Raw genomic sequence first — 230,686 nt, forward strand, 5'->3', positions numbered from 1 at the left:
CTCGAAACCAAGTGATGAAGGATAGATAATGGTTAGGCCGTTACTGGTAACAGTGTATTGCAGTCCGGTTTTATTGTTTACCTCCACGACAGTTTTTTTATCCGGCGATAACAACTTGTAGCTTTGCGCGAAAGAAGGAGCTGCCAGTGAAATGACAGCACTCAGAAGATAATAGAATTTCAGATTCATCATATGGATTAAACAACCCCCTCAATTTTTAAAACAAACGCATCTTTACCGGGGGCTTGCCCGGGTAATTTTACTTTAAGGCCGGCTGACGTTTGCTCAAAACTCAAAGTATCGTTTCCAAGCAGGCTTACCCTGCTTACCTTACCCGCCTCAATACCTGTTGCTAACTTTTTAATCAGGGCTTCATTCCCTGTTGGCCAGCCAAACATGGTGGCGTAAAGGCTTTTACCTTTTACAGTAAACCTGATATCTTCGGCCACAAACGGCTTCCCTTTGCCTTCGTTAAAACCCTGTGCGTTGATTGGCGCTGCCGATTCTATTGCCGGGCCTTCCCCAAATACTTTCCAGGGGCGTGTGCCGTAAATCGCTTCACCGTTAACTTGCATCCAGGCTCCTATGTTTTCAACTACGGCGCGTTCTTCGCTGTCAATGGTGCCATCGCCACGTACAGGGATATTTAACAGCAGGTTGCCATTTTTGCTTACTATATCAACAAGTGTATGCACTATGGTTTTTGCACTTTTATAGCCTTTATAATCAAATATGCGGCGGTCATAGTGCCAGCCACCTATGCAGGTATCCGTTTGCCAGGGCAACGGTTCTATCTGATTGCTTTGTCCGCGTTCAATATCCCATATCATGCATTTACGCTGTTGTTCATTCAATACTTTGCCAAACAGTGCTGCCTGCAGTTTACCGTGTTTTTTTATGCTGGTATTGTACATATGTGCCGCAATTTTTAAGCCGGCATCGCTTACCGGCCAAAGAGGTAAAGCAGTATCATCAAAATAAATCAGCTCAGGATCGTATTTATCTATCAGTTCAATAGTGCGGTTTAAAAATTTATCACAATAAGCTTTGTTGGGCACACTGGCACCATTGCCCCAGTCCCAGTGGCTACCCATGCTATTATCATCAAGGCTATCCTTGCTTAATGCGTGATTTTGTGCATATAGTTCCTGCGGGTCATAGCCATTCCACCATTTGTCTGCGCCATCCGCCTTGGTTAGCTTACCATCATAAGGTATGCCTGCGTATGGGCCGGTTTTATCTGCACGCTGGGCAACCTCGTACCAGGTCCAGGGGTGTGATGCATGTACACTGACGCCAAAAGGCAGGCCCTGTTCTTTAGCAGCCCTGGCCCAGCCGCCAATCAGATCTTTTTTGGGGCCAATTTTGGTAGAGTTCCAGCTTTGGTATTTGCTGTCGTAAAGGTCAAAATTGTCATGATGATTGGCCAATGCCATAAAGTATTTGGCACCTGCACTTTTGTATAAACCCACCAATTCGCTCGGGTCCCATTTCTCAGCTTTCCATTCGTTAATCACATCCTTAAAACCAAATTTTGAAGGATGTCCATATTTTTGAACATGATATTTATACTGATCACTGCCCTCCTGGTACATACCACGGGCATACCAGTCACCGTGTTCTGGTTGGCATTGTGGTCCCCAGTGCGCCCACATACCAAATTTGGCGTCGCGGAACCAATCAGGTACCTGGTATTGGGCCAGTGATTCCCATGTTGGCTGAAATGGGCCGGCAGCGATGCCCGGATTTGAATGGGCTGGCAATAGATTGTTAGCATAAAGTTTAGACAGGTATAACGAGGACAACCCTGTAGCCAGACCTTTTATTAGTGTTCTTCTTTTCATGAATTAAATTTTGATGTTTTTATACATTAGTCAGGTACAACCGTTTGTACAGGTTAGTTGCCCCCGGGGTCACAAGTCAAAAATTCTTTTAGGTCACAATCATAATTGGTTGTCGGCAATTATTACAATTGCCGTTTGTAATTGATAAACCAAATCTACCTGCAAATAATTGTTAAATAGTTGGCCTAATAGGACTTTTTTTTATACAAAACAGACTTTTTGTTTATTATTGCTTTGGCGGAAGTGAGAGACATTACATGGATTACAGGAAAAAAAAGACCAGCAAGGCCCTTTTTAAAGCAACCATTTCACTTAAAAGTATCTTATTTACTGATAATTATGATTAAGAGAGTACTAAAGCACACATTTACATTATTAAATGTAGATCATGTAACCCTTGGCCCGAAATGGAATTATAAAAACGTGATTAGCCCCTATTTCAGACTATACTATATTGATGCAGGTACTGGAGAAATCTCGGATCCATCAACTTCACTTAAACTTGAGCCTGGTTTTCTATATATTATACCCAGTTTTACTTTATGCAACCTTCGTTGCCAAAATCATCTCAGCCAGTTTTTTATCCAGTTTTTTGAGGAATCATCTGATGGTATCTCCCTGTTCGCAAATAACCGGTCGATCTTTAAAGTACAGGCAACAGCAATTGATATTATGAATTTCACCCGTTTACTGGAGATAAATCCGGGCAGGGGCATCAACCGCTCCGATAATCCGAAGGTATATGAAAAAAACATTTTTTATAAAGAGTACCAAGAGCTTAATAACCGCCAAAACATGGCGACATTTATTGAAACACATGGTATTTTGTTGCAATTGGTGTCACGATTTTTGACATCGGAGATATTTAAACACAAGGAAATTAGTCATATACCAGTTAAAATATTGAACGCAATCAGCTATATCCAACTAAATTTACACCAGGATCTATCGGTAACCTACCTGGCAGAAAAGGCCAATCAGCATACAGATTACTTTTCGCGTTTGTTTCAACAATACACTGGCGAAAGGCCTCTAAGATACATCCACGAGAAAAGGATTGAACGGGCACAATACCTAATGGTAACAACCGGGATGACCTACGCAGAAATTGCGACGCAAACCGGCTTTGAGAATATATTCTACTTTTCTAAGATATTTAAAAAGATTACAGGGATGTCACCAGGGCATTACAAAAAGCAAATTGATTTGGTCAATTTTTAAGGTTTAACGCCTTGTTTACTAAAAGTTACAATAACTTGGCATAATATAATTTTCTCATAATTTGCTCAAAAATTGAAACCCGGGTTGCTTTTAAAACTTTTGAATCAGAACTGATTCTATAATATACTTCATATTACAGCCTTTATTGGCTTCAAGAAAAAAATAAAAATTCAGGTTTCAGCTTTAGCAACTACAAACTATTGTGCACATACTTTACACAGCATTATAAGGTTAAACCCAATATAAGTAGTTGCAAATGCTAACAGAAAAATTAAATACTGAAACCCGAACTATGTGCTATTAATTATTTGCCTTAAAAACATACGTTTTACCCGCAACGGATTCAAACTGGTATTTAAATTCGTTATCAACCACCGTTCCCGGAATTTTCATCCCTTCGACCATCAATTTATTTGGCGATCTTAAACTACACACTCCGCCTGCCAATGACTTAATTGCAATACTGATTACTTTACCATCTTTCCACTCCATATCCTTAATCTCAAAATCGCCACGGGCTTTAAGCCCTTGAACACTTCCGCTTAACCAGGCTTTTGGCAAAGCGGGCAATAGTTGAATTTCGTCGGTCTGGCTCTGCAGCAGCATTTCTGTAACACCTGCTGTATAACCAAAATTACCATCTATCTGGAATGGCGGATGCGCACATAGCAGGTTGGCGTATACACCACCACCGTTGTTATAGTCAACACCCGAACCACCTGCCAGGGTTATGAAGTTGCTCAGGATTTTGTAAGCATGATCGCCATCCTGCAGGCGTGCCCAAAAATTCATTTTCCAGGCCATTGACCATCCTGTTGAAACATCGCCACGCGCCAATAGGCTTACTTTGGCCGCCTGCGCCAATTCGGGCGTTTTTATAGTGCTTATGCGTTTACCTGGGTGCAGGCCAAACAAATTTGATGAGTGACGGTGTGTATCTTTCGGATCATCACGATCAGTTTCCCACTCCTGTAACTGGCCCCATTTGCCAATTTTAGGTTTTAGCAAATGCTCCCGCATATCGGCAACATGATTGCGATAGGTTTTATCGGCACCTAAAACATCTGCCGCCGATATATAATTGGTAAACAAATCATAAACTATCTCCTGGTCATAAGTTACCCCATCTTCGGTTGGCCCATGCTCAGGCGACCAGCCCAGCGGAGACACCAGGGTGCCATCCGGGCGACGTTTTAAATGGTCGTCCCAAAACTCTACAATCTCTTTCAGTATGGGGTAGGCAAAAGTTTGCAAATAGTTTTTGTCTTTGGTGAACGCATAATGCTCCCAAATACCCTGGGCGTACCATGCGCTGCCGGGCGTGTTCCACAAAAAGCTTCCACCGCCGTACACACCATTTTCGGTTTTTACTGTCCACCCGCGTACGCCGGGATATTCTTTTTGCGTACTTGCCTTTTTTACCTCGCGCATACTGTTGATATAATCAAGGTAAGGTATGTGGCATTCCGAAAGATTAGTTGGTTCGGCCAGCCAGTAATTCATCTGGATGTTGATGTTGGAATGATAATCACTTCGCCACGGCGGATTATTACTTTCGTTCCAAAGCCCCTGCAAATTTGCAGGCAAACCGCCTTTACGCGATGAATTGATTAATAAATATCGTCCATATTGATAAAGCAAAGCCTCCAATTGAGGATCAGCCTGTTTTTTATAAGCAATCAACCGCTTATGTGTTGGTTCGGCAGCGGCTGGTGGCGGTGTTGTGCCCAGGTTTATGGCAACCCGGCCGAAAAGCGCGGAATAATCAGCTATATGATCACCCAATAGTTGCTGGTAGATTTTGGCAGATGCCCCATCCAGGTTTTGCTTCACCTTTACACCTGGTGCTTCGCCACGCCAATGTTGTTCGCGCTTGTTGCTGTAATCTGTAGCGGCCGAAAGCAATATGATAAAACCATCTGCATTACTGATCTTAAGCTGCGAACCGCCCTTACCATCACTTTCAATAGCTGCAGAACCGCCTGTTGTTTTTATGACGATACCTGCTTTGTAGGCCAAGCCGTTATCCAGTTTGCCCTCAAACTCCAATGATTTTCCAATGCCGGTAACTTTTGAGCCATGCGCGTCTTTTAGACTGATGACCGCCGAATAAGCGCCCTTTTTGTTTGCAGTGAAGTGCAAAACCATCGCCTTATCCGGAAAACTGCAAAAGTATTCCCGTTTAAAAGCTATACCATTATCAGTATAAGTTACCTGCTGAACCGCTTTACTGATATCCAATTGCCTGCGATAATCAGCAGGTATAGCCTGTGTAGTGTCCTTATTTTTGAAACCGATAAACAAATCGCCAAAGGCCTGGTAGGCACCGGTTTCGTTTTCATCACCTGTCCAGAGGCTTATCTCATTAAACTGGATATGCTCTTGCGCCAAACCTCCAAAAACCATCCCGCCGAAGCGGCCGTTCCCCATTGGATAGGCTTCTGTCATCCAGGTTTTAGCAGGTTTGTCATCCCATATTACCGGCGGGGCGATGCGATGAGTGGTTTTCTTTTGCGCGTTTGCAAATAAACTGCAGCTGGTTATAAGGGCAATACAAATTATCTTTTTGGTCATGTTTGGTTTAAAGTAGGATGAGCTAAATATCTACATAAAATAATCGTTTATAAACAGCAATATTAGCAAATGAATGCGTTTTCAGAACATTAACTGTATTGTTCCCGGCTACAAAAATCTACAAAAAGAAACCTCCCTGACACATGTGGCCGGGAGGTTCTTTATTTTTATCAAGAGGAATATTATTCCTTATTCCAGAAGGTTATTTCGCTCATGTTGCTATAGCCTGATCCTGTTACGGTATGTAATACTCTTATACGTATATACCTAACGGGTGGAGGATTACTTAATAAATCAACCTTCAGAGCGGCTTGTCCGTCATCTGTCCTGGTAACCGATTTAAGCAATATCCATCCTTTGGCAATGGCTTCTGCTTTCCAGCCACTGTTATCTGCTCTTAAGGTGGTAGTAGCGCCAGTTAAACTATTGATACCCCAAACTTCAAACTGATCGGGATTGTTGCAACAGTTTCTTCCAACTTCTTCCATCTGCCCCAAATTACTATATGACTGCCCCATATCAAACGTAAGCACGTGTGGAATATATGAGCCATCGCTGTGGAAAATATTGGGATATCCCTGCGGACTATCGCTATTATCCCATAGTTTACTGATAGTGGTTTCGCCGGAATATGTTTGCACATCCTGTGGCAAATGCACTTCCGAAAATTTAGATTTATCGCATTTTACGTAAATATAGATTGTAGGAAATGTATCAAATTGTGCTACGGCAAAAGTATCGATTGAAGTGCGTTCGGGTATGTAGTACGATTTATACGTAATAGGAGTACCTGTTTTATACGTGGGCAGTGTTATTGAATTTACATTTGGGGCAAGCGTAAGCTGCGATGCTGCGCCGGCCGCGTTGGTATAATTGATAACAGTTTTAATGTTGATAGTATCTGGTGTAATAAAATTCAACTGTACTGAGCCATCGCCATTAACAACGTAAGGCGTAGTTGCGTTATAGGCCCGGTTTAATAAGTTGGATGCATAAACCGGTCCGTAAGCCTTAGCGTTATTTAATTCATAAGGAATAGATTTATTCCCTTTTGCATCATAGGAATAGATGGTAAATGAGTAAGTATACTCCTGCAAATTTTTAATTACGGTTCTTATTGTATCCACTTTAGCTGTAACATTAACAACTTGCGAATCGGCACCATTGTTATAGTATACAACATATTTTACGATACTCGGATCGGAACTTGCCTTCCACTTCAGGCCTATTTCTAAATTACCAGGTTGTACAATAGCCTGTGCTACCGCGCCTGTGTAAGTTAATTCGTGACCATCGTAGAATTTTTTATAGTCTGTTGCAAGACCATCTTTCTTACAACCATACCACGCTGCTGCTACAAAACAGGCAAGCAGTATATATATCAGTTTTTTCATGTTTATTTTTTTTATAAAAATTAACTACTCAGGTTTACCGTATAGTGATATTTCCATTGCGTGTGCAAAGTTACCGCCCGACCATGTTTGGGCCACAGCAAGCCTGATAAAGTGAACCGGCGGCGCCGCTAACGATATATTAAAGTTTACACCAGCCATTACAAAAGCATTATCGGCCGAGTTAACTGCTGTTGGCGGCAAGCCCGATGGTGGATCGGGATAATGATAGTTGCCAATATTTGTCCAATCCCCTATAACAGTGCCCACAGCGGCTGATACCGGCAACTGCGAATCTTTAGGCGAAGAAACATTGGAGCCCCATAAAGAGAAAATTCTTGGGTTCCCGTGGCCATAAGCATATTGATCTGGCCGTTCCCATAAAATAAAGCGACTTAATTTATAACTCAAACCAACATTAAATGTACAAACAAACGGTGGGGTATGTCCGGGATTGGTATGCCATCCAGCACTGTTTCCGTCCGTTTTACCGTCCCATAAGTTGGGCAGCACCCAGCCATACCCTATTTCGGTATCTGAAGCTAAATTATAAGGGCTGAATTTGCTTTTATCCAGCAATTGCTCAAACAACGGAGAAATGGCTTGTTTAATGGTATCTGATATATTGCCGAATTTATCGGTTATATAAACCCCAAAGTTCCGGTTATCAGTATTAAAACCACGTACCGAGTAATCGATGGTATCTGATTTTGTGTAATGCTGATCCTGGATTTCCATGGCATTGGTTGACTTATCAAAGGCAGTTACAATAACTCCAATTTCTTTTTTCAAGGGATTTAGCGCCTTAACGTTAACACCGCCAAAATCGGCGCCAATACTTGTAGTTGCTTTAATGGAGATGTAGGGTGGCGTTTGCGGGTGTACAGTAACCTTAACCGGATCTGATTGTACGTTTGCCCTGCTTACGGTATATAATGTAACATCGTAATCAGCTTCCTTTGCAAAACCCTCAACATTTACAGTATCAGTGTAGTAGCTTGATTTTGTTTCTCTTGATACGCCATCCCTTATTTGATATTTGGCCTGTACATAGAGTATATTATCTGAGTTTGGCAGTGTATAGGTAATATAGGCTCCGCCCGGGTAATTATCAACCTTTACATTTGTAATTATGCCGGGCTTTGTTTTATCTGTTGATATTGGTTCCCTATCCCCGTCGTTCCTTTTACACGATGTTATGCCGGCAACCATTAGGCCTACAAAAAGCAGGACTAAATAATTTTTAAAATTCTTCATTTTTTTCATATTTAATGATATGATTATTAAACACTTAACTTACCAGTTTAAATTCTGAACCAGGTTATTATTAACAACCAGGTCGTCATTCAATATAGGCCACAAATAATTCCTGACATTAAATATTGGAATAACCATAGTGGCGGGGCGGTAATAATTTGTTGCCGATGATTCGTAAATATTCCAGCCTTGCAGTGGCTTGCTTAGAGCCAACGGCAATTCTTTCCAGCGGCGAAGGTCCCAACCTGGCGTGCATTCAAACGCAAGTTCGATTCGCGATTCCTGGTGAATGATCTGGCGAAGACCAGCCTGGGTGGTGTACTTTGAAGGTTCTTTTGAGTAGGTGGTCCATGATTCGGCAACACCTTTTAATCCGGCCCTTGCCCTAACTTTATCAATCCATGGCAGCACTTCTGCGGTAGCTTTTCCCTGCTCGTTCAATGCCTCGGCATAAAGCAGATACATTCCCGCTAACCTTATTACAGGAAGGCGATAATCGGCAATGGTATACCCATCGTCATATACGGTTAAATAGTTTACCAGTTTTTTTGGCCAGTAACCGGTAATGTTTAACCTTACCCTATCTGTTGGTCCGGCCAGTGCGCCGCTTCCCCGTGCCTGAACGTAGTATTGCGAATTTTGATCCAGTTTTCCGTTACCAAACCATGTACCGCCATCAAAAGCTATGTCGGCATAAAACCTCGGTTCGCGGTCAAAGTGTGCTTTAACCGTTGTGTAGCCGTTCCCTATATAAAACCTGTTGGCATCATCGCCTGTGCGGGTGTCATAACGGTTCAGGTAATCCCAGGTTTTATCCTCATTTATAGGCACGCCATTGTGAGTGTAAAACAACTCCTGTTCCTGTATCGGAACTGCAAAAGTTCCCTGGAACGAGGGGTTGGCAGCAGCTTTTGACGTAAGCCTTGGCATACAATAACTCTGATCCGGGAATACAGGGTTTAATGCCCATATTGTCTCGGTATTAAGTTCCCATTTTTCGGTAATTGTTGTTTGCAGGTCTAATACTGTTTTTAATGAATCGTTAAGGCCATTAACACTGGCTGTGGCAATAAACTTGTGCAATGCAGCGCCATTTGCTTCGGCATTGGTAATTGCAGCCAAACAAGCGGCGGCAGCCTTGTCCCACTTTGTAGCGTCATAAGCTGCAGGAAAAAGCGCTTTACCATCTTTATTTTTCACACTGATATAATCAGGATTTCCGTTAAAAAGCGGACTTGCGGCTGTGGCCAATATTTGAGCTTTAACCGCCAGCGCAATAGGCTGGGTAATACGACCAAGCTCTTTCGTTGGGTTAAGTATAACAGGGGGCAAATCTACAGCAGCCTGATCAAGCAGCCTTACCATATAATTTACAACCGAATCAACCGGCGCTCTTTTTACCCTCACTTCGTCGGTCGAACTATTAATTGGCAGGTTTACATCAACAATCGGAATGGGGCCATATAACCTAAAGAGTACAAAATGATAATAGGCTTTCAAAAACTTCACCTCGGCTATCCATCTTTTCTTTTCATCTGCACCCAGGTCAATAGGTTTGTTTATATTCTCCAGCATGGTATTGCACCGTCTGATAGCTTTCCAGGTTGCCTGCCCTCCATTGTAACCATCCCAATAGTTAAGACCGGGATTGCCCGCGTTTTGCGTACCCCTTATCAGGTTAAATCCGGTTGGATCAATTCCCTGGAAATCTGTTAGGTTGTTTGGGAATATGATCTCGCCCGAAGTGGTAAAACCAGGGTTATTTTGCACGTACGTTAACTGCTGTATGGTAGCGTAACAGGTAAACAGGTAATTTTCTGCTTCATTCCGGTTCCTGAAGGCATAATCTATGGTACCAACATTATCAGGTGTAACATCCAGGTACTTTTTACATGACACGCAAGAGATTGCGAAGATTGCCATGAACAAATATTTATAATATGATTTCATATTTATTTAATGTTATAAATTGACATTTAAACCTATGTTAAACACCTTTTGAATAGGGTATGCAAATCCGTTACCCCCCAATTCCGGATCCCATAATCTGAATGGGCTCCAGGTAAACATGTTTAAGCCGTTAAAATAGATTCGTGCATTTTTTACCAGTAAGGCTTTTGATATCCTTTGCGGCAAAGTATAGCCAACCTCGATAGATTTAAGCCTCAGGAAACTGCCATCGCGCAGCCACCAGGTACTGTTTTGCCTGTTATTTTCGATAGACGCACCATCCGGGCCAAGCCTCGGATATAATGCGTACAGGTTTTGGTTGTCTTCGCTCCAATGATCGTTGGCATATGCCTGCAACACTTGCGTATTACCAGTGTAGTATGACTCGGGGCTTTTTATGAATGGCGCTGTTGTAGCCGGGTTAATAAAAAACGACACCTTCGCCTGCCCCTGGAAAAACCCGGAAAGATCAAAGTTTTTATAACTGGCAGATAAACCAAAACCATAAACTATTTGCGGTATAGTTGGATTGCCGATAAAGGTTTGATCGGCGCCGTCAATTTTACCGTCGCCATTTAAATCGCGGTATTTAATATCGCCGCCCTTTGGCGGAAAGCCGCCTGTACTAAATATCTGCGAAGGTGAGTTGGCCGCTTCGTTATCGTCAACAAACAACCTTTCGGCAACGTAACCAAATTGGCGGTTAATTGGCTGACCCACCTGGTGCCTGTAAGACTCGGCATAATCAGGAGCCTCAAACTGGGTGTATTTATTGGTTGAATAAGTAAAGTTTCCTCTCATCTGTAAAGAAAAATCCCTACCAATGTTTTCTTTACCATCTACCGATATATCTATACCCTTTGATTCGGCCTTGCCAATATTAGCCGCGATACCCGATTCAAGCCCCATGGTAGATGGGATAGAAGAACGATCCTGAAGGATATTGTATTTGTTGTTCTTATAAACCTCGGCTATTACGTTAATCTTTTTAAGTAAGGTAAATTCAATCCCTAAATTGGTTTGCTTAGATGTTTCCCAGGTTACATCATCATTTTCGTAGTTATTGATGCTTACACCATTGCGGTAGTAACCATTATTTTGACCAAAACTGGCATAATTACCACCGTTTAAGTTTACATCAGATAAATAGAAAAACCTCCTGTCGCTAATGGCATCGTTACCTACCAGGCCATAACTGCCGCGCAGTTTAAACCTGTCAAACACATTATACAAATCGCCCCAGAATTTTTCGTCTGATATAATCCAGGATGCGCCGATTGTCGGGAAAAATCCATAACGATGAGCAGCCGAGAAACGCTCTGATCCGTTTAAACCAAAGTTAAATTCAAGATAATATCTCCCTTTATATGAGTAGGTTGCCCTACCTGCCAGTGTTTGATTACGAAAAGGCAATGAATTAAATAGTGAACTTGCAGGTCCGTTAAGTGTTTGTTGTTCGGTTCCAATTAAAGCGGCGCTCACATTATGGTCTACCGCAAAAGCATGGGCGTAATCCAGTACACCTTGCAAATACAGGAACGAGCTTGCATTGTTACCGAATGAGTTATATTGTAAATATTCCCTTGCTACGTTATTACCCGTAGGCAGGTTATTTATCCAGTTTAGCTGGTAGGTATTGGTAGTTTTATCGTAGTTGATGGCATTGTAATAGAAAGGGCTGTAACTTAAATACGATTGGAAGAATGAGTGCCTGTTGGTGCTCATAATTGCATGAAAATTTAAACCCGATGTCAAAAAATCCAGGTTCTGGTTTAACTCCAGCTGCGCAAGCATTCTCGATTCCGACGAATTCTGGTGCCCTTTTAATAACTCGGCATATGGATTTATGTACCGGCTGCCGCCATCGGTATTGGATGTTGCCGGCGAATTACCAAATAAGATGTGCTGTGTACGCAGGTTGGCAGAATCGGCCGGGTAATAAGCCGGAAAATCAACCGGGCTGGTATGTGAGGCCAGGTTATAAAGCTGGGTTTGCTGGGTACCATCATAAGTAAGCGGGCCATTATATTCGCCAAAAGTACCTGATAATCGAATGATCAACTCCGTTTTACTGGTTACGTTAATGTTTACGTTCGATCGTAACTGGTATGTTTTATAATTAACGTTGTTGTTGTTATTGTTCCTGATATCGGTGCGTAAAATGCCGTTATCATTTGTGAATGCACCAGCAACATAGTAGCGGGCAACGCCACCTCCCCCTTGTAAGCTTAAATTGGCGCGCTGCGTATTGGCGCGTTTTTTAAACAACATGCCCAACCAATCGGTAGCGGGGTAAACGTACTGGTTACTGCCGGGAGCATGATTAATAGTTGCCTGTGTGTTAATGATTTTGTTTTCATCATACGGAAGCGGGTCTAAGGGGTAACGAGTGCGCGTAGCTTCGTTAAAAAGCCGCATATAGGTAATGGGGTCTGCAAGTGCAATGGTTTTTACCGATTGCGATTGTGAGTTCTCAACCCGCACATTAATTTGGGCTTTACCTGCTTTACCTTCTTTGGTTTTCACCAAAATTACGCCATTCCCCCCCCTGGCGCCGTAAAGGGCGGTGGCGCTTGCATCCTTCAGTACCGAAAAACTTTCGATATCATCCACGTTTAAACGTGCAAGATCATTAGTAGTTAACTCAACGTTATCTATCAAAATCAGCGGATCCTGCTTATAACCAAAAGTAGTTACTCCCCTGATAAAGAATTTGGCATTATCCTGACCGGGTTGGCCGCTTGGGGTAAATGCTATTACACCGGCAACCTGCCCTGCCAACGCATTGGTTAAGTTACTTGCAGGTATTTTTAAATTGCCAGGCTTTACCGTTGTAACCGAACCTACAATGGCTTCCTTTAGCTGTTTCCGGCCGTAAGCCGTTACAACTACCGTTTCGGCTGCAGTAACGTCTTCAACCATGATGACATTGTAAACTTTTTTGCCAGCCGCAACTGTAATTGTTTGGGTTTTGTAACCGATATAAGAAATTTTAACTTCCGTACCATCTTTTACATCCAAAACAAACTTTCCGTTGTTATCAGTTAGTGTACCAGATTTTTTGTTGCCGGTAGCTGCGATGGTAACCCCAGCCAGGGCCTCACCCTTTTCATTTTTCACTGTACCCGTTATCGTTATATCAATTATAGCTTCAACCGGGGTGGCGGATGTATTCACACTCGGCGCATCTTTAATGATTACCGATTTACCTTCAATTAAATAAGTTAGCCGAAAGTCTTTTAAACAAGAAGCAAGCACCTGGTCAATAGACGCATCTTTAAAAGCAGCATCTATTTTATGATTGCTGTTAATGGTTTTAGGCGACCAGAAAATATTGTACCCGGTTTGTTTATTAATTTGTTTAAATACTTGCTTTAGCGTAGCATCCTTATTTACATAAGTGATTTTTTGTGAAAAAACCGCTGCGCTCACCTGCATAAAAGCAAGCATGAGCATAAAGCTTGTCATCTTCATTATGAGCAGAAATTTCTTGATGTAGCCCGAAGGCATACAAATGTTTGTAGTAAAATTTTTATACATTTGTTAAGGCTGTTAAAGTTAAAAGGTGGAGTCACATTAGCATTTTAGCTTATAAGCTATTAGATCGGGAACATCGCGAGTGTTCCTGATCTTACTTATATCATAAGCTATCTTTTACTCTTCAGGTAGTGTTTTTCTTCATAATGCTGGTTTTAATTTAGGGTTGATAATTGGTTATTATTGGTTTTGACAGTTTACTTTTTTACTTTTTTGCTTATAATAATCTTTGATCCTTCAATACTGAAACTTGCGTCGCCGGTTTGTTCCATTATTTTAAGCAAGGTTGATATATTAGCAAAGCGGGTAGTTACCGCGGCAAACAGATCGTCCTTAACATCGTTATCCCGGTAAACAACATCTACATTGTACCAGCGGGATACTTTGCGCATAACTGTTTCTAAGCGCTCATCGTCAAACCTGAAATAGCCATTCTTCCAGGCTACGGCTTCTTCAGTATCCACATCAGATACTTTAAAATGGTCTGTAAGGCTTACTTCCTGGCCAGGCTTTAACATGGCACTTTTATCGCCGCCGGTAACTTTCACTGATCCTTCAAGCAATGTGGTTTTTGTATTCGGTTCATCATTATAAGCGCTAACATTGAAGTGGGTGCCCAAAACTTCAACTACCTGCCTATTGGTAATTACCCGGAACGGCCTGTCTTTATTATGGGCTACCTCAAAATAGGCCTCACCACTCAATTCTACTCTGCGCTCGCCGGCCGACCCAAGATCTACCGGGTATTTTAACGAAGAAGCCGCGTTAAGCCATACCCTGGTGCCATCGGGCAAAAACAATTGAAATTGGCCACCCCTGGGTGTTTCCATCGTGTTATATTGTGCTACAGCAATCGCACCGGAACTTTCTTTACTGTCGGTTGCTGCTGTGTAAACCACCTGACCATCGGCAGTTTTCGATATCTGAACACCTTTTTGCTGAATTATTTGTCCTTTTTGTGCGTCTGTGAGCGATATTTTTTGCCCATTGGCCAACGTTAGGATGGCTTTGTTTCCGCCTGGTGCTATTATCGTATTATGCGCTAATTCCGGCTTCTGGATACTCCCATTTTTTTTTATGAAAAAAATGGCTCCTGCAGAAAGCAAAAAAAGTATAGATGCTGCAACTGACCAGCGCTTCAAAAAAAAGCGATGCGGTTTTTGAGGTTTAGTTTGCTGATTCAGGCGCAAAAGCATTTCTTCCTCAACACTTTCTTCGTCGTCGGGAAATTCGGCATCCTGGTTGGCTACACTACGGTACCATTCGGTTAAAGTTTCCTTTTCCGATTCGGTCGCAGTATTATCTTTATACTTACGTATTAACTTGTAAATGGTTTGGCGGTTCAATTGGTATTGCGCTTTAGTATATAGATGTACCGCGAAAAGAACGATACCCTACATGGTTATTAAAAAAAAGTTTATTTAATTAAAAAAGGCAGAAGTGCTCTTCTCTTTTATTTGAAAAGCCGGTGGATATGAATTGCTATGATGAGTATCCAGCCGTGATTTTTAAGTTCACCCCTGATAATACGGAGTGCGCGGGTAAGGTTTGCTTCTACCCCTTTCTCGGTAATTTGTATTTTGGTTGCTATTTCCGAATTTTTCATCCCCAAATTACGGCTGTAGCCAAATACCAGGCGGCATTTCTCGGGCATTTTTTCAACAATTCCGTTTACGTATTCCTGCAAAAAAATCGCGTCGAGCTTATCTTCATCATTTACGGTAGTTTCATATTCGTAATTTTGTAAAGCCAAGTCGTTCCTGCGTTGCTCTTTTTGGTAATACTTGTAAACGGTAAATTTTACTGAGGTTGCCAGGAAGGCGGATAGGTTATTGATCTCAACATCGGTATACCTTTCCCACAACGATATAAATACATCATGTACAATATCCTTTGCAGCAAGTTGATCTTTACTGTGGTTCCAGGCTATTAACAGCAATTTTTTCCAGTACCGCCTGTAAATTTCGGTATAGGCAGCGTGGTCCCCCTCTTTTAAAAGGGCGGTAAGCTGCTCATCTGTGTATACGCCGTAGTTAAACATAACCGCCCACCTTTTTCATTTAGCGGGTGTGGTTTACGTGATTAACAGGGCATATCGCGTTTTTCACCAACGGGTTAAACGGACGCAGTTCAAAAAGAATGATGTTTTTGTTAAAAAGTAAAGTTTTCCTCATATTTTAAGTTAGCAGGTTAAATATCAATTCATTCAGTTTTATATCCTATACTATTCGGGCTCATAATCTATTTATAGATCCTACAGGATCTTTCCCAAAGGCTAAAAAATCTATAAGTAAGGTGCAATTAAAGCTTAAAAAACAACGTTAGGTTTATAACGAAAAAGCGGCTCATAGCGCCGACAGTTTAAAATCAAAACTAAATAAAATCCCTTAAAGTTAAACATTACGTTTTTCACTAACAATGGAATATTCGCTGTTAAAACAACTCTTTATTTTCAATACACTTCTAAAATTTTAATCAGTTTATAAAACAGGTAAGTTTTTTTGCAATTTGGCTTGTGCAAAGGTTTTAATTCATATGAAACACCTCATCCATGGCTTGCCATTGCTGTTTGTGCGCAGCAGCTTCAGGTAGAGGTATTTGCGTTGGATCGGTTTCTTTCCACCAGCGTCGGGTAGTGGTATCGGCGGCCATTTTGGCCATATCGCCGTTAAAATCAACACCCACATATTCAAAGTAACTAAACAAAAAATACTTACCATCTATTTTTTGAATATAGATGGAGTAATTGCGAATATTGCACTCAGTTATCTTTTTCAAAACTCCTGGCCAGGCATGCGAATGCAATTGTTTATAATAGGCCATCTTTTCGGGTTTTAAGCCGGTTACCATACCAAAACGCTGCACACTTTTGTGCTGCACTGCCTTTGCTGATGCAGTATCCTGCTGTAGGGTGGGCTTCTTGTTGCCACTTTTACAGGCAGAAAAGCCGATGATGCAAGTGATGAGTATAATTGCAAACCGTTGGATTTGAAGGAGAACTTTGTTCATGATGCCATTACCTAAAAATGTAAAACAATACGGCCATTATGCCAATTAAAAAAACCGAAAGTACTTTATAACTGCCTAACCCACTCCAGGCTACACCGCGCAGAGGTTCCCAGGGCGATTTCCAATACAGGGTAGCGCTTTCTTTGGTATGCTGAACGGGGTACATATATGATAATACAACCTGTAAACACAAGCACACTACAAAAAGATAAAAGGCCATCATCATAAAAGGAATTGAGCCAATTGCGCTTGCAGGGTAAACTTTGCCAATGACGAACACCACTACCCCTATTGCCGAGCCTATCCATAAAGTATATTTGGCCGAAACGGCCGATGCCTTTTCCCAGAAAACACCTAACAAAAACACACAGGTTATTGGCGGCGCTATGTGGGCAATAATGTCATTTAAACCATTAAATATGCTTTCGTAATTATTGAGTAGCGGCAACAGCATTAATGATAAAACGAGTGCAACACCGGCTGCTATTTTACCAATGCTCACCAGTTTTTTGTCTGTTGCTTCGGGTTTATATCTTTTATAAATATCGTAGCTTACAATGGTTGATATTGAATTTAACGCCCCCGATATCTGGCTCATTAAACCGGATAATAACGCGGCAACAAGCACGCCTATCAGCCCCGGAGGAATTAGCTGGGTAATCATCAACGTATAAATTCCTTTGCTGTTTACCACTTCTTTCCCATCAATCACACTTTTTAAAGCCGAAATATCCAGGTGTCCGCTTTGCGCCAGTGTATAGGCAAACAACCCCGGCATTACAAAAATAAAAACCGGTAATATTTTGATAAAGCCGCAAAACAACGGACCAACCCTGGCATGGTTTTCGTCTTTGGCGCCTAAAACGCGCTGCACAATGGTTTGGTCGGCGCACCAGTACCAGATGCCCAATACGGGGTAACCTAAAAACACAGCATACCACGGCATACCGCTGGCATCGCCATGAGGGCGAAGCATGGATAGTTTATTAAGCTGCCCTGTATGTTTTAATACCTCAACCATTGGATCCCAACCACCCATTTTGGTATAAGCCGCAATACTCATTATAATAGCCCCACCTAAAAGCACCACGGTTTGGATAGATTCAGTAACTACCACGGCCGTTAAACCGCCAACTATGGTGTATATAGTAGTAATAATAGAGATGATGATGACACTGGTATACATATCAACCCCAAACAGCGTATACAATACTATGCCGCCCGCCAACAACGAAAAAGCGATATGAATTAATACCGCCGATACTACCGATATAATAGCCAGCCAATCGCGACTGGCCCTGTCGTAACGTTTTTCTAAAAAATCGGGCAGCGTTGATACGCCTGATCTGATATAAAAAGGTGCAAAAAACAAAGCCAATAGGATTAGCGTAAATGCCGCCATCCATTCAAAATCGCCGTTAAGCAAGCCTGTATCAAACCCGCTTTGAGCAAGGCTCACCAGGTGCACACATGAAATATTTGTAGCAAATAGGGCCAGGCCAATCACTGGCCAGCGCAGCTTTTTACCTGCCAAAAAATATTCGCCGGCCTCGTTATTGTTATTTTTTGTTTTTTGCTGATGACGAATACCCGACCACAGGCCGATAATAAATATCGCCGCTATGTACAAGCCACTAATGATCAAATCTGGTGTGTGTATCATCTGGAAAAATCCTAATTTTAAAACTCTAAACTCTAATTGGTAAATGCTAAATCGTTAATTTGACAAGCCCATTTTCACTCACTACTCACTACTCACTACTCACTACTCACTACTCACTACTCACTACTCACTACTCACTACTCATTACTCATTACTCACTAACCCAATATTTTCAAATCGCAACTGCTCCCAGGTTCCTGTGGCGTTTGGTACACGCCACCTGTTATGTTCACAGGGTTTACAAAATGCTTTTGCAGGTGTGGAATATGCTCTAAAAATAAAGCCTCGTGACCAATTGCTATATGGTTAAACAAAACCAGGTGCTGATGCAGTTGGCCCATATCGCCCACGTGAGGCACTACAGGTACTCCGTATTTTTTGCATAACAGGCTTACAGTTATAAATTCGCTTACACCTCCTACCCTTACCGCATCAACCTGGATAAATGAAGCCGAGCGGGTTTGCAGATAATTTTTAAAAATGATTTTATTGGGCACATGCTCGCCTAAAGCCAGTTTTAATGGCGAAATAGCATCTGCCAGAGTTTTATGGGCTAAAACGTCATCCGGGTGAGTTGGCTCCTCTATCCAGTACGGGTTCATGCTTTTAAGTTTATGGCATATCGATACCGCCTGCGGCAGGTTCCATTGCTGGTTGGCATCCAGCATTACTTTTACATTATCGCCGGCAACTTCCCTCACAATATGCGCACGGCGGATATCCCTTTCAGGGTCGGCCGAGCCAACTTTAAGTTTCATTGCGGTAAAACCTTCGGCCAGTGCAATTTTACAGTTTTCGCGCACTTTTTCATCCGAATAATTGAACCAGCCTATGGATGTATCATACCCCGGATAACCTTTTTGCAAAATGTTTTCACGAATTGTTTTGGTGGATTGTTGCTCTTTGAGCATGTTGATAGCCTGTTCATGAGTCAACTCATCTTCAAGGTACGACATATCTAACGTAGCTACAATTTGTTCGGGGCTTAAGTCAGTTAACAGTTTCCAAAGTGGCAGGCCCCTCTTTTTGGCCCACAAATCGTAACAGGCATTGGTTACGGAAGCAAGCGCCAAATGCACCACTCCCTTATGCGGCCCCAACCAACGAAATTGCTGATCGTTGGACAAACTTTTGAACAAATCGCCAAAATTGGCCATGGTATCTTCAATATCCCTGCCTTTAATTTTATCGGCATAATATTGCGCAGCTTTGCAAACCAAATCATTACCCTCGCCCAATGTAAAGGCAAAGCCGACCCCTGTATGGCCGCTATCGTCAAATAAACGGGTTACCGCGTATGAGTAAACAGGATCGGTATGTATAGCATCGCTGCCGGCCGCGCCATCAAGCTTATAACGGATATCATCAACCTGTATATTTTTAATCATATTATATAAAATTTTTGGGAGATTGATTAAATGGTTTGGTTTAACACGCGGCGATAACCTAACTCGGCACCGCCAGTAACGGGTAAAATACAGCCGGTTACAAACCGGGCATGGTCGGATACAAGGAACAAACAGGCATCGGCCACCACGTCGCCTTCAGGGCAATAGCCCAGGGCGTGAATGTTATCCAGGTAATTTTCAATCGAATTGGTGTCGGGCTGTTGCTGGCTCCAGGCCCGCAGCATGGGTGTCCAAACACCTGCCGGGGCCACCGCGTTAACGCGGATACCGTAAGGGGCATAGTCAAGCGCCATCGATTTGGTTAAAGCGTTTACAGCGCCTTTTGTTGCGCTGTATGCGGCATGAATCTCCTGCCCCATATCGCCAACCAAACTACTGGTGTTTAGAATATTGCCACGCGTTTTTTTAAGTTCATCAATTCCATACCGGGTGGTGTTAAATATACCCTTCACATTTACATCAAAAAGAGCATCCCACTCATCATCAGTGGTTTCATGAACAGCTTTTGAAGGGTTACTGATGCCCGCGTTATTATGAATCACATCTATTTTACCAAAATAATCTACAGCTTTGGCAATAGCCTGCCTTATAGCAGCAGCTATTGAAACATCGGCCTTAAGATACAGGATATCAAGTGACTGCAGCTTTGACCGGGCCTCATCAATGCTCCGCTCCGAATTGGAAACAATGGCCAGCTTGGCGCCGGCTGCATGGTATATTTTAGCGCACTCAAAGCCTATGCCTTCGGTACCGCCAGTTAAAAAAATTACTTTATTTTTTAATAGCATATAAATGTTGTAGTGAAGCCGGAGCAAACCCGGCGTACACAGGTTTAAAATTAAACTGTAATGTTTTTACCATATAAAAGGCTTGAAGCAGGCCACTTATAGTTTACCGCCGTCAACCGGCAATGGGGCAAAACTTTAAAAGCAAGATCAACAGAGCTGGTTATATTGGTTGTTATGAACAAACCAAAAGTAAATCGATGTTTGTGAGTTTATAATAGCCAAAACATTTTTTTTAATGGATTATTCCATTAAACCATCAGCAAAATTGTGGCTTATTGGCATAATGTTGTGGCAGGTTTACAATACGGGGTAAATGTTTGTAATTTATAGAATGTTTTATCTATAATAGCACTCAAATGCCGGATGCTATGTTTCTGCTGATGTAATATCCCACTGTAACACCAATTATTCCTTAATACTATATTTGATGAATAACAGCTTTAAAAGGCGGCAAGGTTTTGAGGGTGAAAAATTCATCAGCATTCCTCAAAAAGTACTGCGCGATGCCAAACAGCGACATCCCGAACTTTTCCATATCTATATTACACATATAGGCTATTTCCCGAAGGCGGCATTTCATTATCGCGAACGCCGCAAAGGCTGTGAAGACAACATACTCATTTACTGCTTACAGGGAAAAGGTCATTATATTGTAGATAACAAGCGCTTTGAAGTACGCAGCAACCAGTTTATACTGATACCGGCTACTGATAAATACATGAGGTATTGGGCCGATAATGCCGACCCGTGGACCATTTACTGGGTACATTTCACGGGCGATAATATAGAAAGCTTCAACAAATCGCTCAACTTAAGTATCGGCCGCGGCCCGGTAAACATCCCTTTTAACGAAAATGCGATTACTATATGGCAAAACATTTACCAAACCCTGGAAATGGGCTACAGCCTTGAAAACATTAACAGCGCGTGCTTTTGCCTGTACCATATTATAGCTACTTTTTTGATGCCGGAGCGGCACATCCGCCATAATACCGATGATGAAGGTGATATCATCACCAAAACTGTCCACTTCATGCGCAGTAACCTAAACAAAAAACTAAGCGTGGAAGACATATCCGGCAAGCATAGTTTATCGGTATCACATTTTTCCAACCTGTTTCGTAAAGCCACCGGTATGCCCCCTATTGATTATTTTATTCACTTAAAAATGCAAAAGGCCTGTCAGCTATTATATGCCAACAGCGATAAAATAAAGGCCGTAGCCACCGAACTGGGCTACGAAGACCCCTACTACTTTTCGCGCATTTTTAAAAAATATATTGGCTCATCGCCCGAGCAATACCGTATTACGGCGAAGAATACGGGATGATGCCGACACCCCATTTGTGAGAGGATGCATCATCAAACTGCTTCGGCTAACCCATTTTGAACAACAAAGGCGCATGAATGCGCCTTTGCTAAAACCATAAGAATCAGGCAAATACTCAATCACTATGATGCCGTTTGTGTTTATTCTTTTTGCTTGATTTAGAAGAACTTTTCTTCTCAGATTTCTTGGTTGCCGGCTTATCATCCTGCTTCTTTGGCGCGGCATTGGCAGTAGCCCCTTTTGGAGCCACATCAACAGAATCTTTGCTCAGTTGTTTTACGGTAAATTCGTTGCGGCTTAATCCATACTCAAGCTGCCGCTTCGCACCGGTTGAAGTTGCATCTTTACCACTGCCTTTATAAATCAGAAATTCACGAATGAGTTTGCCATCGCGAATGTAAAAATTATCATCGCCCCGGTACCCTTTGCGCTGTGAGCTGTTTAGTTTAGGGAAATCGAGTTTATTGGCTTTACTTTCGTTGTTAAACTCATAGGCGTAAATACCCGTACGGTTAATGGTATCTTTTGATTTAACAGCTATCAATATTTCAGGGTTGCCATCAACGTCCATATCCGAGTTATAAACGTCGGTGATCTGGCCATCAAGGTCGCCGGTTGTGGTGGTATATTTAATGGCCGACGAATCTGAATGCAAGATCATAAACGCACCTGCCTCCTGCGATCCCCTGCCCCAGCTAAACACGTCATAAGTTTGCCCCGGCGAAACCTCAATCATTTTATGGTACCTGAATGGCTTCATCAGTTCTGGCGCTTTAGGCGTTGCTGGTGGGCCGGCTGTTTTAGATTGATTCCCCCCACAGCCGGCTATAGTTACCGCGGCCATTAAAAAAGCTATATAATAAAATCTTCTGACCATTATAAGTTTTATCCTTCTGTTAATTTTTCAGCACATCGGCTGTCAACTCGGCCTTGGTTTTGCCTGGTGCCGATATAAAAACCTTCAACGTATTGTTGCCACCGGCGTCTACATATTTAAGTGTAAACTTGTGGTAACCTTTTAATAAAGGGGCGGCGCCAAATTGCTCGTTGGTTGTATGCTTGCCATCATTATCAACCACAACCTGGTCATCTATCAACAAAACCGAACCATTGGCCGATAATGTTGAGAAGCCATAGTTGCCATCAGCCTCAATATTAATAAATCCGTTGTAAATTACACCAAACTTACCTTTACTTTTCCTGAAATCTGTTGTACTAAAGTTTTTTACTGCTCCGCTATCAGTTGGCAAGCCTATTAATTGACTGGTGCTGCCAAAAGTGCCGGTAAATAATTGGTATTTAAGGCCACTTGCGTTGCCTGTATAGTTAACGGCTGCAAAAGGTGCTTTATTGTAAACCAATGTGCGGGTAATGTTGCTACGCTTGCCCGATGGGGTAATTACAATGGTTTGTAACTCGCGGTACTGGTCGGCTGGTACATCGTAGTTCATGGGGATATGATACTCTAAATCGGTTTCGCGCGGTGTGTAGCCGTCAATAGTATAGTAAATTTTTGCGCCATCAACCGGCGATTTCAGGTTCACGCTTACCTGCGAACCTATCATTACGGTATCTTTTGCTCCAATAGCAACCGGGACATGGTAATCCAGGTTATTTTTATCCAGCCAGGCTAAGTGCGATGGTAAACGGGTTTCGCTAAAATCTTTAAAGTTTTTGTTAGCTAACGGGCTCCAGGCAATTTCAGATAGGGCCATTAAGCGCGGCAGCAACATAAACTCCACCTTAGCATCGGTTGCCACATACTCGGTCCAAAGGTTGGCCTGTACCCCCATAATATATGTTTTTTGATCGGGGGTTAATGCTTCGGGGGTTGGATCATAGCTGTAAATTTTCGACAGCGGCTCGTTACCGCCAATGCTCAGCGGCTCCTGGCTTGGTTTGCCCTGGCCATGATCTATATAAAGGCCGTGGCTGCCAGGTGTCATAATCACGTTATGTTTTTGCTGGGCGGCTGCTATACCACCTTCTTCGCCGCGCCAGCTCATTACAGCTGCATTAGGCGCAAGTCCGCCTTCTAAAATCTCGTCCCAACCAATGATGTTACGACCTTTGGAGTTTACAAATTTTTCAACCCGTTGTATAAAATAGCTTTGCAGCTCATTTTCGTCCTTCAGTTTTAGTTTTTTAATCAGCTGCTGGCAAAATGCCGATTGTTTCCAGGCATCCTTAGGGGCTTCATCGCCGCCAATGTGGATGTATTTGCTGGGGAACAGCGCCATCACCTCGGTTAAAACATCCTGAATAAAGGCAAATGTTTTATCGGATGGGCAGTAGATATCATTGAATACCCCCCAGGTTTCGGCAGGCTTGTAAGTTTTTGTTGGATCGCAGCTTAGTTCAGGATAAGCGGCCAATGCAGCCTGCGAGTGACCCGGCATTTCAATTTCGGGTACGATGTTGATATACCTTGCGGCGGCATATTTTACCACATCGCGAATTTGATCCTGGGTGTAAAATCCTCCGTAAGGGGTGCCATCAAATTGCTGTGGTGTTTTATCGCGGTAGCCACCAATGAGTGTTTGCGCACGCATACTGCTGATTTGTGTAAGCTTTGGATATTTTTTTATTTCGATACGCCAGCCCTGGTCTTCGGTAAGGTGCCAGTGGAAGTTGTTTAGCTTGTAAGCTGCCAACAGGTCGATATATTTTTTCACCATCTCTACGCCAAAAAAGTGCCTGCCTACATCAAGCATGGCGCCACGGTAGCCAAAACGGGGATAATCCTCAATCTTTACACAAGGTAGTTTAGCTGTGGCAGCTCTATCGGCCGGGAATAGCTGGATAAGCGTTTGAATGCCGTAAAACAATCCGGCCCCCTTACCGGCAACAGTAATTTGCTGCGGGGTAATGGTTAGGCGGTAACCTTCGGCTGGCAGGTTATCGGTACCGGCTGATGTTAACGTGATGACATTGGAGGCAGCTCCGGCGTTTTTCGCTACAATGGCCGCATTGTACGCCTGGTTGCCGGCAAGGTAATCTTTAAAAAACAGCACAGCTTTGTTTGTGGGCGAATCGACCTGCACCTTTGTTTCCTGGCTGAACAGGAACGTTCCGGGGGCTTTTGTGAGCGACACCGGCGCCGGGATAATCCCCGCATACGGATCGGTATCCTGGGCTTTAACAATAGTAAACACGGTTAACAATGCGCTTAGCATCAGGGCAGTTTTTTTGAGCATGGTAATATGAAATTGGTACTGAGCCGTGAATATATAACTTTTTAAAAAATTATAAGAAGTTTTCCTTTGTAACAAAAGCATGAATGTTGCCTTTTCCAGATACCCGTGCCTTTCGAACCCTCGTTCTTCTTTTAACAAAAAGGGTTTCTAAAAATAGAAAAGGCCATCTGTTTACCAAATGACCTTTTCTATTTTTAGAAATCCTCTCCCTTCTGGGGAGGGTTGGGTGGGGCTATGCCGTTACCACATGCTCTTTACCGGCAAGGTAACGCTCGGCGTCAATGGCGGCCATACAACCGGTACCTGCGGCTGTTACAGCCTGGCGGTAAATATGATCCTGGGCATCGCCGCAACAAAATACGCCCTCTACGTTGGTTTCAGTTGATCCGGGGCGGGTAATGATATAGCCAGTCTCGTCCATATGTAACCAGCCTTTAAAAATATCGGTATTGGGATGATGACCTATCGCTACAAAAAAACCGGTAACGTCAAGGTCGGTTTCAATATTGGTAACATTGTTAATTACCTTAACCGCCGTTACGCTTTGGCCATCGCCAAGAATTTCTTTAGTTTCGGTATTATACAGGATTTCGATGTTTGGCGTATTTTTCACGCGATGCACCATTGCTTTTGAAGCACGGAATTCATCGCGGCGAACGATCATGTATACCTTGCGGCATAATTTGGCAAGGTAGGTAGCTTCTTCGGCAGCGGTATCGCCAGCGCCTACAATGGCCACATCCTGGCCTTTAAAAAAGAAACCATCGCATACAGCACAGGCCGAAACACCAAAGCCACTGTATTTTTGCTCAGATGGCAAGCCCAGCCATTTGGCCGATGCACCTGTTGAAACAATAACGGTATCGGCAAGAATGGTTTTTACTTCATCAACCACTACTTTATGCGGCAGGCTGGTAAAGTCAACCGAGCTTACATAGCCAAAACGGATATCGGTACCCAGGCGTTCAGCCTGTTTCCTGAAATCTTCCATCATTTCGGGGCCCATAATTCCTTCCGGATAACCAGGGAAGTTTTCTACGTCAGTTGTTTGTGTAAGTTGCCCGCCGGCCAGTAAACCAGTGTACATTACCGGTTTAAGATCGGCCCTTGAGGCATATATGGCAGCAGTATATCCTGCCGGGCCCGATCCTATGATCAGGCATTTTACGTGTTCTAATTCTTCAGACATTTGTTATAAATGAGGCACAAATTTATAAAAAAAGTCGGTTAGATGGGTCAGCAACAGGTAAACAATTACTGATCACTTTTTAATTAATAACAATCCATTTAATTAGGATAGTAACAAGAGAATATCTTTAAATAAGCTAAAAAGGAGGCACCTACGGAGCCAAACTTTTAGGATTAAACTGTTCTATAAACACGAGACTCCTCCGGAGTCAACTATCAAGCGTTTAAAACTCCGTAGGAGTTACGTGTTTATAGAAAAAATAGAAGCATTTTGGGGCTCCGTAGGTACCTCCTGTTTTAAAAGCTATTTGCCTGAGATTGTTGGCCAAATTGAACGCATGCTTAAATAATTTCCTAAATTTATATTTTCGAATGATGATAGTGAGCTACAGGATTCACAGTTAAGTCAAATATTTAACTAAGCAACAAAATGGAAGAGGAAAGTTTAATAAGAGATCAATTAGCCGATAAACTTTCTATAATTGAGCCCGGTCTATCACTAATCAAAATAGAATTTCATCTTCCAAACTCTAAAGGAAGTAAAGGATTCGTAGATATATTGGCGACTGATGTCTTTGGTAATTATGTGATAATTGAAATTAAACGAAGTAAGGCTACATCTCGGGAAACTATACAAGAAATAATTAAATATATTGGGCTATTAAAACTAAATTTTAAGGCCAAAGATAGCGAGGTGCGCGCTATAATTATATCTACCCAATGGGATGAACTATTTGTTCCATTTTGTGAATTTGTTTATGAAAGCACATTGCATGTAAAAGGCTTTTTACTTTCTTTAAACGCATCAAAAAAAATTGCTACTATTGACGAGGTTTTGCCAGAAATTATTTCCCAAGATAGAAGACAGCTAGCCCACACTTATAAGTTAGCCTTTTTCAACTTTAAAGAGGATAGAGATATTTACCTGCAAAAATTGGCAGCTATATCAGAAAATATTGGGTTGAAAGATTTTGTAATCACCTGCATTTCGATCGTCGGTTCTTCCCGAGTTATTCACCCTTTCGCCACTTGTTATTCATTCAATGAACTTACCAAAAAGCATTACCTGTCACTACCGTTAATCAAAAAAGAAATGGGTATGAAAGAAAGAGAATTTGATTCCGAAGTTGATTTTCTTTCCTATATAGAACAATGTGTACTTTGTGCAATTTGTCACGATAATAGAGACTATGATTCCATGGAGGTTGGTTCTCCTGAAACATTCCAATCTGTTTTGGAAGTGCAGGGCTGGAAAATTGACAGTGTTCATCGCTATGGAATCTTTAAAACAGATCCACGCCTCACAGATATTATGTTAATCAAAGAACTAAAAGGCTATAATGGTTCAAACAATCATCTATATTCAAACTTTGCTGAGTCTGCACACAAAGATCGCTTAAGTGAAATAATAAAAAAATCAGTCACCCCGTTTGATTGGAATAATGAGTGGCAAGAACAATTGAAAAGGCTTTTTAAATTCATTCAAAACAAAAGCAATTCTTTCAGGATAGTAGTTCATGTTTATTCACCAGAATCGATTGTTTACGGAATTTATAGCTTCTTAAAATTTCAAAGGACCGATTACTTACCAATGTACCTGATTTTTGTAGATTACACCGCATTAAATGAAGTACAAATATTTGAAGGAGGACTTTCCTGGAACGGTGAGAAAATCAACGAAAATGCTTATCGCTCATTCGTTAATAGCAATCGTAATATATTTATAAGTAAGCCCGTAGACATTTGCATGGGCCTATTTGATGAAGAAATTCTTAGACATTTTAATCTGGAATTTACGACAACGGTTACAACCAAAAAACAAAATCAAGAAGAAAACAGCAACAACATTTATTTGGATGTGGAGGGTAAATTAAAAATTAATAGAACATCTACTTATCTTCCGATGGTTAACTGGGTTGCCAGTCACCTCCATTTTTGTTGGGGAGTTATTCAGATGTATGAAGCAAATGTCGCCACTTTAAATAATTAACCTATTTATTTACCCGTATTAGCCTTTAAAACCCGCATCACGTTGCCGCCTAAAATTTTATCGATATCTTTTTCGGTGTAGTTTAGTTTTAGTAGTTCCTCGGTAATCTTTGGATAATCGCTCACGCTATTCAGGCCAAGCGGATAGGATTCGGCCCCGTCAAAATCCGAGCCGATACCTACATGGTCAACCCCAATAAGCTTCACAATGTAATCAATATGGTGGATGAGTAAACTCAGCGGCGGGCGAATTTTGTCCGATTCGGCTTTATACATCGCATTCAGCCTGATGTTGGCCAGGTCGCCATCATGGTAAATTTTGGTGAGCGAATCCAGCTCGGCTTTGTGCTGGCGTAAAAACACGGCCACTTTTGGCGAATAAGTACTATCTACAAATCCGCTGTAAAAATTAAGGCAGATCACTCCCCCGTTTTTGGCCAGGGCTTTCAGCTGATCGTCTTTCATATTGCGCCTGCTGGGGTCGATACTCCAGGCGCAGCTATGCGATGCAATAACGGGCTTGGTGGTGGTAGCCAGCACATCGTAAAAGGTACGTTCGCCCACGTGCGATACATCAACCATAACCCCCAATTGATTCAGGTGTTTAACAATCTGCTTACCATAGTCGGTGAGGCCTAAAAACTTCAGGCTGTCTTTTTTAGTCACCTCATCGCGGGCCGAAGTTGCCCACGAGGTGCTGTTGTTCCAGGTGAGGGTTAAATAATTCATGCCCCGTTTGGCCAGGCTGTCAATGTAGTCCATGCGGTCTTCAATCATGTGGCCGCCTTCAACCCCGATCAACGCGGCCAGCTTTTTTTGGCCTACTGCTTTTTTAAGTTCGGCGCTGTTGTGTACCAGCGTAATTTTATCCGGATAGCGTTTAATAAGTGCGTACAAAGAATCAATTTCGCGATTGGCAAAAGCAAAGGCGGTACCTTTACCATAATTTTCGCCACACCAGATAGAGAAAATCTGCGCATCCAGCCCTCCCTCTTTGGCGCGTACCAAATCAAAATTGCCCTCGGTTTGCCGTTTACCCAAATCAAACTTCGTAATCAGTTCGTTAGATAATACATCGTTATGGGTATCTATTAAAATTGCTTTCTGGTGAATTTTAGCGGCATCCTGCGCGCAAAGCTTTAAAGAAAAGAAAAGTAAAGGCAACAGCAGTTTTTTCATAGCGTCAAGATAAAAATTTCAGGGATATTATATGCTTTTTTATAGAAATGTAATGGAATTATGACCGACCCTTAAAACGTAAAAACAACAAATGATGAAAGATATATTTATTTTTTACGATACGGGCAGACCCTTTTATTTTTAAGCCGTAACTTCGCAGCTTTTAAATTAATAAATTATGAAGTCTCTTATCATCACCGCCTCTGTTATATTGAGCTCGCTTGCAGCAATTGCGCAAACTGCTCCTGCCGCCGTTACCAGCACTGCCAATACTATCGTTTTTGTTAATTCAGATTCGCTTATTAACAATTATGACTATTATAAAGCTGTAAAATTTAAATTGCAGGACCTTTCGCAAAAAGCCCAGGCCGAAATTACAGCAAAAGGCACTGCGTTTCAAAAGGAAGTAGCCGCTTACCAGAAAAGCGCGTCGTCACTTAACCTGGCACAGCGTACAACTACAGAAAAACGCCTGGCAACAAAACAGCAGACATTGCAGGCCCTTTCTCAAAACACGGCCAAGCAATTACAGGATGAAGAAGCAGAGCAAAATTCAAAGCTGTATGACCATATAGCGGCATACTTAAAAACTTATACTAAAACAAAAGGCTATAAAATTGTGCTTACCTACTCAAAATCAAACCCATCCTTGCTTTATGGTGACGAAAGCCTTGATGTGACCAAAGAGGTACTTACCGGCCTGAACGAGGAATATAAAAAGGAAGCAGCTCCTGCTCCGATGAAATAACTCCCCATGGCATATCCATGCTAGTGTCAGCCTGGGCGGTAAAATTTCGTTAAATTCTGAAAGGGGAATAACATTGTGAAAAGGACCGTCATGGTGAGTTTGTCGAACCATAGCGGGCAAAGGCCTCTACGCGCTACCCTTCGAAGGGATCAGGGTGACAGGTCTACCCGCTTCGAAAATAGAACAAGTCATGGGTAAGTACTCAGGATGAAAGTCTTTTTATTTTTGTATGTCATTCCTTCTTCAGAATCCGCAGATTAAGATTGACAATTATCCGTTAATTTGGCGAATATTGGTTTAATATATCATTAGTGTCCATTAAAAAATAAACATTGTTCTTTGAAGTCATTGATAGTCTATTAGTTAAAGGCTCATTTAGCGCGTGACGATTTGAATTGATTAGGTTAGTCGGTCAACCGGCAAAAATGAATCAAGGTAAATACGTTTTCTCACAATTATCAGAGTTTCTTCCCCAGCGTGTATTTGATGGGATTGTAAAGAAGTATGACGGCGATAAGTATGTAAGGCACTTTTCCTGTTGGAACCAGTTGCTCTGTATGCTGTTTGGTCAACTTACAAACCGAGATAGCTTACGTGATCTGATCATTACGTTGGAAGCCCATAGTAAAATCATATCATTTAGGTCTTGGAAAAAGCGTGACCCGAAGTAATCTTGCCAAAGCCAATGAAAACCGGAACAGCAAGATATTCGAGGAGTTTGCTTATCACGTGATCGGCATCGCCCGGAATAAACGCGCCAATGAAGATTTTGAGATAAAAGGCAAGATATATGCGTTTGATTCATCCACCATAGACCTGTGCCTAAGTGTATTTTGGTGGGCAAAGTTTCGTAAAGCCAAAGGGGGAATAAAAATTCATACCCTTTTTGACATTACAACACAGATTCCAGCCTTTATACACATTACTTCAGCTTCAGTAAATGACATGAATGCAATGGATCATATCACTTATGAAGAAGACGCCTACTATATTTTTGACCGTGGCTATGTGGACTTTTCCAGGCTGTATAACATTACACAAAGAAAAGCCTACTTTGTGATTCGTGCTAAATCGAGTTTAAAATATCGAAGAATATATTCTGGCAAGGTTGATAAATCCACCGGAGTGCTGTGCGATCAGACAGGAAGATTGACAGGCTTTTACACTGGCAAAGATTATCCTGAAAAGCTGCGAAGAGTAAAGTATTATGATAAAGAGAGCGAAAGGACTTTCGTTTTCCTGACCAATAATATGGAAATAACACCCGCTCAGGTTGCGCTTCTTTACAAAAATCGCTGGCAGATAGAACTTTTCTTTAAATGGATAAAGCAGCATTTGAAGATTAAATCCTTTTGGGGTACCTCTGAAAACGCGGTCCGTATTCAACTCTATTCAGCAATTATCGCCTACTGTCTTGTGGCAATAGTCGCCAAAGACCTGAAAACCGGTCGTTCAACCTACGAAATGTTACAAGTAATCAGCATATCGCTACTGGATAAAACTCCTGTAAATGACCTACTTAAAAAGATAGACTACAAAGATGTCAAAGAACTAAATTGTAACCAGCTGTCACTCAGCTTATTTTAAGTGGACAGTCATGGCTTAAAATATAGACTAAAAAGCACTCAAAAAGACTGAAAAAAAGACCACTCCGGCGACCAGAAAATGATGATTTCTGGAGGAAATTAATCATTTATTCACTTAAAAACTATTAAAAGATGAAAACATCGCAGTCATTTGGTGTGCATTTCACCATCAGAAAAGGAAGGGAAAAGGCCGGCAAAACGGCCGTTTACGCCAGTATTACCATTAACAAGGACAAGGTATGAAACGGTTAAGCTTTCTGCTCGTAATTATGCTGTGCAGCACCGCGATTTTTACCCAAAACCCTGTCGGCGATTATGCAATTAAACATCCTGAAGTTGAAATTAAATCGTTAGTGAATGTAAGATACCATTGGTGGTTACCAAATACCCATTAAATTTTGCATGCATATCAGTTATGTAGTTAACAAAGTATCCTGTTATTACAACGACTGAGTTGTGCTAAAACGGGTTAACGTCGTTTCCCAGGTTGAGAACGCGACATTCGACACTGATATTTGTTATACAATTCGCAATTAGTGATTTACTGAGCTCTATAATAAAACTCAGCTAAAGAAGCTTCTCGAGAAATTTGCTTCAAATCAAAGAGTATGAATTGGGGTTAACATCTGTTATTGTATCCCTCCGGGTTTTAGGGACTTTAATCGTTTTTTAAAAGACTATTTACTGATTTAAGGACGGCAGTCAATCTATTATTGATTGTCTCCGGCTATAGGAGCTTAAATCATAGAAATCGAACGGACGTTTCCATGAATAAAAAAGAATTATTTTTTCCCTTTTTCGTATATTTGAAAATAACATTTGCAGCTATTTACTTATAAATAAAAAAGTGGTGAGTAATTCGGTGAGTACGAAATTGAAAACCATTCAAGACATCAAATAAGAGCAGAAAATTAGGGTTAAAACAAATCCCTATCTCTCCGCAAGATTTGATATCAAATTATTTAAAATCCTGAAAATCATATGATTGCAGGATTTCGTTTTCTATAAATACTCAAAATATCCACCGGAGTTGGGGGATCGCAGGATCAGTTAGAAGAAAGGTGGGGTAAGAAATATGAAAAGGTATTGGAATCATGGCGTAATAACTGGTCAAAGCTGACCACATATTTTAAGTATGACACCACTATTCGTAAACTGATTTACACCCCCAATATCATCGAAGGGTTTCGCCGGCAGGTCAGAAAAGTAACCAAAACCAAGGGTGGTTTCATTTCTGATATGGCTCTGTTAAAACTGATCTATGTGGCACATAACAATAGCTTTGTTGTCAAATACAATGGCAAAGATATTTATCACAGGTTCCGCGGATGGTTTGGGCCAGCTGGCGGCCAGGGAATTAGTAAAACAGGGACATGAGGTGGTGCTGCATGCCCGTAATGAAAAAAGAGGGCAAGAGGCGCTGGAAAACTTGCCCGGCGCTATTGATATACTTATAGCAGACTTAGCAGATATGGAGGCCATCAAGACATTGGCCGAAAACGCTAATGCATTGGGAACTTTTGATACAGTCATTCATAACGCAGGCGTTTACCAAACCAGTGCACAACAATTGTTACATGTAAATACGCTGGCACCGTATATATTAACTGCTTTGATGCACAAGCCTGAACGGCTGATTTATTTAAGTTCAGGAATGCATTTATCAGGTCACCCGGAATGGACAGCTAAGCCTTCCTATGCCGATACCAAACTGCATGTGCTCATGTTAGCCAAAGCGTTGGCCAGAAAGTGGCCGGGGTTGAAGGCCAATGCCGTCGATCCGGGCTGGGTACCCACCAGGATGGGCGGTGCAGGTGCACCTGATGACCTGGAACAAGGCTATCAAACGCAGGTTTGGCTGGCTGCAAGCAATGAACCAGGCGCACTGGTCAGCGGGCAATACTTTCACCACCAAAAACAGGCACCTTATAACCGTTCGGCGGATGATGCCGGCAGGCAGGATGAACTGCTGGTCAATTGTGCCCGGTTGACAGGTATTTCCCTTTAACCGGCCTATCACCTATCCGCCCGGGGCAACGTATTTCAAAATAGCCGACAGCGCATGCACATTTACACTTCACTCAAAAGCGTTAGGTATGGTCGGGAGCAGCGTATCCGCCTCCCGGATGGTTTCGTCCTTTGCCAGTTCATCAATAGTAAATATTTGGCTGTTAATCGTTACCTTTGCACATTCAATATATTGAATAGCTATGACTGAACTTGCACCTTGTCCGATCTGCCAATCCCCTTATACTTATGAACAAGAGAGCTTACTCGTTTGTCCGGAATGCGGGCATGAGTGGAGTTCTTCGGGAGAGCCCGCGGTTGAGGAATCCTTTGTAGTAAGAGACAGTAACGGTAATACGCTGCAGGATGGCGATACGGTGGTGACAATTAAAAACCTCCCTGTAAAAGGTACCTCCCAAACTATCAAAGCCGGCACGAAGGTCAAAAACATTCGTTTGGTAGACAGCGATCACAATATCGACTGTAAGATCGAGGGTTTCGGCGCGATGGCGCTAAAATCAGAATTCGTTAAAAAGGCCTGATCACTGCCCCCGTTTTTCTACATTGCACAGGCTGCCCTTAAAAGCACTGTTTTTTTACCACGCCCGCGCCATTAGCATAAACGCGTGTACGACACACATCGGCTCAAAACTTGTACTACAATGCATCAAACGTTCCAGTTATATCTCACTTTTGTCGCCTGACAGCTTTTTCCTGCCCGGCTTTACTTTCTGTTTGATCCAGCAGGGCCGTCAGTTTGTACACATATAATACCCCGGGCACTGCCGTTTTATCAAGGTAAGTGCTGGCATTTTCAACCATAGCTACTTTGCTGAATGTTTTGGATGAGGCCGGCCTGCGGTAAATAACATAATGGTTACCACGGTCGTTCCCCGGCCAGCTGAGCCCGACGCCTTCTGGTTTATTGGTCAGATACAGATCTGATGGCGGGGCAATAAAATCATCGGTCGGTATCATCAATTCCGTAAGCGGTGATAGCAGGCTTTGATTGGCAAAAGCATCAACTGAGCTAATACCATATTCGTAAGTTTTGCCCGGTGTAACAAGCGTATCCCTTAAGAATGGCAGGCGCTCTACTTTTGATATCACCTTAAAAAGAGGTTCGCCTTTCTCCCGCCTGAAAACAATATATCCAATCACGTTATCATAAACAGCGACGGTATTTTCCCACTGAAGATTAACAGCCCTGTCGGCCCAGCGGCTTTGCACGCCAGCCGGCGATGCCACATACTGGGCCTTAAGTGGACGGATACCTACGGGTGCGGATAGGTCGCTCATATTTTGTGCCAGGTTCATTACTTGCACCGCGTATATATATTGCGTTGCACCATTGAGATATTTCATCGAGTCGCGATAAACCGTATCACGGATAGGCGGCGAAATGACCCGCATATCCTTTGCAGAGGTGCCGCGAAGTACATAGTACGCAAAAAGATCGAGTTCGGGGTTTTTATCCCAGCTCAGTACAATAAATCGGGTGCTATCCTGTTTGGCGGTCAGTCCGCCCGGTTTTGATGGACGTTCCTTTTTTACCTGCATTGAGCCATTTGCAGTAGCGGTAGGCAGCATCTTAAAACCCGGATAAGGTACCAGTAAAGGCCGTACCTGGTAATAATATACCATGTTGGGCAGCACTTTCCGGTCGAGGTAGTTAACGGCGTTAGGTGAAAGCGTATCTGCAACCACAAAATCCTTTTGAGCCGATCGGGATTTAAGAATCTGGATACCAGAGTAAACAGCCTGCCTCGGTAACGCGTTCCAACTCAAATAAAGCGCGTTGGTGGTATCTTTTACCTTGAAACCGCTAATAGCAGCAATACTTTTAAATGATTTGGTGAGATGACTGGTTGGATCAGAACCCGCCCCCCTGTTGCCGGCCATATCATAAGGTTGCATATAATAGGTAAGCAATTCGCCGGGGTTTACCTTTTCAGTAAAATAAACATGCAAACTATCGTCGCGGTTATAAACTATCAAACGTTCGGCAACCACGGTGAAGCGTTTTGAGGTTGACGATTTTTTATACACCGAGGCAAAAACGGCAGGGTTTAACGCCGGAACGGGGATGGACCATGTAAGCTGAATCACGCTATCGGCAACCAAAGCCCTGTTCAATTTAAACTTGGGGAACGGCACCCGTTTTACCGCCGAAACAACTTCGGTATAAATCACCTCTGCTTTCCCGCCGGCGTCAACAGCCGAAACCCGGTACACCGTAACCGGCGAATTACCCTTCACGTCGGTATCTGTCCACATCATCCCAATGCTTTCCAAAAACTCCCTGGAAAGAAAAAAATAACCTATTTTTTGCACATCACCGCTTTGCAGGATAGCCCAGGCTTCGGCATCGTCCTTCGCTTTCACCTGCATCTTAAACTCATCAGCCAACGATGATCCCGCGCGTTTTTTAAATTCGGAATAGGAAACGGGAAAAGTTACCGTAGCCTGTTTTTTAAAGTTCCCTGTTCCGCTTTGATCTTTACTGACCTCATAGCTTTTATATTTTTTGAAAATATTAAGCGATTTAGAGCCAGCATCGGGCGCGTTCACCATTACAGTTACTTGCTTATCTGATGGTAGCAGGTGGCCGCCCACTACCCCGGTTTGTATTTGCTGGGCACTTAAGCCCATGGCCGCAATTAGTAATGCTATTATTAAATTAAATCTTTTCATCAGTTTAAAATTAAGGGCATACCGAACGGTCGCCGCCTACGTGAATACCAAAATTGAGTCCTTTGCGTTGCGAGTAACCGAGGTCGACATTGGCGGTAGCGCAAACTTTGGCACCGGCGGGTGGCAGGTCCCAGCAGGTATCTATCGAATTACAGCCGGGGCTGCAATTGCCTATACTAAAGTCGGCCCTGCCACCTGCAGATCCTGAAATAAACCAGCCATCCGTATCATTACGGCCACCGCGGATATCATAACAAGCCTGGAAACCGGCGCTTACGCATAAACCAATGGCACATGCTTTGGCACCGCCCCCATATTTGCCTGATAAGCCAAGCAGGTAGCTATTTTCGGCAAAATTGAGCAACAGGGTTGATTTCGATTCCGTATAAAACCAAACGCTGGCGCTGGCTACATAAACATCAAAACCAATAGCCTTATTTTCGGGAATTCCGAGCGAAGCTGTACTGTTGAGGTAGATGCCCGAAAACTCGGTATTGATATACTCCGGCGCTGCATTGGCAAAATAATACGAGAGCCTGTCGGTACGGGTACGCGGATTTTTGAGGCCTATCGCCATGGCATAATCTGCCCGGGCATTGATGAGGCCTAACAGCGAAAGATCCATGCCGCATCCCAGGAACACATACTTGTCGGTACTTTTACCGCTTAACACCAAATCGCCCTGGATATGAGCTTTCAGCAATCCTTTTATCGGCTCAATATCTGAGGTGACGGCTACCGTAAAATATTGGTTAGGTATATCCAGCACCAGATCGGCATGGGCCAGGTTCAGGTAATCTGCAACCTGCAGGGTAGCGTACCCTTTAATAACCGGCCCGCTCTCAACAGATACGCCGATAGGGGCGAGTTTAACCAGCGTGCCGGTTCCTGAAAACGATACATCTCCGTTTATATCTATCTTAAATTTCTTCTCCGCGCTATTGTAATTGAAACCGCCGCCTACACGCTCAATAGTAATAACCCCAACAGGTATTACGGTGCCCATACTAAAGGCTGCCCCTACATCAATACCCCCGGTTACTTTATAGTAATGAAAATCAATCGAGGCATTTATAGGCGTGCCCGGTATTGATAATGATCCCGCGCCGTCAAAACCATTATCCTTGATACCCACCTGGATCTCTGATTTCATTACCGGGATATCGATTGTGGCACCAAGCTTACTTACCGAAGCCTCTACCCCACCGCCTGCTTTAGCTTTGAAGCGGATATCTCCTGCCGTGAATTTAACCATTGGCACATCTACCGTAAACTCACCCTGCACGCCAATAAAAGGAATTTGGTCGGTAGTGTTGAACTGGATGCTTTGCACCTTGAATTGGGCAAAGGCGAAATCGGCCGAGAAATCTGTCGGCGCATCTATCATAAACCGTCCGTCGGTTTGTATTTCAAAAACCGGAAGGTTGATCTCTTTAGTGATAAACGTATCAAACTTAATCTTGCCCGATCCGGCCAGTTTATAGGCTGATGAGCCCGGAGCCTTACCAAAGCTAAGTGGTGTACTACCCGGCATCAGTTTTACCACATTCAGCAGGTTTAAACCCTCATCGGGGATTTTGAAGCTGCCGCCGTAAAAAATATCCTTACCAACCCGCAGGTCTGAAAAGCTCACTGTAGATGGTACGGACTTTGGAATTTGCACGGTAATGCTGCCGCCAAAATTAAAGCCGTCTTCAGTAAACACCAGCGAGGCCAGCGAAGCTTCCCAGCTACCGATAGATAGTTTGGGCAGATCGGTAGCTACTATTTTTAATTTGCTGATCTGCAATTGCGGGTTCAGCACAAAATCTTCAATTTTTAAGTTGATAGTTTTTATAACGCCCAGGTCGGGTGTACTTACCGACCCTTGCAGGTGAATGCCTTGCTGATCAACATAACTCTCGGCAAAAGCTATTTTCGCTTTAAAGCCGTATACCTCGGCTTCCCAATCCGTAATGCCGGCATCTGGTCCCGTAAACTTCAGTTTGGTTAATGCAGATGGTATCCCGCCCGAGCTAAAAACAGGTACCTCGGGCGATGAGGTGTTATCTGGTATTAACTGCGGTATGTAACTTTTGGCCAACAGGTAACCCCGGCTGTTTGTTACATCGGTCATATCTAACTGCAGCTTGCCCTTTATCTCTCCTTTACCACCTGTTGTACCGGTAACAACCAGAGTTTCTCCATCAGGCTTAAGTATTAGCGGTAAAAAGTTAAATACCTTGAGCGAGAGTTGCGTCTCATCGGTTTGTACCTTATTTCCCTCTGGTATCGGGTTGTTTGATGCATCAAACGTAACCCGTACATTGGTAAACTTCAGCGAAATTTTATCATGGCTGCTCAACGCCGGAAAAAGCGGAGTAAGATCATTGAAGGCACCACTCACCCGGTAGGCATTGGCTCCATCGGGTATCATTTGATCAAGTGCCACCGGGAAGCCCAATAAACTGCTGATGTTTTTACCGCCGCCGTCGCCAAGCGTAAAATCAACGGTCAATGGCGAAACGCCAACTATCACATTTTTGGCTAATGATATAAAACCAGATTTTGATGCTTTAAGACTGATACTTCCGGGGAGAAGATTGGTATCTGTGGGAGGCAGGCTGATCTGGTAACGGCCGTCGGCCCCGGTAAGGGTGTTAAGGTATGGCTGGCCTTCAACTTCAATAACAGCGCCGCTTATGTTGTGCCCAGCCGCGGTAACAACCCCGCTAACCATTGTACCTTTTACAAGCTTAATAACCTGGGTAACTTCGGTACCATCCTCAATCACGTTTACCGTCTGCTCAACAGCCACAAGACCCGATCCACCTGGCGGCATTACGCTTACTTTGGCGTGGCCACCAAAACCCTCGTAAAACCATTCGCCATTTTTTGCTACGTGCGATGTATCAAACAGGGCAATGGTAGCATTATTTACCGGCACGCCATTCGGGTCTGAAATTTTAAACCTGATCCTCCCCGTACGACGTACCAGGTTACCGCAATCACCCATATCAATAGTGCGCACGGCCGATTGAACCAGCGGGTTATTGTGAAGATTTTTTGAATAGAGGTCGGCAAATTGGATAGCCGAAGCCCTCATTTGAACATTGTTGATAATGTTCCTGTCGGTAACAGGACTGTTAATTATCGGGTTATTGGCAAATATACTTCCGGCAGCACCGGGTGTATTATTAAGTACCAGCGCATTTGTTACCTGTTTTACATCGCCTATTGCCGGTGATGTGGCGCTTGCTATTGTTGGCCCTGCAAAACCAAACATGCTTGTTTTATAAACAAATCCCCGGTTAATTGACGCCTGGATACTATGGGTGGTAAAAATATTGGCATTAAGCTGGTTAAGCTTTGCTATGTTATCGCCGGGGTTAAATATCGGGTTGATAATTCTTCCTGGATTAAAAACAGCTCCGGGGCTCTGTAAAACAATTCCAGTGCCATTGCCCGGCGCGGGGTTAGTATTTGCTTTTGGAGGTGCGGGGATCACGACATCTATGGTTTGTGAAATGTATCCCTCCTTCTCTATCATCAGCTTATGGTTACCCTGGTAATAGCTTGTCTGGAAAAGCCCATCCTCGCCCGAATTGAAATAAACCGTTGAGTTAACAAAATGCAGGCGGGCATTTGGAATGGCTTGTTTGGTAGATGAAACAGCCCTGCCCACTACACTTACAATATCTGGTTTGATGCTGAATATTACTTCTCTGTTTGACCCTTTGGCCAACGCCTGGAAAGTTTGCACTGTATCGGGCGTTACTTCCAGGTCCTGGAATTCGCTGCTTACTTTAATGAGTTTTACCTTAAAGTTTGCGCCATCTTTTAGCTGGGGTAAATTTGAAATGGTAAACCGGCCAAGTGAATCGGTCTTTGCGCTATACGGGCCGTAATCAGCCGATAAAACCTTCACAAGGTTTAGTTCATCTACCTGGCTTAAAACGCTCTGCGCTACCAGATTTAACTTATTCACACCGCCTGCAACGGTACTTGAAATAGGTGTGGGTGCGAGAGGAGCCGTTACAACAGCAGGCACCGGGCGGATAGTTGCAGGGCCGTTAAGCCGTCCGCCGCTAATTGACAGCGAGTTTAGTATTAATGGCCGCGCAATCAGCCCGCTTGCAATAGGCACCTGGTTATTATTGCCGCCTGTAAGGAGAGCTATTTTCGAGATTCCTGTATTTACATAACCAATCATAGGACCCGTGATTGATGGAGGGCCAGGATTCAATAAATCGCTCTTATTATATTCAACCTTAACTATGGCACCCGTAACAGGCACAAAACCTGTGGGGAGCGACATCCTTACCTCGCCAAATACATAAGCCGGGGTAGCTGTTAACCGGTAATCGGCCTTAACATTAAGTACCAGGTTAGATGCGAGGTAGAGGTTATGCGCTTCCAGATCGGTGGTTTTACCATTAAAACGCTGGTTATGGCTTTCAATAACCACTAAAAAACGTCCGCCATAAAATAGCTTGCCATACTTCAGTGTTCCGCCACCAGTGCCCATTTTTACACTATCAACCGAAACCTCAACCACACTACGGCCGTTTATAGTTACGGCATGTTTAGATTCAAAAGGAATATTCCCTTCCTGGTATAGGTAAGGCTCATTTTCAAAATCAATCTTATTACGGTAAATATGTACAACCGCTATCTTATCTTCCTGGCTGGCATCGGCAACATCGTCTAAAGTGAGTTTGGGCGTGTAGCGCAACGTGCGGGCCAGTAAAAGGATCTGTCCTATATCACGCATCCCCGTTGAATCAAGCTTACTTATGGGAATTTCGACAGTTTTCTGCTCAAAATTTTCAGACGTTATACTAATGATCAGTTTTGTGTATTTGGCTAAACCCATATAGGAAGGATGGGTAAAATCAATTGCGAAATTACCCCCGCCATCAGTTTTGCTGGTGGCTATCAATTCCTCTACCGGTGGCTGATCTAAGTTGTAGTGAAAACCGAAACTAAAATCGAACATGGAGTTTACAAAACTACTTGCCGGGAACGAATACATGCCCAGGTACGAAAAATCGCTTGTGTAATTAGTGGATTGTGTGACCGCTGTCGTGGTCGAAAAACCGTTTGTTGTCTTCCAGTTTGGATCAACAAGACCTTTAATGACGATATCCGTATTAGGCAGCGCGTAACGTTCTGTGGCGCTGTCAACAGCTATCGCGTCTTCGTTGTAAGAGAGGTTGGTACCTCCCGTTGTAGTCATAACAGCGCCCGCACTCAACCCGGCAGTGGTTTGTACCGGCACATAAGGTATCAGGGTCGGATCTACCTGCGCAGCCGCGGCTATCCTGGAATCATTTAAAATATTAGGCGCGTTGAACACCGGGATTCTTAAACCAGATATTGACCTTGAAGTGAGGCCTGCTATAGGTGCGCCGGTTAATACTATTGGCTGCGCCGTGGCCTTTACTATAGTGTTGTTTGGAACCGGAATAGTAGCCGACACACCACTGACGGGTGCCGACCCGAAATATTGAGGCTCTGTTTTTTTAAACGTCCATAACAGCTTGCCTTTGATGGTGTTGGTAGCGTATTGTACCGATTGAGCTTTCTGTTTGGCTTCCTCTTTTGCTTTTAAGGTATCTATCTTTACTATCGGTGGCCCGCCGTAAATGAAAGACCTGACCTCGCTACGGCCTTTATTACGAAAAGGGGTATTATTAAAGGGGTCAAACGCTTCTACCAGCATTGCGTAACGGCGGCCGGGCGTAAGCTGCGGATCGGCAGCATTATAAATGTAAGAATTGCCTGTAACTTCCTTTTCAAAAAAGTAGGGCTGCGTGGCCGACATCAGCGCATTGCTCGGATTCCGATCACCGATGACTTCTACCATCCTGAGTTTGTACCGCACCGACGACATGATTTGAGGCGACGTACCCGGCGGCGTACTCCATTGCATCAATACGATTTGCCCTGCGGCATCTGATAACTGCGCATCTTCCATCGGTGTGATGATGGTTGGCGGCTCCAGGCTGCTGATGATAAATGTGTTGCTGCAGCCTACCGGCTCATCGGGACTTATCGGGGCATTGGTATCGTAGTCAAAAGCCTGTACGCAAAAACGGTAACTCCCCTCGGGTAGTCCATTTTTGTTGATGAAATCGCTTCTGGTAATGCCGGAGTATTTAACCTGGGTGTAATCAAAAAACTTGCTGATATCGTTTCCGTTAAAGCTGCGGGTTTGTCCCGGATCAAGCTCAATGGCGGCGGGGCTTTTATAGTTGGGCTTTACGGCAAGTATCACGCCATTATCCCCTGTAACGGTGCCCCTGAGCTGGATGCGCTGTCTTTTAGATGATACGTTTGTAACCGCAATTACCATTAACTGCGGCTGCGACGAATAATCGGTGATCTTACGCGGATATGGCGGCAAAATCTGTATCGATACGCTGACCTGTGCTTTTAAAGGTTGCCAGGCAACACAAATAAGTAAAAATAATAGTAGTTTTTTCATGTTTTTAAAAGCTTAGTAGATAGCTTAATTCCCCGCGTGTTTCTGTAAAATTTGGTTGCAGCTGCGGCGCTGAAGTTTTTGCCTTATTATTGGTTAGGAAAAAATTAAACGATATCAGCTGCTTATTGGTAACCCGGTATCCCAGGCTGCCGGTACCATTGATGATAAATGTATCCTCGCCGCCAAGCGCTTTGCTGCTGGTAAAAGTGCTGCTTAAACCAGTTTGCAGTTTCTGAAAAAAAACCTTGTTAGCCCCTGCAGTTACCGACCGAAAACTGTTGCTCATGCCCTGCCCGCTTAATTTGGTGTCGGAAATATTGACATAGGCACTCAGCATTCTTTTGGTGAAGTTGATGTTATAGCTTAGCATGTATTGATTTGTTTTTATGCTGCGCGATACGGCATCGGTACTGTAAAAAGTGTTATAATCATTTAAACTGTTACGGGTAAACGAGCCGGAGATCATGTGTATCAAATCGGTACTGATGATCATGTACCGGGGCATGACGGTAATGGTTTGGGTGGTTTGTACAATCTTAAGCGAATCGGCAAATAAAATGGTTTGGGCCTTTTGATTATCGGAGAAATTGGTATAAACCGCATCTATTGACAATGATTTGGTAATATCAATACCTGCGTTAAACGCTCCGATAACACGGTGGTTGGTTGCCCGTTTCTGATCTTTTATATTGTCGTGCTGAAACCCCAGGCTACCGTTAAACCTTATTTTGCCTTTGGCAAGATTTGCCGATGGGCTCACCGTCCAGTTTTCATAATCCGAACTAAAATAGTAGGCCCCCATGGTTTGAAAATCGGGGTCAATGCGTTTGTATTTCAGTTTGAGGCCGTAGTTCCGGCTTTTATAACCCAACCCGGCCGAAAAGGCGGTATAATATTCGGATGTACCATTTAACCCCAAAGTGGTACGGAGTTTATTCAATAAGGTAGTGCCGCCATTATCAAGCGAAATTGGTGAATTAACGTCATTGGTATACACGCTTAAAGCGCCATCGCTTTCAAACATGAAGTACTTTAAGAAGCTGAACCGCGAAGTATAACCCATCACATCATTTCTGGCCGGGCTTATATAATTTTGCTGAGGGGTAATACCTTTTGGTTTAATGGTATCATCTTTAGCGCTCAGGTAACTCAATTCAAAAAAGTTACGGTCGGTTCCGTAACCAAGTTTAGCGGCGTATCCCTTTCTTGAAAAGGAAAACGGCACTAAAGCCTGTGTTGTGGTATCAATGGTAGTTGCCCGGTTAAGCCGACCATACATAAAACCAACCCGCAACTTGCCCGGGTTTAGTTCAAAACCTGCCCCAAGCATGGTATGGCCGCCTAACGTATAAGGCGAAAAAGAAATATCCCTATATCCAACGTGTACAGTAACCCATTTATAAGTAGGACTAATTCCGAACTGGTTAAACGGCTGTCTGAATGATTTGTCGGATTGGCTGAAGCTGAAAGACAGCGGTACATCCAGGCCATACAAACTAATTGTTGGGTTGCCCGAAAAATAGTATGTAAAAGGGGCGCGGCGATCCGGGATACCTGTTGCATTATAAAAAATACCCTGTGCCTGGATATTACCCGACAGCGTTACCGGCTTTTGACGAGAGATATTTTCAAGGTCCTGGGCATGAAGCCGGTAATGCCCGCAATAAACGAGAACTAAGAGTAATAGGCATTTTTTCATTGCAGGTTGATTGATGAACACCATTGAGGTGATGGGTTTAGTCCATGGTCAGCCGATAAGTTTATCGGTATGCTGACTTTGTAAATAAGTTATCTTAATGGCCAAATGACAGGCCTGGAATAAGGGTGAAATTTTGATTGTTTACAGGTTTCATAGGTATTGGGTTTGATGTGATTTAAGGTTATTTGCCGATAGGTTACCGATAAAGCAAATTTCCGTTACAAAAAAACGTTTGCCGGTTAACAAAAACTTTCGCGGTTGTTGCAGATACATTATAGTTTGTTACATTTTTTATTCCAGTGGGCAATAATTACAGCAATCAGAGGATAAAAAGAATAGCAGGCACAGCCGCCACGCTGGCGGCTGCGCCAAAATATTCGGTCCAGTGGGGCCGCGTTAGCGACAGTAAAACAGCAGCAACAACGGCGGTAATAATTCCGGGTACGTTTATCCCCCAATATTTTTTATCGGGCATGGCGGTAGTTATTAAGGTTTACGGGGTGGACTTATTGAATTGCTACCTTCCCGGTAATTTTTACCGGCAAGTTTTTTCCTTCTGTCGTTCACAAGGCTTACTGTGGCATATATAAATACGGCCAACATTGCCAGTATCTCCAGAACGTCTTTTTTGACAATTCCGTCCACCACGCAAATGGGGCCCAGCACGACCAGGCAAATAAGAGTTGGTTTTCTCGGCAATAGAACAGCCATGATAAATAACTTAAAAGGTTACCAAATTTGAAGGGTATAATAACTTACTGTACAACCAGGTCTGTTTCGGCGTTCAACTCATTGCCGGCTTTAACCTTGTCCCAAATGTGAACTTTAACGTGGTAGGTTTCGCCGGCAACCATTGGTTTGGCAATGGTGATATCTCCGCGAAGTTCGGAAGCTTCCGCCGGCAGATGGCCTTGGTCGCCGGCAAAAAGGTCGTCGGCTTTAAGTATCGGGGTCCCCTTTTTATTAGTCACCAGAAGCATCATTCCCGGGAAGACCTTTCCATCCTGAAGCCCATAATTGTCTATCCCTAATGCTGCGATGGCGATGCGGGTATTGATTTGTACCTTATTATCGGTCATCCGCTTATTGGCCGGGTCTATCAATAATACATCCCGCACCCTAAAGCCATTGTAGCTGAAGGACAGGCCGGTAAGGAAATCTTTTTTAGTGCCTTTACTAAAGTTACACGCGGTAAGTATTAAAACGCCTGATATGAGTGGAGCAAGCAATATCATCCAGGCGAGTTTAGGAATTTTCATAAGTAGATAGGTTAAAGATTATTTGTGATTTAAACATGTATCCCCCATTACCACCAGGGATGGTAACGACGGTATAAACGTTAGCAAATAAACGTATCCGTTCAGAAAATCACTTTCGTGCATGTTGCAAATCCTTTCGGTTTTGTTACATTTTATAGCGACAGGCGACGAGATGTCTAAAGCTCCAGGCTGTTTTAAAGATTATTGGTTTCTTCTAATCTACTTCTTACAAACACAGCATGTTAAACCATCTTTAGCACAACGCTTACCGGCTATACAATTCAAAAAAAAGTTATAAGGATTGCTATTGCTGTACAAAATACCAGAAGCATGCTTTAGGTATTGACTGTGAACATCGGGTAGGTTGAAAGAGAATTAATAAGTATCAAAACCTGAAAGCATAAATCCACAGCTTGCCGGCTGAACCACTTCACTCGTGAATCGTTTGGCAAAATTGCGATCGAAACTTCTTAGTTCAGATTGCGAAACTCGACAGGCGTTTTACCTGTCTTTTGCTTAAAAAGCTTATTAAAATATTGGGGATATTCAAAGCCCAGTAAGTAAGCTACTTCGCCGACTGACTTATCAGTGTTGATCAGGATATTTTTGGCTTCTTCGATTAAATAATAGTGGATATGGTCCTGCGCATTCTTCCCCGTTTCTTTTTTTAGCAGATCGCTCAGATAACCCGGCGATAAGTTGACCTTATCTGCCAGGTTTTTTACACTTGGCAAGCCCCGCTCTTTAATCCCGGGCTTGCTAAAATAATCTCGTAGTGTTTTTTCCACTTGCATGACAACTGAACTATTCGCACTTTTTCTTGTAATAAATTGTCGCCCGTAAAAGCGTGCACAATAATTTAAAAGCAGCTCGATATGGGATACAATGACGGACTGGCTATGCGTATCTATATTCTCATGTAATTCATTATCCAGTTTCTGCACGCAATCATAAAAGATACTTTTCTCTTTTTCGGACATATGAAGCGCTTCCCACACTTCATAAGAGAAAAAACTATAGTCTTTCATTTTATCATGAAGACTGGTTCCTCTGATCAGGTCGGGATGAAAGAATACGCCCCAACCCTCCTTTTCGGTGTACGCGCCAATGTCGGTTTCCAGGTCTAATACCTGGTTCGGTGCAATACACATCAGGCTGCCGTTATTGAAATCGACAACCTTACGGCCGTATTTTACATTATTGCCATCATACCGCTTAAACAATAAGCAGTAGTAATCGCAGGATATCCTGGTGTTTTCTGCCACCTGCTCATCAACATTGCTAAAGTCGATAACGGCAACAAGCGGATGTTTAAGTGACTGATGTAAGTTGAAGAACTTGTAAACATCGGCTATCTCGGAAAAATGAAGCGATATGCTCATAGCGTATTGACTAATAGCTTTAAAGTTACAGATTTTTGGCAATACACAGGGCCGTAGTATTGCAGCAGCCCTGTGTGGCTTATCCTAATCAAGCTTAAACAGACCTTTGATTCCCTGCAAAAAAGTTTGATCGTCAGCTTCCTTGCGTTGGGCAACAATTCTCTTCGCATCTTCTCCTGCGGTGTATCGAAGCTTATTGGTGCTATCTGTTGCTGCTTCGTAAATAACTTCGGCAACTACGCGGGCAGGAGAAGCATTCTCAAAGAAGGCAGGCATTCCTTCGTTTACTTTCTCCACAATACCTTTGTATTCAGTCATCGATTCATCGTTACTGAAGTCAAGCGAACGGCCGGCAAAGTCCGTAGCGATGGCGCCAGGTTCAACGATTTTAATTTTCGCGCCGAATTGCTCCAGTTCGTAGCTCATGGCCTCTGATATTCCTTCCACGGCAAACTTGGTACCGTGATATAAGGCGCCGAGGGGAAAAGCCATCTTGCCGCCTATAGACGATATATTGACGATAACCCCGCTTTTATTACTGCGAAAGTGAGGCAATATTGAACGGGTTACATCAATAAGCCCAATCACATTAGTATCAAACTGGCGGATAATATTTTCCCTTGAAAAGGCTTCCAATGGTCCGAATGCGCCATAACCTGCGTTATTAACCAAAACGTCAATCTTTCCAAACTGTTTAATGCCTTCGGTTATCGCCCGTTGTATACTATCAAGGTTAAGAACATCCAGCCTGGCCAGGATTACATTATCCAAAGCTTTAAGTTCTGATTCGCCTTCGGGATTTCTCATTGTAGCTATCACATTCCAGCCTTTTTCCTGAAATAATATAGCTGTTGCTTTACCTATTCCGCTGCTTGCACCGGTAATTAAAATTGTATTTTTCATGTTTTAATTATTTTGATAACACAAAGGTCAGCGTAAACTGATAGCAGCAGGTAACACAAATTCCGGTAAGTTGTATACTTATTACGGTTTATTAAACCAGGTAAATAAATTATTCATTTCGGTTACAACTCTCCTTGATTTGGTTACAGGTGCATAAAATTAAACGCAGATTTTTGTTCCATAACAGTTAATCAAAATCTTATGGAAGATCAAATAACATCTGCGAACAAACCGATTGCCTTAGTGACCGGCGCTAACCAGGGTGTAGGTAATGAAATTGCCAAAGCGCTCGCCGCTAACGGTTATGTGGTATATGTGGGTTCGCGTAAATTGGAAAATGGCGAAAAAGCAGCCGCAGCAATAGGGCAAAATGCAAAGGCTATACAGCTCGATGTTACGCAACAACAAAGCATTAACGCGGTAATAGCGCGCATTGAAAACGAACACGGCCGCCTGGACCTGCTGGTGAATAACGCAGGTATATCACACGGCGGAACATCTCCAAAAAGTCCGGAAGAGCTCATGAGCACCGGGCGTGCCGTCAATGTATCGCTTGACGAAGTGCGTACTGTGTGGGAAACCAATGTATTCGGCGTTATTGCTGTAACGCAGGCTGCTTTACCTTTGCTGCGTAAGTCATCGGCTGCACGCATAGTCAATGTATCAAGCGGACTGGGATCACTCACCTGGATATCTGACCCGGCTTGCTGGGCAAGAGAACATTTCGGTATTGTTTACGCGGCCTCTAAAACTGCACTTAATGCGGTTACACTTGCCTTTGCCCTGGAGCTTGAAAGGGAGAACATCAAGGTGAACGCCACCAGTCCGGGCTATACGGCTACCGCGCTCAACAATTTCCAGGGAACTGACAGCCTGGAGGTTGGATCACGCGAGCCGGTTCGGGTAGCCCTGGAGACCGACGGCCCCACTGGCGGCTTTACTGGCCCTGAGGGACCTCTGCCCTGGTAATTACGCTTAACGGGTACCAGCGTAATCTTATTCACAAACCAATTATGACCGGGAGCTGAAACAGCATCCGGTCGTAATTATTACCTTTCAGTATGAAAAACAACATACCAAAAGTTATTAAACTCGGATCGATAACGGAAATACATCGTTTGCTCGGTATCCCGGGGCCTGCTCACCCACTGATCAGTTTATTGGATACCAGGGACGAACGGATCAACCTGAGTCGCCTGCCGGTAAGCTATGTTACCACACTTTATAAAATCTCTTTTATTAATAAGTTAGGTGGTAAATTCAGATATGGGCAGGGGTATTATGATTTTGACGAGGGAAGTATGGTTTTTACAGCACCGAACCAGGTAGTGGGCAGTACAGCGATTTATAAGGGAAACGAGGGGTATTCTTTGATTTTCCATCAGGATTTTCTCCATGGTTATCCGCTTGCTGTTAAAATAAAACAATACGGTTTCTTTTCCTACGCTTCAAACGAGGCGTTACACCTTTCTGAGCAGGAAAGGGCGACCATTTCTGCCGTTTTTACCATTATTCAGGAAGAATTGAACAGCCGGATAGATGATTTTAGCCACGAAGTAGTTATCGCACAGATCGAATTGCTATTGAGTTACGCCAGGCGCTTTTACAAAAGACAATTTCTGACCCGGCAGGCAGCCAGCAGCGATCTGCTGCTTCGGCTGGAAGAATTACTCGAGTCTTATTTTAAGGAAGATAAGCCGGCCAATCAGGGATTGCCTACTGTACAATACCTGGCTGAACAGTTAAACTATACACCGAACTATTTAAGTGATATGCTGCGCTCACTCACCGGACTAAACGTACAGCAGCATATTCATGAAAAGCTCATCGGGCGATCTAAGGAATTACTCACTACTACCACTTTAACCATCAGTGAAATAGCTTACCAATTAGGGTTTGAGCATTCCCAGTCCTTCAGCAGGCTTTTTAAAACCAAGACCAGGCTTTCGCCTGGACAGTTCAAGCAAGCATTTAATTAATTTTTTAGATGAGCGAATCAATGGTAGGGAAATTCGGCAACGGGTAAGATAATTTTTTTTCAGTATTCAGGCGGCTGGCAATTTTGATTTCCGGCCAAACGACGTTTATTAAAACGCGATCTACAGTGTATCAGCAATAAATTTACAAACTATTTTTGATGGCACGGTAATACTAACTGCCCTGCTGTATCGCCCTATATTAACACCATAAAAACGACCATAGTTATCAAATACCGGTCCGCCACACCTTTGGGGAGTTAGCATTGAATCATGTGCAAATACTTCCTTAAAACCGTCCCTCCTACCACTTTTGCCACCTGTAAACAATTCTGCCGGGTGATCAAAATGTACCGCAGGGACAGTACCAAGCACAAAAGTTTTGGTGATTAAAGCGCCACCTCTTTTTACCTTTAACGTTAAGGTATCTCCCGGCCAATGATTTTGCATCTCCGCTTTAAAATCACCTGCGGTGCGTATTGCTAAACCGTTTATGTCGTTCACCTCGTCTTTTGCAAGCAGACCATTTTTTGCGGCTGGCGAAAGTGGTTTTATCCATAAAGCAGATGCAGCCGCGTTGTTATCACCCACAAAAACACCAAGATAACCTGCATTTACCACTTTGGGAAGTAAAAACAGTTTACTCCCTAAAACCCCGGTTACATCTGATGTATCGGGCTGTGGCGAACGCAAAAAAGTACCCGGTATTAAATTGAAAGTAGTATCCTTACAAATTTCTTGATAAGTTATTCCTCCCTTGATATCAGATGCAGGCACTAAAAGTACAAGATCGTTTTCTTTATCCCGGGAAATAACAGTCGCTTCAACTATTTTTTTTCCGATCATTACTATCGGGGCATCGGCTACTATCGAACTTTTACTTACGATGATGGTATGGCTTTTAATTGTCTTAAAATGCAATCCATCAACAGAAAAAACCGCGCCCAAAGCCTGCTGGCTGACACCATTAAAATTGCTATGGATAGCTACACAGGTACCGCCATGTTTGGATGAATGGGCAGTGGAAAACTCGTTAAACATTCTTTTGCTAACCGGCGGAACCGATACCTGCACACTATCGGGCAACGCATGATAAACTGCCGGGCGCATTAAGCTTTTCCAGTACTTTTTATAAAGGTCAACCGGCACGTCGTAGTTTGCATCTTCAGGAACTTCAATTGCGCTGTGCAAGCCGACTACATTCCCCGAAAGATTAAACAGCGGACCTCCTGAATCGCCGGGCTCCATCATACAAGTTGATTTGATAAACCCACGGCTGTTTTTCACCTCGGTTACATGACCAAATCTTACGGTAGGTTTATCCTGGTTCAAGCTTTCCGGATAAGCAATACTAATCAATGGTTCGGATAAAGTAAGCCCTGCCGAACTCCCCATATCGGCATATGGCCAGTCGCCTTTTGTAATGATCTGCATTATGGCTACATCAGGACGGGTTTTATCAGCTGCTAATTCTATCTTACCCAAAGCAACAGCAATAGCCTCTCTCCCATCCGGGAACATTACTTTATAGGTAAGGCCTGGCCAGGTAACGTGCGCAGCGGTTAGTATATGATGCTCCTTATCAACCACCACCCCGCTAAACTGCCCGCCGGTACGTTTATTGGCCGATGTATCGTAGCTCCACATACGCACACAAGCGGGATAAGCTTTTTGAATACCCGCTTTCAACACTTCTTCTGTTTTGTTTGTTTTGTTTTGCTGAGCATATGCATATTGTATTAGCAACACAGCTACCAGGAAAACGAAATAAAATTTCTTCATCAGTTGTTTTATAACATTGTACAATGTGTACAGATGAAAACCCAGGTTATACAATAACTCAAAGCCAATTGATACGCTTTGAGTTATTGTATAGCCTGGGTTTAAAATTAGTTTTTAAATGTTTCGGCCAGTTTTTTGTTCAATTCTTCTCCTATCAGGTTCACGCCTATTACTTTACCATCTTTATCAAGTAAAAAGTTTTGCGGTACAGCCCTTACGCCATAAAGGTGACCAACAGCGTTGTTCCAACCTTTTAAATCGGATACGTGAGTCCAGGTAAGATTATCGGCAGCAATAGCGTTTACCCACTTGCTATGATCGCTATCAAGTGATACAGAAAGGATCTCAAAACCTTTGGCCTTGTATATTTTATACTGATCAACCAGGTTAGGGTTTTCGGCGCGACATGGCGAGCACCAGCTTGCCCAAAAATCTACCAATACATATTTACCCTTGTAGCTGGCTAAAGAAACCGGCTTGCCGTTTACATCATTTTGAGTAAATGCCGGTGCCTGCGCACCAATAACGATGTTCTCCATAGCCTCAATACGTTGCTTTAGCTCCTTACCAACATCTGTTAACTGGTATTCTTTTTTAAGGGCATTGAAAATGGGCTTAACTATTTTAGGATCAAATTTATTTCCTATACCTTCAGACAGCCCCACCAGGCCGAAGTAAGAATCAGGATGATCTTTGGCAAACTGGATTTGCTTAGCAAAATGGTCATCCATTTTTTTATGATACCGCTCGCCTACTTCCTTTACAAATTCCTGGTCGTTTTGCAATTCCGGTGAACTGGTGATCTCGGCGTTAGCTTCTTTTGCAAACTGCATTACCGTGCCGCCGGTGGTTTTTACATAAGCCTGGTATTCGTTATAAACTTTTGATCCGGTGAAAATAGCGTTAGCCAGGGAGTCCTTGGAGGTGATCTCAACATTTTCTTTACCAAAGTAAATATAGATAACGTCGGAAGCAGGCATGTAAATAGCCCGGTCTTTACCACCGCCATCGTGCGATAGCGCCATACGTGCGGTAGCATAGCCCGAGTTATGGCCGGTAAACTTGAAAGTTCCGTTAACCAGCACAGCCGAGTCGGTGTGGTTTGCCCCATTGTCCATGTTATCCATATAGTCGAGATAAGCTTTGGCAGGCGCGTTTAGCGTACCGATATGACCGGTAATTGTAAAATTGTTGGCTGTTTGTGCAGATGCGATGCATGGTGCCAAAGCGGTAAGGATCATTAAAATTCCTTTTTTCATTTTTATGTGTTTTAGATGTTTCATTTTGATATTTTTTTGAACAAACTAATGGATGGCCGCCAACGCTTTCCATCGACGATGTTTCGTTCTCACCGAAACTGCTGCCCGGAGCTTTTTTGACGGCCTTTCCAAAAGCTAACTATTACTGATTTTATTTTTTAATACGGATATTTTACAGCAGGAAAATCCTCCTGCGCATTTTTAAACTCCTGCTCCCACTCCATGCTCCAGCCAAATGCCAGGGTGGCCTGTGCCTTCAGGTTTACGCCTGCCGCGCCGCTCCAGAAGTGAATAAATTCGCCCCAGTTTAAGTTGCGGGTGTACTCATAGCCTATGGAATTTTGCTTTTTGGGGAAATTTGCAGCTAACAACTTAAAGTACTTGCTCAATACTGCCGCGTGCCCGTATTTTGAATAAATAGGGTAAAACCAGTTTTTAAACCACTGCGAGTTTGCCCGGGGAAAATTATCATACTGTGACTGCATTTGCGTAAATACACGGCCGGCTTCATCTTCCATGCCAATATTCATCAGTACATCGTAATTATAGATCTCCATAAACTTACTATCGCCCCAAAGCACATCAGAGGGTGAACCCTGTACGCCGTTGTTGGCCCCGCAAATAATGTGACCGGTTTCATGTACCGGGATACCGATGATTTGCCCGGTTGGCGTCGCCCAGTCGCCCAGTCCACAATCAATTGCGTTGCGGTAATCATGGCTGGCATCAAAATACGACGCCGGGTGACCGCCGCCTAACGCGTCATCAAAAGGGGTTACTATACCATGCAATACCACGTATAAGCGCGATGAGTCGCCAAATGCGCCGTACGTTTTCTTGGCATATTGCCAAACCTTCGACATTGTTTTGTAAGGCCAGGTAACCGAGGTATCCATATTGGCGTCATAGTAAATGGCATCATCAGCATCGTAATACACTCTTTTCAGTAAATAAACATGTGGGCCTCCCCAATGCTCCTGCCAGGTTTTAGGCGGCGGCCCGCCATAAATTGTCCCGGTACTTTTTGCTAAATCCTTTTTGCACGCGCTTAATAAAGCAAGGCATGCCAGGCATATTAAAATGCTTAATTTATTAGTGGCCTTCATTGTTGTAATTTCTTGTTATTAAAAATCTAATAGGCGTACTTCACATTAGTAAAATCTTTTTGGGCCTGCCTGAATTGCTGCTCCCACTCATCGGTCCAGCCGAATGCGAATGTTGCCTGGGCTTTCATGTTATCGCCGGTAGCACCGCTCCAAAAATGGATAAACTCGCCCCAGTTTAAATTCTGGGTATATTCTGCTCCGTGCGGGTTTGGCATTTTAGGATAATTGGCAGCCAGCAGCTTAAAGTATTTGCTAAGCACAGCAGCATGGCCATATTTTGAATAAATAGGATAAAACCAATTTTTAAACCACTGCGAGCCGGCACGCGGAAAGGTATCTACCTGTGCCTTAAGCTGATCATATACCCTTGCGGCCTCATCCTGCCTGCCAATGTTCATGAGCACATCATAATTGTATATTTCCATAAACTTACTATCGCCCCACAACACATCCGACGGAGAACCTTTTACCCCATTATTAGCTCCGCAAACAATGTGACCCGTTTCGTGAATAGGGATGCCTATTTGCTGCCCCGTAGGATACTTCCAATCGCCCAGGCCGCAATCTATAGCGTTGCGATAGTCATGGCTTTCATCAAAATAAGATGCTGGATGGCCACCGCCAAGAGTTTCTTCAAATGGGGTAGTTATCCCGTGCAAAACCACGTATAGCCTGGCCGAATCGCCGAAAGCGCCATACGTTTTTTTAACGTATTTCCAGGTATCTGACATGGTTTTGTAAGGCCAGGTCACCGATTTATCCATTGACGGATCGTAATACACTGCTACATCGCTATCAAAATAAACCCGGTTTAGCAAAAATGTATGCGGACCGCCCCAATGCTCCTGCCAGGTTTTGGGTGGCGATCCCGGCGGATCATTTTCTATCGTGGCTGTTTGTTTATTTTTCTTACATGCTGCTGCCAGGAAAACGAAAAGCATGACCGAAACAAGAATTATGTTTTTTGAAAATTTCATGATCTTAATTTTTACTTACTTAATCACGATATCAACCGGCGAACCGGGGATACCGTCAAGCTGTTTTGTTACTACACCGTTTTTACCTACGCTAACATCAAGGGTATACAGGCTTCCGGCGACACCGACAGTAAGTGTGTTACCATCGGCACTTAGCTTTATCATGCTTACTTTTTTGCCCCCCATATTGGCATCTAAAGTGCGTAAATCCTGATTTAAAGGATTGTAGCGATATATTTTATCGTCAGATGTGAAGTAGAAGACATCAACCGCCGATTTTTGCCATTTGGTATCGCCTTTTATATACGCCTCGGCTTTAAACTCGCGTTTGTAATAAGTTTCTATAGCGCGTTGCGAATAGTCATCCATATCGATGTAAAAGGAAAGCTCATATATTTTGCCATCGGTATCCCTGAAATAAGCGTAGGATTGGCCTGGCTGTGCCTGCATAAATACCAGGTCGGTAATACCCGTGTTAAGCGGATTAAAGGCTTTGCCTTTTACCGTGTAGTCGGCCCCCATATAGTTGCCGCCGCCATCAAAAGAAACAAATGCTTTGGTTGCTAAATCGAATCCAAAAAAGTAACCGGGCGTACGGGTAAAAAACTTAGATAGTGTGTAAGTACCCGATTGCGGGTTTGAAAACTTTCCAAAATCCGGTGCAAACGGCGCAGTTGAGGTAACGGACAAATAAAGCTTATTATTGATAACACCTGTTGGTACACCCATTGAGGCTTCAAACCCCTGCGGAGTGATGGTAGCCGGTGCAACAAAAAATTGTTCGTTAAAATACCTTTTCCTAAGCATGGTATTACCATCAATGGTCACGCTGTTTTTGGTTGGGTCCTGGCAAATAACCCAATAATCTTCGGCTGTGCCAGGCTGATAAGCCAGGGGTTTGGCGAATAGCTGAACAGGGTTATTGGGTAGATTTTCGCCCATAAGAGAAAAATAAAGGTTGCTTAATACAGACCTGTCGGGTTTTATAAAAGATAGCTTAGTAACGCCATTATCAACACTCAATACTGTTGTACCTGTTGAAAATTGGGTATTACCCTGTATTTTGAACGGAAAAAAGTATTTGATACCGTTACGTTTATCGGTAACAGTTAATTTAGCGTTACGCAGCTTTGGCGGCAAGTTATACACTATTGCAAGGGGATAGCCGGTATAAGTATCCGTACGCGCATCTTCATCTACATAAATGTCCCATTGATAGGAAAGATCCTTCAGGTAATCGGCACCATCAAACTGTACATAGGGTTCAAGCTTTAGGGTATCGCCAACCAGCGCATTAAACGTACCATCAGTAAAATTCACCACAATGGGCTGCGATGGCGGATTATACTTATAGTTACCTAAATCCTTTTTGCAGGCGCTAAAGAACAAGGCAAACAGCATAGGTATATATAATATTTTGTACTTCATTACTTTTTAATTAATTGTTATATCAGAATCTGATTTTTATTCTCATCCATAAAAATGAGCTGCTTAACGGTTGGGAAGTATTTGAGCCAGAACTTTTTATTGGGCGCGGCCTGATTATAAAAATCATAGTCGCCGGTGTTATCGCTCCGTGGGGTAAGTACAAATCCCTTGCTTGGATTTTGCTTGATCCAGTTAAAAGGATCAATCAAAAACTCGTGCATATTATTGATATAGTACAAATCGCGGGGGATATATAAGAAGTAATTAGGATCAACCTGTGGATTAAGCTGTACCAGGTCTGTAGTGCCCGATGAAATTAAAAACAGTTGGTGCTTTACCCTGCTATAACCACCCAATTGTCCCCAATATGGCCACCATGCGGGTTCTTCTAACCTGTTGGAGAAAACGATTTGCTTGGAGCGGATATCCAGTGGCAGGTTCGATGAAAAATCTGTCCCGCCCGAAACCTGGATAGCGAGTTTTACCGAGTAATTGACCAAACCTGTATCGGTATTTAAAATAATAACCGGCACATGTATCGTACCCGAGTCGGCAGGCATAGTATATGATGGCTTTAATGGCTGATAATGCAAAGTGCGCACAGCCGAAGAATTGGCCGCATCAACGCTCAACATAAAGCTCCGGGGATGGTTAACCCTGTTACCTGATATTTTTACGGGCACCCAAACGGTATCCTGGTTTAAGGTTGGGTTATAGGCAAATGAATATACTACGCTGTCGGTATTGGCATACCCAAGGTAAATATTATCCTTGCCGCCGGGTGCATTGTATGTAGTTAAAGTCTCTTTTTTACAACTGGCAAGGGCCGCGCAAATAAGAAAGGCAAATAATAATTTTCTTTTCATATCTGTTTTTTTAGTTGGTTCTGTAAGCCTGTTCATCTTGCGGCAGCGGGAACATAAACACCCCATTTGATGGCTGTATATTTTGCGTTGATGACACCACTACCGCATGGTTCAAGCGCTTATACATATAAAACATCTGGTTTTCAGCATAAAACTCTTTACGGGCTTCGGCCAGCAGTAAATCGATGAAGGCGTTTTTGGCCGGTACATCTGTAAGTGTGTTGCCTATCCCGCGTTTTGCCCTTATGGTATTATAGTAGCCTATCGCCTTAACCGGGTCCGTGTCGTAGCTTGCTTCGGCAGCTATATAGTACATTTCACTTAATCGTATAGCCGGTGCAACCAGTGGATGGAGATTAGGTTCGGGATCAAGATTGGTGATGTATTTTTGCAACACCGCACGGTTTGGCCCGCCTGTAGTAGCCGCGGTTGATAAAAACCATTGCTTATAGCGCCAGTCTTCGGCCCCATCCTGGCCTACCTGGTAAATGTCGTTAACCTGGTCAACAGTGGCACTGTAAAGCGGGTTACTTACAGTAAACAGGCTTTGAAGCTGGCCGTTAATGCCTTTAGTGTCAATAAACCAGGCGGCAATCAGCTCTTTATAAAAGATCCTGTCCTTTTTCTGAATGTCGCTATTGAAAAAATCGTCCTGATCTGTAAAAGGGAATCTTTTAGCGTTGATTACTTCTAATGCATTGGCAACACTGTTAACCTGGTCGCTCTTATACAAATAAACCCGGGCCAACTCGCCGCAAACAGCGTAATAATTAAGGCGATGACGCCTGTTTTGCAAAAACAGATCATTACTTGCTGTTTCAGTACTACCAACTGTTGATGGATAGCCAATTACATAGGCCGATGAAATGATAGGATCAGACATCAGCAATGTTTTTGCCGCGGTCAAATCGGCAATGATCTTTGTGATCGCATCGGCAGTAGTTGAAAATGGCGTACTGGTAACACCTACGGTAGTAACGTATGGTATCGCTTTGATATTTGGCCCCACTTTATACGATGGACCAAACATGCGGAGTATATCAAAGTGCAGGTAAGCCCTTAATGCCAGGGTTTCGCCTTTAATCAATTGGTAATCCTTATCGGCAAACAGTCCTTTTTTATCGTCAATAGCTGCCAGGATATAATTACAATTGGCTATTGCGCGATAGGCTGATGACCAGGTATTATCATTTTTTGCTACAACGCCACTAAGGCTATAATTAAAATTAGCGGTAGATTGCAGTATCACATCATTAAACTGGTAATTCTGCGATAAGATGTCATTATTGAATGTCAGGACGCCACCATACAGCGATGACGATGCACAGAGGGTATAAACCCCGTTTAAGGCCTCCTTAAATCCCTGTTCTGTAGTAAAAAGATCGTCTTTATTGATTTGCGACTGCGGCTTAACATCCAAAAACTTTTTGCATGATGTAAGCAACATGATAACCACTACGGTGTATAAATATTTTTTCATGTTAGTCATTATTAAAATGTGGCTTGTATAGAACATGTTAAACTGCGGGCATAAGGGTAAGTAATGCCACGCTCCGTTTCGATGCTTGATGAATGGAACACATCATTAACCGTAAGTGTAGCCCTAACCATTTGCATCCCTATCTTTTTAGCAATGCTTTTTTTGACGTCGTACGATAGGTTGAAAGAAGGAAGATCAATAGTATTTTCCTTTTGTATAAAGCGCGAGGTAGCATAAGAGGTACCCAAATCGGCAATGTTTTTATACAAGGCCACATCCCCGGGTTTCTGCCATCTTTGTGCAAGGGCGCGGCTATCAACATTAAAGCGGGGATCGGCGTTTTCAACCCGGTCAATCAAGGTTTGGTTAAACTGTTGGCCACCAAATTTGTAGTGAAAGGTAAAACTAAGCAAGAATTGCTTATAGGTGATATTGCTGCCAATATACCCTTCAACCTTGGGTTCAGAGTCACCAATGGGCTGCGTATCGGCGATATCATAATTGTAAGTTAAAGAACCATCCTTTTTAACCAGGATCTCTTTACCGTTTTCAGGATCGATACCTAATGATTTTACGCCCCAGATTGTATTGATGGATTGCCCCTCTGCAAAACGCAATAACGGGGTGCCCTGTACACCGTTACTGGCATTTGACTGATAATCATCAACACTTTTGTTATAAGCTTTTAACGCATTGGATATGCTTACTATTTTATTGGTATTATGCGATAAATTGCCAATAATGTTGATATTCAAGTCTTTCGACCGAAAGGCATTCGCGGTCAAATAAAGCTCATAGCCCCTATTACCCATATCACCTAAATTGGCTTTGTAAGTGCTATATCCTGTAGATGGCGCTATGTTAATGTCAGATAGTAAGCCTTTGGTCAGCTTGTAATAATAATGAGGGTTAAGTACTATACGGTCTTTAAACAAACCCAATTCCAATGATAAGTCGAAATTATTTGTCTTTTGCCATTTCAGGTCGGAGTTTCCATAGCCGTTAACGGTTGCGCCAACACCGGTTGAATACCAGTTGGATGTTTGGTAAGTATAAGTGGTATTTGACAACGATGGGGGGAAATCTACCGAACCAGTAATACCGGTTGACGCTGTAATTTTTAACCTTGAAATAGATGGAAAATTATTTTTAATAAAATCCTCATAATGCATATTCCAACCGATACCGGTAGCCCAAAAAGGCGCGAAACGCTGGTTTGAACCAAAAGCCGAAGAACCGTCAAGGCGGAAGGTAGCATCAAGTAAATACTTGTTTTTGAAGGAATAGCTACCACTAAAAAAGGAACCAATCAACCGGCTTGCAGCCTCATCTCCTGCAGGCGCCGCATTCGGCGTATAAGTACGGGCAAACCCAATGTTGGTAAATTTGTCATTTGAAAAGCCGCGGGCTTCAAACGCTTTATAACTTGAAGTAGCTGAGGTAATATTTGAACCTAAAGTGGCATTTACGGAATGATTGCCAAGTTGCGTATTGTAAACAAACCTTAAATTACCATCAAGCTTTAAAGAGTTGTTAACCACGTAATCGTAACTGCCCCTGTTTTGAATATCGGCAGTAGGGCCGTAAAAAAAACTGTTGCTTAAGGGCGATACAAATGCATCTGAGGTTCCTTTAGTATCGGTAACGCTCATTAAACCAATTAAACGCAGGCCTTTAAAAATTTTCCAATCGATTGAAATATCGTCCAAAAGCTCCAGGTATGCCGACTTGTTGAAGTTACCCAGGCTGGCTTCAAATAAGGGGTTGTAAACAGGTTCGTTCCTATACTGGCCGTATACCGGATCATTATAATGAGTATCAACAACCCAGTTAGCTATCTCCCTGATGTAATTGCCGTTTGCATCCTTTATAGGATAGTACGGGTTCATACTTACATAGGTAGAAAAATCGCCGTATTTTGATACAACAGAGTTAACCTGGCTTACAGTAACCTCGTTTTTTATCAAAACGTTACGACTTGGATTATAAAAGAAACTCATTCCGCCGGTATACTGGTTACGTGACGATCCTTTCATTACACCAGGATTGGTTTGATACCGTAAATTGATACCGTACCTGAAAGTAGAGTCGCCGCCTTCGGCATATAGCGAATGTTTGTGGCCATATGAATTAATAAGCGGTTGTGATAACCAGTAGGTATTTATACCACTCACTACATTGCGCAGTTTGCTGTAATATTCATTATCCAACTGATCCTGGCTTGATGCCGTGTTATTTACAGCACTATATAAACCTGCAAGCTTTTCGTACTGTAGTTTGTCGGCAGCGTTTAATACGTGATACCCGGTAAGGTCTGGCGCTTGTACTGTAAGCTGGTAGTTGTATGAAAGCTGCAATTTACCCGGTATTGGCGCTTTAGTTGTAATTACAATTACGCCGTTTGCTGCCCTTGAACCGTATACGGCGGTGGCAGCAGCATCTTTTAAAATGGTTACCGACGAGATGCGGTTCATATCCAAATCCACCACTTTTTCTAAAGAAACCTCAAACCCATCAAGTAAAAAAACAGGCAAATTGTAGGTACTTGACAGGTTATTACGATCAATGATTTCGCCATTTACCGATGGCAAAGTGGTTGAACCACGAACGGTGATCTTTGGTAGCGCATTAGGGTCAGATCCCAGCAGGTTGTTATCCGCAATTCTTAGCGAAGGATCAAATGTCGCTATACTTTTAATCAGGTTTTGAGGATTCACCCGCTGTAAGTCGTCACCCTTAATCACAATGGCACTACCTGTATAGTTGTCTTTTTTAATAACCTGGTAACCGGTTATCACCACATCGCTAATGGTGCTGTTTTTAGATAACATGTTTATCTTTAGATACTGACCATTTTTAATGGTTACTTCTTTAGTTTGGTAACCAACATATGAGAATGACAATACGTCGCCCTGCAAAACACTTAACGTAAACTCGCCGCTGGCGTTAGTCTGCGTGTATTGGGCTTTATTTTTCACACTGATGTTAACTCCGATTAACGGAATATTTGCCGCCGAGTCGATCACCTTTCCCTGGATAATTACAGGGACAGCAAAGCTGCCTGTTGCGGCGCCCGGTACACGTTTTTCAGGAGCCTTACGACTAATCACAACAGTTTTATTGATAATGGTGTAATTCAAATCAAGACCCTTTAAACAGGTTGCTAAGGCTGTTTCCAGCGGGGCGTTATCGATATCAATGTCCTGTGTTTGTTTTAGGCTGATCTTTTCGGGGTAAAAGAACATATACCCAGTTTGTTTTTTGATGTCTTTAAAAATAGTTTCGAGCGACGCATTATGCCTTTTGATGGTTACGTTTTGCGCAAAAGTTGCTGCAGATAAGTGTAATGCACAAATGAATACAAATACTGTAGTTAGTTTGATGATAGCACGTTTTTGCTTTATCCCCCGTAATAAGCAAAGAAGAGGGTAAAGAAATTTTAATTTCATACTTTTGATTTAGAAATAGGTGATAATTAAGCAGGACACCGGTCAAAGTTTACTGCTTGCCTTTTTGATAGCCGGGAGATTAGCGTCTTTCGGCTTTTCTTTCTTTTTGCGGAGGTTTTTAGTATGATTTTATCATAGGCATAGCTGAGTTTTAAAGTTTAGTTTAATCATTAGTTGGATGTGGATTATAGGATACGATAAGGTTGTTATCTTTTTGTTCAAAATGAACCTGGTAAAGCTCCAGGATTTTTAATACATCACTTAAATTGCTGAACCTGGAAATTTCGCCATGAAATTTCTCGTCGGAAATAGTTCCAGAGTAGCTTACATCAACATTGTACCAGCGAGACACCTGGCGCATAATTGTTTTAAGATCATCGCCATCAAAAGAAAAAATGCCATTTTTCCAGGCAACTTCTTTTTCAGTATCAACCTCTCTTTTCAGCAAATCACCCTGATCACGGGATACGCTTTGCTGCCCCGGCGCAATTACGGTTTTAGCATCTTGATTACTAACTTCAACGGAGCCCTCAAGCAGGGTTGTTTTAATGCTGTTCTCATCAGCGTAAGCGTTTATATCAAAATGGGTACCCAGTACCCGCACGGCCTGAAAACCCGATTTAACTATAAATGGCATGGCCTTATTTTTGGCCACTTCAAAGTAAGCCTCGCCCGTCAACTCCACCTTTCGTTCTACGCCTTTAAAAACAGCTGGAAAACGAAGAGACGACATTGCGTTTAGCCAAACTTTGGTACCATCTGCCAGAATGAGCTGGTATTGGCCTCCTTTAGGGGTTGTTATAGTGTTGAAGCCTTCTGCCGCCTGGCCTTTTCCCTTTGCAGCATAGCTTAACTGGCCGTCTGCCACTTTAAGCACCGTTACATTACCCTGGGTTGCTATATTTCCGTTTTTGGCATTATTTAAAACAATTTTGACGCCATTTGCAAGCGTCAGGAAAGCTTTATTACCGCCAGGAAGAACATTCGCAATCTGAACGCCGTTCTGTTGGGCATCCGGCTTCTTTAAAAGCAGATAAAAGCCGAGCGATAACAAAATCAAGACAGACGCGGCTATAGGCATCCACAATTTCGCAGGACGTAATTTTTTAACATGATTACCTTCCTCCTCTTTTCCAAGTGATCCCAGTTCTTCGTCCATTGAATCTGAAAGATATTGGTCCAGTTCCCCTTTTTCGGCCAGGTGAAAAAAAACCTCCAATTCTTCGTCGGTCGACTTTTTTTCCAGGTATCGTTTTACAAGCTCTTTGTAATGATCTTTATCCATAAAAACAGATTTCTATGCCTAAGACAACGAAAACGTGCCTGCAGGGTAGCTGAATTTTATAAAAGTTAAAAAAAAGTTAATATTGACGAGAATGGCCGCCAAATTGCAGCGCAACGAGAGAAAAATCGGATATATGGAAAGGGTTGCCTGCCTAAAAAAGGAAACAATTGACAAATTCAGTCTATGCCAACGGCTAATAACGGGAGACTATTGCAAAAAAAACAGTCAAAGAGATACCAAGTTCTTTTTTTAAGGAAAAACTCAGTGCTTTCATAGAAGCTACCATATGATTTTTTACCGCATTCCGCGAAATTCCCAGTTCCTGTGCTACTTCGTCATAAGTTTTTTCCTGTTCGCGGCACATATGGAAGATTTCCCTTGTTCTTGGCGGCAGGCTTTCTAACACCCGTTTTAAGAATGTAAGGTATTCCTGGTGTATCAATTCATCTTCGGTACTATTTCTTGCCGCGATAAAGCTATTTACAACCAGACCCAGCGCAGCTTCGGAGCGAAAAGCCGCCTTCATACAATTAAGGGTATGGTTTTTTGCTATTGTATACAAATAGCTTTTAAAAGAGGTGACGGCCAAAAGGTTAGTCCTGTTTTCCCATATTTTTATAAATACTTCCTGCGTAAGATCTTCTGCCAGTAATTCCGAATGAACATATTTCATGACAAAGTGATAAATCAGTGCCTTATACTTTCCAAATAAGCGGGCGAATGCCAATTCATCTCCTGCAATCATTTTTTGCAGAAGTTGCTGATCATCATACATGTGGCCTAATCTCACAGAATGTCAGAAATATCAATTTAATAATAAAACATACAGTAAATTCAAATTTAGTTAAATAAACAGGATTTTTAATAATAAATCAACCAACAAAAACACTAAATATATCCACGGGAGTGTAACAGGCTCAGTAGGCGCTGTAGTTACCTGTTACTCCACGGGTTATGCGCAAAAATGACATTAAAACCGACTATCCCCGACCGGTAAAGGAATAAAGCGACCCGATCCAGCCGTTTAGAGCAATATGCAAGCCTGCAATAACCCGATCGTGGTAAACGGGTCCCTCAAAAAGGCGGTCTATTAACTAGATTACGAAAAGAATCACCTGCTAAAGCTGTACACGCTTTGGAAATTTTTAAGATTTACCTGATATGGGGAAAAGGCAATTCTACCTTGATCGCTGCTTATAACCTTTTATCCTGCCTGCTATAGGTGCCGGTATTGGCGGGTGTTGTACATAATTACAACACAAATATGAGGCTTACTTCAATGGTGTATTTTGTTGTGTTGCCCAATTTATTTTGTTGTAGCGTTCGGGTAGTGAATAAACCAAGAGACCTTATATTTATGGATATGAGGTCTCTTGGTTATCGATCAGGAGATGTCGATACCTTTGATGTCACGAATCACCGGCACCATGTTCAGCGCCTCACGAATCAGTTGGATTTTGCCATTTTTAGCAACCACCCTGCCCATATAATGCTGGGTGTATTCCTTGCCATTGGCGGCGATGACTGCGGTGGCTTCATATTCGCCGAAGGCCTGCTCTGGTGTGTCGATATGAATCTGGATATTTCTGAATTTAAAGCCCGGAAAGGTCTTGGGCAGGTTACTCAGAAACTTGTATAATACCTCTCTCCCTTCCCAGCGGGCTGGCAGGCCAAGACTGGCCAGGTACGGCAATTCAAAAACAGCGTCATCAGCAAATAGCCCGATCTGGAAATCCGGATTACCTATATGATTTAGGTAATCCAGTAATAGTTCTTTTGCGGTTTTCATGTTCGTATAAATTAATTGGTGTAAGCAGCTAACCATTTCTCTTTGATTGCAGCGCGGGCCTCGATGAATTCTTTATCAGTACCACGGGCTATCGCATCCAGCGGAAAGCGCAACGGACGGGAGCCTTTAGGCATATTGACCAGTTCCAGGATACCGTCGGCTATGGTCTGCGGATCCATATTGAATTGTTCCATTTTACCGAACAGGGCGGTTCCCAAAGCGTTGAATCTTTCGGTGGCGGCATTCCCGTATTCAGCTAAGACCTCGGGCCTGTCTGCATGCACGCCAGCTTTGGAACCGTTATTCATTTCGGTAGGATAAACGCCTGGCTGTATGCTCACATTTTCGATGCCGAAGTCGGATAGTTCGGCTTGCGCACCTTCGGTAATACTTTCCACCACAAATTTGGAGGCCAGGTATGGAATCATAAAAGGTAAAGTATGGCCGCTGGCGCCGGAGGTCAGGTTAATAATCAGGCCCTTCTTTTCTTTCCGCATGGCAGGTAGCACTGCCTGGTAGGTGCGCAATACTCCGTAAACGTTCACCTCGAACATGTTCCTGACCTGATCCAGTGAATACCCCTCTAACAGGCCAAACCCGCTGACAGCAGCATTGTTAACCAATACGTCGATCTTGCCATATTTTGACAATACATACTCAAAGGCCTGCCGAACAGAATCGTCACTCGTGATATCGATCTCTACAACCTCGACATTGGGAATGCCGTTCAGTTCCTGAGCGACGGAGGCATTTTTGCCCGCCACATTACGCATACCTGCTATAACCGAATGCCCGGCGTTTGCTAAAGTAATGGCAGTGAGTTTTCCAAAGCCTGTACTTGTTCCGGTGATAAAAATTGTTTTTGACATGGTTCTTATTTTTTAATGTTTGTAAATGTTTGTTTGAACACTACAAAGGTGCTGCAACGGTCGAACCTGCACATTGATATAAAATAAGAAAGCAATTGATATAGATCAATCAGGACTTGTTGCGCGCCGTCTGGGTGCGGATACGGCTTAGTGTTTCAGGAGTCATACCCAGATAAGAAGCGATCATACTTTGCGGAACACGCAGGGCGAACTCGGGGTACTTTTTAACAAAGTTGAGGTATTTTTCTTCGGCCGTATAACTCAGGGCGGCATTAATGCGGTTTTGCTGAGTAACGAAACTTTTATTAAGGATGGTATTAACCATTTGATCAAGTGCCGGGATATCCCTGCAAAGTATTTCAAAATTACTATGTGTAAACAGCACCAGTTCGCTGTCTTCTATCGCATCAATGTTGAAACGAGCGGGCTGCCGGGATAAAAGGCTTTCCCGGTCGCCACACCACCAGTTTTCAATACTGAACCCGATGATATGCTCGTTCCCTTTTTCATCTACAGAATAGGTGCGTAAACAGCCGGAGCTTACAAAAGCATCATACTTCCATACGTCACCCGCTTGCAGCAGGTACTGGCGTTTACGGATCTTTTTAATCACAGCAACCGAACGTATCATTTCTTTTTCCGCATCAGTCAATGTAGCCCGGTCATCAATGTAGCGCTGAAAAGTTTCATACATGGCCCCGAAGATAAATAAAATGCGGTAATGCCACCAACCCCTCTCCCTCGCAAAATAACAATACCCATCGGCAGAAGCAATATTTAAGGCATTAGAACTTTACAACAGGATAATACTGGATAATTTGCCACTGCCAATTTCCTGCCAGTGTTGCGGACGATATAAGCAAAGTACAAATTGGCTTTTTCACTGCCCCGCAAGTGCGCATTCAGGGCAAAGCTTTGGCCTGCAGACTGGAAACGAAACCCAGCTGTGGCATTGTGGCGACCGAAGATAAAGTATTGTTTTCAGCTTCGCTTAAATATTTTTTGACCGATTGACGTTTTAACCGGATAGTAATTAATGGATGAATAATCTCTTAATCCGGTAAATTTGGTTCAGAAGATCATTTGCATATTTGAATTCTAAAAACCCTCACATCCAACCTTAATCCTCCTCCATCTTCGAGTGTTTCCGGGTATCCCTCATGGTAATATAAAGTACCAGCGATAAAGCGATACACACGGTTACATACCAGTAAAACCATTGGGCGTGATGCGCTGTTTTAAAGCCTAAAGCAATGTATTCGGCCGAGCCGCCAAATATAGATACCGCTATGGCATACGGAAAACCAACACCAAGCGCACGGATATTTGCCGGGAAAAGCTCGGCCTTTACAACGGCATTAATAGAGGTATAGCCGCTTACGATGATAAGTGCTGCCAAAATAAGTCCGAAAGCAATCCAGCCGTCTTTTGTGCCCCCAAGCAATGTGAGTATCGGGACAGTTGTTATTGTACCCAAAACGCCAAAACCTATCAGCAATGGTTTACGCCCTATGTTATCAGATAACAGACCAAAAAGCGGCTGTATCAGCATAAAAACCAGCAAAGTAAGGCTTGAAATTAAGGTAGCTTCTGCCTTGCTATAACCGGAAGTGTCGACCAGGAACTTTTGCATGTACGTTGTAAAGGTATAAAATGCCAATGTCCCACCTGCTGTAAGGCCTATAACTGTAAGTACAGCCTTTGGGTGTTTGGCAAGTTCGGCAATAGTACCGTTTGTTGTGCTTGTTTTTTCTTTCGCAAAGGAGGCTGATTCCTGTAAACTACGGCGCAGGTACATGGTAATCACAGCCAAAAAAGCTCCAATGCCGAAGGCAATGCGCCAACCCCAGTCATGCAACTGTTGCTCAGTTAAAAATATCCTTTGCAGTAAAACCAATAAGCCCAGGGCAAGCAGCTGCCCCATAATAAGGGTTACATATTGAAAGCTGGAATAAAAACCCCGGTGCCTGCGGCCAGCCATTTCGCTTAAATAGGTCGCGCTTGTACCGTATTCGCCGCCAACACTCAGGCCTTGTATAACACGGGCCAATACCAGCAGCAGCGGCGCTGCAACGCCAATAGTTTTGTAACCTGGCGTTATGGTAATAATTAATGAGCCAAGGCTCATGAGGAGCACCGATACAGTTAGTGCCTTTTTGCGACCGTGTTTATCGGCATATGTACCCATAAGCCAACCGCCTATCGGCCTCATCAAAAAGCCGAGCGCAAATACACCCGCAGTATTTAATAGTTGGGCTGTCTGGTCGCCTTTTGGGAAAAAAGAGCTTGAAAAATAAAGTGAAAATGCCGAGTACACATACCAATCATACCATTCAACCAAATTGCCTAACGAGCCGCCAATTATTGATTTGATACGACCGCCTGTTGTTTTAACGGTAACATGGGATGTATTAGTCATATTTTGCTTAAAAAAAGATGAACGCATAAATGTACTATAATCAAATTAGCGCACAAAAAACTTAATCAGCTTAATCTAACTAAATCAACTACTCGCTATATTTAAAGCATGCTTTTTACCGAAGATTTTTTGCATTACGTATGGAAATTCCGCCTGTTTGACCGTTCAGATCTGCGAACGGAAGATGGCGAAACGCTGGAGATATTTTCAACTGGTATTCATAACAGCGATTCGGGCCCCGATTTTCATAATGCCAGGATTAAAATTGGAGAAACGCTTTGGGCTGGCAATGTGGAAGTGCACCTTTCGGCTTCCGATTGGCAAAAGCACGGCCATACCACCGATGAGGCTTACAATAATGTGATTTTGCATGTTGTTTACAACAACGATTTGCCATTAAAACTAAACAACGGGCGAACAGTACCTACCCTGCAATTAAACAACAGGGTTCCGGCCGAATTATATGGCCGCTATCACCAGATGATATTCGGCAACCAAACTATTATACCATGCGAAGCCAGCATCGGCACAGTTGACGGATTAATTATGCACAACTGGCTTACCCGTGTTTTGGTGGAACGGCTGGAAAAAAAATCGGCTGCAGTTATAGCCGCCCTCGCCATTAACCGGGGCGATTGGGAAGAAACGTTTTACCAATTTTTAGCCGCCAATTTTGGGTTTAAAACAAATGCCCTGCCTTTTGAACTGCTGGCAAAATCGTTACCGCAGCTTACGTTGGCCAAAAACAAAAATAACCCGATGCAAATTGAGGCGCTGATATTTGGCCAGGCAGGTTTTTTAGAGAGCAACCTGAAGGATGACTATCCCGTTAAGCTAAAAAAAGAATATGATTACCTGCGAAAGAAATACAGCCTAAACCCTATAGAAAACCATTTATGGAAATTTATGCGCTTAAGGCCGCCCAATTTCCCAACCATCAGGCTTGCCCAATTTGCCGCCCTGATTGTCAGTGCCAATCACCTATTCTCGAAAATATTGGAGATAAAGGACATTGATGCCTTACGCAACTTGTTTGCATCCATTAAAACAAACGAGTATTGGGACAATCATTACCGTTTTGATGTACTTTCAAAACCATTGCCTAAAGTTATGGGAGCGGCTTCGGTTGATGTATTGCTTATTAATACCCTTGCCCTGTTCTTGTTTAGCTATGGCAAACATCATCAGCAGCAATATTATATTAGCCGCGCGCTAAAACTTTTAGAAAATTTGCCGGCCGAAAAGAACAATATTACCGCAGATTTTGTTAACTTAGGGGTGAAAATTACTAATGCATTTGAATCGCAGGCGCTAATCGAACTAAAAAATAACTATTGTAATTACAAAAAATGCCTGCAGTGCGGCGTTGGTAATAAAATATTAAAGCTCAGCTGAAATGCTACAAAGAATATTAACTTTTTTTGAACGCTACTCCTTTGGTGTATGTACGTACCTGGGCGAAAAGTTTAACATTTCGATAGCCAAAATCCGGTTGTTTTTTATTTACTCCTCCTTTTTAGCGGTTGGCTTTCCACTTATATTTTATTTCTTCGCAGGCATCGTGCTTGATATCCGTAAATTCGTAAAGCGTACCCACACGAGGGCTACTGATCTTTAACAGGATTTTACAGGATTAACAGGATTTTTTGAAAATAGAAGTAGCTGACTTACCAATCTTTTATTAATCTTATTACTTCACCGGGGCTTGATGATAGCTTCATCGTCAACGTAAAAACAAATAACGTATTAAGTTTAGGTACTTACACCAACATTCCGGTTATTACAGCATCCTGCAAATTACGTACTTTAAACTTGGGTTTGTAACAGTAATGCGCAAGTTGTTTTACCCAGGTGCTGTTATAGCCAAATACCATTTTTATCATCCTTACCCGCGTTGAACCTTTGGGATATCCGTATTTGTACCAAGTAAATTTAGATTGGTCTATTTTAAACTGATCGGTAAAATCGGCCAGGAAAAGATCTATTTCTATATCGAAAATATCCAGGTCGAGGTCCAGGCTGGTTTCAAGGCAAAGGCTGCCGGGGTCTACACTGCGAATTTTGTAGCGGCTGCAATAATCAACAATAAATTCTTTTAAAGGGGGCAGTATCTCTTCCATTAATTGAATAGTTTTGATCATGTTGGTTATAGGACGTTGTTTTAAAAACAAAGGTTGCATCATGGAGACCAGTTTTTTTTAAAAAGGTTACCGAAATATTAAAACGTTTTCAATTGTGCTTAGTATACTTTTCGATGAATATTTAACAGGGTATTGTTATTATTGCAAACAGTTTACCAAGTTACCATGAAATTAAAAGTTATTGCTTTTGATGCCGACGATACCCTTTGGGTTAACGAACCTTATTTTCAGAATACAGAGAGAAAGTTTTGCAGCCTGCTGGAGGACTTTTTGCCCGAACATGATATTTCAAAAGAGCTTTTTAAGGTGGAAGTTGATAACCTGCCTCTTTACGGTTATGGCATAAAAGGTTATATACTGAGCATGATTGAAGCCGCATTAAAAATATCAGATAACAAGATCGGTATTGATACCATCAACATTATTTTACAATATGGACGAGAGATGCTCAATGAGCCTATTGAACTGCTGGATGGCGTGGAGCACGTTTTATCAACGCTGAAAACTGATTATCGCCTGGTGGTAGCAACAAAAGGCGATCTGCTTGACCAGGAACGTAAACTAAAAAAATCGGGCCTGGCGCATTATTTTCACCATATCGAGATCATGAGCGATAAAAAAGAAGATGATTATATTAAATTGATAAAACACCTGGATATCCAACCAGGCGAGTTTATGATGGTGGGTAATTCCCTTAAATCAGATGTGATGCCGGTGTTGAATATTGGTGGCTATGCCATACATGTGCCATACCATACCACCTGGGCGCATGAGCATGTGGAGACAAGTTTAAGTCATGAAAAATTCATGCAGGCCGATAAGCTCGCCGATATCTTATCATCGGTAAAAAGATGAAGAAAAAATTAGATCTTGATAACTGGGTACGTAAAGAACATTTCCTTTTCTTTAAACAATTTGACGAGCCATATTACGGCGTAACCGTAACTATGGATTGTACAGCCGCCTATGTTTTTGCCAAAGAGCGAAACGTATCCTTCTTTTTATATACCATGTACCTCGCCTTAACTGCTGCGCAAAAGATAGCCGAATTTACCTACCGTATTGAAGGCAATGATGTATACATCCACGATCAGATAGACGGAGGATCGACCGTTGGGCGTGCAAATGGCACATTTGGTTTCGGATCGTTTCCATACGCGTCTTCATTTGATGAATTTATAGTTACTGCCAATCAAGAGGTTGAGCAGGTGCAACAATCCAATGAGCTGATACGTGCTTCGGCCACCAATATCATCCGTTTTTCGTCATTACCCTGGATTGATTTCACCAGTTTATCTCATGCCCGGATGTTTGGTATTGAAGATAGCTGCCCCAAAATATCCTTTGGCAAAATGACGGTACACGAGGATGGAAAAAGATCAATGCCTGTATCTATACACGTACATCATGCCCTGGTAGATGGCTTACACGTTGGGCAGTTTATTGATAGTTTTCAGCAGTTAATGAATAACGGCGCTTAAACCGTTTTTTCCATTACAATAAGTTCTATCGGTTCTTTTGGTGCTCCAAACCTGCCGTGATCATGAAATGGTTGAATTTCGCCCGTGAATGAGTAACCACGCCGCTCATACCAGCCAATCAACTCCTTACGGCTGCGTATTACCGTCATGCTGATTGTATGCAGGCCAAGTTGCTTTGCAATTACTTCAGCCTCCTCTATTAAAGCGCGGCCTACTCCCCCGTTTTGCAACGCCGGCGATACGCTAAACATCCCCAGGTATAACTTATCCCCCTTAACTTCAAGGTATACTGTGCCTATGATGTTACCGTCGGTGCTGGTATACTTTAAAATGGTGATGGCATCGTTATTCAGGTAATCAATCAACATCGGCTCATCAATCCTGATACCGCCAACCAGATCAGTTTCTGTAGTCCAGCCTTTTTTTGATTCCTCGCCCCGGTAGGCACTGTTAATCAATATATTTAGTTCGGCTACGTCGGCAAGCGTTGCTTTGGTTATTGGCATAGTATTTTGTTTTTGGGAGGGCAAACTTAGTATTTACAGCAATAAATCCCTAACAAAAATTAACCGTTTACAACAATTTATAGTCCTCGCGGGCCGGGCTAAAAATATCAATCAGTTTGCAATCAGTTACAGCGGTACCGCCATGCACAATATTTGATGGGATAATTGCAAACATTCCGGGATCTAATACCTGCGGAATGCCATCAACTGTAAGTTCAAATTTGCCTTCCAGCACAAATGAATACTGTTCGTGTACATGTTTATGCATCGGTAAAGATATCCCTGCCTTTACTTCAATAAAATTGATGGTGTTAGAATTAGTATGGATTAGTTTTGAAAAATAGCCGGGCGCAATCTCTTTGGTTTGGATATCGCTAAACAGGTGGAAAAATTGGTTTTGCATGCATCAAATTTACACTACTATTTTAAACTTTGTATCTTTTATTCAATTGCTATTGTCTACCGGTTAAAACAATCCTCGCGTTTTGTTAGTATTGTGAATGGGGTAAAAACAATCGTGTGATTAACTAAATTTATAACCAAATGTTGACCGTTTATAATACCGCAATATTTGAAAACCATCTTATCTTTATGCAGTTATTACATAAGTTACACATCACCCCATCATGGCTTTTATTGATTACTATAAAATATTAGGAATAGACAAGGCAGCTTCGGACAAAGACGTTAAAAATGCTTACCGCAAGCTGGCCCGCAAATATCATCCCGACCTAAATCCAAACGACGCCGAAGCAAATAAAAAATTTCAGGAAATAAACGAAGCTAATGAAGTATTGAGCGATCCCGAAAAACGCAAAAAGTACGACAAATACGGCGAAAACTGGCAGCATGGCGAAGCATATGAACAACAAACCAGGCAGCAACAAAACAGGCAACGTAGTAGTGGTGGGTCGGGCGGTTTCGAAGGATTTGGAGGAGGCTTTGGCGGTGGCGAAGATTTTTCTGATTTCTTCCAATCGATGTTTGGGGGTGCAGGTGGCGGACGCCGCACAGGTTACCGTGGCCAGGATTTAAATGCCGAATTTCAATTGAACCTGCAGGATACTTTACAAACACATAAGCAAACGCTTACAGTTAACGGAAAAAATATACGTATTACAATCCCGGCTGGCATTGAAAATGGCCAAACTATTAAAATAGCCGGTCATGGCGGCGCGGGTGTAAATGGAGGTCCTGCCGGCGACCTGTTTATTAAATTTAATATTCCGGCGGATGTCCGTTTTAAACGGGATGGTGCTAACCTTTATAATACCATTGATCTTGACTTATATACGGCTGTATTAGGCGGCGAGATTATGGCCGAAACACCAACCGGAAAAGTAAAAGTTAAAGTAAAGCCCGAAACTCAAAATGGTACCAAGGTAAAACTAAAAGGCAAGGGTATGCCAGTTTATAAAAAAGAGAATGAGTTTGGCGACTTATATCTTACCTATAATATAAAAATACCAACCAACCTTACCGAAAAACAAAAGCAACTGTTTGAAGAACTGTCAAAATCCTGAATATTATGAAAACGGAGAATCTAATTACAGTCGATGAATTTTGTGTTTACCATAATGTAGAGTTCACTTTTATTACTTCATTGCGGCAGGCGGGGCTTGTTGATGTTAAAGAAGTTGACCAAACCATATTCATTCCCGAGTCGGAATTGAAAAAACTTCAGAAAATAATTAGCTTGCACGAGTTGGACATCAATATTGCAGGCATCGAGGCTATAACCCATATGCTTGACAGGATTGAGCAAATGCAGGAAAATATGCGTGGGCTGAGGAATAAGCTGAAACTGTATGAGGGGGAGTAAGTTGCCTATTCTAACGGCTTGAAAATATATCGTTCATCGTAGTCTACTTCAAAATGGTCAAGAAATTGCTTATACTCTTCTAAAAAGTTTTTATGCCGATGATGTTCTTCCTGGTTTTCAATATATAAAGCAACTTTTTTAATATGAGACCGCGAGTAAGAGAACGCTCCATACCCCTCCTGCCATTTGAATGGGGAATTACTAAATTTCTCCTTATTAATCCATTCAGACGATGAGCCTTTTACCATTTTCATCAAGTCTGATAATGATTGGGTTGGTCTGAAACCAAAGAATAAATGCAGGTGATCTGGCAAACTATTGATGCTTATCATCTTATGGCCGTTGTTTTTGACAATTCCGGTAATATATTTATGCAACTCGTCTTTCCACGTTGGTTTGATGAGTGACTGCCGAAATTTTACGGCTATAACACATTGAATGTGAATCTGGGTATAGGTATTGGCCATTGTTTGTTGATTTTGGTTTGTAAGTAGCGTACCTACGGCACGTAAACCTGTGTTTATCCATTTTCTACCGACATCAGACACCGATGGGGTTACTTATCTGATTTATAATAGTACAAAAAATTTCATAAAAAAGAAAGCAAGAGTGGCGTACCTATGGCACGCATCCTACGTTTTATTTTTTTCTACCGATATCGGACCCCGACGGGGTCACTTATCTGACTTATATATACAAGAGTCGAATCTATCATTTTTAAAAATTGAATCAACCATACAAAACGACTCCGTAGGAGTGAAATATCGGTAGAAAACAAAAGGAAGGGCTTTGCGTGCCGTAGGTACGCCACTTAATGCTACAGCCCCCCTACTCCATATACTTCAACATCATGCGTTCGCTAACAATATTGGCGTCATCAATTACAGATTCCGGGTAGCCCATGGAGGCCAATATGGCAATACCATTTTTGCTTTTAAGCAGTCCCTCTTTTAATTTGTAATCAAATACCAGCGTTTTGCCCGATTTGGAATCTTCAAACGAGTAAATGGCAAAGTCTTCATCAAGTAATTCGGCCAGTTCAAGGTCGTGGGTAGATACAAAAACAAAATTGTTGTTGGCAGTGATATACGATAATACCGATTTTGCGGCTGCAATACGTTCAATCGTATTCGTTCCCCTGAAAATTTCATCTATAATAACCAGGCTTTTAATTTCTTCGTCAGCGCTGCTGCTATCAACAATATTTAATATTGCCATCGCCTGTGCCTGAAAAAAGCTTTGTTGCTCTTCAATACTATCTGTTATTTTGATACTGGTTTGTATTTTCAGGAATGGTGCCTTGTAAGCCTTGGCGCAGCTGGTAAATATAGTTTGGGCCAACAAAGTATTGATTGCTATTGCCTTAATGAATGTAGTTTTCCCCGACATGTTTGAGCCGGTTATCAAAGCTCCCCTATCTGCCCGGGTATACAATGAATTAGGCACACAATTATCTATCAAAGGATGGAACAGGTCGGTAATTTCCATTTTGGCATCCTCGCTCATAAATTCAGGCTTGCTATAAAACGGCAAACCTTCCCTTACCGATTGTATGGCTATCAGCATATCTACCTCGGCTACAAAGTTGTACACCTTTTCAATATCGTCGCGGAATTTGCCAATGTGGTTTATTGAATTGGTGTAGATATGGGGTTCGAGCAGAAAAAGCACCTTAAAAAACTGGAATACCGCATAGCCAGGGGAGTCCGAATCAACCACCAGCTCACTTTCGAAATTCACAATAGTCAATGATCGTCTCAGGCCGGCGAGATTTACGAGGCACCTTTTGATGTCACCTGTATCGCCGATATTGGCATATTTGACTAACCAAACGGCTACTTTATGCATTATTAACAGTTGGGGCAGTGAGTCAGAATATCCAGCTGTCTTTTTCTTGCTGGCAAAATGAAATATTGTGTTATAACCCAACAGAACGCCCAATATAATAAGGCTAACAGGGTTAGGTATAACAATAAGTGAAATAATTACCGCTAAAATTAAATACGGCACGATTTTAACGTACAAAGCCATTACAGGTGCAAATAATGGCGTATGCGTTTTTAAAAATAAGTTGGGAATTTGATAGGCATTACTATGGTTGAGCTTTGAAAGTTCGAGTTCCAAAAATTCGCGATTAGGTGCATCCGCGTTCAGGGCCGTTACCTTAGCATCAAGTTTCAATAAATTATCAAGTGATGTTTCCGGAAAATGTAGTTTTTTATATAATAATTGTTTTCCGGGTTTTGAATTAGTTCTGTCTATATAGTTAAAAACATTTTTCACGTCAAGATCATCCGAGGTTACCGCTGTTATTTTGCCTTTAGTAATATCTGCATCCAGGTAAATTTTTATCAAATCGAAATTGCGCTTAGAGTTTACCGGTTTAGCCCATTTATTTTTGATTTTCTCCAGTTTTTTTTCTTTAGCCCGCAATCTCCCAAAATAAGATACTATGTATGAAATTGTTAGCACAATAGACAAAAGTAGTACCGTAAAAATGATGTAATACATGCTTAAAAAGAATAAAAAAATTAAACCGGTGGTTTATTTTCCAGTCAATATAAATGTAGACAAAGTTATTAACTATAACCATTTTCAAAACATATAGGAACAGCTTACGCATACACTCCTCTTATTTTCACTATCTCAAAACCCGCCGCCTTATAATCTGTTAACTCACAAGCTATTCAACAATGAACAGCCTTAACACAGATTATGAAATTGTTTAAATGTACCAACTGCGGTCAGCTATTATATTTTGAAAACAGTATATGCGAATGTTGCAAAAGTCCTTTGGGTTTTATTCCCGGTGATCTGAACCTGGCCACGCTTGTCCAGGATAACAATGCAGTTTATCGTTTACACAGCAATAAAAAACCGTTATTGGGCGGCCTGATGAGCAATAAAAAGCAATTGTTCAAGTATTGCAAAAATCACGAGTTTGATGTTTGCAACTGGCTTATACCGACTGATAGCCCTAATATATTTTGCCGCGCATGTGAATTAAACCACATTGTGCCCAATTTAGCCGACCCTGATCATTTAAGGCAGTGGCGGTTGATAGAATTTGCCAAGCACAGGCTTATTTATACGCTGTTGCAAATGAAGCTGCCCCTGGTAAGTAAAATTCAGGATGCAGTTAAAGGCCTGAGTTTTGATTTCCTTACAGAGGCGGATGCCGCTCAACAGGTTTTAACCGGGCATGAAGATGGCTTAATTACCTTGAATGTTGATGAAGCTGATGACGATAAGCGTGAACTATCGCGTAAACAAATGAACGAGCCTTATCGTACTCTGCTGGGTCATTTCAGGCACGAGGTTGGCCATTACCACTGGGACAGGCTAATTGATAACAGTGCATTTATTGACGAGTACCGCCAATTATTTGGCGATGAACGCCAGGATTACACCCAGGCACTTGAACGGAATTACAGCCAGGGGCCACCAGCTGATTGGAACTTAAATTTCATAAGCACGTACGCAAGTTCGCACCCATGGGAGGATTGGGCCGAAACGTGGGCACATTACCTGCATATTATGGATACGCTTGAAACCGCCGACGCCTTCGGGATGACGGTATCTCCCCGCCTCGCCGATAAAAAAAGCAACCTAAAGGCAATCATCAATGTGAGCCCTTATCAACAGGAAAGTTTTGAAACCCTGCTTAATTTATGGTTACCATTAACCTTCGCCATGAACAGCATGAACCGCAGCATGGGCAACAAGGATTTGTACCCTTTTGTAATACCGCCAAAGGTGGTTGAAAAACTAGCATTTATACATAAGGTTTGTTATGCATCAAGGGTGAATTAGTAAGGGGATTGGCTTTAAGTCTCTAAAGGAACAAAGTTCAAAATAAGAAAATTGTCATCCTAAGCGGTAAAATTTGCGAAATTCTGAAGAGGGAATGACAATCCTAATAAACGACTGTCATCCTGAGTAAGTTTTATTTGCGCACAAATAAAACTTACTCAGGATGACAGAAAATGAAACTTGTCTTGGGTAGCTTGTCGAAGACTCGCGCGGAGAGGCCTTTGCCTACTATGCTTCGACAAGCTCAGCATGACAACGCTCTTTAGTATGTTACTCTCCCTTTAGAGTTTCGCGAAATTTCACGGCTGAAGATGGAAGGCCTTCGTTTATATTCTTAGCCCTAAAAATTTACCCAAACTTTACAACTCAAGACACCTTAAAGCAAAATGCATTTATCAATCAAAGCCTACATATTCTTTTTGTTTAACCTCTACGTAGCCGGCGGTATTATCGCGGCTGATGTACATTACGATATGAAAAAAGTCGTTATCAAACTGGTAAATGTTGTTTATTGTATCGGCCCCCTGGAACTTCATGGGCAGGCCCTGGCTTTTTGCCTGTGAAATTAAGTGGAAAATTTGTTCAGTACGGGCTGTTTTATAGGTTACGGTACGCAGTATGGCCCCGCTGCTTAATTTCAAAGCTACCCCAATATCTACCGATTCTTGTTTCTTCTGGGCATCTGTTTTACTCAAATGCTCAATAGTATTGCCATCAACGTCCTGGGTATAAGCCTTTTTAAAGCCTTTTGCCAAAACCAGGTATTTGTGCGCATCGGCGTTTGTTAGGTTGGTTAAATTGATAAGGTCATTAACTGTTATGCTTTGTCCAAACAGGTTGGCGCCGCAAAAACATAATAAAGCCACAAACAGGAACTTTTTCATTTTTGTTATCGTATCCAAATATACTTTTTTCTTTAACTAAATTAACTTCCCGGATGATAGCTTTTACTTACGTGTTTCAGTACATCTTCGCGGTAAAATAGCACATCTTTAAACTTACCTTCAATAATACCCTGTGCCTGGTCGGTAAAGTTTTTCGATGCGGCCTCAAACGATTGCCCGCCTGTCATGATACTTTTAGCCTTTATCTTCGGCCCAAATTCAACCGCAGCTACAAAACTATTGCCCGAGTAACCATACCTTTTCAAAGTATTTACCGTACGGCTCTGGAACGATGGCAATTGCCCAAACCCCGAACCAGTTAAACCCACCGGAATACTCGGCAGCTTATCATCAAAGGTTATGCCATCGGCAGGTCGTTGGTAGCGGTTCATATCGCCCCATAGTACCTGCCAGGTGCCAAAACGGCTTTGCAGGTTTATCATAACCGCGTTTAAAAGCTCCAGCTGCTGCTTGCCCGGGGTTTTATCGGCCAGTGTTTTAATGCGCCGGGTAATGAAAGTACTTTCCTGGTCGGTTTTAGGCGGAGGGAGTAATTTAAGCATGGCCGTACCCCATTCAATGGCCAGTGAACTTGCTACCGAATTGGCGGCCGTACGCCTATCCCACTGCTTTAATATTGTTACAGCACCTGATATTGAGCGCCTTAACGAGTCAGGGGCCTCATCATAGGCTTTAAATAGCGCGGGCAGTAAATCGTCAAAGGCAGCCAGGTAGTGGTCATATCCTTTTGCTATAAGGCCATCCAGTGTAAGTTTATCAGCATTCTTTAATATGTTAATGGCCGTAACTGCCCGGTAATTTTCGCCATCGGGCGCCATATAAGCCGGATATTTACTTTTATCCGGACTGCTTGCACCGGCATCAGTATAAGGCGTTGAATTGCAATTTTGAATCCAGCCGGTAGCGGGGTTTATCGTGGTAACAATTTCGTTTAAATGGTGTACCCCTTGCCATTCGGTAGCGGGCGTGCTACCATCAACGGGTAAACTCCAGTCATATTTGGGGTCGCGTTTGGGGATATAATTGCCATACCAAAAAATAGTATTGCCCTTATCATCGGCATAAACAGTGGCGTTAGTGGCGTTGGATACCAGGTCCATGGCTTCTTTATATTCGGCCAGGTTATTGGCCTTAGTTATTTGCCATGATTCTAACAGCGCGTTATATGAGCGATTATTGGCCTTTAGCGCCAGCCATTTGCCGTCGCGGCTGCCTACTACCGGACCATGATGGGTATAGTAGCCGGTTATTGTTTTTTGCTCAAGCTTATCGCCTTTTTTGATATTGATAACCAATTTACGTTCGGTAACGGGTTTAAGGGCGCCATTGTATTCGTAAAACCACCTGCCGTCTTTTTTTACCATTTTTTCGGCATACAGGTCGGCAACATCGGCATAGCTGCTGGTATGCATCCATCCACAGTGCTTGTTAAAACCCTGGTATATAAAAAACTGTCCCCAGGTTACTGCCCCGTAGGCATGCGAACCTTCTTCGCTCACCAGCTCCACTTCGCTGCGAAAATAAAAGGGCACATGCGGATTAATATACAACAAAGCGTGCCCCGAAGCCGACCGCGATGGAGAGATAGCAAACCCATTAGACCCGGTTTCGCGTTCGTTTACAAATTCATAAGCTTTGGCCGGGCGATCTGGAACGTAACCCAGTTTGTCGCCGCCATTTATATAAAATTCTTTTGTTTCATCCAGCTTAATGCCCCCTGTTTCGGTGGCGGCTACGCTTCCATCGGTAAACATCAGTGCGTACCAGGGCTCAAAATGTTTAAATACCTTTGGCTTTACTTCGGGATGTTTGTACAGGTAGTAATTTATGCCACCGGCAAAAGCATCTAATAGTTTCCTGAAAGCCGGGGCGCTCGTTTTATAATCCCTAATGGCATCTGCACTATCGGCAATTAATTGTAACTGAATATCGGTAGCCAGGCTATTTTCTCCATCCACTTCGGTTTGTTTACCAAACTGGTAAAGGTAATTGCGTTCTATTCCTTTAAAGTTATCTTCGCACTGCGAGTACATCAATCCAAAAACTACGCTGGCATCGGTTTTTCCGTAAATATGCGGCACACCATAATTATCGCGGATGATAGTTACCGATTTGGCCAGATCTATCGCTCGTTTTATTTCCTGCCGGTTAATTTTTTGAGAAAATACAAATACAGGGGAAAACAATAAAATAAAGGTTAAATTCAATTTCATGGTAACAAATATTTTACCCGGACATCTAAGTAAATAAAGTAACGTTAGATAGACACTTATTAATAATATGAGGTAAATTTGAGCGTTTAAACGCAATATTTATATTGTATCTTCGTTTGCCTTAAATTATTCACAATTTATAGAAGCAAGGTTAAATATAACATTGTTTAAAAGCTGCTGACACAATGTAATAAAAAAATTGTTTATCGGTTATTACATCGGTAAATATAAGAGCTTGGATTAATCATCTTACATGAGATCTGAGGTTTAGTTGATACAGTATCATCTGAGAAATGATATTGCAGTGCGTTCCGGGGTGAGATACGGAACGCATTTTTTATTTAGTTCATTAGTTCATTGGTCTTTGCAAGTGGTGCCATAACTGGCAACTATGAGGGCAAACTAAATCAACCAATAACTAATAAGCTAAAACAGTCATTGGTTTTTACAGGTGGCCGACCGAAATTGACCATACAGGCTAACCCAATATCCACCAATGAACTAATGAACCAATGAACATTTTTCCCAGGCCATTACCAATAAAACCATGCGGTTGTATGTTGCCAGGCCGCGGGGTTGGTTATTGGCTTTCAGGAAATTATCGTAAAAAATACTGCTTATCCAGCTAAGCTGGGTTTCGTAGGCCATCCAGTAGGCGCGTTCTGTTACAAAATCCTGGTGTACCTGTTTGGATATCATTGCTTTTAATTCCTTATGGGCCACGGTATCACGCCGGCGAAGGGTATGCATAAACTCATCAACCGCCAGGTGATAGCCAGAGTAACGCAGCAGGCGATCTTTTGATTTTATGGCGATGATAAAGCCGGCAAAATCAGCTTCATCCTCGGCCCCGTAACCTACCTGGTGCGACATTTCATGGCAAGCTACAAACGGCCTGTTAAATACGGGCATGGCATAATTAATCTGCGCTTCGGACGTAAATGGATTGTAATAGCCCGAAGTTCCTATATAATTCAGCAGAAAAGTGATCATGGATGGTTTTATGCCAGGTTGAAAAGCGCGAAAATTGACAGAATCGGCCGAGAGCGCTTTGACAGCATTTACCGCGGTTTGATAAATGACGCTATTGCTTTGAGCCAGATCGGCCGTGGTAACCCTGGCCCGGCAGGCATTCGCGCTATCTATCAGTAATTTGGTTACTGCTTTCAAATCGGCAGTGGTGAATGTAGTATCCCTTAAATTAAGGCGGTCTGCAGCTGATGGCCTGAAATAATTAAGCCCCCAAAGCAGGTAAAAACACCCAATAGCTACCTGGATGCTTATTACCCAGCCCAGCAACTGTAACCCAACTTTTTTGAACTGCTTTTTAACCAACAGCTTTACCATCCTAACGATAGCTACAATTAAAATGACAATAACAGCGATGTAAAGTAAATCGCCGACGCTAAACGGGAATAAATTAAAAACAGGGTGAAAAATCCAGCAAACTATTTTATAAAATCCCTGCGAATAATAACGCTCGACCAAGGCGGGATGGCCAGCCAACAGCATAAGCAAAAAAAGAACCATGGCTAACAATAATATGGTTATTATCCTTTTAATGAATGGATTTTTGCTGATGTAGTTACGCATTGTATACTATAGATATTAACCGAAGCAATATAACAAAGCTTCACCTGTAAGAAGTTTTTTTTCTGCTTTCCTAATACAAAAAAAGCTCCTTTACAGGAGCTCTTCTTTATTCGGGTTAAATTAAATGCTTATTTAATAGATACCGGAACCACAAAGGTATCCCATTTAAGATTAAAACCCTTGGGGGTTATAGTATAGGTAAGGCTTTCGGCCTTTGGCGCGGTTTTAGCTTTAACGGTTACACGCAGCTGGTCGTTTTCTGGTTTATACGTGTAAGCGCCCCATTGCTTAGGGTTTTTATCAAATATAATAGTCCATGTACCGCTTGCAGATGGAATTACAAAAAAAGCATACCTGCCGGCCGGAAGCGCTTTACCTTCAACCTTAATAGCTTTGCTGGTTGTAAAACTGGTTGCCGAATCGGCACCCGCACGCCATACTTTATCAAACGGTACCAATTCGCCTAATATTTTGCGGCCTTTTACATACGGACTTCCGTATTTGATTTTAATTAATGAGCCTGCAACTGTAGCGCTTGTACTATCGTGCGGACTGGCTGGTTTTTCCTGTGCAAAGGCCAGGCTGCTTAAAAATAAAGCAAATGCAAAAACAAATGCTGCTTTAAATTGAAAAGGTTTGTTCATAATATTTCTCATGATTTATTTGGTATAAATATAGGATGAAATTTTGTCGGGTAGCAATTGATAATATAAATAAACCTGTACTACAGTTGTAAAAATGTCATGATAATTAAAAACCATTAATAATCAGCATTGTTGTATCATCAGAATTACCACATTGCAGTTAGGAATTGACCTTAAGGTTACATAGCCAGAAGGTTAAACAATTGTTGTGGTTTTTTTGGCCCTTGCCTTGCGGCAAGGGTTTTTTATTTATTCAACTTTGTAAGTATAAACACTACGACCTATAGCGCCATTTTCATCAATGCCTTCAATAATTACACGATAATTTCCTTTGCCATCGGCATTGTAAAAATCCAGCGTAGCGTTACCATCTTTATCTGTGGCCACATCCGGGTTCCAATAAATGGTGATCCTGTCATCTGGTTTATTTGCCTGCTTAACCGTCCCTCCGTAAGCAGGCGAATAAAACGTGCGGGCTTTGTAAAAACCTTTGGGAGCATAAGTAATAAGCCCGGGTGATAGCTTTTTATTCACAGTCAAATTCTTATTTTTTTTTGTTGTGATTAATAAAACTCCATTTGATCCCTGTAGGCCGTAAATTGCTGCATCTAAATTTTTCAACATCTTTACACTCTCCACGTCTGATACGTTTAAGTCCGGAACGGACCCACCTTGCATTCCATCTACAATTACAAGCATTGGCCCTGCTTCGGATATTCCTATCCTATCGCGCAAATAAGGCACGCCATTGGTTAATGAAACTCCGGGCAAGTGTCCTTCCAGGCTTCGGCCCAATCCCGATTGATCGGTAAAATCGGTAATAGTGTTACTGTGCGAGTCTAAAAATTTATCTTTCACAATAACCTCCTTTAATAGTTTTCCGCTTGCATCGGCCATATAAACAGATGCGGGGCCGGGCTTGCCATCACCTTTTCCCGCTTCGGCGCTACCTGTTAACCGGTTATTATTAGTAAACAATGTCGCCTCTTTTGGCATATCCATAATTATCTGCGTATTGTTTTTTCCCTCGGCGGTTTTTGCCTGGATTACAAAAGGAGTATTATCTGTATAGGCCAGACTTGGGAAGATAAACCTGCCATTAGCATCGGTAACCTGGTTTAACATACTGCCACCGTTTTTTGTAAGTAGCGTAACATTTCCGTTAGCAACAGGTGCCCCGTTATTGGTTTTAACAGTGCCCGATATATCCAGGCCTCTTTCAACAGGATATGTTAATGTGGTAGTTTCATCGTTGCCAAGCATTTGCTTCCACTCAAACCGGCGATAACCCTGGGTAAGCATCAGCATATCCAAATCGGCGCGGGTATCGTTGGTAACGTGGTTAAAATAATAATTGGGCTGCTCAACAAAGCCTTTTAAATCAGATGTGAGCAGCAGGTGGGTTAAAATGGTAGTTTCGGCAGTTTCATCCACCGGTATTTTTGTGGCGTCAACTACCGATGCAGAAAAATAACCCATAACCGGTTTATTGTCTTTTTGGGCATTCAGTGTAAGATGCACCTTTTCCCTGGGTGTGTACGATTGTTTATTTACTGCCGTTTGCAAATTAATAAGATCATCATTCTGAATAAATGAAAGCCGCTCGTTCATTGGCTCGCCGGTTGACGAAAACAGGGTAACCCGTACTATGCCCGTCTGAAAGTCTTTTTTACCCAGGTTAAGATCAAGCACCTGACCATCTAAAGCTGTTTTTACAGATCGTACAGCCCCGCCACCCGAATAAATGGTGATACCAATTTCTTTGTTTTTATTGGCCAGGTAATAGGCCCGGTTGGCGTTAATTTCAATTAAAAGCTTATCGGGGCTGGTATTGTTTACAAGCAGTGTCATGCCCTTTTCTTCGGCCTTTGGCAAATCAACCGTGGCGTTGGTACCATCGGCATAGGTAAGTTTGGCTTTATATGTTCTGCCTTCAACAGGGGTTATGTTAATAATACCCATCCCCAGGTGCCTGGCTTCAAATTTGGTTACTTCGGCATTCAGGTTATCAACAACCACGCCCTTAACATTAGCTCCAATGCCGTTATGGTCAATAGCCTTAAAGGCAAGTTTAGCGGGAATATCATTTACAAAGGTCCCGCCCTCGGGAAAAAACTGAATATCGTACTTATTGGCAATTTTAGTTTGTTGAGCTGATAATGTACGCGTTGGCGATACGGGGCTGTTAATTATAATAGGCTGGTCAAAAACATTAGGGTCGGTGCTGTTCAGCATCCATTTGGTATAAGCCTTTATATGATATAGGCCCTTTGGCAGGCTGTTTGGCAAAGGAAAATCGCCCCAGGCCAGCCCGTTGTTAACCTGCAGTGTTATATATTTCACCAAAGAATCATTTGGGTTCACCAGGTCGGCGTGCAATACGCCGCTTAACTTTGACAGCTGGTGTTGCTCGCCAAGTGTAAGATAGGCCTTAAAAAAAGCGGTATCGCCGGCATTGTACGTCGTTCTGTCAAAGTGCAGGTAAACTTTTTCGGTAGCTTTTGTAGTTGATAAAGTTTGCAGACGTGAGACTATTCCGTCTAACGAAAGCGGTGTTTTGGCCTCCTGCGAAAACGCGGGTGCACAAAAATATAAGGCGCAAAAAAGTGCAGGTACTATCTTTTTCATGCGGGAAGGTGTTTAAATAGAGGTGATTTAAATTGGTGATTAAATATACCTCAATTAACCGCACAAAACAAATAAAATACTGAGCGCTAATTTCTTAAAAAGTTAACGCTACTACACTTCGGCATTTTCCTTTATCTCTTCCCAATATACAGTTTCCAGGTAAATACCATTTTGTATGGCCACACGGGCTTTAATGTCCTGCAGTTGATTTTTGATCTCTGTGGCGTTGAGGTCGCTGCTTAGGGAGTGATAATAAATTGCATAACCAGTTTTACTGTTTATGAATTTATAATGTTTATCAGCGGGTTTCATAACGGGTTGCTTAATATTAAGGTAATATATATTACGGTGTTATTGTTTTAAAAAACAGTAAATGTTACATAGCATTTTTTAACGGTGAAATTTATTTAACGGCCAGATACAGCGTCAATAATTTGATAACATTTAATTAACATTGGATTAACAATTCCGTGACCTATTGCTGCAAATTAATGGTTACATTTAGCCACGAAAATAAAAACAGCCTGCATATGCTAAATAGTTAGTATATAAACTGTTAAATTGATTTTTACTTAAAAAGTATCATAAAAAATTTCAATAGATGTCGATATTCCCCAACTCAAACCAGGTTTTTTATGATTTATTTAACCGGGCGGTTGACAATGCCACTCAAATGGCAACCCTGCTCAATACCGCGGTGAACTCCACTGATACTTACGAGCAAAAATTTCAGTTTACACACATTGATAAGCTAAAAACAAAAAGTTACGAAATTACGCACCAGGTATTTACCGAATCGGGCCGTACACTTATATCTCCTTTTCAGCGTAAAGACATGTGCGAACTTGCAGCGGCTATTGATGATGTGGCAGATAGCATAGCTATGGCATCGCGCAGGATAAACCTGTACGATGTGCCTAAAATAACCCCTCCTATTATCAACCTCGCTGATCTTATCCTGCAAACTACCCAGGCGCTTGAAAGTGCTGTTAAGGCTATGAATAACCTGGGTAATTCGGCCCATATTTTCGAGATCTGTAACAGTATCAAACAACTGGAATACCAGGCCGATACTGTTTACAACGAAGCATTTGCCGATTTACTGGCCAACGAAACCGATGCCATACAACTTATAAAATACACAGATGTTTTTATGGCGATGGAAACTGCAACTGATAGCTGCGAAGATGCCACATTGATTATTGAAAGCATTTTGATAAAGAACGGCTAAAGGCTAAAGGCTAAAGGCTAAAGGCTAAAGGCTAAAGGCTAAAGGCTAAAGGCTAAAGGCTAAAGGCTAAAGGCTAAAGGCTAAAGGCTAAAGGCTAAAGGCTAAAAAAACGGCCCTTGATTTTAAAAAAATCAAGGGCCGTTTTTTTGAAAAAGCTTTTGGCTTTGGGCCTTAGGCTTTCAGCTTACTTCCCTTTATCAGCTGGCATATCATCTTGCTTGCCGCCGTTATCGTCTTTCTCTCTCTCTTTCTTAAATTCAAGCTTACCAAATTTATAGCTCAGGCTTATGCCAAACGACTGTACGGGCACATACCGGATATTGGTTTGGTTAAAGCCGGCACCATAAGTGGTTGAGCTTTGGCTTACATATTTGGCAAACGGGTTTGATGCAGTAAGACCAATGCTGGCCTTTTTGTTCATGAACATTTTACGCATGGCAAAATTGTAAAACACAAATTTAGGCTGTGTGCCCTGGATGTTTTTCTGGGAGGAGTTATAGTTTCCAAAAAATTCTGCACTCAAATCATGACCGAAGTTGTATTGGGCGTTAAGATTTAAACGGTAGGCAAAACCAGTTACGCTTGGGCTTCCGGGGTTGTTATTTGTCCGCTCAGAAAATATCATATTGGTACGCAGGTTAAAATCTTTAGTAACCGGCAAGGAAGCGTATATATTGATGCCCTTACGTTCTTCCGAACCTATGTTATAGCGTTTTGTTAAGGCTACGTTGGTGTAAGTACTACCGTCAATGCGTAAAGTATCATAAAAAGTGGTGAAGCGTTGCAGGTCATCTGTATTTTTACGGTAAAACGCGGCTATATTAATGTTTGCACCGCCATTAAACGATTTATTGTAGCCCAATTCAAAGTTATCGCCACGCTCCGGTTTCAGGGTTGGGTCGCCGGTGCTGATGTTGTGAGTGTCGCTGATGTTAAGGAATGGGTTCAGGTCGCCGTAATCCGGGCGCTCAATCCTGCGGGTATAGCTTAACTTAACCGATTGCGATTCGCTTATTTTATGCGAGAACACCAATGATGGTACTAATATATTGTAATTGGGGATATTGGTGTTTTTAAAGTCGGCGGTGGTTACGGTATATTCATCCCTTAACCCAGCCTTAATATCTAAAAAGTTATTGAATACCGAAGTAGTTAATGATAGATAATAGGCATAAATTTTACGGTCATAAGTAAAACCATAGGTTTGATTATAGTTGGGCACATTGGCGCCGTTTAGCAAGGTATCGGTAACTACATTATTGTTAATGTGGTTAAAATCAAGTTTACCACCGGTTTCAATAGTGAAATTTTTGCTTACCGGATGCGCGTAATCAACAGAGATGTTGGTTTCCCTATCCTTACCGGGATTATTATTGGTAATACCGGTGGGTATGGTTCCGGCCTGCAAGTTCTGTAATAGTTGCGATGAACTAAAACTATTATTACCAAAGCTTGATGAATACAATATATCAAGTTCCTGCCCTTCTTTCTCAAACGTTTTTTTGTAGGCCAGGCTCACATCGGTTGATGTTCCGCTAAACTTACTGCTGGATGTGCGCAGTGTTTTGATATCAGAAAGTTCGATGCCGTTCGGGTCCACCTTATTTTCGTCCTGGTTGGTAATGCCGTTGCCATGGTTACCAAAATGGTTAAAGCCAACCGATGCGGTAAGATCGTCGTGTTTGCTGATGTTCCAGGTAAAGTTTAATCCCGATTGGTAACCATTACGTTTAAAATTGTTACTGCCCTGTTGAAAAAGCGTAGTGGTATTTCCAAAGCCGTCTGTAGATGTACGGTTATTTGTATTTGGGGAGTTACTGTTTATCTGTGCATTGCCGCTAAAAAACGCGTTAACGCCAAAATTGCCCTTACGAATATTCAGGTTAAATGATCCGTTTTCGCGGCGGGTACCGGCTGATAGGTTAACGCTCCCATTTACACCCTCAACCCGGCTATCCTTTAAAATTATATTAATGATACCACCTGTGCCTGCAGCATCGTACTTAGCGCCGGGGCTGGTAACTACCTCAATACTTTTGATCTGGCTGGCCGGTATGCTGGCCAAAGCGTCGGCAAGGCTGGCGCCAAATATGCTGGACGGTTTGCCATTTATTAAAAACCGGATATTGGCATTACCCTGCAGTTCCACGTTTCCATCAATATCAACCGTAATTTGCGGCACCTTTTTCAGGATATCTATAGCAACCCCACCCTGTGCGCTCAGGTCGTTTTGGGGATTGTATACCATTTTATCAATCTTGTTTTGAACCGTAGGGGTTGTAGCAGTAACCGTTACATCTTTTAACTGCCGTGTATTTGGCGATAACAACACCTCGCCCAGGTTTGTAGTAGCGCCGGATTTAACTATTACATGATCAACGGTAGTACGCTGATAGCCCAAAAAGTCGGCGGTGACCCGGTATTCGCCCGGCGGAATCTGGTCGACAGTAAAATTACCTTTCGGGTCGGTACTGATGCCATTAAACGGAGCCGTGACGCCTTCTTTATAAACCGATATGGTAGCATAGTCAACCGCCTGTTTTGTAGCGGCATCGGTAACTTTGCCGCTTATTTTGCCCTTGCCGGCAGGTGCCTGTGCCCAGGTGCTTATCCCAAAAAACACAAATAAAAACAGTAAGATATATCGGGTCCTCATTATCTTGAAATCGCTCATTTGGGTGCGAATTTGAAGACAAACATTGGATAAATTCTGATTTGTTGTGTTATTGTTACAATAAGGTTAATTCTTTCAAATTTGTTACAATGAAATCCCGGAATCATGTGCAAGCGATAACGAAAGAAGATAAAAACAATACAAAACTATACCTTATAGGGTATAGTTTTGATTATATATTTAAATTAGCACCGATAGGGTATAATAAATAAAAAAAGATTATATTTACACCCTAAAGGGTATAATATGCTATCTGATTTTTTAAAATCGAAACGAAAAATATTTAATCTCACCCAGGACGACCTTGCTAAAAAGGCGGGAGTTGGTTTAAGGGTAATCAGGGAAATGGAGCAAGGAAAAGCTACCTTACGAATGGACAAGGTTAACCAGGTACTGGCCTTATTTGGTTCGGAATTAGATGTGGTAACAAAACATAAAGGCGATGAATAAACGGGGATTGGTATATTATGCGGACAAGCTTGCCGGTTTCATAGCTGAAACTGACGAGGGCTATGAATTTACTTATGATACCAATTATTTAAACAATGCAGCCGCTAAACCTATCAGCTTGACCTTGCCATTATCACGGGAGAAATATTCAAATAAGGTATTATTTGCTTTTTTTGACGGCCTGATACCTGAAGGCTGGCTACTTAACCTGGCAATCGACCATTGGAAAGTTAAAAGAAATAATCGTTTTGAATTATTATTACTTACATGCAGGGATACCATTGGCGCGGTAACCATTATCCCCGAAAACGAATAAATTATGGCAAATTGCTGGTTTTGTTATCAAGATGCTGGAGATACAGGATACCATGAAAAGTGTTCAAAAAAGTTCTTCGGAACGCTTAAACCACCTGTGCTGGAATTAAACAACCAGTTAATAAAAGAATTGGCCGAACAAACCATTAACAAAAGGATTGCTGTAACAGGAGTGCAACCAAAACTTTCTGTTTCGCTGCAAAAAAGCGATGGTAGTACAAGGCTTACCATAGTTGGTCTTTGGGGAGAATACATCCTGAAACCGCAGCAAGGGCAATATCCGTTTATGCCAGAAACGGAAGACCTGACGATGCACCTTGCATCATTATTTAAAATACCGGTTTGTGGCCATACACTATTGAGGGCAACCGACGGGAACATGGTTTACCTTGCGAAAAGATTTGACCGGGTTAAAGGAAAAAAAATTCACGTGGAAGATTTTTGCCAGTTATCTGAATTCCTCACTGAAAACAAATATAAAGGCTCGTATGAAAAAGCCGGAAAGTTGGTTTTAAAGTATTGCGCCAATACCGGTTTAGATGCGCTTAACTATTTTGAATTGGTCTTATTCTGCTACCTGACGGGCAATAACGACATGCATCTTAAAAACTTTTCGCTGCTGCATACAAATACCGGTATCTGTTTAAGCCCTGCTTACGATTTGCTAAACGTTAACCTTTTAAACCCTGCGGATGATGAGGAACTTGCCCTAACATTGAATGCAAAAAAAAGAAAGATTACTATTAAGGATTTTGAAATATTAGGCAAAAGTCTCCTGATTCCTGAAAAGGCCTTGCGAAATAGTATGGCCAAATTTTCCTTAATGAACGAAAAGGTTGCTAACGTGATTGACGCATCATTTTTAGGAGATGCGGAAAAGGATCGATACAAAAGGATTTGGGCGGATAAACAAAAAATACTAACATAACCCACCGCTCAAAATATCAGCACCAAAGTCCCCGCTATAATTAATAAGGCACCTATCCCGTTCTTCAACGTCAGCGGCTCACCTAAAAACACAACTGCCAATACAATAGCCAGTGCAACACTTAGTTTATCAACAGGAGCTACCTGCGATACCTTACCCAATTGTAAAGCCCTGAAATAGCAAATCCACGACAGGCCGGTAGCACAGCCAGACAGAATGAGGAACGTCCAGTTGGTTTTGGACAAGCCATTTATACCGTGGTTGCTGCCTTTAAACAACACAATGGCCCAGGCCAATATCAAAATAACCACCGTACGGATAGCGGTTGCCAGGTCGGTATCTACCCCTTTAATGCCTATTTTGGCAAATATTGCAGTTAGCGCGGCAAACAATGCCGATAATAGAGCGTAAATCCACCACATAGTTTTTCAGGTTTTACGTTAGACGTTTTAAGTTGTACGTATTTGTATTTCTAAACAATTAATAAGCTAATTTGCTTGGCAAACCTGTAGTAAATCTGGTCAAATCCAAAATGTATACAAATTGGGCTGCTAACTTTACATAGTTGCATTATATATTATAATTAATACGACAACATACAACTTAAAACGTACAACGTATAACATAACGCACAACTTAAAACATCATGAAGCTACTAATCATCGAAGACGAAGAAGGCCTCCGCGAAAGTATTGAAGAGTACTTTACCGAAGCCGGTAATATATGCGAAACCGCCGATACCTACCCTGCGGCCATTTCTAAAATAGAAATGTATACCTACGATTGCATTTTGCTTGATATTACCCTGCCCGGTGGCAATGGTATTAATATACTTAAACGGTTAAAAGACCACAACCATACCGACGGTGTACTTATTATATCGGCCAAAAACTCTCTTGACGACCGCTTGCAAGGCCTGGATCTGGGCGCAGATGATTACCTGGTAAAACCCTTTCACCTGTCGGAGCTTAAGGCAAGGGTATCGGCCATTATCAGGCGTAAAATGTATAACGGCAGTAACCTGCTTGTTTTTAACGAAATCAGTATCGATTTGCAGGCAAAAACGGTGAGCGTGCATGATAAGCCCCTTAAATTTACCCGTAAAGAGTTTGCCTTGCTTATTTATTTTATTGCCAACAAAGGCAAGGTAGTATCAAAAAATGCCATAGCCGAACACCTTTGGGGCGATGGCATCGATTTAGCAGACAATTTCGATTTCATTTACTCGCACATTAAAAACATCCGCAAAAAGCTGGTAGAAGCCGGCGCCAACGATTATATCCAGGCGGCTTATGGTATGGGCTATAAATTTGCCGGGCAATGAAATTGCTTACCTTATATAACCGGGTAAACATTATTACCACCATAGTAGTAATGTTGATAACCGGCATTATTTACTACAAGGCCATCAGTTGGATATTAATCGATCAAAATGATAAGGCGCTTAAAGTTGAGGAAGATGAGGTTTTTGATTACGTAAAACTCAACAAACATCTCCCCCAGGTTTTTGACTCTAAAGATCAGCAAATAAGCTTTACCCAGGCGGCCCCCAATTCGGTCACGCGTGAATTTATCGACACCTTGTACAAAAAAGATAAAGACGAATTTGAGGCTGGCCGGGGCCTTATCAGCTCAATTACCGTTGATGGCAAATACTATAAAATCCTCATTGTTGAATCGAAGGTAGAAACCGAAGATTTGATCCGGATTATTTTCACCATCACTTTTGGATTGATTTTATTTTTATTATTGGTATTGCTTGTTGCCAACAGGCTAATATTAAACCGCCTTTGGCAGCCGTTTCATGCTATTTTAAAGGAAATGAAGCTATTTAACATCACCGATAACAAAGAAATTACCCAAACCGAAACCCGTATTGATGAATTTGCAGATTTAAACCAGGCAGCCACCGCCATGACCATCAGGGCAAAGCATGATTATAAGGAACTTAAAACATTTACCGAAAATGCATCGCACGAATTGCTTACCCCAATTGCAGTCATCAACTCCAAATTAGATACCTTAATACAATCCGAAAACTTTAACGACAGGCAAAGTAAATTGCTTAACGACCTCTACAGCGCAGTAGCCCGGTTGAGCCGGCTTAATCAATCGTTATTACTGCTGGTAAAAATAGAAAATCGCTTGCTTACAGATCAGCAAAACATCAACCTGAAACAATTAATTGATGAACTACTTATACAGCTGGAAGATATCTTTGCGGATAAACAAATCACAGTAACCGCCCAATTGAAGGATAAAGAAATTTCAGGTAGCAGGTACCTAATCGAAATTTTGCTGAGTAACCTGATTATTAATGCCGTACGGCACAATCATGCAGGTGGTGAAATTATAATTATTCTGACTGCAGAAGCTTTAACTATTAAAAATACCGGCACCGATGATCCGCTGGACGAGGATAAAATATTTACCCGTTTCCATAAGTCATCCCATTCTGACGGCAGCGGGCTTGGGCTTACCATCAGCAAACAAATCTGCGGGAATTTTAATTTTTCGCTCAACTACCGGTATTCAAAACCGTATCATACCTTTGGTATAGTTTTTTGATATATAATGATTTTATGAGTACTGGGCTTTTACCGCTAAGGGCCGTCGGCGCGAAACATATTGTAGCCACGGGTTTCAACCCTTGGAATATTTGAACAAACACAAAAGTGCTGTAGGCACGGCCCATATCTATATCAACTGCCCCCCCTGTTACCCGGCTTATCATTTCAGACAGTCTTTATAACTAAACAAATAAACAGTTAAATTTCCCATTCATAAATTACAATGGAAAATACTTTGATCAAAAGTAAACAGACTGTTACCATCCTAAATTTTTACAGATTTATGCAATACTTTAGCTATGTTTAAATGAACTTATACATTTGTTAATGAAGTGGTTTTTCTGCCTTATAATTTTAGCCGTTACCTGTACCGCCACCAAGGCACAAACATACACGCTTGATCATTATTTAGAGCTTGCCCAAAATAACAGCCCCCTGCTTAAAGACCTCCGCAACCAGGTTGCCAACAACCAGTTAGATAGCTTGCGTATCCGCGCCCAGTATAAGCCACAGGTAAATGCTACCAGCGCCGGTAATTATTCGCCCGTGATTGGGGGCTTTGGCTATGCAGGCGCTATAACCAACGAGCATACTTTAAATGCCCTAATGGGCGTAAACCAATCTTTAGATAGCAAAAAAAATATAGCAGCCCAGCTTGCGGCTATCACCTTGCTTTCGCAATCGGTAAGTAACAGCGCCAAAATATCTGAGCAGGACTTAAAAAAAGCCATTACCGCGCAATACATTACCACTTATGGCGATTTGCAGCAAGTGAAATTTAACCAGGAAGTTATTGATCTGCTTAACCAGGAAGAAACGCTGCTAAAAAAACTCACCCGCACCAACGTTTACCACCAAAGCGATTATCTTACTTTTTTGGTCACTCTAAAACAGCAGCAACTGGCTTTACAGCAATCGCGCATGTTGTATAAAAACGATTTTGCAACACTTAACTATTTAACCGGCGTGGCCGATACCAGTTATGCCGAACTGCAGGAACCTGGCCTGCATAAAATGATAAAGGCCGATATCAGCAACAGTATATTTTTTAGCCAGTATAAATTAGATAGCCTGAAACTGGTAAACAGCAAAACTTTGGTTGATTTTACCTACAAGCCCAAAATCAATTTACTGGCCGATGGTGGCTACAACTCCGATTTTGCATCGCAGCCCTATAAAAACTGGGGGGTAAGTGTTGGCTTTAGTTTTAGCCTGCCAATATATGATGGTGGCCATCGTAAGCTGCAATACCGTAAATTATCCCTCGAAGAGGATACCCGCCGTACTTATAAAGCCTTTTTTGATGTACAATACCACCAGCAAATTGCGCAGCTAAATCAACAAATTGATGGCAACCAAAAACTGTTGACTGATATTGATGAGCAAATGAAATTCTCTGAAAGCCTGATAAAGGTTGATACCAAGCTCATGCAAACCGGCGATTTACGCATTGCCGATCTGATTTTGGCCATCAACAATTACCTGAGCATCAAAAATTTAAAAACACAAACCAACATTACCAACCTGCAGCTTATTAACCAGCTAAACTACTGGAACCGATAATATGAAATTTAAACATATATACCTATTTGCCTGCCTGCCGCTCCTGCTGTTTTCATGCAAGGGCGCCGATAAACCTGCCGACGGCGAAGACGCAGCCGTGGCATCGCAAACCCCTGTTACGGTAACCACTGTTACTGATAGCTCGATGGTTGACTATTTTGATGTGAGCGCTACATCTATATTCCTGCAAAAAAATGTGGTAAAGGCAAATGCCAACGGGTATATTGAAGGTGTTAATACCCAACTGGGCCATTACGTTGCTAAAGGATCAACCGTTTTTACCATTAAAACCAAAGAAGCGCAAAGCATTGGCAACAGCATCAATATATTAGATACTACTTTTAAATTTTCGGGTGTTAACCGCATCAAAGCACCGGGCAGTGGGTACCTTACACAATTGGCCCACCAAAAAGGCGATTACGTACAAGACGGCGAGCAACTGGCCATCATCAGCGACCGGTCGAGCTTTGCTTTTGTGATGCAGCTGCCTTATGAATTGCGCCGCTATGTTAAAATAGGCCAGGGCATACAACTCATTTTGCCCGGCGGCGATAAGCTGGACGGGCAGGTAGCGTCTGAAATGCCATCTGTTGATACCCTGTCGCAAACACAGGGCATGGTTATCAAAGTAAACAGCGCAAACACCATACCCGAAAATTTAGTGGCCAAGGCCAGGATCATTCGGTCATTACGATCAAACACCTCGTCGCTGCCTAAATCGGCCATATTAACCAACGAAACGCAGACGGATTTTTGGGTGATGAAACTTATCAACCCGACAACTGCCGTTAAAACCCCAATAACCAAAGGGATTGAGACCGGTGACAGGGTTGAAATATTAACGCCCAAATTTTCGGCAAAGGACCAAATTGTGGTAACGGGCAACTACGGGTTAACCGATACGGCCAAAGTTAAAATTGTGCAATAATGAAGACGACTCACCCCGACATCGCTACGCTCGTCACCCCTCTCTCCGCTTCGCGCATAGAGCGGTTTAAACCTGTAATTTTCTCTTACCCTCTTTGCGGCGCAGCCGGAGAGAGGGGCGGCCAGCGTAGCGTAGCCGGGGTGAGTCTAACCGCCATGTCTAATCTAACCAAACACTCATGAGCGCCGGTAAAAACTTTTTCATATCGCACCGCAAGCCTTTGGGGCTGGTACTATTCATATTTATTATGGGGGGCTTGTTTGCCTATTCCAGGTTGCAAACCTCGCTTTTTCCCGAAATTACTTTCCCCAAGATCAAGATCATTGCCGATCAAGGCCTGCAGCCGGTAAACAAAATGATGGTTACGGTTACCAGGCCGCTCGAAAATGCCATTAAACAAGTGCCCGATCTGCAATTGGTGCGCAGTACAACCAGCCGCGGGAGCTGCGAAATATCGGCCCTGTTTAACTGGAGCGCGGATATCGACCTGAGCCAGCAGCGCATCCAATCAAGCATCGACCAGATTAAAAACGATTTACCGCCCGACGTTAATATTTCGGTGGAGAAGATGAACCCTTCTATATTGCCGGTAAGCGGGTATACGCTGGAGAGCCATACCAAATCGCCCATCGAGCTCAGGCAGATAGCCACCTATACCGTAAAACCATTTTTATCGCAGGTTGATGGCGTATCCGAGATCAGGGTTATCGGCGGCAAATTAAAGGAGTATTGGCTTACGCTCGATCAGCGCAAAATGAGCTCACTCGGCATTACGCCCGATATCATCAGCAGTACGCTGGCCACAACAAATTTTGTTAAATCGGGCGGTTACCTCTCCGATTATAAGATGCTGTACCTCACCGTTACCGATGCCACCATCAACACCAAAGATCAGTTGGAAAACCTGGTGATCAGCAATAACCGCAAAAGGGTACTCAGGCTAAAGGATTTTGCCACCATTAATATCAACGAAGGCATTGAATACACCCGCATTAATGCCAATGGCCACGATGGTGTGCTAATAGCCGTTATTAAACAACCCAATGCCAACCTGATATCGGTATCAAATGATATGGCCGATAAAATACAGGCATTACAAAAAATACTACCCGGCGGCGTAACCATAAAACCCTACTATGTACAGGCCGATTTTGTAAACGATTCGGTAAAAAGCGTGAGCGACAGCTTATGGATAGGTTTACTGCTTGCTATTATTGTGGCTGTTATTTTTCTACGATCGTTAAAGGCAAGTGCTACCATATTAATTACCATTCCGGTAACCCTGGGATTAACCTTGCTGGTGCTTTATGGCCTGGGTTATACCTTTAATATCATGACGTTGGGCGCCATTGCAGCCTCGTTGGGCTTAATTATTGATGATGCCATTGTAGTGGTTGAACAAATTCACCGCACACATGAAGAGCACCCGGACGAGCTAAGCCGGCACCTGGTACAAAAGGCAATTGATTATTTATTCCCGGCCATGCTTGGTTCATCTATAAGTACCATTGTTATTTTTATTCCGTTTGTGCTGATGAGTGGTGTGGCGGGCGCTTATTTTAAAGTACTTACCGATACCATGATCATTACGCTGGTATGTTCGTTTTTTGTAACCTGGATAGGCTTGCCGGTAATATACCTGTTGCTTACGCCCAAACCTAAATTTAAGGATATCGCGAAAGCAAAACAGGAACAGCCCCACCCGGTAAAGCAGCAACGCTGGGTTAGTTTTCTTATTCTTCGCCCCTATGTAGCCCTCATTATTATGATTGCCTTAGCCGGGATTATTGTGTTGGTGCCTTCACAGCTGGCAACCGGTTTTTTACCTGATATGGACGAGGGCAGTATTGTGCTTGACTATAACTCGCCGCCCGGTACCTCACTGGAAGAAACCGACCGGATGCTGCGCGAAATAGAAAAGATCATTATTAAACAACCCGAAGTTGCCACCTATTCGCGCAGAACGGGTACCCAGATGGGCTTTTTTATTACCGAGCCAAACCGGGGCGATTACCTTATACAGCTTAAGAAAACACGCGATAAAACAACCGAAGAGGTGATTGGCGAGTTGCGGAACAAAATTGCCCAAACACAGCCTGCCCTGGTTGTTGAATTTGGCCAGGTGATAACCGATATGCTGGGCGACCTGACCACCAGTGCCGAGCCTATTGAAATTAAACTTTTTGGAGATGACCCTAAAAGGCTGAACATCCTGTCGAAACAAATAGCCGCCCAGGTTGAAAAAGTAAAAGGTACTGCCGATGTATTGCCGGGCATAGTTATAGCCGGCCCCTCGGTAAGTATCGACCCTCATTACGGAACACTGGCGCAGTATAATATAACTGCTGCAAGTTTGCAGCTGCAAACGCAAACCGCGTTGGAGGGCAATGTAATAGGCACCCTGCTTGAGCGGGAACAGCTATCCCCTATCCGCATGGTTTATCCCGGCAACCGGGCTTTAACCGTTACGGGGATAAACAACCTGAACATATTTTTACCGAACGGCACGCTGGTACCCATCAGCGAACTGGCCCAGGTAAACCTAAAACCGGGCGATGCCGAAATAAACCGCGAAAACCTGCAAAATTTAAATATTGTAACCGCCCGCCTGGATAGCACCGACTTAGGTACGGCTATACCGGCCATAAAAAAAGCCATCGCACAAAACGTAAGCCTGCCGCAAGGCTACCATGTTGAATATGGCGGCGCTTATGCCGAGCAACAGCAATCGTTTAAAGAATTGCTTATCATATTAATAGTGGCCAGCTTATTGGTTTTCGCGGTAATCCTGTTCCTGTTTAAACAGTTCAGGATAGCATTGCTTATTTTGGTTTTGGGTGTTTTAGGCATAGGCGGCAGCTTTTTAGCCTTATACGTAACAGGTACCCCGCTAAATGTAGGCAGCTACACAGGCTTAATCATGATTGTAGGCATCATTGGCGAAAACGCCATTTTCACCTTTCTTCAGTTTAAACAATGCGCGCTTGATAACCCAATTGATTATGCTGTAACCTACGCCATAAGTACCAGGTTACGCCCCAAACTGATGACTGCTTTAGGCGCAATTATCGCCTTAATGCCTTTGGCGCTGGGTATTGGCGCAGGGGCGCAATTGCACCAGCCTTTAGCCATTGCTGTGATAGGAGGCTTTTTGGCAGCGCTGCCTTTATTGTTAATTGTGCTGCCTGCCATGCTGCGCATTTTATACCGTAATGGATTTGTACCGCCTGCGGGGGAGCATGATGCACATTCAATTAATCCACAACCTGGTAAATAATGCTAAATAAACAAATCTGATATAAGCTTTTGGCTTTGGGCCTTCTGCTTTTAGCCTACATAAACCAATATTTCTACAGATTCGCAGAGTAATTTCATTGCAAAATCAGATCTATCAAAATGAAAAAACAAATTTTAACTTTTATCGTAGCAATAATCGGTTTAGCACCTTTTACTCTAAACGCCCAAACTTATGTGGCCGATAAAACCATCGCACTGACCGGCGATGGCGGGTACGATTACCTGGCCATTGATAAAGTAAACAACCGTTTATATGTATCGCATGGCACCCAGGTAAACGTTATTGACATGGCAACCGATAAAGAAGTGGGCTCTATCGATAATATGAAAGGCATACACGGCATTGCCATTGTAAATAAACTAAACCGCGGCTTTATTACCGATGGCAAGGCCAACGCGGTGGTTGCTTTCGATATTAAAACCCTGAAAACAATCACTACTATCCCACTTACCGATGCTAAAGGGCCGGATGCTATTATGTATGATTCTTATTCAGATCGTATTTTCAGCTTCAACGGCGAAAGCAATAACTCTTCGGTTATCGACCCAAAAACTTTAAAACAGGTTGGCACAGTGGCCCTGGGCGGAGGCCCCGAATTTGCGGTACCAGATGGCAAAGGCAAAATATATAATAACCTGGAAGATAAAAACAGCCTGAACGTTATTGACAGTAAAACCCTAAAGGTAATTAAAAACTACCCCTTGACGCCATGTGGCGGCCCTACCGGCCTTGCTTTAGATGCTGCCAACCAGCGGGTATTTACTGTTTGCCGCGAAAATAAGGGGATGAGTGTTGTTGATATCAACACGGGTAAAGTAACTGCCACCATACCAATTGGCGCAGGCGTTGATGCTGTGGCTTATGATGCTGAAACCAAGCTTATATTTTGCTCCAATGGTGATGGCACAACCACCATTATCAAACAAAAATCGGCAGACGATTATAGCGTTATTCAAACGTTAAAAACTGCGGTGCGTGCTAAAACTTTGGCGCTTGACGCCAAAACTCACAAAATTTATTTAAGCGTGGCCGAATTTGAGCCAGGCACACGCAAAGCACTGCCCGGCACCTTTAAAGTACTGGTTTACAAGCTACAGTAAGCTTATTTTTATATAAAAAAATCATGAAATGTTTGTGAATTTCAAGTATCTAACTTTTATTTTGACTGCAAAATGATATTTTTAAAACGTTATTCCTATATTTAACGTTTACATATTATATGATTAAAAGAACTGATTTTGTTTATTCTTCCGAGTCTGAACCACATCGTATCCGTACAAAAAAAATTTTAAAGCAGTTTCCGCAATTGCGTAAGCTGATAGGTAAAAACCCCAATACCATATTTGCCATTATTGGTTTGGTAGCGTTCCAGGTAGTTTTAGCCTGGTTTCTGCGCGATCAATCATGGTGGTGGGTATTTGGTGCAGCCTACCTGTTGGGCGCCTTTGCCGATCATGCATTGTTTGTGATGATTCACGAATGTACCCACCAATTGCTGTTTAAAAACCGTAACGCCAATCGTTGGGCTTCTATGTTTGCCAATTTGCCGCAAATATTGCCAAGCGCAATCTCGTTCGAAAAATACCATATCAAGCACCACTCCTTTCAGGGTGTGCATGAACTGGATGCCGATTTGCCCAACAAATGGGAAGCAAAACTCATCAGCAATTCGTTTTTTGGCAAAGCGCTTTGGTTATTGTTTTTCCCGGTTTTCCAGCTTTTCCGCTTATCGCGGTTAAGAGAGATACATCCTATTGATGGCTGGATAATTACCAACTTTTTATTGCAGGTTATTTTTACCACCGCTATAGCTTATTTTATGGGCTGGCACTCGGTAGCATTTTTACTACTCAGTTTCTCTTTTTCGGTAGGCCTGCACCCGCTTGGCGCACGCTGGATACAGGAGCATTACCTTACCCACAGCGTGGAGCAGGAAACTTACAGTTACTATGGTAATTTCAACGCGGTGGCCTTTAATGTAGGCTTCCATAATGAGCACCACGATTTTCCCTCTATCCCCTGGAATAAATTACCCGAGATCAAGAAAACCGCTCCTGAATTTTATGATACGCTGTATTATCATACCTCATGGACCAAACTATTTTTCCGGTTTCTTTTTGACAGAGAAATTTCCCTTTTTAACCGGATCCTGCGTAAGGACCGCGGCCGGGTTGCACTCACCGATGTATCCAAGCCCGATGTGGAAATGGAAATGGTAAAAGAACACTAAAACAAGAAAGGGCATTTCATCAATGCCCTTTCTTGTTTTATCACACTCTACTGGCTGCTAATTGCTTACAAGCTAAAACCAATCGAAATTATGCTCATTTTTTTTGACAGAAAAATGAATATTTAATGAAGAATTAACATAGGATTAAGGTAATTGTAACAAAGTTATTATCTTTAAATCTCTATTTTAATTTGACTATGCACAAACTGAGCTTATTTTTTTCTCAGCACGAAGACCTTACGCAAGTACTTTTATACGCCTGTGTAATTACGGGTCTGTGGTTTGCCGAAATGCTGGCCTCTTTTGACGGAATAAAGATCAAATGGAAACACACCTCGGTCAACACCTTATTCATATTTACTGCCCTGCCTATCCAACTGGTATTAACCACGTTTGTAGTTTTAATATCCGGCTGGGCTACTGCCCACCATTGGGGGCTTATCAATTTTATCCCTTTTCATACCAATCCATGGGTATATTACATCGTGATGTTTATGATGATGGATTTTTGCGAATATGTTTACCATGTTACCATGCATAAGATAGAGCCGTTGTGGAAATTTCACCTGGTGCACCACAGCGATCTGAAGGTGGATGTATCTACCACCATCAGGGAACATCCTTGTGAAACGTGCATCCGCACCTGCTTTTTAATGCTTTGGGTATTTATTTGTGGACCAGCCATCAGCGTTTTGATATTAAGGCAAACCTTCCAGTCGTTTTCAAATATTGTTGCCCATACCGAGTTCCAGCTACCTTCAAGGCTCAACAAAATTATCGGCCTGGTATTTATTACCCCCAACCTGCATCACGTACACCACCACTACCAGCTGCCTTACACCGACTGTAACTATGGTGATGTGTTAAGCATTTGGGACAGACTGTTTGGCACCTATACCAATGTGGATAGGAAAGATATCATTTTTGGCATTGACACCCACATGGACGAAAATCTGAATGGTAGATTTTTAAATGTATTAAAACTTCCGTTTCAAAAATTCGATCATCCCCAAAGGCGTAAAAAAGTGTAAATTGTAGGATACTTCCCATTTGGGAGCAAATGGTACATCAAGGCAGCATCCTTTTTTCGGCCTTATTTTTGCATAGTTTGTTAAAAATTGCATTTAACTAATGCGAACTTCATACTAATATGATTTATTTGCGTTATTATTTGCAACATTAACATGAGCCGAAGAAAGAAATTACAGATCCTGATACCCTTTGTAATGCTGCTATTTTTAGGCGCATATGCCAAGCACCGTTTATTGGATAAAAAACCAATAAGCGGCACGTTGAGCAACAAGCTAATGGACGAAACATCTGGAATAGCGGCTTCATCTATCAACCCCGATGTATATTATGTACATAATGACAGCGGTGATACCAGCCGTTTCTTTTCGATAACCCCCGAGGGCAAATTAAAGGCCACCATTTATTTTAAGGGAGACAAGAATATACAATCAGGTGTTCAGGACTGCGAGGATATTGCCGTTGGCCCTGGTCCGCAAAAAGGCAAAAGCTATGTTTATCTCGGCGATATTGGCGATAACGCTCAAAATCGGAAGGTAATTACTGTTTACCGTTTTTTGGAAAACACCTTATGGGCACAGGATACTACAACACATGCCGTACCCGTAGCTGTTAATTTAAAGTATCCGGATGGTCCGAAAGATGCTGAAACGTTAATGATTGACCCGCTTGAAAAGCTTTTATATATTGTAACCAAGCGTGGCGACACCGTGGCTGTGTATACGGCGCCATTAAGTTATAAAGCCAATGATACGCTTACCTTAACCAGGCATACCAAATTATTTTTCCCCGGTTTTAAACCTTTTAAATGGATCACCGCGGGTGATATCTCCAAAGACGGCAAGCAGATTCTGCTAAAAAGCTACGAAAAGGTTTACTATTGGCAACGCCAGCCCCATGAGCATGTATGGGATGCCATGGCCAGGAAACCAAGGGAGCTGCCTTACACTATTGAAAAACAAGGTGAAGCCATAGGTTTTACACCCGATGGCAAAGGATACTATACTACAAGCGAGGGCGTATTTTCGCCCATTTACTATTACGATAGCCCGGAAAAATAAATCGATAGCGAGTTAAAGCACCAAATAAAAAATGCCCGTGAAATATAAAACTTCACAGGCATTTTCTATTAAATTGCCGGCAGCAAACGTTGCTCCCGGGCTATTTTTCTACCCTCAACAACAACACACCATGTGGTGCAACTTTAGCGGTTAAGGCATTGCCGGTAACCACAATATACTTTTGCTGCCAGGCATCCCTGAATTTGGTATAACCTGCTATAGCAGGATCGGCTTTATCAAGGCTTATGGTCTGGTATTTATCGGATGTATTGAACAGGCCGATTGCCTTGCCGCCATCTTTCAACTCTTTTACCCAAACCTGGTAATCATCTTTTTTGATATATTGGCTTGCGCCTTTACCTAATGCGTCCTGGTCAATTGCCAGTACTTCATCGTTGGTAAGCAGGCTTAACGTAAAGGCATCCAGGTGCCCCATATCGCAACCAATTAACAGAGGCGATGCCAACAGGCTCCACAAGCTGATATGTGTATACTGCTCATCAAACGTAAGCCTGGTGTTATGCAGGCTTGGGCCCCATCCTACTTTGCCAACAACCAGCATATCCGGATCGTTAAAATGGCCGGGCTGGGCATGTGGCGCTGCCTGTCCCTGGTTAAAGCCGATGGTTGACATACTTTGCCAGGTATCCTGGATATCGCCTGTTGTGCGCCAGCTATTGCCGTTTACATCGGCACCCCACTCCCATACATTGCCCCAGCCGTACTGGCAAAGGCTATACATGATATCGCGGTTTACTTTACCTAATGCGGCCTGCATTACCTGGTAAGGCTTTTTCAGTCCATCAAGGTCGGGTTTGGGTGCAATATCCGAGTATGAGCACCAATCGTATTTTAAATAGTCGATACCCCAGTCGGCGTAGGTTTGGGCATCCTGGTCCTCATGCTGCCAGCTGCCCAAAAAGCCACCGCAGGTACGTGGGCCTGGCGAAGAATAAATACCCATGCGCAAGCCTAAACCATGCACAAAATCGGTAAGGCCTTTCATATCGGGGAATTTGCTATTGGCTACAATTTTACCATCAGCAGCACGGTTTTCCGCCTCCCATCCATCATCGATATTGATGTAAGCCCAGCCATGCGCACTCAGTTTATCAATCATAGCTTTGGCCGATATGCGTACCTTTTCGTCGTTAACACTCAGTCCCCAAGCATTCCAGCTGTTCCAGCCCAATGCAGGGGTTAAACCAATATTATCGCCAATGCTAATGGTGAATGGTTTTGTTTTAGCGCCAAGGCTATTGCTTACCGTAAAAGTTACCGGGTAATTGCCCTTTTGCGCTACCGAACCGCTGATTACCCCGGTTGCGGCATCAATCTTTAAACCTTCGGGAAGCCCTGCAACCTTGTACAATAATGGCCTTTTACCTGTGGCCGGTATCAGGTAAAGGAACGGGTGGCCCGGCCGCGCTCCAAATACATCAGCCCCATTAATTTTTACCTTAGCCGTTGGATAAGGCGTTAAAATATAAGGCGTAGTTTCTGTTTGTACTATCGATTTGCCCGATTTGGTATCGGTAAATGTATAGCTGATAGTATATGATCTTTTTGCCAGGCGCGCTATCGAAAACGAGTAGGTAAACGGCTTGCCGCCGGTAAAATTGGCCGGGTTTGTTTTTTCGTAAAGCACGGTACCGTTTTCGGGGTCGGTTACTTTAAATGCAAGGGTTCCGCTGTACTGGTAAGCGTTTGTGGTATGTAATTTAATACTCTTACTTAAGCTATTGTTATCGCCATACACAAAATCAGCTTCGGTATTTACAGCCACATGGTCCATTACATCGGCCATGGTGATGTTAAATGTGCTGCCGTAGCCGCTGGTTACCAAACCGCCATCGCCGCCGGTATCAAATATACGCACTGCCAGCACGTTTTCTTTATCCCACAAAATAGCGGGATTGTTTGCTGCTATTGTATATGAGCGGCCGCCATAATGGCCATCTTTTATAGTACCGCCGTAACCGCCATATTTGGCTACCAGTTTACCGTTAAGGTAAACCTCATCATTATCATCAACAGTACCTAAATTTAAGCGGAGGCTGTCTTTCAGATACGATTTATCTTTTAATGACGAAGGAATAACCACTTTGGTACGGTACCAACCGAAGCCATCATAATTGGGGTGGCCCTGGCGTTCCCAGTTGTCGTTAAGGTTGGCAACCTGCCAGTGCTGGTCGTTATAAGTTGGCGACGCCCACTGGGCCGAATCGCCGACTGTAAATTTCCAGCCTTTGCTAATGGAAACCTCCTGCGCCGAAGCTGTCAGGAAACCCGTCGCAAGGAATAACATGGTAAAAATTTTTCTTATCATAATTAATGTTTTAATGATACCACTAAAAGTCGCCATAAATTAAGGCGGCCTGTAATTGGTTCAGAATGGTTTACTGGTTTTTTATACTTTTTAAAGGTATAAAGATTTCCAGAAAATAGAAATGTATGTGTAACATTTATTAAAAATGGGAATAGTCTAAAATCGTCATTGCGAGGTACGAAGCAATCCCCTACGTGCTAAGTCTCACATAGTTCGGGATTGCTTCGTACCTCGCAATGACGGTAGCTTAAGACATCAATTTAACGACAACGACCAGGCCGGCTTTTACTTACTCAACAAATCCACATACTTTACCTGTTCCGGAAACCAAACGGCCATCTCGCCTTTGCCGCGGTTTGCCCATGAGTAATATGGAATAGCGGTTAGCGTGCTGGTAACAGTGCTCACATTCTGATTAGCTTCATCAACATTAACACTTTTTACATCGGCCTTTAATGTCATTACGCCGTTTAGCAAATCGGCATTATAGGTTGGGGTAAAAACAACATTTTTGGGGATAATAAAACTGCTTGGCTTACCGGCATTATCTTTCCACTCGGCGCAATACATGATAGGGCCACGCTGGATGGCGATTTTGCCATTATCGTCGGCCAGTTTTTCGTTGGCTATTACACGCTGTACATCCATGGGCAGGGTAAGCTCTACCTTATCGTTTTTTTTCCATTTTTTGCTGATCACCGCATAGCCATGGTCCATCTGGTAATCAACGGCTTTACCGTTTACCTTTATTTCTATTTTTTGTGCCGATGATTTCTCGTAGCTGTACAAATCGGATGGGATAGCTTTATTCTGTGCCCAGCCCGGAATACGGATCCTGAGGTTCATATCCATAGCCGATGCAGGATCGACGTTGAATACCAAACCGCCATCCCAGGGGTAATTATTCTGCTGGGTAATTTTAAGCGCCTTTTCGCCAACCTTCAAATTTGCCGATCCGCTGATGAACAGGTTTACATACACATCCTTGCCATTTTGGGCATACATGTAACCGGGGATAGACGGAATTAACCGTACGATATTGGTTGGGCAGCAGGAGCAGGTAAACCAGCCCGAGCGCTCACGCTCAATATCCGGATGGGTAAAGCTATCGCGGATTTGCATAGCATTGGTATAAAAGAAAGATTTACCATCGAGCCCGACACCCGAAATTAAGCCATTATACAGGGTTTTCTCCAATAGGTCGATGTATTTAGAATCGCCGTGTAGTAAAAACATCCTTTGGTTCCAGAAAACATTGCCAATAGCCGCGCAGGTTTCGTTGTAGGCGGTGGTGTTTGGCAGTTCGTAATTACCGCCAAAACGTTCGCCATCACCAACGGCACCTATGCTGCCCTGTACGTATAGCTTTTTGCTCACCATGTTATCCCAAATCTTATCAATGGCGGCTATGTACTCTTTATCGCCGGTGAGGGCTGCAACATCTGTCATGCCCGAATACAGGTACATTGCCCGTACGGCGTGCCCTTCGGCTTCCTCCTGGTTGGTAACAGGGGTATCATCCTGCCAGTAAACACCGTTTTCGAATGGATTTTTGCTTTTTTTGTTGTATTCCTTATGCCCACGGGCATCAATAAAAAACTTGGCCAGGTCAAGATATTCCTTTTTGCCGCTGATGCGGTACAGGCGTACCAGGCCCATTTCTACAATTTCATGGCCGGGTGCCACGGTGCGTTTACCGGGGCCAAAAGTGCGTACCAGTAAATCGGCGTTTTTAAGGGCGATATTTAAAAAATTGCGCTTGCCGGTAGCCATAAAATGCGCGGCGGCAGCTTCGTACATATGGCCTGCATTGTAAAGCTCGTGGCTCATATTCTGCTCATTCACCCAACGCTCGGGACCGGCCCATGCTTGCGGATGTATCGGATCGATAGTGCGGGCAGTGTACAGGTAGCCATCTGGTTCCTGCGCCTTACCTACTATGGTGATCATCGAATCGAGGTAATGATCCAGCTGTTTATCTGGATGCACGGCTAACGAATATGATGCGCCTTCGATGGTTTTATAAATATCGGTATCATCAAACGGGTAAGTAGTACAAAATTTGCCCGAACGGGCGGCGGCCATTTGGAAGTTTTTTACCCTGCCGGTACTTTCGCAACGGGTAAACGATGCCGGGATAGTGGCCGTGCGGTTGGTTTCAATCCGTGAATTCCAAAAATGATCGGCCAGTTTTACACTGGTAAACGGAACCGGCTGAATAGGGTAATCCTGCTGTTTTTGTGCAAAGGCCGAAAAGCCGCAGCATACAGCTAATAATAAACAGATGTTTTTACGCATAACGGGTTAATATAATTGGCGATAACAATATAAAGATACTACATTTCAAATGTACATTAATTGTTGTTTTCACACTAATTAATTTTAACTGTTAATAGCAGAAAATTACCCGCTGCTATATTGATACTATAAGCAACAACTCACGTCCGTAAAATCGACTTCAAGCGATAAATCAATGAAAAAAATAATTTATATCATTTATAATCAGTTATTTATATTTTATATAGTACTTTGTATTGCATAATACTATATAAAACACTTACCTTTATTTTAAACTTAATCATCAGTATATGAAAACAGCATTCGATTTAAAAAAAGCGGTTATTATCATCTTTTTGCTGGTAGCCGGCAGCACAACAGTTTTTGCGCAGTGCGACCAAACCGTAACCTTAACATCATCAAAAACAAGTAAGGTTGATGACCAGGGCAATACCGACAGCAGGGATGAAACCACGGTTATTACCATTACTAAAACAGATGTAACCATTGTTCCCGGTGGCGACGATCATAAGATGTGGGGTCCAATCAGTTCAAAAACCTGCGACTGGAAAACGCCTTTTAAAGACGGCAAAACGGTTATAAAAGCGAAACTCAGTGATGACAATGGTCATGACAGAACAGCAACCATAACTATCACCGGCGTAGCGGGCAAAGTTACGCTTACGTTTGAAGCCGAGGAAAAACCGGGAATGAAGATCTTTGTAATAGCAGATAAATTTGAGTAGGCTTGATTGTTTTTGCGTGAGGCGGATGGAATCTGCCTTGCGTTTATTTTCCAGCGATAAATATTACCTCTATTACAAGGCATTCAGGATTTGCAACACCGATTTGCATGTGGGAGACGCAATTATCGTCTCTACATTTGAATGTTAACCTTGCGCCCTCCCTCTCCACGCACATTAAAACTTAACCTATTGTTTATGATAAATTTTAATAGCAACAGTACTTTTAGCTACAGAAAAACAACACGTTATGAAAAGAAAATTCTTAACAACTGTATTGCTTTGCTGCTGCTTTTTAGCCTGTTTAGCTGCCATTGCCGATTTTAGCGGAAGCTGGGGTGGAATTTTAACCATGGAGAATGGCGACCAATATCCCTTAACCTATCATTTTAAAATTGATGGTGATAAACTAACCGGCACCGTACAAACCCCAAAAGGCGAACTACCCGTTGACGACGGTAAAATTAACGGAGATAAATTCACCTTCACGGTTACCCTTGGCGATATTGAAATACCACACAGCGGCAAATTTTATGGCGATTCTATCGGCGTGGACATTGCGGCTAATGGGGTTAAAGTGCATACTACACTGAAAAGGAAGTAGCGTTAAATTATGTTGCGGGCGACGTTATAAGTTATACAATTCGGCTAAATTCGGGAGGAGACTGACGAATATCGCATGGCGGCTACGACTCACCCCGACGAGGCTACGCCCGTCTGCCCCTCTCTCCGCCTCGCGCATAGAGGAGCGAAGAAAACTATTTTTTTATTCCTCACCCTCCTTGCGGCGAAGCCTGAGAGAGGGTGGCCCAGCGGAGCGTCGGCCGGGTGAGTCGTAGCCAGCGTTCAAGCTAATGTTTATGTAAACCCAAACACATCAAAGATAGCCTACGAAGCGTTGCGGGCGAAGGCCTTTTCCGCACGACCTTTCGACAGGCTCAGCGTGACAGGCCCGCTCACAGTTGAAAAATAAACACGTCATTAAATGCTTCCTGGCTATTGCCAACATTACCAATTAAATGCGCTTAATTTTTGATAATTTTGCCGCCCTAACTATACTTTGTGTAGTTGTGCCAAACGCAATTTTATGCCAACAACGTATACCAAAACTTTAGCCCGAAAAATTCTTTTTGCGTTCCTTGCCTTCGCCATCATTTTTTCAGTTACAGCGCTTATTGTCCGCACGTCGATTACTAAAAAGTTAGCGAATATTTCTAAACTGGCCAATAATATGGGCCAGGGGAATCATCATCCCGAGCATATTTTGTTATTACTGCACCAGGCCGAAGACGATTTCCAGGCGTCTTTACTCAATACTAACAGTAAAAATAGCGACGATTATAAAACAAAGCTAACCTCGGCATTTAACGAACTGGATACTTTGCTTAAAGCACATGCCGATACAAGCAGCCTTAACATCGTACAAAGCAAAAAAATAAAGTCGTGGTACCAAAAAAAGTTAGCCCTATCTAACCAGCTCTTTGGGCTCAAGCACAATTTTGATTCATTGCTTACTGTTTATGCTGCATTTAACATCGAAGCCGTCAAGTATGCGCAGGAACTTTCCGGCAACGCCAATAAATCATTTAAAATCCAAACAGATACTGTTAAAAAAATAACGCCTTCAGCCAAAAGGAGTCTTTTTAAACGAATTAAAGATGCCATTAACAATAAGGACGACAAGACGATATCTGCAATAGAGATTAACCATCGCAACAATTTAAAGGAGGTTAATGCATCTACACAAAAGCTATTAACTAAGGATCAGAAAGCTTACGCCAACAGCCTGAGGCAATTGCAGCAACAAAACCTAAAGCTGATAACGATGCAGCGCGAACTGATTGTCCTGAATTCGCATATCAGCAATGAGCTGGAGCGCATTATTAATGACATAAAAGAATTAAATTACAACGCGACCAGCGAGTTCAGGGATATATTGTTTAAAAACTACCAGGAAACCACGGGATTGTTGAATACCTTCTCGCTTATAGCTTTATTCCTGGTGCTTGTGTTTGCTACGCTACTCATTCTATTTATCATTCAGCTTAACCGGGCCGAACTGCTGCTACACAAAGAAATTGAACAATCGGTTACCATTGCTCAACAAAAGATGGACCTGCTTTTGCATATGAGCCACGAGGTACGTAACCCGCTTACCGCCATCAGGGGCTTCCTTTACATTTTTGGTAAAACCAACCTGGCTAAAAAACAAGCTGACATGCTCGATTCTATCAAGCACTCTTCGGATATGCTGCTGCGCACCCTGAACGACACCCTGGATGCAGCAAAAATGGAAAACAGCGAGTTTAAAATTAGCACGGAACCTTTTAATCCTGATGATGCACTAAAAACAGTTGTTGAAAGCATGGAGTTTGGCGCAACTAAAAAGGGGTTAACATTAGATTACCATTTTAAAGGCGACAAAGACGCTATTTTACTGGGCGATAGCCTTAGGCTGAAACAGATTATGGTTAACCTGCTAAGCAACGCTATTAAATTTACCAAAGAAGGCGGCATCAGGGTAATAGCCGAATTGGTTGGCCCGGAAAATAAGCTGATTGTTGATGTCAGGGACACCGGGGATGGTATTAGTCCGGAGCAGCAGTCCAATTTGTTTTCAAAATACTATCAAACCAGTTCATCAAACGGAAAGGCAGGTACCGGGCTGGGACTATTTATTTGCAAACAACTGGTAAAGCTGCAGGACGGGCATATTACCGTAGATAGCAAACCCGGGGCAGGCACTACGTTTAGTTTTACCATTCCGTATCAAAAAAGCAATAACGAGGCTGTTGTTAAACCCGACACGCTTGACCCTGCATTGTTATTGAATGGCATTACCATTTTGGCAGTTGACGACAATGAGCTTGATTTGATGTCGTTAAAAATGATACTGGCCCGTTGGAATGTTAATTTTTTACAGGCAGGTAACGCAAAACAAGCATTAGAGATAATTGCCAAAAATGATGTAAACGTTGTGCTTACAGCCGTGCCTGCCCAAGAAACAGATGTAGCCGAATTGTTGACGGCCTTGCAAAAATCAACCACCTCCATTAATAAGTTACCTATAATTGCTATAAATGGCGTACCGGCAGATGCGGAAAACTATTTAAAGATGGGTTTTGCTGATATTATTGAAAAATCTGTTGTAGATACCCAATTGGTGGGTAAACTTGTTAAGGTATTGAAGCCACAAGCGGGGAACTTGCATTGATGGTAGAATTTGAGTACCCGCAAATCCCCATTAGCGCCTTGAGTGGCTGCCTGCAGGGTGGCAGATTTATGGTTTTAACAAACAATCCTTTTTGATCATAAGTCGCCCTTTGCGTCACTAACTACGCAATACTTGGGCTAAATCCGAAATTTACCCCGGGTTAAAAACATTAACCATTGGTAGTGTACCACCCCGTACCAGGGTGTTTCACCCCGTACCACCCCGTGTCAGGTTGTTTCAGGGTGTTTCATCCCGTACCGGTACACACACTTGCAATTAAATCACACTGTTCGATTTATATGACTTCGGACGGTAACACATTTACAGTGGTTGTTTATATAACCATACATTTTTTAAACTACTTCAGCGTATATTTGTCTATTAAATATGCTCATTAAAATATATCCCGAAAACCCGAACCCTAAAGCGATAGAGCAGGTTGTTGAAGTACTGCGCAAAGGCGGATTAATCATTTATCCCACAGATACCATTTACGGGCTTGGTTGCGATATCACCAACCACAAGGCTATCGAAGCCATCTGCAAAATCAGGAACATTAAACCCGAAAAGGCTAATTTTTCCTTCATCTGTTATGATTTAAGCCACATATCTGATTATATCAAACCGATAGATAACGCCACGTTCCGTGTGCTTAAAAAAGCGCTGCCCGGCCCGTTTACCTTTATATTTAACGCCAGCCATAAGGTGCCCAAGCTATTAAGCAGCAACAAAAAGACGGTTGGTATCCGTGTTCCTGACAACGATATTGCCCGAGAAATTGTACGTGTATTAGGTAACCCCATCCTATCTACCTCTATCCGCGACGACGACGATATCATCGAATACTCAACCGACCCGGAACTGATCCACGAAAAATATGAAGACCTGGTTGATATAGTGATTGATGGCGGCTACGGCGATAACGTAGCCTCGACTGTTGTTGACTGTACCAACGGCGAGTTTGAGGTAATTCGTGAGGGTAAAGGAGATCTGGAGATGTATTTGTAGGTGCTCTGGGGTTACCAGTTGTATTGATATTTTACGTCATTGTGAGGAACCATCGGGTAAGCCTGAAAAAAAAATGGTAATGGCTTTAGATGTTTACAACAACCATGTCATTGCGAGTAATCACCAGCTTGGCTGGAAAAAACAGAAATGACATTGCTGCAAATGGGGCTTTTGTAGAGACGCATAATTGCGTCTCCCGCAGGACATTCAGGATTTGCAAGGTGCGATTGCAAAGCCGATTTGCATGTGTGATTTGCATGCGGGAGACGCAATTATGCGTCTCTACAAAAAAACAATATTGATAATCAATAATTTACAATGATGTCATTATAAGCGATAGCGTGGCGATCGCGAACTGTTCAGGTCCGCCATACAGAGTTCGCGATTGCTTCGTTCCTCGCAATGACATAAATTACCAAAAGCACATCGTTGAAAATAAGCCATTTACAAACCCATCATTATAAGACAGGAAAAAATCCCCGACATGCTAAGTCCCAGATAGTTCGGGATTGCTTCGTACCTCGCAATGACGACTGAAAAGTGTGCTATTTCTTACGGCCTTATCCCCTTAATAAACCCTGGTATCTTCCCCATATAATCCTCCTCAGCCAGCAACTTTACAAACTTACTGCCTACAATAGCGCCGTTTGCGTAGGCACATGCTTGTTTAAAAGTATTGTTGTCCGATATACCGAAACCAATGATAGTTGGGTTTTTAAGTTCCATGGCTTTAATGCGCTTGTAATAATCTTCAATGCTGTTGGTTAGCTGCAGGCTGCCGCCAGTGATGGAAGATGATGAAAGCAGGTATATAAAGCTGTTGCTCAGTTCGTCAATTTTACGAATGCGGTCTTCGGATGTTTGCGGAGTAACCAGGAAAATATTGCTCAGGTTGTTATCTGTAAAATAATTGGCGTATTTAGCTTCATACTCATACATGGGCAAATCGGGCACTATTACGCCATCAACGCCCAATTCAACTGCTTTTTTGCAAAAACGTTCGATACCGTATTGTACTATAGGGTTAAAATAGCCCATCAATAAAATGGGGATAGTAACGCGCTTGCGTAGTTCGCCCAATTCTTCAAACAGTTGGTTAAGGGTCATCCCGTTTTCTAAAGCCTGTTCAGAGCTGTGCTGAATTGTCGGGCCATCGGCCACGGGATCTGAATATGGGAAACCAATTTCCAGGAAATCGGCGCCGGCTTTTTCCAAAGCTTCGGCAATATCAACGGTGGTGTTTAAGGCGGGATAACCCGCAGTAAAGTATATAGATAACAAATTATCTTTTTTGGTAGCGAAAAGCTTGTTTAGGCGGTTTGAACTGTTCATGGTCAATGGTTCGTTATTGCTTATAGTTCATGGTTCATGGTTCATGGCCGCTTCAGAAATAAAATTCCTGGCAATGAACTATGATCTATGAACCATGAACAACTAAAAGTTAAAATATTTAATATAAGTATCCAAATCCTTATCTCCCCGGCCGGATATACAGATAACAACGTTATCATCGGCTTTGAATGTCATTTTCTCCAGTTGTGCCAGTGCGTGGGCTGTTTCAATGGCCGGGATAATGCCTTCCATTTGCGAGCATAATAATCCTGCCTGTAAGGCCTCATCATCGGTAATGCTGGTGTACTGGGCGCGGTTTATTTTGTACAAATGCGCATGTTGCGGACCAATACCCGGGTAATCGAGCCCGGCCGATATAGAGTACGGTTCAACCACCTGCCCATCATCTGTTTGCATGAGTATAGTACGGCTGCCATGAAGTACACCCTCCTGACCCAAAAATGTGGTAGCGGCAGAGTGGCCGCTGTTAACACCTTTACCGGCCGCTTCAACGGCAACCAGTTTCACATCTTCATCATCCAAAAAATGATAAAACATGCCCATGGCATTACTACCGCCACCTACACAAGCCATTACGTATTGAGGTAACTCGTTGCCTGATTGCTCCAATAACTGTTTTTTAGTTTCTTCGGATATCACGGATTGAAAGCGGGCAACCATATCCGGAAAAGGATACGGCCCAACAACAGAGCCGATGATGTAGTGCGTATCAACTGGGTTGCCTATCCAATCACGCAGGGCCTCGTTGGTGGCATCCTTCAGGGTTTTACTGCCCGATGTAGCTGGCCTTACCGTAGCGCCCAGCATCTTCATACGCGATACATTGGGAGCCTGGCGTTCCATATCAACTGCGCCCATGTAAACCACGCATTCAATACCCATCAGGGCACAAACAGTAGCTGTGGCAACACCATGCTGCCCGGCGCCGGTTTCGGCAATAATACGTTTTTTCCCTAAGCGCTTAGCCAGCAGAATTTGCCCGATAGCATTGTTGATCTTGTGCGATCCGGTGTGGTTCAGGTCCTCGCGTTTAAAAAATATGTTGGCCCCATACTTTTCCGAATATCTTTTAGCGTGATATAGCGGCGAAGGCCTGCCCACATAGTTTTTCAGCAGGTCGTCAAATTCGGCTTTAAAACCTGGATCATTAATAATGTTGAGATATTGAAGCCTTAACTCCTCAACATTTGGATAAAGCATTTCGGGGATGTAGGCGCCGCCAAAATCGCCATAATAACCTTGCTCGTTAACTCCGTATTTCATCTGTAATAGTTTGCTTGTTGATGATATCAAATGCTTGTTTTAGTTTACCGGTATCTTTAACACCGGGCGCCGTTTCAAAACGGCTATTTAAATCTACCCCGTAAAATTGCGGGTGGTTAATCTTTTTAATTTCTTCCAGGTTATCCAGGCTTATACCACCCGATAAAAAGAAGGGGACATTAAGTTTATAATTATCCAGCATCTCCCAGTCAAAAGTTTTACCCGAACCCCCGTAGGCGGCAGTTTTTGTATCGAACAGGAAATAGTCTACTTTGTTTATGTAATTATCGAGCTGGCCGAAATCGAAATTTCCGTCCAACCCAAAAGCTTTAAACACGGTAACCCTGTCCCGAAAACTGTGACTAAATTCCGGCGATTCGTCGCCGTGAAGTTGTATTACATCAAAACCGTACGCATCTATCAAAGAATCGATTATTTCTGCACTTTCATTCACAAAAACTGCTGTTTTTTTGATGTTTTTTTGTATTTTTTTGAAACTTTCTGCAGATAATTGACCGATATATCGGGGCGAAAGCCCGTAGCAAATAAAGCCCAGGTAGTCGGGTTTTAATGCGGCTACCGCTTCAATATTTTCGGGATCTTTTAAACCGCAAACTTTTATTTTCATGTTTAGTTTTGCAATAGCAGGTTAAAACTGTTCAGTGCTTTTTTGCTCAGCAGGGCTTCTTCTGCCTCGTAAAAACAATCGGCAAAAGTCTTTTCGGGGTTGATAGTCCTGATAGCCAGGGCAGCGTTTGATAGCACTACGTTGTTTTGCGCATTGGTACCATCACCATTAAGTACGCTGCTAAATATTGATGCAGAGGCACTTACAGTATCACCGCCGGCAATTTCCGATGGATCAAGCTTTTCGAAGCCCAGGGCCTCAACGCTATTAATCTTTTCTCCCTCAGCAGAGAAGGTTTTAAAATCGCAGGTAAGTGAAACCTCATCATAACCCTCCAAGGCATTCACTATGGTATATTTAGTGGCCGATTTTTGATAAAGGTATGCATATACTCTTGCCAGCTCCAGGTTAAAAACACCAACCAGTTGATTTTCAGGCTTCGCCGGATTTACCAGCGGACCAAGCATGTTAAAAAACGTTTTCACCCCCAACTCCCTGCGGATGGGCGCCACCGTTTTCATGGCCGGGTGAAATAGCGGTGCGTGCAAAAAGCAGATGTTGGCTTTGTCAATTCCGCGTTTCAGTTTATCAGCATCATTAGTAAACTGGTACCCCAAATACTCCATCACGTTTGACGAGCCACAACCCGATGATACACCGTAGTTACCGTGTTTGGCTACCTTATACCCCGCTCCCGCTACCACAAAGGACGCAAGGGTGGATATATTAAAGGTGTCCTTACCATCGCCGCCTGTTCCGCACAAATCTATCAGTTCGCCGGTTTGCAAATCAATAGGCAGGCAAAGTTCCAGCATGGCATCGCGAAAGCCTTCCAGCTCATCAACGGTAATGCTGCGCATGCAATAGGCCGTCATAAACGCGGCCATTTGCGAGTTGTTGTACTTACCCTGAGCTATGTTTATCAAAATCCCTTTTGATTGCTCCCGGCTAAAGGTTTTGTGTTCGAATAGATGATTAAGTATCTGTTTCATGCCCCCTGGCCCCCTAAAGGGGGTACTTTTTAATTGTTAAATTTCAAGTTTGCCAAGCCATTTTTCTTTTCCCTCCCCCTTCAGGGGGCCGGGAGGCCTGGCATAAAAAAAGGGTTACCGTATGGCAACCCTTCCTTTGAATATATTTTTTTAAACAAACACGGAATTGCCTTACGATATCTCGTTAAGCCACCACCAGTTATTGTTTAATGCGTTCGTTTTCATTTATGCCACAAATATGGAAATAGTTTTTATAAAAACAAACAGATAAATTTAATTAATGAATTAGTGAATTAGTGAATTAGTGAATTAGTGAATTAGGAAAATTTAATGAAACTTTGCAATAAGCACTCAGCTGCTTAATAATTGATTTAATGGATTATCAACATATTAACCTGCGTTCCAAATCAATAATTCACTAAATCAATAATTCACTAATTAAAAAAATGGCTATACATCAAGAAAAAATAAACCCCGAGGATGACCTTGGTTTCGGCACCCAGCCTGTAGTAAAAAGCCAGCCTGTTATCAATAAAGATGGATCTATTAACGTAAAGCGTACCGGCCTGCCGCGTTTTTCTACTGCAAACAATTACCACTCGCTTATTACCATGAGTTGGCGAAAGTTTTGGCTCATTGTTTTTAGCGGGTACTTTACAGCCAACATCATATTTGCATGCATATATGTTTCATTAGGTACCGATGTGCTTGACGGCCGGAGTGGCAATACCGGGTTTGACAGGTTTATGGATGCCTTCTTTTTTTCGGCGCAAACCATTTCGACTGTTGGTTATGGCCATATCAGTCCGAAGGGAATGGCCGCAAACAGTGTGGCCGCTTTAGAATCGATGATGGGCTTATTAGCTTTTGCCTTAGCTACAGGCTTATTATACGGGCGCTTCTCCAGGCCATCGGCTAAAATATTGTATAGTGATAAGGTGTTGGTTGCTCCTTATCGCGATAAGGGTTGGGGGCTAATGTTCAGACTGGCCAATTTAAGGCGTAATATATTGATAGACCTCGAGATAGAGGTTGTATTTGGCTATAACGAAGAAGTGAACGGCAAGGTGATCCGCAAGTTTTTTCAGTTGGAACTGGAACGAAAGTTTGTGAGTATTTTGACAGTAAACTGGACGGTGGTGCACCCCCTTGATGAAAACAGCCCGTTAAAAGACATGACCCAGGAGGAATTGGAAGCCAAACAGGCCAGTTTATCCGTCATCCTTAAAACCTTTGATGATACTTTTTCACAAACTGTACATTCCCGAACATCCTACATTTATTCGGACGTAGTTTGGGGCGCCAAATTTGTACCTGTATTTCATCGTGATGAAGACGGACAGGCTATTTTGGATATGAGTAAGATAAGTACTTATGAATTGGTGAATAGTGAGCGGTGAGTGGGTAATTTGATCAGCTTTGGCTATTCACCACTCACTACTCACTACTTCAAAAGCGGGTTCTTTTCCCTGGCAAAAACATCATAAACCATCTTATCTAAAAAGGCTGGCAGTAGCTTACTAAGCAATACTGTAAGTTTGCCCTGCAGGGTTAAAACCAGGGTGCGCGAGCGGTTTTCAATGCCATTTACAATTACCCTGGCTACTTGGTCGGCTGTCATCATTTTATCTTCTTCCAGGGTGCTTTCGCGCTGTTCTACTCCTTCTTTATTAAGCGCAGTATTGCGGATGTTTGACGCGGTAAAGCCAGGACAAGCGGTTAATACATGGACACCGGTTTTCAGGTTTTCAACCCGTAAAGCATCCAAAAAACCGTTCATGGCAAATTTCGAGGCAGAATATCCCGCGCGGCCGGGCAAACCCTTATAACCCGCTATAGATGATACACCTACTATGCTGCCTTTGTTTTTGGTAATTTCGGGCAACGCGTATTTGGTACAATATACCGTGCCCCAAAAGTTTACATCCATTAAGGATTTCAAAACCTTTAAATCAACATCTTTAAACAGTGCCCGCATAGTGATGCCCGCATTGTTTATCAGCACATCAATTTTACCAAAGGTGATGAGGGCTTGTTTAATTAACTGGGCGCAATCGTCCTCGATAGTTACATCGCATTGTACAGCCAGGGCTTTGGTTTGGTAGCGCCTTTCAATATCCTGTGTTATTACGCAAAGGGTTACATACTGGCGGGCTGCCAAAACCACAGTTGCGCCACGTTTGGCACATTCGATAGCTAACGATTTTCCGATGCCGGATGACGCCCCGGTTATTACTATAACTTTATCATTTAACTTCATAAGTTGAAGGGAATAGCTGCGGCAAACCCTCCACTTTAATTTCGGGCACCTTAAATAAATATTTGGCGGCGAAGATAATCATCGCACCATAAAATTCCTTAAGATAATCCCAGCTAAATTTTACATTATTACGGCTGTTGAAGTTGATAATATACGTTTTTGGAAAGTAATAATTTTTGAACCCGGCAAGCCTGATACGGTAACTCAGGTCGATATCATATCCATAGGTATGAAAACGCTCGTCAAACAGTCCTGTTTTATCGATAGCTTCTTTACGCATCAGCATAAAAGCGCCATTCACTACATCTGTTTCTGAAGTTTGAAACTCCTCCACCCAATCTTTACGCTGTACATCGGTAAGGCGCGATTTGGAAAAATATTTGGCCAGGCCTGTCAGCTTAAAAAGTATTCCCCATGGTTTCGTAAAACCATGCTTTGATTCGGCAAGGAAACGGCCGTCCGGGGTTATCATCCGTACTCCCATGCCCCCGGCGTCCAAATGCATGTCCATAAATTCCAATGCCTTTTCAAAAGTCTTTTTGCCTGTAATTGTATCCGCACTGACTACTAAAATATACTCTCCGGTAGTTTCCTTAATACCCTGGTTATATGCTTTTGCTAACCCCTGGTTGCTGGTGTTGGCAATTAACTTAACTTCAGGAAACTCATTGTTTAGCATCTCTACAGATCTGTCTGTCGAGGCGTTATCCACCACAAAAACCTCGTAATTGATGCCTGCAGCGGCCCTAACAACCGAATCAATTGCAATCCGGAGCATATTACAAGTATTGTAGTTTACAAAAATGACAGATAGTTTCATACCTTACTTTGACAATGAATTTTCATACGGAACACGTGTAGCTATAGACCGCCCCAGGGTGATCTCATCTACGTACTCCAATTCACCTCCAAAGGCTATGCCACGGGCTATGGTTGATATGGTAATGTGGAAAGATTTTATACGTTTGTTTAAATAAAATAAAGTGGTATCGCCCTCCATGGTGGCGCTAAGGGCAAAAATAATCTCTTTGGCTTCGTTTTCCTTTAATCGCTCAACCAAAGTATCTACCTGCAAATCTGAGGGCCCTACCCCATCCATTGGCGATATTAAGCCACCTAACACGTGATATACGCCATTGTACTGGTTGGTATTTTCAATAGCCATTACATCGCGGGTATCCTCAACCACGCAAATAAGGCTACGATCCCGTTTGTGCGACGAGCAAATTTCGCACACGGCATGGTCGGATATGTTGTGGCAAACCGAGCAAAACATAATCTCGTTACGCAGCTTGCTCACAGTGGTGCTAAATCGTTCTACATCCTGTTTATCCTGGTTTAGCAAATGCAGCACCAGCCTGAGAGCGGTTTTTTGACCCACCCCCGGTAACCTGGCAAACTCGGCTACAGCATTTTCCAGTAATTTGGACGAAAAATTCATTGTGCGAAGTTAAGGAATAAGTCTGAATCAGGATTTTCAGAATTTAAGAATTAACAGAGTAAAAATAATAACACTGCAAACGCCTGTTCGATGTTTTTAAGTTTGCGTATTTTGCAAATTATCATCAGTTTTATAAAAAACACTTCCGGGCTTTCGGACTTTCCGACTTCCGGACTAATAAAACATCTATGTCGCCAGGAGTACTGTTATCATTTATTATCGGTTATTTTTTAGTGTTGCTGGTTATTTCATGGCTTACATCCCGCAAAGCATCAGATAATGATACTTTTTTTGTGGCCAACCGCAACTCTAAATGGTATTTGGTAGCCTTCGGGATGATTGGCACCGCCCTTAGCGGGGTTACCTTTATTTCGGTACCGGGCAAGGTTGGCGCGCCCTCCGGCGATCAGTTTTCATACTTTCAATTTGTATTGGGTAATGCTGCCGGCTTTCTCATTATCGCAACCGTATTGTTACCGCTTTATTACCGGTTAAAACTCACATCAATATACAGTTATATTGAGGGGGCTTTGGGCACCTGGAGCTATAAAACCGCTGCCGGGATATTCCTCATTAGCAGGGTTATTGGCTCGTCCTTCCGGCTGTACCTGGTGGTTATTGTATTACAGAAATTTATTTTTGATAGTTACCATATTCCTTTTGCAGTTACAGTGCTCATTTGTTTAGTCCTTATCTGGTCGTACACGTTTAAAGGGGGATTAAAAACCATTATTATTACCGATAGCTTACAGACTTTCTTCCTCGTGTTATCGGTATTTCTGTCGATATACTTTATTTGCAGCAGCCTGCATATGAATATTTTTGAGGCTGCCGATGCCATTAAAAACAGCAGTTACGCCAAAATATTCTTCTTTAATGATTTCCTGAGCAGTAAATTCCATTTTACCAAAGCATTTTTCGGTGGTATATTTATTACCATTGGTATGGTGGGGCTTGACCAGGACCTGATGCAAAAAAACCTGAGCCTTAAAAACATCAAGGAAGCCCAAAAAAACATGTTCAGTTTTACGGGGGTATTCGTGGTCATCAATATTTTCTTTTTAAGTGTAGGGGCCTTATTATGGCTGTATGCCGGCAAATATGGTATTCATGTGGATAAAACCGACTACCTGTACCCTACCATAGCCCTGCAATATTTGGGCATTGTACCGGCCATGGTTTTCATGCTGGGGCTTACAGCGGCAACTTTTGCTACCACAGATTCGGCGCTTACCGCGCTTACTACCTCTTTTTGCGTAGATTTTTTAGGCTTTAATAAAAGCACCGATCTTAACAGCAAAAAAAAGGTAGGCACACGCCATACCGTGCATATTGCGTTTTCTGGATTGATGTTTTTAACCATTGTGATATTTAACGCAATTAACAACGATGCGGTGGTAAGCGCCATATTTACTGTTGCATCTTACACATACGGGCCATTACTGGGGCTTTACTCCTTTGGTTTGTTTATAAGTAACAGGCAGGTAAGGGATAAGCTGGTGCCCTTTATTTGTGTGGCATCGCCTGCTATATGCTACTTTTTAAATACCGAATCAAAATCGCTTTTGGGCGGATATGTTTTTAGCAATGAACTCATCATTGTTAACGGATTAATTACCTTTGTCGGCTTGTTGCTGAGCTCAAGTCCGAAAGAAAGTCCGAAAGACGGAAAGTCCGGAAGTCCGAAAGTTGTAACCGGGTAAAAGCAACAACAAAACATAATAATAAATTCGATGTACTAAATAATACTTCCGGACTTTCGGACTTTCCGACTTTCGGACTAAAAAAACACTTCCGGACTACTAAAAAAAGGATATGACTGGCGACGATAAAATAAGACAAGCATTTGAAAACAAAAACTGGCAAGAAATAAAGGTTACAGACTCCTGGCAGATATTTAAAATAATGGCCGAATTTGTTGACGGCTTTGAAAAACTGGCCAAAATTGGCCCATGCGTATCCATCTTCGGATCGGCACGTACCCATAACGATAACAAGTATTACCAATTGGCCGAAGAAGCTGCCCGCCTGCTTACCGAGCATGGTTATGGCGTAATATCGGGCGGCGGACCAGGTATCATGGAGGCAGCCAACAAAGGCGCGTACGAAGCAGGCGGCAAATCGGTAGGTTTAAATATCGAACTGCCATTTGAGCAGTTCCACAATAAATATATCGACAGGGATAAGATCATGGAGTTTGATTACTTTTTTATCCGCAAAGTAATGTTCATGAAATACTCGCAAGGCTTTATCATTCTGCCTGGTGGTTTTGGCACAATGGACGAGTCCTTCGAGGCCATGACATTAATTCAAACAGGTAAAATTGCACGCTTCCCTATTATTTTTGTGGGTATTGATTACTGGAAAGGTTTATTTAACTGGATAGAAGAAAAAATGCTGGCCGATCAGCATAACATTAACCCTGATGACCTTATGCTTTACCGCGTAGTTGATACCGCCGAAGAAGCTGTTGACCATATTACCCGTTTTTATAATAAATATGTGTTGAAGCCGAATTTTTAAAGATATTTTATTCGTGAAAAATGCCGCCTTGGTTCAGGGCGGCATTTTTATTTAATTAGCTTCATTAACCATGGTTATTTCGGGCACTTTGACGATGGCATAACAGACACTAAAAAACTGTCACGCAGGGCTATTAGCAAACTTTACAGAACGGCAATGCATAGTGTAGAATAGATTGTATGTACGTACCCATGACATGTTTTACTTTCGAGGTGCGTAGGCCTGTCACCCTGAGCCTGTCGAAGGGTCGCGCGGAGAGGCCTTTGCCCGCTATGCTTCGACAGGCTCAGCATGACAACGCTCTTTAGTATGTCATTTTCCCTGCAAACTTTCGCGAAATTTTACCACTCAGGATAACAGGAAAAATTGAACATGTTATAGGTAGGAACAAAACATTCATACCTACTATCTCATACCCACTTTAGCAGGCGCTGCCGGTGTCGCCGCTACCGCAGGCTCCTTAGCCATATCAATCATGGCGGTAACTTCATCAACCAATCCATCAGTCGAGCCATCAAATCCTACAACTTTAAAGCGGATATTACCATTTTTGTCGATAATAAACTTGGTAGGGATACCATCAACCCCAAATTGCGTTACCACCTTTGATTGGCGGCCATCGGCACCTTTTTCGTCCAGCAATACATAAAAGCTGTATTTTTTATCGGCAATAAATTTCTTTACACCATCGGTATAGTCGCTGCCTTTTTCCCAGGTATCAATAAACAGGAATTTAACATCTGCATCGTCCTTAAAATTATTTACAGCAGTTTGCATACCAGGGAACGATGCTTTGCAGGGGCCACACCAGGTTGCCCAAAAATCAACAACAACCACTTTACCCTTCAGGCTGGCCAGCGATACGGTGTTGCCTTCAAAATCTTTCAAAGCAAAGGGCAATGCGGGCTGGTTAATCATTTGCTTGGTTAATTCCCCGCGCTTTTTGTTTTTGGCAAAGTTTATAAGCGAAGTAAGGTACTCATCATAACCTCTTTCGCTGCCTTTCAGGCCAACATAAGCCTTTTTCAGTTCGGCTTTTAAAATTTCGCTACCCTTGCCATCTTTTAAGGCGCTTTCTATTACCACTTTCGATTCGGTGTATTTACCCAGCGCGTTTAATATCAACACATAGTGCTCATTAATTTCCGGATCGTTATATGTATTGGTGGCGTATACTTCCTTTTCATATTTTAACGCTTCATCATACTTTTTTTCTTTTAGCAGGATGAATGCGTATGTATCCGCGTAGTTATTGTATGATACTTTAGCGTTATTAGCAGCTGCTTTAGGCGATGTGTACAAACCAGGCTGAGGGTTTTTCATCTGGTCGGCCATAATGTCTAAAGATTGTTTCGACATTTTTTCCGCTACATCAAGTTTTTCGCCTGTTTTAGCCCATTCATAGGCTGCATTATTATAGCCGCCCGCCAGATTGGTTTTGTTTTGAACTTTGCCTGCGTACGCGTTAAATTTGTCCATATCGCCTTTTTGCATAAAGCCGGTAGCAATTGCAGCGCGGGCATAATCAAGCATGCCATTTTTCTCTTTTAACTTTGAAGGGAAATTTTGCTCAAAGGCCTTGTACAGCGAATCCTTTTTATTCAGGTCATTTTGCTGGTAAATAGCCATCACAGCTTCGTTATAAACCGATTCGCCCTGCGGGAATTTTGCTTTAATAACCTTACCTAATGAATCGGCAGACTCGGGATGCCTGGTCCAGTTTAAGATGTAGGCTGCCAGCACCATATCTTTTTCCTTATCGCTTTTTTCAAGTGATTTTACTTTGGCCGCAAGCAAGGCCTGAGTTTCAGCATCGGTTTTTTTGGCCAATGCCGAGTAATATTGTACACCGAACAGCTTTTCGGTTTTGGGGTTTACGTCGTCTTCTTTTTTAAATAATTCAATACCTCTATTGTTATCGGCTTTTATTTTACCATACCTGATGCCAAGGCCGCTGGTTAATATGAAAGCTTCCGATTCGTAAGCGCCGGTTACAGGCTTTTTATCTTTGTAAACAGGATACAGGTACCCTTTATCCATGTTGTTATCTATATCCTCGCCACTACCAACCTTAATAAAAAAGGCCTTTGCACCGGCAGGCACTGTAAAATCGCCGGTAAGTAACTCGCCGTTGGCTTTCAGGTCAACATCTGCTACGGGGTTGTCCCTACCATCAATAAAATAAACAGATGCGCTGATATCCTTTTTACCATCAAGCACCGTCCCTGCGGGGCTATAGGTAAGTTTTAGCTTTTCAGCAGCCGATGGATAGTTATCGGATAGGGTGAGCTTACTTTGTGCGTAAGTATATTGCATGGCCAGCACGGCAGGCACAAACAGTATCAATTTGTGATATTTCATAGGTAATTATTTTACCCTAAAATAATACTATTATTTACCAAAAGAAAGTGATTAATATTTATTAACTATAAATAACATTCATTATAGCACCAAATTGAGCTTATGGTATTCACTATAAATAACTCAGCCACCATTTTTCTTTATGCGCCTGTTTGTATGCATCATAACGTTTACACAACGGATACAGGCCTACAACAATAACTATCCAAACCAGGTAAGCCACCGCCAGCGAAAACCCGTAGCCTTTAAGCGATGTAGTAAACCAAATGGGTTGATCAAGTATCCAGATTTTCCAGTTTTGGCCAGGTGTAACGGCGGACGCAACAAGGGCGATTAAATGGATAATATAAATATGGATAATATAGTAAAACATAGGTACCCTGCCATATACCGATACTACCCTTACCACTGTGTTCTGCAGTTTTTCTGTAAAGGCCAGGAATAGCAAAGCCGAACCCACGGTTAATAAAACATACAGCAACGAAGGCGGGTATTTATTTACTTTGATAAACGACAGGAAGGTAAAAAACGCATCCTTTTGCACTGTCCATTTAACAGGATCACCGTATACGTTAAGATACCTGATTATCACAAATAATACCAGTGAAGCAGCGCCAATGACAAATAAAGTCGTCCTGCGTTTTTCCACGCCGTACTCAGGGGTAAACAGTTGCCCCAGGCAATAGCCTAATGGCATAATTGCCACCAGCGGAATTATAGGATAACCTACTAAAAGGATTTCATGTCCCCAAAAAAACGGACGCTGATCATGAAGAAAGGCCCAGCCAAAACCAGCTAAGTTATTGCCGGCCACATGCACGCCATCCAATAAATTATGGCCGAATATAATTACAAGACTAAGAACAAGAATAGCGGTTTTAGGCAAATGGATTAACGCCGCAAGTACAATCATACTTATCCCCAAAGCCCATATGGTTATAAACAGCAACATCGGGAAAGCTATATTAAAGTTCCAGCCGAAGTTGACTACTACCAACTCCAGGAAAACCAGCCACAGGCCACGTTTTACCAGGAAAACCGATAGCTCATTTTTTGTTTTCTTGCGGCTCATTAAAAATGCCGAGGTGCCAGCCAGCAACATAAATATGGGCGCGCAAAAATGGGTTATCCAACGGGTAAAAAACAATATGCCCGTTGTTTTATCTAAATCGAGCGGGTCAAATAAAAACGAACCCGAATACAGGTAATCGCGCACATGATCAAGCGCCATAATGATCATGATGGTGCCGCGAAGAAAATCAATGGATGTTATCCTGTTTTTAATTGTTGTTGTCATTTCAATCGTTAATTGTTCAGGCCGATCTTTTGGGCTATCGGGCTTTAGGTTCCCTGTGTTGGATATTAAGCCGCAATTTGTCTATTTTTTTTTGTTTTAGAAATAAAAAGAGGTGAAGGCGGAATTTTAGACATTCGGATGATTTTTAAAGTTAATATCAAGCAATAATATTTTATCATTATTTTGCGGCTATGGATCAAACTGCCAAACTTAAACCACAGGCCGCGCTGGGCTTTATTTTTGTTACTATGCTGATAGATGTTATCGGCTTTGGTATCATTATACCCGTAATGCCTAAACTGATAGAGAAATTAATACATGGTACCGTTAGCCAGGCCTCGTTATATTCCGGGCTCATGCTGCTGGCTTATTCAATAATGCAGTTCCTGTTTTCGCCCATGATTGGCAACCTGAGCGATAAATATGGCCGCAGACCAGTCTTATTATCATCCCTGTTAGGGTTTGGTGTCGATTATCTTTTCCTTGCATTTGCACCATCAATTGGCTGGCTGTTTGTTGGCCGTACTATTGCGGGTATAACGGGGGCGAGTTTTACAACAGCATCTGCCTATATAGCAGATGTGAGCACTCCCGAAAAACGCGCGCAAAATTTTGGAATGATAGGTGTAGCTTTTGGCATCGGGTTTATAATTGGCCCCGTGCTGGGTGGTATTTTAGGAAAATGGAATGTTCACTATCCGTTTTTTGCGGCGGCTGGTTTAGCCTTATTAAACGCGGCTTATGGCTTCTTTATCCTGCCCGAGTCGCTTTCGTTAGAACATCGCCGTCCATTTAATTGGAAACGCGCCAATCCTTTAGGCTCGTTATTACAGCTTAAAAAATATCCATCGGTAATAGGTTTAGCCGCCTCATTGTTCCTGGTATATTTTGCGGCACAATCTGTACAAAGCGTGTGGACATTTTATACTATCCTGAAATTTAACTGGAGCGAAGATATAGTGGGTTATTCGTTAGGTTTTATTGGTTTAATGATAGCTATGGTTCAGGGTGGATTGATCAGGGTAACTTTGCCCAAACTGGGTCTGGAACGCAGTATATGGATGGGGCTTTTATTGTATAGCACCGGGTTGATATTGTTTGCTTTTGCCACCCATACCTGGATGATGTTTGTCTTTATGATACCTTACGCACTTGGCGGTATTGCCGGCCCGGCGCTACAAGGTTTGATGAGCAACCAGGTACCTCCTAATGAACAGGGCGAATTGCAGGGCGGCCTCACCAGCCTCATGAGCCTAAGCTCGATATTTGGCCCATGGATAATGACCACCTTGTTTTACTATTTTACCAATTTTAAAAACCACCTGTATTTACCAGGAGCTCCGTTTATATTGGGTGCTATATTGATGTTGCTGGCTGCATTGCTGGCTATGAGGAGTTTTAAAAAGAAGCAAATGTAAAGTAGCGATAATCAGCTTACAGCCCGAAATTTTATATCGTATATTGTATATACCCATTATTTTTGCTATATTCAAGGTTAACACGCCTTAAAAGGCAAACAATAACATTAATAATTAAAAGCAATGGCTTATATTATGGTAGATATAGAAAGTGACGGCCCAATTCCGGGCGACTTTTCTATGATCTCGTTCGGCGCCGTACTTGTACAGGATGGCCTCGACAAAACTTTTTACGGACAATTAAAACCGATATCTGAAAATTATATTCCCGAAGCACTGGCTGTTTCGGGCCATACGCGCGAAGAGGTTTTATCCTTTGATGACCCGGCTACTGTTATGGCCAATTTTGCAACCTGGATAAAAACTGTTTGTAAAGATCAGCCCATTTTTATCAGCGACAATAACGGGTTTGATTGGATGTTCATCTGTTGGTACTTCCATCACTTTACGGGCAAAAATCCATTTGGTTTCAGTTCACAAAATCTGGGCAGCTTGTATAAAGGTATGGTAAAAGATATGTTTAAAAACTTTAAACACCTGCGCAAAACGGCACACACCCATCACCCGGTTGACGATGCAAAAGGAAACGCCGAGGCATTAATTACCTTAAAACGCGAGCACGAATTAAAGATTAAATTATAGATAAAATAATATGATAGGTTATATATTGGCCAAAATTAATATCTTCAAAACTTTTAAGGCGTATAAACCTTTATCAAATTAATGACTAAAAAACCTAAAAAGAAGCATTCGGCAGCGCTGGGCTTTATATTTGTTACGCTGTTTATTGATGTGCTTGGTTTAGCGGTTACTATCCCCGTAATGCCCAAACTGCTCGAAAACCTGGGCAATGTTGATGTAAGTACCGCCGCCCAATACAGCGGTTATTTAACCTTTACCTATGCATCGATGCAATTCCTTTTCTCATCAGTTGTAGGTAACCTGAGCGATAGGTACGGCCGGCGGCCTGTCCTGCTGAGTTCATTGCTCGGCTTTGGAATAGATTATATTTTTATGGCCTTCGCCCCTACTATAGCCTGGCTTTTTGTTGGCCGGGTAATAGCCGGCATCACCGGTGCAAGTACCAGTACGGCAACGGCCTACATTGCCGATGTGAGCACCGGCAAAAACCGCGCAGCAAATTTTGGATTGGTAGGCGCGGCATCAGGTGTAGGGTTCATTGTAGGGCTGGCTATGGGTAGTTTCCTGGGCGAGATTAGCGTTAGGTTGCCATTTATGGCTGCCGCCGCCTTTGCGCTGGTTAATGCAGCATACGGCTATTTTGTTCTCCCCGAATCATTAGCGCCCGAAAACCGCCGTAAATTTGAATGGAAAAAATCGAACCCCATAAGTTCATTGCGCAGCCTTAACCGTTATCCTGCACTTGGCGGCCTGGTTGGTGCATTCGCGCTGGTTTATGTAGCCCAAAAAGCAGTAGAATACGTTTTAGCCTTCTTTTTAATTGAAAAATTTCAATGGAGCCAGATCAGCATAGGTTACCTGGGTGTGTTTATTGGCGTAGTACTGGTGGCTATACAGGGCGGGCTTATCAGGTATACTATCCCCAAGTTTGGACAGGAAAAAAACATTGTAGCCGGGTTGCTATTTTACGCACTTGGGTTGGTGCTTATTGCCTTTGCCAGCCATGGCTGGATGGTTTATGTTTACATGGTACCCTACTGCCTTGGAGGCATTTCGGGGCCTGCACTACAGGGATTAATTACCGGTACAGTATCGGCAAAAGAACAGGGAGAGTTACAGGGCTCATTAACCAGCCTTACCAGTGTGGCTGTTATTATAGGGCCACTGTTGATGAGTTCGGTTTTTCACTTATTTACCCATAAAGATACCACAGCATATTTTCCGGGAGCCCCATACATACTGGGCGCCTTATTAATGCTGACGAGTGTGTTATTGGCCGTAAAAAGTTTTAAAAAAGTACCAGCCTCGAAGAAAGCAGTGAAAACAGTTTAATGATGATCTAAACCGCTTACACCTCCCGAGATTACAAACTTCATAATGTCGGCTGCGCTTTTATCAATGGGTTTTACTTTGCTGGCATCAATAATGATAACCTGCCCGGCAAATGAGTAAGAGTAAGGGAAATACACGGCAACTTCGCCGGGCAGCCCTAAAACAGCGAGGTCCTTTTGAACAAGAAAGCCAATTTTTTTCAGCCCGAACTCATTTATTTCTACCAAAACAGGCTCGTTAAATTTTTTCTCTTCGCCTACGAAGGCCTCGGTAAGGTCTTTTATAGATGAATACAGGAATGCGAAGATGGGTAAACGGTTAAACCAGCGCTTAAACCAGTGTTTTATCGGATCGGTAATTACGTTGGTAACCAAAATGCCCGCTATCATGATCACTACAATCACGTTCAGTATCCCCAGGCCCGGTATATACAGATGCTTCCCTGTTTTATCGACCAGCAGATCACTCAAATTCAACGCCTTATCAATTGTTGATACGCTCCAGTACATCAAAAAAATTGCCGCGCCTATAGGTACAACTACTAACAGGCCTTTGGCAAAATACCTGATTAAAACCCGCACAAAATTGTTCATAAGCCCCTAAAATTTCTCCCCGTAAAAATACACCCTTTTAAATTGGCAAAAAAATAAAATAAAGGGGGAGCGGCAAACGCTGGCAAGACTACTGGTTACATTTTTATAGTTTACATTTTTCACAACTATTTCACACTTTATTTTACACTATAAGTGCAGTTTTCAATTTTATAATATGGTTATAAATTCAATATGTAGATTCAGCATTCTAAATCAACGCTTATGTCACATATTACTTGCAAAAAATGTAAATCACAAATGGTTAGGCGGGGCCACAGACCTCCCTTTGTAAAAAAATTTTTAGGCTTTTTACCACTGAAGTGGTATAGTTGTGATTATTGTTTAAACTCTTTTTATAAATTGTCTTAACACGATTATCTTTTCGGTGCATATGCTGATCCGTCAAGGTTAACGTTCAGGCAGATATGGCGACAAAGTTCACACTGCACAGGTGGGCAAATTATTATTTTTGTCCGCTTTTGACAAAAAAGTGTTAAAAATATTTTAAAAGCCTACTCGTAAAAATATACCCTTTTTACCCGCTGCGAAACATTAGTTAATATCTCGTACGGAATGGTGCCTATCTGTGTGGCCAACTCCTCAATACGCTGGTGCTGTTCGTCAAATATAACTACCTCATCTCCCTCGTTTACATCAAGGCCGCTTACATCCAGCATACACATATCCATGGTGATGTTACCTACGGTTGGCACCAGGGTCCCTTTTACCAGCATTTTACCTACGCCGTTGCCAAATGCCCGCAAATAGCCGTCGGCATAACCAATACGCACAGTAGCAATTTTGCCGTCTTTAGCCAGCTTACCACTGCGGCTGTAGCTGATTGTATCTCCCGCTTTTATTTTTTTTACCTGTGCAATGCTTGTTTTTAAACTGGCTATAGGCTGCAACGCCCTGTTTGATGCAGGCACCGCCGAATCAATACCATATAAGCCAATGCCCAACCGTACCATATCATACTGCGCCGAAGGCCAACGGATGATGCCAGCCGTATTACACAAATGCTTAATAACGGTATAACCAAGCGAGCGTTCAATCTCTTTAAATGCCTTTTCAAAACGTTTTATTTGTGTTTTGGTAAACTCGTCGTGTTTAACAGCCTCGCTTGCTGCCAGGTGCGAAAAAACAGATTGTACACGCATGTACCTGTTGACTTCCAGCATATCGCATAGGGTATCTATTTCATGATTCTCAAAGCCCAGCCTATGCATCCCGGTGTCTATTTTGATATTTACAGGATAGTTTGATATGTTGCGCCCTTTAGCATAACTCACAAAATCATCCAGCAAACCGAAACTATAAATTACCGGCTCCAACTTGTATTCCGTCAGCTTATCAAATGCCGATGCTTCGGGGTTCAGTACCATGATGGGCAAATTAATTCCGGCCTGCCGCAATGCAGCACCCTCGTCAATATAAGCAACCGCCAGGCAATCAACCTTGTTGTATTGCAACATATTGGCTACCTCAAAAGTGCCGCTGCCATAGCTAAAGGCCTTCACCATCGCCATCACCTTTACGCCAGGTTTCAGTTTAGATTTATAGAAATCAAGATTACTCAATAAGGTATTCAGGTTAATCTCTAAAATGGTTTCATGGGCTTTTTGGGCCAGCGCACGGCTTATCCGTTCAAATTCAAAACTACGCGAGCCTTTAATCAGGATAGTTTCATCTTTAAAATCAAGCTGCTTCAGGTGCTGCAGCATAGCGGCGGTATCATTAAAAAAATGGTGCTCAGCTACGCTAAAGTATCCTTGATGGCTTACCAAAGCCTCGCCAACACCAATGAATTTATCTACCTGTTTACCGGCCACCAGATCAGCAACCTGTTGATAAAGTACATCCTGCGGCAACCCCGACTGATAGATATCCGACAGTATCAATGTTTTTTTCTGATGCTGGTTTTGCTGGCCTAAAAAGTTAAGTGCAATTTCCAAAGATTGCAAATCGGAGTTGTAAGAGTCATCAATCACCGAGCAATTGTTTATGCCGTTTTTTAATTCAAGGCGCATGCTCACCGGCACCAGGCGTTCAATACGTTTGTCTGCCTCAACCGCACTGTACCCAAGGGCAAGCATGGTTGCCCAGCAAATAATCGCATTTTCTATCGATGCTTCGTCGGTAAAGGGCACCAGGCATTCGATTTCCTGTTTTTGGTAATAAGCGCGCAGGTAATAGTTTTTGGAGATCACCGTTCCGCTAAAAACATATAAATCGGCCTGGTTAAATTTGCGGCTCCAGGTAAATGTTTCTTTTGCCGGTATATCGGCCTTGTAATCTATCAGCTGGTCGTAATTGCAAATCAGTTTTTGGCTGTTTTTAAATAATTTGAGCTTCTCCAAAACCTTCTCTCGCCTATTGGCAAAACCCTCGTCGTGCGCGGTGCCAATGTGGGTAAGTACACCTACCTGGGGCTTAATAATGGCCTCCAGCTTTTCCATTTCATTTATGGTTGATATTCCGGCTTCAAAGATACCCAGATCATTGCGGCTGCTTATCTGCCATACCGAAAGCGGCACTCCAATTTGTGAGTTATAGCTCTTAGGGTTACGCACAATATTTTTATCAGCATTCAGCAACTGGTAAAGCCACTCCTTTACAATAGTTTTACCATTACTGCCTGTTATGCCTATTACCTGCAAATTAAACCGGCTGCGATGGTAGGCAACCAAAGTTTGTAGGGCGGCTAAAGGGTCGGCTACTATCAAAAAGTTGGCTTCGGGTAAGTTAAATTCGGGGCCATGCTCCACCACAAAATTACGTACGCCCGCGGCGTAAGCGCCGGCAACAAACTCGTGTCCGTTACGCCTGCCGCTCAAGGCAAAAAACAAACCTTCGGCGGCGTTATTTAAACGGCGGCTATCGGTAAACAGGGCACTAATGATATATTCTTTTACAATGTTGCCGCCTGCATTAATGATCTGTTTAACTTCGGTTATCTGGTACTGGTTGTTAAGCATGGTACGAATTTGGGCATATTAATTTAACTATAGCGTATTTTTTGACGAATTTTGACTACCAATGGATGGCCCTAAAAAAATCAAGATAACAGACCCTAAAATAGCCTTAACCAAGGCCGAAAATTACTGCGCCTACCAGGAACGATCACAGCAAGAGGTACGCGACAGGCTTTACGAATGGGGCCTGTGGCCCAATGCCATTGAACAAGTAATAAGCGAACTGATACAAGGCAACTTTTTAAACGAAGAGCGCTTTGCCAAAGCCTACGCCAAAGGCAAGTTTAGCCAGAAAGCCTGGGGCCGAATAAAAATAAAACAAGGCCTTAAACAGAAACGCGTGCCTGATGTATTGATTAAAAAGGCCATGTTAACCATTGATGCCGACGATTATTTTGCAGCGTTAACCAGGCTATTGGATAAAAAAGCGGGTACCATAAACGAGAAAAATGAACTTAAGCGCCGTTATAAGCTACAACAGTACGCTATGGGGCGCGGGTATGAGGCAGACCTGGTTGCAGAAGTTTTGAAAGTCAACCACTTATAAACTATTTTAAAAAAAGTGAAATTTTCCCTTGCAGAACATCCAATTCTGTCTATATTTGCACTCCCGCAAACGAGATAGGCACACAGCTTACTTAAAGCAGGAAGAATACCAATGCGAAAGTAGCTCAGTTGGTAGAGCACGACCTTGCCAAGGTCGGGGTCGCGAGTTCGAATCTCGTCTTTCGCTCAAAGCCCTTCCATCAAAAAGAAGGGTTTTATTTTTAAAGGTTAATCACCTGCTCAGATGGTGGAACTGGTAGACACGCAGGACTTAAAATCCTGTTCCCGTAAACGGAGTGCGGGTTCGATTCCCGCTCTGAGTACAAAAGCAGAGTAAAATCGCTTCAAAAGCCCTTAAATCAAATGATTTAGGGGCTTTTTCGTTTAAAAGCCCCTCCAAAAGATTCATTCAATCGCATGTTTGGATCAAGCAAAATAATTGTGGGGGAGTAAAAAAAGTATTTGTTTTGGGGATAGGAATAACAAATACGAATACCCTTGACAGCAGCATACGAAACCCTTGTCCGTTTAATCTTACCTGAAGGTCTTTTAGAATATTTTGAACTTATGGATGTTCGCTCATCTGAGAGCGGGCAATTGAACATTTACCTGGAAGAAAAGAACCTTGTTCCATCAGGTTATGAGAAGCCACAACTGGAATCCAAGGGCTTCTTACCGGAAACGGCCATACAGGATTTTCCTATTCGCGGTCATAAGGTTGCCCTGTGTATCAAAAGACGCAGATGGGAAGTAAAAGCAAGTGGTGAGATCATTACAAGAGACTGGGATTTAGTAAGGAAGGGAGCGCGGATGACTACAGAATTCGGCACTTTTTTAAAAGGTATATTTGGATAATCATCCTATTAGCAGCCATTTGTTAGGCAAGTTATATCAGGTGGACGGCAAGCAGCTCGGTCAGCAATATAAAGATCACCTGAGTGATTTTCACAGCTGGGGTCAGAAAGGGCATGCAGAGGAGTGGATGCTGTTTGCAGATAATATAGGCCCTTACCTGAGTATAGATGAAACCGCCTTAAGCAACGGAGAACTGTATACCATTGTTACCAATAAAGAAGCCAAAGGTGGTAAAAAGGCTATCGTAGCGATGATAAAAGGCACACAGGCCGAACAGATTATGGCTGTACTGGAGCGAATACCTGTCCGTAAAAGGAATAAAGTTAAGGAAGTGACGATGGATATGGCTGCTAACATGATCAAAGCTATCCGCAGGTGCTTTTCTAATGCTGTGCGGGTTGTTGACCGGTTCCATGTACAAAAGCTGGCCTATGATGCTGCACAGGAAGCAAGGATCAAATATCGCTGGGGAGCATTAGAGCAAGAGAACAAAGCAATAGAGGACGCTAAAAAAAACAAGCAAAGCTATCAGCCTGAAGTATTTAGCAACGGGGATACTTTAAAACAATTACTGGCCAGAAGCAGGTATCTGCTATTTAAACACCCATCTAAGTGGACTGTATCACAGAAAGAAAGAGCTGATCTGTTGTTTCCAAGGTATCCCTTGCTGCTCAAAGCCTACAACCTGTCAGTCCGGCTGGGGCAGATTTTCACTATCTGTAAAGACAAGCAGCAGGCGTTTAAAAGACTGGCAATCTGGTATAATGATGTAGAAGATGCAGGAATTGAATCTTTTAAAACCGTTGCAAGATCTGTCAAATCGCATTATGAATCTATCCTAAACTTCTTCGATAACAGAAGTACCAACGCCTCGGCAGAATCTTTCAATGCTAAGCTCAAAGCTTTTAGAGCATCTTTAAGAGGTATTCAGACTTGCTAAAATATATGCCTGACTTTTTTATCCCCCAACTTTTCGGATTGATCCGGTCTTTTAGAATATTTTGAACTTATGGATGTTCGCTCATCTGAGAGCGGGCAATTGAACATTTACCTGGACGAAAAGAACCTTGCTCCATCAGGTTATGAAAAGTCCCAACTAGAGTCGAAAGGCTTCTTGCCAGAAACAGCTATTCAGGATTTTCCTATTCGTGGCCATAAAGTAGCGCTTTGTATCAAAAGACGCAGATGGGAAGTAAAAGCAAGTGGTGAGATCATTTCAAGAGACTGGGATTTATAAACCTGAGTTCGATTAATCAGAAAGCCATCATTTGATTAACATTGACAGATTGGTAAGATATTGCTGGTTTCTTCGGTAGGAAAGAATAAGCAATGAGTCCGGCGACGATGTTAGCTGGAGATTTCGCTCAATCTGACCATCTGATTCCGGTTTAAAGTGACCACCCGTTCCTGGTCCAAACTGACCAGGGTATTCCGGACCAAACTGACCACCCTTTTTTTGATTTTATGGTTTGGACACTGATTGCCTTTTTAAATGCGCTAAACAGTTGCCGGATGAACAGGTTGATTGGAGAGCCTCATTATGTATACGAAGTCGCTATGGAACGCCTATATTAAAGCAATGTCGACCATCGCCAGAAGAACATACGTGGCAACTTACCCTATTTGTAAGCTTCTAAAAAAATAAAGAGATTACAGCTTGAGAGGTGGCCCGCTAAATGGAAATGGGTAAATAATTATCTTTGTTTATGCCGCTAAAGCATAAGCTGCATTTCTTTGCCAGCAAAACAGGTGGTCAGTTTGCCGCGGAATAGGGTGTAACATATCTCCGAAACATCCACCTTTGACAATTTCGTTGCGTTTAAGCTTATTTACATCAGCATAAGCTAAACCCGTAAAACAGCAAAATAAAAAAATATCCCTTACCTGATTTAAGCGCTCTGTTGAAAATACTTTGTTCGCCATAGCTTGCAAATCATCGCCATTAAGAAAAACACGGTCAACCTGCTTAATCCTTATTTTGTAATTGATAAATGGGTCTTTGTCTAACCACCCGCTTGATAAGCAAATGCCAACGATTTTTTTAAAGTTCTTTATGTATTTAAAAGCAGAGTTATTAGCACAATTGCGTTCTGAACGGAGATAAAACTCGTAATTGGTAATAAAATCATGGTTGATTTTTTTAATATCTATATCCGACACTTTGTATTGCCACTGTAAATATTCTTGGGTATGTTTTAGTGAGGTTTGATAGCGAATCGACGTACCAGCGGCATATTCTTTACCAACTAATGTGGCAACTTTCTTATTGTGGTCTTTAAATATGTCTATAAGCATTCTTGTTTTTTCGCTTTTACCCAATAATTTATCCCTAAGAGTTTCAACGGTAATACTGCTTTTTACTTCGGTCAATTGACTGTGCGCTTCATACACTTGTTTTTGTAAAGTGTCTAAATATGCATTAAAGGATTTGGTGTCCTCCTTAGTTCCTTTTAATCTTCCCGCAATGCTGTTCCATAGAGATGGCTCACATTCCCGCCCTGTGGTAGTTTCGGAACGTTTACCGTTTACGGTAATACGTAGATAAATCGGCACCAGGCCGGCTCGATAGTTTTTTGGCTTTTTTAAATAAAAAAGCAAGCTGAAATTAGTTTTCATAATGTTTTAAGCATTAAAAAGTGAAACAAAATTAAGCTTGCAATCACATCTGTACAAGATGTTCAAAATTTTAACACCTTGATTATCAAAGCGATATGTCGTTTCTGTGAGTAAGGAACTTTTAAAACTTACTCACCGGATTACGCTCCTTTTTATTGCGAATTGGTGAATAATATAGCCATTTGACTAAAAAACAAAAGCCTGCAATCATTTGATTTGCAGGCTTTTAGTCTGTTTTAACATTGAACTTAGTGGAGTCGGAGGGAACGACAGTTGTTGAATTTGTCGCTATTAATCAGCTCTTTATGTTTTTATAATCTTCGTAGGTCACCGAATAGGTCACCTACAAAATAAACCAAAATAATGCTGTTGCTTATTAATAACAAATGTACGGAATAAGATGTTATTTATGCAATAATCCTTTATTTGCTGTCACATATTTGATGTGATTTTGTGACAACTTCGGTTTGAAATTTGAACAGTCAATTCACCAGGAGTTGTTAAGCAGTATTATCAAAATGGCGCATTGAAATTTTAAATGCTGCCAGTAGTTACATCTTACTGCCTTTATTCTATTACAGAATTGCCTCGAAATAGGATTTATTTTATTACAAATAAACTGTAAATTTGCCTTTATTCTGTTACATTGTCTGTTATGGCCTTTAAAAGAAGTATTGAAAATCATCTTAATCGCTGGAAAATAAGTACCGCGCGTAAGCCCCTTATCATAAGAGGCGCGCGTCAAGTTGGCAAAACCACCTTGATACGTGATTTTGCCGGAACGTATGCACATGCTATTGTGCTCAACCTGGAAAAACCAGGCGACCGACGTTATTTTGATGACTTTGATGATGTTCAAACTATTTTTGAAGCCTTATTTTTAGCACATAATATTCCTTCATCGGCTGTCTCAGATACCCTTTTATTCATCGATGAAATTCAGGAGAGCCCCAAGGCCATCCAGTTGTTGCGATATTTTTATGAAGAAATACCTACGCTTCATGTCATCAGCGCAGGTTCATTATTGGAGTTTGCGATGCAGAAAGTACATAGCTTCCCGGTAGGCCGTGTGGAATTTTTATATCTCCACCCGTTGAATTTTCAGGAATATCTGGAAGCCACCGGAAAGCAAGCGTTGTTAAAACAATTGCAGCAGGTTCCGGTAAAAGCTTTTGCACATCAAACCTTAATGGACTCCTTTCATCGCTATGCGATTATCGGCGGCATGCCCGAAGTAATAAAAACAGACGTTGAGAAACATAGCCTTTCAGATTTACCAATTATTTATGAAAGTATTTGGGGTACGTATAAAAATGATGTAGAAAAATATACATCCAACGACACGGAAAGGAAAATTATTAAACATTTAATGGATACTGCACCGCTGTATCTGGACGAACGTGTAAAGTTTCAAGGCTTTGGAAATTCCAACTATCGGTCAAGAGAGGTAGGAGAAGCATTCAGAACCCTTGACGAGGCGAAGATTGTGCGGTTGATATACCCAACCACAGACCTGCACCCGCCATTGAAGGCCGATTTGAAGAAAGCTCCGCGTTTGCAATTCCTGGATACTGGCCTGGTCAATTATTCTTTGGGCATTCAGGCTGAAATGCTGCCAATGGATGATTTGAACAGTGCTTACAAAGGGGCTGTTATACCCCATTTGATAACGCAAGAACTAATATCCCTCCAAAGTATTTCGGCACATACACCGAATTTTTGGGTGAGAGAAAAAGCCCAATCCAATGCAGAAGTTGATTTACTGTACGCTTATGGCAAGTTCGTTATTCCTATAGAAATAAAATCAGGCAGTACAGGTAGTTTAAAATCACTTCATCAGTTCATTGAAGCCGCAGACCATCCATATGCCATTCGGATGTACGCAGGAGCCTTCAAGGTAGAGAAAGCCATTACACCTAATAAAAAACCGTATTTATTGATGAATCTACCTTATTATGCCGGCACAGCACTGCCGCAATATGTTGAATGGTTTGTGCAACAGGCAATTGAGACAAAGACTGATTAGCTATTCAGGCTTTTTTTGGCATAATTATAATACCTAACTTTGATTTAAGTAACTTTTATCTGCCATGAAAGAAAACTTCAAATCCAAAGAATACTTCAAACCTTGTATCCGTTTTAAGCGGCGGGAACACCCGTTCGACATTGGCATGCCCTTTTCCTGGTGGCGGGGCCATTATGACCGACATTTCCTGAATAACTTATATGAGCGGAAAGAAAACGAATTTGAAGCATTTTATAAATATCATTTAAAGCACTTTTTAGAGGTGAATGCAGGCGCTCAAGAAGTTGAATTCTATAAGCATTTAAGGGACCTTATCCAGGACGGCATTGCTGTATTAATTAAAGAAGACAACCCTGGCTCTAAAACTAAACATGAGCGAACAAATAATCAAAAGGCTCAATTAAGGGCATTTGCCGAATACCTAAATTCCATTGACCAGTGGGCCGTTCGGCCAAAGCTGGAGGTCTATACAGAAAAAGACGCTACTATAGCCAGGCTGCAAAACCAAATAGCAGAATTAGAGAAGCAGATTAGTGAAATGAAGGAATATGATGTGGTGCAGAAGATCAGGATAGAAGAAGGCAATCTGCCTACAATAATTGACTTGCTTCATCAGCTACGCGATCTTCAATTACCGTCAGAACGGAAGCTGCTCCGCTGTGATTATAAGACACCTTATTATAAGATGATCAGTAAGTATTTTTCTATAGACGGCAAGGACATTCCCATAGATACCGCTAAGAATTATTTCTCCGATAAACAAAATGACATTGACGTAAAGGGTACTTTGGTTCCGCCAGAAAACAAGCTGTTTAAGATCGTGCCGGACACCCCAAAAAAAGCAGTCAAGAAAATCAATAAATCCTAAAATGACTTTCTCTTATGCTGTTTGGCTATTTTCACTAAGCCTCTCTATTGGCGATATAAACAACAATTTATCAATTAGTTAAACTCAATAACACTTATCTTGTTCGCCTTTTATACATGACCAGCGCAAACCGATGGTCATGAGATCAGCTATTTTGCCATATACATTCGTTCCGTTAACCAAAAAACGGAGTACAGATGCAAGTAGAGATTTTAACAAAAGAAGACCTGAAACAGTTCAAGGCAGAGCTGGTACAGGAACTAAAAGATGCATTCGGCGGCAATGCGAAACCACAACACAAAGAATGGCTGAAAAGCAACGAAGTAAGAAAGCTGTTAGGTATATCACCCGGCACCCTGCAAAACCTACGTATTAACGGCACACTCACTTATTCTAAAATAGGTGGCATGATGTATTACCGTTACCAGGACATCATGAAACTGTTGGAAAAAGGAGGTGCCAAATGAAAAAGACACCGCCCGAACTGGCCTTGCTAAATGCAGTCCAAAAACACAAAGGACTTGGTCCTTTTCATATCAGCTTATATACCGCCATGCTTTCCTTATGGCAAGAACAGCAGTACAATATACCTTTCAGGGTAACGCGGAGCAGGCTGATGGCAACGTCCGGCATCCGCTCACCGGCAACTTATCACAAGTGCCTAAAGGAACTGATTAGTCACGAGTACATTATTTACGAGCCATCTTTTGATAAGCACATTGCAAGCAGGGTCACTTTAGTTGCGGATAAAGCAGGTATGTAACATGAACAGCGTAAATCAACTTGCGATACAAAGCACAGCGATACACCGAACCGGGATATTTTATCCGACAGTAAGGAGCGAGTTAATGTTTTTGCTACACAAAAACCCGAACCAGCCCCGCTGGGGTGATTCGGAACTCGCTCCCGTTGGTCGAACTTTTAAAGCATCAAAAAACGAAATGAACACATGAGCGCACCTTCTAAAAATAAAACAATAACAAAAGTGCGAACACCCGGCAGACCGAAAAAGACGATCAGGCGGAGTGAATTCTTAATGGTACGCTTAACCCCAACGGAAAGAATCCTGATCGAGGGCAGAGCGAAAAAGGCCGGACTGAAACCGAGTGAATGGTTCCGCAGGGCGGCTAAAAGCGCCAAAGTTTTTCCACGCTTTACGACGGAAGAAAGCGGCTGGTTCAGGATGCTCGCAAGGCTGGCTAATAACCTGAATCAGCTGACCCACCTGGCCCATGTGGCAGGCCTCTTTACGCTTGCTATGAAATGCCAGGCCATGCTAAGACAGATCGAAGAACTATTAACTAAAATCAGTAGCCATGATGGGTAAGCCAATTACGGGAAGAAGCTTCGGTGGCTGTATCCGCTATGTGGTGGATAAGCAAGATGCCAAGATACTGGCAGCCGAAGGCGTTCGGATGCAGAACACCAGCACCCTGGCGCACGACTTTAATCTGCAACGCAAGCTGCGTCCGGAACTGGGCAAAGCAGTCGGGCACCTCGTGCTGAGTTGGAGTAAGGAAGATTTAGCCAAACTGAATGATGACATCATGGTAGAACGGGCAAAGGAGTATATGGAAAAAGTGGGTATCCGTGATACGCAGTTTGTAATCGTTCGTCACAGCGACCGCGCTCATCCGCATCTCCACCTGATCTATAACCGGGTGGATAATAACGGCAAAACAATTTCCGATAAGAACAATTTCGCTAAGAATGTGAAAGCCTGTAAGGAAATCACCCTGAAGTATGGCTACCATTTGGGCGAAGGCAAAGAAAAGGTAAACCGCCAGGCTTTGAAAGGTAAGGAGAAGATCAGGTTCGAACTCTATGATGCGATTAAGGCCGCAATGAAAACGGCAACCACCTGGAAAGGACTTGAAGCAGCACTCGCTAAGCAGGGCATTAAGATCGCCTATAAATTCCGCAGTGGTACCAGTGAAAAACAAGGCGTCTCTTTTGAAAAAGGGGAAATCAAAATGAAAGGCTCTGCCATTGACCGCAGTTTGAGCTACGCCAAAATAGATGCGACTCTTAATCGTAACCAGCACGTACATCTTTATCACGCCGCAATGAAAGCAAATGAGCCGTTGGTAGCCAACCAATTTAGTGAGGCCATTCGGCAGAGCATTCAGGCCGAATATCATCATAGCCCGGATAGTGGTAAAGGGTTGCTACAAGTTTTGTTGGAATCACAATTTGTGGGAGCGGCACCCGATCCAATGGGTGATGCGGATGTAGCCCGCCATAAACGTAAGAAACATGAGGCCGAACAATCCCAATCACAAGGCATCAGCCGGTAATTAATTATAAAAATTAGAATGAACTTTAAAATCAAGTATTATGCAAAATGAAGAATTAGAAGAGAAAGTGACTATTTTGGAAGAACTGCTTCAAGGATTTGTAGAAAGAATGAATGTGATAGAATCGGGTATGGCTGATTTTCTAAAGACCTTTTTAGAACAGTATAAGGTTACGTTGAAAAGCATTGCTACGAGGATCGAAACTGCTAATAAACGATAAGACGATAAAAAGATCCAACAGCAGATTGATGAGTTAAAAAACATCATTGCAACCGTACCAAAAGTTATCGGTGTAAAAAACAGTCATCATTTCGGTGCCTGGTCAAATAGTGTAATCATTGGTGTGGTGGTGTGTTTCGTTTTGACGGCGACATCAGTCGGTACAGCCTTTTATCTTAACAACCAAAATAACCGATTGAATACTGAAGCTTATAATTTCTGGCTGGTTAAGGCACTTTATCCTGAAGTTTCCAAAACCATTGCAAAAAAGCTAAAGGAAGACCCGAATGCCTTTATCGAGCAGGCACAGCAACAAATGGACAAACAGGACGCCATTATTGCAGCGCAGGCACAGGCGGAACAAGCGGACAAAGAACAGAAAGCGGCAAAGGAAAAGTTGGAACAGGTGAAGTTAAAATAAATAAAGTTTATCCGCAGGCGGATTTATTGGCCATGTTGTAATATATTCTATTGTTGTGTTATGGATATTTCTTAAATTTCTTTTAGAAACTTAACCACACTTGCACAATGTATCATGAGAGTATCTATATGTAATGATATCATATTGGATTTTTTGAACTGTCGTCATAAAGCATACCTAAAAATCAACTGCATCAATGGCACAATTTCGGATTTTCAAAAATTCCGAGAAGGTTCAAAAGAAATATTAAAATCAAAACTCCTTCATAAGATCTTGTCCCCCCCTACATCATTTGACTTAGAGGGTACGAATATTTCATTTAAGAAAATCAAATTCAATAATTTCGATGTCTCTTTCGACTCATTTGAGGTATCCGAAGCGCAAACGGGTTCAACGATCACACCGATAGAATTATTTTGTAGTATAAAAATCAACCGAACAGAGAAGCTATATCTTGTTATAAAGACTTTGATTTTTGAACTGGTACTAAACAAGCAGATTACAACGATAAAAGTATATAACTCCTTATTCCAAGAAATCAAGATAAAAGTTAATAATGAGGATAGGAGGATTGCAAAAAAATTAATACATGAAATTGAGCATTTATATGATAGTAATGTTGAACCACCACTCTATCAAATTAAAGAGTGTGTAACTTGTGAATATTGTGAAAGGTGTTTAAAGTACCTCAAAGATAAGGACGACCTGAGCCTTTTAGGAGGAATTAATATAAGCAACATAACAAAATACCATAATAAAGGCATTTTTTCTATTAATCAGTTATCGTATACCTTCAGACCAAGAAAATATAAAAACAATGTCATTAAGAAGCACTTTCCCGAGTTAAAAGCTTTGGCAATTAGAGAATCCAAAATTTATATCTGGAATACACCAGAAATACGAAATGCGGAATCCGAATTTTATGTTGACATTGAGTTCATCCCTGATGAAGATCTTATATACCTGATTGGCGTCATACATTCATATCAAGGAAATGTTCACCACCATTATTTTTGGATGGATAGCAATTTGGGGTTTGAACAAAATGTAGCAGAACTTTTAAAACTTCTATTTACATCAAATGATTCTGTAATATATCATTATGGTAGTGCGGAATACCAATTCTTTTCTCAACTTAAGAAAAAAGGATATAGGATTAATTTGGATCAATTAATAGATGTATTGCCATTTATAGTCAACAAATATTGGTGATGCGTTAAGTTTTTATAAACCGTTGTAAATAGCTGAATATAAATATAATATAGTTGTTATTTGATTTTTTGATTTGATTTGACCTTTAGTTTAGGCCTTTTTTAAAGGCTATGAATTCAGGGAAGTATGTTTTTGCTCAACTTTTGCATTTGGTTGATAGGTATGAGTTTGAGAAATGCGTTTCTAAGTATAATGGGGATTTCCGGACAAGGAATTTCAATTGTTGGAACCAGTTCATCCAACTGTTTTTCGGTCAATTGACCTCCCGAAACTCGCTCCGTGATATCTGTGTTTGCCTAAAAGCGCACAAGAACAAACTGTACCACCTCGGAATTAGGGATTATGTGAACCAATCCACGTTATCGCGCGCAAACGAAAACCGGGATTGCCGGATATTCGAAGACTTCGGCAAATACCTGATTGAAAAGGTAAGGCCGATGTATTCCAATGAACCAATTGCCAATGTGGATATTGGCAATGAAGTGTTTGCCCTTGACTCCACAACGGTTTCTTTGAGTCTGAAGCTATTCGTTTGGGCTCCTGGCAAGTACTCGCGTGGCGCTATCAAGATACATACACTACTGGACTTAAGAGGGAACATACCTGCTTTTATCCTGATCACCGATGGTAAATACCACGACAGCAACGCGCTTGATACAATAACTCCAGTTCCAGGGGCAATATATATAATGGACAAAGCGTATGTTGACTTTAAGGCTTTGTACAATATCCACAACTGCGGTGCATCCTTTATCACAAGGGCAAAGAGCGTCATGGATTGCGCGATTGTTGAGCGAAATTTCAACATTGATCCGAACTCAGGGCTCACAGGGGACAAAACTGTCGTGCTGAACGGGCCAAAGTCTAAAAAACTTTATCCAGAACAGCTAAGGTTGGTGGAATATTACGATGGTGAGAAAGATACCGAACTGGTGTTCCTAACTAACAACTTCGAAGTATCCGCCCTGGAAATTGCAAGGCTGTACCGTAACAGGTGGCAAATAGAGACTTTTTTCAAGTGGATAAAACAGAACCTGACCATTAAATCTCTGTGGGGGCAATCAGAAAACGCAGTGAATATTCACGTTTGGGTTGCTATTTGTACTTACCTAATCGTAGCCAGTGTGAAGCATACTCTGAAAAGCACCCTTTCTATTTACGAGATCATGCAAGTTCTGGGGATATCTGCTTTTGATAAAACTCCTTTGAAAGAGTTATTAACAGAAGATCAAATCATTCAAAATGTCAAAGAACAATATGACTTATTTTAACATTAAAAACTTAACGCATCAGTACTAGTCAACAATATATATTTTCCAACTTATTCAAATGGCTTAAAGGAAGTTTGTAATTACTTAGGATTCAATTGGGAAAGTAAAATCAAATCCGGTCTTGAAACCATTATAAAGAGAAAAGAATGGGAAATATCAATGGATAAGAATTTAAGGAATGAATTAATATTGTACAATAAAAACGATTGTGAAGCCCTACTATTTCTTATCAATACTATTAAGTTAATTCATGAAAACAACAATGTCGATCTTGTTAAATCCATAAAAAAAATTGGCAGTTACAAATGGCAAGATCCTGATGATTATTTCCAAGCTGATTATAAACTAATAAATAAGCTCTCCTATTTTAATTACAATCAGGAAAAGATATATTTTCGTTCTAACGTCAAATCAAGGGTTGCAAAAAGAGATAAAATAAAAGCGCGAAAATCGATTGAATACCGACCTAACGAATTTGTAGAGGTATATCCTAAATGTTGCCCTCAATGTAAAACACACGCAAAAAAACACCTTTCTAACAGAGTTAAGTTAGTAAAAAGAAAAGTCATTGATTTGAAATTCATGCAAAATGGTATTAAACGCTGGATTTTTCAATTCAATGGCGGTTTAGTCAAATGTGGCGTGTGTTCTCATATTTTCAGTCCCAGTAATGTTTTTCATATCAAAATGTTTGGTGACCACCTAAAAAACTGGTGTGTTAATCAACATATATCCTACCACATGAGTTTTAACTCTATTGCTGCATCATTAGAAATTTTTAATATAAATATTAACAAAATAAGAGTTTTCGAATTCAAGCATGAGGTTGCGAAACGGTATAACCTTACATATGAACTGCTAAAAAATCAATTAGTTAACGGAGGGGTATTAAATGTAGATGAAACTGAAGTGAAAATTAAAGAGATCAATAAAGGATATGTATGGGTATTTGCTTCTATGGACACTGTTATTTATCATTATCGGCAATCTCGTGAGGCTACTTTTTTGAAAGACTTTCTCGCCAGCTTTACTGGAGTATTAGTTTCTGATTTTTATTCCGGGTATGATAATCTACCGTGCCAGCAACAGAAATGCTTAGTTCATTTAATACGAGATTTGAATAGTGATTTTTATAAAAATCAGCTTGATTTAGAATTGAAACTAATTGTCACTGATTTTGGGAAACTTTTAAAAGAAATAGTTGAAACAATAGACAAATATGGTTTAAAAAAAAGGAATCTTAATAAGTATTTAAAACGGGTTGAAACGTTTTATAAAACAGTGATCTCGAAAGAATTTAAATCTGAATTAGCATATAAGTACCAAAATAGATTTATTAAATATAAAAAAAAGCTGTTCGTATTTTTGGAAAATGAAAATATTCCCTGGCACAATAACAATGCTGAATATGCGATAAAATCTTTTGCTAAACACAGAGAAAAGGGAAATAGAGTTTTTACCGAAGCGTCTATTCAAGATTATATGATTTTATTATCTATCGAACAAACTTGTAAGTATAGAGGGATAAGATTTATGGATTTTTTGATGAAGCCTGATTTGTTAAAATGACATTGATCGTGAGATACAGACAAAATAAACTTCAAATATTCATTCATATCCACCACATCCGCGAAGATAGCCCACCGCCGGGATAAAAAGTAAAGGCCATGCAGAGCGGGCAATTTTGTTTTGTTTTTTAGCGGTTTGCCCGGCCTTGACATTTTACCCGGCTTGCGCTGTTGGTTGCTTAAGCGGTAAATATGGAATGGTGTGTGCTATTGGTTGCTGAGGGGGGCACGAGTACGGCAGCATAATAGTGCTAAATTTAAAAAGTGTCAATTAAAACATATGGCTTATCCTTATAAACCAAAAGCCGCCTAAAACAGCTTTTGTCAAGTTATATTCATCAAAACAGAAGCTTTAAATGTTAATCAATTGGCCAATTTTAGTTTCAATAATTGCATATCCTCACTTACTTTAGAATCCAGTATTTTGGCGTAATGCTGCGTTGTCCTCATGTTTTTATGGCCGAGCATTTTGCTTACACTTTCAATAGATACACCGTTGGCTAAAGTTACAGACGTTGCGAAGGTATGCCGCGCAATATGAAAGGTCAATTCTTTATTAATTCCGCAAACGTCCGCTATCTCTTTTAAATAACTGTTCATTTTTTGGTTAGATAATACAGGCAGTACTTTATCCTGGTCCGCACATTCAGGGTGATGTTCATATTTCTGAATAATTTGCAAAGCTTGTGTTAAAAGCGGTATCCGGGACGCCGTATCGGTTTTTTGCCTCGTAGTGAAAATCCATTGCTGCCCGTCAATACCCTTAATAATTTCAGAGCGCTTAAGTTGCTTAACATCTATATAGGCCAGTCCGGTATAGCAACAGAAAATAAATATATCTTTCACCTGCTCAATCCGCAAACTGGAATAGGTTTTAAGAGCCATTGTTTCCAATTCTTCTTTAGTCAGGTAGTCCCGTGCCACTATCTTAGCTTTAGGCTTGTACTTGATAAATGGGTCTTTATCGAGCCACCCGTTATCAATACACATCAGGATATTTTTTTTAAAATTCTTCATATACTTTACGGTAGAGTTATTGGCACACTTACGCTCCGAGCGTAAATAAAAATCGTACGACATAATAAATTCATGATTAATGCCTTCAATATTTATATCATCTACCTTGTATTTCCATTTAAGAAACGCCTGGGTATGCTTTAAACTGGTTTCGTAACGGTCGGCGGTGCCTTTGGCATATTCTGTTCCAATAAGCGCGGTAACCTGCCTATTATGCTCTTTAAAGATTGGTACCAGCATTTTAGAGGTTGTTACTTCGTCTTTTTTCAGCAAGGCATTTTTTAGGTTAACTGCCGTTAGTGGTAGTTTTTTTTCTATCAGTTGCCTGTGAATTTCATAAATCTGGTGTTCAAGGGTTTTTAGATAATTATTCAATGAGCGCACTTCCTCGCCCGTACCATTTAATTTCTGTGCATTTGCATTCCATTTATCGGGATTGACATATCGTTTAGAGGAGATTTCATTGCGTTCCCCATCGACAGTAACCCGTAGATAAACGGGAGCTGTACCATTTCCAATCATTTTTGATCGCTTCACATAGAAGAGTAGTCCAAAGGTTTTGTTCATCGCTTAAAGCTTTAAAAGTTATAAAATTAGTTCCTTTTATGGCTGCTATCAAGACGTTTAATGGCTGAACACGCTCAATAACAGTAACTTATAAGCTTTCTGGCGACCTATTGGGCTTTTAAACCATACAGGTCACCAATAGGTCACCAGAAGAATGCGATTATTTGGATAGGACTATAAACAAAAAACGCTGTAAATCATTCATTTACAGCATTTTTTGATGTTCTTTAAAACATAAGTCGTGGAGCCGGAGGGATTCGAACCCTCGTCCAAACATGGTATAAGGTAAGCTTTCTACATGCTTAGCTTCTGTTTAATTGTCGGGAACAGGAAGGTCAGTCGCTTACCTGTACCGTGTTCCGTAGGTGCTTTATCTCGCTTGCTTATCACACCCTAAGCAGGCCAGTTTCATTTGTCGATGCCCCTGATGCCGATCCAATGAAACGCAGAACCGGCGGGACAAAAGCTATGCTAATTCTAAATTAGGCAGCTAAGGCGTAGTTATTTTCGCCATTTGTAAGTTTGAGCGTTCAGATTAAAGCGCTAATTCACCCAACGCGCTGCATGCTTACCTACTTATCTCCATCCTGTCAATTCCGGTCGACCCCATTTTTGAGTTCGCAATTTGCCGGTGTGCAGTATTGCAGTTAAGAGTACAAAGATAGTTAAAAAGTTTGCAATTTATATGCATATGTAAACAGGTTACACAAAAGGCTAACTGTAAATACCGGAATTTTAATGTATTATCGTATTGGCTATATCAGTGAAGGCATCCGTTTGGTTTTTCACATCCTGCGTTGTCGGCGCGGGATCGCGAAGCGCAAGGCGGGTAAAAACGTGCAGGCTGGAATTTACCAGTTGTACATTTATTTTTGCCCCAGTGCTTGTTTTTGTGCCGAGGTATATCAAAACCGCACTTACCGGGTCGGCCGTATCATCTTTATCGGCTTTAAATACTTTTAAGGTACAATTGGCTGGCAGTGTAACACCGTCCTGTAATTGCTTACGCACTATGTTAATTACATTGTTTAACTGCTGTAACGATTCGTATGGCCTGTAATGAAAGTAATACTTCTCCTCGCCCGGAGAATTATCAACGGTAGTGTAACCAATAACCGGCCCCAGCGGGTCTACAAGCGATAAAGTTTTATTGGCCGGGATAATAATGGGATCGACCATGAAAACGTGCCTGGGCTTAATGTGGTTATTGAAATAACCATCTGCCAGCATTTCCAATATCAGGGTTGCCCCTGTTGATGAGCCGGCAAGGCTGATATTTGTATAGCCTTCCTGCTCCAGCTTACTATATTCGTCCATTATTGGCTGCTTCCATATTTGCCAGGTAGCGCTTTTAAAGTTGGCATAATCTAAACCATGGCCCCCCAGTAATACTTGTGAGATAGCAAAATCTGTACGACCGTCAGCCCAGGTCCTGAATTCATTCCATTCAAAAGTAGTGGCACTATAGCCGTGTACAACGATGATAACCGGTTTTTTAGCTTCATCCGGCGTTGGATTGGGCTTTGCAGCCGATACAAGATAATTTGCGGGCGTATAAAACGATGGATCGTAAAGTTCACTGCTGCCACCCAGCATATCCGGTGTAAATTTAGGGTCCTTTTTGCAGGCCGGAAATAATAATACGGCAGATAATATAATGAGTATAATTTTCTTCATGGCGTTACAGCTTTGCTATATTATAAGTGACACTTAACTGGTAAAACACAGGGTACAATGTACCCGCGCCCGATGTACCGTTGCCTGTAATAGCGTTGTAACCAAGCGAAAGGTTTACTTTAACAGGAAGTTTGAATTGATATGATATGCCACCATCAACCGAAACGATGGCCGAGGTGTGTGGTAAACCATCAAATATTGGCGAGCCATAATCGGCCGTGAAATAGCCCAGGTTTCCCCTAAAAAACGGCTGAAGCGCGTGTGCGGGCCGGAATTTATAAGTGCCGGATGCAAATAGATTGTCTTGCTTTATAGCATTTGTGCCCCAGGCAGTGCCCAACCTGCTGGTTACATAGGTTACGCCCAATGCCCAGCGCCGGGTGAGGTTGTATTGGCCGGTTATCCCGTTTTCATAGTAAAGGCCTATGCTTTTTTGAAAGCGCATTCCTACATCAAAACTGTGTACCTGGGCCTCTGCCGGTTTGCAAAATGCAAAAATATGAGCAGCAATAAACAGGGGTAATATTTTTCTCATTGTGATAAGATTTCCAGCAAGTTATGTAATTATTTACTACCGCCAACGATTTGACAGCATAAAGCGTAAAAACACTCATGTCCATGACGTTTAACTACCCGGACATTAACCTGGTTAGCTTCAAAACTTACCTGCTGCTCCTTTTAAACAGCAAAGTATTTAAAAATCAATATATTTAACCATCAATTATAAATCATGAAAAAAGCGGACTTATTATTCGTTTTGGCACTTTTGCTTAGTTCTCACTCGTTTGGCCAGGATCAAAAAGCTATGTTATACAGCAAAGAGCCTCAGCTTGCCAAAAACAAGAAACTGGTTTATGATTTCTGGCGGGAGGTGCTTGAAGGCGGACATCTTGACCTTGCACCCAAATACCTGTTGCCTACATACATTCAGCATAACCCCAATGTGCCCACAGGGCGTCAAGGTTTTATTAATTTCTTTTCCAAATTTGCCAAACCTATAGCTATCCAGGCCACTGTAAAAGCTCCGCTGATTTCGATAGTCGCCGAAGGCAACTTCGTGGTGCTTAGTTTCAAAGATGAGCGCCCAGATCCGAAAGCAAAAGGCAAAAAATATACTACCACCTGGTTTGATATGCTGCGTATAGAAAACGGCAAAATAGCCGAGCATTGGGATAGTGCGCTTAAAGAGTAATATATATCTTTAAGGGCTTCTCCCCCGCTTGTGTTTATATAAGCCTTATCTATTTCGTCAGCGCCTTTTTTAATCATTCATCTATACAAAACCACGGTTCACCGATAAACGGTTGCCCCTTGCCCTGCCATTTATCACCTTTGAACCAGTAACCGGGATATCGGGACATCTCCCGGCTATTGTGTTCTGTTTTTTTTCATAAGGTTGCAAGCGCCCCGCGGTTAATTCCGGGGCGCTTATTTAACCCCGCAGAACCACCCAGATGAAAAACAAATGATCAACTGAGTTTAACTATTTTAACATGGTCGGTAATTGGCATTGCAACGGCTGCTATATTTAATAAATTTTTTAACCAGATGATCGTTTCTAAAAAAGCCACTAATATATTCATTCATGCAGCCGGTTGGCTGGTATTTTTTGGCTTCCCGTTGTTATTCATGAACCGTACGCAGCAAAGCAGCAGCAGCACATATAACGTTATTTTATCGCCTTATTATTGGTTGTTTTGTCTTACCTATATTTTCATGTTTTACTTTAATGCCTGGTACCTGGTGCCACGGTTTGTCTTCCATAAAAAATATGTGGTTTACGGGCTTATCGTTTTACTACTATCGGGCTGCGTATACTTTTTGCAACCGTTTGATAACCTGCTTTTACATAACTTAGTTAAAGAAAAACAAAGCACTGCGGCCCCTATCGGACCACAACTGATACCGGGCGCCGACAGCGGTAACGCCAACCCAAAAAATCTGCCGTTCGGGCCACTGCCTCATGAGGATTTACGGATGCAAGACCCAAGCCTGAAAAAACCATCCAACCAAATTATTTTAATCCATCAATCGGGCAATATAGATATGGTAGGCCTGTTCATTTTTATCATTGTAATAGGCTTGGGCATAGCTATGAGTACGGTGCAAAAATGGCAGCTTACAGAACAGATGGTGATCAGGGCCGAAGCCGAGAAAACCCATGCCGAGCTATCTTTCCTCAAGGCGCAAATCAATCCCCATTTTTTGTTCAATACGCTCAATAATATCTATGCCTTATCGGTAACGGATAGTGAACATACCTCAGAAAGCATCATGAAACTATCCAACATAATGCGCTATGTAACAGATGAGGTGACCGAAGACTTTGTATTGCTGCAAAGCGAGATAGATTGTATTAACGATTACATTGATTTGCAAAAGCTGCGCTTAGGAAAAAAAAACAAGTTGGATTTTAACTTTAATGGCGATATGGCGCAAAAGAAAGTACCCCCGTTAGTACTGATGACCTTTATTGAAAACGTGTTTAAATATGGCGTAAGCAAACACGAACCTTCGGTAATCAGCATAAATATAAAAGTAACCGAGGATAAAATATTGTTCACCTGCGAGAATACCATATTTGATAACCGCCCTGCGAGCAGCCGCAAGGGCATCGGCATTACCAATACAAGGCAGCGGTTACAACATATTTACCCGGGCAGGCACAGGCTAAACATTAGCCAGGAAGCCGCAATGTTTAGGGTTGAGCTGGAAATTGACGCTTAAGTCATAAGTACATAGTCGGAAGTCACAAGTCGAAATCTGTCTTTTCAGAACTTAGAGCTTAAGACTAACACTCATTTTACATTGACAAGACACTAAAAGCTTTTTGCCTTATGCATTCAGCTTTTAGCTTTAAATAAATATCATTATGCAGTTAAAATGTGTAGCCATTGATGATGAGCCGCTGGCGCTGGAGATCATCAAAAAATATGTATCAAATTATCCATCCCTGAAGATGGTAAATACTTTTGAAGACGCCATTTCGGGTGCCGAGTACCTAAAAAGGAACCCGGTAGATGTGCTGTTTGTGGATATTAATATGCCCGATATTACCGGGGTTGACCTGGTACGTTCACTGGACGAGAAGCCGATGATTATATTTACCACCGCCTATAAAAAATTTGCGTTTGAAGGTTTTGAATTGGAGGCGTTGGATTACCTGCTGAAACCCATCAACAGCAACCGCTTTGGCGCAGCCGTGCATAAAGCCATTGATTATTACCAATTTAAGCATACCGACCATACCGCCGAGGATGAACACATTTATGTACATTCGGAATACCGGGTGATAAAAATCGGCATAAGGGATATTGAATACATAGAGAGTATGCAGGATTATATTAAAATCCACCTGCTCAGTGCCGAAAAGCCTATACTCACCTTGATGTCGTTAAAAAGCATGATCGAAAAAATACCGGCTACCCAGTTCATCCGCATCCACAGAAGTTTTGTGGTGGCAAAGGCTCAAATCAGGTCGATATACAACCGCAAGGTAAAATTGCGCAATATCGAACTTCCGGTAGGCACCAATTACGCCGATTTCATCAAAGACTGGTCTAAATGATTGCCTTTTAACCGGTTCATCGGCACATTGGGGGTATTAACCGACACATTGTTTTTAAACAGCGGCATTAAGGCGATTTTTATACTATAAACTTATTTAATCCCCTAACAGATGAAAACTACAGGCAGCAAAAAGAAGATCCTGATTTTAGATAAAAACAGCAGAATGTTATCTGTAATTGATGATATTATGTATTATGGCGATTTTGATGTACACCTTACTTATGATCCCAATGCCATTTATGATAAAGCGAAGGTGATACATCCAGATCTGATCATTTTAGATTATCTATTACTGGATATGGATTGCGCGTTAGTTTGCCAGGATTTTAAGGACGATGAGCAATTGAGGCAGGTGCCCATAATTGTGGTTACAGCTTTCAAAAGCAAAAAGGCCGAGCTGGAATCATACAAATGCGATGCTTTATTTGTAAAACCATTGGATATGGAATTACTGGCATCGAGAATGGAGTATTTAATGGCGTCGTAGTTTGGGTTGGATTGAGTTGATTGAGTTGATTGAGTTGATTGAGTTTATTAAATTGGAGTAAGTTAACTCAATCCAACCCAATCAACCAAAAACATCAGTTTTGTAAAACCCACTTAAACCTGTTAAGTTTAGCCTTTATTATTTACCGTACCTGCAATTATAAATGAAAATTAAAAGTAACATAGCTACCAGCGAAAACGGGTTTATTTTTAACCCTGCAACCGGCGATTCTTTTTCGGGAAATACCATCGCTGCACTGCTGTTATTGGCTATGAAAAGTGGCAAAACAGAAAGTGAGATAAAGCAAGATATCCTGGACAAGTATAACGTAAGTGAGCGCCAGCTGGATCTGGACTGGGAAGACTGGATGGTACAGCTAAAGGAAGCAAACCTGCTTGAAACTGAACGATAATGCCAAACAAGTACAGTAACTTATGCATTGCAGTTACCGGCCTTAACGCTAATGACAACCCGGGGCCAGGGATGGCTGTTATCCGTTCATTAAGGGAAGCTTTTGGGGCAGGATTAAGAGTTATCGGCCTATCCTATGAGTCATTGGAGCCCGGGATTTATTTGCGGGAACATGTAAATAAAACCTATCAAATACCTTACCCAACAGAAGGTACCAGTGCGTTATTAGAAAGATTGGGGTATATCCATCAGCAGGAAAACCTGGATGTTATTATTCCTAATTTTGATTCAGAGCTGTTTAATTTTATAAAGGTAGCGCCGCAGTTACAGCAAATGAGCATTGCTACTTTACTGCCATCGCAACAACAACTGGCCCTGCGCGATAAGGTGAACTTAAAGGATTTTGGAACAAAAAACGGTTTTTACGTTCCTGCCGATCATAAAATATATCATGCCGACGACCTGAAAAAAGCAGCTGATGAGTTTAACTTCCCGATGGTAATAAAAGGTAAATTTTATGATGCCTATGTGGTATATACTATGGACCAGGCCCTTAAAGCCTTTCATCAGCTTAATGCCACGTGGGGAGTACCGGTAATAGCACAGCAATACATAACCGGCACCGAAATAAATATAGCTGCGCTGGGCGATGGTAAAGGCAACAATACCAGCGTAGTGGCCATGCGGAAACTATATATTACCGATAAAGGTAAAGCATGGGCCGGAGTTACCATCAAGGAAGATAAGCTGATTGAACTGGCCGGCAATTTTGCTAAAGCAACCAACTGGAAAGGTGGTTACGAAATGGAGATCATGAGCAATGCCGAGGGGCATTTATATATATTAGAAATTAACCCGCGGTTTCCGGCATGGATTTATTTAACAGCCGGTGCCGGCCAAAACCAGCCCGAAGCTATGGTAAAAATGGCTTTGGGCGATGATGTTTTACCATACACCGATTACCAGGCCGGTAAGTTGTTTGTGCGGTATTCATGGGACCATATTGCCGATATCAGCGATTTTCAGCACATTTCGGTATTTGGCGAATTATAATTTGATTACAATGGAAAAGCTGAAATACGAAAAGCCATATATTAAAAAACTGCACGCCGGCGTGATGAACAAATTTGGCACGCGCACCGGCATACAGCCTGTTAAAAGCATCGAGGGTGTTCCTGTTAAAAGTTTGGTTGAGCAATACGGTTCGCCGGTTTTTGTATTATCAGAAAAACAGATCCGTAAAAATTATCGTTCGGCCTATCGCGCTTTTAGTACCCGTTACCCCAAGGTGCAATTTGCATGGAGTTATAAAACCAATTACCTGAATGCCGTTTGCCAGGTATTTCACCAGGAAGGCAGCTGGGCCGAAGTTGTATCCGGTTTTGAATATCAAAAAGCATTAGGTAACGGCGTGCCGGGCAGCAAGATTATTTTTAACGGGCCTGGCAAATCAAATGACGAATTACAACTGGCTATTGAAAACGACTCGCTTATCCATATAGATCATTTTGAAGAGCTTAACCAGTTACTCGCATTAAGCAACAACCTGGCCAACAAGCCACGCGTTGCCATCCGCGTAAATATGGATACCGGCGTATACCCGCTTTGGGACCGTTTTGGTTTTAATTATGAAAACGGCGAAGCGTGGACAGCCTTATCAAAGGTAATTGATTCGGGCAAGCTACAGCTGGCCGGGTTACATTGCCACATAGGCACCTATATGCTTACAACAGCAGCCTACGGTATTGCGGCAACTAAACTATGTGATTTGGCTATGCGCTGCCAAACGCAATTGAGTCATAAAATAGAATATATTGATATGGGTGGTGGTTTCCCATCAACCAATACTTTAAAAGGCGCCTATTTACCCGGAAATGATACGGTGCCTTCCGTTGACGATTTTGCCGAGGCTATTACATCGATAATGCTCAATTTTGGCTTTGCAAATGACGATTTACCTTTACTTATACTGGAAAGCGGCAGGTTATTGATAGACGACGCCGGTTACCTGCTGGGCACGGTAATAGCCAATAAACGCTTAAGTAATGGTAAAAGGGCTGCCATTATGAATTTTGGCGTAAATATTTTATTCACCTCGTTTTGGTATGAACACCAGATAAGCCCGGCCCAGGACTTTGCGCCGCATACAGAAAATATGGTGGTTTACGGGCCGCTGTGCATGAATATTGATGTAATAAGGGAAAGCATTAACCTGCCCTTGCTTAACCCGGGAGATAACGTGGTAGTACACAAGGTTGGCGCCTACAACATGACGCAGTGGATGCAGTTTATTACGCTTAGGCCTGCTGTGGTTTTAATAGATGAACAACAGCGTACCCACCTTATCCGCAGCAACGAAACACTTGAATATACAGAAGGGCCCGAGCTTATGCCCGAACATTTAAAAGCCAGCAAGTGAAGCAAATTACAGCATTTATAAAATCGGTAGTTAGTTCCTATTCGGTACTGTTTTTTTCGCAGAACCAGATATTAGGGATCATCTTGCTGTTTGTTTCTTTTTTCAATCCTGTATCCGGCTTTGCGGGGTTGGGCTGTGTTGTTTTTTCGTTAATAGTATGCAGGTTGCTAAAGTTTGATGGAGACAATCTGCAACTGGGTATTTATAGTTTTAATTGCCTTTTGTTAGGCATTGCCTTCGGCGCATTTTACAATGTAAATGTTATGTTTTTGCTGTGGCTTTTTGTTGCGTGCTGTGCTGTAATCGTGGCCACAATCATTATCTCCACGCGGTTAGGTACGCAGGGGTTGCCCATGTTATCGCTGCCGTTTGTACTTATATTTTGGTTGGTGCTGCTGGCATCTAATAGTATTTTCGCCATGGGCCTGCAACAAAAAAACAGCTACCTGTTAGAGGAGATTTATGCCGGCCCGGGCAACCATATGGCAGGCATTGAGGGTTACCTGGCTACGGAATTGCCGCAATTTGTAAGTCTTTTCTTCCGCTCATTAAGTGCCGTGCTATTTCAGCATAATATCATCGCGGGGATGCTTATCAGTGTAGGGATGCTTGTTCATTCGCGTATTGCTTTTAGCTTACTCATCATCAGCTTTGTATGCGCAATTGGCATCAACGGGCTCACGCATACTTACCCCGAGGGAATTAGCTATTATCATTTAGGAGCCAATTTCATGATGGCGGCAGTAGCCACTGGAAGTTTTTTTACAATCCCCTCCCTCCGCTCCTATTTGCTGGCAATTTTGAGTATTCCAATGGGTTTTCTTATCATTAATGGCTTAACAGGTTTTATGTCGGTACACGCCTTGCCGGTATTTTCGCTTCCATTTTGCATCGTCAATATCAGCCTCTTATATTTTTTAAAGCTGCGACATACCAGCGGCAAATTACAATTGGTTGTTTTCCAGCACTATTCGCCGGAAAGGAACCTTTACCAGTTTTTAAACCAGGAGGAGCGGCTAAACGATCTTAAATATTACAAGCTGAACCTGCCGTTTATGGGGTATTGGACGGTGTCGCAGGGATACAATGGCAACATAACACACAAAGGAGACTGGGGCCAGGCACTGGATTTTGTAATCAGCGATGATGAGCATAACACATTTCAGTATCCGGGTACCTTGCCCGAACATTTTTATTGCTTTAACAAACCTGTTTTGGCTTGCGGCCCCGGCGTTGTTGAACAGGTTGTAAACAATATAGAAGATAACGCCATAGGCAAAGAAAACCTTAAAGAAAACTGGGGAAACACCGTGGTGATCCGTCATGCAGCAGACTTTTATTCCAAAGTATCGCACCTCAAAAAAAATTCAGTAAAAGTTAAGCCCGGTGATGTTGTAAAAACCGGCGATTTACTTGGTTTGTGCGGCAATTCGGGGCGGTCCCCCGAACCACATCTGCACTTTCAAGTGCAAGCTACGTCATATATCGGGTCAAGGACGTTGAGTTATCCCATATCCCACTATATTAGCCGGGCTGAAAATAAAAACAGATTAATAAACCATACGATACCTGCAGAAGGCGAGCTTGTTGGCAATCCTGAAATTGACACCCAAATTAAAAAGGCATTTGATTTTCAACCAGGATATATTGCAAGCCTTGTATCAGAAAATGGTATTGCCGAAGATTGGGAGGTTTTTAAGGATGCGTTGGGCCAATCATACATTTATAGCAAAACAACGGGTGCCGTTGCTTATTTCATTAACAACGGCGTTATGTTTTATTTTACCAGTTTTTACGGTAGTAAGAAATCGCTGCTTTATAACTTTTACCTGGCGGCATACAAAGTTGTTTTTAGCAATAACGAAGGGATGCCAATAACCGACAAATTACCGCTTAGCGAAACAGTCAATAAGTTTTCACTTTGGCTGCAAGACGTTATTGCACCATTTTACGGGTTTATTAATATTAATTACAATAACTACTATCTGGTTAATAAAAATGGAGTAAGCATCACGTCTAAAATTCATACTGAAATAGCAGGTAAAAAAAACGAGGAAGCTGAGTTAAGCGTTTATGTAGATCATGGCAATCTGATTTCTTTCAGCATCAATTCAAATGGTAAAAACATTACAGCAAAATGGGGTACAAAAAACTAATACTGATTTTTACTTTATTTGTTGCGTTGGCCGCTAAAGCGCAGGATAATAGATTTGCCGTGGCAGATAGTACTGCTGAACAACTGTACAATGCCGGCGATTGGAAACAAATGATCGTATTTGGCAACAAAACTATTGCGGATAGCGTTGATTTCCCAGGCCTGCGTTTTAAACTTGGATATGCTTACATGATAACCGGAAACTATAAGGCAGCTATCGAACACTTTGACCAGGTATTAAGTAATGATTCGGCCATTTTTACCGCGCGCCTGTATGCTTATTACTGCAATACTTATTTAAACAACGACCTTGGGGCATCGTATAACGCCGGTAAACTGGATACGGCAACCAGGCGCGCGCTCAAACTTTCTCCATTTGGATTGATAGATTCAGAACTGGAAAGCGGCATAAAACTGCCCAACAATAGCCAGCGCGATAATGGCTTTTTTGAACGTGCTGGGTTAAGTAACCGCCTGTCGTGGCGTTTGCAGTTAGACCAGTCGTTCATGTTTTTCAGTCAAAACATATTCAGATCATTATTTGACGACAAGGATGCCGACAAATATCTATCGGGCAAAACAGACAGGCAAACAGAATATTTTGTTAGGGCACAATTTGGTATTAGCCCGCACGTAAACGTTATTGGATCGTATCATTACATTTACACTACTTACCGGGGCAGCATAAACAATAGTAATTTAGGTTTATTGGGAATAAAATACAACGGCCGTTTTGTTGACTTACAGGCAGATGTTAATTTTGGCCGATTGATAAACAAAACATTAAAACAATATAATACCAGGCTAAATTTTTATCCGTTGGGCAATCTTAATTTATATACAACAAGTAGGGCATCGGTATTAAACTTAAGCGGAACCAACAGTTTTATATACAACCAGGCATTGGGCTTTAAAGCATTTAACAAAACCTGGCTTGAAACATCGGTAACTTTTGGCAACCAGGACGATTATTTGGATGCTGATGGCCTTTACGTATATAATTCTATCGACCCAACAAAATTTAAATGTGGGGAAACCGTTTTTTACCAGTTAAACACCCACGCCCTGTTGAATTTAAACTATATTTATGAAAAGAAGACGGATATTTACCGCTCTGTAAACTATAACCAGAATTCTGTTACGTTAGGTATAATATGGAAATTTTAAAAAAAACGTTTATAGCAGTATTTTTAATATTATTTGCAGTACAGCTACAGGCCCAAACCAACGCCGTGCTGCAAAAAGCATTTCGTAATAGCTATGTAGATGAACAGAATAAGAATTATACGGCTGCTATAAACGATATTTACCCTTATCTGAGCGACAATAGTTACGAGGTAAATATCCGCTTAGGCTGGCTGCATTATCTAAACAAAAACTATACAGCTTCGCAAGCTTACTATCAAAAAGCCATCAGCATAAAACCTGTTGCTATTGAACCTAAGTTTGGCTTTGTAAAACCCCTGTCGTTTTTACAAAGCTGGGATAAGGTACTTGAACAATACCTGGCTATTTTAAAAATAGACCCGCAAAACACGCAAGCTAACTATTGGGCAGGGGTAATTTATTATAACCGTAAACAATATGATTCCGCTGTAAGGTGTTTTCGGGTAGTTGTAACCCTTTACCCTTTTGACTATGATGGCAACCACATGCTGGGCTGGAGCACGTTGATGGCCGGAAAAAAAACCGAGGCTAAGCCATTTTTTGAACGCGCGCTGGTTATTAAGCCTGCCGATGCTTCAAGCACCGATGGTTTAAACCGTTGTAATTAATCGGTACAATATGGTCGTTTATCGATTTACTATAATTTTTGTCGGGCCGGCATTATACTTTTGATTGATTTTGAAGCGTTTTGTAATCTCGTTGTATAAATCATTAGCCAACCATTAACGCACTATTACCGTATATAAGTTATAAATGAAAATAAAATATTTACTTTTAAAAATGCAGCTTATTGGCTGTCTTTTAATAATTATAACTTTTAGTTCCTGCAAAAAAGATAAAACAAGTGCCGTTGTAAACGCGACGCCGGTAACAATTGGGTTATACGAATATGCCAGCGGCGTTGATAAGAGGTTATTAGTTCCCATTACAAAAATAGGCACGCAAACTGTAAACTACGGAACCATATTTGATACTGGGTCACCGGGAATGACTTTGGATGCTAACGGTATTTTGCCGGCATCGATGATAACATCTGCGGGTATCACAGTAACAGGCGACTCAATTGTGGTAAGCGGTATCACCGTAACTTCAAAAACATCGACCATCAGCTTTGGGGATGCAACAGGTACCACAATAGAATACGGAAATTTAGCTTATGCCAACGTTACCGTTGGAAATTCATTAGGAAGCCTGGAATTAAAACGGGTTCCATTTTTTTTATATTACAAAATAAAAGACAGCAAGGGTAACATATATCCCGCCCATTCGGCAGACGTTTTTGGGGTGGGCACCGGAACAAGCAGCACAAATACCAATATATCGAGCCCTTTAAAATCCTATTCTTACGGTACCGGCCTAACCAGCGGCTTTAAACTGGCAACATTAAGCAGCACCTCGTTCCTGGGCACGCCTACGTATGTTTCCAACTTGCTTACTATTGGATTAACCAGTGCTGACTTATCGTCGGCCGGGTTTATTATGCACCCATTATTGCCAAAATATAGTTACAATCCATACATCGAAGGAACGTTAACTTATAACAATAAAACCATCGATGCTATATTTTTATTTGATACAGGTACGCCGTCGGTGAGCACTATCGAAGACAAGCTTGCGGTCGCCGCTGTTTCTTTGCCAACCAATACAACAGTTACTTTAAAAACCAACCAGGGTTTTACTTATACCTACGTTACATCAAGCACGGGTAATCTTACGCAAGTAGCAAACCCTAATACTACACAAGATTACCGCACCATTTTCAGCCTCGACTTTTTTATAAAAAACGAGTATCTGACAAATTACGCAAGTCGTATTATTGGGTTAAAGAATAATTAACAGCAAAATTCATTCGTCGATAAATAACTGCGTTTTATCGACACATCGTTGCCTGTCAAATCCATCACTGGTAATTTTAAATAACAATCCCGATAACTATATCGGGTACCATTTATTAATCAAAATCAATCCAGATGAAAACGAAAATTACTTATTCATGGGTGTTGGTGCTGGCCGTTATCTTCGGTTTGGCTTCTTGCCAAAAAGAAAGCGGCACTAAAACAACTACTACCACGACTACAACTTCTTCTACCATTGCATCAACAGGCGCTATTGCCATTAGCCTGGCATCGGGTACAACCGACTCGGTTTATATGGTTGGCTGCTTTGGCCATCACGACAAAAAAGATTCTGTTGCATTTAGCGCATTACCCACAGCCATTGGCACTTACTTAACTGCAAATTACAGCGGCTACACGTTTAAAAAAGCATATGCAATTACTGATAGTGCCAAAACTGTTATTAACTACATTGTAGTAATTAAATACAATAGCGCATTGGTTGGTCTTAAATTTACCGCTGCAGGTGTATTTGTAAGTACCCTTGAGCAACGCGATGGCCATGATTTACAAGGCCCGGGGTGGCACCATGGTGGCCCGTTTGATAACCGGGATGGCAAACACCGTGATACCATAGCTTTAACTGCACTACCATCTGCGGTGACAAGTTATTTTAAAACCACTTATCCAACAGATACCTTGCTTCATGCGTCTATTACGCCAGATAGTGCCTATGTATTGGTAAGCAAAAACAACGGCTTATTTATTACAGTTGTTAAAGCAACCGGGACTTTAATAAAACGCATGCAAATTGACAAACACGTTGGTACCCATGTTGCGATAATTGCGGCTAACCTGCCAACTGCCATTACTACTTATTTAACAGCCACCTATCCCGGCTACGTTTTTGATAGAGCTTTTTCACATAGCGAAGGCGGCGTAATCAAAGGATATGATGTAGAGATTACTTCAAATAGTACCAAATACGTAATTGTATTTGATGCCACGGGCACCTTTGTAAAGGCTTTCGCTGTCCATTAAAAATCCCCCATTAAATTAATATATAGTAAAGCCGGCTCTCTTTAAACAGAGGCCGGCTTTTTTTGCGTTTTGATGCCTGCTGTCTTTCTTCAAAGACAAAATAGTCAAGCTTAGTTCAGACCGGTTATCCCCGTTAGCAGGAAAAGTGTTGTTACGACGGCCGGCCTGATTTTTATATTTGTCTCTATTCGTCTATACTTATCGTTTGCGGAACATTTGAGGCATTCCAGCCGTTAATGCTCACCTCAAGCTTTTTCTTAAATGCAGGTACATTATAATCAATAACTAACTTTTTTTCCTCTCCAGGCAACACTGTAACATAATTATCACTGTAAAATGCCGGCAATACCCTTGTTTTGCTGTCCGCATCTACCAACGCTACCCTGTTAAAAAAAGCAAGCACACTGTTCTCTTTGTTAACTAACGTAACTTCTACCCTGCCTGGTTTTATATATTTTGCTTTAACCGATAATTCTTCAGCTTTCATTTTTTGCAGACCTGAAAATCCTCCTTTGCTATCCGGAATCCAGTAAGTATTATCGGTAATTACTTTTTTGCTTTCATCCAGCAGTTGTAACGACAGAAAAACGCCCTCCTTTGCGGCCAGCTTATCAACCGTGCCTTTTATAGAGAAATACTTTTTAACAGTAGTGGCATTTATATCAGCAAAAACCTGGGTAAGCAAATTTTCTTTGCCCTCCATATCATAGGTTTTTACTACCATCATCATGCTACGGCGTGCTTTAAATGTATTGTTGGCCACCATTACCATTCCGTTAATTGGATTGTACATGATGTGGAATGGGGTGCTGCCGTTATGCAAGCCATATAAGCAGGCATTGGGGTCAAGGTAATAGTCATACATCTGGCCGCGCATGGCTGTCCACGGGTTTTGGGTTTTCCATATGATGAAACCAGTATACCAATCCCACATATGCGATGTAAAACCTTCGGCAAGGCCGCGATACTGGTCATAGTTTACCAGTTGGGCTTTCATGGCAAAATCGGCAGCATTTTTGGCTTTGCCATATTTATTAATTGCGGTATCATAGCCAATGTATTTATGATAATCCCAAACGCTGTCTGTTTTTGTTTTGTGGGTCTCCTCGTCGTATACCGGCGGAACCATATTGGCCGAGGGTATAAAACGTTTTAATGATTCATAATCGCCAACGCCAACCGAGCCAACTTCGGAATTGAATGGAAATGTTTTAAACTCCCAAAATACCGGCAGCGGCTGAATACCGTATGGCCCATCGCCGTTACCACCCAATACATTGTGCGACATGCTATCAGAGTTGGAGTAATCAACAAACCAGCGGGTATTATCCAATTTTGGTAAAATGGTATCGCGCAAAGCAGTCAGGATATCTTCGGGTGGTGTTATCTCATTGCCGCCGCACCAAATGGCCAACGAGGCATAATTACGTACCATTTTTATCTGGTCAATTGCTGAACGAAGGAACAAGCCATGATCATCAGGATATTTGCGGCGCGTCCATTGGTCGTCCAGCTTTTGGGGATCCTGCCAGCGGCCGTTGCAATCGCCAGATCCCCAGAGGTCCTGGAAAACCAGGATACCATATTTATCACAGGCCTCAAAAAATTCAGGGCGCTCAATCATGGCACCACCCCATACCCTTATCAGGTTCAGGTTCATATCACGATGAAAACGCACTTCGGCATCATAACGCGTATCCGAAAGGCGCAGCATGGCGTCAGATATTACCCAGTTACCACCCTTGATAAAAATTTTCTGGCCGTTAACCATAATCTGGCGGCTGCCGGTATGTTCGTTATATTCACTCGTCAGTTGCCGTACCCCAATATTAAGCTGATGCTGATCTGACACAGCCTTACCCGCAGCTGCAAACTTTAACTTGAATTTATAAAGATGCTGATCGCCGTAACCATTAGGCCACCAAAGTTTAGGATTGGGAAGGCTATAATCGGCAAAACTGACATTGGTAGTGGAGTTTGGTTTCAGGCTCACTGGCTTGGAGATGGTTTTACCATCCAGTTCAAAACTTAACGAGCCGTTTACCATTGCCGCAGTTGGGTTGCTTAATTCGGCCGCCACTTTAATAACCGCAGGTTGTTGCGCGCCTTCAGGAAGCCTTACACCGGGCACTAATGTAACAATGTGCTCATCCGCTATGCGTACCGCCCCTGTTTTTTGGATGGTTACTTTGTCCCATATACCGGTATTCCTGTCGCGCATGGGCTGTATCCAATCCCATCCGGCCGTGTACTGTAAACCAACGTTGCGTGCAATTGTACCGTCGCCGCCCTGGCCGCCATTTGGGTTGCCAACAACGTCTGGTGGATGCACCAATACCGCCAGGCGGTTATCTCCGTTTTTTGCGAGGTAAGGCGTTATATTGTAGTTAAACCGCAAAAACATCCCTTTCTGAATTGTTCTGTTCAGCTTATGTCCGTTCAAATAAATATCGCAGCTATAATTTATTCCCCTAAAATTAAGGTAAACCTGGTTGCTGCCCGATGCCGGTGTTTCTTTAAAATCTTTGGTGAACCAATAGGTATAATAATCGGCGCCAGTTTTATAAATATCTACAATGTGCTCGTTGTTCATGCCCCAAAATGGATCGGGCACTTTTTGGTTGTTTAATAACGTGGTCAAAACTGTTCCCGGTACTGTAGCCGGCATCCAGGCTGTAGTGTTAAATGCCGGAGTTGACAATACTGTTCCGCTTTCTTTTACACTGCCTATCGGCGCACATTTCCAGCCGGAATTTAGTTCGTAACTACTTTGGGCGTATATATTAACAAAGGGCAGTATCAGAGCCAACGTAACAAGCAGTTTTAGCTTTGCCGGCCTGTAAATTAAAGTTGAGGGCATTTTTTATAGTTTAATATATGATGTAGTAAATGTTAATATTGAATTTTAATTACCGCTGCTTGTTTTAAACCTGATTGCGTTTGCAAAGCTGCAGGTATCGCTACGTTTATTGCTCCCCCTTTCACAGTAAATTTTAGTTTTTGATTGGTACCCAGCAGGCTTATTTTTTTAATCTTGCCCTGGCCTGATAAGTGCATAGCTATTTGAGCCGGTAAACTTACTTCATCCTGGCCTTTTGGTGCCAGTACAAAAGCGTAAACGCTATTACCCGCTTTAGTATAGTAGGTATTTCCCTCAGAGTACGGCGCTATGGCATCCGAACTATAAATACCTTCGCCGTTAATTTTCATCCAGTCTCCAATTTGTTTGAGGCGAGTGTAAGCCACCGGATCCCAATCGCCATCAGGGCCGGGGCCAATGTTCATGAGCAGGTTACCGCCACGTGAAACAATTTTCACCAATAGGGTTACAATTTCATTAGCCGATTTGTAATGATCGCCAGGCACATAGCTCCAGGAATTGCCCATGGTGATACAGCTTTCCCAGGGATGATCAAGGGGTACATCCGGTACCTGCTGCTCGGGCGTAGTATAATTTTCATATTGACCCGCCACGGTACGGTCAACAACTATAAGGCCCGGCTGTTTAATCCTGGCTGCTTTGGCGATTTTTGCCATATCAATATCCTGATCATACGGAATGGTACGTTGCCAGTCAACAGCGGCATCAATTGTGTTTTTTGGCCTCACCCAGCCGCCATCCAGCCATAAAATGTCAACTTTGCCATAATCGGTCATTAGTTCCTGGATCTGGTTAAAGGTAAAATCCTTAAACTTTTGCCAGCGATCCGGATATTTAGCCGGGTCGTAGTTCACATTCCTGTCTTTAGGCGGAAAATAAGGCCACCAGTAATACTCCGTATGCCAATCTGGCTTTGAAAAATAAGCCCCGATCATAAAATTTTCTTTGCTAAAAGCACTAAAAACTTCTTTGACCACATTACTGCGTGGGTTAGTTGAAAAAGGTGTTTTTGTACTGGTTACTTTGTAATCTGTTTGTTTTGTATCAAACATGCTAAAGCCATCATGGTGTTTAGTAGTAAATACTACATATTTCATCCCGGCATACTTGGCCGCTGCCACCCATTTTTCGGGGTTGAATTTAGTTGGGTTGAAGGTTGTTTGTAAATTTTCATAGGCTTTTTTATACCCGTTATAATCGGCACCATACGGTCCGCGTCGCTGCGTCCACCCCTCATCTTCGGGACAGATACTCCAGCTTTCAACCACCCCCCACTGGCTATAGGTACCCCAGTGCATAAAAAGTCCAAACTTAAGCCCCTGCCATTTATGAAGATTTTTTTGCACCAGCGAGTCATCGGACACTACATAATCTTTTGACATATTATGTTGCTGCGCCACGACATTGCCCATGGGCAAAAGGAAAGAGATAAAAACCAACAGTTTTTTCATTTATATATGTATTTTTTGTTTCTTTATAAAATAACCGATTTAAACGCCAAAAAAAAACAATTCTGATAATATCCAATAAAAACCGGGTAAAATCCGGATATTTTAAGTGTATTTTTATGCGTAATAAATTAACAATATTCTTACTTAGTGTATTAGATACAACACTTATCTCTGCGGCAAAAATGTTAAAAAAGTATCAATACCTTATCACATTACCTCATTTCTTGTCAGATACGGGGTAAAAATGTCAGTTTAACATTTTAAAATACCTCAAAAATGACCTTTAAACACCCTATTGACAACTTTATAAGCCAATTTGCCTACACACTAAGTAAATAAATTTTGAGTTAGATGAATTTCCGATTAAAAAGTTGTCGAAATTAAAATAAATGCTTGTTTTTGTTATCAAATTGTTACATTGCATCGCGATAATTGTTTTGTGCAACACTTAACTATTAAACTATTGAAAATTTCTAAAACAGATACTTCGGGTTTATGGAATCAGGTTTGTTTTAATGATGATATTAAAGCATTTGAATTATTGTTTCATAATTTAAACACCCGGCTTATTAAGTTTTGTATTTTTTACATACGCCAGAAAGAAGCCGCTGAAGACATCGTATCTGATGTATTTATCAAATGTTGGGAATCACGTAAAAGCCTCACCGAAGTTGCCAATCCCGAAACTTATTTGTTTGTGGCGGTTAAAAACCAATCGTTCAATTATTTAAAAAAATTCTCCAATATCCACCTTGTACAGATAGAAGCTTCAGACGAAGTTGAATTTGTAAATACTTTTGATCCCGAAAAGGAATTAGAACGCAAAGAGCTTCATTTTTTATTAGATAAGGCTATCGCATCTCTCCCTCAACAGGCATGCATCATTTTTAAATTAATTAAAGAGGATGGCATGAAATATAAGGAAGTGGCCGAAATTTTAAACATATCGCCCCGTACTGTACAAACTCAGCTTTTTAGGGCGATGAAGAAATTAAGCATCATTCTTTCGGCGCATCAACTTGCATCTAAATCATCAGAGAGGGCATCTTCTGACCATGACATCATGGGGCTTTCGTTGTTATAGGAATTCTTTTTAAATTTTTTTTCAAAGCTTGTAGGCAATTTTAAAAAAACTATTGTCCTATCTAAAAACAAGCCCGCTTTAGGCGAAAAAATGGTGAACGAAAGGTTTATTGAACTGTTAACAAAAAAGCTCTCGGATGAGATGAATGCTGCAGAATTGGAGGAATTCAATTTTTTGCTTGCAAACGATGAGGCTTGCAGGCAGCAAAACACTTTTTTTAAAACCTACTGGATAAAAAACGAGGAACTGTATTCAAATACCAACCTGATGTTTCAGCGCATCGTATCTAAAATTGAGGTACCTGCAACAGAAATACAACAACAGAATAGTGAGGCGACCGGCGAGCGTTTTAAAACCCGCCGCATGATTATATTTTTACGGAGCCTGGCAGCGTTGTTAATAATCGGGATTGGTTTATCTGCTACTTATTATTTAAAGGCTTACAATCAAAAAAGCTTTGCGTTGGCTGATTTTCAGCAGAAAAAGACCTCAAGCCGCGTAAAATCAAAAATTTACTTAAGCGACGGAACTGTAGTAACATTAAATTCCGAAACTACTTTAAAATATCCATCATCATTTACAGGGCCTACGCGAGAGGTTTACCTTAATGGTGAAGCTTTTTTTGATGTAGCCAAAGATCATCAGCATCCTTTTATAGTACACGCGGGTAAAATGAGCATCAGGGTTGTTGGTACTGCCTTCAACGTGAAATCGTATAAAAACGATATTGCGAGCGAAACCACCCTTATCAGGGGTTCCATTGAAGTTACCCTGGCCGACAGACCATCAGATAGGATTATCCTTAAACCAAATGAAAAGCTTATTTTAAAAAGCACTACGTTTAAAAGGCATACCATTAACCGTAATTTGGTGGCGCAAACTCCCGATACTGCAAAAACAAGCTACGCGCTTACCAACCTTACTTACTTAAAATCAAATGACACTACTGTGGTTGAAACCTCGTGGGTAAATAACCGACTGATTTTTAAGGACGAGGACTTTTCCGAAATTGCCAACAAAATGGAGCGCTGGTATGGCATCAAAATAAACTTTAAAAACACAGATGCTAAAGACTATCATTTTACCGGTGTTTTTGAAAAAGAAAACATTTTGCAAGCCTTAAAGGCACTGCAAATGATCGAACCATTTTCATACAAGTACAAAAATGAAACCGTATACATTTATTAACCTAATACAGACAATAAATAAGCCTATGACATAAAGAAAGCTTTACATACCACAAAAAAAACGGGAATTACCAGAGGTAACTCCCGCGAAGATGAAGATCTGTTAGTTAATCATGCAATGTTCTCTCGAACAGAACATTGCCATTTAATCAAGTCACCTTTAATTAAGTAAAAGTATGAAATATTTTAAACACCCAAAGGGTGTAAGAGATAACTATTGGCTATTTAAGTCCATATTAATAATGAAATTGACATTTATTTTAGTAGTAGCCTTTAGTCTGCAATCCATTGCAAATGTCTACTCGCAACAAAAAGTCACGTTTAACATAAAATCGGCAGATTTTAGTAAGGTTATCTCTGCTATTCAAAAGCAGACTAACTACCACTTCGTTTTCAGCGAGCGTAAAATCCCATCAACCAAAAAGATAACGCTTAATGTACAAAACGAAGAGGTTACGTCGGTTTTGAATAAGCTTTTGGCAAACTCCGACTTTACCTACACCCAACTTGAAAACAACCTGATCGTTATCTCTCAAAAAAATGAAGTTGTAAATGCTGCGGTTGTAAAAGGTAAAGTAGTTGACGAAAACGGTACACCGGCGCCTGGCGTTTCAGTAAGGATTAAAGGAACAACCACAGGCACTATAACAGATGCCAATGGTAACTTCTCTATCAATGCCCCAGCCAACGCTGTACTTATTTTCTCTTTTTTAGGTTATGAAAACCAGGAAGTACCTGTTGGCGGTAAGAGCGAATTATCTGTAAAGCTTACAGTATCTGCTAAAAGCCTGAACGAAGTTGTAGTAACGGCTTTGGGTATCAAAAAAGATTCTAAAAAATTAGGTTATGCTGTATCAACGGTTAACGGCGCTGTAATGGACAAAGCAAAAGAATCAAACGTTGCTATGTCGTTAGAAGGTCGTGTTGCCGGTTTAAGCATCAGCGGTGCAAACGGTGGCGCCGGTTCATCAGCACGTATATTATTACGTGGTGTAACAAGTACCGGATCTACCCAGGGCCCGTTATTTGTTATTAACGGCGTACCTATGGACAATACCCAAAGAGGCCAATCGGGCGAATGGGGCGGTGCTGACTATGGCGATGGTATCGCTAACATCAATCCTGATGACATTGAAACCATGACTGTTTTGAAAGGTCAGTCTGCATCAGCCCTGTACGGTACACGTGCTACAGGCGGTGTAATCCTGATCACAACCAAATCGGGCAAAAAAAATTCTGGCTTTGGTGTTGAATACAATACTAACTACCAGATGGATAAGGTATATGACAATACCGATTTTCAGACTCAATACGGACAGGGTGAAAATGGTGTTAAACCAACAACCGTTGCCGGCGCTTTAAGTTCAGGTAACTTAGCCTGGGGTGCAAAGCTTGATGGTTCGTCGGTTATCCAGTTTGACGGCAAAAGCTATGCTTACTCAAAAACCAGTGACGACTATACTAAGTTTTACAAAACCGGCGGTACTTTTACAAACACTGTATCATTAACAGGTGGTGGCGAATCAGGTGCTTTCCGTTTGTCATTATCTGATTACAATAACCACGCAATTACTCCTAACAGTGGCTTAAACAGAAAAACTTTCAACTTTAACGGTTCGCAAACTGTTATCAAAAACCTTGATATAAACCTGGTTGCAAACTACGTAATTGATGACGCTAAAAATCGCTCTGGTTTAAGTGACGGTCCGGGTAACCCAAATAACGTTCAATTCCTGGCGCCAAATGAGGCTCAAAGCATATTATCTCCAGGTACAACAGCGTCAGGTGCTGAGCAACAATGGAATAATGATATCTATGTAACTAACCCTTATTTTGCTGCTTACAAATTTGTAAGCAACACAAAAAGAGAGCGTTTAATATCTTCTATATCAGCAAGGTATGCTATTACACCATGGGCTTACGCTCAAGGTCGTATTGGTTATGATAAAATCAATGATAACAGGTTAAACATTGAGCCTACCGGTACAGCTTACGTTGGCGGCAATGGTAACATGAATACCCAAACTTCTCAGACTACAGAGTTTAACGCTGATGTATTATTTGGCGCTAAGCATGACCTTGTAAAAAACTGGGTAAATCTTGATTTATCTGTGGGTGGTAACGTACGTAAAAGTGATTTTAGAGGCACACAAATTGGCGGTAGCAACTTCATTATCCCTTATTTTTACGATTTATCAAACCTGCCAAGCAGGAACAGCGGAAACCTTGATCCCAAAAAACTTGAAGTGCACTCAGCCTATTATACAGCAGATTTCGCTATCAAAGATTTCTTAGTATTAGGAACAACCGGTCGTTATGACTATTATAGCAGTATCGGAAAAGATTTAGGCCCGGGCATCTTTACACCATCTGTATCGGCAAGTTTTATTTTCTCTGATCTTGTACACGTTAATGGGTTAGATTTTGGAAAACTTCGTGTTGCTTACGCAAAAACAAGCGCAGGCGCTGATCCTTATGCCAACCAGATTTACTATAGTGTAAACAATTCTATCAATGGCGTAAACGCAGGTGGTTTCAGCTCTCAATTGGCTAATTTATTATTAAAGCCTTACACCTTAACTGAGGTTGAGATAGGAACAGAGTTGAAATTTTTCAATGATCGCTTTGGATTAGACGTAGCATATTTCAATCGCAAAACAAAGAATGAAATTGTTAATGGCAGCATTGATTGGTCAACAGGCTACACAAATGCTTACGCCGCTACTGCCTCAGTACAGAATAAGGGTATAGAAGTTGAATTACATGGTACACCTATAAAAGGAAAAGATTTTACCTGGTCACCTTCATTTAACTTTACTTATGTAAAAAATAAAGTGTTGGAAACGGATAAAACCGGCGCTAACATTGGCTTAGGTACATACCGTCCATTAAACGCTACTACAGCATTTGTTAAAGGTATGGCTGGTCCGCAAATATTGGCAAATGACTATGCCCGCGACGCCAACGGCAATATCATTTTTGATGCAAACGGTATCCCAACTACTACCGCACGTATCCCAATGGGTAGTGTTATTCCTAAATTCTACGGTGGTTTAAATAACGACTTTAGCTACAAGAACTTCAATTTAGGCTTCCTGATTGATTATCGCTTTGGCAACAAAGTACTGTCTGCAACTAATTATTACAGTATCTTCCGCGGTTTAAACCAAATGACACTTGTAGGTCGTGAAAGTGGAGTTGTTGGTCAGGGTGTTACTGCAACAGGTGCAACAAACACTGTAAATGTACCAGCCGAAACTTACTACCAGGCTTTGGCCCGTGGTGTCTCGGCATTGAACGTACTTGATGGTAGCTTTATCAAACTTCGTCAGGTAACCTTCGGTTATACATTTGGTAAAAACTACCTGGCAAATACTCCCCTTAGTTCAATTACCTTCTCGTTAGTAGCAAGAAACTTGTGGACTATCATGAAGCATACCGATAATATCGATCCTGAATCAAATTTTGCTCCCGGTATTAACTATGCCGGTATTGAAGGCACAAGCGTTCCTGCTGTTAGGACTTATGGGTTTAACTTAAACTTCAAATTAAAAAAATAACAAAAGATGAAAAAACGATATATATATAGTTTTTTGCTTGCCGGGGCTACGCTTTTTGCAGGCTGTTCAAAAAACTTTGACCAGGTTAACGTCAATCCCACCAAGGTAAGTGCCGACTTGTTCAATCCAAACTTTTTAATGGCACAGGCACAAATCCAGTTTTCAAATACAGGATATGACCAATTGTTATTTCAAAGTATGTGGTCTCAGGCTCTTGCGTCAACCTATGATTATTATGGTAATGGTGATAAATATGTTGCATCGGGCAGTTTCCAGGATTATAAATCCCGCACATGGAACAATGGTTATAGTGCAACTACACTGATAGATGAAATGAAAAACCTGGTTGCAGGTAAGGCAGAATATGCTAACCTTGACAATTGCGGTACAATATTACGTGTATTGATGTTAGAGCGTGTTACTGATGCTTACGGCGATATCCCATTTTCACAGGAAGGCCAGGCAAAAACAGGTATTTTCACACCTGTTTTTGATTCACAAAAAGATATCTATGCTTCAATGCTTAGTCAACTGGATAAAGCATGTGCTGCATTAGATGCTACAAAAGCCGGCCCAACAAGCGATTTATTCTATAGTGGCAATGTTGCCCAGTGGAAAAAATTGGGTTATTCATTAATGCTACGTGCCGCAATGCGTTTAACCAAGGTTGACGCTGCTACAGCTAAAACATATGCTGAAAAAGCTTATGCAGGCGGTACAATGGCTGGCATTGCGGATAACGCTAAAGTGAAAGCCGACTACACCAATGGTAACGGCAACTCAGATGCTGCTGCATTATTGGTTACAGATGACTTCAGGGAAGTTAGATGGGGTAAAACTCTTATCGATTATATGAAAAGCACTGCAGATCCACGCGTTAGCGCTGTTGCCGAAATTTCGGCCGGAACAGGTAAAGCGGCCAATGAAACCAAGGCAGCGGGTGTAAGTACCTATGCTTTACAATTTGGTATGCCAAACGGTTACGACTTAAAAGGAGGCTCAACTGATATTTCAAAAGCTCCGGGATATCCTGGCACTTCGCCGGCTGATCCATCTGTTTCGGGCGATGCACCAGCACCTGTTGGTAAATACTCACGTCCTAAATTTGCAGTATATGATGATCGTAACCGCTATAACTTCCTGTTAACTTACGGCGAAACCGAACTATTATTGGCAGAAGCTTCCTTTAGAGGCTGGGCAACTGGTGTTGCTGCCACTCATTATGCAAATGCCCTTAAGGCTGATATGGAAACATTAAGTCAGTTTGGCACTACATCTGTTGATGCTGCGGCTATAACTACTTATGTTGCTGCTCACCCTTTAGTAGCAGGTACCGAGTTACAACAAATCAACATGGAATATTATGTAGAAACTGCAACAGTATTCAACTTTAACGAAAACTGGAATAACTGGAAGAGATCTGGCTTCCCTGTTTTGACCAAAGTGTCTTACTCAAATCAGTTTGCTACGGACATACCAAGAAGGTGTGATTATCCGGTTACCTTACCTTCAACCAACGGTGCAAATTACGCTGCCGCGGTTGCTAAGTTAAGCGGTGGAGATAGCTTCACCTCAAGGATTTACTGGGACAAATAAAATTTAATTTTCTAACAAACAGGGAGGCAATATTGCCTCCCTGTTTGTTTTTACTACCGCTACATTGTTTAACAATCTTTTTAGAACTGTGTACCCAAAACATGAGTTTTAATTAAAGTATTTATGTCCCTGTTTAATTCATATTTCTTAAAACGGTTTGTAGGTTTACCCGCTTTAGCAACTGTTGCGTTTAGTTTTTCGGCACTTCCCTCCTACGCTCAGCAGCCTTTATTCAAGCTATTGAATAGCAAAGAAACCAATATTAAATTCAGCAATGATATCAACGAGACCGAATCACTCAACGTGTTATCATATGAGTATTTTTATAATGGTGGCGGTGTAGCGGTTGGCGATATTAACAATGATGGCCTGCCCGACCTGATGTTTACCGGGAATATGAAGCCGAACAAACTTTATCTGAACCAGGGGCATATGAAGTTTAAGGACATAACCAATGATGCCAGCCCCGACCTTGGCGGCCGGCCCGATTCCTGGAAAACAGGTGTAACCATGGCCGATGTTAATGGCGACGGATTACTGGATATTTATGTATGCTACTCGGGCAAAACTGATAACGCCACCCGGAGCAACCAGCTATTTATAAACCAGGGCGATAACAAATTTAAAGAGCAAGCGAAAGAATACGGTTTAGCCGACCCGGGATACAGTACCCAAGCTGTGTTTTTTGACTATGATAATGATGGCGACCTGGACATGTTCCTGCTGAACCATAACATTAAAAAGATTGATAACATGGAACTGGCCCGTTATAAAGATCAAACAGATGATCTGGCCAGCAACAAACTATTCCGCAATGATAACGGGCACTTTGCCGATGTATCAAAAGCGGCCGGGATAGTACAAAACCCGCTCACCTTTGGGTTGGGCGTGGCCATTGCCGATATTAATAAGGATGGATGGCCCGATATTTATGTAACCAACGATTACAACGAACCTGATTACATTTACATTAATAACCACAACGGAACTTTTGCCGAAAAATCAAAAGAAATGTTAAGGCACATGTCGCACTTTTCGATGGGTGTTGATATTGCTGATTTTAACAATGACGGCCTGCCCGACATTATGACCCTTGATATGCTGCCCGAGGATAACCACAGGCAAAAATCACTTCAACTGGAAGAAAACTACGAGTCTTTTGCACTGATGCAAAACCAGGGACTTTACAAACAATATATGCGTAATATGCTGCAGCTAAATAACGGTGACGGCACATTTAGCGAAATAGCACAGCTGGCCGGCGTATCAAATACCGACTGGAGCTGGTGCCCCCTTATTGCCGATTTTGACAACGATGGATACAAAGACATCTTTATCACCAATGGATATTTAAGGGACTACACCAATAAAGATTTTTTACGTTACTGGGGCGATTATAAGATAAAAAAAGCAATGGCCGGCGAGCCATTCCGCCTGATGGACCTGGTGATGGCCATGCCTTCAACCGCCGTGCCCGACTATATTTTCAAAAACAATCGTGACCTTACGTTTACTAATAAACAGGTAGAATGGGGCCTCAACCAGCAAAATATATCAAGCGGCGCAGTATATGCCGACCTGGATAACGATGGCGACCTGGATCTTGTAGTAAACAATATCAACCAGCCGGCATCCATCTACCAAAACACCAGCCGCGAGGCTAACAACACTTCGTACATTGCGGTAAAATTGAAAGGTACAGGCAAAAACACTAATGCCATAGGCGCTAAAGTAAGCGTGTATAACGGCAAAAATATCCAATACCAGGAGGTAAACCCAAACCGGGGATATTTATCATGCGTATCAACCACGCTGAATTTTGGCTTGGGAGATCTGAAGAAAGTTGATTCTATCCGGGTTACCTGGCCGGATAACTCCACCCAGTTACTAAAGGATGTAAATGCCAATCAGTTGCTTACTGTTAAATATGATCCAAGCGGAAAATTTTCCGGGCAAACTACCGAAATTAAGAAAACCATATTTAAACGCGCCGAGCCCGTTATAGAATTTAAACCTGAAGAAATTACACTGAACGATTTTAAACGCCAGTTATTGATGCTGTTCATGTACTCCAAAACCGCGCCGGTTATTACCAAAGCCGATGTAAACGGTGATGGGCTGGAAGATTTATTTATAAGCGGCGAAAAGGACAGCCCTGGCAAAATATACCTGCAACAGGCCGGCGGCAAGTACCTGGCTAAAGACATAATTCGGGGCGGCATAGATAACATCGGCACAACAGCGGCAGCCGCTTTTTTTGATGCCAACGGCGATGGTAAAGCCGATTTGTACGTTGCAAAAGGCGGTTATTCGTTGTATGAACCCAACACTGCCGATTTACAGGACGAACTTTATATAAACGAGGGTAATGGCCGGTTTGTGCTATCGCCTACTGCCCTGCCGGTAATGAATGCCAACAGCAAATCGGTAGTAAAAGCGTGCGATTTTGATGGTGATGGCGATTTTGACTTGTTTATAGGTGGCCGGGTAATACCAGGCCAATACCCACTGGAACCGCAAAGCTATTTGCTGGTTAACGATGGCAAAGGTAAGTTTACCACCGCCGTTGCACCATTTAATAAAATTGGCATGGTAACAGATGCCCAATGGATTGACCTTAATAATGATGGGCGTAAAGACCTGGTTTTATGCGGCGAGTTTATGCCGGTAACCATTTTCATCAATACTAAAGAAGGTTTTACCAATAAAACCGCAGATTATTTTAATACCCCGCAAAAAGGATTCTGGAACAAAATTGCCTTTGCCGATGTAAACGGCGACGGCAAACCAGACCTGATAGCCGGTAATCTTGGCCTAAATACCCAGATTAAAGCCACAGATAAAGAGCCTGCCGAAATGTATTTTACCGATGTTGACGGCAACGGCTCTATCGATCCGTTTTTTAATTTTTATATCCAGGGTAAAAGCTATCCCTTTGTAAGTCGCGATGAGTTAAACGAGCAGATTTACCCTATGCGCCGCAAGTTCAACTCGTACAAAATGTATGCGGATGCTACTATTAATGAAATTTTTAGCGCCGATAACATGGCCAAAGCCGTAAAATTGAGCGTTAACAATATGCAGACAATGCTGTACCTCAACATTAATGGCAAATTCACGGCGGCACCTTTACCAACAGAAGCGCAGTTTGCCCCTGTAAGCGAGATCCTGACCGGCGATTTTGACCACGATGGACATACCGACATCCTTTTATTAGGTAACCACTCGGACAACCGCCTGAAGATTGGCAGTATTGATGCAAATTATGGCTGCTTGTTAAAAGGTGATGGCAAAGGTGGTTTCACTTATGTTAATCAGCCGACATCAGGACTTTCGGTTATGGGCGATGTAAAATCGGCAGTGGAGATCAACATCAACAATACATTATATTTACTGATAGGCGTAAGCGACGGGCCGCTTCAATTTTATAAAGAATAATGAATTACTTAAAAAAATCGCTCCTGATATTTTGCGCGTTGATAACACAGCAATGCTACGCTCAAAATACTAATAATAATTACCCTGATTATTTGCAGCCAGATCATGCAGTAAACGCGGTAACCATGGTGATGTTGCATGATGTGGTTGGCCCTCCCGTTGCCGCGCGCTATTACGCTTATGTAATGCTGGGCGCCTATAATATTGTAGCAGCCAACAATAAAAACATCCCCGAACTGCAAAAATTCATCAAAGATTACAAGGCCAACAGTACCCTGGATACCATCCGCTTAAAATACGACTATAAAATTGCCGCTTTTTACAGCATCCTGGAAACTGCCAAGTTGCTGCTGCCATCCGGATTCATGATGACTGATGACCAGGATGCATTTGTGCAGTTGCTAAAAAAAACAAATATAGACTCCACCATCATTCAAAACTCCATTAAAGTAGCAAAGTTGGCCTCGGCCGCCGCTGTCGCGTTTTCAAAAACAGACCATTACAGCCAGCTGAGTGCACTAAAGAGATATACCCCTATTAAAGACGAAAGTAAATGGTACCCTACCCCGCCGGGATATTTTGAAGCCCTGGAGCCCAACTGGAAAACCATCCGCACAATGGTGATAGATTCGGCCAATCAATATAAGCCCGCTCCGTTGATCCCTTTTAGTAAAGATACTTCATCGGCATTTTATAAACAGGTAAAGGCCGTTTACGACGTGTCAAAACATCTTTCGACAGAGCAAATTAACATTGCCCTGTTTTGGGATTGCAACCCATTTGCCATCACCACATCCGGCCATATGGCTATTGGCTATAAAAAGATCAGTCCGGGTGGGCATTGGATGCACGTAACTGGTTTGGTAACCCGCCAGGCAGGGCTTGATTTTGACCATTCTATCGAGGTAACAACCTTAGTGGGCGTTACACTGATGGATGCCTTCATCAGCTGTTGGGAAGAAAAATTCACCAGTAACCGAATCCGCCCGGAAACTTTTATTAACCGGTACATGGATGTTAAATGGCAACCAGTTTTACAAACGCCACCTTTCCCGGAGTATACCAGCGGACACGCTGTTATCTCCAATGCATCGGCCGAAATGCTAACCTATTTGCTGGGCGATAATTTTGCCTATACCGACAATACCGAAATTCCTTTTGGCAGCGGCCAGCGCGATTTCAAGTCATTCCGCCAGGCGGCAGCCGAAGCGTCAATGTCGCGTTTTTATGGCGGTATCCACTATATGCAAAGTATAGAAAATGGCAACGCGCAAGGTAAGAAAGTTGGAAACGCCATTATAACCAAAATAAAAAAAGCTGGTATATTGCCGCTTGTTAAATAAAACTCATCTATCTGCATAAATATCTGCCTTCGAATGAAATATATTACACATATCATCATGAAAAAAAGCGCCGCCTGTTTATCAGGTTGCGCATTAATACTATCATCTTTATCTGCTATCGCGCAAAGTACGCCTGTTTATAAAGATGCTTCGCAATCGATTGATACCAGAATAAAGGATTTGATATCTAAATTGACATTAGAAGAAAAAGTATCCTTATTGGGCTACAGGAGCAAAGCTGTACCCCGTTTAAACATCCCCGCTTACAACTGGTGGAACGAAGGCCTACACGGCGTGGCACGCGCCGGCGATGCCACCATATTTCCGCAGGCCATTGGCATGGCGGCAACGTTTAATGAAAAACTGGTTGATTCCGTGGCCGATGCGATCTCGACCGAGGCAAGGGCCAAATACAACTTATCCACATCATTAGGGCGCCGTTTGCAGTATATGGGCCTCACCTTTTGGACACCCAACATCAACATCTTTCGCGATCCACGATGGGGACGCGGGCAGGAAACCTACGGCGAAGACCCGTTTTTGACCGCGCACATAGGATCGGCATTTGTACACGGGATGCAGGGCAAAGACAGCCGTTACCTGAAGGCGGCAGCTACCGCCAAACATTTTGCAGCGCATAGCGGCCCCGAAGCTACCCGCGATTCTTTTGATGCTATTGTTGATGAAAAAGACATGCGCGAAACGTACCTGTATGCATTCCACGCATTGGTAAACTCTGGTGTAGAATCTGTGATGACAGCTTATAACAGTATCAACGGCGTACCAAACTCTGTAAATAAAAACCTGGTAACAGATATTTTAAGGAACGAATGGGGCTTTAAAGGGCATGTAGTTACAGATTGCGGTGCACTTGACGATGTTTTTTTAGCTCACAAAACCATCCCGACAGCTGTTGAAACGGCGGCCGCGGGTATAAAGGCCGGAATCGACCTGGACTGCTCCTCGGTTTTCCAGGGCGACCTGGTGAAGGCTGTACAGCAAAAGCTGTTAACAGAAAAAGAAGTTGATGTAGCACTATCCCGTATCTTAAAAACCCAGTTCAAATTAGGCTTTTTTGACGATGGCGGTGCGGCTCCATTTAAAAATTACGGTGCCGATAGCATCCACAACGATGCTCATATTGCGCTTGCCCGTAAGGTTGCGCAACAAAGTATGGTATTGCTAAAAAACGATAACAATATACTCCCGTTTAAACAAGGCCAATACACCAGCTTTATGGTGTTAGGCCCCAATGCGGCCGCATTAGATGCGATGGTTGGCAGTTATCATGGTGTGAGCAGCAAAGTAGTAAACTTTGTAGAAGGTATTACCGGCAATGTGGATAAGGGCACCCGTGTAGAATATGACCTGGGCTGCGATTATCGCGACACTACCCATTTTGGCGGTATCTGGGGTGCAGGCAATGCCGATGTAACCATCGCCGTAATAGGTTTATCACCTGTATTGGAGGGTGAAGCCGGGGATGCCTTCCTGGCCGAATCCGGAGGCGATAAAAAGAGCCTGAGTTTGCCTGCAAGCGAAATAGCCTTTATGCGAGAATTGCGTAAGGGTGTAAAGAAACCTATCATTGCTGTAATAACTGCCGGCAGCGATGTGGATGTAGCCGCCATAGCATCATATGCCGACGCCATCATATATGCCTGGTATCCCGGTGAGCAAGGCGGAAACGCTTTGGCAGACATTGTTTTTGGGAAGATAAGCCCGTCGGGGCACCTGCCGCTTACGTTTTATAATTCGGTTAAGGATTTACCGGAATATACCAGCTATAGTATGAAAGGCCGTACCTACCGTTACTTTGGGGGCGCTGTACAATACCCATTCGGGTTTGGCCTAAGCTATACTTCGTTTAGTTACGAGGCCGCTTCCGCACCGGCCAAACAATATGCGGCCAAAGATACCATCAGTATTACTATTAAAGTTAAAAACACGGGCAATATGGACGCCGATGAAGTTGTACAAGCTTATATTAAATATCCAAATTTAGACAGGATGCCAATTAAAGAGCTGAAAGGCTTTAAACGAGTAAGCGTTGGCAAAGGAAACGGGCAACTGGTAACCATAAAAGTTCCGGTTAAGGAGTTGCAAAAATGGGATTTGCAAAAGCACGGCTGGAAACTTTATCCGGGGGATTATAAGGTAATCCTGGGCAGTAACTCGGCAGATGAAAAGCTAAGTGCCAGCTTTAGGATAACTGGTAAATAGAGGAAGTAGCCGGTAATAACTAAGATATATGAGATTTACTCTATTCTTACTTACAACGTTAGAATAAACATCCACTCGTACTTCCTTAATAGTAACGATTGCCACCGGTATACATTTGCTACCAGTGGCAATCGTTGTTTTTTATCGGCCTGTTTTACCTGATAATCAGCAACCAGCCCTTTCCTTTTTCAACCGGAATCCTATCATCCAAACCAAACGTTTTAGCAGGCTGAAAACTTTTAATCTCCGGCGCTGTGATGGTTGCTTTTGCAGGATCGATTCCCAGTTTCTTCCAATCGATGATTAGTTTAAAATCAGTATCACTTTCTTCCCAACTGGCTATAGATACCATTGCCGCACCTGCTTTTTTGTAAACGGTTGCCAGGACTTTGGCTTTATCGGTTTTTACCGGGTTATCATCAACCCAGTAACCAATCATTTTGGTGCCCTTCATACCAAAGTTATCCCAGGCTTTCCATATCGGCCTCGGATCGGCGCCATCGCTCCAGGGCATGCGGTTGGTCATGCCGTAAACCATACCACGCCATTTATTACCGCCGCCTTGTAGCATTTCGCCCATTAGGCCAAACGGAATACCGCTCACTTCGGTCAGGAAAAAATCAGGGGCGTTCTTTTCGTAATCAAAGTATTCGCCAAACCACAGGCGGTTCAGGTATGGAAAATGCTCCATGTACAGGTTGGCGCTGTTATTAAAACCATCACTTTTGTTGTATTGATTGGCCGAGTGAAGATCAATTATACCAGGGTGCCCGTCTTTTGTAAGTACACGTTTAACACGTTTCATGGTTACACGGTCAAAGGCCACATCATCTAAATAAATACCATCGATGCCTACGTTTTGGGTAAGCCAGTTCATGCCTTCTACATAGTAGTTATGCCAGCGGTTCATACCGCTGTTGATAATTGCCGCATCCTTAATTTCGGGTACAAACCAGGCGGCAATGTAATCGTCGCCAAGGTGTTCCTGCAGCCAGCTGAAGCCGCCGCCTCTGCCGGGCGAATAAATTTCGTGCCCAAGGCTGCGGAGCGCGAAAGTTTCATAAGCGTGGTTTGACAGTTCGCGTATGGTGTTGTAAATTTTTACTTTTAATCCTGCCGAATGAGCCGAATCATCATAGGCCTTCATTTTATGCCAGGCGATAAAAGGGTAGTTGATAGTTGGATTGATAGCCGTAGCATGGTGAATATTTATTAAAGTTGCACCAGCCGCCTTAATGGTATCAATAGGTTTGTAAGCATGATAAAACCTGGTGGCCCACTGAAAATCGGTATTAATGGTATGAAACGGCGTAATAAGTAAGGTAAAGTTGTAGTACAACTCCTCTCCTTTTTTCAAATTGCGCTCGCCACTATAGTTGTTTACCAGCACCGCTTTACCATCAAAGGCAATTTTGATACCGCCTTTATTATCATTGCCCCATGACGATGGCAGGATCAATGGTTTTTGGAGATAAAAATTGGTATTAAGCGGACGAACGTATTTTTCATCGCGCAGTGAATATTGCAAACCACCGTTTACGTTGCCAACCCAGGCGCCGTCCTGGTTTTTATGCGCCACATCCCATTTCCACTCAAAATTTTCGGGACGATAGCCACCCTTTTGGCCAAGGCCCATCATGTATTTGGCAAAGTCCTTTTTAAGGGGGATATGCATATTTATCTCCTTTAAACTTACATCCTGCAAGGCCTTCACCTTTACTGTATAGGCCATAAAGCCGTCAAACTCCAAGGATGCGGATACATCCATTTGCAAACTATCATTGGCGCTTACCGCCGTCCACTGTACCGTACCGGCTTCTTTTTTACCAAATTGCACGCCCTGGCTTTTCAGGTTTATCTTTTTACCGGCGGCATTTATAAAATGGAAGTGAATGCCCTCGGTGAGTAAGTTATTAGGTGTGGTGGCATATTCCGTCATTTCGGGTGTAAAGTAAGTTTGTACCTGTTTAGGGAAACCATCTTTATTTACCTCCACTTTTCTGCCCAGCAGGCTAATGGTATTGCCATCTACTGTTAATGGCGTATACGGTGCAATTACTGTATTTTCCTGCGCCATGGTAGAGTTTAGCCAGCCCAGGCGGGTCATTTTATAAGGCTCATTTACACCGCCATCTTTTAATATTTTACTATTTACTTTTATGGATATAATAATCGTTTTAGCAGCTTTATCATCGGCCAGGATAGTAGCTTTACCTGTATAAATTGATGGCAAAGCCGAAACGGGCACGTTGACACCGCACCATAAAGCCTGGATATCGCCCTGTGCAATATTTATCGTTTTGGTTAACGGTTTAGCATCATAAGTGGTACCGCCTGTATTAATACAAAACAACGCAGATGCGGGGATGGTTTTGCCAGCCGGCGAAGTAAGGTTACTAAATGTAACCTTTACATTTTCGATGTTTTGCAACGCGTAAACACCCAACTGAAAGGCAAAGTTTTCGCCACGGGCAACTACGCCTGTATATTTGTTTTGCGGCCCAAGTTCTATCCATCGTTGTGGCAAATCTTTGGTCATACGGATAGTGTTTAACCTGTCTTCCGGAAAAACCAGGAAGTCTTCTTTTTTATTTTTGTCGATCAAAGCGTCAGTCTCTGCTTTGGTGGCGATCACTTCCATCGGATAAAAGCTATCGAAAGCATCTATGGATTGAAACGCCTTAACCGTAGCGCCAATGAAAACATCCCTCGTAGACAGTTTTTTCATCCAATCTTCAGATGCTGTTTTTTCGGGTTTTAAATATACGCCCTTGGGATAATTGGAACGCCCTTCGTTTTTGTAAGGCATATAATAAATGTAGTAAGTACCCGCTCCAGAGGTTGGTTCAAAATAAACCTTCCCTTTTTCCCGGGTTATATCACTCATTTCTACATTGGTGATCTTTATATTTGTCTTCGCATCAACAACAATTATGCGTTTATCCTGCGGGTTGGCGTCGCGTCGTCTCCACGGGATATCGGCAATGGCTATTCCCGAGGATGGGCCGGTATAACTTAACACCACCCGGTGATTTCCTAACGAATCGGGCAGCCAGCATTTTTCGCAATTTGTATAGGGTATTTTTTGTGCCGAAGAAGTAAAACTACTTAACAGGAAAATAATGGCAGCAAATTGTTTTTTCATTTTAGTTAGAACTTATAATTTCTGAATACCGGCTTTGGGTAAATTTTATTTCGTGCAATCACTAATACGCAAAGCAAGCTATCAAAAATTAAAATCTATTATAAGGATGTTATAACTTTTGGAAACTAAAAAAGGTAAAATTATTGATACCATGCCCGCCACACCCACCTTAATCCACTTTAGCAACTCAAAGCACCCTAATTGCCAGGTTGTGCACTTGACAATTAGGGTGCTTAAATAAACCGGCGACATCATCACATATCTAAAATCCGCTATCGTCCAGGGCAAAACTGTTTTTCCTATCTTTCCATTTACCTTTTGTAAAATCAGGAAAGACCACGCTTGCATTGCCTTCTTTAAGGGATTTGGTTGATAATGGCGTAATAACACTCATGGTAACTGAATCATAAACATCAATAGGCGTTTGGCGTTTATTTTTTACCGATTCGATAAAGGCGTTAAATACAAACCAATCCATCCCGCCGTGACCGGCGCCTTCGGCCATTTTTTCGTATTTTTTCCACAACGGGTGATCGTATTTATCAAACCATTGTTGTGCCGGATCCCAGGAATCATCCTCTTTCGATTTATGGTCGATATAAACACTTTTGTTTACATCCATCCACAACCCCTTTGTGCCCTGTACGCGGAAGCCCAATGAATACGGGCGTGGCAAATGCGTATCGTGGCTCAGCAATACCGTTTCGCCGTTGGCGCAATTGATCATGGTGGTAGTTACGTCGCCATTTTTATAATTTATCTTAGCGTTGGGATGGCCCGGCGACAATTCTTCTATATAAGCCCCCAAACCGCGTGCTTTTGAGCTAAAAGATACCAGGTTGGTAAACCGGTTACCCGCGTTGATATTGGCGTAATGCATACAAGGGCCTGCACCATGGGTTGGATAGATGTCGCCATCCACATCTATATTAAACTGGGTACGCCATTGGGCTTCGCTTAAGGCTTTGGCACCATATTCCACGCCTCTGTTACCGTAGCTCCCTTTACCATCGTTAAACAATACCGGCCTTAAATTGTGCTGATAACCGCCTTCCAAATGGATAATCTCGCCAAAAAGGTCCTGGCGTGCCATATTTAGCGCAGCCATTACATCCCGCCGGTAACAAACATTCTCCAATGTCATATAGGGCATTCCTGTTTTTTCGGAGGTATGTACAATATCCCAGTGTTCATCTACCGTTAAGCCGGCAATAACTTCACAACCCACATACTTGCCGGCCTTCATGGCATCAATAGCCTGCGGATGGTGAAACTGCCATGGTGTGGCTATGATGACTGCATCAATATCCTTACGGTCTAAAAGTTTTTTGTAGGCATCCAGGCCACCTGTGTATTCCGTCACCGGGGCATGACCTTTTTTGGCTATGTATTCGCGGCAAATTTTCAGCGAATGCTCCTGGGTATCGCAAATAGCTACTACTTCTACATCATCGCGCAGCAAACCTTCGGCAATGTGGCTCATGCCGCGGGCCCCAACACCAATGTAACCCAGCCTTACTTTGGCTGGTGCAGACGCAAACAAACTACCAGACGGCAATATGCTGAAGCCGGCTGCGGCAATAGCGCCGGTTTTTATAAATTCTCTTCTTTCCATTTTATAAGTTATATATCAGTTTTATTTAATAGGTAATGCGTGTTGAGAGTCAAGAGTCAAGAATCAAGATAAGCTCAAAAAAGTCAATATATATCGTTTATTGAAAAGTTTCGTCTTTGAAGCAAATCCGCAATCCGCCTTTTTTTTCTTGATTCTTGATTCTTGACTCTTTCCCACGCTTGATTTTTTACTTAACTGGTAATTTATTAATGTCAATAAGCGGTTTTACACCTGCCGCTGCCCTGGCTAATGGCGTGTTCAGTTTCACGAAACCGTCAAAAAAACCGCCGTTTTGCAGGTAAAATTTATCTCCTTCGACGCCGCCTGCATAATCTTTCCGGTAGTTGGCTTTGGCGGTAGCATCGCCGGTGTATACAGCCCCGGTAAGTTGCTGCCAGTTATTTTCACTATCGCCTATCCATTGGTTTGTAAACAGGGCTTTGCGGGTTTTATCGCCGTTTTCGGGCTCAAAATTCTCTACAAAAGAATAGAGGCTGGTTAGGTAAGTTGCTTTTTGCGGCCGGTTAAAGCTGGCCACCAGGAACCATTTGCCGGCGGCAACGTCTTCAAAATAAGCCGTAAAAGTTGTTGAATTTTTAGCAGGATCAGGTTCGGCGCTTAACAAAAAGGCGTAGGCTTTCCCGGCTTCCCAGGGATAGTGCATATAACTTTGCCCACCCGATCCTTCGTTGCCAAATTCGCCAATGTGTACGCCCGCGCCACCTTTTACCAATTTAATGCGCATGCTATCGGGAATGCTTTTGGGGTCTTCGGTATTAAACGGGCTCCATACAGAAAACAACACCCGGCGTTCGGCAGCCGAATTTACCTGCATGCCAAAATATCCCTGGCCAAATCCATCTGCCATAAAATATGATCCGACAACGTCCTGCCCCCTGGGAACAATTATCTGGTTGTAAAACCATCTCACTTTTGGTTTTTTATCATCGGGAACTGTAAACCTAAGGTGCACCGATGGTCCCCTCCTGCCGAAGTGGAACGAACTGCCTGGTTTTACATAAGCTATATCGGCATCGGGCTGTTTGGTTTGGATGATGAGGTCGCTTACATCAGCATACACTGCGCCTGTTTTACTCATACCCTTCAGTTCAATTTTAACATGACCGGCATGCTTTAAATGAATCGTTCCCATCTCAATGGTATCAAAAGCCCGGTTGCTTACCTTTTTAAATATATAATTTTCGCCTTCTTTTATCCGGATCTTACTTTCGCCGTTTGGCACCCGTAGCCGCAACGATATTTTAATATCCTGCGCAACCGAAACCCTGAAATAGATGTTCGCGGTTGATTTAGGGCCTTTCCAATTCACCAGGCCTTCATCAGTAATGGTATCGGGCGCGTTTACCCAGGCATTGCCACCTAAGGGAATTACCTGCCTTATATTGAGCACATCGGGGTTTGCAACCTGCGCCAGCGAAACAGCGGCTATAAAAGAACCAATTAAAAAGACAAGGCAGCTTACTGTAGTTTTTTTCATATTATGTTATCGGCAAACACCAACTGGTATCCTTTTATAAATGTGCCGGCTTCTTAATAAACATTTTGTTTTGCTGAAATTAGTGATTAAGCATGTGAAAATAAATTACACAAACCCAAAAACGGCACGCAAACGTTTGCAGTACTTTGCAAACCGGCATTAATTTGATAATAATCTGCTAACTTTAATTTTATTTCAAGTACACCAAAAGGATAATGCAATCAAAGCCGACTACTATAAAAGAGATAGCCCGACAACTTGGTATCTCGGTATCTACAGTTTCAAGGGCCTTGCATGATCATCCCAGCATCGGACTCAGTACCAGGGTAAAAGTTAAGAAACTGGCCGGCGAACTAAACTACGAGCCAAATCAAACTGCCATTTTTTTACAGAAGGGGAAAACCCGCACCATTGGTGTTATTTTGCCCGAACTTTCTGAAGCATTTTTTTCATCGGCCATTAGCGCCATTGAAGATACCGCCTATAAAAAGAACTATACGGTATTGCTTGCACAATCACATGACGATGAGCAGAAAGAAAAAGAACTGGTAGAGAAAATGAAAAATCACCGTGTAGATGGGCTGCTGGTATCGGTAGGCAAAAACACTTCTTCTTTTCAGCATTTTGAAAACCTTAAAAAATATAACATCCCTATAGTTTATTTTGATAGAATTCCCAACATTGCCAACATCCATTACGTGGCCTGTAATATGGAAATTGGTACTATAGCAGCAGTTAGTTTCCTGTTAAAAAAAGGTCACCGTGCCATAGGCATGATCAATGGCCCCCAAACTATGGTAGCCACCGGCGAACGAAAAGAAGGTTACATTAAGGCAATGACCAAAAACCGGCTAAAATTTGATCCTTCGCTTATTGTATCCTGCGATTTAACGGAAGAGGGCACAAAAAAAGCTTTCGACGAGCTGTTGGCCAACAAAAGAAAACCCACAGCCGTTGTTACGTTTAACGACTATGTAGCCTTATTTGCTATTAAACACGCACGAAAGCTCGGCATCAGGATAAATAAAGATATTGAATTTGTAAGCTACGCCAATTTACCGTTGATCAATTATATGGAAAACATCCCGACAGCCTCGGTTGAGCAATTCCCCTACCTGCAGGGGCAAAAAGCTGCTGATATCCTGATGGACTTGCTCCATCACCAGGATAAGGGCAGTAATGAGCAAAGCGCCTATTATAAAATCATTATAGAATCGCAGCTGATCGAGAATAAGAATAAATAAAAAGCGGTCAAACGTTTGCGTGCCGGTTTCATCAGGCCTGTTAAGTGTATTTCAGCTGAAAGCTGAAACCATGTTTAACCACGAGGTGAAACCTCGCGGTAGCAAGAATTTAGTTGATGGAATGATATTTTATGATGTGAAGTATCTCAAAAAAAACAATTATCCCAACGAATACGGATAATGCGTAAATACCAAATCTCCATATTTTTTGAGCATTCGTTTTATCTATAAACTTCTTTTTGTTTATTAGATAGATAATAGATGCACATATTAAAACGAATGCTAAAATCATGATATCAAAGGTTTAGAATAAAAACAGTTGTTAATTGGCTTAAATATATCAATAAGTTGGATTTTAATCTCCCGATCTCATTATATCTCCAGGTGAAACCCCGCGGCAGCAAGAGTAGCTTTATTAAATTATTTAGCCCCTGCCAACCTATCAAATAACCCTATTACTTTCATATTACGCAGTTCGTTTTCCGCCTGGATGGCCGATGGGTTTAGGAAATCTTTATTCAATTGTTCAAACCTGTCATCCAGATTTTTTGATGTAGCCAACAGTTGCTTTAACGCAGCAATTACTGCAGTCTTTTGCGCATTATCAAACGACGCCTCATTCACCCGCTTTTCAATAGCCTGGTAAGTGAGGTAATATACCCTGACATCGGCCATTAATTTAAAGTGCTCAAATTCCTGCTGGTTTTTCGTTGGCTTTAGGGCGTACAGCTTTTGCCGGGCAATGGTGCAGCTATCCAGCAATTGCTGAACCGATAGCGGCGTGGGCGATTTTACCTCGCCCTGTTGTATTTCATTGGGCGCTGTTTTAAGTGCTTCCCAAAATGAAATGGCCCCGGCCCTATCAAACCCGAACTGGTTTTGACCGTAGCTGTACACAAAGTTGGTGATATTTAAAGGCTGGTTACTTTTAACTGCTTCGAAATAGGCGGCTATAGACATATTAAACCCCGATAAGGGGTACACGTGCCTGATGGCATACAACTCGGCCATGTCCGATTCGGATTCAAACACCGCCGAGTATTGTCCCGATGTTGACCACGACGTCATGATCATCCCTTTATAGCCCAATTTGCTTGCAGCCGGTATAAAATTGCTGATATTTTTCAGGTGCTTTTCCCAAAGGGTAAGGTTATAGTTATCCGGACTCGACCGGATTGCCGGCGATCCCCAGATTTCGAAGCCGCTTTCCATCAACTTTTGGTGGTTGCCAAAATAGCTCATATCCCAGCCATAGTTCCAATCTACAAAAACGGTTTCTTTGGGCAGCGATTTAATGGCCTCAGGATATTTTAGCGCGATATCGGCCCAAAGTACCGGGCGTTTGCCCAGTTTTATCACGATTTCGCAAAGCATTTTAATGTAATCAGTATATAGTTTGGATTTACCTTCCTTTTCGGCTTTGGCCTTACATTTGGCATCGTGCCCCAGCAGGTAGGTTTCATCGCCGCCGATGTGGATATATTTAGAGGTATGTGTGGCGGCAAGTTCGGTATACAAATCAGTAAACAGGGCTTTATCCCCATCCGTTTCCAAGGGGCACACCTGCGATACATCTTTTTGATCTTCGCGCAGGTTTTTATAACGCTGGTGCCGTAAAATGTATTCCACATGGCCAAAACTTTGTTGTAAGGGAATAACATCGATACCCAGGCTGTCGCAGTAGCGGATAAAGCTTTTAATTTCCTGCTTGCTGTAAGCGTAGCGATTGGGTATCAAGGGATGTTTTTCGAATGGATAAGTACCCTCCCACTCCATCACCAGCGTGTTCATCCCGCTTTGGCTTAGTTTTAATGCAAAAGCTTTAAGCGCCGGCATGGTCATTACCTGGATGCGCAGGTCGAGATGGAACCCGCGAACCGCAAAAGGTGATTTTGCTTGCTGCGCAATAACGGCGTTTAAACTAATTAATAGTAATAAAGCGAGTAATAATTTTTTCATGGAATCGCAATCTTAGCGGGTGCTGCTTTCGTTTCCCCAATTTACTTTTTTAACGGGATGCTTAAATATACGTTCCGCTTTTATCATCAACAAATAATATAGCATCCGGGTGTGTCCGCAATATTGTTGAAGGGTATTTTTCTGATATTGCTGCATTTAAAGTATGTTTAACCGCATCTGCCTTTTTTTCGCCGGGCACAATGGCAAAAGCAAAAGGCGTGTTTACCAATGCGGGGATAGTGAGCGTTAAGGCATGGGTGGGTACATCTTCTATCCTGGCAAAACAGCCATCATTTACCTGTTGCACACGGCAGGCATTGTCCAGATCGACAATTTTAACCAACAGGGGATCATTAAAATCGGCCACATGCGGATCGTTGAAAGCAAGGTGCGTGTTTTCGCCGATGCCCAGGCAAACAACATCCGGTGGGAATTGGTTTAGCAAGTCTGCATAGCGCAGGCACTCCTGCTCCGCATCCTCAGCGTTGCCATTGAGATAATGTACCGCCTTAAAAGGCGCTTTGCAAAACAGTCGTTCTTTTAAAAAATTGCCAAAACCCTGCGGCGCGTCCGCATCCAGGTTAAGGTATTCATCCATGTGAAAAGCCCTGATCCTCGTCCAATCTATATCCCGTTTCAGCAATTCATCCAAAAACTCATTTTGTGACGGGGCCGCCGCGAAAATGATATTAACGAATTGCTTTGCTTTTAGCAGTTCATTGATTTTTTCGGCTACCGCATTTGCAGCCGCTATGCCCATCAGGTGCCGACTGCCCGACGCTTCAACCTTCAATTGATCTTTTATAAATTCTTTCATCAACCGTGACTTATCTAAATTCTTCTCTGATATTCTGTACAGACCATGCTATAGAAAAAAAATCTGCTCATCTGAAATCTGCATATCAATCTTTTTGCGGCACACTCGTCATTTTAAATTCCAATGTGCCGCCATGGCTTATCTGCTCATGCGATATCATGTGGTTTTTAATGGGCTGACCATCAAAAGTAACTGCCTTCACATATTTATTTTGTGCCGATAAGTCGGTGGCTTTAATAACCAGCTTATTGCCATTTTGCAGGCTTAGGGCAATATAAGGGAATTGCGGCGCGCCAATACTGTACATACCCGATGCAGGTGTTACCGGGTAAAAACCCATGGTGCTAAAAATATACCATGCCGATGTTTGGCCGCAATCATCGTTACCGTTGATGCCTACAGGGGCGTTGCGGTAATTTTGCCAGCCTACGTTTTGCCTTACCAGTTCCTGGGTTTTCCAGGGCATACCGCAATAGTTAAACAGGTATATGTAGTGGTGCCCGGGCTCATTATCGGCCCTGTAGTGGCCATCGGTAAAATTATGGGATAGTTTATCGGCAAAAGTTTTTTCACCGCCCATAAGGGCTATCATGCCCGGCACGTCCTGCATGGCGCCAAAGGTATAAGTCCACTTGGTACCTTCGGTAAAGCCGCTATCCGGCTTGGCCGACCATTGTCCGTTGGCGTTGCGCGGCGCCATGAATCCTGTAGCACTGTTATATACGTTTTTATAGTTCTGGCTCCAGGCCATCAGCTGTTTATAGTCATCATCCTTGCCCAATGCTTTGGCTACCTGGGCCACACAGTAATCGTCGATGCCATACTCAATTGTCCGGGAAACCGACTCACGGGTTTTATCAACAGGAACATAGCCCAGTTTATGGTAGTTGGTAAGGCCGCCGCGGGCTTCAAAGCTCGTCCACAAATCGCGGTCGCCCCATTTTTTTTGCGTATCACCGTCGGGCGCTGTAAAAGCATCTTTATGCATGGCTTCGTAAGCCAGTTTGGTGCTATATCCCCGGAACCCTTTTACATAAGCATCGGCTACCACCGCATCGGCATGGGTGCTTATCATAATATTGGTATAGGTTGGGTTTGGCCACATGGGCATCCAGCCGCCCTCCTGGTACATTTGTAATAAGGATTTCACCATACCATTTACCCGCTCGGGCTGAGTCAGCGTTAACAAAGGGTGCAAAGCCCGGAAAGTATCCCAAAGTGAATAATCGTTATAAGAAATTCCACTATGTACTTTATCGTCAAACGCGCTGTAATACCGGCCATACTCCGAAAATTGCCTTGGAAACAACAGGGTATGGTAAAGGGCAGTATAAAATATAGTCTTTTGCTCATTAGTGATACTATTTACCTGTATCACTTTTAGTTGCTGCTGCCAGTTATCGCGGGTATCCTTTACCACTTTCTCGAAATCCCAATCCGGAATTTCTTTTTTAAGATTGTGGCGGGCCTGGTCAATACTGATAAATGAGGTGGCCACGGCTACTTTGATCTGGGTATTGGTTATTGTTTTAAAAGAAATAAATGCGCCCATGCGGGTGCCGAATTGTTCTTTACTGCCCTTTTTGATGACATTTTTATCCCAGGTACCGTATTTACGGATCTGTTTATCAAACCTGATGATAAAATAACCCTTGAAGTTTTTAAGTTCCGGCCCTATCTGGGCCGATTGCCTATCGGGATTGTAGCCTGTAATTTCATTATTGATGGTATCAACATGAACGTAGCCCTTTAGCTTTTTAAGTCTGGGGCCATAATCATTTGCCCAATCCTTAAGCTGCGGGTTAAGGTTTATACCCTGGATAATAAGATGAGCTTTATCTGCAGCCGGGAAAGTAAACCGGAACATGCCGCAGGTATTTGCGCCTGCTATTTCTGATTTGATGAAGGTTTTATTATCAGCCTTTAACTTAACCGAGTAGTAGTATGGCTTTGCTATCTCGTCCTTATGATTGTAGGTTAATTTGCGTTCGTTGGGCAATACACGCAAGTTACCAACCTGGGGCATAATAGATACATAACCATAGTCACCCATCCAAACAGTTGGCTGATGGGTGGCCAGCAGTCCTATAACGGTTTTATCTTCGTATTGGTAACACATACGGCCCATTTTGCTTTCGCCGGTTTGCGCAACAAAGTTGGTCATGGCGAAGGGCACATTTACGCAGGGCATAGTGCCACCACCATCAAGGCCTTTGGCAAAACCGGTAATGGCTGTACCTATTAGAGGGTTAACAAAGTCTACTTCGTCTTTCTGAGTTTTTTGGCTGGCTTGCTGTGCCTGGACTGTGGCGTTAAAACATGTGAGCAGAGCAAATAAACAGGCACTTATTTTTAATTTATGGTCAAATAAAAATCTCATTTTTCAATAGGTATGTAAATGTGTTTATAAATAGTGGTATGGCAAATGTCTTATTTTAAAACTATTCCCGATAGCGATAGCCGCGTTTTTTTGCTAAAACGTTTAACAGGGGGCTGTTAAATACCATATAATAACATAAAAAGCGGATGCCGGTTTGCATTCAATTACCTACAAAGCAAAACGCCCCGGCAGGTAAAGGCTCAGGGCGTTGTATTTTGAATTTGAAAGTGATTATAGTTTTATCTTCTTTTCGCCTGCATCCACCCCTTTTATAAATTTAACAAGGCCGGTCATGTAGGTTTGCTGGTCATCATACATGCTCATATGGCTTCCGTTGGGGCAATATAAATAACTGCCGTTTTGCACCAGCTGAGATACCTTTTCCATGTGCTTCGGGTCCATAGTATCATATTGACCGCCTATGCTTAGCGTTGGTACAGCTATTTTGGGCAAATCGGCCATCCTATCCCATTTAACCAGCTTACCTGCAACACCAAATTCGCTTGGGCCTTGCATGGTTACATATAATGACTGGTTCATTTTGGCAAATGAACGGTTAATCGGCTCAGGCCATTGGTCAAGCGGGATGCGGCAAATATGTTTAACATAAAAATTCGGCATCAACAAACCCATGTATTCCGGGTTTTCAAAGTCACCCTTAGCCTCAATGGCCCTTATCCGCGCCAAAATTTTAGGATCAAGTTGCTTTGCCAACACTTCATCGGCATACTTTCCATAAGCAGGCACGCTCATCATCATATTTGAAATGATAAGGCCTTTTAGGTTTTGCTGATATTTTTGCGCATACTCCATAGCCAGGATACCGCCCCACGAATGGCCAAGCAGGTAAAAATTGCTGCTATCCAGCTTTAAGGCCTGGCGTACCTGTTCTACCTCCTCAACATAACGGGGCAGGCTCCACATGGAGGTATCCTTAGGATTGTCGGAATTGCCGCAACCGAGCTGATCATAATAAATCAATTCAATGCCTTCGGCCGGCAAAAAACTCTCCATACACTCAAAGTATTCATGTGTGGCGCCGGGTCCGCCGTTAAGCAGCAGTAATTTAATTTTAGGGTTGTTGCCCAGTTTTTTTGTCCAAATGTGAAACTTTCCCTTGGGCGTATTGATAGTTACTACTTGAACGCCACCCGTTTTAACACCACTGCTGGTATCGCTAAAATAACTGCTTAAAGTAACATCGCCCGGCTGCGAAATTGGAGGTTGCTTACAGGCAAAAAAAAGCGCTGCGATAACTACCGGCGCTATCCATTTTATGAATCGTGTTATCATATGATGTTTAAGATGTTGGTGCTTTAAAGCTAATCAAAATTTCACAAGCCCCAAAAACAACCTAAAATTAAACAAAGGCGGTTTTGGGGCCAAATTTGCCTAAACTTAGCTATGCTTACTTTCATTATCACCCCCTAAAAATGTCATGATCAACCCGCATCAATAAAGCCTGTTTACAGCTACATTTGATCATTCAAATCAATTTAACAACCCGACTATTTATGGAAATCAGACAAAAAATCACCCCGTTTTTATGGTTCGACAATAATGCCGAAGAAGCCATCAACTTTTATATCGCTGTGTTCGAAGGATCAGCCGTTGGCGACCTTGCCCGGTATGGCGATGCAGCGCCCGGCAAAACAGGCAGACTAATGACAGGCACCTTCACATTGGCGGGCCAGCAATTTATGGCGCTTAACGGCGGCCCCATGTTTAAATTTAATGAAGCTATATCGCTATTTGTTGATTGCAAAGACCAGGAAGAAGTAGATTACTTTTGGGAAAAGCTATCCGAAGGGGGCGAAAAATCACGTTGCGGATGGCTGAAAGATAAATTTGGCCTATCATGGCAAATAGTACCCGACACACTGACCAAGGTACTATATGGCGCCGACCGTGAAGGCTCGGCAAGAGCGATGCAAGCCATGATGAAAATGGATAAGCTTATAGTTAAGGATCTGCAGGATGCGTACGATGGGAAGTAGCACCTCGAAATAATAACCGGTCAATTTGCAAACAGATTGGCCGGTTTTGCTGTGCATAATTTTCGGGCTCATTGTAACAATTAAGTTGGCAAACAGCCTAAACCTGGCTTTATTCATTAAATTGCAGTTTAAATTAACTGACTGACTTATGAAACAACTGCTACTCTGTTTAGGGCTTGCTTTATGCTGTTCGCTCGCGGGCGCACAAACAGCCCCGCCATCTGACGATGCCACCTACATCAAGGACAACTACAACAAGATGGAAAAGTACATTACCATGCGCGACGGTAAAAAACTTTTCACTTCCATTTACCTGCCTAAAGATCAATCAAAAAAGTACCCCATCATGATGACGCGTACACCCTATACCGTTGCCCCTTATGGGGAAAACGAATACAGGCGCACGCTTGGTCAAAATATGTTGTTTGCCAGGGCAGGGTATATTTTTGTTTACCAGGATGTGCGTGGCCGGTGGATGAGTGAAGGCGACTACGTAGATGTACGCCCTATATTAGATAAGAAAAAGAGCAAAACCGACATTGACGAAAGCACCGATACTTACGATACCATTGACTGGCTGGTAAAAAACCTGCCCAACAACAATGGCCGGGTTGGTATCGAAGGCATCTCCTACCCTGGCTTTTACTCCAGTGCCTCGTTGCCAAACGCGCACCCTGCACTAAAGGCTGTATCGCCACAGGCCCCGGTTACCGATTGGTTTATAGGCGACGATTTTCACCACAACGGAGCGTTTATGATGATGGATGCATTTAACTTTTATACTGGTTTTGGCATCCCCCGTCCCAAGCCTATTACGCCAAAAGAATTTAAAAGCAATATTAAACCAGTATTTAAGGATAACTACAAATTTTACCTGGAAATGGGTGCTTTGCCCAATTTCAAAAAGAAATACATGGGCGATTCTATCAAATTCTGGAACGATTTAATGTCGCATCCTAATTATGATGAGTTTTGGAAAGCAATGAACATCCGCCCGCATTTAGTCAACATTAAGCCGGCTACCATGACTGTCGGAGGCTTTTTTGACGCCGAAGATTGCTTTGGTGCCCTGCATGTGTATGATGCACTGGAAAAACAAAACCCGCAAAGCCATAAAAACATGCTGGTTATGGGCCCATGGTTCCACGGCGGATGGGAGAGCAAAGATGCAACGCTTTTTGTTGATCAGAATTTTGGGTCGAATACAGCCGAATGGTTCCGTGAAAATATTGAGCTTCCATTTTTTAACTACTATTTGAAAGATGAAGGCAAAATGGAATTACCCGAGGCCAGCATATTCATAACCGGCAGCAACCAGTGGAAAAAGTTTGAAACATGGCCGCCAAAAAACACTACCGAAAAAACACTTTACTTTCAGCCTAATGGCAAGCTATCATTCTGCTCCATCGGCAACTGATAGCTTTGACGAGTATGTGAGCGACCCGAATGCACCGGTGCCCTACCAGGACGGTATACAAAAAGGCCGTACACGCGAATACATGCTGGACGACCAACGTTTTGCTGGCCGCAGACCTGACGTTAAGGTTTACCAAACAGATACCCTTACCGAAGATATGACCCTAACAGGCCCTGTAATGGCCGATTTGTTTGCATCAACAACCGGTACCGATGCCGACTATGTGGTAAAGCTGATTGATGTTTTCCCTGATAATTACCCCAATGCAAACCCCAACCCTAAAAATGTTACCCTTGCCGGTTATCAGATGCTGATCCGGGGCGAAGTTTTTAGGGGCCGCTTCCGTAACTCGTTCGAAAAACCCGAAGCTTTTATACCGGGCAAAGTAACGGAAGTGAAATATGCGCTGCCGGATGTAGGCCACACTTTCAGGAAAGGCCACCGGATAATGATCCAGGTACAAAACTCCTGGTTCCCGTTGGTTGACCGTAATCCGCAAAAGTTTGTGGATATTTATCAGGCCACCGATATCGATTTTCAAAAAGCTACCCACCGCATTTACCACGATGCCCAAAATAAATCGTCGGTAACCGTTACTGTACTTGAATGATATAAATAAAGCATAAATAGTAAACAACGCCACAACAACGACGATATCGTACCTGAAATTTCCCTGGAAAAAGTACTCCCAGGTGCTTACCGGGGTTTTATCGTCAGGAACGAGATAATTGCCGTTGCGTTTATTATAGTACATGTAAGGTACAAGGATTGATGCCCCCCACAACGTGCCAAAGTGAGCAGCCAGTTGAAATTTTAAATATGCGGGGGCATTTTTTCTTTTACCTCAAGGTAAATGAACCAAACAGATACCTTATAATTTATGTGGTGAAACACCCCAAATTTGTGGTGAACGGACAACTGTATATAGCTTTGTTTAAAACAATCCATACTTAAGTCATAAACATATTCTTTTGTCAGGGTGGTTTAATCTTTGAGTTTAAAAGCTTGCGGTTCTATAAACATGTATTAATCTTGCATTGGTAATTCAAAAAACCACAAATACAAAGCATATGGATCTTCAACTTAAGGGCAAGGTTGCTTTGGTAACCGGCTCAACTGCCGGTATCGGCTATGCCATTGCCAAATCATTAGCCGGCGAAGGCGCCCAGGTATACATCAACGGCCGCAATCAACATAAAGTTGATGCGGTTGTTGACAAAATGATCAATGAAACCGGCAACAAAAACATTAAAGGCATCGCTGCCGACTTTTCGGATAAACAACAAATTCAAAACCTGTTGACTCAATTACCGGAGGTTGACATCCTGGTAAACAATGTAGGTATTTTTGAACCGAAAGAATTTTCGGCAATTACTGATGAAGACTGGTTTAAATTTCACGAAGTAAATGTGCTGAGCGGGGTGCGCTTATCACGGGCCTATTTTGATAAAATGATCGCCAAAAACTGGGGGCGTATCATTTTTATTTCGAGTGAGTCGGCACTACAAATTCCCGCCGAGATGATCCATTACGGAATGACCAAAACGGCGCAAATTGCAATAGCACGCGGATTGGCCGAAATGACCAAAGGTACTGCCGTTACGGTAAATTCGGTATTACCCGGCCCAACCTTGTCTGAAGGCGTTGGCGACTTTATCACCGCCTTAGCCAACGACCAGGGACTGACGGAAGCTGAAATCGAAAAGGAGTTTTTCACCAGCATGCGCGGCACATCCCTCATCAAACGTTTTATAACTCCCGATGAAATTGCCAGCCTGGTAACTTATGTGGCCAGTCCGCTTTCGGCGGCCACCAATGGCGCTACTTTAAGGGCCGACGGCGGGGTCATAAAAACTGCATTTTAACCACCCCTGATTTACCAAAAACGCAATAAATTTTACCATAAAAATTCCTGAATCTTCGTTGAAATATCTTGAAATTTTTATGGTAAAACTTAATGAATAATTACATCTTTTTAGAAGTATCTTTTTTGGTGGTGTCGGTTTTAGCGGTGTCAGTTGCTGCCGGCGCCGGAGTTGTTGTAGATGTTGAATCCATCTTTGTACTGTCGGCTCCTTTACTGGCGTCTTTAGTTGAACTACATCCTGTTGCAAGTGCGGTTACCATTGCCGCGACTAATGCGAAACTTAAAATTTGCTTTTTCATAGTTATTGATTTAATAGCGTGTGTCGTTTTGATGAACATATTTATTAACCCGACAAATCCTACATTGTTTAAACAAGTTTGCGTGTAAAATGAAATTTTTTGAAATAAATTGAAATTAAACTGTCAGTTTTTACTCCATTATTGAACTATTTTACCATAAAATCCAGATATTTAAAAATATGGTTGTATCCGAGAGCCTATTAAAGTGGGCATTGCGCATTTACCCTCCCCTCCTTTTTCAAAGAATTTGGGTTGTGCAATTTGATAAAGATTTTAAAGGCGTGGAAGTAAAAATCAAAAAGAGTTTTTTAAACAAAAACTATAATAACTCAATTTTTGGCGGTACCATTTTCGCTGCCGCCGATCCGTTTTATCCGCTGTTATTTCACCAGGTTTTTATCAAAAAAGGCTATCGCTTACGAGTATGGTCAAAATCATCTACTATACAGTATTTAAAGCCTGGTTCAACTGATTTACGTTTTAAAATCATCTTAGGTGACGCTGAAATCGCTGAGGCTGAGGACATATTAAAGAGTACCGGAAAATATACGGGGCACCACCCCATTGACATTTATAATAAAGATGGTGAAATATGTGTTTCATTAATGAATGAGGTTTATGTGCGGAATCTCGATTTTATCGATCAGAATTTATAATTTTAGCTGATGACTACTTTTATTGACGATACACCTTTTATTGAAAAAGGCTTTATAATATCAACAGACAAGAACTTGTTACCTATTGACGTTATATTCAACTATTTAAATGACGATTCCTACTGGGCTCAGGGTATTCCACGGCAAAAACTTGAAAATGCAATTGAGAACTCCATGTGTTTTGGCGTTTACAATCACACCACATTGGCGGGGTTTGCGCGGATTATTACAGACAAAGCCACTTTTGCGTACCTTTGCGATGTGTTTATTTTACCCGAATTCAGGAAAAAAGACCTGTCGAAATGGCTAATGCAAACCATTGTTAAACATCCTGATTTACAAGGACTAAGGCGTTGGTCGTTAGCTACAGCCGATGCTCATGGCCTATATGCACAGTTCGGATTTTCGCAACTAAGCAAGCCCCAAAACTGGATGGAAATATTTACACCTTATATAAAACCTCAATAATTAGTTTAAGGAACCGGAGCTTATAATGAATATAAAAAAACTGATTTTTGAGGGCGAGGGTGTTAAGCTCGACTTTAAAAAAACAATTACCAGCTGCGAAAAGATAGCCCGTACCATGGTATCGTTTGCCAATAATAAAGGCGGAAAATTATTAATTGGCGTTGCTGACGACGGCACCATAAAAGGCGTAAAATCCGAAGATGAAGAGCGTTACATGATTACGCGGGCCGCCCACATGTTCATCAGGCCTGCACTGGAGCCTACTTTTGAAGAAATTTATGTTGATGATAAAATGGTTTTGGTAGTAGATATCCCAGCCAGTGATCTTAAGCCACATTATGCCCTTGCAGATGATGGCAAATGGTGGGCTTATGTAAGGGTAAAAGATAAAAGTGTATTAGCCAGTAAAATTGTGCTGGAGGTGCTTAAAAGATCGGCAAGCGATCAAGGCGTTTTGATAGAGTATTCAGATAATGAGAAAACGCTTCTCAGCCATCTGGAGAAGTCAAACCGGATAACTATCAAAGAGTGTAGCGAATTGCTGAAGATGGGACGCAGACGTACACAACGCATCCTGGTTGATCTTATTCTGTCGGGGCTTATTCGTATAAACACAACCGAAAAAGAGGAATATTATACGGCCTGTTAGGTTGTTCTTTTGTCGCCACCAATCGTTACTTTTGCGCCCCTGCAAATAAGTGATGAAAGCCATATACCATAAATACCGCCCATTTTATAGCGAGAGTTTAAAGCTGGCCATTCCGGTAATGATATCGCAACTTGGCCATATTATGGTTCAGATATCAGATTCAATTATTATTGGCCATTTTACAAATAAAGTATCCTTAGCTGCAGTTTCGTTGGTAAACAGCTTGTTTATGATACCACTTGTTGTTGGTATGGGGATATCATATGGCTTAACCCCGCTCATCGCTCAAAACAATGCGCGCAAGGATTTTAAGGAGTGTGGTTTATTACTATCAAATAGTTTAATGTTAAACCTCCTGACCGGCATTGTCTTATTTTCGGTTATATACTTTGGTACTTTGCCGTTAATTGGCCATCTTGGGCAGGCGCCATCAGTTGTAAAAACGGCTACACCTTATCTTTTCCTGCTAAGCCTGTCAATTATTCCGCTACTTATTTTCAACACATTTAAGCAGTTTGCCGAGGGTTTGGGCTTTACCAAACAGGCCATGAAAATATCTATTTGGGGCAATGTAATCAATATATGCCTTGGGGTCATATTTGTTAAAGGCTTGTTCGGTATTCACCCTATGGGTATAAAAGGAGTTGGGTACAGCACACTGATTGATCGTTGTGTTATGGCAATTGTAATGGCCATCTATGTATTTAAATCCCCCATATTTAAAGGTTATTTAAAGAATTTTGCCGTCAAAAATATCGATCGTTTGCGTGGCTTGCGAATCTTAAAAATTGGTGCTCCGGTTGCCCTGCAATACATTTTTGAGGTTAGTGCCTTTGGCGGTGCATCTATTTTAATAGGTACCATTGGTGTAAACCAACAGGCTGCGCATTTGGTTGCGCTTAACCTGGCTTCGGCTACATATATGATGGCCACCGGTGTATCAGCTGCCGCCGCCATAAAATCGGGCAACTATTTTGGTATTAACGACCACAAAAACCTGCGCCTTGCCGCTATATCTAATTATCATATCGTATTGATATTGATGGGTATAACAGCAGTTATTTTCGCTCTCGGTCGAAATTATTTACCCTGGATCATAACCTCCGACAAAGACGTTATTATTATCGCTTCGCAATTACTGATCATAGCCGCCTTTTTTCAGCTTTTTGATGGAACGCAGGTTGTTGGCTTGGGTGTATTGAGAGGAATGGGCGATGTAAATATTCCCACGTTTATCACCTTTCTGGCTTATTGGGTAGGCGGTTTGCCAATTGGTTACTTACTTGGCGTAAAATTAAAAATGGGCGTTTATGGGGTTTGGTACGGACTTGTGCTGGGCCTGGCTATTGCCTCTGTGCTGCTTTTTTTTAGGTTCAATTTGATCAGTAAACGGCATAGGGATATAACGATACCGATACCTGCAAAAGATTAAAAGTACAAATCGATTGCTGCCTTAAAGGTATTGCAATGTGCATCCACGATATCTTTGATCTGTGGCGAATAGCCTCCTCCCATGCTTACCTGCACCGGCAAATTATTGTTGATACATTGTTCAAAAACAAATCTGTCGCGTTTTTTACAGCCATCTTTGCTAAGGGATAACTTTCCCAGTTTGTCGGTACTCAAAATGTCAACACCCGACAGGTAAAAAACAAAGTCCGGTTTATGTGTACTGATTAACTTTGGCAGTGTTTTATGTAAGATATCCAGGTATTCTTCATCTCCAACCCCATCTGCTAATGGAATATCAAGATCCGACCGTTCTTTTCTGAAAGGGAAATTTCTATCACCATGCATCGAAAATGTGAATACCCTGGCTTCTTTTTCAAATATCTGCGCAGTGCCATTTCCCTGGTGTACATCTAAATCGATAATTAAAATAGAATTTGATAAGTTACTATTTAATAAATAGTTAGCAGCAATAGCCTGGTCGTTCAACATACAAAATCCTTCGCCCCAGTTTGTACCGGCATGATGTGTGCCACCGGCTACATTAAAAGCAATCCGGTTATTTAAAGCGGCTAAACAACCATCAATAGTTCCTTTAGCGATTCTTACTTCACGCTCAACCAGTTGTGCCGATAATGGGAAGCCTATTCGCCGCTGTTCTTTTGATGGGAGTGTTAAATCGTGGAGTTGTTTCCAGTAGCCTTTATCATGAGTTTTGATTATTATATCATCTGATAACAGTCCCGGGGAGAAAATATCGTCGGGTTTAATAATCCCTTCATGTAATAGCTGTGCCGGAATCAATTCATACTTCAACATCGGAAAACGATGCCCTTCGGGCAGCGGATGAGCGTATATCGGGTCGTAGGCTATCTTAAACATATTATTAACCCAGGATTTCCCCTACGTGTTTCTGGATATTTTCGCAAATATTATCTAAGGGAAGGTCATTGGCATCATATCCAAACGGGTCTTCAATTTCCTCGGCCAATAACTCAATGCTGGCAAAAACAAATAATACAAAACCAATAATTGGTATAGCAAGATATTTCATCTCAAACGCCCATGTAAATGGAAGCGTCATGATATAAGTAAAGATAAACTTCTTGATAAATACATTGTATGAGAACGGTATCGGAGTTTTTCTGATTCTTTCACATGCACCGCAAATATCTGTAAATGAAGTAATTTCGGTAGTTATGCTAAATAATTGCTCCGGGGTGATATTACCCTGTTTGTTAAGTTCATAAATACGCCCGATAATGGCAGACGCCACCTGGTTAGGCACATGTTTTTCGGCATCGATAACAATAAAAGCTTGCTCTTCTGATATGTAAATATCCCGGAGATGATTCCGTAACACCCTTGCATACAACGGAATGAGATAATTAAAAAACGCCCATTCCTCTTCGCCAATCAGGAATTTTAATTTAATAGCCAGGTTACGGCTGCTATTGGTTAGGCTACCCCATACTTTCCTGCCTTCCCACCAACGGTCATAAGCCGAGTTTATCCGGAAGGCCAGTAATAACGATAACACAAACCCTACAGTTTGGTGTACAAAACTTACTTTTTTGAGCAGGCTACTGTCTGGTAAATGCCAGAAGTCTATCAGTAAATAAATTACTGCACCCGCATAGGCGCTAACTGCAATAATCAGCGGCAGAAGCTCACGTAGCGTATCGGCCTTGTTAAGCTTAAAAATAAAAGAAAACCACTCTTTGGGATTGTAGTAAACCATGTATCAATAATCTATTTTACGGCTTCAATGGCATTTGCCAGGTGTTTTGCCGTGTTGTAAACGTCCTCGAAAGAATTATATAACGGAACGGGACTTAACCGAATCACATCCGGTTCACGCCAGTCGCCAATTACACCATTGTCGGCCAGGTAGTTGAAAATTGCTTTGGCATTCCGGCTGCAAACTATCGATAGCTGGCAACCACGGTCAGTTTCATTTGCCGGTGTAATAATATTAAAAACATTATCCCCCAAATCTTTATTAACCTCCTTGATCAAAAACTCCAAATAGCCCGTTAGCGCAACGCTTTTCTTACGGAGATTGTCAATATAGCCCGCATCGTCAAAAACTGCCATAGAGGCCTTAAACAAAGCCAAAAGGATTATGGGGCTAGTGCTCACCTGCCAGCCATCGGCACCGGATGCCGGATCGAAGCCGGGGGCCATCAAAAAGCGTTTATCGGCACGGTAGCCCCACCAACCGGCAAATCGGTTCATTTCCTTATCTTTAAAATGTTTTTGATGTACAAATATCCCGCTAATGCCTCCCGGGCCGGAATTCATATATTTATACGAGCACCAGCAGGCAAAATCGGCTCCCCACTCGTGCAACTTCAACGGCACGTTTCCGGCAGCATGCGCCAAATCGAACCCAGCATAGGCGCCGGCATTGTGTGCAGCCTTAGTTATCGCCGGTAAGTCAAAAAACTGACCGGTGTAATAGTTTATTCCACTAAACATTACTAAAGCCAATTCATCAGCGTGCTCATTTATGCAATTTACGATATCTTCGGTACGTAAAGTTACTTCGCCCTCACGCGGAAAAATTTCTATAATGGCATCTTTAGGATCAAGACCATGAAACTTCACCTGGCTTTCCACGGCATACTGATCTGACGGAAAAGCGCCGCCTTCCATGATGATTTTAAATTTTTTACTATCTGGCTTATAGAAACTTACCATCAATAAGTGAAGATTTACTGTAAGCGAATTCATAACAGCTACTTCACTTTCATTTGCACCGACTATAGCAGCCACCGACTTTGCAAGCGGCTTGTGGTATTCCAGCCAGGGGTCACTTCCCTGGAACCAGCCTTCAACCGCAAGGTTTTGCCAGTTTGCCATTTGATCGGCCACATATTGAGCTGCAGATTTTGGCTGCAGGCCAAGGGAATTACCACAAAGATAGATGGCATCCTCTCCATTATGTTTCGGGATCAAAAAGCGATCTCTGAACTCCTTTAGTGGATCAAGTTCGTCCTGTTCAATTGCAAATGCTAAGCTGTTTTGGTAATTCATCGCCCAATATTACAAAAAAGGCATTTTAAACCGGGTTATTTATTGGGTTTACTCACGTATTTATTGCCTTTTACATAAAAACGATAAGGTAAAAAAGCATCCTCGCCGGCATAACTTACGCCAATACGCGGGCCAATTGTAATTTGCTCATCTGGAAAATTGAGTCCACGGTCTTCTATCCAAAGCGTATCGCTTTGGAGGCTTATCGCATTGATATTTCGGGAGATACCCAGAGCCTTAGCTACCGAGCCTGGCCCCGCAGTGATAGCGGGCTTAAGCATGGGCATATTGCGCCTAACCTGCATGGCCTCAATGCCCTCGGTAGGGTTTATTGCACGAATAAGGATAGCATGGGGCGTACCCTCAACAGAAGTAACTATGTTAAACATTTCGTGAATGCCATAGCACAGATAAACGTATGCTATACCGCCCTGCATAAACATCGTTTTGGTACGCGGGGTTATACGGTTGCCATAGGAATGAGAAGCCTTATCAATAACTCCGTTATAAGCTTCTGTTTCAACAATATAACCTCCGGTGGTTACACCGCCTATACAGGAAAATAAGTACTTACCAAGCAGGTTTTTACTGATGGCAACTACGTCATTCCCGAGGTAATAATCCTCATTTAGTTTCATTGTTGATAAAGGATTGGTTTTAATAATTTGTTTATTTCTGCTGCTTTATCAAAAATCATAATGTGCGTACCGCCTTTTACAATGGTAGCATTCTTTATTTTTTTGTAATCAAAAACCAAATCTTTATCGCCGGTAATGTGGTAGGTATTTGGTGGGATAATATCATTTTTCCATGCTAAAATAGCACTCATTGCCCACTCGATAAACACCGGTGAAGTACCTTTCAACATCTCCATAAACACCGTTGCATCACCTTTAGCCATCCCCCCGAACACCGGCCTGATCATGGGTCCCATCGAGGTCATCAGTTTACCGGAAATGAGTTTTTGAACCGGCACATTTCTGAAAAAGCTAAAATAGCCCGGCGCCTCGTCGCTGGTTTTGATACTGGATATCAGGATCACCTTTTTCATTGGCACGATTTTGGCAATTTCTACCGCGAGCATTCCTCCCAACGAATTGCCAATCACTATTGAATCAGGTTTTATATTATATTGATCTATAAGCTTTTGGGCGTACGAAGCTAAAGTATCAGCTTTGCCTGGCTCTATCCAGTTTATCGGGATAACTTCATGGTCGTGCAAGTCGATATTCTTATAAATCCGGGTGTCGGCACCAAGGCCCGGAATGATATAAATCCGGCTCATTAAAATTTAATCAGCTTTACTATTTGCTCCAGGAACAAAGCATCGGTTTCATCAAACTGATCCAGCAATTCGCTGTCAACATCCAGCACCCCTACTGCTAAATCGTTATTAAAAACCGGCACCACAATCTCCGACCGGGAAAGCGAGCTACATGCAATATGCCCGGGAAATTCTTCAACATCCGGCACTATCAATGTTTTGGCCTGCTCCCATGCCGCGCCGCAAACGCCTTTGCCCAATTTAATACGGGTACAGGCCACCGGGCCCTGAAACGGGCCTAAAACAAGTTCGTCGTTTTTTACCAAATAAAAACCAACCCAAAACCACTTAAACTGCTCTTTTAAAGCTGCGCTGATATTGGCCAGGTTGGCCACTAAATCGGTTTCGCCATCAAGCAAAGCTGCTATCTGGGGTAGCAATGTGGTATATTGTTCGGTTTTATCGGTTGATGTGGTTATGTTTAAATCCTCTGCCATAACGCAAAGATGGATAATTTGGCAGCAAGTATTTTAGTGCAAAAGTCAATTTTTGCATATTATTTACAATGCAAAAAAGACCGACAATACAAATCCTACCAAACAATCCATCTTCAAATTTTCAAATCCTCAAATCTTCAAATTGCCTTTCCAATCCTCAAATTTTCAACTCAATTTAAATATTTCCTTTCTTCAACTCATCCGCAGCAAAATTCGCGGCACGGGCGGTTAATGCCATATAAGTTAAGGATGGATTTTGGCATGCCGACGATGTCATGGCCGCGCCATCGGTAACAAATACGTTTTTGGCGTCCCAAACCTGGTTATGTTCATTTAGCACCGATGTTTTAGGATCGCGGCCCATACGGGCGGTGCCCATTTCGTGGATTCCATCGCCTATATTATGGCCACGGTCATGCGTTTTTACGTCTTTAACACCGGCGCTTTCCAGCATTGCTTTAGCTTCTTTAACAATATCTACGCGCATCTTCATTTCATTTTCCCTGATAACCGCATCCATAGATAAAATTGGCAGCCCCCATTTGTCTTTACGGGTTTTATCAAGCGTAATTTTGTTATCGTGATAAGGCAGCAGTTCGCCAAATCCGCCTATACCTATTTGCCAGTCGCCAGGTTCGGTTATGGCATCTTTGTATTGCGCACCAATATTCATTTCGGCAATTTCACGGCTCCAGCCGGTACGGCTTGCCGCGCCCTGGTAACCAAACCCACGCAGGTAATCGCGTTTATCGCCAAATAAATTGGCAAAACGCACTACGTAAATGCCATTGGCCCTGCGGCCATAGTAATATTTGTCTTCAAATCCTTCAACAGTGCCCGATGCACCCAAATTATAATGGTGATCCATAATATTATGGCCCAGTTCGCCACTACTGCTGCCCAACCCATCAGGCCAGATGTCAGTGGCCGAATTCATCAATACCCACGCACTGTTTAAAGCAGAAGCATTAACAAATACAACCTTGGCATAATATTCATAAGTTTTGTTGGTTTCGGCATCCAGCACCTCTACTCCTTTTGCTTTTTGAGTATCCTTATCATATAATATCCTGGTAACTATACTGTATGGCCTTACGGTTAAGTTACCGGTAGCCAAAGCGGCCGGCAAGGTAGATGACTGTGTACTAAAATATCCCCCGAAAGGGCAGCCCTCCCAACACCTGTTCCTGAACTGGCATTGTGTACGGCCGGGGATAGCGGCCGTAAGATTGGCAACACGACCTATGATCATATGCCTTGTATCGTTATAATTCTTTTTAATTCGCGCAGCTACATCTCTTTCTACCCAGTTCATATCCATCGGTGGCAAAAAATGTCCGTCAGGTAAGTGAGGCAATCCTTCCAACGATCCACTTATACCAGCAAACTTCTCAACATGATCGTACCATGGGGCAAGGTCTTTATAACGGATGGGCCAGTCAATTGCCCAGCCATCTTTTGCATTGGCTTCAAAATCATAATCGCTCCAGCGGTAGCTTTGACGGCCCCATAAAATAGAGCGGCCGCCCAGTTGATATGATCGCCACCAGTTAAACGGCTTAACCTCGTGATAAGGTGCTTCCTGCTCATTCACCCAGTAATCCATAATAGGTTCCTGGGCGCCCCAGTTACGTGAAATTACCGGGCGGGCTTTTCGCTGCTCCTGCGTTACCGAACCGCGGTGCTCAAAGTCCCAGGGATCTTTGGCTGCTGTTTTATAATCTTTAATGTGCTCAAAGTTCCTGCCGCGTTCAAGCATAATGGTTTTTAAGCCCCTGCCTGTTAGTTCTTTAGCCGCCCAGCCGCCGCTGATGCCCGATCCTACAACAATAGCGTCATAAGTATTTCCGGCTTTGGCGCTGCCGCTTACATTGTTTAATGGCATAATCTCGAATTGGTTATGAGTAAATTTAGTATTGGTTTCTCAATTGGATAAAACAATATTATCAATTAATATTAACTAAAGCAATCATTTGAAAATAAAAATACAATCGATTGAGAACTTGATTTAACAACAATAACGGGCTCGGAGCATTGCGTTAACAATAACCGGGTCCGTTAGTAGTCTTTGTTAATTTATAGGTTTGTAATGGGGTAACTAACCCACGATATACTATCAATTTTATAATACATTAAATTGCCGGCGGGATAAATTACCGTTTGCCCAACTGTTGCAAACTTGTAGGCTGTATTCAGCGCTTCGTTACTGGTATAAGCGGCGGTTGAGAAGACAGGATTAAGATAAGTTGTCCCATCGACTATAAAATTGGGATTGACATTATTTTTAATGAGATTATTATTAATAATCGCATTTGTCGCGACCGCTGATATATTTAAAGCGGTAGCGGAAACGTCTATGATATTCTGTGTGATCATCAATCCGTCAACAGAATTCGGAATGTAAATGGCAATGTATGAATTACTAATATTGTTATTATTAATGCTAAGATTAGTGTAGGTACTTGACAAATCGGCTTTATAATTGCTTATCCTTATCCCATTTCCTTTTGAGGATGTATTTGCGATGCAGGCGAAAATGTTATCTACAATTGAAAGATTTTTCAGATTGTAAGCGCTCGACGTAATCGCGTAAAATAGGTTTGCAGTTGTAGCTAAGGTCGAAAACTCAAACATGTTTCCTGAAATCTTTACATCTTCTGCATTAGTTGTCCCATCGAATTGTATTCCATTTCTTAAAATATTGAGAAATTGGTTGTTGACTATATTAAGGTTGGTAATTGCTGGAGGTTCAACGGTGTCCGTGCCCGTTGTCGTTGTAATTGGTGTCGATCTTATATAGATCATATCATAGGTATAACTTGCTGGCAGGATACGATCAAGTACGCCGTCAAAAATATTTCCCTCGATTAACAATCCATCCATTTTATTACCAATAGCCTGAACAAGCACTCCGCCATAATTACCATGACTTCCATCAGCGTTTATATTGCCTGTATTTTTTAGCGTGTTACCCAGCACTTTTACACCAGACATTCCTCCGTCCACCGCATTTGAGTTAATGCTGATGTGTCCGCTATTATAAAGTTCATTACCTATAGCGTTGATGTTTTTACCAATTATCTCAATGCCTATTTTTCTACAGTTCCTAATGATATTATTACTGATTAAAACACTTTCCACTCCTTTGTTGGCATTTTGATCATACTGGCTACTATTGCCGCCAATACTGATCCCGTAAACGAACCTCTGATTACCGGTATTTGCCGAAACACACTCGATTATATTGCCAGATAAGATTATATCCCGCATACTTCCGTTGTTGTAGTTACTGGATGTTCCTAAACTGGTAAAACATTCTATTCCTAAAGAATCGTTACTTACATTTCCCATTAAGAGTGTGTTATTTAAAATCCTCAACCGTTTATTAAGATTACCAGTTGTGCCAGAAGTTTTAATACATCCGTTTACACTGTCTATTGAATCGATCAGGCAATTAGATAATGTAATATTACCAAATTCAGTTGTTGATAAGCCACCGATATTGGCCCTTAGTGATACAGCCCCTAAATTTGTTGAAGAAGCTGTACCGTGTTGCTGACAATTTTTTATTTGAGAATTGGTGATCGTTATATCTTTGCAACAATCTACCCTTATACCCTCGCGGTACGTATTTTTAACATATATATTGTTGATATAAATCCGTTCAATAATGGGCGATCCAATAACACTAGAACAGTTTATACCATAAGTTGAACCTGACGGCGGCGGCGGTATTGTTTTCGCTATTATTCCGGTAATGACAGCCCTGGAACCATCTATTGTTATATCTTCAATATTTACGTCCGTTGTATTGATATTTATTACCGGTTTATTCGCGAAGGTTGTCTCCGTTGTGAATTTCAACAATATACCATGTCCTGATATTTTAACGGGGTTATTAATTGTTATGCCACTAACTGAGTATGTCTTCCCACCTGTGAAAACAACCGTATTATTAGTGGCTGCAATAATTGCGGCATTTATTGCATAGGAGTCATCTGTTACGCCATCACCTACAGCTCCAAACCATTCGGGCAAAAACTCTGTCGTATTAAATTTTAATTTGAGGATAAGGTTAGCGTCGGCGGTACCACCAATATACCAATACTCAGTTGGCACGCCATTAAGTAATACAGATACAGTTAAACCAATATAACGATATGAAGATACAATAGTGGTATTCGCTTCTGTAACATCATTATATGGCCTCCATACCGAGCCAGTAAAAATGCCATACTTGTTGTCTAAAGCCAGGGAAGCGTTCAATTGAAAATTGTCGGTGATCGTAGTTGCCATGATAATAAATTTAGGTTTACAAATGATTTATAAAACTATTATTTAATAATGTAATTATCAAGTAAAAAGATTGTTAATATAGCGTGATAGTTAATAAACATTGTGTTAACCTATTAAATATCTCCCTTTCTGTCACAGCTTATCTTTTTCTATTTTTGCAAGGTATTCAACGATATTTATGCTGCAGATAACTGAACTATTCATCTATCCCATTAAATCATTAGCAGGTATTCCGTTAACTTCGGCCGAAGTTACCTCGCGCGGTTTTAAACACGATAGGCGATGGATGCTGGTTGATGGCCAAAACAGGTTTCTCACCCAAAGGGAACACCCCCAGATGGCGCTGATCAAAGTAAACATACAAAGCGATGGCTTGCTGGTTTCTTATCATGCAAACGGATCTATAAAGATTCCGTTTGCATACGATACCCGTAGTAAACATGACGTTGTGATTTGGGATGATACGTGTATGGGCGTTCATGTAAGCGCTGAGTTTGACGAATGGTTTACTACCACATTGGGTATTCCTTGCCGGCTGATTTATATGCCCGACGACAGTGAACGTGAAGTTGACCAACGCTATGCCCAACCGGGCATGATCACCTCTTTTGCTGATGCCTACCCTTTTTTGCTTATCGGGCAGGCATCACTTGATGATCTCAACAGCCGTTTATCCGAACCGTTGCCCATGGACAGGTTTCGGCCAAATATCGTTTTAGCAGGCGGAACAGCATTTGAAGAGGACGTTATGAACCATATTACCATAGCCGGTATCAATTTTTATGGCGCTAAACTCTGCGCCCGCTGTATCATGACCACTATCGATCAGCAAACGGGCGTAAAAGCTAAAGAACCGTTGAAAACACTGGCTACTTATCGCCTAAAAAATAACAAGATCCTTTTTGGACAAAACCTGGTACACCAGGGCGAAGGATTTGTTACTGCCGGTGATACCCTTAATGTATTAAGCACGCACACCGACGACAGATTTATAATTGAGAAAAAGAAATCAGTATCATGAAACCAACCGTCACTATTGAATATTGCCCCAAATGCGGCTGGATGATGCGGGCAGCTTATATGGCCCAGGAACTGCTTACCACTTTTACTGATGACATTTATGGGGTAACCCTACATCCAAGCGAAATAAGCGGGAGGTATACTGTTTTTATCGATGGCGATGTGATTTTTGACAGGAAAAAAGAGGGGCGTTTTCCTGAAATCAAGGAATTGAAGCAATTGGTGCGCGACAGGGTTAACCCCGAAAAAAACCTTGGGCATTCGGATAAAAAATAAAGATATATCAAAAAATCTCGGGTTTTACTGCAATTGTATATTCAATTAACAGCGTTTTTTTTTGATAAAAAGAAATACGCCCATCATATCGCCCTCTTTTTCCGTCTTAACACCCATTGATTTTACATATTTTTCGGCAAACTGTAATTTTATTATAACAAAAAAGGTAAATAAGATAGTATCGTTGTACTCTATGGTTTTAGTGGATTATTTTATTTAATATTGTTTAACTTTTTGAGTTTTTATTTTTTAAAATGCTTTCCAAAAAAACAAAGTACGCTATTAAGGCATTGGTGATCCTTGGCAAAAACATGGATCAGCCGCCTATGCAAATTTCGAGAATCGCCGAGGCAGAACGAATTCCCAAAAAATTCCTGGAACAAATCCTGCTCGATCTGCGCAACGCTGGTTTCCTGTATAGTAAAAAAGGAGCAGGCGGCGGTTATAGCTTAAACCGCGATCCGAAAGAGATTTTCCTGGTAAGTATCATGCGCATTACCGATGGCCCCATAGCCATGGTACCTTGTGCCAGCCTGAATTTTTACCACAAATGCGATGAGTGCCACCAGGAAACTACCTGCGGCATACGCGATGTGTTTGTTGATGTGCGGGATGCTACACTTAAAATACTGAGCGAGACCAGCATAGCTGACATTATAACCCGCGAGCAGACGCTCATCAACGTGTAATGTCATCATAAAACTGTCAAATAACAGTTTTTTCAATTAAATTCTACCATTTCCCTATACTATGTATATATTTGTGTTATAAAACATAATGAGCCCTATTAATACACACACTTATATCCACATGTACTGCTGTTTAACCGGCGACAGGACACGGCTATAATTTGTATTATCCACATACGCCTCTTTAGCCAAAGCCAAAGGGGCTTTTTTATAATTGATTAAAAAAATAGCTTATGCAAAGCTTCAGAACAGAACTGGAGAACCCAATAGTAGAGCAGGATATTATCGACCTGGAAAAAAAGATCAGAGCTTTTCGTGAAGGTAAAATACACGACGAAAAATTCAGGAGCCTTCGTTTGGCCCGTGGTGTGTATGGCCAGCGCCAGCCAGGTGTACAAATGGTGCGCATTAAGCTGCCATTTGGTAAGGTAACTTTTAAGCAACTACTTAAAATTGCCGATATATCTGACGAGTACGGAAGCCGTAACTTACACCTTACCACCCGCCAGGATATCCAGATCCATTATGTAAGCCTGGATCGTACGCCGGAACTTTGGGCCAAACTGGAGCAGGATGATATCACCCTGCGCGAAGCCTGTGGCAATACCGTGCGGAATGTTACCGCCTCGCCTACCGCCGGCATCGATCCGTTGGAGCCTTTTGATGTATCGCCTTATGCACATGCTACTTTCGAGTACTTTTTGCGTAACCCTGTTTGCCAGGAAATGGGCCGTAAATTTAAAATCTCGTTTTCATCAAGCGATACGGATACCGCTTTTTCATATATTCATGATATTGGCGCCATCCCTAAAGTAAATGCTAACGGCGAACGTGGCTTCAAAATACTTTTAGGTGGCGGCTTAGGCGCACAACCCATATTGGCAAGCATTGTTGAAGAGTTTTTACCCGAAGATCAGCTGATTCCTTATATCGAAGCCATCATTCGCGTGTTTGACCGTTATGGTGAACGTAACAACCGTAATAAGGCCAGGATGAAATACCTGATCCAGAAAATTGGATTAGAGGAAGTGTTACGTTTAGCCAAAATTGAAAGAACTGCCATTAAAGTAAAAAGCTATCCTGTTAATCGCGATACCGTTGCATTGCCAGCGCTGCCGGCAACAGCCGAATACCCTGCGGTAGAAATCAGCAACCCATTCCGCTATGAGCAGTGGCTGGTTACCAACGTTTTTGAGCAAAAGCAAAAAGGTTTTTACGGTGTATATATTAAAGTACCGGTGGGCGATATCCCATCTGATACCGCGCGTGCCCTGGTAAAGGTTTTAGAGCCCTTGGTGGCTAACGAAATCCGCATTACGCAAAACCAGGGTTTATTGTTAAAATTTGTCCGTAAAGAAGCATTGCCTGCTTTATATGAAGGTTTAGCTAAACTGGAGCTTGCCGCGCCCGGTTTTGATACCCTGGCCGACGTTACTACCTGCCCCGGTACGGATACATGTAACCTGGGCATCAGCAACAGCATGACCATGGCGCGTGTGTTGGAAGATTTGATTTTTAATGAATACGAAGAGTTCATTTTTAACCGCGACATCAAAATAAAAATAAGCGGATGTATGAACTCCTGCGGCCAGCATGGTTTGGCCCATATAGGTTTTCATGGCAGTTCGCTTAAGGCCGGTACAAAGGTATTGCCTTCGGTACAGGTAATGTTGGGCGGCGGTACTGTTGGCGATGGCATAGGCCGTGCGGCCGAAAGAGTAGTTAAGGTGCCTTCAAAACGCGCTACCGACGTTTTAAGAAAAATCCTTGACGATTACAAAGAGTTTTCGCCAGAGGGTGAAACTTTCCATGCCTATTACGACCGCCAGGGTAAAGATTATTTTTACCGCCTGCTGAAACCGCTTGCAGATTTAACAACCCTTACCGATGATGAATTTGTTGACTGGGGCCACCAGGAAACCTATGTATCTGCTATTGGCGTAGGCGAGTGTGCGGGCGTAGTAATTGATTTGGTTGCTACCCTCCTTTTTGAATCGGAGGAAAAAATGGGCTGGGCAAACGGTTCATTTACCCGGAGCGACTGGTCTGACGCTATTTATCATTCATACAATGTTTTCATCAGTTCGGCAAAAGCTTTATTGTTAGATAAAGGTACCAACAGCAGTACACAGGCTGGCATTATTAAAGAGTTTGATGCACAGTTTGTAGCAACCGGCGAGTTTGATTTGCAAGGATCGTTTAGTGACCTGGTACTGCAGATCAATCAAAACGAGCCCTCAGCCGAATTTGCAGCAGCATATTTAGCGCAGGCCGAAGAATTTTTAGGAAAAAGCAAAGCGCAAAGAGAGGCATTGGTGCAATAATGACGGATAACACTAAACAACCACAAATAACTTTAGTGGGTGCAGGCCCCGGCGATGCCGACCTGATTACCGTTAAAGCTATTAAAGTATTAAAAACAGCCGATGTTGTTTTATACGATGCTTTAGTGAACGAAGAATTGCTTGGCTATGCGCCAGAGGCTTCGGTAAAAGTATATGTAGGCAAACGTTCCGGCGATCATACCTACTCACAGGAAGCTGTGAACCAGCTAATGGTTGATTACGCTATCAATTACGGCCACGTGGTAAGGTTGAAAGGCGGCGATCCGTTTGTATTTGGCCGTGGGTTTGAAGAATTGGATTTTGCCGCATCACATGATATCCCCGCTTCGGTTATCCCTGGAATCTCCAGTTCCATAGCCGTAGCCGAATTACAAAATATCCCGGTAACTCATCGCGGTTTAAGCGAAAGTTTCTGGGTAATTACAGGTACTATATCAAACGGGAAAATATCACCTGATTTGTATGATGCTGCCAAAAGCAGGGCAACGGTTGTTGTGCTTATGGGGATCAATAAGCTGGCCGAGATTACCGAAATATTTAAAAGTGAAGGAAAAAGCAAGCTGCCCGTAGCGGTAATTCAAAGCGGCACTACAACCGATGAAAAAGTTGCTATTGCTACAGTTGATACCATTGTTGATGCAGTGAAAGAAAATAATATCGGTTCGCCGGCGATTATAGTGTTGGGCGAAGTGGTTTCATTGCACCCTAAATACCAGTTGATTAAAGAAATTTATGACGTTGTTGCCAAAGGATAATAGTTTAACGCAAATTGAGCACGAAGAGATCGGCGGTAATCAACTGTTCCCGGTTTTTTTGAAGCTGAATAACCTCCATACCGTTTTGGTTGGTGGCGGTAATGTTGGCCTTGAAAAACTAACGGCTATTTTAAACAATAGCCAGAAAGCCAATGTAACGGTAATATCTAAAACATTTTTACCCGAAATTCATAAACTTGCCGCGCAATACCCGGGCTTAACCATTGTTCAGAAATCGTTTACGGATAACGACCTGGATAATGCCGAGGTGGTAATTGCAGCTACTAATGATAGCGAACTAAATAAATACGTGCGCCAATCGGCACATGACCGTAAGCTGCTCATTAACGTTGCGGATAAGCCCGAACTTTGCGATTTTTATTTAGGTTCGATAGTAAAAAAGGGCGACCTGAAACTGGCCATATCAACCAATGGTAAATCGCCTACGGTAGCCAAACGCTTAAAAGAAGTACTAAACGAAAGCCTGCCTGATGAACTGGATACCACGCTTCAACAAATGAGTGAGTTAAGGAACACCTTAAGCGGCGACTTTGCAGATAAAGTTAAACAACTGAATAGTGTAACATCAGTATTGGTTGAGCCGAAATCTGTTGTGATCAAAAATTTCATCTGGCTTATATGGTCAACCATTATTGTTTCATTGGCCATTGTTATAACTGCTTTATACTTCAAAGAACCCGCTTTTAAAACATTTGTTGAAGGTGTAAGCCCGCAGTTTTATTACTTTTTAGGCGCAGGGTTTATATTCGCGATGATAGATGGCGCTATTGGCATGTCGTATGGTGTTACATCAACCACTTTCTCCCTTTCAATGGGCATCCCTCCTGCTTCAGCAAGTATGGGTGTCCACCTGTCCGAGATCATGAGCTGCGGTATTGCCGGATGGATGCATTACCGTATGGGCAATATCAATTGGAAGTTATTTTGGTTATTGGTATTACCGGGCATTGCCGGTGCAGTTATTGGGGCATCTATCCTGTCGTCCCTTGAACATTACAGCATGTATACCAAGCCCGTAGTATCAGTGTACACTTTGATATTAGGCGTTGTAATACTCTCCAAAGCGTTCAATATTAAGAAAAAGAAATCGGCTGATAAGGTAAAACGAATATCGTTGCTTGGTTTAGGCGGCGGTTTTATTGATGCTGTTGGCGGCGGCGGTTGGGGATCAATCGTGTTATCAACACTAATAGCAGGTGGCCGCAGCCCTATATTTTGCTTGGGCACGGTAAAATTATCCCGCTTTTTTGTGGCGATAGCAGGGTCAATCACCTTCATAGCCATGGTAAGCAGCGATCATTGGCAAGCTGTAGCCGGCCTGGTACTGGGTAGCGCTTTAGCATCGCCTATTGCTGCAAAAATTTCAAATAAAATTTCGACCAAAACCATCATGGTATCTGTGGGTATCATCGTGATTTTGGTAAGTATTAAATCAATTGTTGCCTTTATTACAAAGTTTATCTGATATGAACGAGGCTTTTGAATATATAAACAACATTACACCAGGTCTCGGCCCTGTTGAAGCGCTGACTAAGCTGGCTGAGCTTTATCCCGGCGAGGTTGTATTTTCGACCAGTTTTGGTTGGGAAGACCAGGTGATCAGTCATATGATCTTCGCCAATAAGCTGCCCATTAAGGTATTTACTTTAGAAACAGGAAGGCTTTTCCGCGAAACCTATTCAGTTTGGGCCAGCACCATGGACAGGTATAAACAGCCTATTCACGCTTACTACCCTAACCAGGAGCTTTTAGAACAAATGGTGAGTACCAAAGGGCCAAACAGCTTTTACGAATCGGTAGAAAACCGTAAAGAATGTTGTGGCATCCGTAAAATTGAACCGCTTAAACGTGCTTTAAAAGGAAATAAGGTTTGGATTACGGGTATCCGCGCCGATCAATCGGCCAACCGTCATGATATGCATGATGTAGAATGGGACGAACAAAACCAACTGGTAAAATACCACCCTATTTTTCATTGGACTTTGGATGAGGTTAAAGCCTACATCAAACAATACAATATCCCTTACAACTCACTGCATGATAAAGGCTTCCCGAGCATAGGGTGTATGCCTTGTACCCGCGCAGTTGCCGAAGGCGAAGATTTCCGCGCCGGCCGCTGGTGGTGGGAAGATCAATCCAAAAAAGAATGCGGCTTGCATGAGGTGACTGCAAAGTAAACACGATTTCGGGATTTTACAGGATTGACAGGATTTTTTTAAAATTCCCTGCTGGAATTTGGCGCCTCTTTTCATACTTCTTTATTAAGCTTTAATAAGATTGAGCCTTTTAATCAATTATAATTTTCTATAATTGTTTAATGAGAAGAAAAGACGACATCCTTTGGAAAGGGATACTCGAAGATGTTTTTGACGATTTCCTATGTTTTCTTAATCCCGATGCTTCTAAGATTTTCGACTTTAATAAAGGCTTCGAATTCCTGGATAAGGAGTTGGAACAGGTTTTTCCGCCCGAAAATGATGAGTATTCTCCAAAGGTGATCGATAAGCTGGTTAAGGTATTTACCAAAGCCGGCAAAGAAGAATGGATTTTGGTGCATGTGGAAGTGCAGGGCCAATATCAAAAAGATTTTGCCAGCCGTATGTATACTTACTTTTACCGGATACTGGACAAATATCAAAAGCCCATAGTCGCCTACGCCATATTTACCGAAGCCAATACAAAGGAAAGACCAAACCATTTTGCCATAGACTTTATGGGCACCAGTTTGCGTTATACTTTTAATACGTATAAAATAGCCAGCCAAAGCGATGAGGTGCTGAAAGCGAGCGATAATCCTTTTGCCCTGGTTGTGCTTACAGCTAAGGCGGCGCTTGCAGGCAAAGACCTGAAAAGCAGCAGGGAACGTGACGAACTATTGCTGAATTTAAAACTTAACCTCACCAGGTTATTACTGGCCAAACAGATAGCAAAAGAAAAGATAAGGGTACTGATGAATTTTCTGAGGTATTACATACGCTTTGAAAATCAGGATATAAACACTAAATTTGAGCAACAGGTAGAAATTTTAACAGAAAGGAGCAACACCATGGGTATCGAAGAACTTTTATTAGACAGGGCTGAGAAAAAAGGCGAGAGAAAGGGTGAAAAAAAAGGCGAGAAAAAGGGTGAAATAAAAGGCAGGAAAGAAGAAGCTGTCGTTATTGCCCGCGAAATGAAAAAAGATGGCTTGCCTGTTGCCCAAATCGAAAAATTCACCCGGCTTTCTGTTGAGGAAATAGAAAAATTATAAGCAAAACTCTATAAACATTCAAAAACAGTCTGTACTATAACACTAAATTTGAGCAACAGGTAGAAATTTTAACAGGAAGGAGCAACACCATGGGTATCGAAGAACTTTTATTAGAAAGAGCTGAAAAAAAAGGCAGAAATGAAGGTAGAAAAGAAGAAGCTGTTGCTATTGCCCGCGAAATGAAAAAGGAGGGTTTGCCTGTTGCCCAGATCAAAAAATCCACCGGGCTGTCGGTTGAGGAAATAGAAAAACTATGATATACGCTCAATTTAGAATGAGCAATCATCTATGCTTGATTCCAAATGTGTTTAAATCTTTCTGATGTCCCAAACAACTACATACCAATCGCCAAACTCATCGCGGTGGGTGCCGGCTATCTCGAAACCCATTTTTTGATGCACTTTTAACGAGTTGACGTTTCTTACTGCTATTTCGGTAATACAAAGTTCATAATCATCGCCTACAAGGTTGGCCGTTGCGTTGTAAAGTTTTCTCAACAGCCCCAACCCTCTGAAATCTTTATCAACGCACACCTGTCCGCCTACAAAAAATTTATAAGCAGTTAAAACTTTGCCCTGAAACCGGCTTTTATGAAATTCCCTGAACATAGGTTCAAGGCTGGGCAGTTGTTTTTCCATAGCAGCTGTCATGGCCAGGTTATAGCCAATTACTTTGTTTTGATGCAACGCAATAACCTGCGGTATTTGCGCTGCCATTTGCTGTAATAGTTCAACTGTATGCTCGGCAAAAACAAAGCCTTGCTGATCCTGCTCTTCGGGCGTTAAAGATTTGTATAGATTTTGATTTTGAAGCGCTATAATTTGTTCAAAATGTTCGGTTGTAGTAGCTGCCTGGTAAGTTATTGCCGATAGAATGTCTTGGGTCGTCATTTGGCAAATGTCTTATTTTAACCGTATTTGTGCAATCATAAAAAACACTGAATTATTGGGCGAACGATATGGAACTATATGTGAGCGAACATCACTGCTTTGTTGCTTAACTATGATGAGTAAAGCCCAAATAATGAGCAACGCGGCTTAATTGCACGCAAAGTGTTAATATAGACTGCCGCATCATAAAAAGCCTGTATCGGGCTGCTGAGACGGTTCACCGGTCATTGTCATGCTTTTTAATCCACCAGGCAGATTACCTGCCTGCTTCGAAAAAAGAGCATTTATCACTTTTTAGTTTCGGATTTTATTGACAACACTCCCTTGCTACGTAAATAAGGACACAATAACTACTGATTAACAACCCATTACACCACATAGGTTATAAAAATATAAATTGCGGGTGTATACTTTAATTTAGGTAGCTTTGAATTGTTATGCGGTAATATTATTCGCGGGAGTAGCTGTCCCTAATTACCCCTGTTTCAAAACAACAAATTACATACATAAAATAAGATCAGGATATATGATTTTCCTGTTCTTAAAAATCTTAAAAGCCCCTGTAAACGAATACCTACAGGGGCTTTATTTATATATAAGCATATCATGGAAGAAAGAAAGTATTTAACTACCTGGAAAAGGTACATGCCGGTTATCCGTTTGCATTTGAAGAAAAGCCTGACTGAAGATCAGCAGTTCAAACTGAACATTACCGATTTTGAATCTGCCGGCGATCGTGGAAAATCGGGCTACACGTTCAATATAAATATGGAAAACGGCAAGGTTACCAACAACATCAGCGGATCGGCCGTGGCGCGCGATCTTTTTGAGGCCATCAAAGGCGATGATGCTGTTAAGGCTATGTTATTAGACAAAAACGTTAAAATAAGCGTTGGAAAATCTTTTGTGCTAAGCATCAAAACTACCCACCTGTCAACCTATAGGTAGAACCGGAGTAAGCTCAAAGCAAAAGGCGAAAAGCTCAAAGCTACTGCTAATCGGTAATAAACAATATAAAGGAAGTAACCAGTAGGCTATTTCCTTTTTTTACGGGGTTTACTTTTGGTCGACTTGGATTTGGGTGTCGATTTATGAGATTTTGCCGATATCTTATTTCCCCTCTTTGATGCTTTTGAATGTGCTTTATGGTGACGGCCATGTTTTTCGGCTACGGGAGTTTTCCTGATTACAGGTGCAAAATCAACTGCCTCGGGGTGGGCCTGCGGATCGAAAGGGTTAAAGTAATAAATATCGGCCGCATCCCAGTTTTTTAAGCCTGCCTGTACCCGTTCATTAAATGTAGCCTCGTTTTTTACCTCAGGCGCAGTCCACCCAGCTTCGGCCAGGCCGGCAATCCGTGGAAAGAGCATAAAGTCCAGGCGTTTTTCTGATGCTATTTTCTCTGTCCAGATATTTGCCTGCACGCCGATGATTTGGTTTGATGCAAGCTGATCTGCATTTAATTGCCTGTCCGGAAAGTTATAGATATCTGTATACCGGTTAAATACACCCTTCCAGTTACGACCCGAAACGTGTGTGCCATCCTGTAAAAAATCGAGATATAGCGGCAAGCGTGGGCATAACACCACCTGGTAATTTTTCTGCAAAGCAAGGCTTAGCTGGCCCGGCAAATTTTGCCGCCACCAAAAAATGATGGTTTTCCCAGCCGGCAAGTCGGTTTGGGAGGCCTCGTCCCAGGCCAGAATCTTACTGCCCATATTGGTTACAGTATCGGTCATCCGCTTAAAAAAGTAGCGTTCCAGCGTGCCAACATCAGCAAAACCCTTATTCTGCATCATCCGGGCAATGGCCGTATCTAACGACCAGGCTTTGATGCCCAAAACAACCTCATCGCCCCCCAGATGTATCATTTTTGATGGAAACAGGGCAGTTGTTTCCTTGATAACATCCGCTAAATACTGGTAGGTTTCTTCTTTTGCCGGGTTAAATGTGAAGTTTGGATAACCGGCTACGCTCCCACCCGAATATTCAGGATAAGCTTTATTAGCGGCAGTTGCATGGCCGGGCATGTCGATCTCCGGTATCACTGTTATAAAGCGCTGAGCAGCGTAATTAACCACTTCATTGATATCATTTTGGGTGTAATACATCGGAAGGGCCTCTGCCGATGTATCGCTGTAATCACCCACACCGCCCACGGACGTTAACCTGGGGTATTTTTTTATTTCGATGCGCCAGCCCTGCACATCTGTCAAATGCCAGTGGAATTTATTGAGCTTGTAATAAGCCATCCAATCCAAAATCTGCTTAACCTTTTGCTTGCCAAAGAAATGCCGCGATTCGTCGAGCATTAAACCACGCCATTGGTAACGGGGCGCGTCGGTTATTTCTGTGGATGCAAGTACAACATTTTGGTACTCACGGGCGTCAGTTGCATCTGTTGACGCAAGAGTAAGGTTATCACCTTCTTTAGGATGATCTTTAATAAGTTGTAAAAGCGATATCAAACCATAAAAAACACCTTCTTTATTTGAAGATGATATGGTTATCTGCTCCGGCGTAATTTTTAGTGCGTATGCACCTAAAGTTTGGTTTGTGTTGGTTAAAACGAGTTTAACGGTACTTTTTAAATCACCGTTATTTATCGCAGGTGATAAACCTTTTGCTTTAAATAATTCCTTTTGAAAGTAAATAGCCAAAGTGGTTAATGAAGTATCGCTTAAGCTAATTGTCGAGTGATTATTGATGCTGATTTGCCCGGAACCACTTACAACCGACCGTGGCTGAGGAATGATGTTTAAATTTTGTGCTTTCAGGTATCCGGATATAAGAAGCAGCGCTATTAAGAATTTATATTTCATTAAAAAACAAGTCAAAATTATTGGGGTTGCGCTATGATAGCGATTTTATGCTAAATCGAGGTAATTTATTTGTAATATCTGAATTTGGGCACCTGGCTGCTTTATTTAAACACATGGCGTAGACATAAACGCGAGGGACGCAATTATACCCCTCTACGAAAAGGGGCCGGTCGTATTAAATACGACCGGCCCCGAATATTTGGCAATAAGCTGATAAAGCTAAACTACCCTCCTAATCAACTTAATCAACTACTTACCAAATCACTTCCATCCGCCACCTAATGAACGGTAAAGTTCGGCAGTAGCGCTTAGCTCATCTCTTTTAATAGTAGCAAGTGCTAATTCACCTTGCAATACATTGCCCTGGGCTGTTATTACTTCCAGGTAATTAGCCAGGCCGTTTTTAAATAACATGCTGGCGTTTGTTGTAGCTTGCTGCAGGGTTTTTACACGATTTGCAGCTATGGCTTGCTCCTGTTTTAGCTTTTCAATTTTAACCAGGGCGTCAGATACCTCGCCAACCGCATTTAAAACTGATTGCCTGAATTGCAGTACCGTTTTTTCGCGGTCAATTTGTGCAACTTTGTAAGTAGTACTTAATTGTTTGTGCTCCAGTAATGGAGTTACAACACTACCGCCAACTATACCAAACAACGAAGCTGGAATATTAAACCAATTGCTGGCCTTAAAGGAGTTAACGCCACCGCTTGCGGTGATCCTTAAAGCCGGGTACATTTCAGATTTGGTGATGCCCACTTTGGCGTTAGCAATAGTTAAAGCCAGTTCCTGTGTCCTGATATCGGGCCTGCGGCTGATGATGGCCGATGGAACCCCGGCAGTTAGCGTTTCAGGGAATTTAACATCATTTAATGTGCCATTGCGTTCGATAGCATCCGGCAATTTGCCTGCCAAGATACTAAGAGCGTTTTCCTGTACAGCTACGTTCCTTTCAAACTGTGGAACCAACTGCGCAGCTGCCTGCTGCTGTGCTTCGGCCTGTTGTACTGCCAGTAAAGTTACCTGGCCGGCATCATATTGTAACCGGATGATCCGGATGGTACTGTCATTCAGTTTAACATTCTTTTTGGCTATATCCAATTGCGCATCAAGCATCAGCAGGTTATAGTAACCTTGCGATACGTTTGCTACGATGTTGGTTTGAATAGCCTTTTTTGCTTCGGCTGTTTGCAGGTATTCTGCAAGTGCCTGGCGGCTTTGGTTACGGATTTTGCCCCAGATATCGGCCTCCCATGAAAGGGCAAGGTTTGCTGAATAATCTTCAATGTGTTTGGTACCTAAGCCATACTGTTTAATGCTTAATCCGTTGAGGCTGTTATCGCTCGGGCGGCTGCTGCTTGCCGTTACATTTAGTGCAACCTCGGGTACATAATTCCATTTTACCTGTTTAAACAGCAACTGTGCTGCATCAATATTTTTGACCGCTATCTGCATGTCATAATTTTTTGCTATGGCGCTGTCAATCAGCGTTTGCAGGGTCGCGTCGGTAAAAAAATTCTTCCACTGTATATCGGCTATGCTGCTGGTATCGGCAGTGGTTATGGCTGTGGCGCTCCTGAAAGCAACCGGCAGCTCTGGTTTGGGTGTTTCCACATCCTTTGATACTTTACAAGCGCTTAAAAAGGCCGTAAGTAATACAAAAGCTAATGGAGTTATATAACGTTTCATTTTTTTAATATTAATAGAATCAAGAGATTAGAGTCAAGAATCAAGACGGCTTCAACAACTTTTTAAAGTTTTGATTCCTGGCTCTTGATTCTTGATTCTCAAAGATTAATTATTCTGTAGTTCCAATTTTTTAGGGTCAATTGCGTGCCCTTTTTTGTGGCCTGGCCCGTCACCGTTCAGCACGGCCAATGGTACACCGCTGATTCGCTCCTGTAATCCCTGGAATATCACAAACAATACCGGGATGATGAACAATCCTAAAATTACTCCTGAAACCATCCCTCCGGCTGCACCTATACTAATAGAGTGGTTACCTTGTGCTGATGGGCCTGTTGCAATACTCATCGGGAATAAACCGAATACAAAAGCCAGTGACGTCATGATGATTGGGCGTATCCTCAGCCTTGCAGCTTCAATTGCCGACTCAATTAAACCATGCCCCGCTTTTCGACGCTGTACCGCAAACTCCACAATTAGGATGGCATTTTTGGCCAGCAAACCGATGAGCATGATTAAAGCTACCTGTACGTAAATGTTGTTTTCGATACCGGTTAAACCTAATACCACAAACACACCTAAAATACCTGTTGGGATGGAAAGGATAACTGCCAATGGCAATATATAACTTTCATATTGTGCTGATAATAAGAAGTATACAAACACCAAACAAAGCATAAAGATAATAGCCGACTGACCGCCCGAAGCAATCTCCTCACGGGTTTGACCAGCAAACTCATAGGCAAAGCCGGTAGGCAATTGTTCCTGTGCTGTTTCCTGTATAGCTTTAATGGCATCACCAGAACTATAACCCGGTTTTGGGATAGCGTTGATCTCGATAGAGTTGAACAGGTTATAACGTGAAGCCGTTTCTGAACCATATACGCGGGTTAATTTAACCAGTGTATTGATAGGCACATTTTCGCCGGCTTTATTTTTAACAAATACCCGGTCAATTGCCGAAGGATCTGTTCTGTCCGCAGTATCAGCCTGCACTACCACGCGGTAGTATTTACCAAAGCGGTTAAAATCTGACGCCTGTGCAGTACCAAAATACGCCTGCATAGTTTGTAAAATGTCTTTAACATTTACGCCCAACTGACCGGCCTTTTCGTCATCAATTTCTAATTGCAACTGAGGATAATCTGCTTTATAAGATGTAAAGGCATAAGCTATTGCTGGTTTCTGCATCAGCTTTCCTATAAAATTATTGGCAACACCACTAAATTTATCCAGCTTACCGTTGGTTTTATCCTGCAATACCACATCCAAGGCTTCTACGTTACTAAAACCTGGCACCGTTGGAAAACTGAACACAAAGAAAGTACCGCCAGGTATGCCGCCTAATCTTCCTCTAACAATGTTCTGTATCTCGTCAATATTTTTAACTGCTCCCCGCTGTTCATTTGGTTTTAATAACAGGAAGATTACACCGGCAGATGGACTGCTGGATTGGGTTAAAAAGTTAAAACCAGACAATGCGGTAACAAACCTTGCCGACGGTAAAGTTTTCAGCTGATCTTCGGCTTGTTTAAAGATTTTGTTGGTACCGCTTAATGATGTACCGGATGGCGTGCTAACAGCAATGGCCACAAAGCCCTGGTCTTCAGTTGGAATAAAGCCCGTTTTTGTTCTGTTTACCAGGTAAACGGTAGCTGCTATTACCAGCACCAACCCGCCTATGCTCAGCCACTTTTTACGGATAAGGAATTTTAAGCCTCCTACATACCTGTTGGTCATA

181 protein-coding genes, 2 tRNA genes, 1 other RNA gene and 4 pseudogenes (2 of these 188 only partly in view) are annotated in these 230,686 nt (G+C 42.2%); 95 read left to right on the top strand and 93 right to left on the bottom strand.

Annotated elements, in window-relative coordinates; translation table 11 throughout:
* A protein-coding gene (locus tag ACFGVS_RS06050) for a glycoside hydrolase family 97 protein (RefSeq protein WP_439697873.1) crosses the window boundary here: on the bottom strand, positions 1 to 192 show its 5' end (the start). 1,764 nt of this gene lie to the left of the window's left edge; only the first 192 of its 1,956 coding nucleotides appear in the window; its start codon is at positions 190 to 192; the stop codon falls past the left edge of the window.
* 5 nt (positions 193 to 197) lie between these two features.
* A complete protein-coding gene (locus ACFGVS_RS06055) occupies positions 198 to 1,844 on the bottom strand; it encodes an alpha-L-fucosidase (RefSeq protein WP_439697874.1) in 1,647 nt (548 codons plus the stop codon).
* Between the two features lie 219 nt (positions 1,845 to 2,063).
* Here ACFGVS_RS06055 and ACFGVS_RS06060 point away from each other — a divergent pair, with 219 nt between their 5' ends.
* Entirely contained in the window at positions 2,064 to 3,065 is a 1,002-nt protein-coding gene (locus ACFGVS_RS06060; RefSeq protein WP_439697875.1) for a helix-turn-helix domain-containing protein, read from the top strand.
* 300 nt (positions 3,066 to 3,365) lie between these two features.
* Here ACFGVS_RS06060 and ACFGVS_RS06065 read toward each other — a convergent pair whose 3' ends face one another.
* From ACFGVS_RS06065 to ACFGVS_RS06115, 11 genes are all read right to left on the bottom strand, one after another.
* On the bottom strand, positions 3,366 to 5,639 hold the full coding sequence (locus ACFGVS_RS06065) for a glycoside hydrolase family 95 protein (RefSeq protein WP_439697876.1): 2,274 nt from the start codon (positions 5,637 to 5,639) through the stop codon (positions 3,366 to 3,368).
* Between the two features lie 182 nt (positions 5,640 to 5,821).
* Positions 5,822 to 7,033, bottom strand: a complete 1,212-nt coding sequence (locus ACFGVS_RS06070) for a DUF4998 domain-containing protein (RefSeq protein ID WP_439697877.1) — start codon at positions 7,031 to 7,033, stop codon at positions 5,822 to 5,824.
* A 24-nt stretch (positions 7,034 to 7,057) separates the two neighbouring features.
* Positions 7,058 to 8,287: a DUF4959 domain-containing protein gene (locus ACFGVS_RS06075; RefSeq protein ID WP_090652762.1), complete on the bottom strand. Its 1,230-nt coding sequence runs from the start codon at positions 8,285 to 8,287 to the stop codon at positions 7,058 to 7,060.
* 39 nt (positions 8,288 to 8,326) lie between these two features.
* Positions 8,327 to 10,210 (bottom strand): RagB/SusD family nutrient uptake outer membrane protein, encoded by a 1,884-nt coding sequence (locus tag ACFGVS_RS06080; protein WP_439697878.1) that lies wholly within the window; start codon positions 10,208 to 10,210, stop codon positions 8,327 to 8,329.
* Between the two features lie 39 nt (positions 10,211 to 10,249).
* The gene (locus tag ACFGVS_RS06085; protein ID WP_439697879.1) at positions 10,250 to 13,777 is read right to left on the bottom strand and encodes a TonB-dependent receptor; all 3,528 of its coding nucleotides are present in this window, start codon (positions 13,775 to 13,777) and stop codon (positions 10,250 to 10,252) included.
* Between the two features lie 194 nt (positions 13,778 to 13,971).
* A complete protein-coding gene (locus ACFGVS_RS06090) occupies positions 13,972 to 15,120 on the bottom strand; it encodes a FecR family protein (RefSeq protein ID WP_439697880.1) in 1,149 nt (382 codons plus the stop codon).
* A gap of 107 nt (positions 15,121 to 15,227) precedes the next feature.
* Positions 15,228 to 15,815: a sigma-70 family RNA polymerase sigma factor gene (locus tag ACFGVS_RS06095; RefSeq protein ID WP_439697881.1), complete on the bottom strand. Its 588-nt coding sequence runs from the start codon at positions 15,813 to 15,815 to the stop codon at positions 15,228 to 15,230.
* Positions 15,816 to 16,300: 485 nt separating this feature from the next.
* Positions 16,301 to 16,783, bottom strand: a complete 483-nt coding sequence (locus ACFGVS_RS06100; RefSeq protein WP_439697882.1) for an L-rhamnose mutarotase — start codon at positions 16,781 to 16,783, stop codon at positions 16,301 to 16,303.
* A gap of 7 nt (positions 16,784 to 16,790) precedes the next feature.
* Positions 16,791 to 18,446, bottom strand: coding sequence for a sodium:solute symporter (locus ACFGVS_RS06105; RefSeq protein ID WP_439697883.1), 1,656 nt, complete (start codon positions 18,444 to 18,446; stop codon positions 16,791 to 16,793).
* Positions 18,447 to 18,604: 158 nt separating this feature from the next.
* Entirely contained in the window at positions 18,605 to 19,834 is a 1,230-nt protein-coding gene (locus ACFGVS_RS06110) for an enolase C-terminal domain-like protein (protein ID WP_439697884.1), read from the bottom strand.
* A gap of 26 nt (positions 19,835 to 19,860) precedes the next feature.
* Entirely contained in the window at positions 19,861 to 20,643 is a 783-nt protein-coding gene (locus ACFGVS_RS06115; RefSeq protein WP_439697885.1) for an SDR family NAD(P)-dependent oxidoreductase, read from the bottom strand.
* A 427-nt stretch (positions 20,644 to 21,070) separates the two neighbouring features.
* Between ACFGVS_RS06115 and ACFGVS_RS06120 the strand changes: the two genes are divergently transcribed.
* On the top strand, positions 21,071 to 21,973 hold the full coding sequence (locus ACFGVS_RS06120) for an AraC family transcriptional regulator (protein WP_439697886.1): 903 nt from the start codon (positions 21,071 to 21,073) through the stop codon (positions 21,971 to 21,973).
* A gap of 115 nt (positions 21,974 to 22,088) precedes the next feature.
* Here the strand turns inward: ACFGVS_RS06120 and ACFGVS_RS06125 are convergent, their stop codons facing one another.
* The 3 genes from ACFGVS_RS06125 to trxB form a co-directional block, all read right to left on the bottom strand.
* Complete coding sequence (locus tag ACFGVS_RS06125) at positions 22,089 to 22,850, bottom strand: hypothetical protein (RefSeq protein WP_439697887.1); 762 nt, start codon at positions 22,848 to 22,850, stop codon at positions 22,089 to 22,091.
* A gap of 19 nt (positions 22,851 to 22,869) precedes the next feature.
* Positions 22,870 to 25,170 carry a family 20 glycosylhydrolase gene (locus ACFGVS_RS06130; RefSeq protein WP_439697888.1) on the bottom strand — a complete coding sequence of 767 codons (2,301 nt, stop codon included), beginning with the start codon at positions 25,168 to 25,170 and terminating at the stop codon, positions 22,870 to 22,872.
* A 232-nt stretch (positions 25,171 to 25,402) separates the two neighbouring features.
* Entirely contained in the window at positions 25,403 to 26,359 is a 957-nt protein-coding gene (trxB, locus tag ACFGVS_RS06135) for a thioredoxin-disulfide reductase (RefSeq protein WP_274213722.1), read from the bottom strand.
* Positions 26,360 to 26,788: 429 nt separating this feature from the next.
* On the opposite strand from trxB, the gene ACFGVS_RS06140 reads away from it, so the two are divergent.
* A complete protein-coding gene (locus ACFGVS_RS06140) occupies positions 26,789 to 28,348 on the top strand; it encodes an endonuclease NucS domain-containing protein (protein WP_439697889.1) in 1,560 nt (519 codons plus the stop codon).
* 5 nt (positions 28,349 to 28,353) lie between these two features.
* Here the strand turns inward: ACFGVS_RS06140 and ACFGVS_RS06145 are convergent, their stop codons facing one another.
* Positions 28,354 to 29,526 carry a dipeptidase gene (locus tag ACFGVS_RS06145; protein WP_439697890.1) on the bottom strand — a complete coding sequence of 391 codons (1,173 nt, stop codon included), beginning with the start codon at positions 29,524 to 29,526 and terminating at the stop codon, positions 28,354 to 28,356.
* Between the two features lie 178 nt (positions 29,527 to 29,704).
* Here ACFGVS_RS06145 and ACFGVS_RS06150 point away from each other — a divergent pair, with 178 nt between their 5' ends.
* From ACFGVS_RS06150 to ACFGVS_RS06175, 6 genes and pseudogenes are all read left to right on the top strand, one after another.
* Complete coding sequence (locus ACFGVS_RS06150) at positions 29,705 to 30,274, top strand: OmpH family outer membrane protein (protein ID WP_439697891.1); 570 nt, start codon at positions 29,705 to 29,707, stop codon at positions 30,272 to 30,274.
* Positions 30,275 to 30,699: 425 nt separating this feature from the next.
* A complete protein-coding gene (locus ACFGVS_RS06155) occupies positions 30,700 to 30,945 on the top strand; it encodes a DUF4372 domain-containing protein (protein WP_439697892.1) in 246 nt (81 codons plus the stop codon).
* Positions 30,896 to 31,861 carry an IS4 family transposase gene (locus ACFGVS_RS06160; protein ID WP_439699234.1) on the top strand — a complete coding sequence of 322 codons (966 nt, stop codon included), beginning with the start codon at positions 30,896 to 30,898 and terminating at the stop codon, positions 31,859 to 31,861. Before ACFGVS_RS06155 ends, ACFGVS_RS06160 begins: the two co-directional genes overlap by 50 nt.
* A 1,043-nt stretch (positions 31,862 to 32,904) precedes the next feature.
* Positions 32,905 to 33,138: pseudogene (locus ACFGVS_RS06165) on the top strand (transposase); the annotation flags it as partial.
* Positions 33,139 to 33,157: 19 nt separating this feature from the next.
* Positions 33,158 to 33,868, top strand: coding sequence for an SDR family NAD(P)-dependent oxidoreductase (locus ACFGVS_RS06170; protein ID WP_274213149.1), 711 nt, complete (start codon positions 33,158 to 33,160; stop codon positions 33,866 to 33,868).
* A gap of 202 nt (positions 33,869 to 34,070) precedes the next feature.
* Positions 34,071 to 34,409 carry a zinc ribbon domain-containing protein YjdM gene (locus ACFGVS_RS06175; protein ID WP_274213148.1) on the top strand — a complete coding sequence of 113 codons (339 nt, stop codon included), beginning with the start codon at positions 34,071 to 34,073 and terminating at the stop codon, positions 34,407 to 34,409.
* A gap of 145 nt (positions 34,410 to 34,554) precedes the next feature.
* On the opposite strand, the gene ACFGVS_RS06180 is transcribed toward ACFGVS_RS06175, so the two are convergent.
* The 8 genes from ACFGVS_RS06180 to ACFGVS_RS06215 form a co-directional block, all read right to left on the bottom strand.
* Positions 34,555 to 36,561, bottom strand: a complete 2,007-nt coding sequence (locus tag ACFGVS_RS06180) for a fibronectin type III domain-containing protein (RefSeq protein WP_439697893.1) — start codon at positions 36,559 to 36,561, stop codon at positions 34,555 to 34,557.
* A gap of 10 nt (positions 36,562 to 36,571) precedes the next feature.
* Positions 36,572 to 43,030, bottom strand: a complete 6,459-nt coding sequence (locus ACFGVS_RS06185) for a hypothetical protein (protein ID WP_439697894.1) — start codon at positions 43,028 to 43,030, stop codon at positions 36,572 to 36,574.
* A 4-nt stretch (positions 43,031 to 43,034) separates the two neighbouring features.
* Positions 43,035 to 44,729: a hypothetical protein gene (locus ACFGVS_RS06190; protein WP_439697895.1), complete on the bottom strand. Its 1,695-nt coding sequence runs from the start codon at positions 44,727 to 44,729 to the stop codon at positions 43,035 to 43,037.
* A gap of 319 nt (positions 44,730 to 45,048) precedes the next feature.
* The gene (locus tag ACFGVS_RS06195; RefSeq protein WP_439697896.1) at positions 45,049 to 45,204 is read right to left on the bottom strand and encodes a hypothetical protein; all 156 of its coding nucleotides are present in this window, start codon (positions 45,202 to 45,204) and stop codon (positions 45,049 to 45,051) included.
* A gap of 11 nt (positions 45,205 to 45,215) precedes the next feature.
* The gene (locus tag ACFGVS_RS06200; RefSeq protein ID WP_090639927.1) at positions 45,216 to 45,440 is read right to left on the bottom strand and encodes a hypothetical protein; all 225 of its coding nucleotides are present in this window, start codon (positions 45,438 to 45,440) and stop codon (positions 45,216 to 45,218) included.
* 44 nt (positions 45,441 to 45,484) lie between these two features.
* Positions 45,485 to 45,988: a hypothetical protein gene (locus ACFGVS_RS06205; protein ID WP_439697897.1), complete on the bottom strand. Its 504-nt coding sequence runs from the start codon at positions 45,986 to 45,988 to the stop codon at positions 45,485 to 45,487.
* A 470-nt stretch (positions 45,989 to 46,458) separates the two neighbouring features.
* Positions 46,459 to 47,370: a helix-turn-helix domain-containing protein gene (locus tag ACFGVS_RS06210; protein WP_439697898.1), complete on the bottom strand. Its 912-nt coding sequence runs from the start codon at positions 47,368 to 47,370 to the stop codon at positions 46,459 to 46,461.
* 84 nt (positions 47,371 to 47,454) lie between these two features.
* The gene (locus tag ACFGVS_RS06215; RefSeq protein WP_439697899.1) at positions 47,455 to 48,273 is read right to left on the bottom strand and encodes an SDR family oxidoreductase; all 819 of its coding nucleotides are present in this window, start codon (positions 48,271 to 48,273) and stop codon (positions 47,455 to 47,457) included.
* A 201-nt stretch (positions 48,274 to 48,474) separates the two neighbouring features.
* On the opposite strand from ACFGVS_RS06215, the gene ACFGVS_RS06220 reads away from it, so the two are divergent.
* Together ACFGVS_RS06220 and ACFGVS_RS06225 are read left to right on the top strand one after the other, a co-directional pair.
* Positions 48,475 to 49,242 carry an SDR family NAD(P)-dependent oxidoreductase gene (locus ACFGVS_RS06220; RefSeq protein WP_439697900.1) on the top strand — a complete coding sequence of 256 codons (768 nt, stop codon included), beginning with the start codon at positions 48,475 to 48,477 and terminating at the stop codon, positions 49,240 to 49,242.
* Between the two features lie 92 nt (positions 49,243 to 49,334).
* Positions 49,335 to 50,252, top strand: coding sequence for a helix-turn-helix domain-containing protein (locus ACFGVS_RS06225; protein WP_439697901.1), 918 nt, complete (start codon positions 49,335 to 49,337; stop codon positions 50,250 to 50,252).
* A gap of 120 nt (positions 50,253 to 50,372) precedes the next feature.
* Here ACFGVS_RS06225 and ACFGVS_RS06230 read toward each other — a convergent pair whose 3' ends face one another.
* From ACFGVS_RS06230 to ACFGVS_RS06295, 14 genes are all read right to left on the bottom strand, one after another.
* Positions 50,373 to 52,031 (bottom strand): trypsin-like peptidase domain-containing protein, encoded by a 1,659-nt coding sequence (locus ACFGVS_RS06230; RefSeq protein WP_439697902.1) that lies wholly within the window; start codon positions 52,029 to 52,031, stop codon positions 50,373 to 50,375.
* Positions 52,032 to 52,138: 107 nt separating this feature from the next.
* Complete coding sequence (locus tag ACFGVS_RS06235) at positions 52,139 to 53,290, bottom strand: redoxin domain-containing protein (RefSeq protein ID WP_439697903.1); 1,152 nt, start codon at positions 53,288 to 53,290, stop codon at positions 52,139 to 52,141.
* Between the two features lie 158 nt (positions 53,291 to 53,448).
* The gene (locus ACFGVS_RS06240; protein WP_439697904.1) at positions 53,449 to 54,396 is read right to left on the bottom strand and encodes a hypothetical protein; all 948 of its coding nucleotides are present in this window, start codon (positions 54,394 to 54,396) and stop codon (positions 53,449 to 53,451) included.
* Between the two features lie 26 nt (positions 54,397 to 54,422).
* Positions 54,423 to 55,373: a hypothetical protein gene (locus ACFGVS_RS06245; RefSeq protein WP_439697905.1), complete on the bottom strand. Its 951-nt coding sequence runs from the start codon at positions 55,371 to 55,373 to the stop codon at positions 54,423 to 54,425.
* Between the two features lie 15 nt (positions 55,374 to 55,388).
* Positions 55,389 to 56,801, bottom strand: a complete 1,413-nt coding sequence (locus ACFGVS_RS06250) for a PKD-like family lipoprotein (protein ID WP_439697906.1) — start codon at positions 56,799 to 56,801, stop codon at positions 55,389 to 55,391.
* Between the two features lie 17 nt (positions 56,802 to 56,818).
* Positions 56,819 to 57,667, bottom strand: coding sequence for a DUF4843 domain-containing protein (locus ACFGVS_RS06255; RefSeq protein ID WP_439697907.1), 849 nt, complete (start codon positions 57,665 to 57,667; stop codon positions 56,819 to 56,821).
* 10 nt (positions 57,668 to 57,677) lie between these two features.
* Positions 57,678 to 59,147, bottom strand: a complete 1,470-nt coding sequence (locus ACFGVS_RS06260; protein WP_439697908.1) for a RagB/SusD family nutrient uptake outer membrane protein — start codon at positions 59,145 to 59,147, stop codon at positions 57,678 to 57,680.
* Positions 59,148 to 59,158: 11 nt separating this feature from the next.
* Positions 59,159 to 62,596 (bottom strand): SusC/RagA family TonB-linked outer membrane protein, encoded by a 3,438-nt coding sequence (locus ACFGVS_RS06265; protein WP_439697909.1) that lies wholly within the window; start codon positions 62,594 to 62,596, stop codon positions 59,159 to 59,161.
* A gap of 163 nt (positions 62,597 to 62,759) precedes the next feature.
* Complete coding sequence (locus tag ACFGVS_RS06270) at positions 62,760 to 63,881, bottom strand: FecR family protein (RefSeq protein WP_274213130.1); 1,122 nt, start codon at positions 63,879 to 63,881, stop codon at positions 62,760 to 62,762.
* Between the two features lie 193 nt (positions 63,882 to 64,074).
* Positions 64,075 to 64,656 carry an RNA polymerase sigma factor gene (locus ACFGVS_RS06275; RefSeq protein WP_274213129.1) on the bottom strand — a complete coding sequence of 194 codons (582 nt, stop codon included), beginning with the start codon at positions 64,654 to 64,656 and terminating at the stop codon, positions 64,075 to 64,077.
* Positions 64,657 to 65,265: 609 nt separating this feature from the next.
* On the bottom strand, positions 65,266 to 65,670 hold the full coding sequence (locus ACFGVS_RS06280; RefSeq protein WP_439697910.1) for a nuclear transport factor 2 family protein: 405 nt from the start codon (positions 65,668 to 65,670) through the stop codon (positions 65,266 to 65,268).
* A gap of 11 nt (positions 65,671 to 65,681) precedes the next feature.
* Positions 65,682 to 66,539 carry an SDR family oxidoreductase gene (locus tag ACFGVS_RS06285; protein ID WP_439697911.1) on the bottom strand — a complete coding sequence of 286 codons (858 nt, stop codon included), beginning with the start codon at positions 66,537 to 66,539 and terminating at the stop codon, positions 65,682 to 65,684.
* A gap of 109 nt (positions 66,540 to 66,648) precedes the next feature.
* Positions 66,649 to 67,233, bottom strand: coding sequence for a Crp/Fnr family transcriptional regulator (locus ACFGVS_RS06290; RefSeq protein WP_439697912.1), 585 nt, complete (start codon positions 67,231 to 67,233; stop codon positions 66,649 to 66,651).
* 426 nt (positions 67,234 to 67,659) lie between these two features.
* Positions 67,660 to 68,958 (bottom strand): MFS transporter, encoded by a 1,299-nt coding sequence (locus ACFGVS_RS06295; protein ID WP_439697913.1) that lies wholly within the window; start codon positions 68,956 to 68,958, stop codon positions 67,660 to 67,662.
* A gap of 108 nt (positions 68,959 to 69,066) precedes the next feature.
* Between ACFGVS_RS06295 and ACFGVS_RS06300 the strand changes: the two genes are divergently transcribed.
* Both ACFGVS_RS06300 and ACFGVS_RS06305 read left to right on the top strand, forming a co-directional pair.
* Entirely contained in the window at positions 69,067 to 70,353 is a 1,287-nt protein-coding gene (locus ACFGVS_RS06300) for a DUF2851 family protein (protein ID WP_439697914.1), read from the top strand.
* Between the two features lies 1 nt (position 70,354).
* Positions 70,355 to 70,576 (top strand): PspC domain-containing protein, encoded by a 222-nt coding sequence (locus tag ACFGVS_RS06305; protein ID WP_439697915.1) that lies wholly within the window; start codon positions 70,355 to 70,357, stop codon positions 70,574 to 70,576.
* A gap of 142 nt (positions 70,577 to 70,718) precedes the next feature.
* Here the strand turns inward: ACFGVS_RS06305 and ACFGVS_RS06310 are convergent, their stop codons facing one another.
* Positions 70,719 to 71,099 (bottom strand): DUF1493 family protein, encoded by a 381-nt coding sequence (locus ACFGVS_RS06310; protein ID WP_158643021.1) that lies wholly within the window; start codon positions 71,097 to 71,099, stop codon positions 70,719 to 70,721.
* Positions 71,100 to 71,264: 165 nt separating this feature from the next.
* Here ACFGVS_RS06310 and ACFGVS_RS06315 point away from each other — a divergent pair, with 165 nt between their 5' ends.
* Positions 71,265 to 71,954, top strand: a complete 690-nt coding sequence (locus ACFGVS_RS06315; RefSeq protein WP_439697916.1) for an HAD family hydrolase — start codon at positions 71,265 to 71,267, stop codon at positions 71,952 to 71,954.
* Complete coding sequence (locus tag ACFGVS_RS06320; RefSeq protein WP_439697917.1) at positions 71,951 to 72,580, top strand: CatA-like O-acetyltransferase; 630 nt, start codon at positions 71,951 to 71,953, stop codon at positions 72,578 to 72,580. The genes ACFGVS_RS06315 and ACFGVS_RS06320 overlap by 4 nt, the downstream gene beginning before the upstream one ends.
* Here the strand turns inward: ACFGVS_RS06320 and ACFGVS_RS06325 are convergent.
* Positions 72,577 to 73,086, bottom strand: a complete 510-nt coding sequence (locus ACFGVS_RS06325) for a GNAT family N-acetyltransferase (protein ID WP_439697918.1) — start codon at positions 73,084 to 73,086, stop codon at positions 72,577 to 72,579. The two genes, ACFGVS_RS06320 and ACFGVS_RS06325, sit on opposite strands and share 4 nt — an antisense overlap.
* 67 nt (positions 73,087 to 73,153) lie before the next feature.
* Positions 73,154 to 73,489 carry a cupin domain-containing protein gene (locus ACFGVS_RS06330; RefSeq protein ID WP_147060469.1) on the bottom strand — a complete coding sequence of 112 codons (336 nt, stop codon included), beginning with the start codon at positions 73,487 to 73,489 and terminating at the stop codon, positions 73,154 to 73,156.
* Positions 73,490 to 73,712: 223 nt separating this feature from the next.
* On the opposite strand from ACFGVS_RS06330, the gene ACFGVS_RS06335 reads away from it, so the two are divergent.
* Positions 73,713 to 74,609 carry a DnaJ C-terminal domain-containing protein gene (locus tag ACFGVS_RS06335; protein ID WP_439697919.1) on the top strand — a complete coding sequence of 299 codons (897 nt, stop codon included), beginning with the start codon at positions 73,713 to 73,715 and terminating at the stop codon, positions 74,607 to 74,609.
* 5 nt (positions 74,610 to 74,614) lie between these two features.
* The gene (locus ACFGVS_RS06340) at positions 74,615 to 74,908 is read left to right on the top strand and encodes a chaperone modulator CbpM (RefSeq protein ID WP_090650749.1); all 294 of its coding nucleotides are present in this window, start codon (positions 74,615 to 74,617) and stop codon (positions 74,906 to 74,908) included.
* Positions 74,909 to 74,913: 5 nt separating this feature from the next.
* On the opposite strand, the gene tnpA is transcribed toward ACFGVS_RS06340, so the two are convergent.
* Both tnpA and ACFGVS_RS06350 read right to left on the bottom strand, forming a co-directional pair.
* On the bottom strand, positions 74,914 to 75,375 hold the full coding sequence (gene tnpA / locus ACFGVS_RS06345; RefSeq protein ID WP_439697920.1) for an IS200/IS605 family transposase: 462 nt from the start codon (positions 75,373 to 75,375) through the stop codon (positions 74,914 to 74,916).
* Between the two features lie 361 nt (positions 75,376 to 75,736).
* Positions 75,737 to 77,419: a MutS-related protein gene (locus ACFGVS_RS06350; protein ID WP_439697921.1), complete on the bottom strand. Its 1,683-nt coding sequence runs from the start codon at positions 77,417 to 77,419 to the stop codon at positions 75,737 to 75,739.
* A 204-nt stretch (positions 77,420 to 77,623) separates the two neighbouring features.
* Here ACFGVS_RS06350 and ACFGVS_RS06355 point away from each other — a divergent pair, with 204 nt between their 5' ends.
* Positions 77,624 to 78,721 (top strand): zinc-binding metallopeptidase family protein, encoded by a 1,098-nt coding sequence (locus ACFGVS_RS06355; RefSeq protein WP_439697922.1) that lies wholly within the window; start codon positions 77,624 to 77,626, stop codon positions 78,719 to 78,721.
* Between the two features lie 395 nt (positions 78,722 to 79,116).
* Here the strand turns inward: ACFGVS_RS06355 and ACFGVS_RS06360 are convergent, their stop codons facing one another.
* The 6 genes from ACFGVS_RS06360 to ACFGVS_RS06385 all read right to left on the bottom strand — a co-directional run bounded on the left by ACFGVS_RS06360 (position 79,117) and on the right by ACFGVS_RS06385 (position 87,016).
* Complete coding sequence (locus ACFGVS_RS06360) at positions 79,117 to 79,605, bottom strand: hypothetical protein (protein ID WP_439697923.1); 489 nt, start codon at positions 79,603 to 79,605, stop codon at positions 79,117 to 79,119.
* 41 nt (positions 79,606 to 79,646) lie between these two features.
* On the bottom strand, positions 79,647 to 81,839 hold the full coding sequence (locus tag ACFGVS_RS06365) for a penicillin acylase family protein (RefSeq protein ID WP_439697924.1): 2,193 nt from the start codon (positions 81,837 to 81,839) through the stop codon (positions 79,647 to 79,649).
* Positions 81,840 to 82,340: 501 nt separating this feature from the next.
* Positions 82,341 to 83,432, bottom strand: coding sequence for a DUF3810 domain-containing protein (locus tag ACFGVS_RS06370; protein WP_439697925.1), 1,092 nt, complete (start codon positions 83,430 to 83,432; stop codon positions 82,341 to 82,343).
* A gap of 128 nt (positions 83,433 to 83,560) precedes the next feature.
* Positions 83,561 to 84,076: a DUF2911 domain-containing protein gene (locus tag ACFGVS_RS06375; protein ID WP_439697926.1), complete on the bottom strand. Its 516-nt coding sequence runs from the start codon at positions 84,074 to 84,076 to the stop codon at positions 83,561 to 83,563.
* Between the two features lie 249 nt (positions 84,077 to 84,325).
* Positions 84,326 to 86,704, bottom strand: a complete 2,379-nt coding sequence (locus ACFGVS_RS06380; RefSeq protein ID WP_439697927.1) for a carboxypeptidase regulatory-like domain-containing protein — start codon at positions 86,702 to 86,704, stop codon at positions 84,326 to 84,328.
* Between the two features lie 111 nt (positions 86,705 to 86,815).
* The gene (locus ACFGVS_RS06385; RefSeq protein ID WP_090649640.1) at positions 86,816 to 87,016 is read right to left on the bottom strand and encodes a hypothetical protein; all 201 of its coding nucleotides are present in this window, start codon (positions 87,014 to 87,016) and stop codon (positions 86,816 to 86,818) included.
* A 289-nt stretch (positions 87,017 to 87,305) separates the two neighbouring features.
* On the opposite strand from ACFGVS_RS06385, the gene ACFGVS_RS06390 reads away from it, so the two are divergent.
* Positions 87,306 to 87,935: a DUF47 domain-containing protein gene (locus ACFGVS_RS06390; protein WP_274208577.1), complete on the top strand. Its 630-nt coding sequence runs from the start codon at positions 87,306 to 87,308 to the stop codon at positions 87,933 to 87,935.
* A 184-nt stretch (positions 87,936 to 88,119) separates the two neighbouring features.
* Here ACFGVS_RS06390 and ACFGVS_RS06395 read toward each other — a convergent pair whose 3' ends face one another.
* A complete protein-coding gene (locus ACFGVS_RS06395) occupies positions 88,120 to 90,591 on the bottom strand; it encodes a TonB-dependent receptor domain-containing protein (protein ID WP_439697928.1) in 2,472 nt (823 codons plus the stop codon).
* A 264-nt stretch (positions 90,592 to 90,855) separates the two neighbouring features.
* Between ACFGVS_RS06395 and ACFGVS_RS06400 the strand changes: the two genes are divergently transcribed.
* The 3 genes from ACFGVS_RS06400 to ACFGVS_RS06410 all read left to right on the top strand — a co-directional run bounded on the left by ACFGVS_RS06400 (position 90,856) and on the right by ACFGVS_RS06410 (position 92,302).
* Positions 90,856 to 91,059, top strand: a complete 204-nt coding sequence (locus ACFGVS_RS06400; RefSeq protein ID WP_090649632.1) for a helix-turn-helix transcriptional regulator — start codon at positions 90,856 to 90,858, stop codon at positions 91,057 to 91,059.
* The gene (locus ACFGVS_RS06405; RefSeq protein WP_090649629.1) at positions 91,052 to 91,375 is read left to right on the top strand and encodes a HipA N-terminal domain-containing protein; all 324 of its coding nucleotides are present in this window, start codon (positions 91,052 to 91,054) and stop codon (positions 91,373 to 91,375) included. Before ACFGVS_RS06400 ends, ACFGVS_RS06405 begins: the two co-directional genes overlap by 8 nt.
* Before the next feature lie 96 nt (positions 91,376 to 91,471).
* Positions 91,472 to 92,302 carry a HipA domain-containing protein gene (locus ACFGVS_RS06410; RefSeq protein WP_439697929.1) on the top strand — a complete coding sequence of 277 codons (831 nt, stop codon included), beginning with the start codon at positions 91,472 to 91,474 and terminating at the stop codon, positions 92,300 to 92,302.
* Between the two features lie 8 nt (positions 92,303 to 92,310).
* Here the strand turns inward: ACFGVS_RS06410 and ACFGVS_RS06415 are convergent, their stop codons facing one another.
* Positions 92,311 to 92,724: an EamA family transporter gene (locus ACFGVS_RS06415; protein ID WP_439697930.1), complete on the bottom strand. Its 414-nt coding sequence runs from the start codon at positions 92,722 to 92,724 to the stop codon at positions 92,311 to 92,313.
* A 224-nt stretch (positions 92,725 to 92,948) separates the two neighbouring features.
* Between ACFGVS_RS06415 and ACFGVS_RS06420 the strand changes: the two genes are divergently transcribed.
* The 9 genes from ACFGVS_RS06420 (at position 92,949) to ACFGVS_RS06460 (ending at position 104,981) form a co-directional block, all read left to right on the top strand.
* A complete protein-coding gene (locus ACFGVS_RS06420) occupies positions 92,949 to 93,626 on the top strand; it encodes a response regulator transcription factor (protein ID WP_439697931.1) in 678 nt (225 codons plus the stop codon).
* Entirely contained in the window at positions 93,623 to 94,870 is a 1,248-nt protein-coding gene (locus tag ACFGVS_RS06425) for a sensor histidine kinase (protein WP_439697933.1), read from the top strand. The genes ACFGVS_RS06420 and ACFGVS_RS06425 overlap by 4 nt, the downstream gene beginning before the upstream one ends.
* 329 nt (positions 94,871 to 95,199) lie before the next feature.
* Positions 95,200 to 96,435 carry a TolC family protein gene (locus tag ACFGVS_RS06430; protein ID WP_439697934.1) on the top strand — a complete coding sequence of 412 codons (1,236 nt, stop codon included), beginning with the start codon at positions 95,200 to 95,202 and terminating at the stop codon, positions 96,433 to 96,435.
* 1 nt (position 96,436) lies between these two features.
* Complete coding sequence (locus tag ACFGVS_RS06435) at positions 96,437 to 97,363, top strand: efflux RND transporter periplasmic adaptor subunit (RefSeq protein ID WP_439697935.1); 927 nt, start codon at positions 96,437 to 96,439, stop codon at positions 97,361 to 97,363.
* A gap of 178 nt (positions 97,364 to 97,541) precedes the next feature.
* Positions 97,542 to 100,640, top strand: a complete 3,099-nt coding sequence (locus ACFGVS_RS06440; protein ID WP_439697936.1) for an efflux RND transporter permease subunit — start codon at positions 97,542 to 97,544, stop codon at positions 100,638 to 100,640.
* A gap of 119 nt (positions 100,641 to 100,759) precedes the next feature.
* Positions 100,760 to 101,761, top strand: coding sequence for a hypothetical protein (locus ACFGVS_RS06445; RefSeq protein ID WP_439697937.1), 1,002 nt, complete (start codon positions 100,760 to 100,762; stop codon positions 101,759 to 101,761).
* 119 nt (positions 101,762 to 101,880) lie between these two features.
* Positions 101,881 to 102,891 (top strand): fatty acid desaturase, encoded by a 1,011-nt coding sequence (locus tag ACFGVS_RS06450; RefSeq protein WP_274208587.1) that lies wholly within the window; start codon positions 101,881 to 101,883, stop codon positions 102,889 to 102,891.
* A 197-nt stretch (positions 102,892 to 103,088) separates the two neighbouring features.
* Positions 103,089 to 103,922 (top strand): sterol desaturase family protein, encoded by an 834-nt coding sequence (locus tag ACFGVS_RS06455; protein WP_274208588.1) that lies wholly within the window; start codon positions 103,089 to 103,091, stop codon positions 103,920 to 103,922.
* A gap of 153 nt (positions 103,923 to 104,075) precedes the next feature.
* Complete coding sequence (locus ACFGVS_RS06460) at positions 104,076 to 104,981, top strand: hypothetical protein (protein ID WP_439697938.1); 906 nt, start codon at positions 104,076 to 104,078, stop codon at positions 104,979 to 104,981.
* A 100-nt stretch (positions 104,982 to 105,081) separates the two neighbouring features.
* On the opposite strand, the gene ACFGVS_RS06465 is transcribed toward ACFGVS_RS06460, so the two are convergent.
* Entirely contained in the window at positions 105,082 to 107,310 is a 2,229-nt protein-coding gene (locus ACFGVS_RS06465; RefSeq protein ID WP_439697940.1) for a putative Ig domain-containing protein, read from the bottom strand.
* Between the two features lie 285 nt (positions 107,311 to 107,595).
* Positions 107,596 to 109,608 carry a glycoside hydrolase family 127 protein gene (locus ACFGVS_RS06470; protein ID WP_439697942.1) on the bottom strand — a complete coding sequence of 671 codons (2,013 nt, stop codon included), beginning with the start codon at positions 109,606 to 109,608 and terminating at the stop codon, positions 107,596 to 107,598.
* A 290-nt stretch (positions 109,609 to 109,898) separates the two neighbouring features.
* Here ACFGVS_RS06470 and ACFGVS_RS06475 point away from each other — a divergent pair, with 290 nt between their 5' ends.
* From ACFGVS_RS06475 to ACFGVS_RS06490, 4 genes are all read left to right on the top strand, one after another.
* Positions 109,899 to 110,333: a hypothetical protein gene (locus ACFGVS_RS06475; protein ID WP_439697943.1), complete on the top strand. Its 435-nt coding sequence runs from the start codon at positions 109,899 to 109,901 to the stop codon at positions 110,331 to 110,333.
* Between the two features lie 247 nt (positions 110,334 to 110,580).
* Positions 110,581 to 110,934, top strand: coding sequence for a hypothetical protein (locus ACFGVS_RS06480; protein ID WP_439697945.1), 354 nt, complete (start codon positions 110,581 to 110,583; stop codon positions 110,932 to 110,934).
* A gap of 483 nt (positions 110,935 to 111,417) precedes the next feature.
* Positions 111,418 to 113,544, top strand: coding sequence for an ATP-binding response regulator (locus ACFGVS_RS06485; protein ID WP_439697946.1), 2,127 nt, complete (start codon positions 111,418 to 111,420; stop codon positions 113,542 to 113,544).
* A 387-nt stretch (positions 113,545 to 113,931) separates the two neighbouring features.
* Positions 113,932 to 114,552, top strand: a complete 621-nt coding sequence (locus ACFGVS_RS06490; protein ID WP_439697947.1) for an L-threonylcarbamoyladenylate synthase — start codon at positions 113,932 to 113,934, stop codon at positions 114,550 to 114,552.
* A 552-nt stretch (positions 114,553 to 115,104) separates the two neighbouring features.
* Here the strand turns inward: ACFGVS_RS06490 and trpA are convergent.
* From trpA to trpD, 4 genes are all read right to left on the bottom strand, one after another.
* Positions 115,105 to 115,884 carry a tryptophan synthase subunit alpha gene (gene trpA, locus ACFGVS_RS06495; RefSeq protein ID WP_439697948.1) on the bottom strand — a complete coding sequence of 260 codons (780 nt, stop codon included), beginning with the start codon at positions 115,882 to 115,884 and terminating at the stop codon, positions 115,105 to 115,107.
* Between the two features lie 102 nt (positions 115,885 to 115,986).
* Entirely contained in the window at positions 115,987 to 117,168 is a 1,182-nt protein-coding gene (gene trpB, locus ACFGVS_RS06500) for a tryptophan synthase subunit beta (protein ID WP_439697949.1), read from the bottom strand.
* Complete coding sequence (locus tag ACFGVS_RS06505) at positions 117,152 to 117,796, bottom strand: phosphoribosylanthranilate isomerase (RefSeq protein WP_439697950.1); 645 nt, start codon at positions 117,794 to 117,796, stop codon at positions 117,152 to 117,154. Before ACFGVS_RS06505 ends, trpB begins: the two co-directional genes overlap by 17 nt.
* Before the next feature lie 2 nt (positions 117,797 to 117,798).
* Entirely contained in the window at positions 117,799 to 118,788 is a 990-nt protein-coding gene (trpD, locus tag ACFGVS_RS06510; protein ID WP_090649582.1) for an anthranilate phosphoribosyltransferase, read from the bottom strand.
* A 446-nt stretch (positions 118,789 to 119,234) separates the two neighbouring features.
* On the opposite strand from trpD, the gene ACFGVS_RS06515 reads away from it, so the two are divergent.
* On the top strand, positions 119,235 to 120,188 hold the full coding sequence (locus ACFGVS_RS06515; RefSeq protein WP_439697951.1) for an ion channel: 954 nt from the start codon (positions 119,235 to 119,237) through the stop codon (positions 120,186 to 120,188).
* A gap of 44 nt (positions 120,189 to 120,232) precedes the next feature.
* Here ACFGVS_RS06515 and ACFGVS_RS06520 read toward each other — a convergent pair whose 3' ends face one another.
* Genes ACFGVS_RS06520 through recR form a run of 3 tightly spaced genes read right to left on the bottom strand, consistent with a single transcriptional unit; the run spans position 120,233 to position 122,489 of the window.
* On the bottom strand, positions 120,233 to 121,048 hold the full coding sequence (locus ACFGVS_RS06520) for an SDR family oxidoreductase (protein WP_439697952.1): 816 nt from the start codon (positions 121,046 to 121,048) through the stop codon (positions 120,233 to 120,235).
* Entirely contained in the window at positions 121,035 to 121,868 is an 834-nt protein-coding gene (locus ACFGVS_RS06525) for a glycosyltransferase family 2 protein (RefSeq protein ID WP_439697953.1), read from the bottom strand. Before ACFGVS_RS06525 ends, ACFGVS_RS06520 begins: the two co-directional genes overlap by 14 nt.
* Before the next feature lie 3 nt (positions 121,869 to 121,871).
* A complete protein-coding gene (gene recR, locus ACFGVS_RS06530) occupies positions 121,872 to 122,489 on the bottom strand; it encodes a recombination mediator RecR (protein WP_439697954.1) in 618 nt (205 codons plus the stop codon).
* 188 nt (positions 122,490 to 122,677) lie between these two features.
* Here recR and ACFGVS_RS06535 point away from each other — a divergent pair, with 188 nt between their 5' ends.
* On the top strand, positions 122,678 to 124,192 hold the full coding sequence (locus ACFGVS_RS06535; protein WP_439697955.1) for a sodium:solute symporter: 1,515 nt from the start codon (positions 122,678 to 122,680) through the stop codon (positions 124,190 to 124,192).
* 112 nt (positions 124,193 to 124,304) lie between these two features.
* Positions 124,305 to 125,012: a TIGR00730 family Rossman fold protein gene (locus tag ACFGVS_RS06540; RefSeq protein ID WP_439697956.1), complete on the top strand. Its 708-nt coding sequence runs from the start codon at positions 124,305 to 124,307 to the stop codon at positions 125,010 to 125,012.
* 405 nt (positions 125,013 to 125,417) lie between these two features.
* Here ACFGVS_RS06540 and ACFGVS_RS06545 read toward each other — a convergent pair whose 3' ends face one another.
* On the bottom strand, positions 125,418 to 127,373 hold the full coding sequence (locus tag ACFGVS_RS06545) for a redoxin domain-containing protein (RefSeq protein WP_439697957.1): 1,956 nt from the start codon (positions 127,371 to 127,373) through the stop codon (positions 125,418 to 125,420).
* Positions 127,374 to 127,485: 112 nt separating this feature from the next.
* Entirely contained in the window at positions 127,486 to 128,670 is a 1,185-nt protein-coding gene (locus tag ACFGVS_RS06550; protein WP_439697958.1) for a DUF1624 domain-containing protein, read from the bottom strand.
* Between the two features lie 191 nt (positions 128,671 to 128,861).
* Here ACFGVS_RS06550 and ACFGVS_RS06555 point away from each other — a divergent pair, with 191 nt between their 5' ends.
* The 3 genes from ACFGVS_RS06555 (at position 128,862) to ACFGVS_RS06565 (ending at position 132,062) form a co-directional block, all read left to right on the top strand.
* Positions 128,862 to 130,088: a TCR/Tet family MFS transporter gene (locus ACFGVS_RS06555; protein ID WP_439697959.1), complete on the top strand. Its 1,227-nt coding sequence runs from the start codon at positions 128,862 to 128,864 to the stop codon at positions 130,086 to 130,088.
* Between the two features lie 123 nt (positions 130,089 to 130,211).
* Positions 130,212 to 130,730, top strand: coding sequence for a 3'-5' exoribonuclease domain-containing protein (locus tag ACFGVS_RS06560; protein ID WP_439697960.1), 519 nt, complete (start codon positions 130,212 to 130,214; stop codon positions 130,728 to 130,730).
* Between the two features lie 81 nt (positions 130,731 to 130,811).
* On the top strand, positions 130,812 to 132,062 hold the full coding sequence (locus ACFGVS_RS06565) for a TCR/Tet family MFS transporter (RefSeq protein ID WP_439697961.1): 1,251 nt from the start codon (positions 130,812 to 130,814) through the stop codon (positions 132,060 to 132,062).
* On the opposite strand, the gene ACFGVS_RS06570 is transcribed toward ACFGVS_RS06565, so the two are convergent.
* Both ACFGVS_RS06570 and ACFGVS_RS06575 read right to left on the bottom strand, forming a co-directional pair.
* Positions 132,059 to 132,655 (bottom strand): DUF502 domain-containing protein, encoded by a 597-nt coding sequence (locus tag ACFGVS_RS06570; protein ID WP_439697962.1) that lies wholly within the window; start codon positions 132,653 to 132,655, stop codon positions 132,059 to 132,061. The two genes, ACFGVS_RS06565 and ACFGVS_RS06570, sit on opposite strands and share 4 nt — an antisense overlap.
* A 512-nt stretch (positions 132,656 to 133,167) precedes the next feature.
* The gene (locus ACFGVS_RS06575; RefSeq protein WP_439697963.1) at positions 133,168 to 135,633 is read right to left on the bottom strand and encodes a bifunctional UDP-N-acetylmuramoyl-tripeptide:D-alanyl-D-alanine ligase/alanine racemase; all 2,466 of its coding nucleotides are present in this window, start codon (positions 135,631 to 135,633) and stop codon (positions 133,168 to 133,170) included.
* Positions 135,634 to 135,694: 61 nt separating this feature from the next.
* Here ACFGVS_RS06575 and ACFGVS_RS06580 point away from each other — a divergent pair, with 61 nt between their 5' ends.
* The 6 genes and pseudogenes from ACFGVS_RS06580 to ACFGVS_RS06605 all read left to right on the top strand — a co-directional run.
* Entirely contained in the window at positions 135,695 to 136,177 is a 483-nt protein-coding gene (locus ACFGVS_RS06580; protein WP_439697964.1) for a regulatory protein RecX, read from the top strand.
* Positions 136,178 to 136,290: 113 nt separating this feature from the next.
* Positions 136,291 to 136,363, top strand: a tRNA-Gly gene (locus ACFGVS_RS06585).
* Between the two features lie 51 nt (positions 136,364 to 136,414).
* Positions 136,415 to 136,499, top strand: a tRNA-Leu gene (locus ACFGVS_RS06590).
* Between the two features lie 175 nt (positions 136,500 to 136,674).
* A complete protein-coding gene (locus ACFGVS_RS06595; protein WP_439694971.1) occupies positions 136,675 to 137,031 on the top strand; it encodes an ISAon1 family transposase N-terminal region protein in 357 nt (118 codons plus the stop codon).
* A complete protein-coding gene (locus ACFGVS_RS06600; protein WP_439697965.1) occupies positions 137,024 to 137,971 on the top strand; it encodes an ISAon1 family transposase in 948 nt (315 codons plus the stop codon). The genes ACFGVS_RS06595 and ACFGVS_RS06600 overlap by 8 nt, the downstream gene beginning before the upstream one ends.
* A gap of 57 nt (positions 137,972 to 138,028) precedes the next feature.
* Positions 138,029 to 138,268, top strand: a pseudogene (locus tag ACFGVS_RS06605) (ISAon1 family transposase N-terminal region protein); the annotation flags it as partial.
* Between the two features lie 16 nt (positions 138,269 to 138,284).
* Here the strand turns inward: ACFGVS_RS06605 and ACFGVS_RS06610 are convergent.
* Positions 138,285 to 138,380 (bottom strand): annotated as a pseudogene (locus ACFGVS_RS06610) (IS982 family transposase); the annotation flags it as partial.
* 355 nt (positions 138,381 to 138,735) lie between these two features.
* Positions 138,736 to 139,647, bottom strand: a complete 912-nt coding sequence (locus ACFGVS_RS06615; RefSeq protein ID WP_439697966.1) for a site-specific integrase — start codon at positions 139,645 to 139,647, stop codon at positions 138,736 to 138,738.
* A gap of 655 nt (positions 139,648 to 140,302) precedes the next feature.
* Here ACFGVS_RS06615 and ACFGVS_RS06620 point away from each other — a divergent pair.
* The 11 genes from ACFGVS_RS06620 to ACFGVS_RS06670 all read left to right on the top strand — a co-directional run bounded on the left by ACFGVS_RS06620 (position 140,303) and on the right by ACFGVS_RS06670 (position 149,530).
* Complete coding sequence (locus tag ACFGVS_RS06620; protein WP_439697967.1) at positions 140,303 to 141,673, top strand: ATP-binding protein; 1,371 nt, start codon at positions 140,303 to 140,305, stop codon at positions 141,671 to 141,673.
* Between the two features lie 64 nt (positions 141,674 to 141,737).
* Positions 141,738 to 142,541: a hypothetical protein gene (locus ACFGVS_RS06625; RefSeq protein WP_439697968.1), complete on the top strand. Its 804-nt coding sequence runs from the start codon at positions 141,738 to 141,740 to the stop codon at positions 142,539 to 142,541.
* Positions 142,542 to 142,738: 197 nt separating this feature from the next.
* On the top strand, positions 142,739 to 143,008 hold the full coding sequence (locus ACFGVS_RS06630; RefSeq protein WP_439697969.1) for a helix-turn-helix domain-containing protein: 270 nt from the start codon (positions 142,739 to 142,741) through the stop codon (positions 143,006 to 143,008).
* On the top strand, positions 143,005 to 143,304 hold the full coding sequence (locus ACFGVS_RS06635) for a hypothetical protein (protein WP_439697970.1): 300 nt from the start codon (positions 143,005 to 143,007) through the stop codon (positions 143,302 to 143,304). The genes ACFGVS_RS06630 and ACFGVS_RS06635 overlap by 4 nt, the downstream gene beginning before the upstream one ends.
* 186 nt (positions 143,305 to 143,490) lie before the next feature.
* Positions 143,491 to 143,868 (top strand): plasmid mobilization protein, encoded by a 378-nt coding sequence (locus tag ACFGVS_RS06640; protein ID WP_439697971.1) that lies wholly within the window; start codon positions 143,491 to 143,493, stop codon positions 143,866 to 143,868.
* The gene (locus ACFGVS_RS06645; protein ID WP_439697972.1) at positions 143,858 to 144,838 is read left to right on the top strand and encodes a relaxase/mobilization nuclease domain-containing protein; all 981 of its coding nucleotides are present in this window, start codon (positions 143,858 to 143,860) and stop codon (positions 144,836 to 144,838) included. The genes ACFGVS_RS06640 and ACFGVS_RS06645 overlap by 11 nt, the downstream gene beginning before the upstream one ends.
* Before the next feature lie 40 nt (positions 144,839 to 144,878).
* Positions 144,879 to 145,058, top strand: a complete 180-nt coding sequence (locus ACFGVS_RS06650; RefSeq protein WP_439697973.1) for a hypothetical protein — start codon at positions 144,879 to 144,881, stop codon at positions 145,056 to 145,058.
* Positions 145,059 to 145,253: 195 nt separating this feature from the next.
* Entirely contained in the window at positions 145,254 to 145,478 is a 225-nt protein-coding gene (locus ACFGVS_RS06655; protein WP_439697974.1) for a hypothetical protein, read from the top strand.
* A gap of 114 nt (positions 145,479 to 145,592) precedes the next feature.
* Positions 145,593 to 146,690, top strand: coding sequence for a Dna2/Cas4 domain-containing protein (locus ACFGVS_RS06660; protein WP_439697975.1), 1,098 nt, complete (start codon positions 145,593 to 145,595; stop codon positions 146,688 to 146,690).
* Between the two features lie 110 nt (positions 146,691 to 146,800).
* Complete coding sequence (locus tag ACFGVS_RS06665) at positions 146,801 to 147,961, top strand: IS4 family transposase (protein WP_439695308.1); 1,161 nt, start codon at positions 146,801 to 146,803, stop codon at positions 147,959 to 147,961.
* 36 nt (positions 147,962 to 147,997) lie between these two features.
* Positions 147,998 to 149,530, top strand: coding sequence for an IS66 family transposase (locus ACFGVS_RS06670; protein ID WP_439699235.1), 1,533 nt, complete (start codon positions 147,998 to 148,000; stop codon positions 149,528 to 149,530).
* 362 nt (positions 149,531 to 149,892) lie between these two features.
* Here the strand turns inward: ACFGVS_RS06670 and ACFGVS_RS06675 are convergent, their stop codons facing one another.
* The 4 genes from ACFGVS_RS06675 to ACFGVS_RS06690 all read right to left on the bottom strand — a co-directional run bounded on the left by ACFGVS_RS06675 (position 149,893) and on the right by ACFGVS_RS06690 (position 153,325).
* Complete coding sequence (locus ACFGVS_RS06675) at positions 149,893 to 151,113, bottom strand: site-specific integrase (RefSeq protein WP_439697976.1); 1,221 nt, start codon at positions 151,111 to 151,113, stop codon at positions 149,893 to 149,895.
* Positions 151,114 to 151,352: 239 nt separating this feature from the next.
* Positions 151,353 to 151,721: a transfer-messenger RNA gene (gene ssrA, locus ACFGVS_RS06680) on the bottom strand.
* Positions 151,722 to 151,848: 127 nt separating this feature from the next.
* Positions 151,849 to 152,790: an alpha/beta hydrolase gene (locus ACFGVS_RS06685; RefSeq protein ID WP_439697977.1), complete on the bottom strand. Its 942-nt coding sequence runs from the start codon at positions 152,788 to 152,790 to the stop codon at positions 151,849 to 151,851.
* Between the two features lie 4 nt (positions 152,791 to 152,794).
* Positions 152,795 to 153,325, bottom strand: coding sequence for a hypothetical protein (locus ACFGVS_RS06690; protein WP_439697978.1), 531 nt, complete (start codon positions 153,323 to 153,325; stop codon positions 152,795 to 152,797).
* Between the two features lie 195 nt (positions 153,326 to 153,520).
* On the opposite strand from ACFGVS_RS06690, the gene ACFGVS_RS06695 reads away from it, so the two are divergent.
* From ACFGVS_RS06695 to ACFGVS_RS06750, 12 genes are all read left to right on the top strand, one after another.
* Positions 153,521 to 153,982: a nuclear transport factor 2 family protein gene (locus ACFGVS_RS06695; RefSeq protein WP_439697979.1), complete on the top strand. Its 462-nt coding sequence runs from the start codon at positions 153,521 to 153,523 to the stop codon at positions 153,980 to 153,982.
* 356 nt (positions 153,983 to 154,338) lie between these two features.
* Positions 154,339 to 155,517, top strand: coding sequence for a sensor histidine kinase (locus tag ACFGVS_RS06700; RefSeq protein ID WP_439697980.1), 1,179 nt, complete (start codon positions 154,339 to 154,341; stop codon positions 155,515 to 155,517).
* Positions 155,518 to 155,662: 145 nt separating this feature from the next.
* Positions 155,663 to 156,358, top strand: a complete 696-nt coding sequence (locus tag ACFGVS_RS06705; protein ID WP_090649985.1) for a LytR/AlgR family response regulator transcription factor — start codon at positions 155,663 to 155,665, stop codon at positions 156,356 to 156,358.
* A 111-nt stretch (positions 156,359 to 156,469) separates the two neighbouring features.
* Positions 156,470 to 156,847 (top strand): response regulator, encoded by a 378-nt coding sequence (locus ACFGVS_RS06710; protein ID WP_090649982.1) that lies wholly within the window; start codon positions 156,470 to 156,472, stop codon positions 156,845 to 156,847.
* Positions 156,848 to 157,010: 163 nt separating this feature from the next.
* Entirely contained in the window at positions 157,011 to 157,259 is a 249-nt protein-coding gene (locus tag ACFGVS_RS06715; RefSeq protein ID WP_439697981.1) for a PqqD family protein, read from the top strand.
* Entirely contained in the window at positions 157,259 to 158,311 is a 1,053-nt protein-coding gene (locus tag ACFGVS_RS06720; protein WP_439697982.1) for an ATP-grasp domain-containing protein, read from the top strand. The genes ACFGVS_RS06715 and ACFGVS_RS06720 overlap by 1 nt, the downstream gene beginning before the upstream one ends.
* A gap of 10 nt (positions 158,312 to 158,321) precedes the next feature.
* On the top strand, positions 158,322 to 159,677 hold the full coding sequence (locus ACFGVS_RS06725) for a hypothetical protein (RefSeq protein ID WP_439697983.1): 1,356 nt from the start codon (positions 158,322 to 158,324) through the stop codon (positions 159,675 to 159,677).
* Positions 159,674 to 161,833, top strand: coding sequence for an urea transporter (locus ACFGVS_RS06730; RefSeq protein WP_439697984.1), 2,160 nt, complete (start codon positions 159,674 to 159,676; stop codon positions 161,831 to 161,833). The genes ACFGVS_RS06725 and ACFGVS_RS06730 overlap by 4 nt, the downstream gene beginning before the upstream one ends.
* Positions 161,815 to 162,999, top strand: coding sequence for a tetratricopeptide repeat protein (locus ACFGVS_RS06735; RefSeq protein ID WP_439697985.1), 1,185 nt, complete (start codon positions 161,815 to 161,817; stop codon positions 162,997 to 162,999). Before ACFGVS_RS06730 ends, ACFGVS_RS06735 begins: the two co-directional genes overlap by 19 nt.
* Positions 162,987 to 163,607 (top strand): tetratricopeptide repeat protein, encoded by a 621-nt coding sequence (locus tag ACFGVS_RS06740; protein ID WP_274213063.1) that lies wholly within the window; start codon positions 162,987 to 162,989, stop codon positions 163,605 to 163,607. Before ACFGVS_RS06735 ends, ACFGVS_RS06740 begins: the two co-directional genes overlap by 13 nt.
* A gap of 145 nt (positions 163,608 to 163,752) precedes the next feature.
* The gene (locus tag ACFGVS_RS06745; RefSeq protein ID WP_274213062.1) at positions 163,753 to 164,835 is read left to right on the top strand and encodes a hypothetical protein; all 1,083 of its coding nucleotides are present in this window, start codon (positions 163,753 to 163,755) and stop codon (positions 164,833 to 164,835) included.
* A 134-nt stretch (positions 164,836 to 164,969) separates the two neighbouring features.
* Complete coding sequence (locus ACFGVS_RS06750) at positions 164,970 to 165,875, top strand: PepSY-like domain-containing protein (RefSeq protein WP_439697986.1); 906 nt, start codon at positions 164,970 to 164,972, stop codon at positions 165,873 to 165,875.
* Between the two features lie 184 nt (positions 165,876 to 166,059).
* Here ACFGVS_RS06750 and ACFGVS_RS06755 read toward each other — a convergent pair whose 3' ends face one another.
* Positions 166,060 to 168,735 carry a glycoside hydrolase family 2 protein gene (locus tag ACFGVS_RS06755; protein WP_439697987.1) on the bottom strand — a complete coding sequence of 892 codons (2,676 nt, stop codon included), beginning with the start codon at positions 168,733 to 168,735 and terminating at the stop codon, positions 166,060 to 166,062.
* A gap of 32 nt (positions 168,736 to 168,767) precedes the next feature.
* Positions 168,768 to 170,207 (bottom strand): alpha-L-fucosidase, encoded by a 1,440-nt coding sequence (locus ACFGVS_RS06760; RefSeq protein ID WP_439697988.1) that lies wholly within the window; start codon positions 170,205 to 170,207, stop codon positions 168,768 to 168,770.
* Between the two features lie 463 nt (positions 170,208 to 170,670).
* Here ACFGVS_RS06760 and ACFGVS_RS06765 point away from each other — a divergent pair, with 463 nt between their 5' ends.
* The 7 genes from ACFGVS_RS06765 to ACFGVS_RS06795 all read left to right on the top strand — a co-directional run bounded on the left by ACFGVS_RS06765 (position 170,671) and on the right by ACFGVS_RS06795 (position 184,638).
* On the top strand, positions 170,671 to 171,291 hold the full coding sequence (locus ACFGVS_RS06765; protein WP_177183835.1) for an RNA polymerase sigma-70 factor: 621 nt from the start codon (positions 170,671 to 170,673) through the stop codon (positions 171,289 to 171,291).
* Between the two features lie 90 nt (positions 171,292 to 171,381).
* Entirely contained in the window at positions 171,382 to 172,479 is a 1,098-nt protein-coding gene (locus tag ACFGVS_RS06770) for a FecR family protein (protein ID WP_274213058.1), read from the top strand.
* A gap of 241 nt (positions 172,480 to 172,720) precedes the next feature.
* Positions 172,721 to 176,038, top strand: a complete 3,318-nt coding sequence (locus tag ACFGVS_RS06775; protein ID WP_274213057.1) for a SusC/RagA family TonB-linked outer membrane protein — start codon at positions 172,721 to 172,723, stop codon at positions 176,036 to 176,038.
* A 6-nt stretch (positions 176,039 to 176,044) separates the two neighbouring features.
* A complete protein-coding gene (locus ACFGVS_RS06780; protein ID WP_274213056.1) occupies positions 176,045 to 177,634 on the top strand; it encodes a SusD/RagB family nutrient-binding outer membrane lipoprotein in 1,590 nt (529 codons plus the stop codon).
* A 123-nt stretch (positions 177,635 to 177,757) separates the two neighbouring features.
* A complete protein-coding gene (locus ACFGVS_RS06785; protein ID WP_439697989.1) occupies positions 177,758 to 181,072 on the top strand; it encodes a VCBS repeat-containing protein in 3,315 nt (1,104 codons plus the stop codon).
* Entirely contained in the window at positions 181,072 to 182,415 is a 1,344-nt protein-coding gene (locus tag ACFGVS_RS06790; protein ID WP_439697990.1) for a vanadium-dependent haloperoxidase, read from the top strand. Before ACFGVS_RS06785 ends, ACFGVS_RS06790 begins: the two co-directional genes overlap by 1 nt.
* Positions 182,416 to 182,472: 57 nt before the next feature.
* Positions 182,473 to 184,638, top strand: coding sequence for a glycoside hydrolase family 3 N-terminal domain-containing protein (locus tag ACFGVS_RS06795; RefSeq protein WP_439697991.1), 2,166 nt, complete (start codon positions 182,473 to 182,475; stop codon positions 184,636 to 184,638).
* Positions 184,639 to 184,792: 154 nt separating this feature from the next.
* On the opposite strand, the gene ACFGVS_RS06800 is transcribed toward ACFGVS_RS06795, so the two are convergent.
* The 3 genes from ACFGVS_RS06800 to ACFGVS_RS06810 all read right to left on the bottom strand — a co-directional run bounded on the left by ACFGVS_RS06800 (position 184,793) and on the right by ACFGVS_RS06810 (position 190,896).
* Positions 184,793 to 187,783 carry a glycoside hydrolase domain-containing protein gene (locus tag ACFGVS_RS06800; protein ID WP_439697992.1) on the bottom strand — a complete coding sequence of 997 codons (2,991 nt, stop codon included), beginning with the start codon at positions 187,781 to 187,783 and terminating at the stop codon, positions 184,793 to 184,795.
* Between the two features lie 262 nt (positions 187,784 to 188,045).
* A complete protein-coding gene (locus ACFGVS_RS06805; RefSeq protein ID WP_274213051.1) occupies positions 188,046 to 189,398 on the bottom strand; it encodes a Gfo/Idh/MocA family protein in 1,353 nt (450 codons plus the stop codon).
* Between the two features lie 187 nt (positions 189,399 to 189,585).
* Entirely contained in the window at positions 189,586 to 190,896 is a 1,311-nt protein-coding gene (locus ACFGVS_RS06810) for a DUF3472 domain-containing protein (RefSeq protein ID WP_439697993.1), read from the bottom strand.
* Positions 190,897 to 191,111: 215 nt separating this feature from the next.
* On the opposite strand from ACFGVS_RS06810, the gene ACFGVS_RS06815 reads away from it, so the two are divergent.
* The gene (locus tag ACFGVS_RS06815; protein ID WP_090647787.1) at positions 191,112 to 192,140 is read left to right on the top strand and encodes a LacI family DNA-binding transcriptional regulator; all 1,029 of its coding nucleotides are present in this window, start codon (positions 191,112 to 191,114) and stop codon (positions 192,138 to 192,140) included.
* A 420-nt stretch (positions 192,141 to 192,560) separates the two neighbouring features.
* Here the strand turns inward: ACFGVS_RS06815 and ACFGVS_RS06820 are convergent, their stop codons facing one another.
* The 4 genes from ACFGVS_RS06820 to ACFGVS_RS06835 form a co-directional block, all read right to left on the bottom strand.
* Positions 192,561 to 194,099 carry a beta-N-acetylhexosaminidase gene (locus ACFGVS_RS06820; protein WP_439697994.1) on the bottom strand — a complete coding sequence of 513 codons (1,539 nt, stop codon included), beginning with the start codon at positions 194,097 to 194,099 and terminating at the stop codon, positions 192,561 to 192,563.
* A 61-nt stretch (positions 194,100 to 194,160) separates the two neighbouring features.
* A complete protein-coding gene (locus tag ACFGVS_RS06825) occupies positions 194,161 to 194,916 on the bottom strand; it encodes a glucosamine-6-phosphate deaminase (protein WP_439697995.1) in 756 nt (251 codons plus the stop codon).
* A gap of 85 nt (positions 194,917 to 195,001) precedes the next feature.
* The gene (locus tag ACFGVS_RS06830) at positions 195,002 to 197,296 is read right to left on the bottom strand and encodes a GH92 family glycosyl hydrolase (protein WP_439697996.1); all 2,295 of its coding nucleotides are present in this window, start codon (positions 197,294 to 197,296) and stop codon (positions 195,002 to 195,004) included.
* Positions 197,297 to 197,527: 231 nt separating this feature from the next.
* Entirely contained in the window at positions 197,528 to 198,589 is a 1,062-nt protein-coding gene (locus ACFGVS_RS06835) for a proline iminopeptidase-family hydrolase (protein WP_439697997.1), read from the bottom strand.
* Positions 198,590 to 198,810: 221 nt separating this feature from the next.
* Here ACFGVS_RS06835 and ACFGVS_RS06840 point away from each other — a divergent pair, with 221 nt between their 5' ends.
* The 3 genes and pseudogenes from ACFGVS_RS06840 (at position 198,811) to ACFGVS_RS06850 (ending at position 202,575) form a co-directional block, all read left to right on the top strand.
* On the top strand, positions 198,811 to 199,293 hold the full coding sequence (locus ACFGVS_RS06840; protein WP_274213044.1) for a VOC family protein: 483 nt from the start codon (positions 198,811 to 198,813) through the stop codon (positions 199,291 to 199,293).
* A gap of 148 nt (positions 199,294 to 199,441) precedes the next feature.
* Positions 199,442 to 201,320, top strand: a pseudogene (locus ACFGVS_RS06845) (CocE/NonD family hydrolase).
* A gap of 460 nt (positions 201,321 to 201,780) precedes the next feature.
* Entirely contained in the window at positions 201,781 to 202,575 is a 795-nt protein-coding gene (locus tag ACFGVS_RS06850) for an SDR family NAD(P)-dependent oxidoreductase (protein WP_439697998.1), read from the top strand.
* A 100-nt stretch (positions 202,576 to 202,675) separates the two neighbouring features.
* On the opposite strand, the gene ACFGVS_RS06855 is transcribed toward ACFGVS_RS06850, so the two are convergent.
* Positions 202,676 to 202,876, bottom strand: coding sequence for a hypothetical protein (locus tag ACFGVS_RS06855; RefSeq protein ID WP_439697999.1), 201 nt, complete (start codon positions 202,874 to 202,876; stop codon positions 202,676 to 202,678).
* Positions 202,877 to 203,055: 179 nt separating this feature from the next.
* Between ACFGVS_RS06855 and ACFGVS_RS06860 the strand changes: the two genes are divergently transcribed.
* The 4 genes from ACFGVS_RS06860 to ACFGVS_RS06875 are packed head-to-tail and all read left to right on the top strand — an operon-like array spanning position 203,056 to position 206,081.
* Positions 203,056 to 203,532 (top strand): DUF4442 domain-containing protein, encoded by a 477-nt coding sequence (locus tag ACFGVS_RS06860; RefSeq protein WP_439698000.1) that lies wholly within the window; start codon positions 203,056 to 203,058, stop codon positions 203,530 to 203,532.
* A 9-nt stretch (positions 203,533 to 203,541) separates the two neighbouring features.
* Positions 203,542 to 204,000: a GNAT family N-acetyltransferase gene (locus ACFGVS_RS06865; RefSeq protein ID WP_439698001.1), complete on the top strand. Its 459-nt coding sequence runs from the start codon at positions 203,542 to 203,544 to the stop codon at positions 203,998 to 204,000.
* 25 nt (positions 204,001 to 204,025) lie between these two features.
* Positions 204,026 to 204,649, top strand: coding sequence for an AlbA family DNA-binding domain-containing protein (locus tag ACFGVS_RS06870; RefSeq protein WP_274213038.1), 624 nt, complete (start codon positions 204,026 to 204,028; stop codon positions 204,647 to 204,649).
* A 52-nt stretch (positions 204,650 to 204,701) separates the two neighbouring features.
* Positions 204,702 to 206,081 (top strand): MATE family efflux transporter, encoded by a 1,380-nt coding sequence (locus ACFGVS_RS06875; RefSeq protein WP_439698002.1) that lies wholly within the window; start codon positions 204,702 to 204,704, stop codon positions 206,079 to 206,081.
* Here ACFGVS_RS06875 and ACFGVS_RS06880 read toward each other — a convergent pair.
* The 8 genes from ACFGVS_RS06880 to ACFGVS_RS06915 form a co-directional block, all read right to left on the bottom strand.
* Positions 206,078 to 206,980 carry a histone deacetylase family protein gene (locus ACFGVS_RS06880; RefSeq protein ID WP_439698003.1) on the bottom strand — a complete coding sequence of 301 codons (903 nt, stop codon included), beginning with the start codon at positions 206,978 to 206,980 and terminating at the stop codon, positions 206,078 to 206,080. The genes ACFGVS_RS06875 and ACFGVS_RS06880 overlap by 4 nt on opposite strands.
* Before the next feature lie 4 nt (positions 206,981 to 206,984).
* The gene (locus ACFGVS_RS06885) at positions 206,985 to 207,839 is read right to left on the bottom strand and encodes a bestrophin family protein (protein WP_439698004.1); all 855 of its coding nucleotides are present in this window, start codon (positions 207,837 to 207,839) and stop codon (positions 206,985 to 206,987) included.
* 11 nt (positions 207,840 to 207,850) lie between these two features.
* Positions 207,851 to 209,137 carry a kynureninase gene (gene kynU, locus ACFGVS_RS06890; protein ID WP_439698005.1) on the bottom strand — a complete coding sequence of 429 codons (1,287 nt, stop codon included), beginning with the start codon at positions 209,135 to 209,137 and terminating at the stop codon, positions 207,851 to 207,853.
* 35 nt (positions 209,138 to 209,172) lie between these two features.
* On the bottom strand, positions 209,173 to 209,775 hold the full coding sequence (locus ACFGVS_RS06895; protein WP_439698006.1) for a DNA-3-methyladenine glycosylase: 603 nt from the start codon (positions 209,773 to 209,775) through the stop codon (positions 209,173 to 209,175).
* The gene (locus tag ACFGVS_RS06900) at positions 209,772 to 210,422 is read right to left on the bottom strand and encodes an alpha/beta hydrolase (protein WP_439698007.1); all 651 of its coding nucleotides are present in this window, start codon (positions 210,420 to 210,422) and stop codon (positions 209,772 to 209,774) included. The genes ACFGVS_RS06895 and ACFGVS_RS06900 overlap by 4 nt, the downstream gene beginning before the upstream one ends.
* The gene (locus ACFGVS_RS06905) at positions 210,422 to 210,898 is read right to left on the bottom strand and encodes a GAF domain-containing protein (protein WP_090647695.1); all 477 of its coding nucleotides are present in this window, start codon (positions 210,896 to 210,898) and stop codon (positions 210,422 to 210,424) included. Before ACFGVS_RS06905 ends, ACFGVS_RS06900 begins: the two co-directional genes overlap by 1 nt.
* Positions 210,899 to 211,073: 175 nt before the next feature.
* On the bottom strand, positions 211,074 to 212,783 hold the full coding sequence (locus tag ACFGVS_RS06910; RefSeq protein WP_439698008.1) for a GMC oxidoreductase: 1,710 nt from the start codon (positions 212,781 to 212,783) through the stop codon (positions 211,074 to 211,076).
* 191 nt (positions 212,784 to 212,974) lie between these two features.
* Positions 212,975 to 215,194 carry a hypothetical protein gene (locus ACFGVS_RS06915; RefSeq protein WP_439698009.1) on the bottom strand — a complete coding sequence of 740 codons (2,220 nt, stop codon included), beginning with the start codon at positions 215,192 to 215,194 and terminating at the stop codon, positions 212,975 to 212,977.
* Between the two features lie 178 nt (positions 215,195 to 215,372).
* On the opposite strand from ACFGVS_RS06915, the gene ACFGVS_RS06920 reads away from it, so the two are divergent.
* From ACFGVS_RS06920 to ACFGVS_RS06960, 9 genes are all read left to right on the top strand, one after another.
* Complete coding sequence (locus ACFGVS_RS06920; protein ID WP_439698010.1) at positions 215,373 to 216,215, top strand: MOSC domain-containing protein; 843 nt, start codon at positions 215,373 to 215,375, stop codon at positions 216,213 to 216,215.
* Positions 216,212 to 216,490: a SelT/SelW/SelH family protein gene (locus tag ACFGVS_RS06925; protein ID WP_090647689.1), complete on the top strand. Its 279-nt coding sequence runs from the start codon at positions 216,212 to 216,214 to the stop codon at positions 216,488 to 216,490. Before ACFGVS_RS06920 ends, ACFGVS_RS06925 begins: the two co-directional genes overlap by 4 nt.
* Before the next feature lie 254 nt (positions 216,491 to 216,744).
* Complete coding sequence (locus ACFGVS_RS06930; RefSeq protein ID WP_090647684.1) at positions 216,745 to 217,179, top strand: RrF2 family transcriptional regulator; 435 nt, start codon at positions 216,745 to 216,747, stop codon at positions 217,177 to 217,179.
* A 233-nt stretch (positions 217,180 to 217,412) separates the two neighbouring features.
* Entirely contained in the window at positions 217,413 to 219,503 is a 2,091-nt protein-coding gene (locus ACFGVS_RS06935; protein ID WP_439698011.1) for a nitrite reductase, read from the top strand.
* Positions 219,503 to 220,279 (top strand): uroporphyrinogen-III C-methyltransferase, encoded by a 777-nt coding sequence (gene cobA / locus ACFGVS_RS06940; protein ID WP_439698012.1) that lies wholly within the window; start codon positions 219,503 to 219,505, stop codon positions 220,277 to 220,279. The genes ACFGVS_RS06935 and cobA overlap by 1 nt, the downstream gene beginning before the upstream one ends.
* Positions 220,257 to 221,765 carry a TSUP family transporter gene (locus ACFGVS_RS06945; protein ID WP_439698013.1) on the top strand — a complete coding sequence of 503 codons (1,509 nt, stop codon included), beginning with the start codon at positions 220,257 to 220,259 and terminating at the stop codon, positions 221,763 to 221,765. The genes cobA and ACFGVS_RS06945 overlap by 23 nt, the downstream gene beginning before the upstream one ends.
* A 1-nt stretch (position 221,766) precedes the next feature.
* Positions 221,767 to 222,477: a phosphoadenylyl-sulfate reductase gene (locus tag ACFGVS_RS06950; RefSeq protein ID WP_439698014.1), complete on the top strand. Its 711-nt coding sequence runs from the start codon at positions 221,767 to 221,769 to the stop codon at positions 222,475 to 222,477.
* A gap of 140 nt (positions 222,478 to 222,617) precedes the next feature.
* On the top strand, positions 222,618 to 223,550 hold the full coding sequence (locus tag ACFGVS_RS06955) for a hypothetical protein (RefSeq protein ID WP_439698015.1): 933 nt from the start codon (positions 222,618 to 222,620) through the stop codon (positions 223,548 to 223,550).
* An 89-nt stretch (positions 223,551 to 223,639) separates the two neighbouring features.
* Positions 223,640 to 223,807: a hypothetical protein gene (locus ACFGVS_RS06960; RefSeq protein WP_439698016.1), complete on the top strand. Its 168-nt coding sequence runs from the start codon at positions 223,640 to 223,642 to the stop codon at positions 223,805 to 223,807.
* Between the two features lie 51 nt (positions 223,808 to 223,858).
* Here the strand turns inward: ACFGVS_RS06960 and ACFGVS_RS06965 are convergent, their stop codons facing one another.
* Positions 223,859 to 224,440 carry a GNAT family N-acetyltransferase gene (locus ACFGVS_RS06965; protein WP_439698017.1) on the bottom strand — a complete coding sequence of 194 codons (582 nt, stop codon included), beginning with the start codon at positions 224,438 to 224,440 and terminating at the stop codon, positions 223,859 to 223,861.
* 606 nt (positions 224,441 to 225,046) lie between these two features.
* On the opposite strand from ACFGVS_RS06965, the gene ACFGVS_RS06970 reads away from it, so the two are divergent.
* Complete coding sequence (locus ACFGVS_RS06970; protein ID WP_090647651.1) at positions 225,047 to 225,388, top strand: hypothetical protein; 342 nt, start codon at positions 225,047 to 225,049, stop codon at positions 225,386 to 225,388.
* Positions 225,389 to 225,474: 86 nt separating this feature from the next.
* Here the strand turns inward: ACFGVS_RS06970 and ACFGVS_RS06975 are convergent, their stop codons facing one another.
* From ACFGVS_RS06975 to ACFGVS_RS06985, 3 genes are all read right to left on the bottom strand, one after another.
* Positions 225,475 to 227,262 (bottom strand): beta-N-acetylhexosaminidase, encoded by a 1,788-nt coding sequence (locus ACFGVS_RS06975; RefSeq protein WP_439698018.1) that lies wholly within the window; start codon positions 227,260 to 227,262, stop codon positions 225,475 to 225,477.
* 261 nt (positions 227,263 to 227,523) lie between these two features.
* A complete protein-coding gene (locus ACFGVS_RS06980) occupies positions 227,524 to 228,948 on the bottom strand; it encodes an efflux transporter outer membrane subunit (protein ID WP_439698019.1) in 1,425 nt (474 codons plus the stop codon).
* Positions 228,949 to 229,053: 105 nt separating this feature from the next.
* Positions 229,054 to 230,686: the 3' portion of an efflux RND transporter permease subunit gene (locus tag ACFGVS_RS06985; protein WP_274213019.1), read on the bottom strand. It continues 1,583 nt past the right edge of the window; only the last 1,633 of its 3,216 coding nucleotides appear in the window; its start codon lies beyond the right edge, outside the window; it ends in the stop codon at positions 229,054 to 229,056.

The sequence above is a fragment of the Mucilaginibacter sediminis genome (genome assembly GCF_051903035.1).
Lineage (GTDB): Bacteria > Bacteroidota > Bacteroidia > Sphingobacteriales > Sphingobacteriaceae > Mucilaginibacter.

Coding starts and splice junctions, on each gene's coding strand:
- ACFGVS_RS06055 (WP_439697874.1), bottom strand. CDS start 1,844: ATGAAAAGAAGAACACTAATAAAAGGTCTGGCTACAGGGTTGTCCTCG.
- ACFGVS_RS06065 (WP_439697876.1), bottom strand. CDS start 5,639: ATGACCAAAAAGATAATTTGTATTGCCCTTATAACCAGCTGCAGTTTA.
- ACFGVS_RS06070 (WP_439697877.1), bottom strand. CDS start 7,033: ATGAAAAAACTGATATATATACTGCTTGCCTGTTTTGTAGCAGCAGCG.
- ACFGVS_RS06075 (WP_090652762.1), bottom strand. CDS start 8,287: ATGAAGAATTTTAAAAATTATTTAGTCCTGCTTTTTGTAGGCCTAATG.
- ACFGVS_RS06080 (WP_439697878.1), bottom strand. CDS start 10,210: ATGGCAATCTTCGCAATCTCTTGCGTGTCATGTAAAAAGTACCTGGAT.
- ACFGVS_RS06085 (WP_439697879.1), bottom strand. CDS start 13,777: ATGTATAAAAATTTTACTACAAACATTTGTATGCCTTCGGGCTACATC.
- ACFGVS_RS06095 (WP_439697881.1), bottom strand. CDS start 15,815: ATGTTTAACTACGGCGTATACACAGATGAGCAGCTTACCGCCCTTTTA.
- ACFGVS_RS06100 (WP_439697882.1), bottom strand. CDS start 16,783: ATGAACAAAGTTCTCCTTCAAATCCAACGGTTTGCAATTATACTCATC.
- ACFGVS_RS06105 (WP_439697883.1), bottom strand. CDS start 18,446: ATGATACACACACCAGATTTGATCATTAGTGGCTTGTACATAGCGGCG.
- ACFGVS_RS06110 (WP_439697884.1), bottom strand. CDS start 19,834: ATGATTAAAAATATACAGGTTGATGATATCCGTTATAAGCTTGATGGC.
- ACFGVS_RS06115 (WP_439697885.1), bottom strand. CDS start 20,643: ATGCTATTAAAAAATAAAGTAATTTTTTTAACTGGCGGTACCGAAGGC.
- ACFGVS_RS06120 (WP_439697886.1), top strand. CDS start 21,071: ATGAATAACAGCTTTAAAAGGCGGCAAGGTTTTGAGGGTGAAAAATTC.
- ACFGVS_RS06125 (WP_439697887.1), bottom strand. CDS start 22,850: ATGGTCAGAAGATTTTATTATATAGCTTTTTTAATGGCCGCGGTAACT.
- ACFGVS_RS06130 (WP_439697888.1), bottom strand. CDS start 25,170: ATGCTCAAAAAAACTGCCCTGATGCTAAGCGCATTGTTAACCGTGTTT.
- trxB (WP_274213722.1), bottom strand. CDS start 26,359: ATGTCTGAAGAATTAGAACACGTAAAATGCCTGATCATAGGATCGGGC.
- ACFGVS_RS06140 (WP_439697889.1), top strand. CDS start 26,789: ATGGAAGAGGAAAGTTTAATAAGAGATCAATTAGCCGATAAACTTTCT.
- ACFGVS_RS06145 (WP_439697890.1), bottom strand. CDS start 29,526: ATGAAAAAACTGCTGTTGCCTTTACTTTTCTTTTCTTTAAAGCTTTGC.
- ACFGVS_RS06150 (WP_439697891.1), top strand. CDS start 29,705: ATGAAGTCTCTTATCATCACCGCCTCTGTTATATTGAGCTCGCTTGCA.
- ACFGVS_RS06155 (WP_439697892.1), top strand. CDS start 30,700: ATGAATCAAGGTAAATACGTTTTCTCACAATTATCAGAGTTTCTTCCC.
- ACFGVS_RS06170 (WP_274213149.1), top strand. CDS start 33,158: ATGGCAAAGATATTTATCACAGGTTCCGCGGATGGTTTGGGCCAGCTG.
- ACFGVS_RS06175 (WP_274213148.1), top strand. CDS start 34,071: ATGACTGAACTTGCACCTTGTCCGATCTGCCAATCCCCTTATACTTAT.
- ACFGVS_RS06180 (WP_439697893.1), bottom strand. CDS start 36,561: ATGAAAAGATTTAATTTAATAATAGCATTACTAATTGCGGCCATGGGC.
- ACFGVS_RS06185 (WP_439697894.1), bottom strand. CDS start 43,030: ATGAAAAAACTACTATTATTTTTACTTATTTGTGTTGCCTGGCAACCT.
- ACFGVS_RS06190 (WP_439697895.1), bottom strand. CDS start 44,729: ATGAAAAAATGCCTATTACTCTTAGTTCTCGTTTATTGCGGGCATTAC.
- ACFGVS_RS06195 (WP_439697896.1), bottom strand. CDS start 45,204: ATGCCCGATAAAAAATATTGGGGGATAAACGTACCCGGAATTATTACC.
- ACFGVS_RS06200 (WP_090639927.1), bottom strand. CDS start 45,440: ATGGCTGTTCTATTGCCGAGAAAACCAACTCTTATTTGCCTGGTCGTG.
- ACFGVS_RS06205 (WP_439697897.1), bottom strand. CDS start 45,988: ATGAAAATTCCTAAACTCGCCTGGATGATATTGCTTGCTCCACTCATA.
- ACFGVS_RS06210 (WP_439697898.1), bottom strand. CDS start 47,370: ATGAGCATATCGCTTCATTTTTCCGAGATAGCCGATGTTTACAAGTTC.
- ACFGVS_RS06215 (WP_439697899.1), bottom strand. CDS start 48,273: ATGAAAAATACAATTTTAATTACCGGTGCAAGCAGCGGAATAGGTAAA.
- ACFGVS_RS06220 (WP_439697900.1), top strand. CDS start 48,475: ATGGAAGATCAAATAACATCTGCGAACAAACCGATTGCCTTAGTGACC.
- ACFGVS_RS06225 (WP_439697901.1), top strand. CDS start 49,335: ATGAAAAACAACATACCAAAAGTTATTAAACTCGGATCGATAACGGAA.
- ACFGVS_RS06230 (WP_439697902.1), bottom strand. CDS start 52,031: ATGAAGAAATTTTATTTCGTTTTCCTGGTAGCTGTGTTGCTAATACAA.
- ACFGVS_RS06235 (WP_439697903.1), bottom strand. CDS start 53,290: ATGAAAAAAGGAATTTTAATGATCCTTACCGCTTTGGCACCATGCATC.
- ACFGVS_RS06240 (WP_439697904.1), bottom strand. CDS start 54,396: ATGAAGGCCACTAATAAATTAAGCATTTTAATATGCCTGGCATGCCTT.
- ACFGVS_RS06245 (WP_439697905.1), bottom strand. CDS start 55,373: ATGAAATTTTCAAAAAACATAATTCTTGTTTCGGTCATGCTTTTCGTT.
- ACFGVS_RS06250 (WP_439697906.1), bottom strand. CDS start 56,801: ATGAAGTACAAAATATTATATATACCTATGCTGTTTGCCTTGTTCTTT.
- ACFGVS_RS06255 (WP_439697907.1), bottom strand. CDS start 57,667: ATGAAAAGAAAATTATTATTTGCCTTTCTTATTTGCGCGGCCCTTGCC.
- ACFGVS_RS06260 (WP_439697908.1), bottom strand. CDS start 59,147: ATGAAAAAATATTTATACACCGTAGTGGTTATCATGTTGCTTACATCA.
- ACFGVS_RS06265 (WP_439697909.1), bottom strand. CDS start 62,596: ATGAAATTAAAATTTCTTTACCCTCTTCTTTGCTTATTACGGGGGATA.
- ACFGVS_RS06270 (WP_274213130.1), bottom strand. CDS start 63,881: ATGGATAAAGATCATTACAAAGAGCTTGTAAAACGATACCTGGAAAAA.
- ACFGVS_RS06275 (WP_274213129.1), bottom strand. CDS start 64,656: ATGTATGATGATCAGCAACTTCTGCAAAAAATGATTGCAGGAGATGAA.
- ACFGVS_RS06280 (WP_439697910.1), bottom strand. CDS start 65,670: ATGAAAACCGCAAAAGAACTATTACTGGATTACCTAAATCATATAGGT.
- ACFGVS_RS06285 (WP_439697911.1), bottom strand. CDS start 66,539: ATGTCAAAAACAATTTTTATCACCGGAACAAGTACAGGCTTTGGAAAA.
- ACFGVS_RS06290 (WP_439697912.1), bottom strand. CDS start 67,233: ATGTATGAAACTTTTCAGCGCTACATTGATGACCGGGCTACATTGACT.
- ACFGVS_RS06295 (WP_439697913.1), bottom strand. CDS start 68,958: ATGACTAATACATCCCATGTTACCGTTAAAACAACAGGCGGTCGTATC.
- ACFGVS_RS06300 (WP_439697914.1), top strand. CDS start 69,067: ATGCTTTTTACCGAAGATTTTTTGCATTACGTATGGAAATTCCGCCTG.
- ACFGVS_RS06305 (WP_439697915.1), top strand. CDS start 70,355: ATGCTACAAAGAATATTAACTTTTTTTGAACGCTACTCCTTTGGTGTA.
- ACFGVS_RS06310 (WP_158643021.1), bottom strand. CDS start 71,099: ATGATCAAAACTATTCAATTAATGGAAGAGATACTGCCCCCTTTAAAA.
- ACFGVS_RS06315 (WP_439697916.1), top strand. CDS start 71,265: ATGAAATTAAAAGTTATTGCTTTTGATGCCGACGATACCCTTTGGGTT.
- ACFGVS_RS06320 (WP_439697917.1), top strand. CDS start 71,951: ATGAAGAAAAAATTAGATCTTGATAACTGGGTACGTAAAGAACATTTC.
- ACFGVS_RS06325 (WP_439697918.1), bottom strand. CDS start 73,086: ATGCCAATAACCAAAGCAACGCTTGCCGACGTAGCCGAACTAAATATA.
- ACFGVS_RS06330 (WP_147060469.1), bottom strand. CDS start 73,489: ATGCAAAACCAATTTTTCCACCTGTTTAGCGATATCCAAACCAAAGAG.
- ACFGVS_RS06335 (WP_439697919.1), top strand. CDS start 73,713: ATGGCTTTTATTGATTACTATAAAATATTAGGAATAGACAAGGCAGCT.
- ACFGVS_RS06340 (WP_090650749.1), top strand. CDS start 74,615: ATGAAAACGGAGAATCTAATTACAGTCGATGAATTTTGTGTTTACCAT.
- tnpA (WP_439697920.1), bottom strand. CDS start 75,375: ATGGCCAATACCTATACCCAGATTCACATTCAATGTGTTATAGCCGTA.
- ACFGVS_RS06350 (WP_439697921.1), bottom strand. CDS start 77,419: ATGTATTACATCATTTTTACGGTACTACTTTTGTCTATTGTGCTAACA.
- ACFGVS_RS06355 (WP_439697922.1), top strand. CDS start 77,624: ATGAAATTGTTTAAATGTACCAACTGCGGTCAGCTATTATATTTTGAA.
- ACFGVS_RS06360 (WP_439697923.1), bottom strand. CDS start 79,605: ATGAAAAAGTTCCTGTTTGTGGCTTTATTATGTTTTTGCGGCGCCAAC.
- ACFGVS_RS06365 (WP_439697924.1), bottom strand. CDS start 81,839: ATGAAATTGAATTTAACCTTTATTTTATTGTTTTCCCCTGTATTTGTA.
- ACFGVS_RS06370 (WP_439697925.1), bottom strand. CDS start 83,432: ATGCGTAACTACATCAGCAAAAATCCATTCATTAAAAGGATAATAACC.
- ACFGVS_RS06375 (WP_439697926.1), bottom strand. CDS start 84,076: ATGAACAAACCTTTTCAATTTAAAGCAGCATTTGTTTTTGCATTTGCT.
- ACFGVS_RS06380 (WP_439697927.1), bottom strand. CDS start 86,704: ATGAAAAAGATAGTACCTGCACTTTTTTGCGCCTTATATTTTTGTGCA.
- ACFGVS_RS06385 (WP_090649640.1), bottom strand. CDS start 87,016: ATGAAACCCGCTGATAAACATTATAAATTCATAAACAGTAAAACTGGT.
- ACFGVS_RS06390 (WP_274208577.1), top strand. CDS start 87,306: ATGTCGATATTCCCCAACTCAAACCAGGTTTTTTATGATTTATTTAAC.
- ACFGVS_RS06395 (WP_439697928.1), bottom strand. CDS start 90,591: ATGAGGACCCGATATATCTTACTGTTTTTATTTGTGTTTTTTGGGATA.
- ACFGVS_RS06400 (WP_090649632.1), top strand. CDS start 90,856: ATGCTATCTGATTTTTTAAAATCGAAACGAAAAATATTTAATCTCACC.
- ACFGVS_RS06405 (WP_090649629.1), top strand. CDS start 91,052: ATGAATAAACGGGGATTGGTATATTATGCGGACAAGCTTGCCGGTTTC.
- ACFGVS_RS06415 (WP_439697930.1), bottom strand. CDS start 92,724: ATGTGGTGGATTTACGCTCTATTATCGGCATTGTTTGCCGCGCTAACT.
- ACFGVS_RS06420 (WP_439697931.1), top strand. CDS start 92,949: ATGAAGCTACTAATCATCGAAGACGAAGAAGGCCTCCGCGAAAGTATT.
- ACFGVS_RS06425 (WP_439697933.1), top strand. CDS start 93,623: ATGAAATTGCTTACCTTATATAACCGGGTAAACATTATTACCACCATA.
- ACFGVS_RS06430 (WP_439697934.1), top strand. CDS start 95,200: ATGAAGTGGTTTTTCTGCCTTATAATTTTAGCCGTTACCTGTACCGCC.
- ACFGVS_RS06435 (WP_439697935.1), top strand. CDS start 96,437: ATGAAATTTAAACATATATACCTATTTGCCTGCCTGCCGCTCCTGCTG.
- ACFGVS_RS06440 (WP_439697936.1), top strand. CDS start 97,542: ATGAGCGCCGGTAAAAACTTTTTCATATCGCACCGCAAGCCTTTGGGG.
- ACFGVS_RS06445 (WP_439697937.1), top strand. CDS start 100,760: ATGAAAAAACAAATTTTAACTTTTATCGTAGCAATAATCGGTTTAGCA.
- ACFGVS_RS06450 (WP_274208587.1), top strand. CDS start 101,881: ATGATTAAAAGAACTGATTTTGTTTATTCTTCCGAGTCTGAACCACAT.
- ACFGVS_RS06455 (WP_274208588.1), top strand. CDS start 103,089: ATGCACAAACTGAGCTTATTTTTTTCTCAGCACGAAGACCTTACGCAA.
- ACFGVS_RS06460 (WP_439697938.1), top strand. CDS start 104,076: ATGAGCCGAAGAAAGAAATTACAGATCCTGATACCCTTTGTAATGCTG.
- ACFGVS_RS06465 (WP_439697940.1), bottom strand. CDS start 107,310: ATGATAAGAAAAATTTTTACCATGTTATTCCTTGCGACGGGTTTCCTG.
- ACFGVS_RS06470 (WP_439697942.1), bottom strand. CDS start 109,608: ATGCGTAAAAACATCTGTTTATTATTAGCTGTATGCTGCGGCTTTTCG.
- ACFGVS_RS06475 (WP_439697943.1), top strand. CDS start 109,899: ATGAAAACAGCATTCGATTTAAAAAAAGCGGTTATTATCATCTTTTTG.
- ACFGVS_RS06480 (WP_439697945.1), top strand. CDS start 110,581: ATGAAAAGAAAATTCTTAACAACTGTATTGCTTTGCTGCTGCTTTTTA.
- ACFGVS_RS06485 (WP_439697946.1), top strand. CDS start 111,418: ATGCCAACAACGTATACCAAAACTTTAGCCCGAAAAATTCTTTTTGCG.
- ACFGVS_RS06490 (WP_439697947.1), top strand. CDS start 113,932: ATGCTCATTAAAATATATCCCGAAAACCCGAACCCTAAAGCGATAGAG.
- trpA (WP_439697948.1), bottom strand. CDS start 115,884: ATGAACAGTTCAAACCGCCTAAACAAGCTTTTCGCTACCAAAAAAGAT.
- trpB (WP_439697949.1), bottom strand. CDS start 117,168: ATGAAATACGGAGTTAACGAGCAAGGTTATTATGGCGATTTTGGCGGC.
- ACFGVS_RS06505 (WP_439697950.1), bottom strand. CDS start 117,796: ATGAAAATAAAAGTTTGCGGTTTAAAAGATCCCGAAAATATTGAAGCG.
- trpD (WP_090649582.1), bottom strand. CDS start 118,788: ATGAAACAGATACTTAATCATCTATTCGAACACAAAACCTTTAGCCGG.
- ACFGVS_RS06515 (WP_439697951.1), top strand. CDS start 119,235: ATGGCTATACATCAAGAAAAAATAAACCCCGAGGATGACCTTGGTTTC.
- ACFGVS_RS06520 (WP_439697952.1), bottom strand. CDS start 121,048: ATGAAGTTAAATGATAAAGTTATAGTAATAACCGGGGCGTCATCCGGC.
- ACFGVS_RS06525 (WP_439697953.1), bottom strand. CDS start 121,868: ATGAAACTATCTGTCATTTTTGTAAACTACAATACTTGTAATATGCTC.
- recR (WP_439697954.1), bottom strand. CDS start 122,489: ATGAATTTTTCGTCCAAATTACTGGAAAATGCTGTAGCCGAGTTTGCC.
- ACFGVS_RS06535 (WP_439697955.1), top strand. CDS start 122,678: ATGTCGCCAGGAGTACTGTTATCATTTATTATCGGTTATTTTTTAGTG.
- ACFGVS_RS06540 (WP_439697956.1), top strand. CDS start 124,305: ATGACTGGCGACGATAAAATAAGACAAGCATTTGAAAACAAAAACTGG.
- ACFGVS_RS06545 (WP_439697957.1), bottom strand. CDS start 127,373: ATGAAATATCACAAATTGATACTGTTTGTGCCTGCCGTGCTGGCCATG.
- ACFGVS_RS06550 (WP_439697958.1), bottom strand. CDS start 128,670: ATGACAACAACAATTAAAAACAGGATAACATCCATTGATTTTCTTCGC.
- ACFGVS_RS06555 (WP_439697959.1), top strand. CDS start 128,862: ATGGATCAAACTGCCAAACTTAAACCACAGGCCGCGCTGGGCTTTATT.
- ACFGVS_RS06560 (WP_439697960.1), top strand. CDS start 130,212: ATGGCTTATATTATGGTAGATATAGAAAGTGACGGCCCAATTCCGGGC.
- ACFGVS_RS06565 (WP_439697961.1), top strand. CDS start 130,812: ATGACTAAAAAACCTAAAAAGAAGCATTCGGCAGCGCTGGGCTTTATA.
- ACFGVS_RS06570 (WP_439697962.1), bottom strand. CDS start 132,655: ATGAACAATTTTGTGCGGGTTTTAATCAGGTATTTTGCCAAAGGCCTG.
- ACFGVS_RS06575 (WP_439697963.1), bottom strand. CDS start 135,633: ATGCTTAACAACCAGTACCAGATAACCGAAGTTAAACAGATCATTAAT.
- ACFGVS_RS06580 (WP_439697964.1), top strand. CDS start 135,695: ATGGATGGCCCTAAAAAAATCAAGATAACAGACCCTAAAATAGCCTTA.
- ACFGVS_RS06615 (WP_439697966.1), bottom strand. CDS start 139,647: ATGAAAACTAATTTCAGCTTGCTTTTTTATTTAAAAAAGCCAAAAAAC.
- ACFGVS_RS06620 (WP_439697967.1), top strand. CDS start 140,303: ATGGCCTTTAAAAGAAGTATTGAAAATCATCTTAATCGCTGGAAAATA.
- ACFGVS_RS06625 (WP_439697968.1), top strand. CDS start 141,738: ATGAAAGAAAACTTCAAATCCAAAGAATACTTCAAACCTTGTATCCGT.
- ACFGVS_RS06630 (WP_439697969.1), top strand. CDS start 142,739: ATGCAAGTAGAGATTTTAACAAAAGAAGACCTGAAACAGTTCAAGGCA.
- ACFGVS_RS06635 (WP_439697970.1), top strand. CDS start 143,005: ATGAAAAAGACACCGCCCGAACTGGCCTTGCTAAATGCAGTCCAAAAA.
- ACFGVS_RS06640 (WP_439697971.1), top strand. CDS start 143,491: ATGAGCGCACCTTCTAAAAATAAAACAATAACAAAAGTGCGAACACCC.
- ACFGVS_RS06645 (WP_439697972.1), top strand. CDS start 143,858: ATGATGGGTAAGCCAATTACGGGAAGAAGCTTCGGTGGCTGTATCCGC.
- ACFGVS_RS06650 (WP_439697973.1), top strand. CDS start 144,879: ATGCAAAATGAAGAATTAGAAGAGAAAGTGACTATTTTGGAAGAACTG.
- ACFGVS_RS06660 (WP_439697975.1), top strand. CDS start 145,593: ATGAGAGTATCTATATGTAATGATATCATATTGGATTTTTTGAACTGT.
- ACFGVS_RS06665 (WP_439695308.1), top strand. CDS start 146,801: ATGAATTCAGGGAAGTATGTTTTTGCTCAACTTTTGCATTTGGTTGAT.
- ACFGVS_RS06675 (WP_439697976.1), bottom strand. CDS start 151,113: ATGAACAAAACCTTTGGACTACTCTTCTATGTGAAGCGATCAAAAATG.
- ACFGVS_RS06685 (WP_439697977.1), bottom strand. CDS start 152,790: ATGAAGAAAATTATACTCATTATATTATCTGCCGTATTATTATTTCCG.
- ACFGVS_RS06690 (WP_439697978.1), bottom strand. CDS start 153,325: ATGAGAAAAATATTACCCCTGTTTATTGCTGCTCATATTTTTGCATTT.
- ACFGVS_RS06695 (WP_439697979.1), top strand. CDS start 153,521: ATGAAAAAAGCGGACTTATTATTCGTTTTGGCACTTTTGCTTAGTTCT.
- ACFGVS_RS06700 (WP_439697980.1), top strand. CDS start 154,339: ATGATCGTTTCTAAAAAAGCCACTAATATATTCATTCATGCAGCCGGT.
- ACFGVS_RS06705 (WP_090649985.1), top strand. CDS start 155,663: ATGCAGTTAAAATGTGTAGCCATTGATGATGAGCCGCTGGCGCTGGAG.
- ACFGVS_RS06710 (WP_090649982.1), top strand. CDS start 156,470: ATGAAAACTACAGGCAGCAAAAAGAAGATCCTGATTTTAGATAAAAAC.
- ACFGVS_RS06715 (WP_439697981.1), top strand. CDS start 157,011: ATGAAAATTAAAAGTAACATAGCTACCAGCGAAAACGGGTTTATTTTT.
- ACFGVS_RS06720 (WP_439697982.1), top strand. CDS start 157,259: ATGCCAAACAAGTACAGTAACTTATGCATTGCAGTTACCGGCCTTAAC.
- ACFGVS_RS06725 (WP_439697983.1), top strand. CDS start 158,322: ATGGAAAAGCTGAAATACGAAAAGCCATATATTAAAAAACTGCACGCC.
- ACFGVS_RS06735 (WP_439697985.1), top strand. CDS start 161,815: ATGGGGTACAAAAAACTAATACTGATTTTTACTTTATTTGTTGCGTTG.
- ACFGVS_RS06740 (WP_274213063.1), top strand. CDS start 162,987: ATGGAAATTTTAAAAAAAACGTTTATAGCAGTATTTTTAATATTATTT.
- ACFGVS_RS06745 (WP_274213062.1), top strand. CDS start 163,753: ATGAAAATAAAATATTTACTTTTAAAAATGCAGCTTATTGGCTGTCTT.
- ACFGVS_RS06750 (WP_439697986.1), top strand. CDS start 164,970: ATGAAAACGAAAATTACTTATTCATGGGTGTTGGTGCTGGCCGTTATC.
- ACFGVS_RS06755 (WP_439697987.1), bottom strand. CDS start 168,735: ATGCCCTCAACTTTAATTTACAGGCCGGCAAAGCTAAAACTGCTTGTT.
- ACFGVS_RS06760 (WP_439697988.1), bottom strand. CDS start 170,207: ATGAAAAAACTGTTGGTTTTTATCTCTTTCCTTTTGCCCATGGGCAAT.
- ACFGVS_RS06770 (WP_274213058.1), top strand. CDS start 171,382: ATGGTGAACGAAAGGTTTATTGAACTGTTAACAAAAAAGCTCTCGGAT.
- ACFGVS_RS06775 (WP_274213057.1), top strand. CDS start 172,721: ATGAAATTGACATTTATTTTAGTAGTAGCCTTTAGTCTGCAATCCATT.
- ACFGVS_RS06780 (WP_274213056.1), top strand. CDS start 176,045: ATGAAAAAACGATATATATATAGTTTTTTGCTTGCCGGGGCTACGCTT.
- ACFGVS_RS06785 (WP_439697989.1), top strand. CDS start 177,758: ATGTCCCTGTTTAATTCATATTTCTTAAAACGGTTTGTAGGTTTACCC.
- ACFGVS_RS06790 (WP_439697990.1), top strand. CDS start 181,072: ATGAATTACTTAAAAAAATCGCTCCTGATATTTTGCGCGTTGATAACA.
- ACFGVS_RS06795 (WP_439697991.1), top strand. CDS start 182,473: ATGAAAAAAAGCGCCGCCTGTTTATCAGGTTGCGCATTAATACTATCA.
- ACFGVS_RS06800 (WP_439697992.1), bottom strand. CDS start 187,783: ATGAAAAAACAATTTGCTGCCATTATTTTCCTGTTAAGTAGTTTTACT.
- ACFGVS_RS06805 (WP_274213051.1), bottom strand. CDS start 189,398: ATGGAAAGAAGAGAATTTATAAAAACCGGCGCTATTGCCGCAGCCGGC.
- ACFGVS_RS06810 (WP_439697993.1), bottom strand. CDS start 190,896: ATGAAAAAAACTACAGTAAGCTGCCTTGTCTTTTTAATTGGTTCTTTT.
- ACFGVS_RS06815 (WP_090647787.1), top strand. CDS start 191,112: ATGCAATCAAAGCCGACTACTATAAAAGAGATAGCCCGACAACTTGGT.
- ACFGVS_RS06820 (WP_439697994.1), bottom strand. CDS start 194,099: ATGAAAAAATTATTACTCGCTTTATTACTATTAATTAGTTTAAACGCC.
- ACFGVS_RS06825 (WP_439697995.1), bottom strand. CDS start 194,916: ATGAAAGAATTTATAAAAGATCAATTGAAGGTTGAAGCGTCGGGCAGT.
- ACFGVS_RS06830 (WP_439697996.1), bottom strand. CDS start 197,296: ATGAGATTTTTATTTGACCATAAATTAAAAATAAGTGCCTGTTTATTT.
- ACFGVS_RS06835 (WP_439697997.1), bottom strand. CDS start 198,589: ATGATAACACGATTCATAAAATGGATAGCGCCGGTAGTTATCGCAGCG.
- ACFGVS_RS06840 (WP_274213044.1), top strand. CDS start 198,811: ATGGAAATCAGACAAAAAATCACCCCGTTTTTATGGTTCGACAATAAT.
- ACFGVS_RS06850 (WP_439697998.1), top strand. CDS start 201,781: ATGGATCTTCAACTTAAGGGCAAGGTTGCTTTGGTAACCGGCTCAACT.
- ACFGVS_RS06855 (WP_439697999.1), bottom strand. CDS start 202,876: ATGAAAAAGCAAATTTTAAGTTTCGCATTAGTCGCGGCAATGGTAACC.
- ACFGVS_RS06860 (WP_439698000.1), top strand. CDS start 203,056: ATGGTTGTATCCGAGAGCCTATTAAAGTGGGCATTGCGCATTTACCCT.
- ACFGVS_RS06865 (WP_439698001.1), top strand. CDS start 203,542: ATGACTACTTTTATTGACGATACACCTTTTATTGAAAAAGGCTTTATA.
- ACFGVS_RS06870 (WP_274213038.1), top strand. CDS start 204,026: ATGAATATAAAAAAACTGATTTTTGAGGGCGAGGGTGTTAAGCTCGAC.
- ACFGVS_RS06875 (WP_439698002.1), top strand. CDS start 204,702: ATGAAAGCCATATACCATAAATACCGCCCATTTTATAGCGAGAGTTTA.
- ACFGVS_RS06880 (WP_439698003.1), bottom strand. CDS start 206,980: ATGTTTAAGATAGCCTACGACCCGATATACGCTCATCCGCTGCCCGAA.
- ACFGVS_RS06885 (WP_439698004.1), bottom strand. CDS start 207,839: ATGGTTTACTACAATCCCAAAGAGTGGTTTTCTTTTATTTTTAAGCTT.
- kynU (WP_439698005.1), bottom strand. CDS start 209,137: ATGAATTACCAAAACAGCTTAGCATTTGCAATTGAACAGGACGAACTT.
- ACFGVS_RS06895 (WP_439698006.1), bottom strand. CDS start 209,775: ATGAAACTAAATGAGGATTATTACCTCGGGAATGACGTAGTTGCCATC.
- ACFGVS_RS06900 (WP_439698007.1), bottom strand. CDS start 210,422: ATGAGCCGGATTTATATCATTCCGGGCCTTGGTGCCGACACCCGGATT.
- ACFGVS_RS06905 (WP_090647695.1), bottom strand. CDS start 210,898: ATGGCAGAGGATTTAAACATAACCACATCAACCGATAAAACCGAACAA.
- ACFGVS_RS06910 (WP_439698008.1), bottom strand. CDS start 212,783: ATGCCATTAAACAATGTAAGCGGCAGCGCCAAAGCCGGAAATACTTAT.
- ACFGVS_RS06915 (WP_439698009.1), bottom strand. CDS start 215,194: ATGGCAACTACGATCACCGACAATTTTCAATTGAACGCTTCCCTGGCT.
- ACFGVS_RS06920 (WP_439698010.1), top strand. CDS start 215,373: ATGCTGCAGATAACTGAACTATTCATCTATCCCATTAAATCATTAGCA.
- ACFGVS_RS06925 (WP_090647689.1), top strand. CDS start 216,212: ATGAAACCAACCGTCACTATTGAATATTGCCCCAAATGCGGCTGGATG.
- ACFGVS_RS06930 (WP_090647684.1), top strand. CDS start 216,745: ATGCTTTCCAAAAAAACAAAGTACGCTATTAAGGCATTGGTGATCCTT.
- ACFGVS_RS06935 (WP_439698011.1), top strand. CDS start 217,413: ATGCAAAGCTTCAGAACAGAACTGGAGAACCCAATAGTAGAGCAGGAT.
- cobA (WP_439698012.1), top strand. CDS start 219,503: ATGACGGATAACACTAAACAACCACAAATAACTTTAGTGGGTGCAGGC.
- ACFGVS_RS06945 (WP_439698013.1), top strand. CDS start 220,257: ATGACGTTGTTGCCAAAGGATAATAGTTTAACGCAAATTGAGCACGAA.
- ACFGVS_RS06950 (WP_439698014.1), top strand. CDS start 221,767: ATGAACGAGGCTTTTGAATATATAAACAACATTACACCAGGTCTCGGC.
- ACFGVS_RS06955 (WP_439698015.1), top strand. CDS start 222,618: ATGAGAAGAAAAGACGACATCCTTTGGAAAGGGATACTCGAAGATGTT.
- ACFGVS_RS06960 (WP_439698016.1), top strand. CDS start 223,640: ATGGGTATCGAAGAACTTTTATTAGAAAGAGCTGAAAAAAAAGGCAGA.
- ACFGVS_RS06965 (WP_439698017.1), bottom strand. CDS start 224,440: ATGACGACCCAAGACATTCTATCGGCAATAACTTACCAGGCAGCTACT.
- ACFGVS_RS06970 (WP_090647651.1), top strand. CDS start 225,047: ATGGAAGAAAGAAAGTATTTAACTACCTGGAAAAGGTACATGCCGGTT.
- ACFGVS_RS06975 (WP_439698018.1), bottom strand. CDS start 227,262: ATGAAATATAAATTCTTAATAGCGCTGCTTCTTATATCCGGATACCTG.
- ACFGVS_RS06980 (WP_439698019.1), bottom strand. CDS start 228,948: ATGAAACGTTATATAACTCCATTAGCTTTTGTATTACTTACGGCCTTT.